The organism is Metallosphaera sp. D4-4, assembly GCF_046245145.1.
GTDB lineage: Archaea > Thermoproteota > Thermoprotei_A > Sulfolobales > Sulfolobaceae > Metallosphaera > Metallosphaera sedula.
On record NZ_CP176412.1, the window covers coordinates 1,003,822 to 1,234,507 of the forward strand.

Genomic DNA, 230,686 nt, shown 5'->3' on the forward strand with positions numbered 1-230,686 from the left:
TCACCATTTTACCTCATGATACTAGGAACCCTTGGTTCGGATAAGTCCGTGACCACAGTTAACGCCATAATGACTAAGGTGTTTGCCGGAGTTAAACCTGACGAGATTAGGATTTACCGCGAGTACGCAGTACCACGCAGATTGGACGGCCTGAACAAGGCTCTCAACCTCCTGTCCCTATCCCCAGAGATAAAGGAGATCGTGGTTGGTGATGATTTAGACGCCTGGAGAAACTATATGAAGGGCGAGCAGATTGATATCCTAGATATCACTCCAGGTAGAAAGAGCATGGCTCTTACCTCGGCTAACTATGCCCAGGCCAAGGAAGTTAGATACGCTTACATAAGGTATGAGTCCGAGGGTTATAGAGTGTTCGGCTATGTTCCCTTTACCCACCTCAAGTTACTCGACCTGCGAACTGAGAAATCCATTAATCTTGATCCTCCACCCGTGAGAGAGACTGACAGGGTATCTCAGCTCACGAGGGACTCCCTCACTGCACTCATCAACATTCTCTCGCTTCAAGGAAAGGTTGAGTTTGATGCCTCGGTTGAGGAGGACGACGAAGAACTTTGTAGGAGGAGATCGGGTTTTGTGAGGTTCGCGAACGAAGAACTTTTGAGGAAGAAGGCGGAGGAGGGCCTGATCGTCGCCGATACCAACGTTTACATTAACCTTGGAACCAGGTTGGGAGAACTCGCTAGAAGAGGAATGGAACTTAGGTTAATTCCGTCGAGGAGCGTTTACGACGAGCTCCTCGGAAAGATAGAGAATAGCTCAAAGGACCCTCGTCTCCCGAGGTTCATCCTTGGTCTCGAGAGCTACTATCAAATTCACAGAATACCCCCTAGATCCAAGCAGGGGAATTATGGAGACAGGAGTCTACTTGAGGAGCTAAAGTTCATGAAGATGTCCGTGGCCGAGAAGGTTATTTTTGTGACCGGGGACTGGGAGTTGGGGAATAAGGCCAGAGCGTATACAGATACCGTGATACTCGAGGGGAAGAAGGAGGGTGAGGGAGACTGGGGGACCTACCTTGAGTGTCTTGGTAAGCTTCAGTTCAAGGGAAAGAAACCCGGGATCCTAGTGAACGGAGAGACTGTAGCCACCGTAGAGCAGCCACCCAATCCGTCTGTGAGCCCTGACTATAGGACAATTGTCAAGACCCTGAAACCCAACCTGAATTACGCGAAGGTCCTCGAGGCACTCCAGTGGTGACAGAGTCGCAAGTTGTACCCCCACAGTAGTGGACTAGTCTACCCATAAAATTATTTGGAAAATATGAGAAATAAAATTGATTAAAAGTTTTTAGTGTTTACAATCTTAGGGTTGTTCCCGTAACTACCACTTGTAATATACGTTTTCTTCGCCTTTGGATCGTAGGAGAATCTGGTATTATCTAGCATCTTAAATTTTGAATAGAATGATAACCTTAACTTATAGAAAATTAACTGGATATTATCTATTTATATTATCATTTGTTTAGGGAGATTGAGGCGAGCATAACGGGGTAAAGGAAGGTCTTTAACAAGGGATTTGGGGAGATTAGAGCAAGAGAAATGAAACTGGTGTCTCTAAACCGGAGTGTGTCCAATAATATCGCTAAATTAGACAAAATAATATTTAAGGGTCAGGACGGGTTTACCACGTGAGTAATCGTAAAGAGGACCGTACCTCTTCCCATCCTGACCCAAGTAATGATTCACCTTCTTGAACTTAATAACCTTAGCCCCACTTCTGGTCCCTTGAGGAGTTGGGGGAGGTGTTGGCTGGTTATTTCCTCGGGCTCTCGCTCAGGACGTTCAGGGTCCCTAGGAGTACTGTTCACCACTGGAGGAGAGCGACGAGGGCAACGCTTGACCTTCCCTTGACCAGGGAGTATGCGGTTGACGAGACGAAGGTCCTCATGGTGAAGGGAGCCATGTACTACCTATGGGTCGTGAGGGACGTTCACATGGGAGTTATCCCGTTCTTCATGGTCACCGAGGCCAGGTCGGGCCTCGACGTGATCATTGTCGTGAAGCGAGTGAGGCAGGTAGAGATGAGGATGAGAGGCGAGGTCCTGAGGGCCAAGTATATACATGATGGCCTCCCCGCGTACAACTTCCTCTCAATCGCCGGGGTTGAACATGAGCACGTCACCTTCGGGATTAGGAACAGGGTTGAGCAGGTGTTTAGGACTGCTAAGCACAGGCTCTCTGGGATGGACTTCCATTTCCCGTGGAACGCGAGCAAGAGGAGCCTGAACACTGGTTCTCTGCCTTCTTCATGGTCTACAATCTATTGGAAATTTGGAGGGAGAAATAAATTGTTGGACACACATAAAAGTGGAAGGAAAACTTGTTTACAGGTACGTATCCTGCCCTTCCTGCGACGAGAACCATCTGGTTAAGAAGGGCAGGATGAGGGAGAGGCAGGAGTATCTCTGCAGGAACTGCGGGAGGCAGTTCGTTGAGGGAGCTAAGCATTGTTACGACAAAATTCCGAAATTTGTAACTTCATGTCGACGCTATGGACACACATGAAAGTCCACGAACTAATTTCACTGACCTTATTCACAATTTTTCTTACTATTACTATTTTTAGGTAATGTATAGGCTAACCATATGAAGGCGTAAGAAAGAATACAAAACTTTCTGAAAGAGAATGAAAACTAGGAGCAATACGTCTTCTAACTTAGTTCACTTTTTAAGTATTTAAGCCTCAACCGAGGTGCTAGCCCGTTGAGTCTGGACATACTCTAAAAAGTTTTTAACGGTTATCGAAGGTAAGATTCCTTTCAATCTGCGTTTAGTGTGAAACGTTAAGTTAAGCTGACTTAACGGAGAGTCGGTTTTATAAACAGGTAAAACAACGTTATTTTTGATGAACAAAAGGATCAGTAATGACGAGAAGAAACTAAAAGTAGTGTCGGCTCGAGCTTAAAGATAACAAAAATTGTAATGACGAGAAGAAACTAAAAGGATATTACGTGTTTAGGATAAATTTCATGTTTTTTGTAATGACGAGAAGAAACTAAAAGATAAAAGAGTTCAAATACCGTTTAAGCCTAGGGTAGTAATGACGAGAAGAAACTAAAAGAAGGAGGCAAACAGGTATCTTAAATCATTGATATGTAATGACGAGAAGAAACTAAAAGACGAAGCGTGGAAGCAAGGCGTGGCAACCTTAGGGGTAATGACGAGAAGAAACTAAAAGTTACCATCTCTTTCGTGGATGATGTCGCGAGCACGGGGTAATGACGAGAAGAAACTAAAAGTCTCAACGCGGAAGAAGGATCATGGAAAGAATATGTAATGACGAGAAGAAACTAAAAGCTTTTGAGGACGTGCTAAAAAAGGCTGAAGCTATTCGTAATGACGAGAAGAAACTAAAAGATTTGGTATAGCCCAAATTCATTAATTTTTTTTTGTAATGACGAGAAGAAACTAAAAGCCGTGACGCGATAGCCATGCCAACACGAACTGATGTAATGACGAGAAGAAACTAAAAGTCGCGACCACGGGGATAGTGTACTGGAAAAAGGTGTAATGACGAGAAGAAACTAAAAGTCCTTTTGGGACATTTGATATAAAAGAGGACAACGGGTAATGACGAGAAGAAACTAAAAGGTACTGTTCAAAGATGGATTGAGTGGCTAGAAAATGTAATGACGAGAAGAAACTAAAAGTGAGTTTCTCGATACTGATGCCCTTACTCCTCTTTTGTAATGACGAGAAGAAACTAAAAGCGTCGGCCGTCTCTCCCCAATAGATGGCCGGAGCGTAATGACGAGAAGAAACTAAAAGGACATGCAATTTATTGCAATTGACTGGGGAGTAAAGTAATGACGAGAAGAAACTAAAAGATCGTTTCAAAGATGAGCAGTAGTACTGTTCAAAGTAATGACGAGAAGAAACTAAAAGCTAAGCGAGTCCTAGGCCTTTACCGGGGAGTAAATGTAATGACGAGAAGAAACTAAAAGAGATCTACCGATCAGAGACCCCACATGGGAAGAAAGTAATGACGAGAAGAAACTAAAAGAATTGCAATAAACTGTATGTCAACTGGGGGAGGTTGTAATGACGAGAAGAAACTAAAAGTCAGAACCTGAGGATCCTAGAGGGATAGGCCTAGAGGTAATGACGAGAAGAAACTAAAAGACACAAAAGGATAGCTAGGATAAACCAGAGCAAAGCGTTGGTGGTAATGACGAGAAGAAACTAAAAGTGAGATTCCATCATCAGGGGTCAGGTCTAGGCCAGTTGTAATGACGAGAAGAAACTAAAAGAGTATGTCCTGCGTGACGGTTTTCAGGGCGTCGTAGTAATGACGAGAAGAAACTAAAAGATTTTGCCTTGAGATGCAGATACACCCTGCCCGAAGTAATGACGAGAAGAAACTAAAAGCCTCGGGTGCGGGCAGTGCAGTAGCTTCCGTTTTTTCGTAATGACGAGAAGAAACTAAAAGTTCTTTCTCTTGATCGGAGGTGGCGGTGGAGGTGTAATGACGAGAAGAAACTAAAAGGTCGAGGAGGCTCACTGTGAGGGGGAGGGAAAGTTCGTAATGACGAGAAGAAACTAAAAGTGAATGTTTGTCCTTGTATGCTCATTTTCTCACCTTAGTAATGACGAGAAGAAACTAAAAGCTTTCTCCTCTTTCTAACTACTGACGGCAATAGTGTAATGACGAGAAGAAACTAAAAGTATGAAATAGAAATTTATAACCTTGGTGTAAAAACGTAATGACGAGAAGAAACTAAAAGGAGATGACTCTCGACCTCTCAAACTCTTCTACTAGGTAATGACGAGAAGAAACTAAAAGGACTTAGCAACAGGCAACTCCTCTCAACAGCTACAAGGTAATGACGAGAAGAAACTAAAAGGGGCACTCCTTCACGTGCGCCCAAACTGCATCGAGGTAATGACGAGAAGAAACTAAAAGTATAACGGCCAGACTCTAGAAACAGGGACATGGGTAATGACGAGAAGAAACTAAAAGACGGCCGAAGCGATTGGCACAAAAATGAAAGGTTCAAGTAATGACGAGAAGAAACTAAAAGTTCTACTATGGAGGAGAGTACGTCCAACTCAAGTCGTAATGACGAGAAGAAACTAAAAGATTGCGAACGACAATCCTTTCCAACCTTGCACTTGTAATGACGAGAAGAAACTAAAAGATTTTTGATATTGGTAATCTCCAGACTGAAACCGTAATGACGAGAAGAAACTAAAAGTCTACCACGTTAAAAATTATATCGCCCCCTTTCGTAATGACGAGAAGAAACTAAAAGGTTGAGCTTGCGACACATATCTCTACTTTGCGACGTAATGACGAGAAGAAACTAAAAGTTTCTACAACAACGAGGGAGAGAAGGCGGGGAGAGTGTAATGACGAGAAGAAACTAAAAGACGATTGACTCGGGATACATGTCTTCATCTTCGGGTTGTAATGACGAGAAGAAACTAAAAGATTTCGACGAGGGTAACGGACACGGGCGAGATTCGTAATGACGAGAAGAAACTAAAAGATATCAGCATAGTACCTATCTCGAACGTGAACATGTAATGACGAGAAGAAACTAAAAGCCTGTTCAAAAGGGGGCATAATTCATTTAAGTTAGTAATGACGAGAAGAAACTAAAAGTACAATTTATCCAGCCTGCGTAGAAACTTGTTGTAGTAATGACGAGAAGAAACTAAAAGATGTCGGTAATTCGCTCTTTTCCAGCGCTTATTTGTAATGACGAGAAGAAACTAAAAGAGTTACGTCGTTGTGAACTGTGGTCTCTACTCCTGAGTAATGACGAGAAGAAACTAAAAGATATGACCCGTTTTCTGGTGTATTTTTGGCCAACAGTAATGACGAGAAGAAACTAAAAGTTTTCTTGTGTTTTTAAATCAACGTTTTTTACGTTGTAATGACGAGAAGAAACTAAAAGGACTGGAAATCAGGGCATTACTTTACGACGATGCAGTAATGACGAGAAGAAACTAAAAGCAGGTGCGGATCCAGAAAACTTGTTCCTGCACACGTAATGACGAGAAGAAACTAAAAGGAATTGATAATCTTGCCCACTTGGGTATATTATTCTGTAATGACGAGAAGAAACTAAAAGTTGTTATGAAGAAGTATTATGATGAGGATATGGAGAGTAAAAGTAATGACGAGAAGAAACTAAAAGAGATGCAAAAATCGGAGCATTCGGAGCAAAAATTGTAATGACGAGAAGAAACTAAAAGATACGGAGAGGGGGCCAACGGAAAGTCCACGTATATCGTAATGACGAGAAGAAACTAAAAGGAAGACGTAATTTCTACAGTAGAGAAAAGTGCTAGGTAATGACGAGAAGAAACTAAAAGTTGTCGAACGCTTCAGTAAATGCTACAGTCTCATACGAGTAATGACGAGAAGAAACTAAAAGGACCTTGTCGCTATACATATATATTATATAATATGAGTAATGACGAGAAGAAACTAAAAGTCTTCGGCGAGAGTCGACTCAGGCTTCAGATATAGGTAATGACGAGAAGAAACTAAAAGTAAATCAACATAGCTAAACGCTTCATTAACGAAATGTAATGACGAGAAGAAACTAAAAGAAGAAGTAAGGCCTATAGAGCTGAGGCCAATGGATCAGTAATGACGAGAAGAAACTAAAAGATTGATGCAACAACGGGAGAACATATTGTAGATCTTGTAATGACGAGAAGAAACTAAAAGAGCTGAGTCACGATTCTTCTCCTCCTGTTCTTTCGTAATGACGAGAAGAAACTAAAAGACGATACCGGCTACACAGATCTGGTTCGTGGACGAGTAATGACGAGAAGAAACTAAAAGGATGTTGGGGATAGTCTACTACCTTCAGAATATTGTAATGACGAGAAGAAACTAAAAGTCCAGCCCTTTAACGAGATCCAGCTGAGTAACGCTGTAATGACGAGAAGAAACTAAAAGTGGTAATAGATCGAGAGCGTGAAGCCTACCGTGCCAAGTAATGACGAGAAGAAACTAAAAGAGTCATGCAGGAGCTACATTCTTTCACATAATTCGTAATGACGAGAAGAAACTAAAAGACCATTCCGCCGATCGAAAATGCGCCGAAAGTCTGGTAATGACGAGAAGAAACTAAAAGTGCTTCGCTAACTTGTCTCCTTGCGTCTATTGACCAGTAATGACGAGAAGAAACTAAAAGTGAATTGACCACCCCTGGGCCTCACGCCTTTTTACTGTAATGACGAGAAGAAACTAAAAGGAAAAGAGTGGTGTGGCACAGTCATATGGCCTGATGTAATGACGAGAAGAAACTAAAAGCTTCAAGAACGGAGTAAAGCTGCTGCAGCAGACGTAATGACGAGAAGAAACTAAAAGTACTCATGAGAATATGAAGGAATTAAAGAAAATAGTAATGACGAGAAGAAACTAAAAGGGCGAAACGGTAATTGGAGGTGAAACTTGTGTACCAAGTAATGACGAGAAGAAACTAAAAGGTAGCATCGCCTGATAACGTGACTAGCCCTATCAGTAATGACGAGAAGAAACTAAAAGTTGCTGTGTCCTTATCCATCTCCATGAGAACCTCGTAATGACGAGAAGAAACTAAAAGTTTTCAGCTGGTGTATTGATGAATACTATGTTAAACTGTAATGACGAGAAGAAACTAAAAGTGCTTCAGGTACTCGGCCTGAGTCGTTGGGTTATTGTAATGACGAGAAGAAACTAAAAGACTCCCTTCTAGGGTGACGGATCCTGTGAACAGTGTAATGACGAGAAGAAACTAAAAGGAGATGTTTTACGCTCTCTACGAACTCTTCCCGCGGGTAATGACGAGAAGAAACTAAAAGTCCCCATCCAGCCACATAGCGAACTCTATCTTGCGTAATGACGAGAAGAAACTAAAAGATGAAAGCTCTCAAGAGAGGGAACGAGAGGAGGATGTAATGACGAGAAGAAACTAAAAGTTCGCAATATTGGACGCGTTCCTCACAATATTTGAGTAATGACGAGAAGAAACTAAAAGGTATCAGTATCTTCATGACTGGAAACGAGAAGTAGTAGTAATGACGAGAAGAAACTAAAAGGATTACCACAGTAACGTTACCCCGCTGGATCACATGTAATGACGAGAAGAAACTAAAAGGCATTACTTCAGGGATCTCAAACTTCGTGAAGGGAGTAATGACGAGAAGAAACTAAAAGGCATAGTTCGGCTTACCCCTTGGCACCACGAAACGTAATGACGAGAAGAAACTAAAAGGTCGCTGCGCCCAGTGTACTTGACGTACCTACAGCGTAATGACGAGAAGAAACTAAAAGAAGCGCCACAAAAGCGAAAGAATAAGCGCTAGCGGTAATGACGAGAAGAAACTAAAAGGAGTTTGGCCCGCGGGACGATTTTCCCTTTTTCAGTGTAATGACGAGAAGAAACTAAAAGCTAGTTGAGCGCCCGGGGCTGCATTACGCTAACTTGTAATGACGAGAAGAAACTAAAAGTTTCAGTTCAACCTGCAGACCCCCGATGGTGAGGTGTAATGACGAGAAGAAACTAAAAGGTTTACGATATCTTGAAAATTCTGGACCTAGAAGTAATGACGAGAAGAAACTAAAAGTATCCAAGTTCATATTGTGCGAAGGCGATATTGTGTAATGACGAGAAGAAACTAAAAGCAAAGATTTCGAGATGGTCTCAGAGCACTGCACGAGGTAATGACGAGAAGAAACTAAAAGACTGCGAACCTAGGCACTTTGACATCAGCGAACTTCGTAATGACGAGAAGAAACTAAAAGTACTAGTTGTCCAACTAGTCCCCTTACGGGGATTGTAATGACGAGAAGAAACTAAAAGACTTATTGACTCTGAGTCTGCCGTAAATTGATCTGTAATGACGAGAAGAAACTAAAAGTCTCGTTATTCATCGTAGGCCTCCTCCTCCACTACGTAATGACGAGAAGAAACTAAAAGGAGGAGGACCAGGAACATGAAAGTGAAGATCATGAGTAATGACGAGAAGAAACTAAAAGTTCTATGACGACCCATACAGAATCAGAGCGGACATGTAATGACGAGAAGAAACTAAAAGGATCGGGCTAATAAACGATACGCAAGCCAAAGCAAGTAATGACGAGAAGAAACTAAAAGGTAAACCCTATCGAGAACTTCTTCACGTCACTATGTAATGACGAGAAGAAACTAAAAGCGCAAAGTTAAAAATCCCTGTCCACTGTCCATTCGTAATGACGAGAAGAAACTAAAAGAAACTAACAGAGGCTGAATTAAAATATAGTGATATTGTAATGACGAGAAGAAACTAAAAGACAAAGTCCTTGCTTGCTAGACCCGTCTCAATCAAAGTAATGACGAGAAGAAACTAAAAGTAGTAATGAAGCAAAAATTGGACTGCCCTGCGGGTGTAATGACGAGAAGAAACTAAAAGTTCTCTCCATTTTCCCTGTTTGGCCACTAATTCCCAGTAATGACGAGAAGAAACTAAAAGCAGTCTCATCGCTGACTACGTATCTTCAGGGACTGTAATGACGAGAAGAAACTAAAAGACCGAATCCCATGTTTGGGTTACTGGAGCTGAAGCGTAATGACGAGAAGAAACTAAAACGTCGTGGAGGAGTGGGATATCTATTCCCACTCGGTAATGACGAGAAGAAACTAAAACCAAATGGCACAAATACAAATGGCACACAATATATTGTAATGACGAGAAGAAACTAAAACTTCAGTGCATGGAGATTCGCTAGATTGCAGAGCTCGGTAATGACGAGAAGAAACTAAAACACCAGATGTAACCATTACTTCCAACGATGAGGTTTGTAATGACGAGAAGAAACTAAAACTTCTGCATAGGGCTCTTTTGGTGTTATTGATGTTGTAATGACGAGAAGAAACTAAAACAGGAAGATTACCCCGGTAGGCATGGAAGATCTATTGTAATGACGAGAAGAAACTAAAACTTCAATATCTCGTCACCATCTACGTTAGTGACCATTGTAATGACGAGAAGAAACTAAAACATCTGGTGATGCTACAACTCCAGCTCCATTACAGAGTAATGACGAGAAGAAACTAAAACCAGTAGGTCTAGGGGTGAATCAGAACAGGGCTAAAGGTAATGACGAGAAGAAACTAAAACCAGGTCACGGTAGAAAGGGATCCACACCGAATCGTGGAAGAGTAATGACGAGAAGAAACTAAAACGTAATTCCATGTTCCAGTAACTGTTTCACTAATTGTAATGACGAGAAGAAACTAAAACACGGAATACTAACACGCATCAACTCAACTCTGTAATGACGAGAAGAAACTAAAACATGAACATCTCTAGGATTGACGGGGTCGTTGTGGTAATGACGAGAAGAAACTAAAGTAAAGATAGTCAGAGTTATTGAGGGTGAAGAAGAGTGAAAATGAGATTCAAGACAGAATTCAGATCTACTAGCAAGGGAGGATATGATGGATCGGTAGTTTTCTCTGAGTCAGGTTGGTTCATATCTCCAACTACTCAGTTCAGATCTAGGACTGGAAATCGTGGAGAAGACGTTTATGTAGTAAAGCCAGGGACATACTATATCATATCATTCAGTATGTCGGACTTTGGACGGTGGGAAATCACAATGAACAGGATCACCCCTCAGACAAAAGAAACCCTATTTGTTATCGACGACCGCTTCAGCGTTTGGGGGAAGGCATCCGAGAAGTGAAGAAATACTTGAACCTTGCAAAGGAAATAGAATGGAAAGGAGCAAGGTATATAGAAGACATCCTCTCCATTCTCTAGAGCTGACTTTTTCCTCCTTCTCTCTTCTCCCTCCTCTGAACTTCTCTAACGGTCCATCTTCAGAGGTATCACTCCTCTTCTCCTCCAGCTACTTGGGCTACCATTCTCCAGCTGATGCAGTCTATCATTAATGGCGACGTTGATGATAATGACGTTAATGTCATTGATGGTTACGTGTAAAAATGATTAGGTGTGTCTGACTGTAATGACGAGAAGGAAACTAAAACTGACCTCGGTATGATCTAGGGCCTTAATTATGGCGATTGCGAGATCACGAGATAGTGCATATCATATAAATTTACATTCGATAGATTATATATTTACTTCACAAAAATCGTTTAGATGATTTACTTCACAAAAATCCATTGCACCACTCAATCCGCTGACCTCACAAGGAACTACCTTCTCATGATGAATCCGAAACTTCTAAAGGTTTCCCTAGAGGATGCCCCTTGCACTCATCTCTTTGAACATCTTCTTAACCGATATAATATCGAGGCTATACATCCTATCAAGATCGTCTTTTCCGAGGCTTAATGGATTTGTTTTGCATTCTAGTCATTTTGAACGCCAATTACACAACGATATTGGGTATCCCTCCAGCTTCAGTCGCGGGTGACTCTCTGTACTCAAGGCATAGTATCCCTCCAATGCGGACTAGAACTATCGGCGTTGGGCTTCAGCGTAATCTAGATCTTGAGGACGAGATCCTAGATCCTGTTCGAGTTACAGGCCCTATCATGAAACTTTGCGATTTCCAGACCTTCCTCGCATCTTTGATGGTCTTGTCGCGGAATTAAGCCCGGAATCTGACCTCGACCTTCAGGAAAGGACCTCGAGTCAAAATGACGACCTTCGAAAACTCCCCTTTCCCTTCACATTAGCCTTTACATAATTGCTTAGTTTACCCCTTTCCCCTTGTTTAGTGGCTCTAGTGAACAGGAGATTAATGTTAAATATTTTCAAAATATTAATTCTAACATGTATGTGGTAGTGGCTTATGACATTTCGGACGAGGAAATCCGTGGTAAAGTTAGGAGGCTCCTACGGCATTACGGTTTATCATTTGTATCTAGATCGGTTTACGCAGGAAGATTATCCTACAATAGAGTTCTCTTCTTATCGGAGAAAATTGCGGGCTATCTTAAGGAAAGAGATACAATCGCTTTCGTCCCTGTCGAAAACGCTGACTTCTCAAGAACTATTGTCGTCTCCAAGAATAAGGTATCGAGAAACCAGTTACAAATTATCTTTGCCGGCCAGGATCTTTGATGACTTGTCAATCTGTGAATTAAGGGCCAAGTTCTCCATTGATAAAGCGTTTAGTTCCGTTGATCCCAGATTGGATTACGAAAGGAAGAACGATTTGGAATGGAAAACAAGGCAAATGGAGGTCTACTTTAAATATAAGGATTGGGTGAAGATTGTGGGAATACCCGATGGGTTGGAGGATTCGTTGGTTCTGGAATTTACGATAACTAGATTGGAATCTGGAATAAATCATATAATATTAAGGAGTGTAATTTATGCCTATATGTGCATGAAGTATTATGATTATTGTTCTACGGCGATTATTTCTACTACTGCTGGAGAGGAATTTGGAGTTCTGGTAATTCCTAACGCTAGGGTATTGGAGTACGCTTCTAACTTGCTATATGACGTTTTAGAGGGTGAACCCAAAGGTGAAAGGATAAGGTACTGCAGTTCATGTCTTTACAGGAGGATTTGCGAGTATGGAGCCTGAAGTAATTTATGCATCTGAAAATTAGCTTCTCTACAGACCATCCCAAAACCTTAACCGTAGAATCCATACCCTATGGAGAAAAGGAGCTATACTGTTTCGATTTCTGCAAATCCGAATCCCGCAGCTCTTCCGGTTCCCACTCCCATAATTTGTGCATGTTTGAATATTTCTACTAAGTTTTTGATCACGAATGTTGGTAAATCCTTCTTTAGGTAGAATTTCGCATACCCTATTATTCCAGGCAACCAATCCCCGTCGTAATAGTACCAGACTTTCATTACTGTGTTCAAGTTGTTGTGGGATTCCACCAGGGAGTAAGCCAGTCTTATTATGTTTCTTTTGTATATTTCTCTGCTTATTTCATACACGTTCACAGAGAATATGAACGGTGGAAATGGCAGGAATCTCTTTTCCGTTGATTTTCTCTCCATCGACGCTATTCTGGTGAACGGATCCCTAAATACACACGGCGAGTTGAATTTTATCTTTAGAATGTGGAAGTTTTCTTGTATTGTTGGTTCCTTCTCTTCGAACTCTATCATCTTTGCGGATACCCTATAGGATCCGTAATCGAAGTCTATACCCTTGATTAGGTTCGTTAAAGCCTTTTGCAGCTCTATATTTACTTCGTCCTTTACTCCTATGAAAAAGGTGTACTCGCCATTTATTTCTATTTCTCTCGGTGGGAAGTTCGGTTTTCTATCCTCTCCAAACTTTTTTACTATCACTTTTGAGTATATTGGTTGTTTGTCCTTGAATATTGGGGTTATCCTTATTGGTTTTGGTGACGGGTATTTCTCGCTTTCAAATAATTCTTCCAGCTTGTCATTTGCTTGAATCAGGATTGCCTTCACCAGTTTTCCCGTGTAGTCCACCGTTCTAAACTTTGAGAGTTTTATTTTTATCTGGTAGAGCTTATACATTTCTATCATCCAGCTGTAGTAAGATTTTTCCTAGCTCTGTTACCTTGCACTGCTTCAAGTTTCCTACCCTTTGGCACTCCACCAGTCTGTTTTCCTCTAATGAATCCATTTGTTTTGATATTGTTGATATGGATTTATTTAATAGATTTGCTATCTCCTTCAAGGTTTTTTGGTTTTCTATAGTCCTGAGTATTTTTATCTCTTCATCCTTCAATTTTTCTGGAATTGTTAATGGTAGTTCTCCTATAAGACTCATGTCCTCTGTGTAAAGCACTACTTTCACGTTTTTGTTCAAACTCCTTGCCACTAACCCATAGTAGTATAATGATAGTGCAAACAATCTCATCCCACCTAAAATGTAAATTTCAATCTCATTATATTTTTTCAATGTTTCTGCTATTTGTAGTACTACGTTTAGAAATGACTTGGAGATATCTAAAGCCTTTATTTCATATTTCAATCCAGCTTTGGAGAGGTAGTCTTTCGCGTAGTTGATCGCATCTTCTGATCTTTTTCTGCTCAGGGGATCCTCTCCAAATGAGGTAAAAATCACTATTTTTTCTACGTCAGAGGTTCCCCTGGTAGAAATTATTCTAACCAAGTATTCCACGGTAAAGCCTATAGATAATACTAAAACCTTCATACTTTTACATAAAACCTGCAAATATATAAGCCTTTTTCACGCTGACATGAAAATACTGACGTTGATAAAAAGAGTGTAAAAGTTTATAAACCAGCGTTAAGAGTATATTATATGGATGCAGAAAAAGACAAGATGATAGAGAAAGGAAATGAGATCATTCCTATAGTGGAAAAGGCTCTATCATCTTTGAGTTTTGAGGAGGGAGTTAAAGAGGCCAAGTATAAGTCTCCTCAATCTTACGTTTTTCATACTGTTTCAGTTGGTACTTTATCCATGGATATATGCAAGAATATTTATGATGTTGATTCCTCTGCTTTTGCTCCTTTGGAAAAAGCTTATAACAAGAATTTTAGGGAGTTGTGTTTTTATGTAGGTTTTCTTCATGATTGGAATAAATTGCAGAAAAAGGAGAATAGGGCAAAGGAAATTGCTAAAACTTTGGGATTTAACGAGAACCAGGCTTTACATTTTCTATCGTTATTTGCTGAAGGAACTTTGCCAGATAGTGTCCATTTACCTATATGGGTTTCTGTAAAATTGGCCGATATGTTAATGATAAGTGACATCAGAAGCGTTAATGATGTAGTGAAATATAAGGAATCTCCTTCCTATACTGACGCCATAAGGGCTTTGAATTCTTACGGTCTGGATTTGAAATATGTTTCCTCCACTTTCAGATTATTTACTCTATTAGCCTCTAATGAAATAATTAATTTGAGTAATGGCTTTCCATTAATTTCTTATACCGATGGTTTCGTTTATTTGACTAAAAAGGACTCTCCGCCAATATCTCTTCTTTCCATATACAATACTTTGGAAAAAATGATGGAGGGAAAGGATATTGACGCTATAAAGGATAAAATAGAAAAATGCTTGAATTCTAAAAAGGAGCTTTTTGAAACATTAAATGATCCTAACTCTAGGAAGTCAGCCTTATATGACGAGAAAGGAAAAGGGAAGCAGGTTAATGCCTTTCTACCATCTAAATTGTGCTCATTCTTTGAGGATCAAGCTGGCCTTTTGCCACCGGAACTGAAGGTGAAAGTTGCTGAGGAAATCATTGAGAATCATAAGGACGATATACCTTATGGCGTTCTAATGTATTTTATCGAGAAATTCTCTTCTTCGGATAAAGATTACATTAAGAAAAATTTAGAAATTAAAGAAAACTTTCCGCATTATATGGAGGGGATTGATGATCCTATTCCTTTATTGGACAAAATAAAGAGTATTATAAGAGGAAAGTACTCTTCGGCTAAAACTAAGGATTTGACTTTGCTCTCCTTTGTCAAGAAGTCTTTTTCTGGTTATGTTCAAGATGACCTTCCAGAAGTTAATGAAAAGCCCTATGATTATTGTATAGTTTGTGGTACTTCTATTTACGATAAGGAACCTGTTCGTTTTAAGCAGTTTGCTGAATTGCTTTCTGGTAAAACTGAGATTTTCATTCCTAGAGAAACTGCGTTAGATGAGATTGATAAAATAAGCTATCAGTTGCACATATGCAAAATATGTAATTATGAAGCTGCACAGTTGAAAAACGAGATACAACCTCCTTATTTCATTGTGTCGTTCTATCCAGGTATTCCAGTTTCCTTACTCAAAATATTGGATTATGATCCTACTAAAATAGCAGATGTGACTAGAAAGATTACATCAAATTCAAGTTATCTGGATGTTTTACGTTCGTGTGGTGGAGATTTTAACGAACTAACTAATAAGAGAAGTATTGTCGATTACCTATCGTCAAAGGTGATAGTAAGGGCCTCCGATGTTACTCCTAAATCGAAGATGATCACTAGGTTGGACAAGACTACTTTTAATAAAATTCTGCCTTACGCTCCCTTAATCTCTATCTCTTACCTATCTGCTCCAGTAAAAGTTTCTTCTACAATACTAGATATTCCAGAGGAAAGCAGGAGTATTGACTTCTCTTCAGAATTCAATTACACGTGGACCAAATTAGAGAGTGAGAAGGAGGGCGTTAATTACAAGACGCTACTTCTCCTTCTATCTTATTATGAAAAGATTGGAGTATGCGGGGGAGATGAGAATTGTATAAATGAAATGGCTAGCGAGATGGACCTATTTGCCTCTGTAGATCCCTCTCTGTCAGTGCTAGCCTTTGGTTTTGGTATAGGAACTACTTTGGAAGAGGATAGTAGATTTTTCAAATATATATCCCCTCGTTCATATTTTTTAAATTTTACCCTGGGTCAGGTGTCCAAAATGGGTGAAACGTTAAAAAATAGTTTGTATTCGATTGCAGCGAATCTAAAGGAAATGAATAAGCAAGCTAAATCAAAGTACGATGTAATAGGATTTTTGAGGGATGGTATTGATATGTTTTTCAAAACGTCCTCCACTAACCTATCAAAGGAGGATAGAATAGGGATCGCCGTCAATGCGTCCTTGTCCTCTCTAGAAAATCAACTGTCTGAAAAAGTATTTACTGATGAAAAGAAGAAGATAATATATTATAAGTTAAATGATATTTTTTCTATTTTATACGATATAGAAAGCCAGAGCGATAGGTCTCTGGCTATCTCGATTTCGAACGCGATAGTAAATTGGTTGTATATCCTATACAAAGTAGTGGGTGGGAAGAATGAGTCTCAATGAAAAAATTCAAAAAATATTGGATAAAAAGATAGAAGAAATATATCCATTTTTTGCGGATTTATCAGACGTTAAAAAAGAAAACGCTGTACCAAGAGGAAGAGTAATCAACGTATTTGCGACAATACAGGCGGAAGGAGAACTAATAATAAGGCATGAAGGAGGAGAGGATATAACATTAGCCACCATAGAGGATAAGAAATATCCTATAATACTTCACGAAAAATTAACTTCAACTACAAGAAGAAAAATGCTGGAATTACTAAGAAGGGATTATACTCACCATAAAAAGGAAATAGATGGAATACGAGGAAAGGAAGACGATTGGGATTGCTCCCTAAGGCCGTTTTCTCCAACAAAGAAGGAGGAAGAAAGGATGGGAGGGTTGTGCGGAGAATGCCCCAACTGTATGGAGTTTGGTTTCGCGGTTAGGGAAGGAGGGTCGTTCAACCTAAAGAGTAGAATTGAAGGAGATTTGTATATAGCTACGCAACCTGAACAACAAAGCGTAGTGGTTAGAACTTTTAATGCAGTAGATGAGGTGACGAAGACCACCTTCATACAAGGAGAGGGAGAAAGGACTGGAGCATTGTTCAGACTATCCTTGGTCAGGGAAGGCACAATATTCGTAGGAAAGGTAGTAATGAAGGACGTTAGCCCGGCAGAATTCTTGCTAGCGCTTTACTCATTGGCATCTACCAGCAGAATAGGCGCAGTAACTAGCGATTTCGGAAAAATATCTGTACACATACCAGCGATAATATTTTCATCCTACGAAATTTCCTCCGGTTATGACTTACACATGAGAGCAGGAATAAGGGGACTGAATAATTTAGAGGAAATAAATAGAAAAATAAACTCTTATCTAGAGAAATTCAAGAATAATCACGTGCTGGTGACATCCGAGGATATCGCGAAGAAAGTATTGGACGAACTAACTGTAAATGGAACAATATCCCACGAGGTTGTAAAGGAGGCCTGGACAAATGGAATTAACTTCAGAAGAGGAATAGAAAAATTCCTCGGGGACAAGAAATGAAAATATATGAGGCGGACCTTACTCTAGAAGGATTCCTTATTTTTTCCACCGAAGTAAAACCAATGATAACGTCTTCGTCGTCAATGGGCTCCTATATAACTCCTTCACCATACATTCATAACTATCCTGTGATGTACGGATTGCTAGGGATGCCCTCGGAGGCCTACTTCGTGATACCTTCCCTGCATAAGGCTGATTATGAATCAAGGGCCAAGAAATCTGGAGAAAGACCTCTTCAGTACACTACAGTTAAAATGGAGATAGAAAAATTTGCAAGAAGAGAGGGACAATCACTGTATTCTTTTCCTCTAGTTCCCAAAAAAATTATGCTCAATTCATTTCTGCTGTCAGCGGAATCGTGGAGTTACGCATTACCAACCAGGAAACCTACAAAGAACATTTTTCCCAGATTAACTAGCTACTCTGCCTTCTCCCCAGGTTCGGAGTTTATGACGTACGTGGTCACCTCGGACGACTATCCAATGTCAAAACTACCTAGATGGATCAGAATAGGGAAGAAACGATGGGGAATATTGGACATATACTACAACGAGATAGAGATAAAGGAAATTAAGGAAAGTACAGAGGAATGCACTAGCTCAATACCAGTGAACGATCTGGATATTGAAAAATTCGGATATGAGATAAAAGAATTTGCAAAAATTCTCGAAACATCCTCGCTGGAAGAGGGAAAAATAGGTTGGGCAACGACCGATAAATGCCTGAAAATAAAGGGAGAGACTAGAAATAAACGCGTTAATATAACTCTTCCATTGTGATCCAAATGGAAATCTTTTTGGAAGAAACCTTCTTGGAGGAAGGGAGAACCGAAATAAACGGGATAAGATTAAGAAAATTCCAAGAAGTTCTCTATAACATAATAAAAGAGGGTAGTAAAAAAGGAGGGACAAATAAAATAGTAATAAAAGCGCCCACTGGTTCTGGGAAAACTTTCTCTCTCCTTATCATGCTCATTGACGCCTTGGACAATAGATTACCTGTTGTTGGAATGTATCCTTCAAGAGTTTTGGTTTACGATCAAGGAAAATCAGTGCTAAATACCCTAAGGACTATGAATTTTGAAATAGATGGAGAGAGCAATTTCTATCATATCAAGGGAGAATTTGAAGTAAAAAATGAAAGAACTGAAAGGAAGAAAGCAGAATTTTACTTAGCAATGTTAACGAGCAAAACAAAGGATGAAGTATTTACTAAAGTAAACCAACTCTGGGGAAAGAATCTACTAATATTAACTGTCCCAGAATATCCTTACTTATTCTTAACAAAATTAGGACTATCTGGAATAGTCTCACAAATCTTCGAAGCTACCACAAAATACTCAACTGAGGAGGCGATCGATAAATTGGATTATATTCCGAAACAAGCAATTTCTCCAGTATCTAACTTATTTGCTAGAATATTTAACGGTTACTGGTTCATTGATGAATTTCACTTATACTCTGGAATTTCCAGATCGTCTTTAAACGCTCTGATAAGGGCATACGATTTCTTGAATAAAAATAACCCAATTACGAAGCCAATAATATTTTCATCTGCAACTCCAACTAATATGGAAGGAGAAAAATTAGAAGTAAAGACTTCAAAAGAAGGGAGCAAAATAAAGAAAAAAACTAAAATAGTTTTCCATTTAGTTACAAGAAATCCACAAGAAGAATTAGTAAATAACGTTTCGCAAAAAGTCGAAAAACAAACTGCGATAATACTAGATAGAGTCTATTACCTCTCACAACTTTGCCAGAAAAATTGGGAAGAAAAGCCAGCATTAGTCTGGGGATTACAGAAAGATTACGGAAATTGCGTAAAGACAGACAAAATAGAAAACCAAAAAATAATTATAGGAAATCAAGCTTTGTCCTTTGGAGTGGACATACCGAATCTTGATATGGGATATATTTTTGCTCACGATGCTGAGACTTTAATTCAAAGATTCGGTAGATTTGGAAGGAAAGGGGAAGGAAGCGCAGAAGTTCACATATTCTTGGAGAACAAGTATAGGGCAAGAGAATTATCAAATTATGACCAGAAGACAATAGATTACGAAACCTTCTTAGATTTAATCAGGAAAATATACGATAAAAGAGTTGACGATCAGTTGGATCAACTTACATTCTCAAGAGGGAGGGAAAAAGCAATCTTCAGTGCAGTAGAAATAATTTACGCAATCGAACAAGGAAAAGATTTTGTGAAATCAATAATTGAAAACGTACCCAAAGTCAACCTTAAATTGAAACCATCAGCAGATGATTACTTCAAGGTGTTTTCCCTAAGACCAGGCGGAATACAAGGAAAAATATGCAACTCAGATCATGACGATGAATTCTTTACCCTATTAAGAAACTTTGAGTATGATCTTAATGGTCAATGCTTCAACTTACAAAAACCAGTGAAAGAGTCACCATACATTGAGGTTTCAGCAGTTGAAGTTAAAACGTGCGAATTAATTCCAATCGATCTTTTCTATAAATATAAGCCCAGACTGGTTTTCAGAAGCCAAAGACAGCAAATTTACTTGGGAGAATTGGGAGAATTGGGAGAATCTTACGTTATCTTAATCAAAAAATCATGCTTTGAGAAACCAGGAGAATGGGAGAACGAAAGGAGGATGGCTGAACTAGTCTCGACTTACGAATCGGCGTTACCAGTGTACACTAATAGAGGGGAAAGGTTCATAGCATTAGCGCTATTCATTTAAATATAAAGTTTTTATTAGATATTTGATAGAAACTAGTAATTTGTGGAGTTTTTGGAGGGTTAACCTCAAAGTCACGTAATACCCACATTGTTCCATGAGAAGAGGAATAATAGGGATTAAGGAAAGTACTAAACCTCGTAAACAGTAGGAGATGTGTCTCCCACGCGTTTAAGCAATGGTACGAGCTTCCCAGGGAGAACAGGAGAGAAGACCAGGCTGCATAAAACGTCGTTGATGTTTAAGAACCTATTTGTCTCACTTAACGCGTTGTCCCAGGAAGAAGATGTGATACTAAGGGTGCTTCACCTACATTGCAGATCCGAGGTCGAGAGAGTGTACGGTTTTAGTTTCTTCTCATCATTATAACTTGCGGTTGACTAACTTGCCGTCGTCCTTTTTGTATTAGTTTCTTCTTGTCATTACCACCTACTAGCACATAACCGCCGACCATTTCAGTAAGTTTTAGTTTCTTCTCGTCATTACAGATAAGCAGGGAAGGAAGCGGTGGGTGGAGCAGGCTTTTAGTCTCTCCTCGTTATTACATTCTGTAAGCATCGTCGTAGAGGAAAGCCCTGTAGTTTTAGTCTCTCCTCGTCATTACATAGTGATAATCATATGTACAGAATACGTTTTACATTTTAGTCTCTCCTCGTGATTACAACTTAGGGCCATCCCTGTCCAGTTTAACCTCCCAGTTTTAGTCTCTCCTCGTCATTACACGATGTTGCCAAATGCATCAACTAAGCAGTTGCTGTATTTTAGTCTCTCCTCGTCATTACATTCCGTTTTCTTTCACCTCGAGAATTAGTGTTGAAGTTTTAGTCTCTTCTCGTCATTACTCCACGATCATAGCTGGTGCAACTGCATGTGCCGCGATGTTTTAGTCTCTTCTCGTCATTACATGGCGAAATCGAGGCCATCTAGGTAGGATCCTAGGTTTTAGTCTCTCCTCGTCATTACCCTTATTACGTGAGAGAGGGAGATGCGAGAATAGGTATTCAGAGTTTTAGTTTCTTCTCGTCATTACTTTTTGAGTGGTTTGAGTTTCTTCCTTGCAATAAGTTTTAGTTTCTTCTCGTCATTACTCTGAGAATTCCCTTGTTTGAACAGAGGAGACTCGATTTTAGTTTCTTCTCGTCATTACTGAAGAGAAATGAGTGCACCCCAAGGTTCAGGATCATTTTAGTTTCTTCTCGTCATTACTAAAGTAACACCGCGAAGGTGTGAAATCCCCCATGCAATTTTAGTTTCTTCTCGTCATTACGATGATGAATGGTGAGAGTTAGATCCGTTATCTTGATTTTAGTTTCTTCTCGTCATTACTCCGTATGACGTCGCGAAATAGTTCTATCCCACAGATTTTAGTTTCTTCTCGTCATTACTTGATTACGACAACCATTTTTTCTCGCTTTTCTTATTTTAGTTTCTTCTCGTCATTACGTGTCCATAAGAACTTTAGAAAATCTAGTAGAAATTTTAGTTTCTTCTCGTCATTACTTATTACGCCCGTGCCCTGCTAAAGCATGAGAAACTTTTAGTTTCTTCTCGTCATTACATGATGTGATAATAGGCTCAGCGAAGAATATGAGCTTTTAGTTTCTTCTCGTCATTACATTTCGCGAACATAGGGGAGGATGTATATGAGGACTTTTAGTTTCTTCTCGTCATTACAGAAATGCCAGTGAGAATAGTCAGGTTGTGGTTAACTTTTAGTTTCTTCTCGTCATTACAAAGTCGAGTACTTGTTTCTCAAAATCTGGCTTGCTTTTAGTTTCTTCTCGTCATTACAGGTACATTCTCTAGAGTATGGAATGGGGTACCGTGCTTTTAGTTTCTTCTCGTCATTACGAAAAGCAAGACGAGATAAAGATACATAGAGACATCTTTTAGTTTCTTCTCGTCATTACGTTGGTTTGGCTATGCCTATATTATTGTAGATAACTTTTAGTTTCTTCTCGTCATTACAACGCCCCACAATCGTGGTAAAAATGCCGAGTAACTTTTAGTTTCTTCTCGTCATTACAGTAACGCTTCCGCAAATATCGTGACAGAAAGCGACTTTTAGTTTCTTCTCGTCATTACACTCCCTCGGATGCAACGATCTTGAACGCATTCTCCCTCTTTTAGTTTCTTCTCGTCATTACGCTTCACCCAAAATTGGAAGGCGTTTAATGCGGTCTTTTAGTTTCTTCTCGTCATTACGAGAACGTCAAGATCCACCTGTTTTCGCTCATGTGAACTTTTAGTTTCTTCTCGTCATTACGCTACTGTACACTATGTGATGAAGGACACCAGCCCTCTTTTAGTTTCTTCTCGTCATTACAACGGAAAGACTTACACTCTGAACCCGGGCCAGCTTTTAGTTTCTTCTCGTCATTACCAGCAACGACGCCCAAACAGCGAACGAGCAGATGCTCTTTTAGTTTCTTCTCGTCATTACCCCGTCAATGAACTTCAGCAACGTCTACCTATACATCTTTTAGTTTCTTCTCGTCATTACTGGAATAGACCCGCATAGCTATAACCCTGCATCACATCTTTTAGTTTCTTCTCGTCATTACACGGCCCTCGTCTCTGAGTACATCCAGAAGAGGAACCTTTTAGTTTCTTCTCGTCATTACAGTAGTTTCCCGCGGTATCATGAGAAGTCCTATACTTTTAGTTTCTTCTCGTCATTACAACTCATGGATGAGCAAAGTTTATATGTCTTTAGTCTTTTAGTTTCTTCTCGTCATTACAAAGGCCTCAGGGACATATTTGAAAAATACCCTGCTTTTAGTTTCTTCTCGTCATTACAATGAAAGTCGTTACTTTCAAAGTAGAGGAAGATTCTTTTAGTTTCTTCTCGTCATTACAGGAGGTCGAGTTAAGATCCTAAGTCTAGGACAAGCTTTTAGTTTCTTCTCGTCATTACCGCTCCAGTTACGAATTGCGCTGCCAATACGAAGCTTTTAGTTTCTTCTCGTCATTACCCAAGCGCTGCTGCCGAGGAGGCCGAGGACCCAACCTTTTAGTTTCTTCTCGTCATTACTTTGCCTCCTTCACGAATGTCTCTCCTCCAAATTACTTTTAGTTTCTTCTCGTCATTACCTTGTGGGACGTAGTTGGGCCACGTACCGCCGAACACTTTTAGTTTCTTCTCGTCATTACGCAAAATTAGCCTCTGCTTGGTTTGACGCTGCGTACTTTTAGTTTCTTCTCGTCATTACTGCTAATTACTTATACGCATAGTTATATTGCACAAATCTTTTAGTTTCTTCTCGTCATTACCAATGTAAATATTGCGACTTTTTTGACTTATGCACTTTTAGTTTCTTCTCGTCATTACCAAATACCGTTTAAGCCTAGGGTAGATCTCCCTACTTCTTTTAGTTTCTTCTCGTCATTACCTTAAACCCGCTGACTCTGAGACCTGGAATGACCCTTTTAGTTTCTTCTCGTCATTACAGATATATTAATAGTACATTAGCGGTAAATTGATAGCTTTTAGTTTCTTCTCGTCATTACATGGCATAAGGAATCCTCTCTTTCATCTCTGTCTTCTTTTAGTTTCTTCTCGTCATTACATTGTAAATGCTAGTAATGCCCAGATTGGTACTAACTTTTAGTTTCTTCTCGTCATTACTGATCCTTTTGTTCATCAAAAATAACGTTGTTTTACCTGTTTATAAAACCGACTCTCCGTTAAGTCAGCTTAACTTAACGTTTCACACTAAACGCAGATTGAAAGGAATCTTACCTTCGATAACCGTTAAAAACTTTTTAGAGTATGTCCAGACTCAACGGGCTAGCACCTCGGTTGAGGCTTAAATACTTAAAAAGTGAACTAAGTTAGAAGACGTATTGCTCCTAGTTTTCATTCTCTTTCAGAAAGTTTTGTATTCTTTCTTACGCCTTCATATGGTTAGCCTATACATTACCTAAAAATAGTAATAGTAAGAAAAATTGTGAATGAAGTCAATAAAATTTTAATAAAATATACAAATAACTAAATATCTATGATATTATGTAAATTCCATTATGTGTATCGAAGACTTGGTGAGTTCATCAGGATTTACAAAGGGTAGAGCTGAATTAAAGAAGGCTCTATCTAATCTGAATCACTTGTAAGATCGTGAGTAACTCATGAGATGCCTAGGCGAGTGTCTCAATCAACTCACGCAATTAAATAGCCAGTTGGTTTCATGCTACTGCGCACGTACGATCTCAATACGGTTTGTATGCGTATGGTGTAAAGTCTTTATTTTCTGTTACGAATTTTCTCAATTCGTTGGCTTTTCTATATATTGCTATTTTGACTTTCTTTTTTATAATAATTTCATAGAGATGTTTGGTTAGGGTTAATGCTGAGTCTTTGGCGAGATAACCCTTGTTATCTAGGGTTAGGTTTTTTGTTGCGAAGACTGCATGTATTCCTATTGGTTTGAACATTTCGGAAAAGTCATATGTCAACGACACTCTTCCTGCCATGTTCTTGTGCATTACTCCGAAGTATGGGTCAAATCCTACCGCTATCAACGCGTGCGTGCATAGGCCGTAAACTATGGAGTATGCGTAATCTATGGCCCTGTTTATTGGGTCGTTGTTTCTTGGTTTTCTTCCGCTGAAATTTTCGAAGAATTTTGAAATTTCTTCCCACGCTTTCTTACTCATTTCCGCCTCCCTCATCCTTAGCGTGTCTATGTCGGAGACTCCATCGAAGTTGATTTTTACGGGATTTATCTCGATTTTTCTTAGGTATGAGAGATATTTCATTAGATTGTTCATGCTAAGGATCTTTCCTTCTATGAATTTTTTGGCTAAGTAGAGTTTATCATGATCGTTCATTAAATATTGTTTTTGTCTGATTTCGCTTATGGTGTTTAGAAATGGTGAGACTAGGATCGAATCGTGGGTTTTTCCGTTTATTATAACCGGAACACTTACTGACGAGAGGAAAAGAAGTACTGACGAGGAGAATACTACATTACTTCCTATAATTATTAATAGTTCTAGCTCATGTGTAGAAATTTCAGTAGATTTTGTTCCCCACTCCACGATGATGTCTGAACCCTTTCTCTTGATTGTGGCGTTTTTAACGATGAGTATGATTTTGTTCCCCTAGATTTGTTATTACTTTTGTATTTTATGTTTTGCTCTTGAATTGATTAAGTCCACGGTGCCAGGTGGGTAAAGAACTCGTAAAACGAACCTCTATGGGGAAGAGTAAAGAAAACCCGTTTACAGGGAGATCTTCCTGCGGTAGGAATCACATGACCAAGAAGGGTAAGTCTATGGGGAAGCAGGGGCATTCCAGGAATTGCAGGAGTTTCCTAGAGAGTGGCTGGTTGCGACAGGAGAATGAGGAAAAGCTCAGGGTGTAACGGGAATGGGTTCACTCGAAAAGGAGACATGGATAGATGACGATTACAACCTGTACTTCCTCCTACCTAAGCATACGATCACCCCACCCCAACCCCATCGAAGCTTCTCATTCGCCTCTTCGAGATAAACCAAGAGTGTCACCAGGGCGGTGAATGAAAGCTTGATGTGATGACTTGGTAGGGCTCGTTCTGTAGAAACATGGTCTAATCTGGAATCTGTAACCTAGTGATTGTATTATGGCACTAACTACCTATCTCTCTCCTCGTAGTAACCAATACCAGAGTGGAACTGCCTGATAACCGTTGACCCTCCCGTGGTAGCTCCAGGTTATGATCGTGGACCTTTCCGCGTTGATCTCCCTTTCAGCCCTCCTTAACGCCTTCACCTCCCTCTCCTCTATCTTGTCCTCGGCGTAGGTCACCTGTATGAGCTCCTTGGGTTCCATTTTCTCACTCACCACAAAATCCACCTCCGCGTCCTCAGATCTCCAGTAATACACCTCCTTCCCCTCCCTCCTCAACTGGAGGTAGACCGCGTTCTCCATTGCCTTAGACACAGAGTCGTACCCCAAGGCGTAAGAATAACCTGTGTCCACGATGTAGACCTTCCTGGGATTCACCTTCCTCTTAGTCTCGCTCCTTTCAAACACCTCCACCTCGAACAGGAAGTATGCCTCCTCCCCCCTGCGAAAGAGTTCGATCACCTTCTCCTTACTTGCCTTGAAACCCAGGGTTTTCAGGTAGTTGTAAACCCTATTGTACGAGATCAGCGACGAGTAATTTGACACGATGTAGGAGGCAAAGGTTTCGGCATACCTCTCGTTCAGGTCCCTCACCACGACGGAGTCGAAGTAGGATCGTAACAGCATCTTCTTGAGACCTGGGTCCCTCTCAAGGACCACCGCTGGATATCCGCCATACCTGAGGTACTCCCTCAACAGAGATAAGATCCTCCCCTTCTCCTCTGTGTAAAACGCGATCTCGGTGTTCACGTTGACCCCTAGAAAGGACAGGTATTCCCTGAAGGAGAGAGGGAAGACCTCGAAGTTTAAGCTCCTTCCCCTAAGCTCCTCGGCTATTCTGGGGGGAGTCAACGCAGAGGAGGACCCCGTCAGGAAAACCTTGGCGTCAAGCCTCCTCCTGAACCAACTCCCGTAATCCTTCACGGTCTGTATCTCATCGAGGAAGAGATACCTTGGCTTCTTCCCTGTTAACTCGTAGAAGGCAGTCAACATATCGTCGAGGTCAACGGCACTTAAGTTCCTCAACCTAGGGTGTTCGAAATCCACGTAAACTATCTCGTCCTTGGAGGCCTTGCCCTCGGCAACTAACCTGGACATGGTGTTGTAGAGGATGTAGGTCTTCCCAACCCTTCTTCCACCGGTCAACGTGATCACGTAGTTTGTGTCGAGGGGCAACCTGGTCTCCCTATCCGTGGTCTTGGGTATCTCCGAGTTAAGGAATTCAGCAATCACCGCCTTGAAGTCCTCAACTCTCATGGGTAAAGTTAGCCAAGGAAAGTATTATCGTTTTCTGACCACTTTCACGGGAAAAGTGGTAGCCGAACCTGACCACTTTAGGGGAATTTCAATTACAGTTTTCCTCTAGAGAGACAATAAAAATAATTTAAAATGACTCTGAACCTGATGACTCCCGTTATTGAGAGGATCAATCTCGGTTCTTATAAGCGGTTATGGGCCTTCTGGCGATGGGTCTCAAGCTTACTTGAGGTGAAGTTTTTGGGGTAACGTCGTTTCCCTTCATATCTTCGTATTGAACATGTGTGAACTACCTCTAACCAGGATTACTAGTGGATGGAAAGGACCGAACTTCAGACATGTTTGGGCATGTCCCATAGTTGGACGACTCCCCTCACGTTATGGTCTTGGGCCCATGCTTAGAAAATCAATAACCAGGCTATCACGCTTATTGATGAACCTCTTGATCTACCTCATGCACAGAGACTTGGCCCTTCACACCCCACCCAAGTGCTCTTATTATCCGCGCTTGACATGTCAATTTATGCAACTCATGAAAATGACCTTCAACGTGACGCCCCTTCACGACGTGGTTCTGCCACCCCTGTCCTCAAAGGTGTTGAAATACCTGGTCCTTTCTCAACAGGTTCTTCCGTTCCTCGAGGAGCTCGTTAGGTCGAAGGATAAGCAGAAGCCCATCTTCATCTCCAACCTTGCCCTAGATGGGAAGAGGCTTTACTCCAGGGGAGAGCCGATCACAGTGAAGGCGAAAACAAGGTTAACGGGTTCGGTCACTTTCCCCTTCTCGAAGGAGGCCTTTAACGTAGGGGGAGGGAGGGTGAAGACGGTTTACGGTGAGTACGAGATTTCCCTGAAGGAGGTGTCTGTCCTAGATGAGACTCCCTCGACCTCGACGAGAGGGAATCTCAGGGTGTCCTTCCTGACTCCAGCCCTCCTTTCCTCTAAGATTTACCTCCCTCCCTTCCTTAGGGATAAGTACAGGAGGAAGAAGATTGGTTTCTCGCTGATCCCAACCCCCGGTCTCATTGTCGCATATGGGTATAGGCAGTACCTCGCCCTCCTCGGGAAGACCGACAGCTACGAGAACGACATAAAGACCTTTAAGCTCCTGGTTATGGCGAATGCCCTGTCCCGCGTGGTGGGGTATAGGCTTTATCCCGAGACTGTCGTGATTGGGGAAGATGAGAAGGGCAGATTAAGGCTAACGAGGGGAGTGAAGGGTTGGATAGAGTTTGACGTCGTGGGGAAGCTGAAGGAAAGTGCGGCTAAGTACCTTGAAGTTGCCTCCTTCCTTGGGATTGGGCGGAGTAGGGGGATTGGGCTAGGGGAGGTTCACTTCAAGGTGGTCGAGAGGGGATAGAATGGTCACTGAACCCCTAGGTGCGTGGAATAGAAAGACTTTCATTGCGAGAAAGCTATCCGCTTTATTTGAAGAAAAAGACTAGATTGAGGCGGCGAATGAAGAAGCTGGAACAGGTTTAAAGGCAGACGAGGGAAAGTGTGAAGAGCGTGGTAGTTCCTTGAGGTCGTGGTTCACGTCAACATTACCTTCTTTCATAAACTTGAATTCGGTATATTTGAGCTTATTCCGTGACACGATTATCAAGGACAGGAGGAAGGAATATTCACGTTTTTACTACAGCTGAACTTAAACAGAATATTATCTCCAAGGTTGTGATCCCGAAACTCAGTATTCTGAGAGGGGACCCCAAGTGTAGGGATCACGCGACTGAATCGCGGGGTTGCCACCAATAGCGTAGGGTTCAGATCGTATCCGCTAAGATGATATTCGGAGATAAGATGCATAATCATGACTTGATTGCCCACTTCGAGTTGTGACTCTCCAATGACTTGAGAAAGTCCACTTCCCTACGGGACCTACATGGTTCACGCAACGTGAAGCGTCTTTATGGATCAAATTGTCTAGGGTAAATTTTGTGAAGCAAATATATAATTCACAAGGTTAAATTCAGACGATACACATGTATAGTCATTTACATATTGATTACCATGAGCTAAGCTCCTGTGATGTGACCCCTTTCATCCCAACTATAAACCGATTAGCAGGTTCAGGTACTAGATAAGACTTAAATAGTATTATCATAGCCGTAAAATCTATGGAACCTAAATGTAAGATAATTCATGTATCGGCAGTGGGCACGTCTCTACTAAGAAATTATGAAAAAGGTCACCGTGATGTAATACAACAGTATGGTCTTGAGGGCTGGTATTCTTTAAGTTTTAACGATACTAAGCAGAAGATCATAGAAAGGAATTTTCAGAACCTCAAGGAAAAACTGGTGGAATACATGAACAAAGAGGGCCCCAGGCGTCTGCGGAGCTAAGTGCTCTTTATAAAGCAATGGAGAAGTTCAGACAGGATTGTAAGGACGTCAGGGTATTTCTCTACTACACTGACACGCAGAACTCGAAGCTGGCTGGAGAGGGGATGAGTTGGTTAGGGAACTAGAGGACGCACTAAGATTAAAGGCCCCACTAATGGAGAAAAGTCAATCCATCGATGTAGAATTGAAGACCTTGAGAGTCATTGTTTATCACCATGCAGCGCTTGTGAAAAGTTCCAAGGATCTGAGGCTCGCCTTAGATTACGCTAATATGGCATGTGACACTGCGAAGGACCTTATCAGAGAAATAGGGTTTGCAAGTAGAGTGGCTGGCAGTTGTGGTTTAAGGGCTCGTTTAAAATTTGTAGCTGGTGATGTGGAGGATGCCATGAAGGAGTTTAGTGAGCTTTGGGAGGAAGTATCAGCCAAAGGATTCGTAAATACGGAAAGAAAGGAAATTACACAAACTCTTGCTAACTACTTAGTGTCGCTCTTCGCAGCAAATAACTTGGGCAAGTTGAAGGAGGTGTACAGAAAATATCGTCGATTCTTAACTAAGATACCAGTCTATTGGTCATTAGTGGCTGGGTTAATAAGTATCAACGAAACATATTTTGAGGATTTTTACGAGGTAAGGAGAAAAAACATAGTGCAAGAGGCACCTCCACCATACAACATAGTTTTGCAATGTCTCGAGATGAATGGTAAATGTACAGAGATTTGTCAATTAATAGAGGATGTCGATAATCGCACACTATGTTACAAACTCATCGAAACAAAGGAAAATCCAATGTTGAAGCATCTCATCATCTCTACGGATGAGGGAAGAAATAGGGATACTTTAAGTAAGTTATTGAATGATATTGAAAATCCCCGCGAGATCATTGAGGCTGCGGTGTTCATTAGAAATCCTCTTTTATCCTTCGTTGAGGTTCTCAAACTTATTACCGAGAAAAGGCTAGATAAGGCAAAATTGGTTGCTATGCATTGGCGTGATATCTCACGGTCACAGGGTTTGTCTGAGATTATGAAGCTATGGGATGAATTAGTCAAATGCCTTGAAAAAGGTGAATGCGGTAACGACTGTAAGATAGCTCTCCTTAAACTCTTCTACATCCACGCCTAACCATTTTACCGTGTGCCTCTAATCAAGCGAGTTTAGGGTGGCAGACGAAAATCTATCCTGCGTTCGTCTCAGCGTTTTTGACTCATATTACGAGTCAAGTTTACCTTAAACTGACTCATATTACGAGTCAAGTTTAATAGGATCGCGAACCCGATTCATTCGTGAACAGGGATTTACTACTGAGGGCCATGGTAGACTGGAACCTCTGGTACAGGGATTAGTTCACTGGGATCCAGCGAGAGTACTCGGGCCAAGTTCTTGACCTGCTCAGCACGGGGGAGGCGATCACGATCCTCGGAGTTAAGAGGGCTGGTAAGTCCACAATCATAACTCAGGTAGTGAAGAGGCTCGTGGACTCGGGAGTCAACCCGCTAAACATTCTCATCGTGAACTTCGAGGACCCAGGTTCCAGAAGATAAGGACCGCGAACCACCTCTTCTCACTGTACGGCCTCTATCAAGAGGTTAGGGGACAGTTACAAGGAAGGCCATACCTTTTCCTCGACGAGATCCAGAGTGTTGAGGGATGGGAGGGTTTCGTTCGCTTCATCGTGGACAGGAAGGAGGCCTACGTGACCGTCTCAGGGTCAACCGCGAGACTAAACCAGGCTGTAAGGCGTTCCCTAGCGGGAAGGCACCTAACGGTTGAGGTCTTTCCGCTATCCTTCCGAGAGTTCCTGAGGTTCAGGAACGTCAACGTCTTCACGGAGCTGGACCTGGTTGCGAGGGAGGCTGAGATCAAGGCTCTCTTTGATGAGTACCTGAGGTTCGGTGGCTTTCCCCTCGTTGCCCTCAACCCGGGGAACAGGGAGAGGATACTGGCTCAGCTCTACGACGACATAGTGCACAGGGACGCGGTCCTGGAGTGCGGGGTGAGGAACGTGGGTGAGATAGGCGACCTCGCCCTCTTCTACGTCTCAAACGTAGGGAACAGGGTTGGTTTCAGGCGCCTTTCAAGGTCAATGGGGATACCTCTCAGGAACCTCCAAAGGTACACGGAGTGCCTGACGAACGCTTACCTGGTCTTCTTCATGAAGGCCATCAGCCCTTGCCTGAGTGAGATGGTCAAGGCTGAGAGGAAGGTGTACTGTGTGGACAACGGGATCTTCAACGTGGTTGGGCACAGGCTCAACGAGAACCTAGGGAGCCTCCTCGAGAACCTGGTCTTCGTGGAGTTGATGAGGAGGCACGGCCTCGGAAACGTGTTCTATTACAGGGGGAGGAGGGAGGTCGACTTCGTGGTGAAGGACAGGAACGAGATTAGGGAGATACTTCAGGTTACGTATTCCCTGGGGGACGAGAGGGAGATTGAGGGGATAAGGGAGTTCCTAAGGATAAGGAGGGTTAGGGCGAGCATGATCACTTACGACGAGAAGGGGGAGGTCAGGGTGGAGGGGCAGGTGGTGAAGGTGATGAAGGCCTGGAAATGGTTGTTGGGATGGACTCGTCCTGACTCTTGGATCAGTAACCGTGCACTATAGACGGTTGTTTTGATGACGGAGGTGCGGATTAAGGACTTTACTGTCCACGTCAGGGTATACTGGTTAGTTAAGTGCTAGGTGAAAAATGCTAAGAACACCTTAAGGGTTTAGCTTAGAGAGTGCGCGTTTCTGATTACGTCTATCTAAATAACTCTGATACCCGATCGACCTCTACATCAAGGTGAAGGGATGAGTAGGAGAGTTTTACCCTGACCTCCTCATGAAGGGTAACTCATGCTCTCACCCGAGCCCATTGAACTCTTCAAGCAGACTCTCACCGATCATTCTTGTTCCCAACTCATGTCCCTCCAGGAACACATCAAAGAATTTTTAGTAAAGAGGATGAAGGTTTAGTTAATGGAGAAACTGGTCCTGAAAAACTTTCGACGGTTCCGTTCACTTGAACTTGAGCTAAACAAGATCAACGTCATTGTTGGGAAAAATAACGTGGGGAAGACCACTGTCCTCGAGGCATTTGCACTGGCAGCCTCTGCACCCTATCTCACTGACTCGCTGGGTTCATCGATTTTCAGGTCAATATTGCTCAATAGGGAGATACCCTACTATCTTGAATTTGTGAAACTAGGAGCCAAAAAAGCGGAGGTTACCCTAGGCGACAAGAAGGTGGAAATAGTGAAGGAGCTAGAGAATGAAATCCTTAGGAAGAAAATCTCTGACGAAAAGGAGAAGGAAAAAGGATTACAGGTACTTGATGCATTGAAGTACATGATTTCTGCTTTGGTCGAGGAGATGCCAGAGGTGGAGCATCCCGAGTACTCAAGCACATACGCCTTAGCTAGCCATGGAGAACAGATGGTTAGCCACTACGTGGAGGTAGATATGGGATCAATAAACATCTTTAGACACATTAATGACAGTTTAAGCGAACTTAAGCCCTCGCCCGTCTATTTCGTAACCGATCACATGTTTTATTCCACCAAGGCACTTGCATACATAATAAATAACTCTATTAAAAATGATTACAAATACTTTACTAAGGTGTTGACTTCATTTAAAAAGTACATGAAGGAATTTGATATTGAGGATGTGAGGGTAGTTGAAAACCAAGTGTACCTTATCATTAAGGGTAAACCCATACCCATCAGTCAAATAGGCTCCGGTGCCAAGAGAGCGCTTTTGAAGGAACTAATTTCAGGAAACGCTGAGTATATAGCTATGGACACGCCTGAGAATGACCTTCATCCAGGATTGTTGAGATCCTTCCTGGATCAGATAGTGGACCTGAGGGCAAAACTTCTCATATCCACCCATAGCTTGGACACTATCGAGGCACTGGTTGACGTGCTGGAAATCAAGAGGGCGATTGATGATATGACCGTGTTTAGGCTGGATCTGAACGGGGTTGAGACCATACCCGGAAGGGAAGTCATGATACGTCTCAAGGACATTGGGGAGGACCTGAGAGGACTATGAATTTTTACGTTATGTTTGTTGAGGGAGATTGCGACCAGGCATTCCTTACAACACTGCTCAAGTTAAGTGATAATAACCCAAGTGAGGACAACAGTAACCTTTTTATGAGGTTGTCGGAGCAAGATATGAGATTAAAACAGTTTATTGAGGACTTCTTCATAAAAAACCGAAGGAAATGCGTGCGTTTTAAGGATGATAAATTCTACTTCATTTTTCAGTTTAGCCAGGAGGAGTCCATCAAGCTATTGTACACTAAAACTCTTCCTAACTTCACGAATTCCATTAATCAACATTTCTCTAGGGTGAAAGACAGAGTAAACCTGATGATCATGCTGGATTGCGACTCGAATAAGTATGAGGATTGCAGTAACAAGATAAGATGCGAGGATGCCGATCCGAGGTCGGATGTTACGTGTCGGATCATTTACGTTAAGTGTAAAATTGGGGGGTTTAGTGTACACTCGCTTGTGGTTATGCCGAACATGGAAAATTTACTTCAGGTCAACGAAGAGGAGGCCAAAGGTAGGAAGGCAGAGGTGTGTAAGGATTTAACCTTACAACGATTGAGCGACCTGGAGGAGATCTTTAAGAAATGCGTCTTGCCTTACTTTCCAATGTGAGTTGGCCTGGGAACCAGTAGAGTATACCATTCAGGTAGTGCGCAGAAGGAAGAGGGGATGAGAACCAACCTCCCTGTGCTCGTTCTTGGACTTGTTGGACACACTCATCATGTTCTCATGAAGGGATAAAAACTAGGCGTACAGTTCTTCTTCATGCGAGGTAAAGTCACCACTAAGGGTCCCACAGTTGAGAAGGTGATCATTAGGAAGATTAGGGGAGTAAGCTTCGTGAATGAGGACGGTAAGGAGGTTGAACTTAAACCCTCAAAGATAAACATAATAACTGGATCTAACGGGAGCCTTAAGACGTTATTTCTCGAGGCCCTGTCCACCGCGTTACTTCATTACTCCAGGTCACCCAACAACGTCGTTGGGCTATTGCCCACCCTGAGAATGGACGACTCCTGGTTGTATTATCTAGCCAGTGAAGAGGTTTCCATGACCGTGAACGATTTGACCCTGAGCAATGCCAATAGTGAGGAGGTACTCAAGTTATTGCTCCCCACGAGTTTTGGCCATCCCTTGAGGTACAGCGGACTTAAGGTTACTGGCCCTTCAGGAGAGGAAACCCTCATTGCATACTACTCGATGGTAACCAGCACGGGTAATTCAAACTCGGTTCAGGTATCAAGGAAAGGGAGATCTAGGGAGATAGATTTTGTGGCCTATTCCACGCCAAATCCAATGAACAGCCTATTCTATGGGAACTTCCTCTCATGCGTTAGCCCTGGACTTGCCAAGGGAAAGGAGGAGATAAAGCGGGTTCTGGGGCTCGACTTCATAGGCTATGTTCCCGATGAGCTGGGCAGAAATCAAATTGCCCTGCTGGATGAGAGGGAGAAGATGCTTTATCTGCCAATGTTGGGTGGCGGAATCTCGTCCATGGTACTTCTCCTCCTGGCTTCCTCCCTTGACGTAGTAGTGTATGACAATGTTGAAAATCACCTACATAAGACGCTGATGGTGAAACTTATTGAGATTATGAGGGCTTCACGGGCTCAATGGTTCGTAACCACCCAGTCCCTTGAATTTCTCGAATTCCTAGATGAGGGTAAGGATATTCAGGTGTGGCAGTTTAAGAGATTTAGGGAGAAGGACGAGGTACTGGTGAGGGTCCATAGGGGGGAAGAGATCGGGGAGTACATAAACGAACTAGGCATAGACCTGAGGGGTTGAATTGGTGAAGATCTATCTCTAGGGGAAAGGATGAGATCCACTTCTTTCGATGCATTCTTGGAAAGATTCACACAAAAGTCATCAGAGACATGGAGAGATTCTCGTCTTGATTTGTATGAGATTGTCATGTGAAAATTTTTAGGAGTGATATTCATAATAGAATAGATGAATTTCGTATATGCCATTGGTGATAGGACGATCCCCTATCCCAACACTCGAAGAGAGATTGCTGACAAAAGGCGCATAACCTTCACGTCTGGGGTTATGCATTCGCTCCAAGAGATGCTCAGCTTGAACCCAAGCTCCATCGAGGTGGGCATTGCCAGGAACACATTGGTTAACTATATCCACTCCCTTGGCTCTCAGGGAATACTTCATGGGGAAGTGCACTACTGTCTTGCCAAATTGGAGGATAATAAATTACCTGACCTAGACAATCTCCTTGCTTATAATCTAAACAGGAATGAGGGGAGGAAGTACGACGAGGCATTGAAGAGGGGGGCAGTGTTGGAGAAGATGCCTCAACCTATCAGACCGGAGGCCCTCGCGGAGTACCTCTTCTATAGAAATGATTCTTCCACTTTTCAACACTACGAGATGGGCGATCCCATACTGAGCATAGAGGTTCAACCAAGTGGTAATGATAAGCAGAAGAAAGCCCAAATAGCTGAGATCGTGCGCAGACAAGTTAGAGGTGTCGGGAATTACAAGCTCACGATATCGATATGGGTGACACCAGAAAGAATATCCTCGAACAATCTCAAGGTCATCATCGACGGTGTTGTTACCGGTCTCCTTGGTAACAGGCCTACAGGGAGTAGGGATATAATCAATCCCCCTGATAGCTTGGACAGACTTGTTGCCATCAGAATGCTTCCGAGATACGGGATGACCAAAGTGACCGTGAACCCGGTGATAAGGGCAATTCCCCTCCACAAGGAAATAGGCCAGGTCTCCTGAGAGATCGTCATAGATTAAATGATGTTTTCATGGACTTCTCAATCTTAGCCTTCCGAGGTTTCCTCCTCTTTTCCTAGTCCCCCACCCCCTGGCGTTTCTATCACGACTTCGTCCCCTGGCTCTAGGACGGTTGAGAACTTACTGGGCATCTCCCTTCTAACTCCTCCACTCATGATCATCACCCTCCCTGGTTTCCCGTTTCCACCACCCAATAGCCCCCAAGGTGGGATAAGGAACCTTTCAGCCATCACTGACAACCTTGTCCTGTCTAGAACCTTGAAGGCCCTAATTATCCCATCGCCTCCCTTGAACCTCCCTCTTCCTCCGCTTCCCTCCCTCACCCTGTACGCCGTGAAGAGAAGGGGGTACTGCCTTTCCGCTATCTCAATCGGTGTGTTCAAGGTGTTGGTCATGTTGACCTGAACCGCTGAGACTCCGTCGCGGTCTGGCCTCGCCCCCGTACCTCCCCCCACAGTCTCGTAGTAGGCCCAGTACCTACCCCTCAATCCTCCCATCATGATGTTCATCATTGTCCCGGACCCGGCTGCGGGGACGGGCATCAGGTGAGACAGGGCCTTGAACGTGACGTCGGCTATCCTCTGCGAGGTTTCCACGTTTCCTCCCCCCACGGCTGACGGCTTCGTGGGGTTCACTAGGGTCCCCACGGGTGCCTTCACCCTGACCACGCTGTAGAAGCCCTCGTTCGTGGGAACGTCCTTTCCAAGGAGAGACCTTATTACGAAGCTAACTGCGGAGAACGTGACCCCGTACACGGCGTTGAAGGGGGACTCAACCTGGGGATCTGTGCCCGTGAAGTCGGCCAAAACTCCCTGGTCGCTGACCTCTACCCTCACCCTAATCCTGGTTAACCTGTCAAGTTCCAGGTAGTCCTCATCCTCCCCAGCCCCCTTGGGCCACCTCGCCAGCTCTGTCAGAGTGAGCCTCCTTGCGTACTCCATTGAGGTGGTCCACGCCTCGACCACCTGCGTGACGCCGTACTTCTCCACCAGTTGCTTCACCCTGGCTATCCCCACAAGGTTAGCCGAGATCTGGGCGTTCAGGTCCCCAAGTGAGGTATCGGGGACCTTAAAGTTCTCCCTGATCATCTTCACCACATCCTCGTTGAGTTTCCCCTTTCTCACCAACTTGAGTGGGGGTATAACGAAACCCTCCTCATACAGTGTGGAGGCTGAGGGGTTGAGGCTTCCTGGCATGGGCCCTCCAACGTCAACGTGATGTGCCTTATTCACGACGTATCCCAGTCCTCCGGGTAATGGCGCAATCACCATGACGTCGTTGAGGTGCGTCCCCGACACATAGGGATCGTTCACGATCGCCATATCCCCTTCCTCGAGCTCAACCTGTTGCAGGAGGTTCTTTACCCCAACGCTGAACGATCCCAGGTGGACGGGGATGTGCTCCGCCTGGACCACGACCTCACCCCTCTCGTTCACGATGGCGCAGCTGTGATCCATCCTCTCCCTTATGTTGGGAGACATCGCAGACCTCTTGAGCATTACCCCCATCTCCTCCGCGACGAACTCGAGGGCCCTGCTCACTATTTCCCAGGAGGTCATGGTCTCACCAGGGTTATGGACTCGTCTACTAGGGCCTCCCATCCGTCCTTGACCACCGTGGTCGAGCTGAACTCCTCTATGATTGCGGGACCTCTCACCCTAACCCCTCTCCTCAATTTCTCCTTCACGTATACGTCCACTTCACCCCACTCGTCCTCTAGGAGGGCCTTCCTCCTCGTGACTGGGGTGTCCCCCTGCCCCGACACAACCGAGAGCTGTGGAAGGGGCCTCCTTCTCACCGCGAACACCCTTATGGACACGACCTCAATCTCCCTATCGCTCATCACGAAGCCGTAGGTGGAGAGGTGCTTCTCCTCAAAGATTCGCCTGATCTCGTTGACGTCATTCACGGGGACTGTGAGCTCCCAGCCCTGGCCCTGGTACCTCACGTCTGCGTACCTGAGGAAGTGATCCACCTTCCCCTTCAACCTGTCGTAGAGCTCCCTCTCCAGCTTCACGAACTCGGCCTCAAGGTCCCTAGGAAAGGATTTCCTTGCCTCAAATCTCCAGTCAGCCAGGAGGAGACCTAGGGCACTGAACAGCCCGGGGTAGGGCGGGATCAACACCTTGGAAATTCCCAGTTCTTCTGCCAGGTAAACTGCGTGCTGTGGCCCAGCTCCACCGAAGGCTACAAGGCTGAAGTTTGAGGGATCGAGACCCCTCTCCACCGTGACAAGCCTTATGGCCCTGGCCATCTCTAGGTTTACCAGGGCAAGGGCGTCCCTACTCACGTCTTCCAGTCCGCCGAGCCTGGATAGCCCCTCCCTCGCTAACTCGGGTTTTAGCCTCATCCCTCCACCGATCACCTCCCCCACCCTTCCCAGGACGAGGTTTGCGTCCGTCACCGTGGGCTTGTCCCCTCCCCTTCCGTAGCACATGGGACCTGGGTCTGCCCCTGCACTCAAGGGACCAACCCTTAAGGCCCCAGCGTCGTCTCTCCAGATCACCGTCCCTCCTCCAGCTGAGACCTCTGCCAAGTCCACGAAGGGGAACCTCACGGGGTAACCGCTACCCTTTACCACCCTGCCGTGGTGAACCTCACCACCAACCTCATACTCGGTCGTGATCTCGAAATTTCCGTCAATGACGACCCCAGCCTTTGCCGTGGTCCCGCCCATGTCAAAGCTGATCACGTTACCTGGGAACAGGGAGGCTGAGGCTATTACCCCTGCAGCTGGACCAGACTCCACGAGCTGGACAGGCTTCCTTGAGGCCTCCTCGACGTCAACTAGACCACCTGAGCTTGACATTACTAGAAAGGAGGGGAGGAAGTTGAGTTCCTGTAGATACGAGGAGATCAGGGGCATGAGGACTGCATTAACCACGGTGGTTGAGGTCCTCTCATACTCCCTCGGCTCTGGGGCGACCTCCGAGGAAAGGGACACAAACCTGAAGTGACGTGAGAGGACCTCCCCTGTCCTGATCTCGTTAGTAGGGTTAAGGTAAGAGTGAAGGTAACTCACGGCGACGGATTCAACGCCTTTCTCCCTTAGGTTCTGGGCGATCTCCTCGATCTCGGACTCCTCAACTTTTCCTAGTATGTTACCCTGAGCGTTAACCCTCTCCTGAACCTCAACCCTCAACTCCCTTGGTACCAGTTGCCTAGGCTTCTCGAAGTTGAGGTCGTAGAGACGGGGTCGATTCTGCCTCCCTATCTCTATCACGTCCCTGAAACCCCTAGTTGTGAGGAGCGCCGTCCTCGGGAGATCCAGTTTCTCCTGTCCCAGGAGGGCGTTGGTAGCGAGAGTGGTTGCGTGAACGACCTCCGTGACCTCACATCCAAGCGAGGATAGCACGTCCTTAATGACTTGAGAGGGCCTCGTTGGATTTGTTAGAGTCTTTACCGTGACTATCTCCCCGTTCACTAGGACTATGAAGTCAGTGAAGGTTCCGCCAACGTCAATTGCAACCCTGCACTCCATGGAGTATATGACGGGAAGAGGCTTAAGTTCATGACGGTGAGTCGACAAGGGCGAAAACGTTATTCGAACGTCGGGTTCAGGACCGATCCAAGTCTACTAGCCCAAGATAGTTAGATATGATCTCCGTCTCCTCACGGATGTGGACGGTTCTAACACGTTTTACTCCCTTGCATGGTTTAGCGAAGTCAGGGCCTTCAAGAGATAGATCCATTACTTCATTTATATGAGTCTTGCAAGTCTCTATCACTTCACGCAGTCCTATCTCCTCGTCAGCAAGATGGGTATGACCTTAGCCTTTAGGTACTCTAGCACGTTATTCTCGTGACTTATCATCATTTCGTATGCCCTCTCCGCATCCCTGGCCTTAATTGCGTCCAATATACCCTGATGCTCCCTAAGCTCCTCGACTCTCCTATCGAAACTGGTAAACAGCGTAATCCTAACCACCCTCAACTTCAATCTGATCTCCCTGAGGTAGGAGTACATGAAAGGGTTCTCCGTGGCCATGGCAACTCTGTCATGGAACTGGCCGTTAAGCTCTGCTAACCTCGACGGATCTGGATTCTCCTTATACGTTTCCTCCTTCACCTTATTTAGTATCTCCTCCATCTCGGCAATGTCCTCCTGCTTGGCCCGAACCGCAGCCAACCTGCTCGCTGCGGACTCTAGCGGGATTCTGACCTCGTATAACTTCTCCACTTCTTCTGATGTAATGTATATTACAGCGTAGGATCTGTTCATCTTCTTAACTATTCCTTCGGACTCCAGCATCTTGAGTGCTTCCCTTACTGGCGTTCTGCTCATGTTCAGATCCTTACATAGCTTGTCCTCTGTGAGGAGTTGTCCCTGGGCGTAATCTCCTCTCAATATTCTCTTGAGGATCTCGTCGTAAGCAGTTTCGCTTAAACTGTTGGACATGAATACAAATCTGCATACTATTTTATTAAACTTGCTATTTATCCCTTAGTTTGCCTTCAAGGTCGCTAAAGGCGAGTATTCTTAATTTTTCCTTGTAAGAATATTTCTCTAGTTGATCTTCTTTAACTTCTAGCCCAATACCTTGACCCACTGGAACCTCCAGTGTCCCGTGACGAAATCTGGGTATGTTTTCGAATAAATCTGATGGAAAATCCGAGATCGTGAACTCTATGGTACTAATTTCGGACCTTGCGGAGGCAATCTGAAGGACGTATGCCAGGGAAAGCGGTGAGGAATCTGGCCTGTCATGCGGGGCGACCTTCACGTTATAACCTGAGGCTAAGTCCAGAACCTTCAGGAACTTACTCACTCCCCCAATCTTGGCTATGTCAGGTTGAAGGTAGGCGATTCCAGTCTCCAATAGCCTCCTGAAGCCGTGTATGGTGTACTCGTTCTCCCCTGCAGCTATGGGTACAGGGGAGTAATCGCACAGCTTTGTCAATGAATCGTAATCATCCAGGGGCCAGATCGGCTCCTCTACCCACTCTACCTCGTATTTAGCCACTGCGTCCACGAACTTCTTCGCACTCTCCAGGTCGAAGGGAGCGTTCATGTCGAGGGCAACCTTCACGTCGTATCCGATCTTCTCCCTGATCTCGTGGAGGTCCTCCACCACAGATGACGGAGGTTGATGCAACTTGATCATCTTGTAACCCCTCTCCGTCGTCTTAACTACAGTGGATACGACATCCTCACTGGACTTAAACCTTGGGAAACTGCCGTAAACGGGCACCCTTTCCCTAACCCTCCCGCCAAGCATTTCCGCCAGGGACGTGTCAAGCTTCCTTGCCCTAGCGTCCCACATGGCCATTTCCACTGAGCTTATGGCCCCCGTAACAACTCCACAGTTACCCGCTGTTAACATTACCTTCTCTAGGAAGGTCTCAACGTCGTAAGGTGAAGTGATGGTATACTTACCCAGAAGGGGTGCAATCAATTCCTTGAGGATTGAGGCATAGGCCCCGAGTATTCCGCTCCCGAAGACGCCGGTCTCTCCCCAACCACTCACATTATCCCAACTTACCTTCACATATAACTGCACGGACCATTGATCAGAAAATTCTGACACGGGGTTAGTAAAAAATGGAATAGATAGGGGAAAAATCTGAATGTTCACCCGGTGATTCCCTCCAGTAACTCCAATATTTATGCACTTATGTATAGTTTTATCGGCGAGAACTCCTCGTGGTGAAGTACCTCGGCGGCAGTCAACCTTCCGTTCATGACCTTGAGCATGTAATTGAACACCCTCTCTCCAGCTTCCTCTAGCGAGATCTTGAGGTCGAGCAGATCCGAAACGTCCACATCTATATGTTCGCTCATGGTTCTGGCCGTCTTGGGATTACCGGTTATCTTTATCACAGGTATTAAGGGGTGGCCCACAATGTTTCCTTGGCCCGTGGTGAACAGGTGGAGCACTGATCCCTTCGCTGCGAACAACGTCACCGCCTCGGCAGCCGCTGACGAAGTGTTAACGAAACACAGGGTACCTTGCTTCTCCCTAACCAGAGGATCTAGGTAATCAAGGACGCAGTTAATCTTCCTATGTCCGAGCTTTTGAATATTCCCTAGCGCTTTCTCCTCTATCGTGGAGAGTCCTCCCTTAATGTTTCCTTGGGTGGGCTGGGATCCAAGGAGATCCGCTCCTTCCCTTTCTATCACGTCAATGTACTCCTTATAGATCTTCAGGAACTTTTCCCTTAAGGCTTCGTTGGCCATCTTGTCAGCTACGATGTCCTCTGCGCCCGTCAGCTCTGAGGTTTCGCCAAACATGGCAACTGCTCCCAGGTCAACCATCTTATCCACTACGACCCCGACGGATGGGTTAGATGCCAAACCCGAGGTCGTGTCAGATTCCCCGCACTTAACGCTCATAACTATGGAAGAAATGTCCACCTCCGTGCGCTGTTTCTCGCTTGCCTCCTGAACCATCTCCTTGGCTTTCCTTGAGGCCCTCTCAATGGTCTTTAGGTCACCGTATCCCTCAATGGGGAAGACCTCAACGGGTTTACCTGTCTTGGCGATACCGTCTGCCACCCTATTGGCCCAATTGTCCTCAATCCCTATTACTATGACGCCGGCGACGTTTGGGTTTGCCCCGGTCCCTGAAAGGATGTGAAACAGGAGGTCAAGATCTCTACCGAACTGTAACCTACCGTAGGGGTGAGGAACGGCAACGACGCCGTTAACTATCTTGGAAACCCCCAAGGCTGCGGAATTGGAAAGGTCGTCCAAGGGAAGAACCAGGACGTGGTTCCTTACGCCGACGGCTCCATTCTCCCTTATGTAACCCTTGATTGTCATCATTTTGACCACCTTATGGACTTGAGGTTGTGAACATGGACATGTTGTCCCTTCGATATGTTGGTCGTGGCCACACCAATAGGCCTACCGTATTTTAGTACCTTCTCTCCCTGCCTTATGTCCCTGAGTGCTATTTTGTGACCCAGGGGGACATCATCTAAGGTCTTGATTATCTCATGTTTAGAGTTGTTCTCTAGATATGCGCAAAGAACTTCCTCTCCCTTTTTGACGTCTGTGGTGGCCACGCACACATCATCCTTTTCCGAATGAATAAGACCTCGTGGCATATGTTAAGAATGTATCTGTTATTAATATACTTTGTGTATATACCATACTGTATACAGAACAAGAGAATGAAAATCTGCGGGGAACGTCGAAACGTGAGAAAGACTGAACTAGATAAAGAAGGGAACCTTTTCCTTCATCTTGACCAGGGTACTCCAAAGCTGTGCATCCATGGGTATGCCCTCGGTCAACCTCCTGGCCTTCAATTGAAGGCCGTGCTCCCCCGGGAACTCCATCCCCAGAAGTTTCCTGATTTCATCTATCTGTTCAGTGTAAGACGCAAAGTAGGATGAATTTATCACAATCAATATTTCTCCCTTATTAGGAGGATTTTCAGTGTTAAGTACCCCCTTCACGTTAGGACCCATTGCCGATCCCGAAATGAATGACGTCAGTATTTCAAGGACTAGCATGAGGTAGAAACCCCTTATTCCGCCGATCGGGAGTATTCCACCCCTTAGGGCAAGCTCAGGATTGATGGTCGGTTTTCCCTCGCTGTCCACTGCCCATCCCTCGGGTATGGGTTCGCCCTTTCTCTGGGCCTCCAATATTTTTCCCCTTGACGTGGATGACAGGGCCATATCCAAGACAATGGGAGGGTTGTGAGGAATACCAATTGAGAGGGGCGTGGTGGACAGGAGTTTCCTTGAGGTACCGGGGAGGACTACCGCGGGCTCGGCATTTCCAAACATGATCCCCACATAACCTCGTGTGGCTAGTTTATCCGTGTAATAACCTAGGAAACCAATGTGGGAAGCATTCTTTACTGCTATGACACTGGAGGGCTCGTGGAACTCGTGTTGGATTAATTGGTTCCACAGGACTATTCCGACGCTATGCTTTCCATCGATCCACATGGATCCCCTCTCCTTTTTTAGGACGTCATATTGTAATCTCCTTGAAATCGTTCCTAGTTCTATCCCCTTCACAAGGGGTATCAATCTCTGAACTCCGTGAGAGGAGTGTCCCCTAAGTTCTGCCTCAACCATGTGGTCCGCTATAACCTCGCTTCCCTCGACTTCCCTTTCGTCCAATATCTCCACGATAATGGATTTCAGTTCTTCTGCGCTGACGTTCATCTTGTTTAAGACAGACGTGCTCTCCCTATTAAGCCCATCTCAATTCCTCGATGGAGTAGGGGGATCTGGACGGGAAATAGTTCTAAGTTCAACGTGTAAGGAAGCGAAGGTGGACTTAACATGGCCTCAACCCGTGGACCAACAGCGTAATTTTTCCCAGGTTTTTACGTGTCTTAATTAATGTAATATCTTAAGCTAAATCATAATTGAACTGAAAAATGTCTACTTATAGAATGATTAGATATAGGTAAGATTTGATATAATCTATCGTATACTATATAAAAGTTTTTAAAGTATACAGAACATCTATCCATGTGTCAGACAAACCTTTCAAATTGGCGAAGGTAATAGGACCCGTGGCCATAATAGCCTCGGCGGTAAGTCAAGAATACGGAGCTGGTATCAACGCGGTAGCCACACAGAGTATTGGATCATATCCTGCCATACTCAACCTTGTTCCAGCAATCATGTTCATAACTGGATTGTTTATGCTTCCCAAGGTATTTATGTATCAGAAGTTTGGCAAGGTGGCAAGCAGAAGCGGAGGGCAATACGTCTGGATATCTAGAACTACCACTCCGGAGGTAGGATTTATTGTTCACTTTTTATACTGGATTGGAATAGTATCTGCCATAGGGTTCATTAGCTACACTGTTGGATCGACCCTAGCTTCAACACTCGTGTCATTGGGGATATCCTCTGGAGCATGGTTCGCTACGTTTACAGGGCATATTGTGCTGGGGTTGGCCCTAATATGGTCCTTCTTCTTAATTCATTACACGGGCGTGAGAAGCTATGGAGTTGTGGTAACTCTGCTGTTCGCCCTTGTTTTGCTAGGGGCAATCATATCAATGGTTGCGGGTTTCGGCACCGCTAATTCTGTCTACACTGGTTATTTATCGAGTCAAATATTTCATGGAACAATTCCCAGTTACACTACACCTCCCCTAACTTACTCGGATATTTTCGGTACAGTAACCCTGTTCATTTTTGCGTATGCGGGCATAAGCGCGGCTCCTCTCCTAGGTGGAGAGGCTAAGGATCCCAAAAAGGACATGCCAAGGGGTATATTCCTGGCATGGTTGATCGCGTTAGTCCTGTTTACCTTAGTTTCACTTGCAGTCTTCCACGCAATAACTGGAGGGCAAGTGTTTGCGTTAATAAAATCAAAGTATTCCTATTACGCTACCATTCCTGGTATACTGAGCATATCTGAACCGAAACTTATTGGAGCTATATTCTCGATCATAGTTACAATTATTATAATGAAGACAATCATGCCCCAGTTACTTACCTCCAGTAGAACGCTCTTTGCCTGGGGCCAAGACAAGATACTTCCTGAGATCTTCACTCACACTAACAAGTTTAAGGCACCCGACTTCTCCCTGCTGGTATGCGCGCTATTTGCATCAATATACCTAGTTTATACAACTAGCGTGGGTGTGTCTGCTGTGGACGTAAGATCCCTCTCTGTCCTACTTGAGATGATGGCTCTCGGGGCAGGGGTACTTCTTATCTCAACTAAGAGTAGCAAGAAAGAATGGGAAAAGGAAGTGACGACAATAGGTGCGATCATAGCAGGGTTAGCAGGTATAATAGTCACGCTTATTATTATTCCAAGCGTCGCCGTTGTACCCCACGTTTCAATTCTCCTTCAACCCTCGTTTCAAGTGATATTGGTTATAGTGATAGGTTTCCTTATCTATGAAATCGCAAAAATGTATAACAAACGGACTAAAAACATCGATCTAAATGATCTAATAAAGAAAGAGCTACCCCTGGAATGATATTTTTATTATTAAAAAATACATAATCTAATTATTTTTATAGACTATTTGGGCCTTTAAATAGGTAAAGATCTCCGTGTAGGGAAGGCTCCTAGGAATGCGCAAATATACATGACGTCTAGACCTTGTTCATTGCCTATAACCGTCTCCTTCACCAATCTGTTCCCCATTGATATCCGTATGGTAAAATCCTCATCTGGGTATTGGTACATTCTCTGACGTTTCAGACACTACAGAAGACTATCACTATGTATATGACAGTGAATTCGTTATAGTATACAGCATAAGATATGACATATAATAAAAAAATATATACTACATGCTCTAATCTATAATGAGGAATGTTATGGCAGATAAATCGCTTTCATGGGAAGAGGTAAAGGAGAGACTATTCAACAATCTAGATCTCTCGAAGGAAAAATGGTTCCACTATAAGATGCTCCTGCTCGTGGGAGGAGGAGTATTCGTAGACGCATACAATACGGTCGTCCTGACTCCGGTTTTAAACCAACTTAAGTCCGTATTTCATCTCACCGCGTTATTAGTGACTGCTATCGGGGTTGCAGTAGTCATAGGAACAGGTATAGGGGCCTTAATCTCAGGTTACCTCGTGGACAAGATAGGAAGAAAGACAATGTTTATCATAGACCTGGTTTTCTTCGTCATAATAGCGGGGTTGTCGGCATTCTCGTTAAATGGATACATGCTATTTGCGCTCAGGTTGCTAGTCGGAATCGGTGTAGGTCTCGATTATCCCATCTCCAGCTCATATCTTTCGGAATTTGTTCCTGTCAAGTCTAGAGGCAAGTTCATGGCATACGATATTCTTTTCTATCCCATAGGAGCCTTAGCTGCAATATTAGTAGGTTACTGGCTATTGTCAGTTGGAGGTTTAGATGCATGGAGGTTTGCCGTTGCCTCCGCAATAATACCTGCGGCCATAATAGCTGCGGCCAGACTGGGTAGTCCAGAATCGCCAAGATGGCTCCTGGAGCAGAACAGAGTTGACGAAGCTATTGCCGTAGTGGAAAGGGTGATAGAGAGACCTCTTTCAGACGAGGAAAAACAAGCGATTAAGTCCGCCAAGGTAGAGAAAGTCAAGAACACGTATTATAAAGAACTATTGACGAAATTCTCTAGGAACTCAGCGTTTATTGCAATATATTATACTGGCTATCAGATAGCGTTCGTCGCAGCGGGTGTTCTCAGCTCACTCTTCGCCACTTCCTTAAAAATACCTGTGGAGACTGCGGGTGCCTTATTCTGGATCGAGAATATTATTGCAATACTGATCATTGCCTATACAATTGATAGGTTTGGGCGTAAACCCATGGCTAACATAGGATGGATAGGCAGTATCCTTGCGTTCTTGGCGTTAATATTCGTCCCCAGTACCGTAGGTAAAATTGCCCTCTTGGTCATTTACTCATTGTTGGCACTTTTCTTGAATTTCCAGGGTGGGCTCCACTTAGATCTTTCAGCGGAGCTTGCTCCCACGAGGATCAGGGGAACAATGGAGGGCTGGAAGCAAGGAGTTTCTAGGATTATTGCAGCAGGTTTCTCTACGGCTGTATTTCCCTTGATGTCGTTCCATGAATCGTTATACGTCATGCTAGCTGCAGCAATTGTGGCGTTCATAGCAACCGTAGTAATGATGCCAGAAACTAAGGGGAAATCGCTGGAGAAATTATGGAAATAGAAAATTTATAAAAAGATAAAAATTTTTTAATCGCTATAGACTATTAGTTTTGTTTCTGTCATTTCAAGCATCGTATCTAGGATACTCTCTCTTCCTATTCCGCTTTTCTTTGTACCTCCAAAGGGGAGATTATCCCACCTTAGTCTGGTGGTATCGTTTATCACCACCGTTCCGACCTTTAACCTAGAGGCAATCCTTAGAGCTCTGCCGAAGTCCTTTGTGAAGATAGATGCGTCAAGTCCATACTCAGTTGAGTTAGCCACGTCCACGGCCTCGTTATCGCTATCTACGCTCACTATGGGAAGAATCGGTCCAAAGACTTCTTCCTTAAGTACCTTAAGGTCAGAGAAGGGCCTCAATCTAAGGATTACGGGAGGGAAATAGTTGCCCCTCTCCTGAACTTCTCCCTTGTATATTATTTCTCCCCCTTTGGAGACGGCATCGTCTAGAAATAGCTTCATCCTTTCCTTGGCCTCCCCAGATATTAAGGGAGATAGGTCGGTGTTTTCGTCTAGCGGATCCCCAATCCTGAGCTTGCTTACTTCCTCACGCAATAGGGCTGAGAACTTGTCCTCTATCTCCTTTCTGACTATGACTCTCTTGGTCGCGTTACAGAACTGGCCCGCGAAGTCGTACCTGCCCAACAACGCTGACTTAACGGCTCTCTTTAGGTCGGCATCCTCCAGTACTATCATGGCGTCGCTTCCCCCTAGCTCCATGATAACCCTTTTGCCTTCCCTTATGGCTCTACTTGCCAGTCCCAGTCCCACAGACGCAGAGCCAGTGAAGGTGATCACGCTAACCTTGGGATTTGTTACGAATTCGTCTCCTATCATGCTAGAATCCCCTGTAACCACGTTAATGGCACCGGGAGGGAAAACTCTTGACACTAGTTCACCCAGTTTCAGTTGTGTCAAGGGGGTCAGGGATGAGGGTTTAAACACTACACTGTTTCCTACAGCAAGAGAGGGAGCGACTTTATGAGCGAAACTGGCTGCCGGGAAATTGAAAGGAGTAATGGCTCCCACCACACCTATGGGTTCCCTAGCGATTAAGGCCATCCTCCTCTCGTTTCCTGCAGGAAATTCGTACTCTTGTAGGGGTATATATTTGCCCTCAAAAATCCTCCTTACCTCAGAGGACGCAAGCTCAAAGATCTGTGCTGTCCTCTCTATCTCACCCTTGGAACTCTTTATTGGTCTACCTGTCTCCCTAGTCATTGTTATTGCGAGTTCCTGGAGGTTTTCCCTAATCAACTGTGAAACCTGGAGGAGTAGCCTTGACCTTTTTGCAATCGAAAGAGAATTCAAGGCATCTAGAGCTGTCCATGCTGACTCTATGGCTTCCTTAACTTGTTCCCTTGACAGTGAGGGAACCGTATCCACTGTCTCCATGGTTGCAGGATTCCTAACCGATATCTTAGACTCGGATGAGATTCTTTTTCCTCCTATTAGAGCTTCCATGTATACAATTCAGTATTCTTCATTATAAACCTTATTATTGACCTTTGTAATAAGTAAAAACTAATAAAGAGTAAAGACTCAATTGAGAGTGTGGATTTCTTTGTCCGAAAACATACTGAGGGAATTGGATGGAATTAAGTGTTCGTTGGAGGAAAGGACAGATTTCCTTAATAATAGAGTAAGACCAGTCGTGGTGACTTACCCATCTAGAACTGAGGAAGTAGTGAAAATAGTAAATGTTGCAAGAGAACATGGTTTACCCATCGTAGTCTGGGGTGGAGGTACCAGTTTAGCCGGGCACTTGGTATGTGATGGTTGTATTTTAATTGACATGAAGTTCATGGACAAGATAGTCGAGATAAATGATACAGAGTGGTACGTGAGAGTACAACCGGGCTTGATCCTTTCAAAATTAAATGAAGAGCTTAAAAAAATCGGCTTCTTCATACCTCCCGAGCCTGCTAGTTCCTTTGCATGTTCCGTGGGAGGAGTAGTCAATAACGCCTCAGGAGGTATGCGAAGTGTAAGGTACGGCACCTTCAGAGACTGGGTGCTTGCCTTAGAGGTGGTTTTACCATCTGGAAAGGTGATAAGAGTTGGTGAGCCGTTCGTCAAGAATAGAGCCGGGTACGACTTAGTTCACCTCTTCGTGGGTAGTGAGGGAACGCTTGGCATAGTGACGGAGATTTGGTTCAAGATCATTCCTGTCCCTGAAGAGGTAAAATACTCGATCATGATGGAACTGTCTGACTTCAGACAAGGTACTGAGATAATCAGGGAACTTAGAAAGAATCGCGTCGTTATAGATGTGGCGGAATATATGGATGGATTAGTAGCTAAAACAATAAATAAACATTTTAATACTAACATACCGGAGAGCGTCGGTGGGACGATTACACTATCCTCTTCTTCGACTTATCGAGAAAAAATTGAAAAAATATTAAGACAGCACTCCGTTACATTCACGGAGGTGGATGAGGATAAAACTCTATCGGAAAGAGCCTTGGCAGGACTGGCCCTAAAGGCTGAGTGGAACGAAAGAGTTTCAGAGGACATTGTTGTGCCCCTATCTAAACTTGATGAAGCTTTTATGAAAATTAAGGAACTTGAGGAAAAGAGCGGCGTTAAGATAGCCATTTTGGGGCACATAGCTGACGGAAATTTACATCCAAATATTCTGATCTCGAGTAGAGACGATCCTAGACTTACGAAAATCTATGACGAGATAGGAAGGATAGCAATAATACTAGGAGGATCAATTTCGGGTGAACATGGAATAGGCTACATGAAAGCTGATTTAATGAAGGAACAGTTAACAGCTCACAACGGCATTGAGGTTCTTAAAATCATGAATGACATTAAAGGTTGTATCGATCCGCACCACTTTATGAATCCTGGCAAGTTCGTTGAGCTAGCCTGGAGTCGATACTTAATTAATAAGGATTAATCTATAACGATGTGGAGCTACTAATAACTAATGAAATCAGCTTTCTGAAAATTCTCATTGAGCATAAAACACGTTGTACTATTAAATAACAAAAACTATTTAAGAAACATTGTATACAACATTATATAAGAGAGTGCATACATATGGTTATCAGGAGTAATCCAGACAAGGATAGTGAAGGAGTAAAAAAGACTCATAACCCATTTGATGCATTGGATAATATTCGCTCCAATAGAAAGATATTTTTCATTCTATTGGTAGCTGGAATAGGAGCATTTGCCGATTATTATAACACTGCGGGGATATTGACACCGTCCAGCTTGAGTTATTTAAAGTATTTCTCTGTGACGACGTCAGTCTATGGCCAATTCGTGTTCTTTCTTAATATAGGTATATTGATAGGCGCAATAACTTGGGGACCACTGGTGGACCTCCTAGGCAGAGCTAGAATGTTCTTCGTGGATTTGGTTGTTATGCTTGTCTTTGCGACCTTGTCCATATTTGCCACTAACTTCCACGAGTTTGAGCTATTCAGGATACTAACAGGTTTTGCAATAGGGGGCGATTACGGCGCCGCACTGCCGTTTCTATCTGAGTTTGCGCCAAAGGCAATTAGGGGAAGGATATTGGCACTGTTTTGGGTACTGGCGCAAAGCGGACTTGTGGTCGGAACACTGGTGAGCTACTACTTTTTGTCAATATCGTCGATCTCACCAGAAATCTGGAAAATTATATTCGTGACAGGCTTGATACCCATCATTATCGGAGCAGGATTAAGGTTTACTGTCCCAGAGTCTGCTAGATGGCTTCTATTCAAGGGAAAAACTGATAAGGCAGTTGAGGCGGTAAAGAAGGTCACGGGGAGTTCGCCCCAAGAGACGGTAAATAATATCACTAGTTCATTCAATATTCGTAAAAATATACCTCTGTTACTTCTCCTCATTGTCCCAACGTTTATTGGGATATATGCTACCGCTATGCCCGCAGGACTATCCACCTATTTCTTCCCTTACATCACGCAGAGTTTGGGATTGTCTAAGCTTACCTCAGTGCTGTTGCAAGTCCCAGTTGTCTGGGTATCAGAAATCGTATTTACTTTAATTTTAGCTCTTATTACAGATAAAATTGGTAGATTAAATTCACTGATAATAGGAGGTACTGTATTAATAATTTCTACGTTACTGATAATTCCACTAACGCATAATGTGGATGCCCTACTTCCCTTGATATTCATCTCCAATGGGAGTAGCGTATTTTCTCAAACAATCATTATAAATTGGGGTGCAGAGCTATATCCTACAAACATGAGAGGTATAGCGTCTGGAATTAACATAATGGCATTTAGGCTATCCCTGGCGTCAACAGGTTTCATTGAACCTGTGCTGTTATCATTAGGTGGCGTTCCGGCTCTATACGCTTTCCTAGGATTATTATCTCTTGTTGGAGTTATGATCGTAATGATATTGGTCGGTAAGAGGGGTTCGGTGGAAGGAAAGTCGTTAGAAGAAATAACTGATAGATTTAGATAATTGCGGATCATTGCATTATAGAGGATAGTTTATTATAAAAGTTTTTTATTTTCTTTATCAATATAACCATCCGTTACAGAGCGTATTGGGATTGTCGTGATGTAGCCAATTGATACAAGTAGTTTCCCTTGACAGTGATGTAGCCAGATCTTGAACCGATAAAAAATACACGTCGTTGACAATATGATATATGAACGTGACTACGTGTGATAGACGAAGAATTAGGAGAGAACCTTAGCCTAGAGTTATAGGTTTATGGCGAACTATAGGTCCTGGGCTAACATAGATAAAGTATATCATAGTCATAACCTAAACGCGAACTTAAGCATTCAGCTGTAATCGCATAACAAAGTGTTAGGTTATTGAGCAGATGATTTCAGACCATGATCTCAAGATAATAAACCCTAATGTCTTCGAAAGGATAGAAACTTACCGAATAATCATTATATACTAATTGGTATACAGAAAGGTATATATATCATGCTCATCTTACTATAGTTAATGACTTCGGATACTTTCTATAGCCTTGTAGAGGAGGTATCAGAAACTCTTTACTATAAGGCCCTTACAGTCATTCCAAAGGACGTGGTTGAAAGAATAGGAAAGGCCTACGAGATGGAACAAAGTGAGCTGGGAAGGCGAGTGTTGGACACGATAATGAAGAACATAGAGGTAGCCACCAAAAGGAACCTACTTGTATGTCAAGATACGGGAACGCCAGTGTACTCCGTAGAGCTGGGAGATTTCGAGATCTCCCTTCCCAAACTTAGGGATAGTATTGCGCGGGGCGTGAGGAAAGCTACGCTGAAGTATCACTTGAGACCCAACATGGTACATCCCATAACTAGGGAAAACACGGGTGATAACACGGGGAGAAGTTCACCAATAATACACTTTGAAATTAACGAAGAACTAAAGGATAAAATAAGAATAACCGCCCTACCGAAGGGCTCAGGCTCTGAGAACATGTCATCCCTGAAAATGCTTAGGCCTGCGGACGGTATCTTGGGGGCGAAGAAGTTCGTGTTAGAGACCATAGCGAACGCTGGAGGGAAGGGATGCCCTCCTTACATAGTAGGGGTGGGAATTGGAGGAGATTTCGAGTCGGTATCTCACTTAGCTAAGAGGGCAGTTATGCGCCCTGTTGGATCCAGGAGCCCGGACCCTGAGGGAGCTAAACTTGAGGAGGAGCTCTTCTACTTGGTGAATGGGTTGGGCGTGGGTCCCATGGGTGTTGGAGGAAAGTTCACGGCCATAGGGGTTCACGTTGAAATTGGGGAAACGCACATAAGTAGCTTGCCCGTTGCCGTGAACGTCCAGTGTTGGAGGGGAGAAAGGGCCACGGCTGAGGTAACCCTCGACATGAAGGTTAACATGGGTGATTGAGATGAGGAAATTGAAAACTCCACTCAAGGAGGACGTGGTCCAATCTTTACGTCTTGGAGAAGAGGTATACCTCTCAGGGAAAATTTACATCATGAGAGACGCTACCCTCAGGAGAATCTTCGAGCAGGGAGTTGCTCCACCTGTAAACTTGAAAGACCAGGTTGTATTCTTTGGGGCACCAAGCTTCACAAAGGACTCCAACGGGTACACAATCCTCTCAGTTGGGGTAACCACTTCCCAGCGCATGGAAAAGTATATTCCTCGCCTCCTCAATGAGCTTGGGGTGAAGGGTATTGTAGGGAAGGGAGAGCTGAGCGAGAGGATGAACCCAGAGTTTTCAAGGACCAAGTCGGTGTACCTCCTTTTCGTGGGAGGCGCCGCTGCGCTAGCTACCTCGTCCATACAGAGGGTTGACAAGGTTTGGTGGGAGGACCTCAGGGGAGAGGCACTCTTCGAGGTTGAGGTAAACTCCTTAGGACCTGCTTTTGTGGCCATAGACGCTCAGGGAGGTAACCTTCTAATGGAGAATAGGGAGAAAGTGCTGAGGAATTTGAACGCCCTTCTAAAGGAGGAGTGAAATGGACGCTGAAGTAATTACCACGGACCTCATCGTGCTGGGGAGCGGACTTGCTGGCCTGAGGTCAGCGATAGAGTTCGATAAGCTTTCAGGGGGGAAATACGAGGTTTCTGTTCTGTCCAAGGTTCAGGTAATGAGGTCTCATTCTGTGGCTCCCGAGGGGGGAGCAGCTGCGGTCATGCAGGTTGGAGACTCCTTTGAGCAACACGCATACGACACAGTTAAGGGGTCAGATTTCCTGGCAGATCAGGACGCCGTTGAGCAGTTTGTTGTGGATGCTCCCCAGGAAATCCTTCAGCTTGAGCATTGGGGGATGCCCTGGGCTAGGGACTCGGAGGGAAACCTGCTGGCAAGGGCCTTTGGGGCCCACGAAGTTCCGAGAACGTATTTCGCCTACGATAGAACCGGATTTTTCCTCATGAAAACCCTTTACGATAGGGCCCTGGGCGGGAACAACATAAAGTTCTACCACGAGTATTTCGCCACTGCCATAATTCACGATGGTTCCAGGTTCAGGGGCCTCCTCGCCATGGATAGGGCAACGGGAAATTTCTACCTGTTCAAGGGCAAGGCCTTGATCATGGCCACCGGCGGGATTGGGAGGATATATAAATACGTGACCTACTCCCACACGGTAACAGGTGACGGACTTGCCATAGCCTATAGGGCGGGGATACCCCTCAAGGACATGGAATTCATTCAATGGTTGCCCACTACCATGGTTCCATACGGTATTCCGGCGACTGAGGCATTAAGGGGACATGGGGCTCTCCTCCTTAACTCTGAGGGGGAGAGGTTCATGAAGAAGTATGCCCCGAGGAAGATGGAGCTTGCGGCCAGGGATGTAGTAACTAGGGCAATTCTTACGGAGATCAAGGAGGGTAAGGGCGTTGAGGGTCCCAGGGGTATGAGGGCAGTTCTCCTCGATACTAGGCCAGTGGGAGAGGAGAGGCTCAAAACCATCTACAAGACCTTCAGGGAGAACGCAATCCAGTTCCTAGGTAAGGATCCCCTAGAAGAGCCCATCCCAGTCCTCCCTGCGGCGCATTACTCCATGGGAGGAATTCACGTTCAGGGAACTGAACTCTCGACTCCACTAAAGGGAGTGTTCGCAGCAGGGGAAGTGGCCAACGTAAGCCTTCATGGGGCAAATAGGCTGGGCTCTAACTCCTTACCGGCCTGTCTAGTCATGGGGAGATGGGCTGGGAGAAGTGCCTTTAACTATATCTCGAAACTTGAAAATGACGTCCTTGAGGACTTGAACGATAAGGTGAAGGTTGAACTGGACAGATCCTACTCTCTCATAAAGAAGGAGAACGGATCCATAACTGCGTACGAGGTGAGGAACAAACTGCAGGAGGTAATGGAGGATGGGGTGGGAGTGTTCAGGAACGAGGAGGGACTTCTGGACGCCATAAAGAGAATAAAGGGTCTAAAGGAGGCTTACACCGGGGTCTACGTTAGGGATAGGGCATTCGAGTATAACCTTGAATGGATACATGCTCACGAAGTCATGAATTTGCTGGATATGGCTGAGGTAATAGCGGTATCGGCCCTGAACAGGAGGGAGTCAAGGGGTGCCCACTTCAGACAGGACTTCCCTTCAAGGGACGATCAGGGTTTCCTGAAGCATACCTTGTCAACCTACAGGAGTGACGGACCGGTAATATCCTACATTCCGGTAGCAATCACCAAGTGGAAACCAACAGAGAGGGTGTATTAACGTGAGGGAGTGGTTCAGGATACTGGGCTGGAACAAGGAGAGAACCCTCATGGCTCTCCACAGGATAACAGGCTGGGGATTGACGCTATTCATTGTGGGCCACATCGTCTTCGTTCATGAGGTGAGATATGGCTCGTACGTATGGAATTCCCTACTTGCCATTGATGAGAGCGTCCTCGGAAAGGTCCTCTTAGTCGTGATAATGATGGCACTAATATTCCACGCATTGAATGGAATTAGGATAATGTTGATAGAGTCGGGCCATCTCCTAACTAAACCTAAGGAACAGGAGTATCCCTATACCACGTGGCTCACGGGAAAAAGGCACCAGATCTATGTCATGATAATGGGAGTGTTAGGGATAGTGCTTACCATAGTCGCAGGAGTGGTGATCTTCTCATGAGGGAGTCCACAATTAGGATGTTGACCTACGGGACGGGAATTCTGGTGTTGGCACTCGTGACGGTGCATCTCCTTATCCTCTCGCCTGGAGGATTGAGCCGAAACGTCTCCTATGGCGTGGTGGTCAGGGAACTTGAGAACGTGGGATACTCCACTGCGCTTGTGCTACTCCTGTTTTTTACCCTTGTCCACTCAGGCTTAGGATTAAGGAGAGCTCTCATCGATTCAGGCAATGGAGGCAGAGTGAAGGCAATCATGGGGGTGATCGTCGTGATTTTTACCATTGTACTTGCCCTCGGCATATTAACGGTGATCGGGTGATATCATGAAGGTAATGGTAAAGGACGGCAAAACCTTGAATGTGAAAACCTTTGACGTTAAGGAAGAGGAGATAGATGATTATACCACGGTGCTCGAGTTACTCCTGAAGCTTAGGGAGGAAAGAGATCCTAGCCTAGTCCTCCGCTATTCCTGTAGGATGGCACTGTGTGGTTCTTGCGGAATGGTGATCAATGGTAAACCAAGGCTAGCTTGCCTAACTAAGGTGAAAAGCCTCGGGGAGAAAATGATGGTTGAACCACTTAGAAACCTAGCAACCATAAGAGGTCTAGTCCCCGACCTTATCCCGTTCTTCCAGAAGTACAGGTCTGTAACTCCCCATCTAATTGGAGATGAGGAGCAGGAGAGGCCCACAAGGGCATATACCCAGACTGACGATCAGGTTAAGAGATACCTACAGTTCAACTACTGCATACAATGCGGTCTGTGTTACTCTGCCTGTCCCATCGTTGCGACCAACGAGAAGTTCCCGGGACCTGCTGCAATAAACGTGGCCTACCGCTACTCTGCGGACTCAAGGGACAGGAATCCCCAGAGAATTCTAAAGCTAGACACGCCAGAAGGAGTATGGTCATGTAGAGTTGCAGGTTCGTGTTCCTTCGTTTGTCCCAAGGGTGTTGATCCCTCCCTCGCCATACAACTTGTTAAATCGTCCCTTCTTAGAGGTGGTAAACCGTGAGTATTTTCGAGGTCCTATTTTTCATGACAAAAACATCCTGTTTAAGGTGATAAAATGAATGTAGCGGAATCAATATTCAAAACCCTGTCAAGTTCTACCACAAATATGTACGGGAATCCAGGAACCACGGAGATTTCCTTTCTTAAGTATCTACCGAGTGAATTTCGATATTTCCTAGCCCTCCACGATGGCCCAGCCATAGGCATGGCCAGCGGTTACTCTCTTATGACAGGTAAGGTAGGGGTAACCAACACGCATGCAGCTCCTGGGTTAATGAATTCCTTGGGTTACGTTTATTCGGCAAGGCTTGACAGAACTCCCCTTCTCATCACCGTGGGGCAACAGTCCTCTACCCAGTTGTTGGATGAGCCCATACTTTCCGTAGATCTAAGGATCATTCCGTACGCAAAGGACGTGATAGAGGTGAGAAGGAAGGAGGAAGTAAGCAAGGCTTTGATCAGGGGAATCAAAACAGCTGTCTCTCTTCCGCCCGGGCCAGTTATCCTCGGGCTACCATACGACATCATGGAGGAGGAGATAGGGAATACGGAAAGTTACATCTCTGGAAGAGTTGAATGGAACTGTCCCTGCAATCTCCTAGACGTAGAGATGGTAGCCGAGGAGATCAACGCAGTCAATAAAGTTGCAGTAGTTGCAGGATACGAATTGGACATAGTGGATGCCCACGAAGAAGTTGTGGAATTAGCCAGGAAGGTGGGTTCACCTATCTTCACAGAACCCCACTTCTCTCGGTCCCCAGGTTCAAAGATCGACGTTATATTACCAAGGAGTGCCAGTGGGATAAACAGGATTCTTGGTCAATACGATCTAGTCCTCCTCCTCGGAGGTACCCTTCACAACGTGTTGTACATGGACCAAGAGTTCAGGTTCAACATACTTCAGATTACCATGGACCCGGAGGAGAAATCCAAGAGGCTTTGGAGAACTGTCCTCTGTAATCCAAAGGACTTCCTGAGACACCTTCTTCCTAAGGTAAGGGAAAAAGTCGGTTCTCACGATCTCAAGCCGAATAACAGAAATAAGGTCACAGAGCTAATGGAGTACCTAGTTTCAAAGCTAAACGGACACGCCATATTCGAAGAGACTCCGTCCCATAAGGAGGTGGTTAAGAAAGTAATTGGGACTAGGAAACATCTCTTCTTCTCCAATAGATCTGGATTCCTGGGTTGGGCTCTGCCTGCATCGCTGGGTTACGTTACCGCCGGAGGGAAGGCCGTTACTCTCATGGGCGATGGAAGTTTCCACTTTTCTCCCCAGACACTTTGGACCGCATCCTACTATGACCTAGAAATGAGAATAATGATACTTAACAATCATGGGTATGAGTCGTTGAGGGGGAGAGCTGATTATCAAGCTAACTTCTTCAATCCAAGGACACAGCCCCTAAAAGTCGCTGAGGCTTATGGATTTGAGACGTTCGAGACTGACCATTTAGCAGATGGTGTGGATTGGCTAATGGAAAAGGGAGGGAAGAGGAGAGTTGTGGAGATCACACTGAAATGACTTCCTAGCGTGCCATGGAGGGACTGAACACGTACTGCTAGATCTCCAAAGCTTGGTCTATCCACGGCGAATTCGGTGAGTAGACCTTGATTTAATCGTGAAGCTTAGATCTCGGCCCTTCTATGCGCGGGTCAGAAGGGAAGTAGGCGTTACCCTGCTTCTCAACCAGGACGAGTCTTGAGACGGCTTTGACGACTACCCAATTTAGGGACCAGTCAAGGTTGTATTGACGTTGAAACACATAGAGTACAGAGTACGTAGTGGACACATAGTCTAAGGAAATTCACGGCTTTGGAATGCCTCTTGTAATGCCTTCATCCACAACGAGGGTGAGGCGCTGGACTACTCCCTTCTCTTCGCAACTAACTCCCTGGAAATCTCAAGAAGCTCCTTGGGACCTATGGAGACGTCACCCATCTCTGGGGGCCTCTCTCTCAAGCTTATTAGTCCCACCTTCTCCGCAACCCTACTCATCCTCTTCACTGCTTCCCTGGCCTCTGACTCACTTATCTCGCCCATTTTGACCTCAAAGGCAATCAACCTTCTCCTTCCCTTCATCACAATGATATCAATGTCTTCCCTAGGGGAATAAACGAAATCTCCGCCGTAGTACTCACTGATCATCTCACCCACTGAGAACTGAACCTCAAGGCCAATGGGCAACTCTGGGATTTTGACGTCTCTCTCACTGACTAGATATTTTGACTCAGCGTAGAACGCCAACGAGATCACTGGGGAGACATGCCTGTAATACAGTTCTTTCCCCAGGGTTCTGATCTTCCTCACTAGGCCCATCTTACTTAACCGGTTCATCAGGGAGGAAACGGTGGCCTCTCCTCCCTTAACCTGGAGGATACCCGCTAGGTCCGAGGTTTTCCAGACTCCCTCAGCCACCTTCAAGAGGGACTGATAGTACAGCTCGGTCAGGCTTCTCTCCTCCTCCTTAAATATCTCGCCGACCAACCCCTTGGAGATGAGGGAGAACTCCCTTATCCTATCCAGGAATTCCCCATAGGAGTTCACGAAGGGGATAACCCACGGATCCCTGAAGAGAGTTGAGAGAACTGGGTCCCCGACCTGAGATAGGACCTCCTCATACCTGAGGATGGGAATCTCCCTTGGGGTCACGAGGCCGAGAAGTGGGGAATTCCTGTCAAAGACCTTGTTGAGAACCCCGTAACTCGAGCCGGCTAGGACTAGCCCTCCTGTCCTGTCGAGAGTGGAGATGTCCGCGTAGAACCTCTCTGGTAATCTCTGAAACTCGTCAATGACCACCCTACCACCCCTTCTCACCTCTGAGCGAATTTCCCTCAACAGCTCTGGGATTCCTATCCTCTCACCGTCCTCGAGTAGACCCTCAGACTCGTTGGCTATTGTGACGAAATAATCGTATTTGGCACAGTTCTTGATCAGCGTCGTCTTCCCAGTTTTCCTTCTCCCGAAAAGCAATATCCAGTAATCTACCCGCTTGAGCTCTTCGCACTCCTTTCTCTGTAGTACTAGTCTCATGAGACTAGTCTTGTGAGACTGGATCATAAAACTATTCCTCACAGATCAAGCGATTGAACGTATCTAGCTATGAACCTCTCACGTGTTTGGCATGGGTTGGACGGTTGACAATGCCTGGAGGAAGAATATTTACTTTCCCTGACATCTTTGACGAGTTAGATGGAGATGACACTCAAAACCTGACTTTAACCGAGTGTGTCCAACAATATCGCTAAATTAGACAAAATAATATTTAAGGGTCAGGACGGGCCTATCATGTGAACCACCGTGAAGAGGACCATACCTCTTCCCGTCCTGACCCAAGTAATGATTTACCTTCTTGAACTTAATAACCTTAAGCCCCGGTTCTGGTCGCTTAGGGAGTTGGCGGAAGCGTTGGCCAGTTATTTCCTTGGACTATCCCTCAGGAGATTCAGGGTCCCGAGGAGCACGGTTCACTATTATTGGAGAAGAGCGACGAGGACGACGCTCGACCTCCCCTTGACCGGGGAGTACGCGGTTGACGAGACGAAGGTACTCACTGTGAAGGGAGCTATGTATTACCTGTGGGTCGTGAGGGATATCAACACGGGGGTCATCCCGTTCTTCATGGTCACCGAGGCCAGATCGGGCCTAGACGTAATAATCCTAGTGAAGCGAGTGAGGCAGGTGGAGTTAAGGACGAGAGGAGAGTTCCTGAGGGCAAAGTACATACATGACGGCCTCCCCGCGTACAACTTCCTCTCGATAGCGGGGGTCGACCACGAACACGTCACCTTTGGGATTAGGAACAGGGTTGAGCAGGTTTTCAGGACTGCGAAGCACAGGCTCTCTGGGATGGACTTCCACTTCCCGTGGAACGCAAGCAAGAGGAGTTTAGAGTCATGGTTCTCGGCCTTCTTCACGGTCTACAATCTATTGGAAATTTGGAGGGAGAAATAAATTGTTGGACACACACCTTTAACCTGGAGTTACCAAAATCTTCTCCATCCTGGAAGACCCGTGAGGAGTGACGAGTCCACCTTCACGCGGGGAAAGACCGCGAGAATAGACTACTACACCCCAACCCTTCATGTCCTCGAGGTCAGGTTTATATCTTCTCAAGGTTAAAATAAATCATGTCCCAATGGACGGATGACGACGAAAGGAGGATGTTGCTGTTAATCGTGTATTTGTTTGGAAAACACAAGGAAATGACTAAGGCAATATCCCTGAGCAGACGCGTCATGGAGGACCTAGATGAAGTCCTTGAGAGGGTAACCAAGACGCTCGATCAGATTGAGAAGGTGGCGGGGATTAACGGGTATTACATGGATGAGATAGGGAGGGCAATAGAGGACCTACGCGAGTTACCGGGAAACGTGACAAGGGAGTTCCGCGACGAGGTGAGAAACCTTCTCCTTGACATGGCTAACATCAAGTTAAAGGCCAATGAGCTGTGGGACAAGTTCAAGAGGCTTAGGGAGATGAGTAGAACCTTGTCTGCGGAAACTGGGAAACTTAGGGACAAGTCCGTGCAGGTTGTGGAGGAGGCCAGTCTTCTGAATCAAGAGTACAAGGAGGTTATCAGGGTTGTGGAGATGATGGAGAAGGATACTTCCTCAATTGATCCAGAGTTGGAGATTAGAAGACTAGAGGATCTGAAATCTAGGCTGACTCCGGTTGTTCAGGACCTGATGGACACTGTTGAAGGCTTGGTGAAAATAATGGTGAGATATAACGAGCTTGGGGACAGGCTCAACGAGTTACTCCTCGAAGTGAACACCCTACGTTCATTACTGGAGGGAGTAGTGAGGAGGTTTAACCTTGGGAAGCCGATCTCTGCCTCAGGTGAGCCTGAGGTAATTGTGAACGGCGACGTTATTCTTGTGGTGATGGAGCTCAGTGACGCGAGGGAGGATGAGGTGAACGCTAGAGTTGAGCGAGATGAGCTCGTGATAGAGGTGAGGGGAAAGGAGATTAGGGTGAACTTGCCTGGGGTAGCGGAAATGGTCTCAAAGAGGGTAGTTAATGATACGCTCACGATCAAGCTCAAGAAGGTGAGATGAGATCGCTAATCAAGAAGTTTTCGGACTATAATCTCATTTGTGACGTCTACTTTAGGTAAGTTGTAGCAAGCTGCAATAAATGTTCTCATTTCGTCGGATAAGGTTTAGGTCGTAGAAGGAGCTACGATGAACGAGAGCCTGATGTAGACCCTCAATTTATCAGGGAGCAAGGCCTTTAGGTGAGTCTTCTTTAGCACGCACTGGTAGTTTTCCAACTGACATGTTATGAACGTGAAACTGGTCAGATGCAATCACGACGTATAATCCGAGAAGATGATACGTACTTCCTTATCCGAGAAATGTGTGTCAACATGAACAATTTAAGAGAGTACTCAAAGATCAATCCATGAAAACCTTCAACCTTGGATTTGAGGTTCACCTGATGAAGGGAGACATCACGAGGATCGAGGCAGATGCCATTGTAAACGCTGCAAACTCGTACCTCTCCCATGGAGGTGGAGTAGCGTGGGCCATTGTTAGGAGGGGTGGAGAGACCATTCAAAGGGAAAGTGACCAATACGTCAGGGAACACGGTCCTGTCCCCGTTGGAGAGGTTGCGGTCACTGGTGCAGGATCCCTGCGGGCGAAATACGTGATTCACGCTGTTGGTCCCAGGTATGGCTTGGAGGGAGAGGACAAGTTGTACTCTGCCATCAGGAGATCTCTGGAGAAGGCTGAAGAGCTTGGACTGAGGAGTCTAGCTCTCCCAGCCATATCCACGGGCATTTACGGTTACCCCATGGAGGTGTGCGCAAGGGTTATGGCCAGCGTTCTTAGATCTTACAGCCCCAAAACCCTCGAGAAGGTGATTGTGGTACTTTACGACGACGTGGCCTACTCAACGTTTGAGAGGGTCTTCACGAGGGAACTAAAGGGATCTAGCTAGACTGCCTTACAGAGGGCAACTCAAGAAAGGTGGCTACACATTTATTAGTGAAATACGCGGACCACCCTACTAAAGGGCAACCAAGAACCTTTATATTCACCCTTTACCATCTTCAGGTAATGGCGATCATAGTAAGAAAGGTCCATAAAAGGGATGACGGTTCAACTGTCTGGATAAGAATCGGAGACTCCTCCCCGATAATAAAGGAGGGTTCTGTAATAGATGGCGGTTTCTTCATCAGGATCGGCGACGATTCTGGCGATAAAATGATAAGGTTATCAGATCAGGAAGCCCTCGACATTGCCTACAGGATAATAGAGGCCTACAGGAGACATGTGAGAACCTTCGCCAAGCTTGACGAGCTCTCATACGAACAATACAAGAGGACCAAGAGGTCAGAGGACGAGGAAGAGGAGTTAACGCCCGAACTCATGGAGAGGGAGATCATCAATTTCCTGAGGGAGATAGGAGGGGAAAGCACTCTCGAAGAGATAAGGAGTGCCCTGGGCGAGGAATACGCAGCCTACGTTCGCGGACCCATGAAGGATAAGAAGGTCAAGATAGAGGGAGGAAAGGTGAAACTGCTCAAGGAGTAGTAGTGACATAACGTGGAAATGATTATATATCCATCTCAGGGACGAGTTTCGGGCGTAACCATCTCAACTGAAATGAAATATCCGCTCACTAACGTTAAATTTAATTTCGTTAGGAAAAGTATGGTCCGACTGGGACTATGTGGTAACGTGGCAGTTAACATCATACGATGTTCCACGCATTAGGTCTAACCACATCTCCTAAAACTCCCGCATGACCGCGTACCTGACAATTGGATCGGTGAGCCTGTAACCCTCATTGTCCTTCTCAAGGAATCCAGTCTTGATCAAGACCTTTAGGTCCCTGGATAGGACGGTGTTACTAACCCTTTTACCTGAGGAGGCCATCACGTAATCCTTAATGTTCTTCCATCTCGCCTTTCCCAGTGTGGCCACGCATCTCATTATGGGGAGGAAGTAGGGGCTCCTCACGAAGAGCTCCTGTAACTCTGCTCTTATCATCCTAGAACCTAGCTCCTTCACCTCCTCGATCGCATCCTCACCCCTCTCTAGATACAGCTTTCCAAAATAGACCAACCAGCCCACTATTCCATCTAGCTCATCCACGGCCCTTTCAACTAACTTGTCCTCAACCCTCACCTTCAACTCCTCGAACCCTCTCCGCAGGAACTCTCTGGACTTATCCCTATCGAATGGCTTAAGCTCGACAGTCGCGTAATATCTCCCGTATAGTTCTGAGCCTGGATCCTCAACTCCCAAAAAATCGTGGAGTAGACCCACTTCGCTTCCCGTCAGGACTAGGTTGATCCCCTTCATGTGATCGTAAACGTGGGCCAGAAGGGGTCTCAGCCCCACAGTTGAGAACCTCAGGTACTGGGCCTCATCAAACACTATTGGAATCGTCCCCTCCCTGAGACCTATCTCATTCATGATCGAGAGCACCTTACTCAGCTCCCTGGTCACCTCGCCTAACCTCAGGTTAAGGCTCACAGGCCACTCTAGGCTCAAGTTCAGCCTGGTTAGGAGATCCTTAATTCTCTCTTTCCTGCTCATCCTGTTAAGCGACGAGTAGAGTTCCTCAACCAGTTTCTGTGCGTAAACCTTCCTGGAGTTAGGGTCGTAGATTTTCCTGACATCTAGGAACACGTAGTTCCTCTTCAGGGAATTGAGTGCCGACAGAACTAGGCTCGATTTGCCTACCCTCCTAATTCCAGTGATGACAATCATTCTTTCGGTGAGGCTATCCTTCAATTTCCTCAACTCATCCTCCCTGTCAAAGAGATCGTCGAGGGAGTCCTTGGGTTGAGTATCGAAGAGCAAGTTACACCCCTGTAACTAGGTTACACCCCTGTAACTTTAAATCTAGTGGAATTGCGAAAGTCTCTGAGTAACTATTCTCCCACAACCACTCTTGAAATAGAGAATCGATTAAATCAAAAACCGGTTTGTGTAATTTCTCGAGGTTAACATTGAAACTGAGTAATACCCACGAATATCCCCCTAGGAAAAGGATATACATCAGGGATTGGAGGAAGTATGAAACCTTGTAACCAGTACGAGGTGCTCCAACGTGTTCGAGCATTAGTACGAACTTCTTGAGGAATACAGAACGGAGAGGACCAGGCCGTAAGGGGCGTCAGTCATCCTCAACAAGCTCCTTGCCTCCCTTTACGTGTTCATGTATAGGGAGATGCCGGGGATGCTTCACAAGATATGCATATCTGTCTGCCTCGATTACATATCTGAGGTTAAGGAAGCTAAATTTCGAGGCAAGGACGAGATTTGGCTTGTGATTCACGGGAATAAGCAGGCGAATGCATTAAAGTAAGTGCGGGGAAACTGTTGAAGGTCGTCAAGTTGTCATTAAGTCCTTTCGTCAAGGTTGAGAACTTTCGGCTAATTCCGTGACAGGGCTGTCAAGGACGCTAGGATGTTGGACACTCACGAAGTTTCACGACACCTAGACTCAAACACGATTTAGCCCCTGAGTTCATGATTCCGCTGAAGACTAAAGCTGATAGGGCGAACCCGCGTAAGGGGGTAAGATATCTTGAGGATAGAGAGTAACGTGACTAGAGCGAGGGTTTAGAGCAGGAGGCGTAGAGTCAATATCGTATCTGTTAAGAGGATTTAGATGGGACAGGGACAAGGAACGTCCTCCATGGTGACTATTCTCCAGGGGTTCTGACTCTACCACGACAAGAGACGGTTAATTTCCCAGTGAGGTCCGCGCGAACCGCGTGATGTGAAGTGATTTTGCGAATCATATCATCTAGATGAAATTTTATGGGACAGGCATATAATCTATCTAATGGTAAATTCAGATATAGATACACTATTTGGCTATTAAGAAAAGTTTATAAATGTGAAATAGAATCATTTATTATGCCATTAGAAGATTTCTTAACTCCTGGAGAGCAAATTCAATTTAGGAATCCAGATATTTCATATGGAAATAGTGTATATGAGTTGATCGTCACTAATAAACGACTCATACTATATGCTAGGAGAGGATTAATCTTCAAGAAAGACGAAATGATATCAATAATGATGACTGAAATAAGAAATATTCAGTATAAGGAAGAAGGTATAATTTCAAAAAAAGGTATACTAATCATAGATACTGATAATAGGAGACTAACCTTCTATGGTTCACCTCAAGGTATTAAGGTAGCTTACCATAACATTATGCAGTTCTGGGGAAAATAATTGAGTCAAGATTACTATCTAGCTTCTGTCTTGGATGATATCAAGAACGAGCTTAGAAGTGATGTGAGGTACGAAATTTTACCTCTTGATATTCAAGCGAGAGTCATGAAAGCCGTTTATATTCTGAAGAGATTACACTCCATGAAGAGTTTGATCATTGCAACTGAAAAAAAGAGGAAAAGCTTATTAACATTTAACAAGGCTGCTATAACTAAAGAGGAACAGGATTATAAATTTGAATATGAGAAATTAGAAAAAGAATACTTAGAATTAATCGAGTCGATTTCTAAAGATATTAAGTCTAGGTATAACCTGTAGGTTTTAATGTACTCGTTAAGATAAAAGTTTACCATTTGGGTAAGGTCCACGCGGTTCGTGTGGCTTGACATAACTTTTGTGAATTAGATTATCTAGGCTAAAATTTTGTAAAGCAAATATATAATCTATTAAGAGTAAATTCTAATGACACACTCACTAAAGAGGAATTGAGGAAAACCTGAATCTTTAATAATATCATGTGCAAATTCACACCGATAATCTTGGAGGTTCACGAGGTTATTAGGGATCTTATGACGACTCTCTCAAGGTTGTCGAAGGAGAAAGTCTTTCTCGGAGTATCCCTTCAGGAATTCGAGGACTCGTGGCCTGTAGAGGTTGAGGGTCCCCTCGAGAAATGTGATCCCCTCCCCTCTTTCTCCTACCTGGATACCTCCTCGAGATACATGACTGTGAGGGGAGCCAACATATACCTTGCCTCACTTTACGCGAATATTGAGGGCGAGCACATGACCGTTCCGCTCAATGCCTCGCTCCCCTTCCTAGCAATAAAGGGATCTAGGGACGTCGTGGAGATGATAGAGACCTCTCCACTCTCCAAGGTGGTGAGAACCAGAAACGTGAACGACATTCCCTATGATCCTGGGTACAAGGACGATAATATCCTTGACGAGCTGAGGATTTACCTGGAGAATAGGGCCATTGAGAGGGCCAGGATAGCCGTAGTTGACGGACCAGTCTTCCCTGGGCCCTACCTACCTATGGTGGGAGAGCCCTACAGGTCAGCGTACGAGAGGCTCATCCAGGGGAGGAGAAAGGATCAACTGGTGGGGGTTGTAAAGAGGCTCTCCACCTCAAGGAAGTTATCGAGAGTGAAGGATCTCTGGAAAGGTGACGTAACTCCCACAGACGACGTGCTTACCTTGGAACTGGGGAAAGGTAAGATCACCTACGTTACTCCAGTCCTGAGGGAGGAATTCCAGCTCTCGAATTCCTCGCTTCAGCGTTACATGGTTTACGTGAAGGTCAGGGACTCAGTCTTTAGGGTTGAGAGCCCCTCGAAGGACCTCCTTTGTCAAGGAGTTGCAACTTCACTGGTCCACGCATCGTATAGGGGATTACCAACTTTCATTGAGGTCGCAGATAGGTTATCGAGGAAGTTGAGCGCATCAACTTTCATCCTCTCCTTCATATACGCAAAGGGGCAAGTTGAGGTGACCTACGACGACTGGAACAGGTTTCAACAGGCCAACCTTGATCTGGAGATGGGATAGGGGAGACGGGAGGCCCAAGTTACCTGTTACAAACTGAACTACTTCCTGATAATTTAAAAAGGGAAAATCTCCTTTAATTCCATGAGCCTTGAGGACGCCAAGAGTCGTGCGAGTAAGTACGGGGAAGTTGTGGGTCTCATTAGCAGGGTGACCCCAATCTCCCACGGAAAGGACAATAACCAAATTAGGGCTGAGATCCCCTACGAGGTCTACCTCAAGAGAAAGTTCCTCATAGGGAGTTACGTGGGGATATCTATACCCGTGTCAGGGACTCTCATGTTGGGAAGGATCACCTCGGTCGAGAGGGCAGACATCCTTGCAATCTCCAGGATCCCAGCTCTCTCCCCTGTCGAGGACGTGTCCGCTATTACCACCCCTCTCTCCCTGACCATAGAGCTCCTGTCAGAGAAGGTGGAGAGTGAAGTAGTTCCACCCAGCTCTCCTGTGGACCCGCAGAGTCCTATCTTCGTTCCAAGCCAGGAGTTCATAAAGGAGATGTTGGGGTTACCGCAGGACGGAATACCCATAGGGAAGATCGTCGAGGGTTACAGGATCCTTGACGTACCTGTCAACCTCACCGAGGAGGCGTTGAGGCATCACGTCCTCGTAGTGGGGACCACGGGTGCGGGGAAAACAAACCTTCTTCGCCTCCTGATCACCAGGAGCAGGATCCCGGTCCTAGGCTTCGACATTCAGGGAGATTATGTGAAGACCATGGCGAAGATTGGGGGAACCGTCCTCGTTCCTGTGACGAGGGAAATGGGGAAGGTAACTGAATTCGTTTCGCTCTTCTTGAAGAGGAGCAACCTGCAGGACTTCAGGATATCCCAGGTTGACGGCCAAAGAATCACGTTGACCAATGGTGAGAAAACCTTTCACGTGGAGCTCTTGGGTTTCAGGCTGAGGGAGACCTATAAGGAGATTCCAGATGTGTCGCCCCTCTTCTCTGGACAGGGAGCCTATTTCTTCAAGCTGATCACAGAGCACTGTCTAACGGAAATTGACAATTGGATTGGGGAATGCGAGGAACTCTTTTCTGAGTTTCATGTTCATAAGACCACAGAGGACAACATAAGGAGGTCAGTTATCATGCTGAAGGAGACTGGCATCCTGGACATACCCCTGGAAAAGGGGTTCCTTGGGGAGCCCAACTACGAGGACCTAGTAAGAAGGAAGGCTATAGTGGACTTGAGATGGGTAATGGAGAAAGGAGTTTCCACCGCAACCACCACGGCCTTCCTCATTGTGGATAGATTGTTCAGACTGATAGACGCGAAATACAAGAATGAGGGGGTTGAGACTCCTTACCTCCTCGTATTCGATGAGGCTCACGAGTACTTCCCGCAGTCAAGAAGGGATGAAGAGAAGGAGGGGCTCGAGAGACTCATCAACAGAATACTTAGGCTGGGGAGGGTAAGGGGAATGGGCACGGTGTTGGCTACCCACAGGCCGACGGACCTGAACGACCTCATCCTTACACTCACGAACACTAAGATCGCCATGAGGGCTGACGAGGACGCCCTTGAGAAGATAGGGATGGAGGAGTACGCGAACATACTGCAGGCCTCACCACCTGGGTACGCAGTTATGAGAACCTTCTCCCTGAAGGTCCAGGACCTAGTATTCAGGACGGATAAGTACGGGTGAGGGAGTCTTGGCTTGCCTCATACCTGGACTCACTCTATTGCTAAACGTTCTCCTTAACTCCCTCACCGTGACTTAACTCGAAGAGGCGCTACACCATCTTGAGCACTTCGCTCACCGAGGTTATGACGAAGACGCTACCTAGAAAGAGGTAAATGTGACACGACCTCATCCCGTTAGCCAACCTAGCGAAGAAGTAGCCTGAGACTAGGGCAGTCACTCCTATTACGATGGAGGCCAACCCATCAATCCTTCCCGCAATTGCGTAAGATACTCCCCCACTTACTGCCGACAGTAACATGGCCAGCGTAGCGGTTCCAATCATCCTTCTCACGTCCATTGAGAAAAGCATCATCATCACGGCTATGAACATGATACCACCGCTAGCTCCCAAGGTTCCCGTAACTATACCTATGACCACGCTCAGAATTGGCGCTAAAACGTAACTCCAGGTCCCGAGGTTTCTCGTCCTTATTTTCAGGGAGGGATTCCTAGACCTTCGGAAGGAAACGTAAGCCATCACGGCAGTGAACACGGTGAAGGCTCCCTCCAGAAGTTTATCCGGAGTGATGAAGGCGAGCCTTGATCCTAGCTGAGCGCCCAAGATGGCCCCAATACCCATGATCAGGGATGTCTTGAGGTCCACGTTTCCGTGACGGAAATAGACGAAGATTACAGACAACGTCGTGATTATGTCAACCCAAAGACTTGAACCCACGGAGTCCACGAAGCTGAGACCTAGGTAGGATAGGGCTGGAACCACAATGAGGACACCGCTCGACCCAGTTATCCCTGTCAAGGCTCCGACAGCGATCCCCACAAGCAGGAGAATTATTATCGAATCCATGTGAGACTTACCAAACCAGATAGTTAATATCATTACCCCAACCCTTGAAGGCTGTCAGCTTTCCTCGACCTAAGGCTCACTCAAAATTTTAACTAGGATCTAGAAAAGTAAATCATGGATCTTGCTGAACTGCTCCTAACCTCAACTCACGGAATTGCCTTCACCGGGGCTGGAATTAGTACTGCCTCAGGGATCCCGGACTTCAGGGGTCCTCAGGGACTCTGGAAGAAATATCCTCAGGAGTTATCCTCTGCGTCTTACCTCAGGAGAGACCCCAAGGGGTTCTGGGAGTTTTATGCCTTCAGGCTCAAGGCCATGGACTCTGTGGCCCCTAACCCTGCCCATTACGCGCTCGCAGAGCTTGAGAGGATGGGCCTGATCAAGTACGTGATCACGCAGAACATAGATGGTCTTCATCAGGACGCGGGCTCAAGGAACGTAATAGAGCTCCACGGTACCTCAAGGAGGTTCTACTGTGAGGATTGCGGGATGAACTTTGAAAGGAAAGAGGTCCTAGGAAAGGTTCAGGATGGGGAACTCCCGCCACGTTGTAGATGCGGAGGGGTAATCAGACCTGGAGTGGTTCTCTTCGATGAACCAGTTCACTTGATTCACGAGGCCTTAAGGATTGCACAGGAGTCCGACCTTGTCCTGGTAGTGGGATCCTCGCTGACAGTTTACCCAGCAAACCTCGTCCCCCAGATCGTGAAGCAAAATGGAGGGGTGCTCGTGATCATTAACATGGAGGAGACTCCTCTTGACGAATTTGCGGACCTAGTAATAAGGGAAAGAGCAGAGGAGGTCCTGCCGAGAACGATGAAGAAGATTAAGGAACTCGTCGGAAATGGTTAGGATCATGAACCTGACAGGACCTAGAGATCCTTGAGCTTGGAAAACCCTTGACGGTAAGGAGTTTAAGCCCTGATTAAAAAGATATATCGAAAAGTTTAATTCGTGTTAAATGCAATATCATGTCATGAATCCCAAGGGAGTTATGAGAACTCTTCTCTCCCTAACCCTCATGTTAATGCTTGTGAACTACGTGGAGACCATGGTGATTCCAGCACTGCCTAAGATAGAGGACCAATTCTCCACAACCGCGACCACCGTGGCGTGGGTAACCTCGGCATACCTCATTGTGGGGGCGGTCGCGTCTCCGATTTTCGGTAAACTGGGCGACAGATACGGGAAAAAGAAGGTTTACCTGATCTCAATCGGGTTCTACTCGCTTGCGGTTCTCATGGCAGGTTTCTCTCCAAACATTTACTTCCTGATCTTCTCAAGGGGAGTTCAGGGAATAGGATATTCCACATTTCCCTTGGCTATTGCTATCATTACTGACCTGTTCCCCAAGGAAAGGGTGGCATGGGCACAGGGCATACTTAGCGCAACCTTGGCTGCCGGTCCCGCTCTGGGTCTCCTTGTGGGATCTTATATAGTTCAGGACTTGGGGTGGCCGTACGCCTTTCATACGGCTTTCATCCTCTCCGTGATTTTGCTAGGCATCTCAGCCAAGTTCATCGTGGAGATCCCTGAGAAGACTAGGGAAAAGATTGACTACCTTGGTGCTACCTTCCTCATGCTTACAGTAGTGCCACTCTTAGTTTATCTTTCCAATGGGCCCAACGTGGGGTGGACCACCTTGAGCCAGATAGCCCTCATCGTAGTGTCTGTGATCGCGTTCCCTATCTTCTTGATCGTGGAGAGAAGAACCCCAGAGCCCTTGATGAGGCTTGACCTCTTTAGGGTAAGAAACCTTATGGTGGCGAACGTGGCTGGCCTCATCTCTGGTACGGGAATGTTCCTGATGTTCACGGGATTAGTTTACTACCTTCAGCTACCCAAACCCTACGGACTGGGTTTAACGATTATCGAGTCGGGTCTCCTCATGGCACCCGTTGCTCTGGTCATGATGACCTTGGGGCCTATCGTGGGTAGAGCTATAAACGTGATTGGGCCGAAACCTCTGCTCATAGTGGGATCATTGGTCAGCATGTTGGGCTACTTCCTACTGGACACCTTCAGGTATAGCGAGTACGAGGTTCTATTTGACGTGATAGTGACAGCTGCAGGATTGGTTAACCTGATTATCCCCCTAGTTAACATGGTCGCCATAGCTTTACCTGAGGAGCAAAGGGGAATAGGGATCGGAATGAACACCTTGATAAGGACCATAGGAAGCTCAATTGGTCCGGTGATATCAACAGTGTTCATGGACACTTACGTCACGTGGTTGCTATATGACGTTAATGGACAGTTCATTCCCGTGGCACAGGTACCTGACTACTCGGCCTTCCACTACATGTACATGGTAGCAATTGCCCTTATGTTCCTGAGTTTGATAGCCTCATTGTTCACGAAAAACTATGTTATAAAGGCCAGACAGGAGGTGAAAAGGGAAGTAGTTGAGGCCAAACATCCTGGATGAAAAGAAGTTAAAGACGAAAAATCTTAGGCCCTTGACGGGCCAACGCTACGCGACTTCATGTTCCTTCATCCTTAACCTGAACGCCTTCATCATGTACTCGGGTTTCTCCCTTTCACCTCCTTTAGCCCAAGGGAGATCTCCTCTAGTTCCTTTCTCTTAGTTTCCCTCAGCAGGAGTGCCAATATGAATGCGATAGCCGACGTTACAGAGAACAGAATCAGGGAGTTAGAGAGACCAAGGACCTTTACCATGCTAGGGAAAAACACGACTCCTAGAACAGCTCCTATCCTGCTCACTGCTGTCGCAAATCCTTGAGCGGAAGACCTAACTGGGGTAGGGAAGAGTTCAGCGGGGTAAAAGAGTGTGACTGCGCCAGCCCACTGCTCCATTGCCACGAAGACCGCAAAGTATGGCACCAAAACAACCCCGGTAAGCCTCAGGATACCTCCCACAGCCAGGAGGAGTGCCATCACGCCTAGTCCGGATAGAAGAACAGCTCTCCTTCCCAGCGAATCTATGGCGACCTCCGCCAGGATATAGCCGAGGATTGCCCCCACTGCGATTATCATGGTGGCGTAAATCACCTCGTAGTTGGAGGGTAAAGAGAACTCCCTAAATATTGCTGGGTAGTAAAGTCCTATACCGTACGACGCAACGTCAAACAAGAACCAGATTGCTGAGACTAGGAGGAGGTATGGAAGTAATCTCATCCTAAACAGGTCAAGGAAACCTGTAACTCCCTTGTTCTCCTCCTCTTGAGTTGGGATTCCGTCTCCCTTCAGTTTACCCTTGCTTATTAACCATCTGGGTGACTCTGGGAGAGAGAACCTGGCTACTATGACTGGGATGGATAGAAGGGCCCCAAACGCGAAGGAATACCTCCAGAAATAGTCACCCGTGGGAAGGAAGACCAGGTTCACAACAGCAGAGAGCAGTGTTCCTACCCAATACATGGACACTGCCCCCACGAGGTACCTTCCCCTCGACCTTGAGGGGGAGTATTCAGCCATGAGGGAACTACTTAGGGGGTAATCTCCACCTATGCCAACCCCCAGGAGTAGCCTAGATAGGAACATTTCCAGGAAGTTCTGGGACAGGGCGGAGGTTATGGCGAAGACCGTGAAGATTACTAGATCTAACCCCATGAGCCTTTTCCTCCCCATCTTGTCGGAGAGTAACCCGAGTAGGACTGAACCGAGTATCATTCCCATGAGCGAGGCAGAGCTAACGAGTCCCTCCTGTAATGGGGTAAGATGAAGTTCCTTCGGAAGGAACAGAAGCGCGAAGGATATCACCGAGAGATCATATCCGTCAAGGAGGAACCCTGCGGAGGAGATGAAGAAGGATTTTAGTTTTCCAGGAGGACTGGACACAGTCTCCTCTTCCAGTTGTCACTTAAATTCTTTCACTTCCAGGTAGCTCCGCGTATTTCAGTAGACCTGAGAACGAGGTCTTAACCAGGCCTTTCTAGTTGTTATGGATTGCCGTCTGGTCTTCCCAGCTTAGATCATGACCGCGAGGGACGAGCTTCAAGATTGTTAGTCACATCCTCAACTGTTCTAAGCAACTTATCTAGGACTGCCATCGCCTCATGATCGCCCTTCCAGCATTTTCCAGTATCTGCAACTTCTTTAGATCTATGAGGAAGTCCTCGCAGATTGACGCTATCCTATGCATTCTATCGTAATCTTCCATGTATAGGATCAAGGAGTCGCTGAAGACCTCATGAACCAGGAAGCAATCGGAATTGTCTGATATCATGACTAGATCCACCCTATCATCATCAAGGTAATCCCTCAGGGATGCGAGGAGAGAGGAATAAGCTTCCAGACTCTTCCTCTTAAACTCCACGGCTATATCAACGTCGTTTCCCCGACCGCGCTTGGCCAGTGACCCAAAGAGGATTGCGTAGTATACGTCAAAGTCCCTCCAGTTGAAGGCCCTCAACCTGTCTAAGTAACGCGAAAGTTCAAGCGGTTCTGGCATATGGGGAGAAGTGCGATTCTGACTAATTAGCTCTGCTTCCGTGAGGGAACAGGATCTAAAAACCAGCAACAGTTAACACGCCGTCTCGCCTCACTCAAGATAGACTTGCCCAAGTTGAAGCAAGTTTAAATACTTTACTTGGTAAAGTTAGTTTATGATTAGAAAAGTCTCATACATGTTAGAGGGAAAGGAGACTAGGGATGGAGCTGGGGTAAAGCTTTACAGGGTCTTTGGTGGACCTCACACGTACTCCCTGACTGACCCCTTCCTTCTTCTAGACTTCTTCGGTTCAGATAGGGTTGAGGACTACATTGCAGGGTTTCCGTGGCATCCCCACAGGGGTATTGAGACCCTCACCTACTTGATCCAGGGCAAGGTGGAACATGAGGATAGCACTGGGGGTAAGGGCGTCCTCTATCCAGGGGATGCACAGTGGATGACTGCCGGGAGCGGAATATTCCATCAGGAAATGCCTAAACCCCTGGGAGAGGAGGACGTGCTTCACGCCACAGTACTGAACACGATGAATAAGGGATTACAGCTGTGGATAAACCTTCCGAGGAACATGAAAATGACCGACCCTGTATACAGAGACGCAAGGAGAGGAGACATACCAGAGGTCAAGATAGACGGTGGGAGGGTTAAGATCATCACGGGTGAGTATGATGGGGTGGAGGGCCCCGTTAGGGTGACTAGTCCCGTGGATCCTACCTACTACGAGGTCAAGCTGGAACCCGAGAAGGAGTTCAAGGCCAAGGTAAAGAGAGGTTACACTGTCCTTGCCTTCGTGGTTGAGGGAAGTGCCAAGATGGATGATTCCGTGACCTTGTCTGAAGGCCACCTCGCGATCTACGATGATGGGGACGAGGTTCAGATCTCCACGAGAAAGGGGGCCCACGTCATCGTCCTGTCTGGGAGGCCAATCAATGAGCCCATAGCGTGGTACGGACCCATTGTGATGAACACGGAGGAGGAGCTAACCCAGGCCCTCCTAGACTTGAGAAGAGGCACATTCGTGAAGAAGACCCCCATCACCCAGTGAAACCTGAGGAGTCTAGGATATGGGTGTGACCTGAACCTCGTTAGTAGCTTAAAAAACCTAGGTAGAGCCGTTCAGATTTCCACAAAAGATTCTCTTGAACTTTCAAGTCGGATCTAGGTTGCTACATTCACTTTACGTGGGGAGATGGGACGCTGAATAAAATAATTCGTCTCATCAAGACTAAAACCCAAATCTTCAAAACCTCCATAAAAACGCTTCCCCTCATTATTCACAGTAAATAAAGATTTAACTGTTTTAATACATGTAATCCCATGACTGATTTCGATGCCATAATCCTGGGAGGAGGTGGCGCAGGTTACACCACAGCCTTCGAGCTCTCAAGGGGCGGAATGAAGGTCCTCATGCTCGACCCAAAGGGCGTTCTAGGGGGAAATTGTCTTTACGAAGGTTGCATACCCTCTAAGACCTACTGGTATGGAGCGCGACAACTCGAAACTGCAAAGAGAGTTCCCTTCATGAAGACAGAGATTTCCTTCCCCAAGCTCGTGGACTGGAAGGATCAGGTACAGGAGAGGAGGTTCAGGCAACATGACAACGAAATTAGGGAACACGAGAGCTTAACCTTCTTAGCTAAGTCTGGAATCATGGTGGATCAATACCACGTGAAGGTGGAGGATAGAATCTACAGCACTAAGTATCTGGTGATAGCCACCGGAGCCGATCCCGTAGTTCCAAAGGGATATGAGGCCGGAATAACCACTCACGATCTCCTTATGCCGAAGACCAGGATAAGGGAAGTGCCCAGGAAGTTCGCAATTGTGGGTGGAGGATACATAGGTGTGGAGATGGCCTCAATCTTCGCGAGACTAGGTTCGGAGGTCACTCTCTTCGCCTCCCACCTCATTAAGGAGGTGTCCCAAGAGGTTCAGAGTCTACTGGAAAGGGAGCTGATCAATGCCGGGGTCAAGATAGTCAAGGAAAGGAGTACAGGGGTTCTGAAGGAGAGTGGGAAAGCTGTCCTCACTGAAAAGGGAAAATATCAGGGCTTCGACGAGGTTCTAGTAGCTGTGGGAAGAAGACCCAATACATCCTCTGTGAACGGAATACCCCTTGGAAAGAAGGGGGAGATTGAGACTACCCCTGGAATGAGGAGCGCCATCGACAACATTTACGCCCCAGGCGACGTGAACGGTAAGTTCATGTTGTTCCACGTGGCCGTTCTAGAGGGATGGGTAACTGCCCAGAACATCCTGGAGGGTAACAGGGAAGTTGTGGAGATGGACTACAACGCTGTCCCCTTCGCGGTCTACACTTTTCCACAAGTGGCATGGGTAGGACTCTGGAAGGAACAGGCTATCGCCAGGGGATTTGATGTGGAGACTAGGAGATACGACCTCTCCCTGGACTCAAGGGCACAGATAGATGGCTTCGCCGAGGGATGGATGGAGGTTGTAATAGAGAGAGGGAGTCAGAGGATCCTCGGGGCACAGGTTGTGGGGGAGGACGCAGACATGTTAATCGGGGAACTGGCACTTGCCGTGGGAGAGAGATTGACCAGTTACGAGCTAGCTAGGATAAGCCAACCACACCCCACGCAACTGGAACAGATCACGTCCTTGATGAGGAGAGTCAGGAGGGCCAGCTAGTCTCACGACATATCAACTATGTTTGCCTTCTCCTTTGCGAAATAGAGAAACTCATCCACAGACATATCAGCAATCCTCGACGCTCCCCTGAAATCTCCGCTGTCAACGTAGTACTCGAGGGCAATTCTCAGCTTAGGTGGGAGGGACTTGATGAAGTCCCAGTCCGCGGATTTTCTCCTCATCTCGCGGGCCTCCTCAGCAAATCTAATTATCTTCTCATACTTCGATTCCATATCTTCTTATCAGCTCCCGAGTATATGTGTGTTTAGTCATGGTCATGTAATTTTGTACTTCTGACTTAAAATCAATTATACCCTTCTTGCTGAGATTATATAAGACGTCTATTCCCCTCAACGCTCTCACGCCTTGATAGTCCTCCATGATCTCAAGAGCCGAGAACACTCCCCCGTTCTCTGTGAGCACGTCTAATGATAATTCTTTACCTAGAACTACACATACAGCTTCGGGATAGTCGGCGCTCCTAACGGGTAGCTCTCTAGTTCTATCCACTACGAGTAAGGCCTTGTTCCTGACGCCTGCGTTTTCCTCCAGGACCTTTACTCTTCCATTTGACATCCAGGTGGAGATCCAGATTAGTGGCAACTCGGTTCTTATCTCGTTCAATACACTTTCGGCAATAAATACGATATCGTAATATTTGAACAGAAGATCCCTTTTATCATATTTAGTCCAGTCAATTATGAAGGAAGTATCCGCAATGGCTTTAGTCGACTGCAATAATCCCAGCCTTTATCCTCAACTCGTTAAATTCATCCACCGCCATCCCCGCAAGCTTAGCTCCATTGTAGATATCCCCAGTCTCCACATAGTACTCGAGGGCAATTCTCAGCTTAGGTGGGAGGGACTTGATGAAGTCCCAGTCCGCGGATTTTCTCCTCATCTCGCGGGCCTCCCTCTCCTGCTCAATTTTCCTCCTCAGCCACTCCTTGTCCATACAGAAGACTCGGTTATAAGATATAAAAGGTTTTGAGGGAGTGGTTATTCATCTGGATCCATCGTGATCAAGTTTAGAGGCTTCGCCTAGTGCCCCTTAACCCTCTCCAACATGGCTTGAAGGCTCGAGTATATGACCTCCCCCATGGTTACAGGGCGGAACTCCTCGAAGATTCCTTGCCCTTCCCTCCCCACAACCATCTCGACTCCGTTCCTCTTCAAAATTGAGTATGAGGGATAGCATAAGGAACCGTGAGCTGCTATAACCCTGTTTGCTCCGAGCCTCACGCATTCCTTGGCCACCGCAGGCCTTTTCATAGGGGAGTGAAGAGCTGGATTCTCCTCCCTTACCATCACCTCCTTGTTCTTGTCATCAAGGAGGATCAAGAACTTCCCTCTTGAGAATACCTTTATTCTATCTTGGTCGTCCACGACAGTACAAATTTTCATAAGTATGAAAAGAACTAGAGGGTAAAAACCTTGATGTAAAGAAATTTACACGGGATGTCGAGATCGTCCCTTGGGGTGAAACCTTCTGGCCTGGTGTGGAAAAGCGAGATTGGTTAAATCTCCACCAGGTTCTGTGAGGACGTGGAAGTTGTAGTCTATGCAGTAGAGAGCCACGGCTCGTGTGTAAGGACTGCTCCATAACGGAGTTGCTCACTCAATGAAGAAGGGTTACTCGTACTCGCAAAGGGCAAAACTAACAGGGTGTTAGGTTACTAACAGAGTGTTAGTTATTCACCTCAATCTTGCTCCTTAAGTATATGAAGAACCTGTTTGGTAGGAGGAACTAACCCTGCTTTTTCGACCAGTCAGCTTCATTCTACCAGGTAACTCGTCCTCCTCATGAGTATTAGAGTGACTAAAAAAGTCAGTTCTGAATGTTTTCTTAAACAGGGTCGAACACCTGCACACCTTTAACGAGGTCAAAGCCTGTAAAGGAAAATTGGGTAGGAGATACTGTCAATCCTGAATGATAAAGGGAGAGGTTTAAAGCTCCTAGACCCCTCACGGATAATTCAAGGTTTTTAACCTTGATTGATACTTCTAGCCATGAGACTCATACTTGCCTTCGACGTCTTCGGAACTCTTCTCGATACCTCCAGCTTTCCCCAGGAGATAAGGAGGAAACAGCTGGAACTCACGTGGGTTTACACTGTCATGGAAAAGTTTGTTCCCTTCAGGGAGATCACCAGGCAGGCCATAAGAGACTACCTTCTCGTGAACGAGGGGAAAGAGGAGGAGTTGATGAACGCGTGGTTGAACCTAAAGGCGTATCCCGACGTGAAGTTCTTGGGGGACATCTCAGCATTGGCTGACGTCTTTGCCCTAAGTAACGGATCGGTAGAGGAAGTGGAAGAACACCTGAGGAGAAACGGGATCCTAGGGTTCTTCAAGGGGATAGTGAGCGCCGAGGAAGTGAGGGCATACAAGCCCTCGCCTAGGGTCTATAAACACTTCATGGAGAGCGTGGGTTACCCAGCGTTCCTGGTATCCTCGAACTGGTTTGATCTCATGGGGGCTAGAAATGCGGGAATGGGTACCATATACCTTAACAGGAGAATGGAGAAGCTCGCCCTAGAAGTTGATGTAATTGCAAGGGATCTGGAGAAACTCGCGCAATACCTGAGAGAGAAGGCTTGACAACTGGAGGCATCTCAGGACTGAACCCGCGTTAGTGACATGAGACTAACTTTCAGATCTAGTTGCGAATCGCTCCTTCACCCCACTCAGGACATCAACCATTTTATTTCTTCCAGCGACACTCAGTTCATGAATCAGAAAATCATCGTCGCAGGAATCTCCGCAGTGATAGCGCTCATCCTTATCCTTGGTTCCCTCCCCGTGTACGGAGTACCCCTTGACGCGCCATTCAAGGTTTCGTCACAACAACTCACGACTCAAACTTGCGTCCTTTTCATATCCTGGTACGGATGCCCCTACGGTGCAACGGACAGCTGGCCCCTTTACCTTGCCATGTCCCACTACGGCAAGCTCAGCGTGATCCCAAACCATTCTGATCCACTAGACGAATATCCCAATACTTCAGGTTTAATTTTCCTGAACTTCACACCAAATTCAACAGTGAGATTTAAGGTAATTTACCTATACAACGAGTACCTTAACGCCTCAGCCAACGGTACACCACTCAGCAATTACGTTAATTACGGTCTTCAGGTGATAAGGCAGGAGGCCCCCTGGGCCTATCCACTCGTGGAGAAGTACGAGGTTCAGAGCCCTGCCTCGGGAGAGTTCTTTAGGCCAGCGGTTGATCTGGGAAGCCCCTCGCATATACCCTCAACTATCATCATTTCAGGGGGTAAGGGAACCTACATGATAATAGGTTATGTCTATTCTCCCTCCGACATATCTGGGTATTCCCCCTCACAGCTCATGATGAACCTCACCAATATACAACCTATCGTGAGCTCGTCGCAGGAAATTGAGGGATTGCTGTGATCAAGATAGTACACCTCTCGTTAGATCGAGAGTACCTTGTGTTGACTTCTGCCCTCTACCCTGAGGGGGTGGGATTCGCCCGGGGGCTATGTGCAATCTTTGTGGATAAGAGCTACTGTAACCAGGATCCGTGGAGCGACGTGAAAGCCCTGTGCCGAAGGGATGAGGTTGCCTTCATTACCGCAGCAACCTCTTATTCCTTCGAGGACAGACCTTGGGGGAAACTTTACGTTAGCGCTGGGATAGGTGAGAGCGGTGAGGACGCTGGATGCACGATCAACGTGGGTGTATTCGTGAAGGAGGGTCTCAATCTGAATGGACTAGTGGATCTGGTGAGAACGGTGACTGAGGCTAAGTCTGGGGCCTTAAGGGATCTGGGCCTCAACCTAACAGGGACCGTAAGTGATGCGGTCGCTGTGGGTAGTGTCGTGGGGGAGGGATACTTTGCGGGGCCTGGAACGAAGTTGGGAAAGGAGATTGCCATGGATGTGAGGACAAGGATCGTCAAGTTGTTGAGATCGTAACAAGGATCGTGTACGAGGTTCCCATCCACGAGTAACGTGACCGACCTACCACCAAATCCAACTGGTTAACCAGGACCTTCGTCCTCCTCATCACTCCTCCACGCTTAGCACGTCTAAACCGCTCAGCCTCGATTTCCCTTCATAAAACCATTTTTACCATCTAGACTACTCTCTCCCATGAAAGTCGGGATCGTGGGAGCTGGACCCGCAGGCCTATTCCTTGCCCAAAAGCTCGGAGAGGATGCAGTAGTCTACGAAAGGGAGAGGAGGTTAGGTGTCAAACCCTGTAGCTGGGTCGTCCTGTCCTCCATCGAGGATCTGATAACCCAGGATGAGATCCTATTCAAGATAACGGGCTACAGGATCTTCCTTGACAACAAGCTAATTCACGAGGTTCACTCCAAGGAGCCCTTCGCCTACATAATTGACAAACCAAGGTTCCTTGAGAGACTCTCTGAGGGAGTTGAGATTAAGTGGGAGAGGGGAGTCATCAAGGGAGATGAGATTAACGGGGTAAAGTACGACGTCATCGTGGACGCTCGCGGATATCAGGCCCTGTCTCAGGACACGGTCCTTGCGACTCAGTACGACACGACGTATCACGCAGAGGAGAATGTGTTGAACTCTTATTTTTACTCGGACTTCGTGGGATATGGTTGGGTTTTCCCTGGACCTCACGGGGCAAGGATTGGGATTGGCGGAGAGGCACCCTTCCACGTGTTGAGGGAAAGGCTGAACTCCATCCTAGCGGGGGAGAAGGTAGGTTACGGAGTTGCGAGGATCTCCATGGGTGGTCTTAGGCAGGGAAACTTTGTGGGGGAGGCTGGAGGTGCTGTCTTCCCAATCACGGGGGAGGGGATAAGGCCTTCTCTCATGCATGCTGAACTCATGTACAGAAAGCTCGTGGGTGAAGACGTGGATGTGAGGAACTCAAGTCTCTTCAGGATCATGAACGCTCACCTCAAGGTGGTGGAGGAGGCTAGGAAAAGCGAGAGACCTGGGGAGTACGTGAGCAGGGTATTCATGGGGACCCTGAGGCCTGGCTAACCAGTTGCCCCTACTCAAGGTTCTCCACAACCACGATACCAGGTTCCACGCGGATCCTTTTCTCTCCTCCCCTGTTAATCACGAGATCCCCTGGCCTGAGGATCAGGAAAGTTCCAGTCCTCCTCTCGAAGGAGTCAAGGAGTACTCCATTAACCTTGACTGGTCCCCAGCTAACGGGACCTTCACTCTCTCTCAGGTACTTGAGGAAGGACTCCAGGTTCTCCTTCACCTTCCTAGCCCTCACCTGGGCAAGAATGTGGAGAACGTCCAGCGGTCTCTCCACTTCCCTCTCTATGTGCTCCTCGTCCTCAGAAATGTGCTCGTCAGGATCCAACTTTCCGTATCCCTCTACGTACTCAACCCCATTTTTCCCGGCAATACGAAGTATCTCAGCCTCCACCTCCCTGAACTTCTCCTCGAGTTTGTCCACTCCCTCTGGGTTTCTATCTAGTATGCGGTACATCTCCATGTAATTCCTCGATAGGAAAGTCAGCTCCTCGACCTCCTTGTCGTGGAGGGAGTTCACGAAACTCTGATACACGTGTTCGGTCTCACTGAGGTTCCTAAGGTACATGTAATCCCTGGCCTCAAACTGAATTAGTTCCTTGTCTAGGATGTAACTCCTCAATTCCGACTCATCCCTGAAGCTCTTGACCACCTTCACGACTAGGTCTAAGACACCTATGGAAATACCGTCCTGAAATTGGTAGGGCTCATGATAGAGGTAGTTGATGCCTAGGCACTTCCTCACGTCTACGCAGTTCTTATGCACCTCTAGAACGTAAACGATCCCCTGATCTTGACCAATGACGAAGTCCCTGAGACGGTCAATGGTCTCCACGTAGGTGAAGCCCTGAGCCTCGTAGGTCCTCTCGGCTAGGGCCATGGCCATCTCATATCTGTTTTCGTGAAACTTATCGAGAAAATTCATGTAGGTAGAGTTGACCACCAAGTAATAAGTGTGGGGGATACACTCGACTTCAGTAACGCGAATTGTATCGTTTTTAGGGGAGTCTACCCACCATAAAGACATGTTTTTAAATTCCCAATTCAACTCTCATTCATGTTCGGATTCGGAAGAAAGAAGGACAAGAAGAAACAGGACGAAAGCAATGAGGACACTCGGCCGGTGGACATAGAGAATAGTGGACCTGCATACTCACCGTTTGCTGACTTCGATGAGATCTTCAATCAGTTTCTCAAGATGCAAGAGGAAATGCTTAAACAGCTCATGGAAAACGGCGAGGTTAGGACATACACCAGGAGAGTGACCGTTGGCCCCGATGGTCAACCAAGGGTAGAGGAATATGTTAACGGCGTTCCAGTTTCTGAGCTTAAGGAGAAGGACGTGGAGCCCCCAGAGGGAGATTTCGAGGTCGTGGAGAGCGGTGACAAGGTCATTGTTACCATGGAAATCCCAGGAGTGAGGAAGGAGGACATCCAGGTGTCTCTCAAGAATAAGGTTAAGTTGCTGGTTGAGTGGAACGGGAAAAAGAGGGAAATATCACTTCCAGGACCAGTGGAACCGATGTCGGTTAAGCTCAACAATGGTGTTCTAGTCTGCACCTTCAGAAAGGCATACAAGGATAAGGTTGATAAGCTTCAGATAGAGTAATTTTTAGTTCTGCCTACGAGTAAGATTAGTATTAGAAATTACCTCATCACATAGTGAGAGTTGTCCAGGGGCTTATCTAACTCTAAAGAGTATCTTTGCAACACGTCTGACATCAAGGAGTATCAAGGTGACGTGAGGCAGATCGAGGACCACATCTCTTCCATCACGAAAACGATCAGCTCCAGCCCCCTTGGAGGAAGGTAATGTAGGGGAAATTTTTAAGAGGGTGAGCAGGGTAGTGGGCTACTTTTCAAGGAGCTTGAAAGGAATATACAGACCTAAACCCTGCTCCCTAACTTGATCTAAGATAAGGACCGTGGAGCTATCACGTCTACAAAGTTTAAACTCTTCAACAAGTACCCCTATTAGTTACTAATAGGGGTAGAACCCAATCTAAACTCGCGAAATATTTAATGTAGTACCCCTATTAGTTACTAATATGGCATGCTCGCTCTTTGATCCCTATCCTAAGGATAGTAGGGAGAATTTCTTTGATCGTGAGAACCTCATAAATGAGATTGAGAAGCTAGTAGATGCGAAGTTTTGGCCACTCCTCATTGGTCCCAAGAGGGTAGGAAAGACCTCAATTGTGAAGATAGTCGTCAGGGAATTGGACGGAATCTACCTCGATGCGACTGGTGTCAATTCCTTGAAACAACTTGGAGGTCAACTTATGTCACAAATGGAGAGCCTCAAATTGACCTTCGACATTAAGGTATTACGCCTTGAGCTAGAGAAGAGACCTGTGCTCACTCTCGAGAGGCTTCTCTCCTCCTTGGGAGATAGGGTTATTGGTATTGACGAGATTCAGAATATAGCCACTCCTTGGCTTTCATCGGTTCTTTCAACAGCGTATAACACTGCAAGGGTGAGGTTCATCTTCACGGGTTCCATGATAGGACTATCAAAGATCTTGACGGGCGGAGGAAAGCTGATGGGTAGGCCCATACTTGAGAAGGAGGTCTCACCCATGAGCGTGGAGGAGAGCATTCAATTTCTCGAGGAGGGGAAGAGGCGTTGCAAACTTGAGTTGACTAGGGCGGAAATGGAAGACGTGGCCCTAAACTACCAAGGTATTACTGGATGGTTAACATATTATGGTAACCTGAGGAGTATTGGGTACGACCACGAGATGGCGAAGTCAGAAGTTAGCAAGATAGCGCTCAGAGTAGTCAAGGGGGAGTATGAGAGGTTGGGAGAGGTGGAGAGGGCAGTCTTGAAGGCTCTTACTCTTCTGAACCATCCAGACTGGAAAAGCCTCAAGAAGGTCACCGAGGCCCTCCTGGGAAGGGAGATTAAGGACTGGAGCTTCTCACATGCCTTGAAACAACTGGTCAATGCTAGGATAGTGAGAAAGGTAAACGACCACTATGAGCTCGTGGATCCCATGTACAAGGAATTACTGAAGACGTGATAGACTAGTAGAAAGCGGCAGTTCCATAGTTTCTCTTCGTTATTACAGGATCTATGTACCATACATCCAGGTCTTGATGTGGCCCTACCTGGGCTAAGATAAAAAGGTAGGCCAATTCTAGTTTTGACATTGGAGTTCATCTCGTCTCGGAAATTGACCCAGATCGAGGCTAAGTCTATCTCAGCGTCGTGCTGTAGAAACATTTCATCAACTCCCTCTATCCTTCCCTAAAAGGTGTTTAACAAAGAAAAACTTAAAATTGTTAAAACATTTTTTAACTTCATGGCCAAATTCCTACTTGTGGTAAAATCGCAAGATCAGCTAAACGTGAATACTGCCGTCAACGTTGCCAACGGCCTCAAGACAATGGGCGCAGAGGACGTGAAAATGGTATTCCTAGGACCTGGAATAACTGCGTTGGACAGGAAAAGCAAGCTTTCTGAAATAGTTAACAAAAACGTCGACGCGCTAAAGAAGAATTCGGTGAAGGTTTACGCCTGTGAAATGGCCATGAAAAACTACAATGTGAGCAAGGAGGAACTGGTATACACGGATGAGGTTAGCAGAGGGGCTGACATCATCGTCAAGTTCGCTAACGAGGGATACACGATATTAACCTTTTAACGAAAGTCTCGGCTAAGATAGAATTTTTCCTAAGTTCACTCCACAGCTAGCTAGGCAATCACGTTCAAACCACGTCACTAAATCCGTAAGTTGTCAGCTCACTGACAAAGTCTTATAAATAAGTTGTCAGTAGAAAATCAAGCGGAGAGCCTGAACAAAACCAATCCATGGTGGTTTTACGATAATTTAGTGTCATCAGGGCCTACTCTAGGTTAATTCTCTTCACGATTCCTCCCTCAACCAATGGGCCATACCCTTGAAAAATGAGGCGCCAATTACAGTGGTTAGGATTGCCATGAAAACTAGGGCACCGAACTCGTTCTGATTGAGCGCGTTATAGCTTAGTCCTATGGATCCCACAACCAGCCCAGTCTCCCCCCTTGGAACCATGGCCAAGGATACGGCTAACGCGCTCCTCCACTTCCTCAATCCCAGGTAGGCAAAGGGTAAAACTCCTAATATCTTGAAAATCACAGCAATCACCGTGAGCTCCAATGCCATTAACCAGAAATTGGTAATGCCTGACAGATTAACCTGAAGTCCCACTACCACGAAGAAGGCACTTCCGAACACTGCAAGAAGAACGTCAATTATTTGCCTAACCCTCTCCCTTTTCACGCTCTCAGCCATGGCCACTCCTGCAATGAATGCGGAAATTACGGGCGAGAAGTTTAGGGCAGTCATGATTGCGGTTAACCCAAATATAACTAGCATGGAGAACTCCTCAATGTATACCTCGTTTAACCTGTTAGCGATCACGGGAATAACCCTCACGGCAACCACGAATATCACGATCCACGCGACAATATAATAGATCACCAGCGTCGCTATGGACTTGACAGATGTTGCCCCGGCCAAGGTTCCCAGTACCACTGAGAGCAAGATTAGGTCCACAACGTCATCGGATGACGCCATGGACATGAGTAGATCCACCCCTTTGCCTTTCAGCCCAAGTTCAGAAATGATAGAACCAGCAGAGGCTAAGCTTGTGGCGCCTATGGCAGTTCCGAGGATGAGCGATGTGTCAAACCCTGTCCCCTTAAAGGCTAGTATCCCCACTAGGGCTGGAAAGAGTGCACCTACAGTTGCCCCCAGGAATCCAAACGCTCCCGCTGACCTGATCGCTGAGACTCCATGCTCCAGCCCTGAGGAGAAGATCAGGAGGATCATGGAAAACTCGGATAGGAAAAGGAGATATTGGTTCAAGGAGAACAGATCTAGGTTGAGGATGTGATCCAGTAGACCTCCCACAGCGAAGGGACTTAACACCATTCCCGCTATGATCTCGCCAACAATGGAGGGAACGAACTTTCGAAGAGATGTTCTCATGAGCTCAGCAAAGAAGATGAGTATTGAGATCTCCAGGAGAACTAGGGTTATATCCACGGAAGGCTGTTCGTTGATGGGAATATAAGGTTAACCAAGATGCCCCGGTCACGCCACATTCACAGATCCAGATTTCATGTCTCATGGATCTCAAGAAGTTTTCCCTTCTCTGCAACCCTCGAGGTTCTACAACCCACCTTGCTCAGGGATGAGGACGTAACGAATCCACTTCCTACGTAAAGATCGTAATAGGGATCGTTTGAGTTTGCCCAGTTAAAATAGTAGAGCTTGGCCCGGGAGAGTGGGGATCCAACACCACGGGGGATCTGAAGAATCAGAAGGTTTAGCGCTGACTTAGTGTAGGGAATTAAGTCTCCCACGCTAGCAATCCCCTTCATTGAGATATACTTCGCAACGAGCTCCGAGTCAACTACGCCCTCAATCCCCATTCCCACCTCCCTGGCTAGCGATAGATCTACGCTTCCATTATGGGCCAGGTAGATCACCTCCCTGTCATTTGATTCTTGGTAGGGGTGAGAGTACATCGAGGACACCAGGGAAGGGTCGCTGGCCTTCCTGGCGTGAATAATCACCATCATTTTTCCTGAAAGCGAATCAACTAGATTAATGAGCGTACTTCTCTCTGAGGGCTCAAAGATGGGCCTTGAGCTTCTATGATGAATTAACTTGTCCTCAGTGAGTGCAACCATCCCCCACCCGTGCGGGTGAGACCATCCCTTGAGGGGGTCGTCTTCGGCAGCCTTAACCAGACAATCGGCTAACTCCCTGAGCGTTGCCCTGTCACTCCCGCGGTATGCGACCATCCTGCACATGGGGAGATATTGAAAACTAGTTGATTTAAATATTACTTCAATGGCGATGCTTTATGAATCATTTAGACGTTACATGTTGATTCAAACTTCATGGACGCGCTTAACCCGCATCGAGGGAAAGCCTCTTCATTTTCTATTTGTGAAGTTGGCTCACGAATATCAGGGAGCTTGTTTTCCCGTTTTCATCACATATTTTCAACGAGGTTCACCAACTGTATCTAGTTGTGTTTAGAAGTTTACTTTAAATAAGAGTAACTCTAAATTACACTTAGGTGAAAAAATGGAGATGAGCGAGAGAATACCTCTCATAGGTGAAAAGTTCCCTGAACTCGAGGTAGATACAACCCAGGGTAGGATTAAGTTACCCGACGCTTTCTCAGGCAAGTGGTTCGTAATCTTCTCCCACCCCGGCGATTTCACTCCGGTTTGTACGACAGAGTTTGTTAGCTTCGCCAAGAGATATCAGGAATTCAAGAACCTTAACACGGAGCTGATTGGACTCTCCGTGGACAGCAACATTAGCCATATCGAATGGGTTAACTGGATCGAGCAAAACCTGAAGGTGGAGATCCCGTTCCCCATCATAGCTGACCCCATGGGTAACGTTGCGAAGAAGTTGGGAATGTTGCATGCAGAGTCCTCAACAGCTACCGTGAGGGCAGTCTTCATAGTGGATCCCAAGGGCATAGTGAGACTGATCATGTATTATCCGCTAGAAATAGGAAGAAATATAAGCGAAATACTGAGGAGCATTAAGGCATTACAACTAGTGGACAAGACTGGTAACGTGATACCTGCAAACTGGCCCAACAACGAGATAATTGGTGATAACGTGCTCAACCCTCCACCTAGAACAGTTAAGGACTCCAGGCTGAGGCTACAACAGTTCAAGGGTTTCGCGTGGTGGTTAACCTATAAGGAAGTGGACAAGAAGGAGGTCGAGGAGGCAAAGAAGCTATTGTCTCAGAGCTGAACACGTGATTAGAGCAGAATAAAGTAAAATTGGTATTTTTAATACTATAAGACTAAGACGTGAAGTTGCCTATATCATTAATATAAGGTTACATACCCTATTTTGATCGTCTCTTAACTTCATGTATAAATGGTGAGTATGAATCATTCAGAAGATCGTGGTGGTAATGTAAAAACACGACTCCTTCTTATTTGAGCCAAGCGCCTCCAGTGTTCAGGGCGGATCCAACATCTATGCTTTCGAATAATGACTTAATACAACGTTGTTATTACTTGTATTCACTATGTACTCATATAGTACCCTTAACGAACTTACTCAAGATGTCAAGAATAGGATAAGCAGTCTTTATGCCAAAGATCCGTTGACTTACGCCTACCCCTACTACGATCTAATTACTCCAGAGGAAGCCGTGAGGACATCCCTGATCATGGATAAGGATTCCATGGTACTTATTTGGAAAGGCCTTGGAAGAAACGATATCTTGATCTACGGAGATGCGGTAAAACTGATCCCTGACGTGGAGGTACACAATATTCAAACGTATAACCTTGAGAATGTTGATCTCATCTCAAGTAGGTTTCCATGGCTCAAGGCCACGAGATATATTGACATGGTATGTGAATCTCCAGAGCCTAGCGCAGTTGTGACTAGGTTGAGAGATGAGGATCTGGACATGCTTGTCAAGGTCAGGGAAATCTCCACGGGAATGATTTCATACGAGAGAGCCAATAGGTTGATAGGGAAAACCTTTGGAGTCAAGATAGATGGTAAACTAGTTTCCATTGGAAGTTTCCTAGTTAAGTTGCCGGAGGTATGGATCATAGGAGGAGTCTTCACATTGCCAGAGTATAGAGGAAGGGGTTACGCGGGAGAGATAGTAAAGACAATGGCGTGGGAGGTTAGAAGGAACGGAGCTATTCCCCTGTTACATGTTAGGGAAGATAACATTCCTGCCATAAGATCTTACTCCAGAGTTGGATGCAGGGAGATAAGGAGAAGATGGTGGTTAATCTGAGTTTCCCGTCAGTCCTTCAAGTTTTGGGAAGGATCACGGTAAGATGGTACATCTAGCCTCAGTTCTAGATAGGTAACAATCCCTTCTCCAGGAGGTAGTTTAGGTATATCTCGTTTACAAAGGTCCTAACGAACCTAGCTTCACCGAATCCCAGGCTAGCCCCCCTTTCCTCGTCAATCTTGTACTTGATCACTGTGTATCTCAGGGTCATGGAGAGCACAAGGTCCTCATGCGAGTTTATGAAGGTCTCGTCCAGGGGACTCCTCCTGGGCCTTATTACAGCGAAACTCCCAGCGTTCAAAACCCTGATGCTCTTCCCCGCAACCTTGGCCATGGGCCCCACCATGCTCTCTATCATTGTGACGTACCTTATCCCCAGCTTCTCCCTAAAGGCTAGGAGCTCACCATAAACCTTGGCTGGGGGCATACGGAACATCTTCCCAAAGACGCCCATCCCCTTGATGAACCAGGACTTGGGCTCCATGAGAAGTACGGGATATGTGTGGTAACTGCTCGGAGAGGCCATGACTAGTTCGGCGTTAGATACGGTACTTAACTGATCCTTGAGTTTACTCACGCCCTCCACTCTGGTTAGATCGTCATTCGAGATCACCACCCACTTGGGGTCATAACTTAGCGCAAGGTTCACGCCCACGTTCACACTCCTCGCGTAATTGAATAGGGGACCGTTGCTCTCCACGAAGACGAGGTGAAGACCAGCGAAATGTGACCTAGTTCTCCTCGCGAGTTCCCCTGAGGCATTTGCCGTGGGAACCACAACGATTACTTCCTTGTCCCCCTCCACCTCCACAAACCTCATGTTTGCGCTAGGTCTCTCCCTCATCCACTTGATGATATCCTCCCTAGAGAACCTTGAGTATATCGTCTTCACGTCCTCTGGGGAACCCCTGAACAGCCTCTCAATTTCCTCCGTGATTGTCACGCCGGGCATCCAATCACCTCACCGTGTTCTGTGTCCCGAGAAAGTGCCTGTAAAAGAGGGTGTACAGGGTTAACATGGAGAAGGAGTACATGAAATCCTCCACGGGGATAGTGATTACCCTTACCCCGAGTATGCTACCGGGACCATACTCCACCACAGGGAGAGCGGTCAAGAAGAAATCGAAAACCATGAAGGGGACATAACTCAACCCCATAAATTTCCAGAAGTTTAGGGACTCGAGCATTCCCTTGTCCATTACCCAGGTCAGGATTAGTCCCATTCCCAGATACAACAAATCCATAAAGGTGTAGGAGTGGTCCATGAAGAGGGGTGATGACAAGATTGAGAGTACCCCCACCACGACCCCCATCCAGGAGCCCCACTTCACCCTCCTGTCCGGCTTTCCCCTAAGGAAGTCATAAATCATAATCGTAGCAAACGGAGTTACTACGAAGAACAGAACCTCCTCCACGGGCAAGTTATACACGTACACTCCCAACACGTACGAGGGATTGAAGGCCCACGAATCTCTGTAGGTAGCAAGGAAGTCCCAGAACAGGTAGAGGGGAGCCACAACCAGAATCGACTTGAGAAGTGCCAGGTAGTTCCTCCCGCCCATCCACAGGGATATTGCCAGGGTCGGGAAGAACATCATGGAGTCTATCTCAGAGTAGGCAAACCTACCAATGAGGAAAGGGATCTCCATAGATACACACCCACAGAGTTCTTCATGACTGAGAGAACTATCTTCCTTTTCCTGGGCTTAACCTTCCTAGAGAGGACAATGCAGGGAGAGGCCCTTATGGTTAGCCCTGTCCACTTATACATTTCCGAGGCCGTCTTGATCGGTATCAGATACCTGTTGGGTATGAACCTATAACCCCTCTCTGCCTCCCTCTCGAAATCCAGGTATCTCTCCACCTGAAACCTCATGAATTCCTTGAAACCGTCGGTGCACTGGAGCCCCTCAACGCCAAATCTCTCCATGTCCTCGACTGGTAAGTACTGCCTCCCCAGGTACTCATCCTCCTTGACATCCCTGATAAAGTTCAGGTACTGCATGCTCCGTCCAAGCATTTTAGCGTAGGGTTCAGCCTCCTTAGGAAGATCCAAGATCTTCATCATGAAGAGGCCTATAACCTCAGCCGAGCCATACATGTACCCCAGCGTCTCCCCTAGGGTGTAATACACCCTCTTGTGAAGGTCAGTCTCCATGGCGTTCAGGAAAGCATCGACCCACTCCTCGTCGAAGTCCTTCCTCCTCATGAGCTCCACAAAGTTCTCGAGAACCACATTCCCCGTGTTATACCCATCCCTCTCCTTCTCATAAAACCTCCTCAACGCGTAGAACTCCTCCCTCCTCTGTGGGACGCTGTCCACTAGGTCGTCAAAGACCCTCACAAAGGCGTAAAGCTTCGTCACGTCTTCCCTGATCTTGGGTGGAAAGAACAGGGTACTGTTATAATAAGTGGTGCTGCCCCGCTTGAAAATCTCATCAAGTTGTTTGTTCAAGTTGTATCACGTTAAACCCTGTTAAACAAGCTTAATGCATTTGTAAGAAACTCTTTAACTGAAGACTATAGGGAACTGAAAGAAGAAGTCTAATTCATTTTTAAAAGGGGTAGATCGTCTACACATTCATGATTATGGAAAATATTCTAGAGTATGCGGGCGTCTTCCTCGCCACATTTGTGGGAATGGAGTTTGTGGCCAGGGGAATGCACAAATACGTGATGCACGGGTTTATGTGGTCGGTCCACCAGGATCATCACAGGGAGAGGCAGGCAGAGATAGAGAAGAACGATCTGTTCGGGCTCCTGTTTGCAGGAGTTGCGATTCTCCTGATATTCCAGGGTATTCTTCACGGGAACCTTCTAGCACTAAGTGCAGGATTAGGTTTAACAGGTTATGGGGTGGCCTACTTCTTCGTGCATGACATGATCATTCATGATAGGCATCTTCACCTCAGGAGTTGGGGAATGAGGCACAGTCCCTTCAGGGAATTAATCCTGGTTCACGAGGTTCACCACGCCGAGGGCGAGGGGAATTGGGGCTTCCTGTTCGTGATAAGGGGTCTTGATAAGATACCTCCAGAGATTCAGGTGAAGAAGTGACATGAGGGCAGTTATAGTGGGTGGAGGGATTGGCGGACTCTCCACGGCCCTCCTCCTCAAGGGAAAGTTTGAGGAAGTGACTGTAATAGAGAAGAACTCCAGTGTGGGAGGCAGGGCGAGATCATTCAAGGCAGGAGAATTCAAGTTTGACATGGGACCTTCCTGGTATCTAATGCCCGAGGTCTTCGAGAGGTTCTTCCATGAGGTAGGCGAGAGTCCCCATCCCGTGATTGAGGTCAATCCCCTAGTGCGGGTGGAGAATGGCAAACTGGGGGAGAAAGGCGAATCCATAACCTTCCACGAGATCACAGAGGAAATGGAGGGTTACCTAAAGGACACGGGTTTCATGTATGAGGTTGCCCTTAGAAAGTTCCTAAACAAGGAGATGACCTACCTTGACTTTCTGGACAAGGAGATCCTCTCAAATCTCGGGAGGATTCCCCTGTGGGAGAGCCTAGATAAGTTCAACTCAAGGTACTTCAACACCGACCTCATGAGGAAGGCCATGGGTTTCTCATCCGTTTTCCTGGGTGGTTCTCCCTTCAATACTCCTGCCGTGTACGCCATGGTAAATTACGCGATTTACGGTAAGGGCGTGTATTACCCGAAGGGTGGGTTTGAGGGATATGTGGATAAACTGTATCAGGCGTGTAGGAGGGCGGGCGTTGAGTTCAGGCTAAACTCTCCCGTCACGAAGGTGAAGGTTGACGGGAACAGGGTTAAGTCAGTGGTCACGCCCTCAGGCGAGGTTGAGGGCGACGTTTTCGTGTTTAACATGGATTACCACTACGCTGATACCCTGTTACCTGAGGAGTTTCAGGTTGAAAGGGAGTGGTGGAGGAAGAGGCTGGCTCCCTCTGCAATCCTAGGTTATCTTGGAGTTGAGGGCGAGGTAAACTTGCCACATCACACGGTGGTCGTGAACGGGGATTGGAGAGACCACTTCAACTCCCTGGAGGAGAGGAGATTGCCCACCCCCGAGAACATGTCCTACTATGTGAGTTACAGGAGAGCTACGGATGAGAACCTCCTTGGGAGGGACCTTGAGATCCTGATACCAGTGGCTCCAGGTACCAGAACGAACCCAGAGTTAGTGAGAGTGGCACTGAGGGACCTTGAGATCAAGACCGGTAGTAAGATACAGGTCAAGTACTCGAGGATTTATGGTCCCGAGGACTTCGTGAGCGATTACAACGCGTATCAGGGGACTGCCTTTGGGTTATCCCACACCCTGAACCAGACAGGTCCCTTCAGGTTACCCATGAGGAACAGGAAACTCAGGAACATGTATTACGTGGGCCAATATACCCAACCTGGAATAGGAGTTCCCATAGTTACACTCTCGGCCTTGCTAGTCAGGGATAAGATACTGAAGGAGTTGTGACGAGCTCGTCTCCACTCCAGTTTTTGGGACAGTTGTTATTAACTGGGTATGCCCACTATTAATATGCCCCTACACCCAGAGGTAAAGAAATTACTTTCCCAGTTACCTCCCCAGGACCTATCCAAAAACGTGCAGGAGCTGAGGAAGGCCTGGAACTTAGCCTTCTCAGGGAGGAGGGAGAACCTGGAGAGGGTTGAGGACATTGAGATACCCACCAGAGATGCACGGATAAGGGCCAGGGTCTACGTCCCCTCCAGCAGGGAAAACTTACCCGTCCTCGTTTACTATCACGGCGGTGGCTTCGTGTTCGGTAGCGTTGACAGCTACGACGGCCTCACATCTTTGATTGCCAAGGAATCCGGGATCGCGGTTGTCTCCGTGGAGTATAGGCTTGCCCCAGAGCACAAGTTTCCCACCGCAGTTAACGATTCGTGGGATGCGCTTCTCTGGATCGCGGAGAACGGAGGCAAGCTAGGGCTTGACACCTCGAGACTTGCCGTGGCTGGGGATAGTGCTGGAGGAAACCTGTCTGCCGTGGTGTCCCTCCTGGACAGGGACCAGGGGAAGGGACTGGTTAGTTATCAGGTCCTAATCTACCCAGCAGTGAACATGGTCGATAACTCCCCATCCGTCAGGGAGTACGGCGAGGGATACTTCCTCACCAGGTCCATGATGAACTGGTTCGGGACCATGTACTTCTCCTCTGGAAGGGAAGCGGTATCTCCCTATGCCTCTCCAGCCTTGGCTGACCTACATAACCTCCCACCCTCACTAGTAATCACTGCAGAGTATGATCCCCTAAGGGATCAGGGAGAGACCTACTCTCACTCCCTAAACGAGGCTGGAAACGTGTCAACCTTGGTTAGATATCAAGGAATGATTCACGGCTTCCTGTCCTTCTACGAGTGGATAACTGCCGGTAAACTAGCCATTCACCACATTGCTGGGGTTCTGAGATCTGTCCTTTAGCCTGCCCTTACACATGTCCTCTATCACAGACATCATTGCTACCAACACCAGGGTTTGAGTATCTATACTCTCGTCGTAGGACGCGTTCTGAAAGTACCTTATCCTCCTCTTGGTCTCCGCAAGCACGTCCTCAAGGTATCCAGTCCTCTGCGATATCCTCTCCAACTCTGAGATGAACCTATCTACCGATCCCGTATACGACGGAATTGTTCTTCCCATGGCATAATTTCCTCTTCCCGGTTTAAATTTTCAGAGAGGGATTACCGAAACTAAAATGAGCGACGATTCTCGAGGATGGCAAGGGTAATCCCGAGAGCTGTTAGAATCCCTCCAGCTACGTCCACTAGTGTTGGGTCCTGAACCAGATTCATTCTGTCAACCTCAACGTGAATGTAAACGGGGGACGTAACGTTGTTGGAGACGTTCTGGACAACGTGACTTACAACCCTTTGTGTTGTAACGTTACCGCACTTCAGCGTCTCGTTCTGGGTAATTACCTCCTTGGCCACCGTAACCACTACCTCCTTATATCCCTGAATAGTCCAATTCCCAGGAGTTAGGGCGGAGGAGTATGGAAGCTTCACCACGTTCTGCCCATCGTGGGTAATCAAGACGTAAACTGTGGTGTTAGTTGCGTTCTCGGTTATCGAGATAGACCCCGTGGCAGTGGGAGGAACCACGAGGTTGACGGGATGAGGTCCTAGGGTTAGGTCATACTTAACGTGGGCGTTAATGCTCACGCTACCTAGGGCAAGAACGGCAATTCCAAGCGCAAGAAGGAGAGTTCCAATCTTCATGGCTCTAACCCCCTAAACTTCGTGAAGGATATCATAAGCGTGATTACTGCGACGAAGACCTCAGTCCAAATCCCGGTAATGATCTGCGGAACTAGGTTCTTTCCCAGTGAATCGGCTATCCAAAGCACGTAGGGATTGGCAAAGGAACTTAGGTAGAGGAGGGAGGTATTACCCTCGAGTATCTGGTAATATCCAAGTGCACCTCCGAACACGAAGATTGAACCTAGGACGAACATGGAGGTTAAGGTTGCTACCCCTGGGCTCCTCAGGAGTATCGTGAGAAGCAGGACCACATTGAGCGAGAAGAAGTAACCTGCAGTGAAGGTTGCCAGGATCAGTGAGGGTACCGCGATCCCCGAAAGTGAGGAGTACAGGACTGAGGTCAATAGCCAGAGAAACCAGGGCAACACTACGTCTGATAAGTAGATGTAGACGAAGAGGATTTCCCTCCTCACCGGCATGGTAAGGAAGGAGATGATACTTCCCTTGTAAACGTGATCTCCAGTGACGAAAATGGCGTTCCTCAAGCCAAGGGCAAAGGCTAGGGTCTCGGACACGCTAATCACAGGCGTAAAACCTAGGACCACCCCAAGGAGACTGAAGTTTCCCCTCTCGTAAAACGCTGACAAGAAGATATTGGCAACCAGCATTGTTGGCACCACGAGCTCCAGGGTAGGTTCCCTGTACCTCTCCCTGAAAATTATCCTAAATATTTGAAAACCTCTTGAATGCCTCATCTAAAGACGACCTCCTCACGGTGATCACGTTGATGCCGTGCTCGTCCAGTAGATCCACGACCTCACGAAGGTTCCCGAACACCTTTATGTAGCCTCCCTCTAGCACGCCCTTTCCCAGAACTTGGAGTGCCCTCTCCGGGTCATCAACGAGGAGGTAGATCTCACCCTCCTCGACCTTGAGGGCTTGATTTATTGTACCCGAAAAGGTGACCCTTCCCCTATTGATGAACACCACGTGAGTTATCACTTTCTCGAGCTCAGAAAGGATGTGGGAGGAAATGAAGAAGGTCACTCCCTTGCGGTGAAGTCTCCCGACTACGTCATAGAACTCGAGTCTTGCCTTGGGATCCAGGTTGGCCGTTGGTTCGTCGGCGACTATCAGATCTGGATCCCTTATGAGTGCTGAGACCAACTGGACCCTCTGTGCCAGCCCTGAGGAGAGCTGGGAGAGCCTCTTGTCCAGATGAGGAGTTAGGCCAAACTCCTCGATGAGGTCCCTGGGATCCCTTTCGTATACTCTCCCCACGTCGTGGAGATATTCCTTTACCTTGACCTCTTGGGGGTGGTATATACTTGTGAAGATGATTGCAACCTTCTCGTAGATCCTAGGGTTGTTCCAGGGATCCATTCCCATGACCTCCACTTTCCCTGAGGTCCTCTTAAGTAACCCCGTGACTATCTTGATCGTGGTAGTCTTCCCTGCTCCGTTGGGGCCAATGAACCCTGTGATGGAACCCTTCTCCACGCGGAAGCTAAGCGAGTCTAGAACTGGCCTCTTCCCGTACACCTTTGTGAGGTTCTCTGCAAGTATCATTGAGAAAAGATCTTAGTAGGGTTAATATATCTCTGCCCATTTTAGGGCAAGGCCTTTCATGGAGGATGAGAGACGGACATGATTATGTTTCCTTGTCGTGATTTACTAGAGACCTCTTCAGGATCTCAGACCCTCCGTGCACCTGAACCCCTATCCCTCCGACAGTACGACTTTCCCAGCCACCGCCTTATCTACATCCCTGAAGAACTTGAAATAGAGAAACGAGTTCAAGACCGTGGCAACAAAGGCCGCCTCGAAGGGTATGGCAAACGAGAGAGCATGCATTATGTAGCCTGAGAGAGAAGTTGACGCAGCTGCGGGTATGAGTCTACCAGCTTGATTAGCTCCTGTGGCAGTCGCCCTCCTACCCTCCCCTATCAGATTCATCATTAATGCCTGCTGGGCTGGTAGTGCTATAACCCTAAGTGGGGTGAAAAGAACGTAGTCTATGGAGGCAAGGTACCATACTCCAAGGAAGGGGAAAAGAAGTACCATGACCGCAGATATTGTCCTTGTGATTATGATTAATCTCACGAATCCCAGCCTCTCCGTTAACGCTGGTGTAGCAAGCATGGCGCTCGCGGATATAACCCCTCCTAGGGATACGAGATCTCCAATGAAGCCCTGTGATAGACCGTATACCTCACTAAAGATGATGGGTATGAAGGGGACTATGAGCCCCTGTGATACCCCGTTCAGAATCCCAGTGAGGGTAAACTTCTTAATAACGTCGTTATCTCTACTCGCGACCTTAGGTTCCTCCCTCCTCCTCGGCTTGAAGTTCTCCTTCACGGGGATAACCGCTAGGGCTGAGAGACCAGACACTAGAAGAGAAATGATAAATAACTCCTCGTAACTTGAACCGTTCGCCAGGAGTGCCCCAGCGGAACCTGCGTAACTGGAGATTATTGTGAACCACGAAAAAATCTTCGTTCTCTCCTCAGGCTTTACCTTCTCGGTGAGGAGGGCAGTCTGCATGGGAGCGACGCTCGCACCTACACCTCCTCCGACTAAACCTCCCGCTATTCCGAAACCACCAAGGGCAGAAGACAACATGAGTAGAAAGAAGTTGGATGTGAGGAGGAGTATCAACACGGACAAGGGAAGGAAAGAGAGGGTAATGAGCAGTATTTTCTTTCTTCCATACCTATCGGAGTAGAATCCCAGGACTAAAGTGAGGAGAGGAGTGACGAATGCCCCCACGCCAAACAGTATTCCAACCTGGAGTAGGGACAAGTGAAGTCCATGAACGTAATATAACCCCACAATCACAGCAAGAAGACCTGCTGCGAAGCTCCTTGCAACCCTCGAGATCATTAATAAAAAGACGTCCCTTTGCATACATTACGTGTTCGGAAGGAACATTAAATATTTTATGATTAACACACTAATTACTCAGGGATGGGCCATTTTCCCGTCGAGAATCCGTAAAAGTCCTCATAAACCATGTATTCTATGTGGGATTCGTTTAGTCTTTGCAGTAGGTTGATGTACTCATCGCGATTCTCGTAAATGCAACCAACGGGAATCATTCCCTTATAGTAGTCCCTGAACATTACGTAATTGTCAGAGAGAAGCCTTAGAACCTTGTTCGTGGTTTCTACCTTCTTCTCGTCCTCACAAATAACGGTGATAGCAAACATGGTTTTACCCATCAGCTTGGTCGAGTCCAGTTGCGGATAGAGCCAAAAGGCCCTTAGCTTCACCATGGAGTCCAGGGCCCTCTTCACCGTCCTATACTTGCTTTTACCCTCTCCTTGTATAACCTTTTCAGCTATCATGGGGACGGTAAGGGAGGTATCATCCCAGAGCACCCTCAGAATCTTCCTCTCTAGGGAGTCCTTCCTTCTCAGGTTGGAGAGGACGACTTCCTCGTGATGGGTCTCAGGTTTAACTGATACGTAACTGGCCTTGGTTACGGTATTGTCTAGAACGTCTATCTTGTACTTGAGGGACATGTACTCTAGCTTCTCCTTTAACGTTCCCTCTTCAGACACAACCTCCATAACCACTAGGGAGGTGTCCGAGGGAGGACCGACGTTGGTTCTGTAGAAACTCTCCAGGAACGTTGGGGGATCAACCTTCACACGATCGTAGATCGCCATTACCTCACGCGTGGGGGCCATGGCCAGGAGAATGTACTTTGATAGACCTAGGTAATCAAGGTTGAGGGCCATGTAGAGCTTCTCTGACAGAAACCCGGAGGATTTCATCTCCTTGAGCCTCCTTTCCACCTTACTGAAGTTCAGCCCGAGCTTATTGGATATCCTAGAGGGCGTGGGATAATGAAACGCAATCTCATCACCGGGGAAGTGAAGAAGTCTAACTATGTCCCTTGAAATTTCGTCGAATATCAACAAATCCGCCTTTCCTGACAATATCTTCATCGTAAATATTAAACTTTGCTCATGTTTAACGAAAAGTTGTCAATTCTCATTATCTTGGGATAAATAAAAGGTAAGTGGACTAGTCTGTAGGGACTAGGATTCTCCGTTAGATTGATTACCAATCATGAAAGGTACTTAGAGGAACTAGAGAGTTTCTCTTGGCGAAATACTTTTCAACCACTACTAGCAATAATTTTATCGTAGCTTAAATTTCTTACTCCTTTGATTTATTAATTAACTTCTCTATAATTATACTAAAAATTCTTCTTGCCCTTTATCTCCACAAGTCTCCTGCAAATGTTATTCCTGAGTTGATGGATTTCATTGAATCAACATGGAGACGATGGACTTAAGTGGACTAAATAAAAACCAAGAACCCTCCTTAAATCCCTCTTCTGTCTAGTCAAATTTTAAAACTAACTATTACATAATGATTATATGGCCAAACATTACAGGATAATGATAACTACTAATAAGTTGAATGCTGACGAGAGAACGATAGGGTCTATTGCCAGGCGATACTTTAATTTAGATGCCGAACCAAAAATAATTAATCCAGACGAGAAAATTAACATTTTATTAAGGTTAAACTTTGACAAACCGTCTGTTAACAGGGATATCAATAATATTTGTGACGTAATTGAAGATATAATTAAGTTTTCTCAAGATTTGAACCTAGCATGGAACTATGTGGAGATCATAGAGACTGTAACCTATGAAGAAGTAGGAGCTGTGGCAGGCGGTGCTGTTGGGGGTATAGGTGGATATCATGCCACCAAAAACAACTTAGGAACTGCGATACTATTGGCCTTAGGTACCATGCTCGGCCACTTGATCGGTAAAAACTACGAAGTAGTGAGTAAAATTGTTTGCAAATATATGAACTATTTAGGTACTCCAATAATAGTGGCTAAAAACGAGTGAAGACTTTCTGGAGAGATCTAAAACTTATCTTTCAATTTGTAATGATCTAAAAGAAAAGTATCAAAGAAAATTTATTATTGATCTCGTTTCTTCTATTGAAGAAATCTCGAAATATATCTATTATGAGTTGCTAAAGAAATGTTTAGTTAAGATTGTAGAGACCGAGATTAATCACGGTATTCAGGCCTTGAGGAAACTATGCAATGATATTGGAAAGGATATCTCTGCATTGAATCGGGAACATGAATTCAAATATCAGTTTTTCTTATTTATAAGTTATTATTCGAGTAATGGAGCGCTTCTGCAGGAAGGATTCCATGAACAGGCTAATGAATTCCGTAATCAGGCTAAGCAGATTACCTCAATAAGATCACAGTACCTTAGCGGTGGAATTGAGTTAGGTGACGAAGATAAATTGACAAAATTGTCGGAAGAGTTAGAGATGAAGTTAGAACAAGTTATAGGTTCTTTGAAAGATCTGGATAACATAAGTGTTAATGAATGTAAAAAACTTGAAATGTGGCAGACACTCTCTGAATTTATGAAAAAGTGAGGGTTCCAAAGGCAATGAAGTAAATTTCTAACTTAGGTCCTTCTCTAGGGCTATGAAGGTGGCAGGAATAGCTTCCGTGATTCAAGCTTCATCTACTCCTCTGGACCTGGCAACAGGGTTTACATGAACTCAACGAGCTCCAGGCTCCCTTCTAGGCCCTTCCACCGCCGTTAACATCCCGCAATCTGCAACGGAACTGCACATGGGATTACCTCTCTCATCGAACTTCACTGCCTCCATCATGACCTGAGAAACTCCCTGAAGGACACCTCCTATGATCTGACCCTCAATTTCCTCATGGTTGAGGACTCTCCCCACGTCATCTACGGCATAGTACTCCACAACCCTGAAGATCCCCGTCTCATGGTCAAGCTCGACCTATTCGCCGAAGTATGTCGCATTCGCGACACCATCTCTTTCCTCTAAGTACACATTCCTCTATGCCTCTGTCGCAACGTGGAGCACGAGCTTCCCCGTCTCTTAGAACTTATCGCTTCTTTAAGGCCTTCTTAACTCTTGGTCATGGGATAATTTTTGAAAAGTCTTCAATTCCTACGTCACACTTCAAACTAGAATTGGGTTAAGCCCCCTTATTCTTTCGAAATCTTTATCTTTCGTTAAGAGAACTAATCTCCTATTTATTGCTTGAGAGGCAATCAGTATATCCACCAATCCTATCAGTTTTCCCTTATCTTTCAATTCCCTGTAAATTGTTGATGCCACTACACTGTCCTTCCTGGTGAGAGGAAGTATTCCATCAAGTGAGTAGATGAACTCGAGAATGTCCTCTTTTACCACACTTCCTATTAATAGCTCAAAAAGTGATAGGGAACTCGCATAAATTTTATCAGCATTTAGCATGACGCCCCTTACCTTTTCATTACCTCTCATGAATTCAATTAGGGCTGATGTGTCCGCTAAAAGCTTCATTTAACTCTTCCCTGGCCCTTTTCATTTCCTCTTCTAACTGTTTAGCTTCGTCTTCCCCTAGAATACCAAAAAACTTCATTAATCTTCTATTTCTAGCCTCTTTCGATTCTTTAATCAACTCCTCTATAATTGTACTAAAGCTCTTATCTCCCTTTATCTCCACAAGCCTCCTGTAGACATCATCCCTTATCATGATGGTCTTCATATGATCTATATACAGACTATAGGCAATAAATATTTTGCTAGGTGCACTCCGAATCAACTTCAAGATGGATTTTTCCAGGTAAACGTGCTAATTTCTCTAGATTATGACGGACTCTGATCATCGGGTAGCTATTGTAGAACAGTGAGAACTGTGGACCGATTGTTAATGAGTTAAACAGCATACTACGCTAAAAATTCCTTATTTCCTCAATTTAAGAGTACTACTGAGGCTCAAACGGTAATGAACTCAATCTCCTACCTAGCGCCTTTTCTAGGGCTATGAAGGTGGCAGGAAGGGCTCCTGTAGTTCCAGCTTCGCCCACCCCCCTGGACCCTGACAACAGGGATGACCTGAACTCGACGTAGTCCGCGTTAACCCTTCTAGGCCCTTCCACCGCCGTTAACATCCCGCAATCTGCAACGGAACTGCACATGGGATTACCTCTCTCATCGAACTTCACTGCCTCCATCATGACCTGAGAAACTCCCTGAAGGACACCTCCTATGATCTGACCCTCAATTTCCTCATGGTTGAGGACTCTCCCCACGTCATCTACGGCATAGTACTCCACAACCCTGAAGATCCCCGTCTCATGGTCAAGCTCGACCTTAGCCACATGTGCCCCTGGAGCAAATATGTCCTCTGCCCTGTAAAAGACCTCAACAGTCATCTCCCTGCTTAGATCCACCCTTCCTCCCAACTTCCTCTTGAGTTCCTGGGCTGCAGCTAGCGCAGCTGAACTACCTATCGTTCCCCCTCTGGAACCGAAGCTCCCTATACCCTCCTTAACCCCTTCACTATCTCCAGTCCTGACCTCAACCTTCTCCGGGTCAATCCCCAGCTCTTCAGCCACGACTGTCCTAAACGAGGATTCATATGCCTGTCCATGAGCGCCCAACCCTAGGTGAACTATCACTTTCCCGTCTTTGACCTCAATTCTGGCGCTCTCTCCCGGAGAGGTTCTGACAATTTCCGTGAAGGTGACTAGGGAGACTCCCTTAGATGTTTCCCTGAGCTTCCTGTAGTAGTTCGCGGCCCTATCAAAAACTTCCCTGTATCCAGCTGCGTCGTACCTCAGGCCTAGGGGAGTCACGTATCCAGAGTCGTCAACTAGGTTCCTCCTCCTTATCTCCACAGGATCCATTCCCAGTTCCTCCGCTAGATCTTCCACCAAGGTCTCATGAATCAATGCCGCCTCGGGTCTTCCTGCACCCCTGTAAAAGCCCATGGGCGGAGTATTGGTGTAGACTGTAATTGCCCTGACTGAGGCGAACTTCAGTTTGTAGGGACCGTTGGAGAGCCTAGCCACGAACTGAGAGGTGAAATAATTTATTCCATATGCGTATGCACCCATATTCGCTATGACCTCTCCCTCCATTCCTAGCATTTCTCCTGACCTGGTAGCGTAGAGCTTCATGTCTGAGACTTCTCCTCTTCCCTGTGATTGGGTGTTGTTAAGTATCTCAGACCTCGTCTCAATCCACTTCACGGGTCTTCCCAGCTTTAGGGAGGCCAGAGCGGCCAGAACGTACTCAGGGTATCCTCCGCTCTTGTTTCCAAAACCTCCTCCCACATTTGGAGGTGAGCTCACCTTGATCTTCTCTGGAGGTATCCCTAACAACTCGTGAAGGTCATTCCTCACACCGAAGGGGGCCTGAGTCGAGACCTTAACGTTCAGCGTATCACCGTCCCACCAGCACAGTATGCCCTTTGGTTCCATGGGATTTGTCGCCACCCTGCTCTGCTTAATCTTCCTCCTCACCACCACGTCAGCCTTGTCCTTAAGGGAGAGGTTGCCTCCCTGAAGGAGTTGATCCATGAATATATTGCTCTTGAGCTCTGGGTGAATTGGCTCGCTTTCAAGGGCACTTTCAGGATCAGTAACAGCATTTAGCTCCTCATAATCTAGGGAAACGTCGTCCGCGAGGTCCTCTCCCTCATACCTATCCTGTACCACAAAGGCCATTACTGGTTGACCCACGAAGTTAACTCTTCCATTCGCTAGGACTGGCATTCTGGCAACCTGAAAGCCTTCTGAGGGTCCAAAGAGTCTTACGGGCATCCAGTTCCTTATCTGCTCCCACGTAAAGGTTAGAAGGGCCTTCTCCGGACCCGACACGGACTTGATTACTCCCCTAGCTATCGGGGATCTAACTACGTGAAGGTAAGCAGTATTTGAGGGAGTTATATCATCTATGTAGAGTGACTTTCCCACTACTATGGGATAATGTTCCTTTAACATATCCTATAATCTAGGAAAATACGTATTAAGCTTAACCATCTAAATATTAACTTTCTTTGGGATTTGGTCAACATGGGTTATTCCTTGTACATACGAGTTTTCGATGAGAGGGTAAAGATAGCTAAAACATGAATGACCTTAGATAAGGTGCTATTAGAAGGGGAAAATTGAAGTGATGGAGCTACACCATGTTACTGTTAATTCTCCCTAGAAAGCAAGGATACTTATATGCTCTAAGTTATTGTACAAGATCGGGAGACACTAACCAAGTCCTAAAAAGAAAAATAATTAACTATTTAAACTTAAACAAACATGTAATATCTCTGTGTCCAACGCCTCTCTCAAGGGTTTAAGATGGTTAGGCCCCCTGGCCATTGTATGGGGATTAACGTATCCCTTGACCAAGATAGTTTCAGCGGATGTCTCTCCCATAATAATTACTTGGGTCAGATTCGTGATAGGAGCACTTTTCTTTTTGATCGTCTCAGGCTTCAAGATTTCAGTGGGAAGGAAACAACTAGTTACCGCGATCTTCAATTTCACTATCTTTATGTTATGCCTCAACGTGGGAACATCCATATCTTCAAACCCAGGTTTAGCAGCACTAATGATCTACACTCAGCCCATCTTCGTGATTATTTTTGAGAGAATTCTGGGAACCAGCATCTCCACTAGGTCGGTAATCGGAATTCTCCTAGGTATCTTGGGGCTAGCCTTTTCCATAACTTCGGCGAGCCTCGACCTAGGAATTCTGATAGCACTTGCGGGAGGAATAAGCTGGGCTATAGGGACTGTGTACTACTCAAGGAATCTCAAGGGGGAGAGTATTCCAAAACTTAATGCCTTCATGAGCTTGGTCTCGCTTCCAGTGGCCTTGGTCTTGACCCCCCTGGACTATTACTTTACCTTTACGCCCCTAGCACTGGTTCTCTTGATCGCGTTAGGGATACTGGGGCAAGCGCTAGGTTATATCCTCTGGTTTAACGCCCTGAAGGAAATGGGAAGCATTAGGGCCTCAGCGGGTTCCCTTCTGGTCCCCATTGCGGCGTATATCCTTAGCTTCCTTACGTTGGGCGTGTTACCCTCACCTGGGGAGGCAATTGGTTCCATCATTACCTTGATAGGAATTTATTTGACCATCACCTCGAGGAAATAGATATGTGGGTTACACAATTCTACGACACGAGGATTGTTTACGGAGAGGGGTCACTTGAGCACCTAAGGGAGCTTCAACTGAGCGATGTTGTCGTCGTGACCACCAGAAGTCTATTAGATTCTCCACTGCTCAAGGAGGTTGTCTCGTCTTTGAGGAACTTCAAGATAGTGAGGGGCCCCTCCCAGCACACTCCTAAGGAGGAACTCGAGAGTCTCTCGTCACTGATCGAGAATAAGGTGGTACTTTCCCTGGGTGGAGGAAGCGTGATAGACGCTGTCAAGTTGTCTTCTCCTAGGTTCCACATATCAATTCCCACCACTCTCTCAGGAGCTGAGCACACGGCCGTTGCCGGATACAGCGAGGGCGGACTTAAGAAATCCGCGAGGGTCACTCCCCCCAACGTGGTGATACTCGACCCTACGGTACTTCGGTGGACTCCCAGAAGGTTATTGGTGACCACGGCATTTAGGGCATTGGATCACGCTGTGGAGGCAAGTTACTCCACTCGGAGTTCCCCCTTCACTGATGCGCTAGCATCAAAGGGTTACGAGTACCTAGTTAAATGCCTTGAGAGCTGGGATCTGGGCCTCTGTCAGGTCGGAACTTGGCTAGCCTCGCTCTCATTCATGTATGCAGGTAGAGGGCTAAGTCACGTATTCGGTTACGTGTTTGGCCCTGCGTTTAACATACCCCACGGCGTCACGTCATGTATATCCCTGGTAGAGGCGGTCAAGTTCAACGGTGGAGCAAAAAAGCTGGGTAACGTGGTTGAGACCCTTGAGGCTCTCCTCGAGAAGCACGGGGTGAAGGAGAGACTCTCAAACTACTCTAGATTGGATGACGCCTTGAAGTACTCTAGGGTTCTGAAGGAGTTAACGAATTCCTCTGAGAATCCAAGAAAGATGACGGACGATGACGCAGTGAGGTTCATTAGGTCGGTTTACTGAACACGCGTAGATAACTGCAGTGTCAAAGTGTCTATCTTGCCTCCTTCACTATCATCCCGAAGCCTCCTGCCTCCTCTGACAGCCTGTAAAGTCTTACCTTCTTCTCCTTGGCAAAGGTCCTTGGTGCATCAGTGAAATCGAGGTTATCGATAAATATTATCCCTCCAGTTCTGAGGTGATCCCACACTGTTCTAAGCTCGAACATCACGTTTTCAAACGTATGCTCGCTATCATGAAGGAATATGTCCACTTCTATCTCCCTCACAAGGTTAGGTAATACGTCAATGCTCCTGCCTATATGCAGTCCCCACTTCCCCCTTAACCTCTCAGGAACTAAGAAACCTAACGCCATCCCGTTCTCCAGTTTTTCCCTGACATCTATGGAGTGGAGTACTCCCCTTTCCAGTGCTGAGAGGATCATCGTAGACGATACACCTGGACCTACACCAGTTTCGATTACTATTTCTGGGTTACATTGCTTAACAACGGCGTAGAGGATTATCCTTTTCTGTTTGGTTAAAGCATAAGGGAAAGAATTGCCAAGCTTCCTACTCAGCTCGAGGCTTATTTCCTCGGCTTCCTCCTCGTACTTACTGAGATCACGGCCAAACACTTCCTTGAGTGTTTCCATAACTATTTGATGATTTTCCAAGTAATAATTCGACGTATAAACTTAGCGGAGGTTCTCAGTCGATTTCATGGAACTTGAGATCTGGAATCACAACTCTAAATAGTGATGTGAAATATAGTGCGATTTAATCTCCTGAATATCTTTTAATATAGTATTGTTAAAGACTCATAATAATCTAGTTTTTTATTTACAATTATTCTCACCCTAGGTCTTTGCCGTTTATCTCTGTTACATTGAATGGGGTGATAACGCTATGAGTGGTCGAGAAAAAGATTTTAATTTTATAAGGAATCATGCTAACTATTATTCACTGAACTAGATATGTATCAGGAGAAACAGAAGTTAAATCAATTATATAACTATATGCAATAAATTAAATCAGAAACTTTATTTATACATATTGGATCAAGACGGTAGAACATTTGAATTACTGGCCTTAAAATTCCTCTCCCTCGCCTTACGTTCACGATCTAGATTCATTTATCCCGTATTTTGAGTATACAGGAAAATCTTTTATATGTCAATGATTTAAATTGATTAACTAGAGATGGAACAAATGACACAGACAAGAGGAAAGAAAAGCGATTACGTCTATGAGAGGTTGAAAACTGATATTCAGAGAGGGAAATTCTTGCCTGGCCAAAGACTAGTGGAGGACACCCTCGCCAAGGAATACGGTTCAAGTAGGAACACCATTAGACTCGCCCTCACGAGGCTAGAAAATGACGGAATAGTTAAGAGAACTACCAGCGGTGTTATTGTGTCGTTCATTGACCTAAAGGAGGCTGTGGAAATACTTGAGGTGAGAGAAGTAATTGAGGGATTCCTGGCAAGAAAGGCTGCCACCAGGATATCTGAGGAGAGCCTCCAAAGACTTGAGTCAACCCTGATGGAGATGAAGACTGCCTTAGAAAACAGGGAATTCTTGAGGTACTCGCAATTAAATGAAAGGTTTCATAGCATAATTTACGAAGCCTCTGGAAACACCACGGCCCAGCTCTTCTTGTCAACTCTAAAGCTAAAGATGATTAGATACCAGTTTAGGACTGTAATGGTACCAGGGAGGGCCGAAGTTTCATGGAACGAACACTTCAGGATTTTCCAAGCATTGAAAAACCATGACGAGAACGAGGCTGAGCTGTGGGCAAGGACTCATGTCAAAAATGTAAGGGAATTGATCCAAAATAATAAGGAACTTTTAGATCTAGTTGCTACGTGAGCTAATACCTAAAGGGAACTAGGGGAGGCAGTCCCTTTAAGAACCTAATAACTTCTTCTATTGCAGAATTAGCGTTCTTTATTGAGGCCTCAAAGGTTGAACCTCCAATATGGGGAGTAATAATCACGTTATCTAGGGAGAGCAATGGATTGTCTACTTTAACTGGCTCCTCCTCAGGCGTATCGAGGGCCGCCCCCGCTATCTCCCTATTCCTGAGGGACTCATATAATGCCTTATCGTCAATTATTCCCCCTCTACTAACGTTTATTAGGATGGCGGTCTTTTTCATGGTTTTCAATCTTTCGCTGTTGATAAGATGCCTGGTGGATTCAGTTAATGGTACATGGATTGAGATTATATCTGACTTTGATAGAAGTTCCTCCAGCGGGAGTGACTTGACCCCATATTTCTCCATTATCTCCGATGACACGTATGGATCGTATCCCAGTACCTTGCAGTTGAATGAAGTGGCAAGTTGTGCAACTCTTTTCCCTATGTTCCCAAACCCCAGGATTCCCCAGGCCTTTCCCTCCAGTTCATGTCCCATGGTGTCCTTAGGCTTAAGCTCACTCCACTTTCCTGCTTTCACAGACAAGGCAAGTGGAATTACTTTCCTATAAAGTGCAATTGCCAGCATAATAGTAAGTTCGGCGACGGCGACCGAATTTCCTCCAGGATTATAGGTAACGATGATATCCCTTTCCTTGGCTGCCTTGAGGTCAACCCTAGTTTCATCAACTCCTGCACCAGTCCTAGCTATGAGTTTCAAGTTTCTAAGTTCCCTTATTATCTTCGACGATATCTTAGCCTTTCTGTCAACTATGGCAACAGCGTCCTTTAGAAGGGAGACTATCTGATCCTCTGGAGCGTATGGATCGAAGTATACAATTTCTGCTAACGAATTTAACTCCCTAACCTTTTCCTGGTCAAGTTCCTCAACTATCACCGAGGAATCTATACCAACAACTGGTTTCATGATGTCGACCCCATATCACTCCTCTAATAGTTTTCTAGGATTATCCGCTATCATCCTATGTATTTCATCCCCTGAAAAACCAGCTTCCAGTAGCTTTTGGGCAAACATTATCATTCCCTCCACAGGATAGGGTGCGGTGGGCTGACCTAGATCGGTGGACAATACGTTGTTTTCTATTCCCGTCTCCCTTATTCCCCTTATCACGACGTCCCATGTCGTTTTCCCAGAAAAGGGAGTGGTGAAGCACCTTTCAAAGACTGGGTTATAGTCCAGGAGCTTAACCTGCTCCTCCACCCTGTAAGAAGTAGAAGGAAATTCAGGATGGGTCACAACTATTCTCTTCACTCCGTACTGAGAGGCAAGAGGGATGAACCTGAGACCGTCCTCCTTACTAATGTGACCAGTAGCGAGAATCATGTTATACTTCTTAATGATATCCAGAACGTCGTATACTTCCTCCCTAAGCTCTTGGCCTTTCCAGATCACTATGGGAGTTGCCTTGTTTAGGGACTTCAGTTCCTTGCTCAGTTTAGCCCAGTAGGGGGCCTTGGACCAATCGTTAACATTAGTCCATCTTCCCTTTTCGTTGATCGAGTCTATGGTAGGCATCCAGACGACCTTTGCGCCTGACTTGGCGCTTACTTCAACCGCAACAGGATTTATTCCACCTACTCCCCAGTTCAGAACAAGACCACCATAGGCCTTGAAACCTTCCACAACATATCTGACTAGTGACGCCCGTTCCGCTGTGGGCATGTAGTGGGACTTAAGGACAAACCCCGCCATGCCCGCCTCCTTGGCCATTCTAGCAAATTCTATATCATTAGCCTTCCTTGAAAGGAGATCTGGGGCAGAGTGAAGATGTATATCATATCCTCCACGGATAAGCTCCTTTGCCTCTTCAACTGAAACCATTATATCACGTGGTGAAATGGGACTAACAAGTTAATAACCTTTCATAGGAAGTTGTAACTCGATGATAAGGTTATTATAATAGATTAAATTAAAAATAATGATTATTTATTAACCGGACACGTCTCTTTCAGGGGCAATAAGAGCAAATATTATGTTACTAAGAATCTCTTTACGCGTTAGATTAATCACACTATAACGCTCGAAGCCCTCGTTAGCTGTAAGGCAATAGCTCATTATCCCTTGGTAATAGCATGTCATGAGGTCACAGCCTATCTACATAGTTAACTCCTAGATCGGCTAAGACTTTCTTAAAGCCGTATATATCCACAGTTAGTTCTCCATTTAGTATCCTCTTCCTTGTTACTTCTTCCTTAGATTCTCTCTTAGATGCATTCTCTAATACCGCGTCTATCTCTTCCCTTCTGACTACAACTACACCATCGTCATCTGCAAGGATAAAATCTCCGGGATCTACGTTAACCCCACCAATGACTATTGGCACGTTAACCCAACCTGGAGTGTTCTTCGAAGTTCCCACTGCCGTGATATACCTGGACCAAACGGGATACTTCATTTCCCTAAGTCTTGCCACGTCCCTAACTCCTGAGTCAGTTATCAGTGCAGAGACCCCCCTAGTGATGAAGGCATTAGCCAACAACTCGCCAAACATACCATTCCTCGATCCTCCACTTATGGTTGTGAGGACTATCACATCCCCAGGTCTAGCCACCTCAAGTGCGGCGTGCAACATAAGGTTGTCTCCATCAGCACATCTCACAGTAATCGCTGTTCCAGCGGCCTTGAGCCCAGGTTGTATAGGTCTAATATCGGGAGAGAGTAAGCCCAACTTGTCCTGAGACTCCGATATCGTCGCAACCCCATATCTTAGAAGCTCCGCTATCCTTTCCTTATCCTTCTCAGATCTAGGAATTTCCCTAACAATGACAGGTTTCACGGAAAGTCCTCTCCAATCACTGGATTATACATGTAGAAGGCCTCTGCATACTTGAAATATGAGGATCTCCCGAACCTCCTCGTCTGTAATCCCCTTAACTGATCCCTGAGCTGGTAATACTCAATCTCGTTCTTTTGGGACTGAAGACAATTCATGGCCTTCACCTTTTTGTCATAAACGTCGGTAATGTTGATGTAGACGTGGGGATAAAACCCAACTTGATCAGCCACATGAGGATCAAAACCGTATATCCTTGGCTCAGGGACCGGAGGATACTCTAGCTTCAGACCGTCTATTGCAGCCAATCTCACGGCGTTGAGTACAGCCTCTGCTGTGTTAACGTGATCAGGTCTAACTTTGTCGTCAGGCCCATGGGTTATGAGTATGTCTGGGGAATACTTTCTTATCAGTTTGGCAATGGTGATAAGCCTCTCCTCATTGAATATCAGAGGATGATCTCCCCAATCCATAAACTCCATTACTGGACTTCCAAGGGATTCCTTCACGCACTCAGCCTCCTTCTTCCTTATTGCCTTTACTTCTTCTACGGTCCTGGCTCCCGCCTTCCATGCGCCCCCAGACTCCCCCCTTTCGCCGAAGGTGAGAGCTACCACGCTGACCTCATTTCCTTGCTTCAAATATTTGGCCACAGTTCCAGAGGCTCTCCATACCATATCTCCCAAATGCGCCCCTATGACTAGAAGTTTCCTACCCATTTCCTCCACCTCTTATGGTTGTATCGTTTTTTAGAAAACTTAGACTAGTTTTCCTAGGTGTATGAAATTCGATCATTGCAAATATTCATATAGCATTTAGACTTTATAATTTGCGCTCGCTGTCATCATTATATCCGCTTTTGCAACATCAAGTTCCTAATGCGCGTAATCAATCCCTCACATTTAGGAGTGGTGGTCCGAACCTAACCCAAATAGTTAAGCAGAGTTGTTGAGCATTAGTGATGAACAGTTTTGTTCACCAAATAAAGCAGTGATGGATCCTACAAGGCATAAAAACTAAGAATTAACTAAGTTGTTTGATACCATAAATAATATATAATGGACAGTTCATCTTGATACAGTTGATATATCAATGGGAGATGATAAGGGAATAATAGGTAAGGTAATTCTAGCTAGCTCTCTGGGTACGGTAATAGATTACTACGACCTTTTCATAGTTTCCACCGCTGCATCGTTAGTGTGGCCATCCATATTCTTCACTGGACTTAGCGCCGCACTCAAGGCCAGTTTAACCCTAATCACCTTTGGTATTACCTACATTACTAGACCGGTGGGAGCGTTCATTTTTGGACATTTTGGAGATAAAATAGGTAGAAGAGACATGCTGGTATGGACACTTGGGCTTACCGCACTAGGTGTGGGAGGCATTGCGGTGCTACCTGAATCCAAAGTGATTGGTACTTCCTTAGCTGTTTCCATGCTCGTCCTTTTCAGGATGATACAGGGAATTGGTCTGGGTGGGGAGTGGGCTGGGGCTTCCTCATTTTCCATTGAATTCCTATCTCACTCAAGGCACAGGGCGTTCCTTACAGGATGGATACAGAACGGAGTAAATATAGGTGTTCTCCTGGCATCGCTTGCCTTTACTACTGTGGCTTCAATCTTCAACAAAACCGAGCTGTTAAACTTCGCATGGAGGATACCATTCGCGATAGGTCTAGCTATCCTAGTCCTTGCAATAGTTATAAGATTAAAAATCATGGAATCGCCACTATTTCAAGAATTGAAGCAAAGAAATCAAGTGGAGAAGCAACCGATCTTGACGGCACTCAAAGAAAAGTGGAAACTAATTCTCCTACTCTTACCTACGGCATTCTTTATTGTGGGTGCTCCTGGGCTATTTGTGAGCGGACCTTACATCCTTGACTTCGTGGTGGCCAAAACACATGCCATTCCTGCTGCGTCCCTGTCCCTTGCGGTATCCTACGCAGCGGGTGGAGGAATATTTGCAACTATCCTAGGTTCCCTCTTGGGAGACAAGTTAGGTAGGAAAACTACAATGATAATTTCCTCAGTGTTGGTGGCAATTTTCCTTTATCCTTTCTACCTAATGGTAGGGACTCTGAGTTATCCGCTAATTGTTGCTGGACTTGTCCTGATAAATGCGCTGTATAAGTTGGGAGACGGGGTAACGCCAGCTCTATTTTCAGAGCTATTTCCAACGAAGTATAGGTATTCTGGATCCGGAATTGCATATCAATTGGGAAGTCTAGTATTGGGACTAGTGTCCGTTTTAGTGATTCCCTTACTCATAGGTGGAAAAGGGATAGTAGTATCATTGCCGTATATAATCGACTTCGGGATAGCGACTGCCATTCTCACTGCGATCACCATATATTTTGCCAAGGAAACAGTGAAAACCGAGGTCGCCTAACTTTTCAGTGAGCAAGCACGCTATGAGCAAACTTACCTAAAACTGTAAAGTAGTGAAGGTAAAGTTTTTAAAAAATCTAAAGAATGAGCATATGAATACCATTTATTTTTGTTTTGTTTTAAACATATCTCGGTTTTTCTGAAATGAATTTCACATGATCCCTGATTAACGTCTTGAAAGATCACTGAGGGCCAATTTTGTATACTTTGCGTCGCTGTCATCCATATGGAACACCTATTCATGGGGCTTACTAAATCCACCATGAATGAAGTAACTCCGAAAAGGGACATAACATTTTATACTAGTTCCTTAATCTGTCATTATGAAACCTGTAGAGATATCCCTCAAGTACCAGGGAAAGATTGAGGTGATGCCTAAGGTTCCCATCTCCAGTTACGACGACTTCTCGGTGATATATACCCCTGGAGTTGCTGAGGTAGTCAAGGAGATTTCTAAGGACAAGGACAAGAGTTTCCAATTAACAAGTAGGTGGAATAACGTAGCTATTATCACGGATGGTACCAGGGTTTTGGGTCTAGGTAACGTTGGCCCAGAGGCATCTCTTCCCGTGATGGAAGGAAAGGCACTTCTCTTCAAGTACCTGGGAGGCGTAGACGCTATTCCCTTGCCTCTGGCTGTGAGGGATCCTGACACCATCATAAACGTAGTTTCAGCTCTAGAACCGTCTTTCGGTGGAATAAACCTGGAGGACGTAGAGAGCCCTAAGTGTTTCTACATCCTTGAAAAACTTCAGGAAAGGATGAACATCCCAGTGTGGCATGACGATCAACAGGGAACCGCTGGAGCTGTACTTGCTGCCCTCATAAACGCCATGAAAGTCGCAGGAAAGGGACTGGACAGCAAGATAGTGATATTTGGAGCCGGTGCAGCTAACATTGCTACAGTGAGACTCCTCAAGGCATATGGTTTCGACCCCAAGAGGATGATAGTGGTTGATAGGGAAGGTGTACTTCACGCTGAGAGGAGGGATCTGGACGCAATGATGTTCAGTCATAAATGGAAATATGAAATTGCTATCTCGACTAACGGGTTCAACATTACCACGTTGGATGAGGCATTCAAGGGAGCAGATATTCTAATTGCTGCCTCCATGCCAGGTCCGAACACTATCCCCAAGAGATGGATTAGCATCATGAAGGACCCCATTGTCTTTGCCTTGGCCAATCCCGTCCCTGAGATCTATCCTTCGGACGCGATAGACGCCGGAGCCAAGGTGGTGGCCACGGGCAGGAGCGACTTCCCTAACCAGGTGAATAACTCGCTCATCTTCCCTGGGGTTTTCAGGGGAGTCCTGGACAGTAGGTCCTCCAAGGTCGATGATGCCATGGTTATAGCGGGAGCGGAGGCCTTAGCGAGATTCGCCGAGAGGAAGGGTATATCGGCCACCTACATTATCCCCAGGATGGATGAATGGGACGCCTATTACGAGTTAGCCTCTGCAGTTGCGGAAAAGGCGGTGGAAAGGGGATACGCCAGGATCAGACTAAGTAGGGAGGAGTTCAGACTAATGGCCAAGACGAAGATAGAGCAGACCAGGAATAAGATAAGGGCGATCCAGAATGTTGATTAGGAAAGCTGAACCCAAGGACATTGACAGCGTTGCTGACATGTTCGAGCGAATGTACACCCTGAACTCAGAGTTTGACCCACTCCTTCAAGTCCACGATGAGATCAGTGAGAGATTGAAGAGGAGCCTTGTCGAGGACCTGAAGAGTGAGGATAGTCTCGTGGCCGTAGCAGAGGATGGAGGGAAAGTAATAGGGGCTGTGAGGGTCAGGCTAGAGAGAAGGGAATACTACATTCCAGAGAAGATGGCAGTCATAGAGGAGATATACGTGATGCCTGGATACAGGAGGGAAGGGGTAGGTGAGAAACTGGTGGACTTCGTAATATCAGAGCTATCCAAGAAAGGTGCGAGATCCATAATGGCTAGATTCCCCGCAAAGAACATCATTGCCGAGTCCTTCTACAGGAAACGAGGTTTCAGGGAGATACACTACGAGTTCATAAAGAGGATATAACCTGAAACTGAGAGAGTTCATGGATCTGTTATAATGCAAAAGACCAAGACCTTGTTTTTCAATGTTGACTTGCTTCTAACTACGAATGGTCAATGCCTAAACCATGTTTGCCATGATAACTCTCATGGCATTCTTCCAAAGTACTTCCTCCTCATGGCCCTCCACATATTTCAATAGGTCATTAACCTTCATCACGTTATCAAATCCCTCGGGTGTCTTCTCTATGCCCAGGAAATCCGTTCCTAGAGATACGTACTCCCATCCGTAAGACTCTCCAATATATCTCAAATTTTCAACCAGGCCTTGAAGCGTGGGCTCCCTCAGGGTTGACACGATCGCGGTAACCCCTATAACTCCCTTAGTTCTAACCACGGCCTCTATTTCCTCATCGTCCAGGTTTCTCCTGTGAGTTTTCAGCTTCATTACGTTCCCATGTGAAACTATCACTGGCTTCCTAGTAATTGAGGCTACGTCCATTACAGTCCTCTTGCCAGCATGTGCCAGATCCACTATTATTCCCAGGGAATTCGCCAACTTAACTAGCTCCTCCCCCTCAGAGGTTAAACCGTAGTCCTTTCCGGACATGCAGGAAGAGGCAAACTTGTTGTCATAATTCCAAGTTAGTCCCAGATTTCTAACGTGAAGCTCCCTGAGAATGTAGATATCCGTGTAATCCCTTAACACGTCAGCCCCCTCTAGGGATAGCAGAAGTTTGGTCACTGGAGCACTTAAGTCCTCACGAGATCTAATTACCTTAACCAGTCCCTTTCTTTCTAGGTACAGGTAAAACTTGATCTGATCCATGAGGAGCTCCCAGGAGAAGGTGGTGGAGTGGGTCGTATACCCATACATAGACGTGAGAAGGTCTGACCTCTCGTCCCTCGTGTTCACATGAGGGAAGAGAGACCCAAAGACTAAGGAATCGAAGTTTCTTAGGAGCTTAAGACTCGATTGATGATCTCCCTCTATTACATCTATCCCCATTTGGTTGGAATAGGCCAAATCCTCATGAAGATCCACAAATTTCATGGTACCGTGTGGATTTCGTCCCCTTAAAAGGTATCTCCTATCAGATCACATGACCCTGATATCACGTTTTCCCTAGACTAGACCTACCCAATGGGGAAAGGCTTAAAATCATATTCTAAAATATGATATTCATGAATATGATATTCGTGGATAGGGAGAAAGAGCTTCAGACCTTGATGCAGAGACTAAATTCCCCTACCTTCGAGCTCGTGATCGTCTACGGAAGGAGAAGAATAGGAAAGACCTCCTTGATATTGAGGGCAATATCTGGGAGAAACGACTCCGTATATTATTACGCCACGGAGAGGAACAACTTGGAAAGATTCAGGGAGGTGGCTCAAAGGAAGTTCCCGGAGGTGAGATATGCTAGGGAGGATTGGGAATCCCTCCTCCACTTCCTGAGAGACAAGGTCGTGATCATAGACGAGTTTCCCTACCTGATTGAAGAGGATAAGTCGATCTTGTCCGCATTTCAGAGGATAGTGGACGAGAACAGGGATAGCAGAACCAAGTTGATACTTTTGGGCTCATCAATCTCCGTCATGGAGGACGTCCTTTCCTACAGGAGTCCGCTTTACGGGAGGAGAACTGCCTCACTCAAGGTAGGGGAGCTTAAGTTCAGGGACCTACGTCATTTAGGGTTCAGCGTAGAGGAAGCGGTGAAGATTTACGGATTTGCGGGAGGGGTTCCCATGTACTTGACCAGGGTTACTCCTCCCTTTCTGGACTGGGTCAACCGTGAGCTCAAGAGAGTTGACTCGTTCCTGAGGGACGAGGTTGATTTCCTGCTTAGGTATGAGTTTAGGGAAATAGGGACTTACAAGGAGATTTTAAGGGCAATTTCCATGGGAAAGAACACCCTCGCTGAGATCAGGGATTACGTCAAGGTGGGAGGTGAAATAAGCTCTTACATCAAGAAACTTGAGAGGATTGAGCTAGTAACAAGGGAAGTTCCAGTTACCGAGAGCGTCAGGTCTAAGATGGGAAGGTATGTGATAAGGGATAACTTCACCAACTTCTGGTTTAGGTTCGTTTACCCCAATCTAAGCCTTATAGAGGAAGGGACGTACGAAATAACTGAAGAGGAGTACGCGAACTACCTTGGCCACGTGTTTGAGAGGGTTTGCAGGGAGTATGTGAGAGACAGATATCGCGTTAGGAAAGTGGGCAGACAGTGGTGGAAGGACGTGGAAATTGACGTCATGGGATTAGGGAATGTTAAGGTTGCAGGGGAATGTAAGTGGAGCAAGGATGTGAATCCCCACAGCGTCCTCGCTAACCTGGAGAGGAAAGTTGAGAGGCTAGGTCTTACCGTGGATCGTTACGTGGTGTTTGCGAGGTCCTTCTCCACGAAGGAGAAGATGGAAAAAGTGGAACTCGTGGACATCAACGACCTCAACTCCTGGTTCATGAGTTAATACAAGAAACAGGCTACTTCATGATCCTGAGAGACCTTCTTCAGGGTGGGTTCGGCGGTCCTACACACCTCCTTTGCAAACCTGCACCTATTTGCATATCTGCAACCCTTGATGGGTATCTCGCCTTCCTGTATGAACTCCATTTTCCTAATCCTTTCCATAAAGCCCTTCGTAGGGGTTACATTGAGTAACTCCATAGTGTAAGGATGTAACGGCTTTCCTATTACTTCCCTTGCTGAACCCCTTTCCACAATCTTTCCTGAATACATCACTGCCACGTTGTCGGACATGTACTTTGCCACTAACATGTTATGTGTTATGAGGAGATAGGATACCTTCCTCCTTTCTTGGATATCAAGGAGGAGGTTTAGTATTTGGGCCTGAATGGAGACATCAAGGTTAGATGTAGGCTCATCCAACACTATGAACTTGGGATCACTGATAAGCGACCTAGCAATGGCTATTCTCTGTCTCTGTCCTCCTGAGAACTCGTGGGGAAACCTTGTTGCCACCCCAGGATCTAGCCCTACCAGGCTAAGTACCTCACCCACCTTATCATCTCCCTTCTCCCCTAGGGGTAGTAGGGGTTCCTTGACTATATCTCCCACCCTCAACCTAGGATCCAGGCTCAGGTAGGGATCCTGAAGGACTATCTGCATTTCTCTTCTTATTGACCTCATTTCTGACTCCTTCAGCTTGGTTATATCCTGTCCCTTGAAGAAGATCTTCCCTGACTTGATCTTGATGAGCTTTAGAATGGCCAAGGCAAGGGTAGATTTCCCACTTCCCGATTCACCAATCACAGTGAAAGTCTCTCCCTCACCTATTCCCAGAGAGACTCCGTCTACTGCCCTTATGACTCTACCTCCCGCAGTGAACTCTACCCCTAGGTTCTCTGTTTCAACAAGGTTAGTATAGGTGGCAGGCAACCTTTCTCCCTCCTAAAACTCTAGTTTCTGGATCCTCTGACATACACTTCTCCATGGCAAACTTGCACCTTGGATTAAAGGAACAACCTGGAGGCAGTTTGAGAATATTGGGTGGAGATCCAGGAATTGACTCAATTCTTTTCTCGTTCTTGTAGCCATCTGGGATCGAGTTAATTAGACCCTTAGTGTAGGGGTGCATGGGGGACTCGACTATCTCCTCAGCTTTACCCTCCTCCACAGCTTTCCCCGCATACATTACCACTATTCTATCTGCTATCTGCCCCACAAGGACTATGTCGTGACTTATAAAGAGAACAGAAAGTCCCAGACTCTCCCTCAACTCCGTGATTAGCCTCATTACCTGTGCTTGGGTTATCATATCCAATGCAGTGGTTGGCTCATCCGCAATGAGGAGGGAAGGTTTTAAGAGATAGGCCATGGCAATCATAACCCTTTGCCTCTCCCCACCTGAAAGTTGATGGGGATACTTCTCCATTATGACCCTAGGCCTCTTTATCCCTACCCTTTCTAACGAGTCCATGATCTCCTCTTCGTTATTCCCCTTTGGAGGTCTCCACGTTCCAATATTCCATCCTCTCTTTCCCAACCTCACGTCTATTGCTTCCTGTAACTGGTCGCGAATCTTCATCGTGGGATTAAGGCTTGACATTGGATCCTGAAATATCATGAAGATGTTGGTACCCCTGTAGAGATATCTTTGGTCCGTCTTAATTCCTGTAATATCCTTTCCCTTAAACAGAATTCTTCCCTTAGATATCCTTGAATTCCTGGGAAGTAAGCCTATGATGGCATGAGCTAGCGTGCTCTTTCCTGAACCGCTCTCTCCCACTATTCCCACAACCTCTCCCTTTCCCACGTCTAGGTAAACATCCCTCACTGCGAAGGCCTCCTTTCCCTCTAGGTAATAGGATACCCAAAGGTTCTCTACCCTAAGCGTTAGCTCTTCTGACGTAATCTCCACCTCTTGGATCCAGGTAGTCCCTAAGCCCCTCACCGAAGAGTGAGAAGCCTACGGCCATTAACGTTATTGTGAGGGCGGGGAAGACGGAGGACCACCAATTCCCTGGCAATGCGGTTAAGCCATCGTAAACCATCCTTCCCAACTCTGGAGTGGGAGGAGGAGCGCCTAGGCCAAAGAAGGCCAGGATAGAGTAGAACAGGATTATGGTTCCCATATCCAGCGTGATATACACTATAACTAGGGATAATATATTTGGAATTATGTGTCTCCTCATGATCTCCCACCTAGTTAAGCCTGCTGCCTTGGCTAGGGTAATGTAGGGCATTCCCCTCACCTGAAGTACCTGACTCCTAACCAGCCTGGCATAAATTGGCCAATTCACCACGATAAGGGCTATCATGCTGAAGTATAACCTTTCAGCCACGTGAGTCTGTCCAAGGATTGTACTTATGGCTAGGGCCAACAATATTCCAGGGAAGGCTAGGAAAATATCGGTGAACCTCATGAGTCCCTCATCCACTAATCCTCCCACGTAACCTGATACCATCCCAACTAGTCCACCTATAAGGGCAGAGGCTCCGGCAATAATGTAGGGTATAGCCACATCGTTGGGAAGAGCAGCCAGAACTCTCGTAAATACATCTCTCCCTTCACTGTCAGTACCGAACAGGTGGTCAGAGGACGGCGGAAGGTTAGCTAGGGCGAAATTAATCTTGTTGGGATCGTAGGGGGTGAGAAGTTTCAGGTCAAGAGCTGAGATAATGGCTGTGACTATGAATCCCACAATGATAACTGCACCTACCAATAACGTTTTACTTGAGAGCAACGCCGTTTTTACACTCATGTTGTCTCCCTCACCCTAGGATCTACCACACTGTACAACACATCTGCGACGAGGTTAGAGATGACCACGACTATGGTAACCACAACGGTCCCTGCTAGTAAGGAAGGAGTGTCAAGGTCAAGTAGGCTTTGGGCTAGGTAATAGCCCATCCCGTAATAGTTAAAGATTGTTTCCACCACTAAGGCCCCTTGAATTGAACCGGCGAATATTACGCTGGAGAGAGTTATGGTTGGAAGAAGGGAATTCCTTAGGGCATGACGAAATATTATTACCCTCTCCTTCAAACCCTTCGCCCTCGCTGTCTTTATGTAATCCATGTTGAGGGCCTCTATCATGGAGTTTCTTGAGAGCCTTGTTATTCCACCGAAACCGAAGAGGGTGAGACTGAGAGCCGGCAAAATCGCGTGATCCAGAGCAGAAGCGAAGGCACTGAAATCTCCCACCAGAAGGGCGTTCAGGATGGGCATGTTATCAAGGAGCCAGAATGGGTAATACTTACCGTTAAATGGGTCATATATCTCGAACTTAGGTTCCTTCAGGGCCAGGATTGGATCCACAGGATACGATGCGGGGAACACGTGTACATCATAGGCTAACACGAGGAGGAGACCCAGTGCCACGAAGAAGGGAGGGACGCTTCTCGTTATCGTGTAGATCATCCTGATGGCATTGTCCAGAAGGCCGTTGGGCTTGAGACCAGATAGGACACCTAGAGGAATCTCAATAATCAACTTGAGTACGAGTGATATTACCGCAAGTTCAAGCGTAACAGGAAGGTACTCCTCCACGAGCTGTATCACGGGAGTTTGATAAAGGGGCGAAATCCCCCAATTTCCTGTGAAGAAGTTCTTGATATAATAGATGAACTGAACATACCACGGGGAGTTAAGATGATAAAGCTCGGTAATAATCTGTATTTGTTCGGGTGAAGCCTCTGGGCCAGCCCATATGGAAGCCGGATTAGGGGCCGCAACGTTTACCAAGAAAAAGACGAGAATTAACTCACCAAAAATAACTAGGAGCGCCCCAGCCACACGTTTTCCTATTAATTTCGCTAGCCCCATGCTCTTCCCTAGTATATTGTTGCGTAGAACAATCCATCAAACCCTGGACTGTAATATATACCTTGAATTCCATGGGCAGTCACTGTATATGCGATGAAGTCATCGAGCCATACGTATTGGGCCTGCTGTAGCGAGAGTTCTGTGATCTCATTGAAGATTTTCTGGAGCTGAACTGGATTATCAGTCCTCACTGCTTGAATTATGAGGGAGTTTATCTCTGGATTATCGACGAAAGCTGGATTGCCGTGGTGAAGCCTCGCCTGAGACATTAGGTAGATGGCAGGATCAATGGGGCTGAGGACAGGTGGGAAGTTAGCTGCAAGCTGGAACGCTGGATAGCTGCTGGAATTGGGTGGGTTGAGGTAGGACTCTACAATGGTAACTGTGGACTCGGGGTTTAACTGGACCTTTATTCCTATTTGAGCTAATTGCTGCTGTATAATGAGGGCCTCATCTTGAAGTGCCGTGCTACCTGTCTGGTAGGTCAACACTATGGTTGGGAAGGGCGTTCCACCTGGGTTAACCGTTGTGCCGTTGGGAAGGGTTAAGCTAAATCCTGCTTGGGTCAGGAGATTTATGGAAAGGGCAGGGTCTTAAGTATAGCCTTGAATCGAGGAGTTGTAGAAGGGAAGGGACGGATCATTGGGACCAACATAGCTTAGGGCTAATCCGTCGTAGACCTGCTGTTGAATCTGCGTAGCATTTATGGCATGCGCGATGGCAAGCCTCACATTGGTGATGTTGAACGGATACTGGTAAGCATCTATTGCCAAGAAGTCAATCTGCGGGGATGGTCCCCAAACATAGACTGTCCCATAGGTTCCATTATACATGACAGGATAATGTGTATGGGTCCTTATGTAGGAAATCCCCTGCGAGCCAATTATCTGGGGTAAGTCTATAATATCTATCTGGGCTATTTGGGCCTTCCCGGATTGAAGGTCGCTTATCCTAAGTGCCTCGTTGGTCTGATAATCTATTACAATGGTCTCGATCTTGGGAATAGCTAACATGAAGTTTCTCTCAGACTGAGGAACTTTGGACGCCCAGTAATTGGGATTTGCCTGCAGGATTACGTAGGACTGACCCAGTGGAGTTTCCAACATGTAGGGACCTGAGCCTAGGGCATGAGTTGAAAGGTAAGTGTTGGCAGTATCTATCTGGACTCCTCCGTGTTCGTCTACGAAGACTGGATCAACTACGGCTCCAGCAGATGTGGAAATTGCAGCTAGGAATGCAGAGTATGGATACTGAAGGTTGAATTGAACAGTATAGGGATTCACCACGACCACTGCCTGATAGGGATAACTCATGACCTTTTGAATGGTCTGATTGCTTACATTGAAGTGGGAGAGAATATAGGCCAAATCGTAGGCTGCCTGTTCGTATGCCTGAGTTTTGTTTGAGGGGAAAGTGTAACCAGCATATTCAAGGGCCTGAAGAGTACCGTTGGGCAATTCGATAGTCCCGGTAGCGCCACTGGGTAGCTTCCCTACAAATCCAAGTCCGTTATTGACTGATAGTCCTTGACTAACGTAGACCGAGATTCCAAGATTCATTAACATTGTTCTGTACACCGAGAACCAGACGTCGGTTGCGTTCAATGGATCACCATTGCTGAAGGTTATAAATGGCCAGAGGTGGAACACGTAAGTGGTTCCGTTGTTCAATACTGTGTAATTTTCTGCCAAGACTCCCACAAAACTGGACGTATTAGTTCCATTGTAGAACACGAGGGTTTGATACACGTTCTGTAGCAATTCTCCCCCAGCAACGTCAAAACTGGACGCCGGATCCACGCTAACTGGCGGAGTTGCCTCGTCTACTGTAATTGATGAGGGAATCGATGTAACATTCGTTGTGGGCACAGTCACGTTAGTCTTAGTGGTCGTCGTGTTAGTGGTATGGGTCACGTTGACTGGGGTAGTTGTTGTGGGATGTCTTGATAGGGAAATAAACGCCACTGCAGCTATTATAACAATTACCACAATTATACCTGCTACCAACGTGCGACTTATACCTTTTCGAAGTTTCATAACTTACTGCATTTAGTAGTTATATTAAAGCGTTTTTCATGAAAGTCATCTCAAGATATGAAAGGATTAAAAACCTTTATTAAGCATTTGACTAACATCATTATAAACTCTCTGATAATAATCTAAAAGCTTCCGGAATTTATTTATACATTTAGTCTCCAGAACAGGGTTATCTATTAAAAGTTTATAACAAAATTATCAATTTAGTATATAAGCTCTGTCAAAGCGTTCTCTTTTTAAAAACTTTACAAAGCCAATCATGATTTATTGCATTCTTGTTAACAATTTATTTCAATAACATGTCAATAATGGATTTGGATTTGCAGGAAATATAGAATATCAACTATTAAATATCAAAGAGTGAACATGCTGGTATGTTATTTGAATAGTATAGTCGTTAATATAAACAAAATATTAATCATCAAGGGCAAACTTGCTTAAGTTATAACAGTCAGATCTCGATAACGGGGATCAAGTGACAAGAAGATGAACGCTAGACAGTTTTTCGGCGAATACCAGATGTGATTACAAATAGGACCTAGAATTTATGATTTGGAATCAAGCCCGATCATGTGGGAAAATTATTCCCAAGAAGAGATCCTGATCGAGATCCTGTGACGAATAAGTGACATCTTGCGGTTCTCCGTGGGTCTAAAACCGCTCTCGACTACAGTGTAAACCGAGTAAACCTTTTAACTTAATTTTCGATATATTATATTATGTCTGCGGAAGAAATTAATAGGGATATGGAGAGGGCACAGGAATATGAAGTGACTACCTCTAGGGTGTCTCCCCTAGGTGAGAATAGGTTCGAGCTATCCACTGGGATCATTATAGCTGCAAGATTTGCGGACAAGTTAAGGAGAGTGGCCCTCGTGTCACTCAGCAGGATAGTGGATCGTGAGATAATAATAAGGGATATCTCGGAGCTTAACAAGGAGCTTTTCAACAAGTTGACTGAGATGAAAATTGGTAAGCTAGATCTAGTCAAGATCGTGGTTGAGGCCAGGTACAACAGGGAGGAAAAGAAACTTCACTTCGAAAACGTAAAGATAACGAGGTATTACACCGAGGAGCAGTGCAGAGCTATGAACTCGACCCTCAGCGAAGAGAACGAGAAGCTGAAGAAGGAACTCGAGAAAATTAAGGCGACGCTCGAACAATTGACTAAATCTATCTAGTTTTTCTTTTGTCGGTTTAAATGACAAGTTAAACGGCCGGAGACGCTTACCATATGCTACAGTAAATGATGGGATGCTCCTCTATTTCCTACGTTGTTAATATCTTAATTAGTATCCCCGCTCATGAGAGAGGGCTCTCGCCTGACTATAAGATCAGTATTGCACTAGATAACGTGGGGAAAATACCTCAAAATCAATTTCTTGAAAGTAAGGAAAGATTGAAAAGATGTTAGCTTGAACGACAAGTTTCAGGATTCCGGTATATCATATACATAATCATGGGCCTCTAGCGCGTATTTGGGCATCTTACCTTCCTCTACCGCTCTCGCCAATAGCACGCGTGATGGCCTACCCATATCCCTGAATAACGGCCTACCCTCCCGGTCCAGATAGTAAACTGCCTCGAGGATCTTCTCCCTGGTACTTTCGTCCTTATCAGCTATGATGAAGAGGACTCTCCCGCTGTGTTGTATCAAGTTGGGGCACAGCATCTGTCTCCTTAAGACATCCATTATTAGGGGTGCCTTCGATCTGTCAAATCTAGGTTGCATACTCTCCAGTTCCCTCCTCACCAACTCATGATTCCCCACGATTTCCGAGATCTTGTGGGATGCCTCCTCTAGCGAGATCTCCCTTACATATCTAGGATATGCACCATAGGCCTTGGACACAATCTCCCTAATCCTGGGGATAGCCTCAATCTCAGTCTGATGTCCCACTAACTTCTCTGCCTCTCCCCTGATCATGGCCTGAACCAACTTATCAACGTTAATCCCTGTTCTCTTGGATATTATGGAGGCAACTATCCTAATTGCGGTCAGTCTGTCGTACTCCTCAAAGAATGCCCTGGTCCACTGGTTGTGCAGTTCCCAGAGTTTCTGGAAATGCTCCTTGGTGAATCTCTCTCCGGCCTTGAGCTGAACCACGGGATCCGCAGGAATGACTCCATCATCCGTAAGTTTTGGACCCTTGAGCCATCCGTCCTTGGTCACTGCGGGTTCATGTTGGACTACAGTCCACAACCAGGTCACAAAGATCCTGTAGGTTGCAAGGTCGTTCATGAACCTCACCACCCTCCCGGGGAACAGGACGTAATCGTCGATGGCCGCGGCCAGGTTTCCATTTAGTATTTGGAAGCCGTAGTTTGCCGCCATGTAGAACGCGTGTTGAATGTTCTCCACCGTGATCTCCCCTGGCGGTATGTTGTAAAGGGCATCCCAAAGGTCTCCTCCCAGCAACTTTAGGAAACCATCAGGCGTCATATCCCTCAACACGAAGGGGGTAATCTTCCCTCTCTCGTTCAGAAGACCCAGGGAAATGAAGAGTTTCCTCTCAGACTCGGTGAGCCCACTGCTAACCTTAGGGGCCACCCTCCTCCCATCCACGGTCTCCCACTCCTCAGGGGCATCGAGCATGGCCTGTAGCTTCTCCAGAGGCGCCCTCAGGGGTAAGTTGCCAGCACTCACGTACCTCTCGTCTGGAGACGCTACCCAGCTCTGCCTATAACCGTCATAGAGCTTCCCCTTAACCTTTCCTGACAGGATGTCCTCAAGGGTCACGCTCCCCACTTCACCTTCCGGCACAAAGATTAATCCCACAAGTCTCTCCCTCATCTTGTCTAACCACATGGACCTCAAGGTAACAGGGTTGTGTCTAGCTCGCCCATAGGGATCGTTCTCGGCATAAAGCATGACCGCGTTCATTCCACCAATGGGCGCTCCCCCTGCCATGATGTTGAGGATGGCGTTATACCTCTGATAGGCCATCATATGCCTTGCGGTCATTCCCATGAGCGGGCCATTCTGGGGATCGGACAGAACCCTCTGGTTCCACATCTCAATCAGGCTGGCGGTGTAGTCCCACCTCCCAACGTTAAGTCCCACAAGCCAGAAGCGCCAATACCACATGATGACGGGGAGGAACCTTCCCGCATTGCCCTCCTCGTAAAGCGCCTTCATCTTGATTAGGGTCCCAGGTTTTTCTGCCCCCAGGATCCTCTCGAGTTTCCAGAGTATCTTGGCGATTATGGAGGCCTCCTCCGGGAACTGAACCTTTGGCTGATAGAAATAGAGTAACGAACCCCTCTTCCTCAAGGGCTCGAAGTCGTTCAGGACGTGAATCACGTAGTCAACTATTATGCTCGGTGCAGGTTTTCCGTTGACCTTTACGTGAAAGTCTAGTAAGTGCATCCCCGGAACCCTATGAATACTCGTGGGCCACCTCTCCCTAGGCTTATTAATCCTATACTTCCTCTTTTCGCCCTTCTTCGTTATCTCGACCTCAGAGATCTCCCCAGATAGTATCATGTGCTCGTTGACCCTTGAGAGGTAGAGCCCTACCTCCTTCTCCTGGGAGCCTAAGGGAATGAAGTCTGGGGGAGCCGCGTCCTCGTCATCTGGTCCCATGGTTGCGGAAACGTCAGCATTTATCTGCTTTATGGCCATGTCCACGGGGTTCCAAGGTCCCGTAATTTCCAAACCAGGCACCTTGAATGGATCCACCTCCGGAGGAACCGGGAGGTTTTCGTTTAACCTCCACCTGAGGGGAGTGTTCCTGTCCAGGAGATTGTCTATGAGTCCCTGAACTATTTCACGAAATGTCCTCACTTCTCCCGTGACTGGATGTGTGAACTTCTCCTCCATTGGGGGGAATGAGTATTTATCTCGAACCTCTCTCCGAGAGTCCAGTAGCTTCCTCCTTTCCCACATGGCCCTCTCTATTTCTCCCCTCAGTTCGAGGGTTAGTTCCCCTATGACCTGCTCAACGTTTACTACCTTTCCATTAACGTTCTTATTACCGAAGAGAACACCGTACCTCTCCTTGATTAGGGGATCTATCTCAACCTTTACCTGATCTGTCATGCTTAATCACCTAATTATCGACAAATAAAAAATCAACCAGTGAAAAGACCTGGGGCGAGAAGGTAGTATAGGACACCTATGAGGATGAGGTAAACCAAGAGAAGAATCGTCCACGGTAGGTTATTCCTAGCTACTATCCCCTCCTTCCTCACGTAACTCGTGGTGGAGACCCCAGCACTCAGGGTCTGTGGTGCAACTGGCTTAGCAACCTCGGCTCCCACAGAGTTGAGAGCAGGAGTTAGTCCCACTGGTAGTCCCGTCACCTTGGCAACTGCTAGCTGGAAGGCACCAAACAAGGCGTTAGTCGAGGTGTTACTGCCTGAGAGGGCACATCCAATCCATCCAAAGATTGGTGAGACCACGATGAACAAGGTGGAAAGATCTGCAGCCTTCCAAGCTAGGGAGTAAGCCATCCCGCTGTAGTTGAACACAAGTGCCAGTCCCACCACGAAGACTCCCGTGAGTATTCCACCCCAGTACTGGTGAATGGACCTGGATAGGGCCTCCTTAACCATGGAGGGCTTTGCTCCGAGGATGGGGAGAGAGACAAGCCACGCCGTGAATATTGCGGTTCCTGCTACCGCTGGGTTGAACGCAAAGGAAACTGCCACGGTCTTATGATAGAGCTGAGAGTAGGCATGAAGTTCAAGCGTCCCCAAGTTCAACTTGGTGAGGGGAGACCAGGGTCCAGTCCATAGGGTGACCACTATAACCACCGCCAACACAGCCAACCAGAACCTACCTATCCCTGGAACTGAGGATCTCTCAACTTTCCCTGTCTTGGACACAATGTTCTTGGGCTTCCAAATCCTAAGGAATCCCAGAAGGATAAGGAAGGAGACCATGGAACCTGTGATATCAGGAAGATATGGGCCAACGAAGGAGGCCATGGGATACTGGCCTAGAATGTACGAGATTGAGGCGAGTAGGGCAAAGGGCCACACGTCCTTGATCCCCCTCCATCCATCCACGAGGTAGGCAAGGAGGAAGGGAGGCAGAAGGGCTAGAATCGCGACTATCTTCGCCACGGATGACGATACGAAAAGTAGGGGAAGACCTGTCACCGCTGACAAGATTATTACGGGGGTCCCCAGGGCACCATAGGACACTGGGGCATTATTCGCTATAGCCGTCACCTTTAGCGCAGTAAGTTCCTCGAATCCTATCCCGATTAAGACAGGGGACACGAGTGCCCACGGGTAACCGAAGCCGACCAACCCCTCAAACAGGGCACCGAAGGACCAAGCTAGGAGGATTGCCTGTATCCTGGAATCCTCCGTAGCGTTCCTGAGAACCCATTGCTTAAACGCGTCATACTTCCCCGTGAGAACCAGGGTGTTGTAGAATGTTAGCCCCCAGAAAACTATCCATGAAATGGCCCATGTCCCAGTTAGGGCACCTATGAGGAACGAGGTCAGGGCAAGGGATGGTGGAGTTCTCCAAACCGCTATAGCGTCAATTATCCCCACGATAGCTCCAATAACTGAGGCTAACCAAGCGGTAAGCCTGAAAACCATGAGCAATATAAAAAGGGTGATCAGTGGTACAAGAGAAAGAAAAATGGTTAAACCCACGTTTCCTGTAGGATTTAACTCTTGTACATACATCACTATAATTGTATAAAAATAGATCTTAAGCTTTGTTAATAGAGTGTGAATTTTTTAAAGATACATCCGTTGGTACTAAACATTAATTTCAATGTATGATCTGGGTAAAATCAAAAGATTACAATTCTATCATGAAGTGACTTGAAAGGTACTAAGAAAGGAATTTTTTGACGGGGGTAGTTCTAACTTGAAACCGTCAACGCGATGCAGAATAGGATTCAGAGACGAGTGAAGTCTAGTTCCGTTAAATTCTAGTCTGGGACTGCGTAGACCAGGGTCTGGGACTGTTCCACTTTCACCCTCAAGTCTAACCCAGGTCGTAAAACACCTTGTCCGAGGAAATGAGGTAAAGGAATAGGGACACGGGAATTAACCTTCTTTCCTCATCAAACTCGTCCATGGTAAGAACGTACTCTGGTGCTTTAGGCCTAGACCTCACCCGTTCACTCCATTTAACCTCAATCCCAATCCCCCTAACAAGAAAGTCCACCTCCCTGCCGTCCTTGAAGAAGGTGAATAGGCTCTCTGCGTACTCCCTAGATAGATGCTCCCCAACTATTCCCTCGATCACGTGAGGTATGTCCTCCGTCTCTAGGTCCTTCCCCAGGGAGTACCTCTTCATTACCCTAAAAAGGAAGGGATCTATCATGTAGACCTTCTTTAAGGACCTATAGTTCACCCTCCCATTTTCCCATTTCCTATAGGTTCTCGTAATGAACAACCTCTCCAATAGCTCCAGGTATTCAGATACTGTGGTGTGGGATACCGAAATTTCCTTGGATATCCCGTTGTCGGAAATTCTGCTACCATAACTCTCGATTATCCTGGAAATCACCTGCTTGAAGAGGGCCTCACTCCTCCCAGTCTTCGCGATCTCGCTTAGAACGGTGTCCCTATACGTTTCATACAGCGAGGCGGAGCTTAGATTTGTGGCGAAGAATCCTCCCCTTTCAACGTAACTTAATAGGGCCTTGTTGAGGGCCGAGAGGTGTGGTATTAGCTTTTTCGCCTCCTTCATGATCTCACGGGGACTGGTCACGGGGAGTGTAGGGACGTCCAATTTCCGCGTAAAAAGGTCAAAGTAAACCCTAAAGTTGAGCGGATAATACACGACCTTCCTGAGCGGTCTACCCGGGAGAGTTTCCCTACTCAGGTTAAGAGAGGAGGATCCAGACACGTAAACCAGGGAGTTTCTGAAATAGCCTGCGTTAAAGAGGTGAAGAAGGCCCATGTTCCACGCATCTACCGACGTGATCTCGTCGAGGAATATGAAGGCCTCATCTCCATTCACAAGGGTTCGATACTCGTTGAGTAGTTGGATCAACTCGTCCTTCCTGGACAGTGAGTCGCAAGAGAAATAGAACACCTTCCTGGGCTCTACCTCCCTCAGCAGATCCCTGATCACGGTCTTCATGTAAGTAGTTTTCCCCACCTGTCTCGGACCTAGGATGAGCAGGTTCTCCCTTATGGGTGGGAGGTAATACTTTGCCCTCCTCACGTGATCGTCATCGTCAATGGATGAGGATTGAGTCCACCAGGGGTTTTGAAAGCTCATCTGCGATATTAGTGACATGATAGTAAAGTAGCAAGTTTACCTAAAAAGTTGAGTGTTAACTGGCAAATTTTCCGGTAAATTTGATGCTTAACTGGCAAATTTTCCGGTAAGTAGTGGAGACGTTCGGATGCCCCGAACGAGTTGATCTAAATGGAGACCTATTGGGAGCTCCATCTACCTAACGAATGGTTCACTAATCCTCCCGCACTCCTCACCACCGCGTTCAAATCTCGTGTAACCCTAGACCTAGCTTAGTTTCAGAGTCATAATTAGTTAACAAAGGAAATCTCTGAAAGATTCTAACATTTTTAGAAAAATATACAGATAATATAGCCTTCATGGAATAAAAGTTTTTCTACTTTATTTCATTAAAAGTAGTCCTAAATACCGTTAACGAGATCCTCACATATGGCCAAGAGAATTGTAATAGTTGGTGGCGGAATAGGAGGAATGGGAGTAGCCACAACCCTCGCAGGTAAGTTAAATGCAGAGATAACCGTGATCAATAAGGATAACTTCTACGTGACAGGGCCCTCGAGACCATTGCTCCTTACAGGCGAGCAAGAGTACGGAAGAATGCTGAGGGGATACGAAAAGGTGGGAGAGAGGGGCATCAAGGTGGTCGCGGGGAACGTGATAAGGGTTGACCCCGACAACAGGAAGATAACCCTGTCCGAGTCAGGGTTTGGACTTAGAAGCAGGGAAATCCAGTACGACTACCTAGTGCTTGCCCCTGGCGTCGTATATGACGGCTCCTCGATCACAGGGCTGGATAGGAACTGGTGGAGGAACACCACGGTCTACGACCCTGGAAGGGTAAACGTGTTGAGGCAAAGGCTGTGGAGCGAGAACGAGGGCACAGTCCTGGTTTATGCCCCAAAGGCTCCCTACAGATGTGCCCCTGCTCCGACAGAGACGGCCCTCCTGGCTCACACAGTGCTAAAGCACAGGGGAGTGAGAGAGAAGTTCAGGATAATACATGTAGACGCAAACGATAAGACACAACCACCTTTCCTTGCTGACGTTGTGAAGCAGGTCTACGAAAAGGCCGGGATAGAGCTTGTGACTAACCAGGAGATAGTTGAGGTGAATGAGAAAGAGGTGATCACGAAGTCTGGCGAGAGATATGGATATACCATACTTGCCCTCCTGGAGCCCAACAGGGCTCCCAAGTTCGTGGAAGAGGCTGGGCTAGGAACGCCGTTCGTCGAGGTTAGGTCACCACAGGACTTGAGACATCCGAAGTATGATGACGTCCTGGCAGTGGGAGATGCAGCGAAGTTACCCTTCCCTAAGAACCAGGAGATCGCCTTCGAGAGCGCCCTCTTCGCCTCCAACAAGATTCTGGAGATGGAGGGTGTAACGGAGAAAGTTCCCGTTCAGTATGCGTTTGTGGGCTGGGCCTATATGGGTAATCTCGAGGGAAGACTTGAGACCCAGAGCCTCCAGTTCCAACTAGACTTAACAACCCAACCGCCAAAGCCTGCGAAGGATCCTCAGCTCAAGAGAGAATATACACTACAGAAGGACAGATGGGAGCAGGCATACCTGGAGAGGCTCTTCGGATATTCCCCTAAATCGTGAAGGGATTCTTTTTTAGTCGAAGGAATTGGTCTCTCTTTCTATTTCTCGGTTATCCCTCCGACGTCGAGAGATCTAGACGAAAGAAGTTGAGCGACAAAACTCGTGAGAGAAAGCGGAAACGAAAAAGGAACTCTCGATGAATCACGGAAAGACTAACGTGAATCCACGATCGCGGGAAACAGGCATAGATTATGTCACCATTCATTGCTTCATCCTCTCAATATACATGTTTCACGTCGTGGGGTAGTGCCCTAGCCCAGTGTGCCACAGGCGGGTAGAACTTGTCCTCAGGATCCACGACTACCTCAACTAGACTGGGGGTGCTCCCCATGGCCTTGTCCAACACATCTCCTATCTCTTGGTCCGTGGAGATCCTGTAACCCCTGAGCCCGAATCCCTCAGCTATCTTAACGTAATCCAGCGACGAGAAGTCGGTCCCCCTTACATCCCTACCCTGAATCCTCATTTCTGCCCTTATCCAGCCGAAACTGGAGTTATTGAACACAAACAAGACCACGTCACTCTTCAACCTAGCAATTGTCTCCAGCTCTCCCGCAGAGAACCCAAAGCTACCATCTCCGGTCATGGCAAGAACCTGTCTACCAGATCCCAGTTGGGCCCCAACTGAGGCGGGTATGGCATAACCCAGTCCCCCAAGGCCATAGTTGAACACGAAGTTTCTTCCAGCCTTCCCAGTTCTGAACAGGGCGGAGACGTAAATTGCGCCTACCCCAGGATCCGCAACTATTACCTGATCCCTTACCCTCCTCTCCAACTCCTTCACGAACCTCACGGGATTAACCCTTTCCCCGGACATGGAGGCAATCTCTGTCACCCTGGCCTCAAACTCCTCCCTGTCCACTTTCACTTCCCTACTCTTCACTCCCCGGGATCTCACTTCCCTGATTATTTCCCTAAGCGTTGCCTTGGCGTCCCCAATCAGGTTTATGGAGTTGTAGTTGTTCCCCACCTCGGCCTCACTCACGTCTAGATGGATCACGGTCTTCGTCCTGGGAGGATATCTCCATCTATCTGTGTTAGAAGAGTCCGTGTTTGACCCCACAAGGAAGATTAGGTCGGCCTTCTCCAGAAAGGAATTTGAGAAGCTGGTCCCTCCCCTCCCTCCCACTACCCCTATGGAGAGGGGATGAAGCTCCGAGATGCATCCCTTCCCCGTGATGGTGGTACCCACGGGAATTCCCATGAGCTCAGCCAACTCCACGACCTCATCCCACGCCCTGGAGTACAGTGCTCCTTGACCGCAGATAATGACCGGGTTGGAACTGTCCAGGAGGGCTGAGACCGCGAGCCTCACCGCATCCTGGTCTGCGACGGGCCTTTGAGCTGGATACCTGGAGAACTCCCTCTGCGGTGGGAGGGAGATGGATCCCTCCTCCTCGAGTACGTGATTGGGTATCCTTAGGTGAACTGGTCCAGGTCTCCCTCCGGTTGCTAACCTGAAGGCCCTCCTCACGGCGTGGGATAGGTCGTCTGCACTGGTCACGGTTATGGACTCCTTGGTGTAGGGTTTGAAGAGGGCTGTCTGATCCAGGGAAGTCAACATGTTCATCCTCTCACCGTAGAGGTCAGTATCCGTGGTGATGACTATCACGGGAGATGAGGACTTGTACGCCTCTATCACACCTGGTAACATGTAGGGCGAGCCAACGCTTGGTCCCTCGACCACACCTGGCTTGAAACTAACCCTAGCATAGGCGTCAGCCATGTAGACGGCGTTTCTCTCATCCCTAGTTATCACATGAAGCTCTGCGAATTCAGGGTAGTAGGGGATAGATGTCTCTCCAGGAAGTCCAAAAACCCTATCCACGTCGTAATCCTTCAGTAGTTCCAGAAGGAGAGTTGAACCCCTCATGGGAAAAGGGAGGAGGCCCAGATTAAAACCTTGCTTGCTTCACGGTTTTAACTCCCCGGTTAAAGACAGGGCTCCAAGTTGCGCGCGTGGGAACGTCCTAAGAAAAAGTATTACTCAATCAAGATCCTGTTCTTCTCATGCCACTCCTTAATTCCCCTGTACCTCTCCTCCACCGCCCTCTTCATGAACTGGATTGGATCCTCCCTGTTTATCCTCAGGGACACCTTCACCAGCTCCTCCACGCTCTTCCTGTTCCTCAGTTGCTCAACTGCCTCCTTCCCATAGATCTCCTCCAGTTGGAGGAGACCGGCCTGCGTCACGTAACCTATGTTCCACTCCGCGTTGTAATCACTAACTACCTCAACCTTGTGGTCAGGGAAGACCTTAGCTAGCCTATACTTCACCTGCACAGCTACCATGTCAGCCAGGGTACAGTTCCTGTTAGCCGTGAATATTAACCTAACAAAGATCTTTCCTTCCTCTACCTGAATCTCCCTAACTAGACCCAGGTCGTAAATGTTGATCGGGATCTCAGGATCGTAAATCTCCCTTAATATTTCCACGATCTTATCCTTCAAATTCCTACCTCCTTGAGGTAGTTCTCGTGGCTCCTCTTAACCTCCGACATCACCTTCTCGAAATCTTGGCCGAACACTTCCCTGAAGCCCTGTATTCCCTCATAACTCTTGGCAGACCATTCGTCGAGCCACGGCTTTATGACTCCCCTAAGACTTGTCTCCTTACCCATTGCATACTTGAACAGTTCAGCTATCTGATGTCTGTGCCTCATGGTATCATTGTGGAAGGACATGTGTATGTGCCTCATCATCTCGTCACCTTTCTTCGCAAATACCTCTGGGAGCTTATCCACGAGTAACTCGTCGAGCACAAACTTGGCAGCTAGAGTGAAACCCACTAAGTTCTCGCCAACGTCATACGTGGCCAGGAGGGTTTCCATGAGTTTCCTAGTGGGCTGAAATACCGGGCTCTCCTCGAAATTCTTTCTCCCCATCTTACCGAAGCCGAACTCGGGGTACACTATGTCAAGCATCTTGATCCTCTGTGCTACCCTTTGTACCCTCCTCATATGATCCATTTCCATGAAGACGAAAACGTTGGATATAGAGCTCGTGGGGGCCATGGACATGAGGTAAGCTGAGTTCATCTGCATGGTGTGAAACACGAACCTCAGTGGATCGTACACATCCCTGTACAACTGGAGTGCTTCCTCAGACAACTGCTGGTCATACTTGGTCTGAACAATCTCCTCGTACAGCTTGTCTAGGTAGGTCTCGTTATCGTCGGCCATGGAGTTATATGTCCAATAGGTTAGCTTGTAGGGATCCTCATAGTCGTGCCACTGACCTCTCTGGAACAGGGGCTTAATCAGGGGCGAGTTGTCCCTAAAGTGTATGTACCACTTCTGTGTTAGGTGATTCTCCCCAAGCTCGAAGGGTCCGTGGTCGTATATGTAGGTGGGAGACCTTGGATCGGCCCAGTAGGAGAGTGCGTAGGTCACTATTTGGTACTCGGATGGCTTCTTCCTCCCCAACTTCTTCTCCAGCATGGGCCAGGTGGACCAGACCCTCTTGTACCCCCTGTACTCATAATCCCTAAAGAAGGGATCTCCCTCGGGCTTATTCTTGAATGCCCCGAAAAGCTCCTTATACCTCCTGTACCATTCTAGTTCCTCTAACTTAGCCATTCCTCACACCTCCAGGTACCACCTTATCTCTTCCCCTGATACCTGTATCTTCCCGGCAAAGGAGCTCATCCTTATCTCAACCTCCCCTGGAAACCTTACCTCTCTACCGTCGAGCTCCTCTAGTCTCGACTTTCTCAGAACTAACTCCCTTTCCCCCAACACTCTTAGGTAAGACCCCCTATCCACAACTCCCACAAAGGTCTTGGGATTATCCATGGCAATTGCCTCCACTATCACGTAGGAGAAGTCGTCCTTCATTAACACGGGCCCCACCATGTCTGGGGGTAGTTTACTTAGATCATTTATTTGATATTTATTTAAAATTGATTCAAGAGTTAAATCCAAACTCACCTATAACACCTCTTTTCTTATACATGGAGAACCATTTTACCTTGAACTCGGATGCGGGCACGGAAGGTATTTTCACAAAAATATCATTGCCTTCAACCCTTAGTTCCAAGGGGAATAGGGAACTCCCCACCGGGTTAATGCTCTCCCCGGTTAAGGCGTCGTACTCCCATTGATGGACGGGGCAGATAACCTTACCTTCCCCGTCAAATGAGGTCTGGTCTAGCAAACCTAAAGCGTGGGCACATCTTGCGTAATAAGCCCTAAGTTGTCCGCCACTATTTAGGATTAGAACCTCATATTTCCCAACCTCGAATACCTTGGCTTCGCCATCATATATTTCATCTGATGAACATATCCTTTCGAACTTACCTGGATACTCCATGTTATCGCCTCAGTTTCCCCTCCCTTTCAAGTCTCTTTATTATACTTAACCTCTCTATCTCATCCTGGAAGAGGTTCGCCGGTGACCGTGGGGCGTCCTTGATTGCCTCCTCGGTCTCCTTGATGATCTTGAATATTTCGTCGTTTTGATTCTCGGGTTTCCAGAATTCCTCCTTGGGAGGCCACCACACTAGCCATAGCACGCTGTAGGGATGCATCACGTCCTTTACCTTGGCATTGGGATCGAGGACCTGACCTGAAAAGTAATCCACAAGACGCATCTCCTTCTTCTTATCCCAGACCAACACGTTAACTGTGACGCTCTTCAGCATCTCAGTTGCCTCCCTAACCGTTATGTTGGTGGGCAATAGACCGGGGAGCCACACCGTCCCCTCCTCAGGGACAAAGACCACAGGGATCATCTCGACGCTCATCCTTATCCCTCCACGTACTTCTTGATCCTGTTCTCAAAGTCCTTGTCCTTTTCCTTGTAGAGCAGGGCATATGCCCCGTCAGTTGGGTCCAGCCCTGCCTCTCCGTCCTCGGTCTGGCCCATATCCCATATAACCTCGTCTAGGAGTCTCTTCGGGTCAGCGTAAGCCTGATCCGTGAATTGTATCAATCCCTCAAGGACTCTCTGGGTATAGGTTCTCTTACCAGCGTATCTCTCAGGCTCCTGGTCGAATATCCAGGCACAGGCGGGGCTGTCTAGGGTGTAAATCTTACCCTTATACTCCCTCAGGTAAATCCTTAAATGCTTCTTGGGTACAGGTGCCTGAATTGGAACTTGACACACGGCGCAGAGGTGAACAGCCGTTAACGGGAGCGGAATTTGTCCGTCGATTATCTTCTTTATGTAGAAGTCCCACACGCTTCCGAAGGTATTTTCCCAATGGGGGTATTTCTCATTTAGCCACTTCCTTTCGTCGGGAGCCGGTCCCCTGAAGGAGACAGGAAGCGTCCTTCTCCACGTGTATAAACCTACAATGAAGGTATGATGCCAATAATCCAACTCCAGTTCAAACCACTTCCAGTACCATGGAATCCTTATGCCGTAGTCCTCTAACAATCTCTTAAACTGAGCCCCTACCCACTCCGTCATGAACTCCTTGTAGGACATGATCCTTGCGTCGAGCGGTGTCAAGTAGTCCATGGATACCCCAGTTAGTGCCCCAATGAGTCTGAGGGACAGCCAGAATCCCTTGGCCACCAGATACTCTCCAGCTTCCTTGTAAGCTGGACCCTTCTCCCTCATTTTAAGGGCAAACTCCACGGAATTCCTATATTTCCTCATGAGGTCATCGGAGATGGCTGTAAGGGTCTGTTTAACCTCACTTCTTGTTCCACCTAACCCTTTTTCGGTCGACATCGAGGAGCAGTACTTCTTATATATTTTAACCGTTCCTCTAACAAGTTTGATAAAGTTATGATTTGTGTCTGGGGCCTGATGTCCAGTGTTGACCAGCCCCAATACCAACTTATTGAGGGATGGCTTAGATCACAGAGAGGCAGAACTTAACCATCAAGATCTTCAATCCTCATGGCTTAGTAGATCTTTGTAGCAGATAAACAGATTGGTAACTGCGCACTAGAAGATATTACGTATCTATAAAAATCGAATAAAACAAAAAATTAGACCTTCTTTTCAAGGTTCTTTGCCAGTGACGTGGTATCCGTGAATACCTTCAGTACTGGATGGCCAATCTGCGCATGTCTAGACTCGTCCGTCTGTATACTTTGGGTTGCCGTGGAGAAGACGTAATCGTTGGACTTGTTTGCCATTGCTGCGAACGCAATGAATTGTAGATTGGTAAACCCGGTCTCAAACGCGAAAGTGGTCAGAAGGGCAAATTCTATGGCCGTAGTAGCTGTGATTGTGTCGTCGAAGAAGGACCTTGCAGCTATGGGAAGCCATCCATCTTCCCAGAACATCTTGTGGGCTGAGGCAAACTTCGGATTCACCTGGATACTATCGTGAGCCATCAAGATCTGAAGTTGGGCGTGCCTTACCTCATCCATGGAACCGAAGGTGGAGAGGTTCCTCCACTCTCCTGACTTCCCAAACCTTGCCATTCTACTCTCAGCGATTGAGGCCGTATACTCCGGTATGGGTACAGCGTTTATGTGAAAACAGAAAGATCCCTGGTGATAGGTCTGGTCAAGCTTCTTGACTAGCTCTGACCTGAGACCGGCCTCCCTCACCGCGAAGAATCTCTGATCCTTCTCCCTCTGATTCTTTACATATTCCCTGTAAGTCACCTTGTATGGAGCGGAGTATAGTTCCTCCCAAACACCTATGGGAAGATTCGGAACGCCTGTCATGTCCACTGGAAACAGTTCCTCCTCGGGTACGTACTTTGGAGTCCACTCCAGCCTGTTGGCCAGGTCATAGTATTCATCCCTTGTGGGTAATCTAGGTTCTCTGGCCTGCATATTAATCAACTGCAAATCTCATGAGCTAATTAAAAACCTGTTTAAAACATGTTCAAATAAAGTACCTAGAAGACCTACCAAATGCGGTGAGAGATTGCATTGACTTCAGTACTGAGTGGGTACCTGAAAAACGTTAAGCTCTCATCCAGACAACTCATAGAATTCGTGTAAAGTGATCAAATACCACATATTATCCTTTGACGATACAAGTAAATCCATGTATTCAGCAGATATGACCCGCTTGTTTAAATATTTGATAGATAGTTTGTAATTACGTGTTACATTTTAGAGTTACTTTGTAATGTTTCTATTCACTATCCTTGATTAGTTGAATATTAATGCTTGTCTGAATTATTTCTGTTAGATGAGCTATCCTATTTTGAAGGTTCTCGAGCTCCGTGAAAGTAGACTCCCCTTCCCTTCGCATTTAGCCTATATCTACTGCTCCACTTATCCCGTCGCTCATGGGCTCAATTACCCTTCACCTAAAGCTCACTGACTTCCCAAACTTAGGTCCGTGATCGAGGTAGACCAGTATCCCAATCTCCTGGGGTGTCCTCAGTATCTTCTCTATTTTCCTGTACACGAATACGTTAAACGAGGAACTCGTTGAACATAACGGAGGCCTTACATGGTCCGGTCTTCCCGTTTTCCTCAAGAAGCTCATACTAACGCTTAAAAGGATGAGGGGCGTCCCGTACTGGTTATGAGGTTTCGTACTTACCCCATCCCTGAGATGTCAGGGAACACTAGTGAATATTTCGCGGTTTCTAGCCTAACCGGAGAAACTCACCAACTAAACGAGGGAAAAGAAAAAGAATTAGATCTTTGCACCTAACTTCTGTCTAACTATCTCCTTAAGATCATCGCTAACCTTATTGGCTGGGAGAGGGCTACCCAACCAGAACGCTTCCTTGACATGTCCCCAGTAGTACAACCACCTGTCCCCATCCTCCTTCGTGTTCCAGACCACGGGCTCCCAATCGGGGACGGTGTTAATGTAGCCTCCATGTAGGAGCTCTATAACGTTGCCTCCAGGCTCCTTGACATACAGCGAGTGGCTATCCGTAATTCCGTGCCTTAACGGACCGCCCACAATCTCAAGTCCATAATCTGTGTAAAAGTCAGCTGCCTTCAACAGGTCATCAGCGTAATCGACGTTAAAGGTGACGTGATTCAACCTCGCAGGCGTGCCTTGCGGATCAAGCCCAATGGCAAGATCGTGGGCCGTCCCGTTAACTGCCATCCAGTAGGCCACAGTGTGCTCACCTTCCTTCAGAATTTCGTTAACCTTGAAGGTTAATTGCTTCATTAGGCTCACCGTCTGCGCCAGAGAATCGTCATTGTACGCGAAGAGAAATATGTGTGATAAGTCCCTCGCTTGTACTCCCCTAAGGGGCTTCCTCATGGGTCTAGCCCTGTAACCTGACCTCAATTCCCCTGAGGCCCTCCAGGTCTTCATCTCCCACGCCACTTTACCAATCTGTCCACTGGGTAGCACGAACCTGTAACCCCTACCTATCCCCATGTCTGGCTCCCCTTGATCCCAGCCGAGACCTAGACCCCTAGAGTCAATGATCTTCACGGCATCAATCAAATCCTGCTCACTGTAGGTTCTCCAAGTGATCTCATTTACACCGCTGGTGTCAGACTCTGTAACCTTTAAGCTGTAGGAATACCAGTCCTCCCATCCTCTTAGGTAAACTGATCTCCCTTTCCTTCCGACCTCATGAAGTCCAAGAATGTCCTTGAAAAACCATAACGTGTCGTCAATCTTGGGCGTGAGAATTTCCACACTTGCCAATTGAGAAAGTATCTTATTTACCATTGGATCACTTTGAAAACGTTCTTCTTGATAATAATAAGCGTTCCTCGAACAAGTTTTATGATGATGGAGTGTTAACCCCCTGTAACAAGGCCTGGTACGGCCTGAGGTCACGCGTGAACTCTCTTAAATTCCTATTATACAGAAGAGGTAGCATAGGGAGGTGGCGTGATGGAGAAGACATACGAGAAAAGAAGTATTACTCTAGATCTAGCCCTGAAACTAGTTGAGGGGGCCGTGAAGAAGGCCAAGGAGATGGGGAAAGCGTTCGTCATAGCCGTAGTTGACGAAAGCGGCACCTTAAAGGCCTTCCTTAGAATGGATAATGCGCCCTACATCAGCGTTCAAGTGGCGATGAACAAGGCCTACACTGCAGCTGGTTTCGGAATTCCGACCCATCAGTGGTACGACATGCTTAAGGGAGATCCAGCTCTTCAACTGGGCGCACCCTGTGAGATAGAGAGGTTGGTGATCTTCGGCGGAGGTTATCCCATCGTCGTGGATGGAAAGGTTGTGGGAGGAATAGGCGTTAGTGGGGGATCAGCCGAGGAGGACATGAAAGTGGCACAGGCAGCTCTGGAGTACTTGAAGTGATCCTTTTTCCTGGTCCTTGATGTGTGAGATATTCCACTACTCGACGCCAGTTCTAGAGGAGTTCAGAGAGAACAAGTTTTCGGATATCACCCTACTTGTCCCTCTTATCATCTTACGATTTCTCCTTTGCGTCCCTTTCCCCATTGGCAACCACATTAACTAGGCTCTTGAACGCTAGATCGTTGAGATACCTCCTAATCACGCTCTTCTCAGCGGATCGCAGGTGGTAGGTAAAGGTGGACTTACTCATTCCAAAGAGCTTTGAAATGTTGTCAGACTTGATCCTCTTGGGGAAATCAAAATACCCGTTCTTGTAAGCGGAGATCAAGACCTGTAGCTCCCTGGGGGAAAGATCGTCTTCCTCAACCTCTAACTCCCTGGTTGAGATAAACTCCAAGCTCCCCTTGCTCTTGAGGGAATCTGTTAGCTCGTTTATGTAGCTCTCGTATACCACCAGCCTCCAAAACTCCTTTCCCTTGTATTTCAAACCCTCCACTATTATCCCGTCGTGGGACTGGATAGTGTCCATGACACTTCCCTTGTACCTTTTCCTGAAGTCGAATAGGATCCTGTCCCCCTCGTCTAGAGAGATTGAGGTGTAACCTAGGAAACTCTTGGTCCTCTTTATCTCGGAAAGGAGATTCTTGTGTTTCTTATCCACAACGATTATGGATCTTATGTAGTCCCTCTCATTGTTAACGGTAAGATGAAGGGTCTTAACGGGATAATCGCCTACATAGCTTGTCCAGCACTTCTCGTGGTTTATCGCTATAATGATCTCCTTGAGGGTGTTCCTCAATAATCTAAACCCATGTTTAATATAGTTATTTAGATTTTAAACTTTCTTCAAAGCTCCCGTATACTAAATAATATTGAGCCGGGAGGAGGTTGTGTTACGATATGGAATGTTAATCAACCACTTCCCTATGAAAATTTCTAGGTCGGCGAGTGAGTTGCTTTCTCGTTGTCAGTTAAACCGTACATTATGTGTTTTGATTCTGGCGTAACTTGGTCATCACTGTGATTTAGTATTAGTACGATATACGTTTATATCTAATCACTTCTTCCTTCATGAATGTTGAATGCTATACGATACAGAGAAGTATTATCACGCTTGATAGGGATGTAAAGCGAAGATAATTTCTATTTTAGGACTCCATCTTGGATAGTATCTAGTACTTGAACTGATAAAGGGAGATACGATCTGAAAATCTCCTCTTTTATATCTTCGATCAGATCGTTACAGTTAGTAAAGAGTTAGGATAGCTTAACGTTGCTACATGTCGCGTCCAACCTCTTTGGGACCTCGATAACTGGCCTGCGAGAGGTTCCTCTCATGAAGCTACTAAACAAGGTTAAATATTTTCACGGCATCTATCATAAAATTACTATAAATTTTAATATGATAAAATTTTAATATGGTATCAACAGTTGAGTTGAATAGGTCCAGGAATGACGGCCCTTCCTTGACCATGGCCTTTGAAGTGTCCATGAGAGGGTTCATAACAAGTTCTAAAAAGATCTTCATGGTAAGCAGACCTTGGTCCTTCGTTATGCCCGCCATCTGTACTTCCTTTGGTTTCTCCTTGGGATATTACATGTTTCGAACGTTTAATCCACTTTTCTACGTCGCAGTGCTCCTCGGAACTGTCCTGCTCAACGCTTCAGTGAACGTACTCAACGATTACTTCGACTACGTTCAGGAGATAGATACAAGGGAGAACACGGGTTACAGGCTTCACCCAATAATTCATGGGGTCATGAGCGAGAGGGGAACCTTAATCCTAGGCATAGCGTTGGGGGTGATGGGGTTATCCTTAGCCATTTACCTCACCCTTTATAGACCCTTAGCCTTACCCTTGGGCCTATTGGGTGTTCTCCTGTTATACATGTATAATGGGCCTCCCTTTAATCTGAAGCATAGGGCGCTTGGGGAGGTTCTGGTCTTTATAACATATGACCTGATCGTGCTTGGAAGCTATTACGTTTCCACGGGGATGATCTCAAGTGTGGGAGTATTGGACGGAGCCCCACTGGCTCTTCCAATTGCCGGCGTTCTCTTGGTTAATAACCTAAGGGATATTGAGAGCGATAAAAGAAAGGGAGGAAAGACGCTTGCAATTCTTTTCCCTAATTTTTCGAGGAGATTGTACCTGTTCTCCATGTTATCTCCTTATGTCATTATCGTCATACTGGTGATGGCGAGGTTACTTCCCCCAACCGGCCTGATATCAGTTCTTACCAGCCTCGTCGTGGCCAAAAGATCGCTTAAGATTTCTAGGGAACTACCGCCCGATTCTCCAGCGGAAACCTCCCAGATTTTCATGTTGTTTGGGACTCTTTACGTTCTCTCTACACTGATTGGAAACTGGGTTTGAGACTCGAGCCTTGTCTTCATGACATGAATCACACTTGTTTATCTATTGTTTCATCTCGCCTGACCGATTCATCCTCACCGAGTATCGACAACTTAACCTAGAGCTCTTCAAGTCTCGAGATGCACCTCTTCCCTCTCCACGAATTAAGATACCTTACGAGACCGTCTCCTCTTAACCATGACCACGGCGAGTAACACGAATAAAATCACGAAGATGTACACGGGGAAGGAGAAGGAGTATAGCGAGGGATCCACTTGGTGGTTCACGGTAGCCACGTACCCGTACTTCACCGGGTACTGTAGGGGAACAGGGTAGGTCCAGTTACTTGGGGTTAGAATGATGGGTGGCCTAATCGCGGAGAAGTCGAATGCGTTGAGGAGACCCTGAAGGTCACTGTTCTGAACCCATGGAGTCAGCCAAGGAAGTTTCCAGTTATAATCCACGAAGGCTAACAGTGTGTAACCTGACACCGTGTAGTTATCCACATACGCCTCCTTTGCGTAAGGCGATATCACGAGTAACGGAATCCTCTGGCCCAGTGACGTACCGTTCACGAAGGGAGGAGTTACCTGATCGTAATAACCGCCACCCTCATCAAAGGTAAAGAAGATCGCCGTCGAGTTCCAGTACCTACTCCCCATGACCGCATTCACCACCTGTGAGAAGGCAATTGCACCAGCGGTCACGTTGTCGGGAGGATGCATGTCGTATTTTCCCGTCTCCCCGCCAAGGAACATAACCCAGGACACGCTGGGCAGATTCCCGTCCTGAAGGTCTTGATAGAACACACTAAGGTTGTAAAAGTTTCCTGACACACCCTTGAGGGTGGAGATCGGCCACGGTATTCCCTCCAAGTCGTATACGAAATACCCCCACGAGATATTGTGCGTGCTTAACTGGTACATGATGGTCTCATTGAAGGAGTAAATTCCTGATGCCTCGTCATTATGAAATGATGGAGGGAAACCCACTAGGTAGGCAATCCTGTTGGGTTCAGTCACGTCGAGGACAGGGGAGTAGTAGTTGTCGAAGAGGACGTATTCCTCCGCGTAATCCCAAAGGACCTCTACCTGTTCGTAGGAGAAGTACCCCATGGATTGCGGTCCCGAAAAGAGGGGGAAGCCGTCCTGTGTGGCATACCAGTAATCCTCGTGGTAGGTGGTATACCCCTCGATCGGGTCTGGTGGAGTTGAGGAGTTAATGTAGAAGGGATGAGTGTATAGGGGAATTCCAGGTATCCAGGGAACGTTTATCTGCATTAATTTCCCTGGACCCTCTACTAGGTTGACTGGCCTCATCACTGAGCAGGTCACGTTGTTCACTATGGGAGGAACCCCAAAGGGGTAAACCCCGAAGAGGTTATCGACGGAATGATTTTCATATATCACAATGATCACGTGCTTGATAGGGGTCGCCGTGCCCGTCTGGGTTGTCGCGTTAGATACCACGTGAAGTGATGGAAGGAGCACTAGGAACAAAGCTACCAAGATCAACCTCATCTAGACACCTAAGTAGGGTACAGATCTACCGAAGCCCAACATGTTTGCGACGATGGCCAACAGGATGAGTCCCACTACTAGACCAAATATCACGTAGTCCTCCTTCCCAAACCCAAGCTCCACGATCTCCGTCCTCCTTGGCAAGGCCCTAAATCCGCGCGTGTCTGCAGAGATGGCCATGGTTTTGGCTCCTCTCAGGAGGTAAACCATGGTTGGCACCAAGGCGAGGATCGCAGAGTAAAGGAGGAGGAAGGGGTACACAATCCTAGGTTTCCCCCTACCTAGTCCCCTAATAAACTGCATCTTCACGGAGGAGTCTAGGAGCTCAAATATCCTTGGAACAGTCCTCACTCCCACGAGGAGAGAGAAGGTCAGGGATAGGGGTGCCCTCAACTTCGTGAACATCCTGAAAATGTCTGACGTCGTTGTGGTTAACACCAGGATCAGGGCAGAGGCGAGAACTGCGGTCACCCTAAACCCTATTTGCAGGCCATACATCAAGGCCTGAAGGGCAAGGTTGGGTTGATACCCCATAACCTCGAAGTAGGAGGGCCACGTCCACACCGTGACCAGGTTCTGGTGCGGGAAGGCCAACTCCAGGATAGATGGAGTAACGTAGGGTGCAACGCTCCACATAGAGGAGATAAGGCTACTCACTAGGACCACAGAGAGGTACACGAGCTTTCTAACCCCGTCCCTCAGGGTAAGGTAAACCAGGGAGATAGCGAGGGTTAGAAGTGCACCTATCCACCACACCGTGGTTGATGCGACTCCCATGACCGCCAGACCTAGGAGAACCTTAGTGACCGGGTTTACCCTGTACATGAAACCTGTTCCACTTTCGTATCTGGTTATCTCCATGAAACCCTTGAGCCTGACCACGGAGACTATGAGGAGCACTGGAAACCCCACTCCATAAAAGAATAGGAACCAGCTAATAAGGGTCGTGATGAGACTCATCTTTATCCCTCCAGCGGATTCCAGGTTCCAGCTTCAACGAGGTACTCAGTGGGCGGGGTTACGATCCCTACTCTGAACACCTCCTCTGGCGTTCCCTCCGTTACGATTCTTCCCTGGTCCATCACGATCACCCTATCGCAGAACCTGTCCACGAACCTTGAATCATGTGTCACCACGAGCGTTGATATTCCCCTCTTCCCCAGTTCCCTCAACTCTTTCCCCAGGTTCTCCCTATGATACCAATCCTGTCCGCTTGTGGGTTCATCCATTAGAACCACCCTCTGTCTCCTTCCTAGGATAGAGGCCATGGCTACTCTTCTCCTCTGACCAAAGGATAGGGTTAAGGGATCCTCCTTCCTCACGTGGTTCAACGAGAATAACTTGAGGTATTGCTCTGGATCGTTGGAGGAGGCCTTGATCTCGTCCTCTACAGTTCTCCTCACAAACATTACGTCGAAGTTTTGAGGTAAATATGCAACGTAACTTCCCCTCTCGTAATACTTAGACCTGGAGATATCCTTCCCACTCACGATCAAGTGAACCTCGCTCCTCAACTTGGTGTCCAGAAGGCCCATGATCGCCTTCAGGAGGGTCGTCTTCCCTGCCCCATTCCTTCCCATGAGGGCAACTATCTCGCCCTCCCTCAGTTGAATCTCGGTGTCGACCAGCACTTTTCCTTCCCTAGTCCAAACCTTAACCCTCGCGAAGAGTGAGATACCTCCTCCCCTCACCCTGGGGATCGGACTTCGCCTATACGTCGAGAGGGAACCCCGAGTTACGCCGTACCTTTTCATGTGAAGGTAATACTCAGGTACCTCAACCCCTGCCCTAGTTAACAGGTCCACATGCTCCATCAATCTCGCCTTCTCGACGTTTAGGGCAACCCTTCCCTGATCCACTAGGATAACCCTATCCACGTAAGGCAGAACCCTCTCAACCTTATGCTCCACAATTATCATGCTCACGCCGGAGTTCCTGAGCGACCTCAGGAGTCCCAGGATCTCCGCTGTCCCTTGGGGGTCAATGCTGGAGGTGGGCTCATCCAGGATGAGCGCCCTAGGCCTCAAGGCCAGGACAGAGGCAAGGACAGTTCTCTGAAGTTCTCCCCCGGACAGTGAGGATGTCTCCCTCATCATGAGGTGGGAGACCCCTGTCACCCTTGCGGACTCCTCTACCCGTGACAGGATCTCCTCTCTAGGAAGGGCAAAGTTCTCTGGTCCGAAGGCGATCTCGTCTCGAACCAAGTGATGGAAAACCTGAGCCTCGGGATCCTGTAGGAGGGTTCCCACAAGTTTGGCCATTTCGTGAACCGGTGTCCTCCTGGGATCCCTCCCGAAAACCGTGATCTCTCCCTCAACCTTAGCCGAGATGAGGTTCGGGATTACACCGTTCAAGGAGTTCACGAGAGTGGACTTTCCTGAACCAGATTTGCCGAGTACTAGGACGGACTCCCCTTCCTTGATCTCTAGGCCATCTACCTGAAGGGAGGGCCTTGCTCTCCCTAAATAGGTTACCTTAAGGTTCCTTATCCTTACAAACAAGCTAGAACCACCAGGTTACTGACCCACTGCCCTCGCTATCCTCATGGCCAGGATTGAGGCTAGTATCCCCATGGCAATATCCCCAGGCATGAAGGCCCCTAGATTGAAGAGGATGCTACCCCAATTCACATATGAACCGTATAGGAATGGGCTAAAGAAGGCACTATAGAATATGGGATCGGGAATCGCCCACGTAAGACCAAGGATCGCGCCCTGTATCACGCCAAGGACCGTGGTAGTCTTTGTGGCCGTGGCCTCGCCTGCACCATTACTTAGTTCCTTCCCAATCCCAAAGAGATGGCCTCCAGTTACTGCGATCATTATATCCACGAAAAGTCCGTAAGTCAGCGTCTCGTAAATGAAGAACATAGGCTCGCCACCGAAACCGTAATGGAAAAGGTCACCCAACAGGTTATACACGAGTAAGGTAAACATCCCTGCACCGACTTTCCTGACTAGGGCAGCTATGATAAATACAATCACAAGTCTACCCCAGAAACCTATATCCACGAATGACGTGCTTGGAAGGAACCTTCCCACGAAACTACCAATGTAGAACTCCCACACCACTGAGAAAGCTCCACCTATCCCTATGTAAACTAGGTCTACCGTGGTGAAGGACCTGAGGCCTCCAGTCTTCCTCCCGTAATACACGACAAAAAGAATTGCCCCTATAAAGTAAAGTACCACTATCTCCCAAGGAATTTCCCCTGGAACGTTTATTGCTCCTTCAATTCCATTAAATCCCATTTTTATCAAGATCTGCTCGTTACAGAGTTTATACAAGTATTGTATAGAGAATTCAGAAAGTATATAGTTATATGTAGATTACTGATTCTATAGAGGAGTGATGACAGAGGTGGTCTTGAGACCTCTACCTCACATCTTCTCCTGGCTCGGTCCAATCAAAATCAAGCTCAATCCCGGCTCAGGACACTCAGTGAGGCAGGACACCTTTTTCATCCAAACTAGCCAACAACAAATGAAAATATATTAGGCCAGCATATTCTGACCACGGTTCAAGTGACCTTTTCACGTGTTCCGTATCCGAAGCGCTCAAGTTAAAGTATCTTCTGAGCTTGTTTTGAGCCCCCGCATCACCCGTAGGGAACACGTTCAGTCTTCCTAGCCCCCTAAGCAAGATGTAGTCCAGTGACCATCTCCCAATTCCCTTCAACTCCCCCAGTAGTTCTATGACATCCTCATTACTCGCGTTCCTCAGTCTCTCCTCCTGTATTTCTCCACTCGCAAACTTCGTAGCAACTTCTCCTATGTAGGTCGCCTTCCGCTCACTATACCCAATTTTCCTCAACTCTTGCTTCGCATTAATCAATGTCTCAGGCCGAGGAAAACCGTACGCGGTCAAGTTATCAAGATAAACCTTGTCTCCAAACGTGATGGTTAGTCTGGTCAGGATCGAGAGGCAGGCATCCAAGGAAATTTGCTGACATGTTATTGCGTTAATCACGGCCTCAAAGAGGCTTGGGAAGACTACGGGTTTAGCGCCCAAGAATCTCCTCACCATATCCCTCAAAACTGGGTGAGCTTGAGATATCTCGTAGAACCTAGTGAGATCCACATGAATTCCGAGCATTCTTTCCACTATTTCCACCGCCCTCTCCGCCTCTTCACCAGACGCCTCAACAACGATTCGTGAATCCTGAGTCACCTTAACGAGGACAGGTTCTCTCAACGTTAATACTCGGCAATAGGTTTTATCTGATATCATATCGATCCCGTTCTTAACGCTCCTTTTCAGCAACCAAGAGGTCAAGGTCAAACTGAACGGTGATTTCGGCTCAATTTCCTTGACTATCTTCATGGGGTCAGGCCTATCCTACTTAACGCAATCATCCTCCCAGTAGACTCCCTATGCTCCTCTGTGACCTCTATTTCCGATAACCACTTCACACTCTCGTAGCATTGTTGAGAAGGGAAAACTAATCTCAGCGGACCGCCTCGCCTTTCAGTTAACCTCTCTCCGTTGTAAGCATATGCTAGCACTACGTCATGGTTCATGATCCTGCTTAACTCCATGGTGATGGAGTAGTCCCCTGCTTTAAACACGGCATACTTAGCGTTAGCCAACGGTTTGGCTCGAGATAGAACGTCCCTAACTCTGACTCCCTGCCACTCTGAATCCTGTATGACCCAACCCTCAACGCATCTGAAATCGAAGGTTAAGGTGACGACGGGAAGTTTGAGTATGTCATCTAGGCGAAGGGTAAGTTGATTTTCCACTAGCCCGGTAACTCTCAGCGACCATTCACTCGACATTCTCAGATCATTGCTCGATATAAAATAAAAGATTTGACCTAACGTTTTAGAGCTACACATGAAAGGATTACGTTACACAGACATACCCACTGAACATACTTCTCGAAACTAACAATAGGCCTTTAGACCCATAATTTGCATTTGCTTCTAACCTGTTTCACTATGGAATCGTGATTGTACCATTGGGTCGCCTGTTCGGGATCGCGTTGCCTGCTCAGTCCTCCTAACGTTAGGAAGATCCTATGCCCTCTACGTCACGTTGACCTTCTACCTTGGAGCAATCTTTGGGATCGTGATTTGATTGGGCTGATCTAGCTTGTCATAATATCCTGTTCAACGAGAGCCTATAATGCCCTATCAATCACAGATCGCTTGGTTTACATGTTGTTGATTTCCGTAATTGTTACAGGGCTTTACAACACGCTAGCGATACATGCGATTACGAGACGACTGTTGCCCCTTGGTTTCAGGGACTAATTCTGCTTCATCCGAATCCATCCTTGATGGCTCAGGCTCCCCCAATTCTACAGATTCACGTGGCTCTCACCTTCCTGCTCTACGCACTATGGCCTTTCTCGAGGTTAGTCCACGTATTCACGCTTCCAGTGACATACCTATGGAGACTATACATAGTTTATAGGGGACAGGGAGCTCAGGTGAAGAGAGCCCGCTAGTTCCTCCAACAAACTTTTCATGCCAGAAAACCCGTAAATAGCCTTCACCTCGAGTTTACCCTTACTGTTTAGGGCGTATATATTTTACATTAAACCGTGATAAAGGCATATGGAAACCACACCTAGCGTGAAGTTAACTGAAGGAGATAAGGAGGAGTGGAAGAGGAGAATAGTGGAAAACTTGCACCAGGTTTACGAGTGTGTGTCCAACAATTTATTTCTCCCTCCAAATTTCCAATAGATTGTAGACCGTGAAGAAGGCCGAGAACCAGGATTCAAGGCTTCTCTTGCTCGCGTTCCACGGGAAGTGGAAGTCCATGGTCGAGAGCCTATGCTTCGCGGTTCTAAACACCTGCTCAACCCTGTTCCTAATCCCGAAGGTGACGTGCTCGTGGTCGACCCCCGCTATCGAGAGGAAGTTGTACGCGGGGAGGCCGTCGTGTATGTACTTGGCCCTCAGGAACTCTCCTCTCGTCCTTATCTCCACCTGCCTCACTCGCTTCACGAGGATAATCACGTCGAGGCCCGACCTGGCCTTCGTGATCATGAAGAACGGGATAACTCCCGTGTTGACGTCCCTCACGACCCACAGGTAGTACATCACCCCCTTCACCAGAAGTACCTTCGTCTCGTCCACCGCGTACTCCCCGGTCAAGGGGAGGTCGAGCGTCGTCCTCGTCGCTCTTCTCCAATAATAGTGAACCGTGCTCCTCGGGACCCTGAACCTCCTGAGGGATAGTCCAAGGAAATAACTAGCTAACGCTTCCGCCAACTCCTGAAGGGACCAGAACCGGGGCTTAAGGTTATTAAGTTGGAGAAGGTAGATCATTACCTGGGTCAGGACGGGAAGAGGTACGCTCCTCTTCACGTCTGCTCACGTGATAGACCCGTCCTGACCCTTAAATATTATTTTGTCTAATTTAGCAATATTGTTGGACACACACGTTTACGACCCAGAAATTCCCATAGATATAGTGAACCTAGGCCTAATCTACGAGTTGGAGGTGAGCGATGAGGGAGACGTCTTCGCTAGGATAGGTGCCACAACACCCTCCTGCCCAGTCACCTCAGACCTGGAGTATACTGTGGAGCAGGTAATCAAGGAGACTGTCCCTGCGAAGAGTGTGAGGGTAGACCTAGATCTAGAAACCAAGTGGACACCATTAATGATGACGAGGGAGGGTAGGGAAGACTTCAAGCGGAAGTACGGTTACGATATAGTGAAGCAGTGGGCCCTAACCATGGGCATAGAACTGGACTCTGATGATCAGTAGAAAATGGTTCCTGGTCTCCAGTACTGTGGGTCAGGGAAAGATCTAACAAAAATATTGCGTTGATTTTCACGCTTCGACTCTTATTGGATTATTCGGGACGTGTTGTAGGCCTATGTGGGTAAGCAAGCTCTCTACTTTTCTCCTCTTCTCGTGACACACGGGACACTCATAACCATCGTCCCTAACTATTGGTCCATAGCTCGAATGTTGGAGAACCTTATGCTGATAGTATAGTGAGTTAGTTGAGAAAGTCTCACCACACATCTCACATTTTAATATAACACGTTTTATCATAAAAATAATTTTGGAGTCGCCTGTATTTAAATATCTGGTAAATTAGGGAACAAGGTTTAACATTAAAGACAGTTAAGGATCTTCATGTCTCTAGTTGTGATGACAGATCACAAACCAGTGCCTTTGAACCTTGAGGTCTTCAGGGATATGACCATGAAAATAACTCGTAGTCTATCCGTTCTCCTTCTTGGCTAGGATTGCTATCAATTGGTCAAACCTTGCGTTCATGTCCTTACGTAAGTCGTCAATTCTCTTGTTTACCTCATCGAACCTTGACTCAGACCTCTTCTCCATCTCGTCAAACCTCTTGTCGGTGTACTCTTTGAGTTCTTGAAACCTATTGTCGGTATACTGCTTGAGTTCTTCGAATCTTAAGTCCGTGTACTGCTTCATCTCATCAAACCTATTGTCGGTGTACTCTTTCAATTCTTCGAATCTTTTATCGGTATATTGTTTCATCTCATCGAATCTCTTGTCGGTGTATTGCTTTATCTCCTCGGTCTTCTTATCTGTGTAGGCCCTTGACTCCTCGAATTTCCTCTCCACTAGATCCCTCAATCCCTTCACCTCGGACTCCAGCTTATCAATTCTCCTATCTAGTTGAGCCTGGAGGTCATCTATCCTCTTGTTGGTTAGGTACGCGATGAGAACTTGATATTCCTGTTCCGTGATCTTCCTCCCCTGCTTCGACTTCTCGACAATCCCCTTTACGTACTCCAGGACTATGTCAGTCACGAGGGAGGTAATCTCACTCATATGTCTCAATTCTCGCGAAGATAAATAAACCTGAGAGTTTCCTGAAAGTGGTGGCGTGAACGAACCTACCACATTAGGCTAGTTGAGGGGAGGCGGGGCACGTTGAGACCTAGCAAGTTAACGCACGGTTCTGAAAGTGGTCAGGATAGAAGACTAGTTTTCCGTAAAAGTGGTCAGCAAATGCATCCACAAATCCTAGAATTCAAGGGACTGAACACAAGACCGTTATGCTAGCATCTCTTCAACGACTATGGAGGGAGAGGAGCCTCTCCTAACCAGAATTCTCAAGGCCGTAAGTGATGAGGGACAACTGGCCCCATGACGTCTTCTAGTCTCAAGACCAGGAATGAAGTCACCTATTTGTCCTGAAAGCCCTAGGGCCTTAATAATAGAGACCTAAAGCTGAGCGACTTGCTAATTGCGTCCTGAGAATTCTGTCTCAGCCGGACAGAGTTCAACGTGGAGAGTTCATGAGAACGTAAAGGTCTGCCTTCCAGGTTTCCGTCTAATGAGGGGCTTGGAGGGAACTGGAAGCGTAGCCCAGAGGTTAACCAAGAGCCTCGAGGACTACCAACCATTCTCGCCATCCACGGGGTGTTAATACTATTCACGTTACTTATTCATTTCATTTAGATTTCAGTGCAACCAAGATGTATTTGAAGAATAAACCTTGAGTTTCTGGTTTTATCACAAAATCAACGTGAAATATGTCTGAAATCCTTTTCATGTCATCGCGAAAGGGATCCACAAACAGGCTTTTCTTTATGAATCCGTCGGCGTTTACGAAGTACGATCCAGGTTTAAGCACGTCATGAATATTCCTGTAAGCGACGAATCTCTTTCTCCCTAGGTTGTGGAGCACCAGATTGGATACTGCAAGGTCGAATTTCCCTGGGGGCAGACTCTCGGTTACGTCTGCCTCAACGATTTTCACCCTATCGAGGACTTGAGCGATCCTGAGATTGTTTTCCAGGAGGTCCCTAGAGTTCTCCCTCAGAGATGATTGGGTAAATACGTCCACGCAGGTTACTGTAGCCCTAGGGAAATAAGAGGCGGTAAGAATGGTGAGGAAACCTAGACCACAACCTACATCTATGATCTGTAGGTCCGCGTTACTATCATATGTCCTCTTAAATGCCTCCATAAACATCTCCTTGGCCGTTTCCCTCATTCTTTCGGATTCTTTAAATGTGGTGTGATGATACGTTCCAAAGTATGGTTTGTCCATCTCCTAATCTGTAGCCTCTTCCCCCTAAAAACAGATGTGGGAATGAAGGGACGCGAATCCTATGTCCCCCCACCCCCGCGACGGATTAGTTCTGAGGGTGAGGAATTTCGTGAATGAGATACCTAGTCCAAGTGTCCTTGAGGTGGCACTGCCAATCAAGTCTTGTTGACTGCATACTCCACAGTCAAGGAAAGGTCGAGGGCCATCCTATCCACCCTCTTCCAGTAGTGAACAGTCCTCGGGACCTTAAATCTCCTAGACGAGAGCTGAGAAAATAGCCTCCCACGCTTCCCCCAACTCCTCAAGTAACCAGAACGAGCTTAAGACTATTAAGGATAAGGAGATAAATTATAACCTGGGTTAGGACGCGAAGCTGAATCTTCGCGTTTGCCCACGCGATAAGCCCATCCTATTCTTTAAATATTATTCTGTTTAATTTAGTGATATTGGCGATACTGTTACACGCAATATTGACGATAAACAAGCTTTTTATAGCGGCTTTATCTCCTTCTCTATTCGTATGAAGAAATCAGCAATAATAGGAGTTGTAATTATTCTGGGAATTATAGTAATAGTATCTTTATTCTTTTATTTCGATGTAGGAAAAATTAATACTTCAATCCCTGTAACCACAAGCAACTCAAATGTGACGGCGCTTTTAAATGAGATAGCAACGCTGAAAGGTGAGGTAAATAACCTCACTAGCCAAAATCAACAACTGCAATCAATCGTTAACTTACAAGATACAAATACAATTGTAAATGATTATTCTGTAAATCAACCTGCTGGTCAATATAGCACAATTTCATTCACTTCAAATTATGCTGGTTATGTGACTGTTAATGTATTGTCTTCAACCACAAGTAAAACAACTGTTACAATAGTAGAATCTACTAATAACGGACAAACAATAACGAGCCAGACATATAACGTAGGTGCAAGTGGGACTGTCGTATTTCCAGTATTACCAGGCAACATAAATATAGAGATTGGTAATAATAATCTAATAAATGGAGCTTCAGAAACTGTAACCATAACCTATACTTATTAATTTTTAATCTTATTGAAGTAAAATACAAGTATTCGCCTTTATCTAGTAACGTAAGTTTTTATGTTCTCCCAGAATAAGGAGATATACGAGGAATTAGCCAAAGTAATTATAGGGAGTTTAATCTGTTATAAAACTCTAAGAATTGATAATATTAAGAATATATTAGTTATGTAAGTAAAACAGAATATAATGAGATATCTCTATCTTTTTACCTATCCATTTAGGATATTGAAGCAAATATGAAGGTAAACATATTAACCAATTATGCAATTACTATCCAATGAAAAAAGGAACTTCTACTCTAAATATTAAATCTTTGGGAGTTAGGAGAAGGAAGATAAGATCTATAGGTGCTTCCTCGACCATTGTTCTTGTCACGGCCATAATTGTAATTGGAGTTGTTGCAGTAACAGGATTATACTTGTTCTCCCCGGCATCTCACTCTACTCAACAACCTTCATCTACTCCTCCATCTACAACCACATCTCCTCCATCTACAAGTACGTCAAGTAACGGTGGATCCTCTGGAAGCACATCTACCAATCAGGGGGGTCAACAGAGTACTTCCACTGGTACATCGACACAAGGCACACAGTCCTCATCATCTACAGGCGGATCCTCGTCTGGAAGTACAACCTCCTCCAGCTCCGGTAGTTCAGGCTCATCGACCTCTTCCACAATTACCGCGGTGGAAGTCCTTGATGTGTGCGGATCTATCTCAATCGTGTCTGGTCAATTCCAGGTGAATTCAAACGTGCAATTATCTACCTCCTATAGTGGGAGCGAAGCCGTAATTCAGGGTTCCGCCTCCGAAGTAGGGAACACCACGATCACTGTTCCTCCAACAGTGACGCAGATAGTCATTGAGAAATCCAATGCTAACATCTACATCTCGAACAACTACGTAACCAGTATTACGGCCATAACCAGTAACGGTAACATCGAGATAATATCCAATTCTGCAACTAGTGTTGAGGCGGAAACATCAAATGGTGGAGTAATTCTTCAGTTAAACTCTCCAACCTCTGTGAGTGTGACTGCCTCTAATGGGGCAATACAAGCCCAGTTCTCCACTCTAGACGGCGGATCTATTTCCCTTATTACTTCCAATGGTAATATCTACTTCACGACTCCAACATCCTCAAGCATAGAGGTGTCTGCCATGACCAGTAACGGTGCCATCTCTTACACCTTACCACTAACAAACGTACAAAATATCAACGATCAAATACTCACAGGATCTATGAACGGAGGAGCAACACAGGTATCCCTTGAAACTTCTAACGCAGACATTCAAATAAACTAATTCTAATTTTTGTTTTATCACAATCCCAGGCTAATCAGAAATGGATTTCAGTATAATGGTGATAATTTTTGAGTTTATTTCGATATATAGATACATATCTGCTCATTATATAGATTTTATACGGGTTTGTCGACTATTATTCGGTGTTTCCTGGAGATGGGACGATTTTTGAAATAGGATGAAGCAAGTCAATCTATATCATACTTAGTAGAATATATGGAGATTGACGTGGTCTCCCTTTTCCATTATAAACTTTTTATCTTTATGTTAGCTATTTTTGGCTAATGTCCAACCACATTGACTAAGTGGAGATTGATAGTTAGTACACGAAACCTCCCGATCTATGAAGCGATGCCAAGGTATAGGAAAGCGTTGTAGAATGATGGACCTACATAGAAAGGAACTCAAAGACTCTTCGTGAGGAGTCTTCGTGGCTTACCTTTCTTCTCTAGAGGCGTTCACGTTGCGTTCTCCTTAGAGGACTGGGAAGAACGGACCTCCCAATAAATTAGACGATATCCCATGAAGACTCGGATAAGTGACTATTTCAGGGTCCACATTCCCTCACTTGATACCGTCGCATAGCGTGAATCCCAACGAATATCATCCTCGTCACTTCACGGTAGCTCCGGGAGGTTCAGAAGGGCCACAAGGATAGTGAATGAGGGCCTCAGATGATGAAGTGCTCGCCGTGGCTCGTCCGGCGTCAACTTAGCTAAATCCTGGAATTTGTAACTCCATGATGATACTATGAAACTATATGTGAAAATTTAAAGAAATTATAAATTATATTTTAAAATAAACTAAAAATAAAATCAAGGCGAGGGCAGATGGAGTTTTCTGTATTTTGGTATCTACTCTAAACAGGCTCTAACCTGATGAGTGTGGGCTTTTCCACATTTATTATCTCCCCTAAGTCTTGACCTAAATTTGCTATGCGTATTTCGCCAGGCAAAGCGTAAAATAGGGTGTCAGACAACCAAACACCTTTACCCTGAATAAGGTACCTGCTAAAGAGAGTGACCTTACTTGTATCGGTTCCTCTAGACTCTAATAATTTGAAAAACTTCTCCCCACTATTCGTTCTCAATGATCCAGCGATTTTTTGTATTAATTTATTTCTGTCATCTCCGAGCTCGACCTTTACATCAACACCGAACTGACTCTTTATTGCATCAATCCTGGATTTTACCTCACCTAATAAATTTTGAAACTTCTGAGCTGTTAACCCAAGTCTTATCATAGCATTTATAAAGGATTCGGCCTCGTCAATACTCTTACTCTTTCCAGGAATTTTATTTAGTTCATCTAAACCTTTTGATAATAATTCCATATAACTTTGAAGTATAATTATATCGTCATCCTTGACAAGTTGTCCAACAATCGTTCCAATCTGATTTTCATCCATCCTCTTCAGGTAATTTTGTGGGTCCGGAATAACAATAAATTTACCTTCTCCTCCTACTAAATACTTGGTAATCATTGAAGGTATCTTCGTCTGGATCCCCATATAATACTGTAGGCCTGCTCTCTCTATTGGATTTTGTGAATCTAAGAAGTATTTGAATGTCACCAGTTTACCCTTTTTCGTGCATATAATTCCCACGTTGCCCAGCGTTGCCAGTTCTCCTGTCACCTTTACAGGCTGCGAATTTTGAGATAATTTACTCAGCACGAGATAATAATGATAAGGTCTCTCGAAGTCCTCTTGGCTTATTTCATTTAAATTGTTAAAAAGCTTCACAATAGGACAAGGAGCTGCCTGAACGTCGGTCTTAATGGTCGGAGTGGTCATATTTCCTCTTTCCACCCTCACAATATCTGCGACATCTTTTTTATGCTCTTCGAGTTCAGAACTAGAATATTTAACGGCTACTCTCTCAAAAAATGTAATAGCCCTCTTCAGTATATCATCCCTTAAATCAGTACAGTATATCCCAAAATTAGCTTTATCATTACTAGAAATAATATCCAGGATTGATTTTTCGTATTCCTGAAAAGGTTTGCCCGCTTCATCGAGGCTAAGTAAGAATGGTGCATCGTCTCTTAGAATATAATTTATTACAAAATCTATCCTAGAGAATTTCGGTGAATCTGGAACACATTTATCCCTAAGTCCTATCGAGGTAATGAAGCCAAATCCTATTATTTTATTATCTTGATCTGCGAAGAAATTATATAACTTTCCATTATTTGCATATAATAAGAATAATTCTCTTCTATACATTTTATCAAAATTATTTAGATTTTCAAAATATATAGAGTTATTCTGAGCTAATTTCTTATCTATCGTGAATGATATAATTTTTTTATCTCCTAATTTTTGCCTTGCACCATTCCATGTTCTTTCGTCGATCCTTGTGACGCATATACCAGAAGGCGGACTTTCCGTTTCAGTTCCTATGACCAGGTTAGACACTAGTAACTCAAGGAATTTTTCAAGTTGTTCAATATCTTGATTAAGCAATTGATTGAGAAAATCGTATGGATCGATATTCATGTTTTCAATTTTATTTAGAATTTTTTGCAAATCTAAGGGTATAACTCTGGGATACCTACAGAGAAAAATGGGAAATTTTGGACCTTTAGGTGTATAAATCGTAAAATCCTTATAATCATTCTCATCCTGTTTTAGCAGCTCGTTTATATTTCTGAACTCTTTGAACGACTGTGCCGATATCTCTAGAAATCGATCGTTATTACTGTCAAGAGGGATCATTATTTTTACGTTCTTCATGTTCTCCTGAAATAAATGGCCCAGAAAATTAGATAATCTAGAATTTCTGTATAACTCATATATATTCTCTAAAAACTGAACAGTATCAGTAACTATGCTATCGAATTCATTTTCTCTTATTAGTGGAAATCCGTACCTAAAGTGATTTATCCTTAAAAGAATCTTAGTTTGCTCATCATATTTCAAATTTTTTAAGGCTTGTATTAGTTCATTCCTCGTAATTTGTTTGGTCCCATCAGTCATCTTTTTGTTTTCGAGTAACATGGGAAGGAATCCCATAGGTTCAGATTCCCATATTAACAACTCTTTCTTCTTCTTAGAAGGTAAAGAACATACAATAAGATCAAGAGGAACGTTATAAATTTTTCTTAATGCTACTCTCAGAATTGCAATATATTTTTCCATGTTACTGTTCTGTGAAAGTCCTGAAATTGCATATGCATATGTTATACCTTTTAAATGTACCCTTGCCCTTAAAGGAACTGTTACTGATTTTACCTTATTATTCGGAGAGTAGACGTACCATGTAATCTTGCTTGGAAATTCCTCATATCTGACTAGGCCTCCCAACACGCCATCCTTTACCCTAGTTTCTGACACACTACCCTTTACCTTAATTTCCGTACTTACCCTTGAGATAAGCCTACCTGTCTGAATTAATTGATCTATTGAATAATCCTTTAAATCTCTAAAATCCTTGTCACTATTTAAAATAAGGCGGAGACCTTTCATCAAGCTATTTATCTCGTTGCCGAGATCAGCGGCATCTCCTCCTGATTTCAAATATTTGTCTAGGAGTTCTGTAGTAACCTCATTAATTATGTACCTTATCTTACCCTCATTGTCTCTTTTTGGTTCCACAGATTCCTCCTTAATCCCTTTACCATGTCCAACGGATACTACCGATTTCACAACAGTGTGAAGAGCATAGTCTATTGCCCCTGGCTGATAATATCTCACCATCTTTTCGTACGGTATCCTCGCAATTGATCCTGTAGTAGTGGACTCCGAGCTTGGTTCATCTAGTCTGACTTCTGCCTCCGCTTTATTTTCAATCGTATAAAATGAGGCTGATACCCTCTTTGTCCTCTCAGTTTGACTTGATAACTTACTACCTCTGTAGAACTTTATGAAACCTATATCTCGTAAGTCTTGGAGGAGCGGATCCTCTCTAGCCCTGCTTAGCGGTACCTCTTCACCCAGGACGTTATTTCTCACAGCCTTTGAAAATATACTCTCAAAAAACCTACTTAGTTCGCTATCATATGATAATATTATGCTTTCAGGACCTAGATTGAGCCAGCTCATGAAAGTCTGTTCTGGATCCTGACCAGTAAAAGGAATAAGATCGCCAATACTCCTAGGAAATATCACGCTCTCTACGGTCTGAATATTAGGATCTCTCCCTTTTCTGCCCTCCCTTTGGATGAATTCCCTAACTAGTTCGGGTAAACCATAATGGACAACCCTGTTACCTGCCCTAAAATTGACTCCTTGACCCATGGTTTTCACTGAAATAAGTAATTTTACTATGTTATCATTAACTTTTTGAATTGTTGCACCAGGATCCCCCCGCAGTGAATGATGAATTCCAATTTTTTCATCTGATTCGTTTGGGTTAAGTTCATAAAACAACCTTTCAGCCTCTGATATGTAATTGGTAAAGAGGAAAGTCAAACCATCTTTATCCGCCATTGACTTTAGGAAAATTTTATACAGTGTGGTATCATGCTTCAACGAGACTAAGACCCTAGCTCTCGCTAGGGGATCATTGCGAGACCTCGGATCGTGTGATTTAATGATCTGTTTACCGTCTAGATATCTATCCAAATCCTTTAGAAATTCATCGTCCTCATCATTCAAATAAAGCAGATAATTCTCAAATTTCGGCTTAGGTGAGACCCCTGTGACGAATTCTGTTTCCCTATCGTTTAAGTTCCGAAGTGAAATTGAATCTCTCAGGGTAGCACTCATTATAACTAGTTGTGGAACATCCTTTTCTTGTGAGTTTTTTCGAATTATCTCTTTATATAGAGTCTTCAACAACGTAAGTAACTTAAGGGCCTGTGCACTGGAGTAGAAATCAAATTCGTCTAACACAATGAAGTCTATATTGTTAAAGGGGGCAAGCCTAACCCTTGAGTGAAGATTTCTGGCTATTTTCTCTGGATTAGTGATCACGATTGAGGCGTTTTTGGCATAATCCAGAGAATCGTAATTTCTATCATACTCACCATCATATCTTACTGGACCATTCATGCTAATTGTGTCTACACATTTCTCGAAATAGCCTGAAAGTCTCGTCTCCTGATCTTTTCCCAAGGCGACAGTCGGGTAAATTACTAAGGCTCTTGCCTTGCCTCGCGTGTATATTAAGTACAATAGATAAATGAACCAAGCCTCAGTCTTTCCTGACCCAGTGCTTGATGCTAATATCACGTTTTTACCATTCTTTAGCGCCTCGAAGGCCCTTACCTGATGACTGTAAAGTTTGAATTTAGCTAATTCACATGAGTTAACGTCACCTTGGAAATCAGGAATCAGATCCTTGAGAGTAGTTGCTGTGATCGAGCTTTCCTCCTTGTTTTCTCTTACAATTTTAAGAAAGTTGATGTAACCTTCGTTACCAACCTTGACCCTCTCAACAGGCAAACCTCAATCATTATCAATTACAAATGAAAATTTTAAACCTTTTCTATATGTCAGAGATGTTATTTTATAGTTAGTGGAGATATTATCTATATGTCTAAAGTTAAATAAACTTATCACTCAAGTGTAAGACCTTATTACGAGATACTCAGTCCCACCTCGTGGTCCGATTCGTCGTTGATTATCTATGCTGACCAAGTCAACCTTCACGTTCCCCCACCTCGCTCTCACTAGGCTAACAGCTCTCTCCCTAAGCTTGTAATTATCTTCGTGAAAAATGAGAAACTTTCTCCCCATCCTCTTGGTCCTGTCGAGGAATTTATCAAATCGCAAAAAATAGATGTCGAGACTCGATCTCTTGGGATTATATATTAATTCTTTAGAAAAACTGAAACGTATTTTCCTCCCAAGAAGATTTCCAAAGTTGCTTTCTCTCAACCATACCCAATAGAAGTAGGATAGCTCCATATACTGAACCTCATCAAAGAAGGGAGGGTCAGTAATTAGCGTCGCATTCCTAGGATACTCGTAAGAGAGTGCGTTCCTTATCATTAGCTCGACGTTGAGTTGCCCATTCTGTCTACGAAACCTCTTCAGCGTCCTCTCGAATACCTGAAAGGCGTCAAGTTCCTCGTGAACCTTAGGTATCCAGTAGCTGGGAACTCCCCAAGACCCAGCCCCTCTCCTCTTCATCTTAGAGGAGGGGAATAGGGAGGCACAAAAGGCTGCGTAAAGGGCTACCTTAGTATTAAATGAGGCGTTAACCTGGTCTATGGCCCGGAGGAGCGAGTACAGTTTTCGGAAATTATCTTGAGAGAAAAGCTCGCTGACTCTCTCCACATTTCTCTTTTTGAAGAATGGAGTTCCATCCCTGTAATATAGAAAGTCGTCGTGCAAAACCGTCTTTCTTACCTTCATCCCCTTGGCAATTTCAAGAACCTGCTGCCCCTTCTCCATGAACTCAGTCTTGTTAATACCTTGCGTATTTACAAACGCTACCAGCCATGCGTAGGGGTTTATGTCAAGGTATATTCCCCTTCTACCCGCCTGGGCCGCGGCGGAGACTATGGCACCGGATCCACCGAAGGGGTCCACCACCGTATCTGTCGAGTCCTCAATTAATTCGTTGATAATACTTTCAGGTTTTCTACCCCAGTACCTCATTAGGATGAAATTTTCCCATGATGATCTTCAACAAACTCCGGTTTAATGAACTTTTCTATCTATTGTTTGATTCAGGTTGGGAACTGGGAACCGCTAATGATAAAACTGGAAAGTTAAAACAATGAAGATTTTTATTTTAGCAGACATTATTACCTTAATGTCAATTCTCACTTTGAGTGATCAAGACCTTTTCTCTGACTCCTGCTCTGAACTTTACCAAGAGATCCTTAAGCATGAGTTGTGTTTGATTCGCTTTAACGATATGTGCGTGAAAGTGAATGATAGGCACTATGTTCCGGCCTCAAAATACAATGTGGTCCATGATTTTGATGCAACGCTAACGGTCCTCGACCTCGCATATCTATTTTACGCCTATCATAGGCCCGAGTCCCGTGGGGCTAAGGACTTTGACTCCTGTGGGGCTAAGGACTTTGACTCACTAGTAAACGTACTCAAGTCGAGCCGTCTTTTGATAGACCTTCCGTGTCACGATGATACATTAAATAAAGTCTTGGAGTCCTTGGATAATCCAGCCATGGAAATCAATATAGAATCTAGCAACGTTTTCAGATATTTCAAAATGCTAGATGAAATTCGACATATGAAGGGTAACGACGAAATGAGACGAGTTATAAAGATGGTTAAGGAGAGAAAGGGTGAATGTTACAAGACTGCATATGGGGAACTTCTTAGACTTTACAGGTATGAGGGTGCTCTGCCTGGTTCTACTCTTGATTTTAAATCGCCGTACTACGTTTTAGAGGCGTATTTGCTCCCCTTCATTGAGGAATACATACCCAACCCTAAACACGATGCAGGCGAGGTTTGCGATCAGGATACCTTAATTGTATGCAGAAGTTTGGGATTTGAGGGGGGAAAGAAGCAAGACTCCTACAAATTTTACCTAAACTCCTACCAATTTGAAATGATTAAAAGGCTGAAGGAAAAAATAAATAAACCAAAACTGGGAATTATTTCAGCCCCCACAGGTTCTGGAAAGACTTACGTTTTCTCGGTTTATCTCCTTATGAAACTTCTTAAGGTAGGAGGTGTGGGTTTAGTTATTTATCCCACAAAGACCTTAGCAAGAGAACAACTTGAGAAATTCATTAAATTAGTTTATTACATAAACAAACAAAGTCAGAAGAAGATACACGTATATATCCTAGATGGGAGTAGTAGATCGAGCAAAGATTCTAACAAGTCTGAGGACTTTAGGGGAGGTCTTGAACTTGACATCGAGGAGTCCAAATTGAGACTTAAATATAAAGAAGGTAAATTGTTTCTAGTAGATCCTAATGACGTGATTGTTGAGGAAGTGGATTGGCTAAGCGACGACAAAGATGCGGAAAGAATAGAGGCGCCTGCAATTGTTATATCAAATCATTCGATGATATCTAACCATCTGGATCGAAGTGTGGGACGAAATCATTGGATTGAGAGCTTACTCGATAATCTAAATACACTTGTTATAGATGAAGCTCATACATTTTTGAATTCAAAGGATCTGTCTGATTTCATGCATTTTCTTATCCTTAGAATATTTTTGTATTTAGCTCTAAAACAAGGAACCCAATTGGAGGACATGGGAAAGGCCTTTAAGGAAGTAATTAGTGGTAGGTCTTTCGACATATTGATTTCAAGTGCGACCATGGAAAGCAGGAATATATTAGAGGAAAACGTTCTCATTACCCAACTAGCCGGAATTGATCTTTTAACAGCACCAAAGGGAAATAGTTCACCTCCTGATCTTTCAGCTATTTTCCGTGGTCCACTAGATGGCCTTTATCAGGAGGTCATATACATCCCTTACTACTCTACTTTTGACAGGAATAATTCCAAGAGGAAGTTGGTGGTAACATCTATATTCTTTCCCTCTCCCTCGAATTCGTATACGACGCATTTTATTGAAGCCTTGAGCACATCTCTTCTATGGAGCCTTGGATTAGGTAGCACTATTAGAAAAATCACCAACATGCAATACGAACCTCACGTACTTGCCTTCATTGATAGTAAAGAGACCCAGGGTGAGGTTTTTAGAAATTTTGTAGGGAGAGGTCTTTCACAAGAGGAATTCCATAAGGATAAACTCTTTATCGAAAATAAAGCCACTAAGAAGACATATCCCAAGGAAATACTCTCGGCTCTCAAGAAGGCAGCCGCCAACAACATTGGTAATATGCACAGTGATGATTATAGCACATTTATGAGATATTCTCACCTCCAGTTCTTTATGAACATGAACGAAATTAATGCGTTTCTTCAGGGAAAATTGGATCAGGAAAAGGTTGCATTCATTGAAGGTTTGGCAGATGATGTGACTCAAGCATCTAAAGGGAGTTATGGACAGAGCTATATTCAGGGTCGCCATGGTCACTTTGTAATAATGCATAATGCCGATGTGGAGGCCAGAAATAGGATTGAAGGTATCCTATCCCAAGGAAAGTGGAATATCTGCTTATCGACTTCAACCCTGGAAATGGGGGTTAATTTAGGGAACGTAAACGTGGTGATGCAGTTAGGAAAACCTTCCTCGGGTGACAGCTATATTCAAAGACTTGGTAGGAGCGGCAGAAATAATCTGTCGTTCAGGATATCATTTGGAGCCGTCTTTCTAAAAAACTTAGGTGAAGATATCTCATACCTTGATGAGAGTAGAGCCTTTAAGGATCTATTTAGTGTTGAGATTAAGGGCTTTGGTAGACAGTTGGACGACGAGACTTTAACACGTTATGGAGTACTTCTCTATAAGTTTTTGAGAAAGCTTGTTCCAGACAGCGAGCAAACGATCCTTGAAGATTTAATAAGAAAATATAAAAAAGATCCAAATAGAATAATACCCATTATAGAGGAGATAAATAGTAATAAAGAGAGATTAATAATAGGGTTAAAGGAATACATGCGATCAGGCAGTACAGTAATTAAAAGTTCTGGGCTCCACAGTTTAGCTTATCTAAATGATGAACTGATTCAAGTACTTAGCACCATAGCAATGCAGGGATTAGTAGATACCAATAAAGAGCTCTTTGAAAAGATAAAGCCGATCATTAACAAATTACGTGAATACAATAAAGCTAACAACATGGAGATTTTAATATCTCAAGAATTTATGTCATTGTATGGGAGTATTAGAGATCTTCTCCAGAAAATTCGAAAAGATAACAAATACACCGATCAGGAAAAATGGATAGATAAAGCGGAAAAAATTTTAGGGAATATACTTGGAATAAATCTCTTTGACGATGTTATCCGCAATGCATATCAGGAATCTGACACCGAATTAGAAGATAGAGTGGATTATTTCCTGCTTGGAGGTAGGATTCCTCACCCTGCAGTAATCTCCGATATACAGGGAGAGAGGCTCGATATTAACGTACTAAGAGTTGTCCGGTCAGTGGAGAATAAACACATTAAAGCTCCGATATTCGATATCATCGTTCAAAGACGATCCAGAGGATCACGTAAAAACAGAAGTGATCTAATCAGAACTATCCCGTTTAAGTATTACAGGTGGTAGTAATGAGTATACCATTTCCAAACTATGACTATAGGAGCGTGTATCTCGGAGAACTTATGATTAATAATAGTAAATTAGAATTATATGGAAATTACTTTGGGTACTTTAAGTTGGAACATAACGGACGACGAAAGGAAATCATGATGCCAATAAATCCGCTAGGTACTTATGCTTCTAGGATTCCTCTTGAAGGGTACGAGAAAATATTTAGAGAGCTAAAGGATAGTAAATTTATAAATACAGAGAAAAGAGTATGTCCTGTACTCTTTGTAAAGAATACATACTATGGTTATCCGAAAGATGTTGAATATGTAGCAGGTGTTTCATTTGACCTAGAGGAAGAAAAGATTAAGGGCGATAGTATAATTTACATACTAGGATATTCAATTTCAAGCAACAAAGACAATATAGCCGCCACGAGTGCCACCAAAGCAAATAAAAAGATATTTTTTAGTCTTATCGTTAATAAAATTTTATTTGATAAAATAAAAAATTTTAGTGGGTTGGATGTTAAAGTAATTACTACGGATGGAAAATATCTAGTTTCATCAGCCGAAAGTGTCAGAAAATGGATAATGAATTCTCGAGATGTAAAGACATATCTTAGACAGACTCCTCTGATCCCTGACCTACTGACAAATGATATGACGGAATCGGCGGTCACTAAAAGTGGAAGCCTTGAGTTGATTCATCTAGGATCTCAAATATCTGGAAGGGCATATTTGTATTCTGAGTCCAGTAAAAAATGGAATAAAAGAAAATTATTCTATATACATCCAGCAATAATTCCTTTCTCATTTATTTTTCCTGTCAATCACAAACATACGCCTTTACCTAAGGACACGATTGTTGATGCTTTTGTTCTGGACGTACCTTTTATGGGGTTAGACTGGCAAAAGGTAGAAAAACTGGTAGACTGGTTGTTTCTTAAACACAAAGAATCATTAATTAAAATTCTTTTAAATAGACAGCTATTAGTATCACTAGTAAATATTCTTTCCAACAAATTTATTTACATTAAATCGAGTGAAGTTTCCAGGAAAATCTATGGTCTTGAAATAGACATCAATGCTCGATTATATCAAACCAGATTGAAGTTTTTATCTCCTTCATTAGGTAAAATACTGGAAATATATAATAGTTCGTCGGTTGAAAATAGTCTAGACGTCGTAGACCTCATAATAAGCATGTTAAAACCATTCCTTGATGAGAATAATGTTTTATCTAAAATAAATATTGATAAGATAGATAAATATACTAGACTGTTATTAAAGAAATCCATAGGTGTGTTCGCGTTAACCCATGGTCTCCACGGTGCTTCTCACCTTATTATGAAAGTACTATCTGACATCTCTGGATTAGACCTTTTTGGAGAAAGAATAATTATCAGAGTTAAGAATGATCAATCCCCACATTTTAGTAGCTTAATACCACAAAATGACACGGTTGTAGAGAATACATTTCAATTTAAGTCGGGGAATGATTTTAGATCGGATGTAATTGTCTTTGCCAAGAAAAGTTACACATATGAGTATGTAAGGGATGCTCTTCAGTCGCTAGGCTCTAGTATAGATCAAATTATGAGGGATGAGCTAAGGATTATCCTAGCCAGAGAAGGGAGTGATGCTTGTGAGAGGAACTTTGAACAGGAGAGGAGGTTACTTAAATCTGCTCGAAATTTGATCCTTTCCTCGATTCCGCGTGGTAATGATATTGACAATGTTATACGCAATTACATTAACAATAGGATCCCGGCATCTAGGACATTATCGAGGTTCCTTTTTGACCATTACATAAGAAGGGAAATAAAGAATGAACTAAACCCCGCTAAAAACGAACTGCCGTTAATCAATAGATTAGCCCAATTCTCAATTCCCTACTATGTGCCCCAGTGTGTCGATGGATGCTACAACTGTGTACTCGTACCCAGAAACGTGGGTCAAGGAATGTGCGATATGTCTCCGCTTGAACAGGAGATGAAAATTAGCAAGTGGGCCGCACTCTGTCTGTTAAAATACAAGGGATGGGTGGACTACCCTTGGGTTGATTGCAATCTTTCTTAGCGCTTAAACCTTACGAGTGGACAATTTTCATTTTGACATAAATTACAATCCCTGTTCATGATGTAGGTTCCCTTATCCTTGGGCATGTAGTGAAGCGCCTCCTTCAGGTTCTGCGGATTATCCTTCAGAATCAAGTAAACATATTTCCTGGGGACCGTGACAGTCTTATCGCTAATCTTGAGTGAGGTCGATTTCCCCTCTCCGCTATAAAACGGATTCCTATACACCAGCAGGAGGTGAATGTTCTTCCCTGAAGCCTCGTCACTTCCCATGACTCCTTGATCCTCTGCCATGCTCTCAAACAACAGCTTATAGATCATTAGCTGCAACCCGTCTATTAAGGTCCCATAGAACACGTAAGACGATTTTATCTCCGTGAGGACCAGATCATTCCCAGATCTGCATAGAACGTCAACTCTGCCTTTTAAGTTATATCCTGATACCTCATACTCTTCCTCGCATTCGAAACCAGCCTTTTCAAAGACAGACTTTATCTCTGATTTGATTTCATCGTGAAATGATTCCCTGCTCTCCACAAACTTTTCAAAATCTTGATTCATTACGAAATTATCACAGGCGTTGGTTGAGCGAGCTGCACTCTTTACTCCAGTCATGAAGGAAAATTGTAATCCATGATTAAATCCTTGGTGGTCTACCGCATTAACATGAAGACTCTCTGGATTATGTCATGTGCCATGTGGCGTAGGCCATTTCCATGTGACCCATTAATGTGGGTAGGCGCTGGCGCTTAGTCCACGAAATCCTCGAAGACAATGTTTCCATCATCGTCGTACACGACTGCGTAGACGTCTCTCCACTTCTTGAAGAGCTCGTCTATATCTTTAATTTCCTCCTCTTCTATCAGTATATAAAATGGCCCCCATTTAGTGTAAATTTTTGCTTTCATGCGGCAGCAGCAGCCGATCTAGTATAAATAGTTTACTTCAAGATCTTTTGGAGTGAGTCTAAACCATCTTCGCGACCTAAGGGCGTGACACCGTAACATGATCGTGATTCCCTTGGCGTGGCAGAGTGATCGGGTCGCGTCGGTCAATCCCCTTGATCAGGTACCCACAAGTGACCTGAGGAATTCCACCGTGTCCCTATCCTCGGCAAACACGTAGACTCCCCTGATACCCCTGGTGAGCATCACATAGTACCTGTTCCTGAGAAGGGTTAGAGCTCTCTCCCTGTCCTTCTTAGCTATCTTCTTGAGGGAGAATTTACCTCCTACGTCGTCGGTGATCGGGTCTGGGTTCACTTCCCACCTCCCCCTCCACACAAGGTCCCTTCCCCACACTACCCCAACATACTCCGCTTCAAAACCTTGGGCGCCGTACACGGAAGCGCACCTTGAGAGATCTTTCCTTTGCGTCCAGTAGACCGGGTAATCCTTCTTAGGGTCCATGAGCCAGGTAATATTCTCCTTTCCCACTATACCCTTGAGGTCAACTCCCTTATACAGCTCGAATCCAGATTGTAGAGGGTACCCAATCCTCACGTTCTTTAACCCATGCGGGTTATGCTCGTCCCCTTCAGACTCGGTGAAGGCGCAGACGAGGGCCCTATCCTCCTTCTTAGAGAGTTCGCTCAGCAGGTCCAGGATCGAGTCGAACACCCTGAACTCAAGGTTGAGGTTCTTGGCTCTCTCTGGACTCTGCCAAAGTAGCCTCTTAACCCACGACAGGTACTCCCTGGATTGCCTAAACACACTGCTCAGGTATCCCTCAACTAGCTGAGAGGGATTTGCAAACTGGAGAAACGCCTCCCTCGTGCCCTCTTCCTCCCCAATCAAAATCTGATTCTCGTCATAGAAGTAAACGCGAACGGTCCCCCTTGTCATTGAGGTCCTAATCACGTCCTTGGTCATCCTTTGGGCCTCATCGAATATGACCAGGTCAAGCTCCTCACTGAATTTGGGCTGACCTACCCCGTCCTGATACGCGGTTGAATAGAATCTTATGGCCCCACTCAGGGGCTTGAGCACATTTCTTAGGGTGTTGAGCAGGCGATTGTTCTTGTACGCTAGAACTGTCCTCTTCTTCCTCTTCAGGCCCTCGATCAACAAGGTGAGCGCCACGAGGGTCTTCCCAGAGCCACTCTCTCCTCTCACTAGATAGGTCCTATTCACGTTGTTGTCCAGGTCCTCCATGACCCTGTGAACTAGGTGTGCCTGTTCCTCTGTGAGTCCATAACCCCTAGATAGGAGGGCTTTGGAGGCCTGGTTCAATATCCTGGAGCTCTCCCTCTGCAGGAGTTCCACGAGGGCGTCACTTATGTGAAACTTACCGTTTACCACCCTGTCCAGGGCATCTCTCTTGAAGGGACCAAGGGAATCCACAAGCGAGCTGAGCTCTGCGGGATCGGTGATGGTCCTGCACCCCAGGTTGGGGTTGGCGTTATACGTGACCACAACTCCCTGAAACTTGATCCCAGAGGAATGGAAATAGTTAAGCTTGTTAACGTAATTCTCCACCTGGTAGCAGGGATTTACGTGAATCTTTCCATCGGCCTCAACCATGTAGTCGTCGAGAACCTTTACGTGTCTCCATCCCTTCATCTCAACGACTAGGCCCTTGTCGTCGTCCACGAAGATGAAGTCTGCCCTCTCCCCACCCAGGATTGGCATTTCAGCTATCACGGGGGTCTTTATTCTGGCCCTCTGAAGGAACTCCAGGCTACTCTTCCAGGCCATGACCTGTTCCAAAGAGGGATCCTGACTAAAGGTGAGCCTGTAGGCCGTTCGAAGGGTGTCAGGAGTAATGTCGTTCGGCTCATCAATTACGGGGAGTGACATGAAGTTGGGTGAAACTTTCAGAAAATAAACATTCTCATCTGCTTGAGTTTAGACGTGAGGAAGGGGAAACGTGAGGAATGCACATTGACTCTTCGTTTTTCCTTGCCCTCTGTGATCCCCTTCTAGAGCACTCATAGGATGATCCATTTACTGTACTAGGTATTTTGAAAGTAAAACACGGAACAGTTGAGTTGACTCTATTCTTCAGCTGGACTTTCTGCGTACTCGGGAGTCGGATACTTGAGTATAAGAATTGAAACGGATGAAGATGCGCTCCAGTACTTTCCCGGTTAATTAACGCATGGCTTGACCAGTGGACTGTCAAAGCTCTAGGAGGAAGAAGTTGTACGCGTTCACGTAATGCACTCCCTCAATCACGACGTGATCCTGCCTGCTTCTGTCGTGGAGGTGGCCATAAATCACGTACTCAACGTCATATCTCCTGATCACCTCATCCAGTCTCTCGCTACCGTCGAAGGCCAGGAAAAAGTCGGTGTACCTATCTCCAGTGGTTGCCACCAGTTCCCTCCTAGGAACATGATGCAGGACGACGATGGCTCTCCCCACCTTCCTCAGCTGGTCCTCGAGGATGTTCACGTTTCGTTGAAGGTAGTCCTCATTGGAGATCCCGAGGTTAACGTAGACGCAGTCGTTGAACCAGGTCCTGCAGTCGCAGAATCCTCGCTTTTCGCATATGGCTATCTCCTCCCTGGAGCAGTTGTGGGGGTTACAGTTCTCGAAGTCGCGGTCGGAAAAGTTGAGGTCCCTCGCGAAGGAGTAGTCGTACCACCCCGTGGTTCCCACCAGGTACAGGTCTTGGGTGATGGGGTAGGGACCATCAACCTGGAGAAGGGTCCCGTCGAATTCCCTGTAGACCTTTGCGAGAGTGCCCACCTTGCTCAGGCTAGTGATTTTCCTCTTCTCTCCCTCAGTCAGCCAATGCTCGTGGTTCCCGGGGACGGCAACGAGAGGACCCCTGTACACCTTCCTCAGTTTCCTGAGGAATTTCCTTAGGTCCTCGTGGGAGCCGTGAGTGAACACGTCCCCAGCCAGGACGAGAAGGTCAGCCTGCTTCAGGTAGGAGAAGAGCTTCAGTGACCTGTCGGAGTTGGGGTAATGAACGTCGGAGGCGAAGAGGATCTTCACGGGGTAATATTGTGTTCCCGGTTTATCTGTCTTGCAGAGTGTAGCAATGCAACATAAGGGTCGCATTCCGCCTCACGAGGACGAAAGGAGGAGGCTCCCTCACAATCCTCTTCAAGTTCCGTGAGGTTTAACGCTTGTAATAAGCTGTGGACCAGGGACGCTCAGCCTTCCTTGAGTCACGGCCATATCTTAATGAGTTCCGGTTAACCTCCTAGGCTATCGAAGTAGCTGAGTATCCTCTTGGCAACCTCTCCGTTGAATTGCCACATTAGCTTTTTGTCCCACTTTATCTCCTGGTTCGGATCATCCATCTGATAAAGTGTTGGATTTTCCTTGAACTTGAAGGTCTTAATCACGTAATCTAACTCATCCCTCGTGAGTCCATACAACTTCGCAACTATCGCGTTCAGCTCCGCCGTGAGATCTACTCTCTCCTTCATACTAATTTTCCTTGGCTTTTCGCCTACAAGATCGGTTAACTCCTTGAACTTGTCGTCGGGAGAGGAGAGAATGGCTGAGATTTTTAGTAATCTATACACTAGAGGAGAGGAAAAGTCGGGTCTAGGAACTCTTAGGTTCTTCATAATTTCTTTGATCAGATCTGTTTCTACAAATAACCTTACAATAAAGTCAAATACTAGACTGTTCAAAATGCCGAGGAGATAGAGACTCCACCTAAGATCTAAATCTGTCGTATACACGCACCAAACCTTAGAGGTGTAAAACGTAAATGGTGGGAGAATACACGCTATCACTGTCCTTACATCAGTCGATCTTGCTGTAGACCTATAACATAACTTAGGCTTTTCAAGGAACTCCTTGATCTTTGATCCTAATTTGGTTTCACTCAATTTCTCAATTCCGTCCTCAGGCAAAACAGTGAACTCGGGACTCTTGTAATATGGTAAGAATTGATGAAAGTTCTTACCCTCAATTAATGGCCATCCCTTTCCGTCAGTTCTAAATAGACCTCTAGCATTTGTCTTATCGAAACCTCTTAGAAACTGGATATTTAGTTGCTCTAACGATGGAAATTGCAATATCTTTTCTACGATCTTTAAATCATTTTTCGAGTATCTGGGAATTAGTTGAGAAGATGAAAATTTCTCTATAATGAAAGGATTTATTATCAGAATCTTATCTTTTTCCGTAGAAGTTTCTGGATTATTTAAAACAGAAAGATCCATTAATCTGAAGGCAGCTCTCACTTGTTGCGATTTATTTGAGTTTCTCCACACAAGAAGAGTGAAAGTATAGCTACTATGGATATCGGGGAATATACCTAGTTTATTATCGAAATCGTATAAATACTCAATTTGACCCCTACGTAATACTTCTCTCAGGGAGGATGAATCTGCTCCCTTTAGCAGGGTGCTTGGAACAACCACTCCCACGCTACCTTCTTTGCTAACTAAATTTATCATCCTTTCGAGGAATAGTTTCTAGAGGTTTAGTTCGCCTTTTTGTAACTTATAAATGGATTTCAACTTCTTTAAGCTTTTAAAGTATATAATCTCCTCCTTCCTCTTTCCTTTGTAATGCTCGAACTCTTCCCTTATTTTGGGATCCTCTAAATATTTCTTATATAAGGGTTCCTTTTTCGTTTTAGACGACAACCTCCTTATACCTGGAATTATTGTGTCAAAGAAATCATCATCCTTGGGGGTTACTTTGTCCCATGGGGGGTTTCCCACCACTACTGTGAAGCCTCCGCTTTCCATTTCATCTGGAAATTCAAGAGACCAGTGGAAGAACATGTGATCTCTCACTAGTCTTTCTAGCCTCTTCTTGTCCTCTTCAGATATCCTAGTTGGATCAATTAGTTTTGAGATCTTTTCAAGTCTTTCATCCATATATGAAGCAGTTATGACGTCATACCTCATCTTCTGTACGGGATCCTTGCTCTTCCTGTCCAGCTCTTTTTCCCTCTCCACATCCTCTAACGTTAGATCAAGAGAATCTCTAACTTCCCTCAGCCTCCGCCTCTTCTGGTCAAAGGTGAACAGATCCAGGGTTCCCCCCTCCTCCCTTCCCAGGACCCCAATCAAGCTATTCCCGGTCTTGAGATTGGTATCCAGATAGTTCAGAGGTAATCCCACGGATAGGGAGGAGAGCCACAGCGACAGCTTCGCCAACTCCACGGCCATGGGGTTAATGTCCACACCGTAGATGCACCTCTTCAGGATCATCCTCCTCAGGATCACATAGTCGTTCACGAGGGTCTCATCCACGTCGAACCCTTTCTCCCTCAACGTCTTGATAGCCTTCTCTCTCGCCTCCTTCACCCTCCCCGCGAGGGGTGAATCGGGATACTTCTTTACAAGCTCTATGGCCCACCTGGTTAGCTCCTCGAGGGCCCTCACCAGGAAGTGTCCGCTCCCCATGGCGGGGTCAAGTACTCTGATCCCGAACACGAGGTTCTCAATCCTCTCCTCTAGATCCTTCGTAGGATTCTCCTTGTACTCCTTCATCAGCCTGGAGAACTCCTCCTCCCTCTCCCTCAGGTGCGGTTCGAGGGCCTTCGTCACCAGGAACCTCACGATCTCATCCGGCGTGTAGAAGGCCCCGGCCGACTTCCTCTCCGGGCTGGGCTTCAGGAACACGTCGCCCTTCCTTATCATCCCCGTGGGCTTCTCCTTGAGATCGCTCAGGGCCTTCGCCGACACAACCCTACCATCCACGATGTAGCTGTCCTCCTCGGCCCTGGCCACGTCGAGTCCCAGGAGGCCCTCGTAGATGTCCCCGATCTGCCTCACGCCCAGCTCGGCGTAATCTATTCTCTCCTTCCCGTCAAACCCTAGGTCGCGAAGTGCTGGGAGGAGGAACTTGTTCCTCACCACTTTCCTGTCCAGGTCCCCCTCGTCGAACAGCTCGCTGTCGTAACCAGGGACGTTGTACTGGGGATCTCCATTCCTTATCACCCTGAACAGTCTCTTGAGTTCCACCCATATCTCATCCCCGTCTCCCCTGCTCTCAAACCCATCCAGCCTGCCCAGTAGGTTGTGGAGGGAGATCTCGGAGTACTTGGTCGGTTGCGATGACCTCTCCACGGGAAGTATTCCCCTGGACTCGGCGTAGAGGATGAAGAGTAACCTGAACAGGAGCCTGGTCGCGAGCTCCTTCGCCTGCCTCAGGTCCTCCTCGCTGTACTCCTTCAGGGGATCTAGGTCTAGGACCCCTCTCACCAGGTTCAGGAAGAGGTCCCCCTCCATTATCTTCTTCCTGAGCTGGTCCTGTATTGCCTTGCCCACCTTGGCTCCTTCCACCAGGATCTGGTCCAGTTTCCTCTGCCCGTTCACCTCCTGATAAACCTCGGGAGAGAAGAGGCGAATGAAGTACTGAAGCCTCGGATCCTCACCTCCCGCCCCCCTCAGGGATATCTCAAAGTAGTTGTCCGAGGACGGGGCCTTGGAGTAGTAGAGCCTCCACTTCACGCCATCGGTCACGAAGACCCACTCGTAGCTCCTGAGGAGGGAGATCGCCACGTACGAGGGGGCCACCTTCCCCTCCTGGATCAAGTCGAAGTCTGGCTTGGGGGAGATGACGCAGGCTCCAAGGGTCTTGTCCCTCAACCTGAGCTCAAGGATCCTGTAGGGTTGGATCTCGACCTCCCTCACTCCCCAACCCATGTGGGTCAGGACCCTCTCGGGGTTGCCCACGTGCTCGGCGACGCTCTTCCCATCGAGCTGAACCTTCACGTTGGTGAGCAACCTCGTCTTGAGATACTGCGTTGAGAAGAGACCCCTGTTCACGAAGTCCTGCCCTGCTTGAAGCTTGTCCTTGAGGTCGCCATACAACCTGTTCAGGGTGACCGTTACCTTCAGCTTGTTGGAGAAGTTGAGACCCGTGAAAACTTCCCTTAATGTCGAGAGAATTATCCCCCTGTTCGAGGGGATCACCTCGACGAAGAGTCCCTCGGTGTCCTTCCTACCCAGGTAGAGGAACAGCTGGGTCTCGGTCTGGATCACGTAAAGGTAGGACGGCTCCTTGGGGTTAAGCTTCTCCCTGTCGGAGGACCTGAATCTGTCAGCGAGGACCACGTAGATCGGCGCGTCCCCGGCAGAGAAGAGCCTCCATCCTCGGGGCAAGTTCAGGAAGGTGGTGCTAATCTCCTTGAGGTCTTGAGGGGATAGGTTAATTGCAGAAAGGAGGTCCTGCGTCTCCTTGTTGATCTCCATTAGATAAGCTTTAGGCAACCACATAATAAAGTTTCAAGATATTATCCCGTTTATGGTGGGGAGAGTTCAGAGAAACTTATGTCGTCACCTCTCCCCTCAAATGTGATACCACGAAATCACACTCTCTCCTCACGTGAAGATTTAAAACTCGCCACTAGACTATATCTCATGGTCAAGTGTCCCTATTGCGGTTACGAGGGTGAATTCAAGGAGCTGAGGGCTCCCTGGAAGTTCAACTTCTACACCGTGAGGAGGTTCGAGTGCCCCAAGTGCCACAATCCCTTCCAGTACTACGAGGGCAGGACCAAGAACAAGGAGAGGGTTGAGTTCACGATAAGGATGAAGAGGACCTAATCTTCCCCAGTAGGTAACTTGCCCCCGCCCTAGATACCTTATACACCTGCTGGACGTCAACGTAAGTGCACCCCCTCTCTATCAGCACGCAGTTGTAGCAACCGTCAAAGCACTGGTGTAGCCTCCTCGGCCAAACGTACTGCGAGTATTTCCTCGCAAGGTTGAGGACTGCCTTGACCTCCGGCTGATTCCCCCTTGGAAGGTCCAGGGTCTTCCTGAGGCTCTCCGTGTTAAGGTAAATATACCTGTACATCTGCCTTGGGTAGTGGAAGTAGAGGTCACCCTGAGGTAACAACCTAGTCATTGCGCTGTCTAGTGCCCGGATCACCTTCCCGCTGGTGTAACCTGAGCCAACTCCTTCATTCGAGGAGACTAACGTTGAGTAGATATGCTCCAGCCTGGATCTCTCGGCGTTCCAGTAACTGGTACACCTATCCCCGCCGTCCTCATCAACGAGGATTGAGGATAGGGTTGATAGGAGAGAGTTAAGGTTTTTCCCCACTACCTGTTCGAAGTAGTCCGAGGTTAGGCTTCTCCTCAAGAATATCGTGAGCTGTCCCTTGATCTTCCTCCGCATCCAGTTCTCATATCTCACCACCCCGTCGTAGTTCCTCTGCCATACCGCGTTAGAGAACACGGTGATTATCTCGCCTAGACTCCTGGAATTAAGTCCTATCATGTCTTGGAGGCTCTTCATGAGTAGGTGGGATAGGCCGTGGAGGGACTTAACCAAGGCTGAGACCGCGACGGCCCTCTTAAACTCCTCAAGTAACTTTTCCTCCTCCTGAAGGTCGCTATCCATCAACTTCTTGGTGAGAGACTCAACCGCATGTTTTGTTATCTTCTTCACATCACAACTCTCCACGGCCTTCATCACGGTATCGCTCCTATCCACGAAATAGCTGAAAACGTCCCTCAATTTCCAGAACATGAAGCTGGTGTAGTAGAAGCTGTTGCTCCTGTTAGGGAATTCAAACTTCACGAGCTCCTCGATCTTCCTGTCTGGGTATGAGACCTTGTTCTTTCCAAACTTAGTTGAAATCATGTCGCTAACGGCCCACTCGAGGCCTAGCTTCTGAATGAACTGGAGGTGGTTGAGACTAGACTTTGACGCCTCACATATCTCGCGCAGGAATTGATCCACGTTGTTGTCCTCAAGTTCCACTTCTATCCTAAGGGCTCCCGCGTCCACGTAGATGTCGCTCGGCAACCTGGTGATGGGAGTCTTCTGCGACAGGAAGGTGTAGGGAACTATATGAGGGAACAGGAAGGGATACCTGAAAACTCCTCCCCTCCCCCTGAAGTAAATCTCCGACCCTACCATGATGTCCTCCACGGACAGCCCACCGGTCTTGATCCTTACCCTAAGTGGGGCGACGTTAACATCTAGGAGGACCTTCTCGTTGTTCAGCGACTCGGTGAAGCTAGAGGATAGATAGTAGGCGACTGACTTGGAACGAACCTCCACTGAGCTCCTCTTGGTGTCATAAGCTGTCCAAATCCCCTTGTGTTTAACCTCAGGGTAGTCCAGGGAAAGCTCCAATTGAAATTCCATGTTCGAGAGAACATCATCGAAGCGCTTCAGGGTTTCCCTGTTTGCGTAGATCATGCTCCACAAGTACTTCGCGGTTGAGGGATCTTCCTCCTTTCTATCTGACCTTAGGCTCACTAGGGCTAGGTCATGCTCCTTTTCTAGGGTGATCCCAATGAGAAGGTTATTGTAGGGGTTTCCTTGATAACTATATTTCCTTTTCTCAGACGGACTCTCTATCCTCGTTATAAATAGGATAGGTATGGCCTCCTTGGGATGACCCTTCCTCAACTCGTTTCCCAACCTCTCTAGGAAGGTCTCATCAAACTTGACGATGAACGATCCGTCAGGGGCAATCGGGCTATAACCTGGTATGTTCTCCTTTACACCCACCATTTCCATGAGGTCCTTATAGGATTTGCCACCTTTCTTCGTGAGGTTAGTTATCCTAGCCTGGAGTTTCTTGTCGTGCTTGTCCACCCAGAGTAGGCCTAGGTAAATTAACCTGTAGTTGAAGGTGGGGAAGACTATGGTCATCTTGATCGCCTCATGGGTATGTCCTTCAACAGGAGATCGGGCCTACTAACACTGTTCTCCTCCAGCCCTTCTCCCGTGAGAGTGAAGCTAATGGACTCCATAGACCTAATCGACGGATGGGGTACCTCAGGTTTAACCCAGTACGTCAAGAAGTGGAGGAAGTTTCTCTTGGCCTTCTTTGAGAAATACGAGTGAGGGTAGAAGAAACCGGCCAAGGCCTTTAGGTCGATCTTGAGGTTTTCGAGTTCCTTATCACCCTTCCTTGAGTTCACCATGTAGAAGGCGTTGAGGATCTTTGAGCTCGAGGTGACCAGCGTTGTTAGGTTTAATCGCTCATCCATCTCAACTACTTCTAGGGTTCTCTGTAGCGGGATTAGGCTGTTCCTGCAGAGATCGTCAACCTTACCCTTGCACCTGACCTCGATCTCGTTGATGATACGACGCATCAGCTCCCTTATTCTATCAACGTCAGCCGTAACCAAGTTGCCCTGCTCCACCTCAATGGTCGTGTTCCTGGAGTAGGTGTAAATCCTTGCGATCTGTTTCAGGTCCTCAATGATGTCCTCCGCTAGCCTTGAGGGATCTTTAACCAGGAGAGGCAACATGGAGTTGAGGAACTCCCTAGCCCTCTGCCTGAAATCTTCGCTACTTGAGATGTAATCCACGGTTTCCTCGATATCCTTTCCAAGGTTCCTTGAGAGGAAGCCCACAAGGGCAACGTAAGAGTAGGCCTTCACTACCTCGTCTCTGGTCTTCGAAAGCTTCGGCTTAAGGGTTATGGGGAAGAAGAGTCTCCTTATTGCGTAATACTCGTCAAAGAGGCTTATGTCATGGCTATGGGACCTGGCAACTAGAATCCCGAGCGATACCCTCAACACGTCGTCATTCCTCCCTCCTCTCCCAAACCTCTGAATAATGCTGTCCGAGGTTGAGGGGGCGCCATACTGAAGTATTATCCCAACGTTGGGGAGATCTATCCCAAGCTCCAGTGTAGAGGTTGAGAGAACTGTCCTCCACTTGTTTGAGGAAAGCACTTCCTCTCTCTTTATCCTCTCCTCCTTCTTTAGGTCTGCATTGTGATATACCATGTAAAAGAGCGATCTCTCCCCCATGAGTTGAAGTTCATCCTTTCCGCTAAGTCCCTTGTCCATGTCTTGGAGCACGTCAAGTAGGGTTTTCCCGTCCCTGAGTCTTGGGAGTCTGCCTGACTTAACGGCGTCAATCCAGTCCTTGGGATTGGAGATTGCCTTGAGCTGATCCTTGGTATAGTAGAGGTTGAGGACGCTATAGGTCGTGAAGGTCTTATCTAGAATCGAGTTCACCCTATTGAGTTCCTCGGCAATCAGCTTGGACCCCATGGTCCCCTGCCGAGTCCCATATCTGATAGGGCTAATCAGAGAGATATCCTCGTGGTACCTGTTATCCTCGAGTATTTTCTCAAGGAAGTCCTCGGCTATCCCCCTCTGCACGTTCTTGCTATCAACGAACATAATGGAATTTACTCCCTTGGGGAAGGCCCTCTGCATCCTCCTGAAGGTGCTGTCGGAGAAGAAGATTGTGTAGAGCGATGCTAACGTGAACAGGAGGCTGGCTGAGTAATCCGGTGCGGGGAAGATAAGCATGGGAACTATGATCTTCCTTTGCCTCTTCTCTCCAGGGCCCACCACGGTGTAGAAGTCAAGGAACTCCTTCCTGTCGTACAGGTTCCTCAGATTATGTAGTACAGCGTCCAGGAAGTCATCCACTGGTTTCGGAATACCTTGGCCGGACCCGGCTCTCCCTATTCCCTTGAAGCCTCCTACACCCCTGAGATCGAGGTTCTTGTCCAGTTCCGTACCCCAAAGGGTTGCTGATGAAAAGATCAGGTCAAGGTTAATCTTCGTTATGGTCTCCTTCACGTCCTCAATGGGCTTCTCGAGGGGTAGGCCCTTCTCCCTCTCTGTGAGGTAGAGAAGGATCTCCAGGATCGTGTAAAAGAAGTGGGTGCTATTCTCCGGGTCGGCGAAGGTATGCGCCTCGTCCACAACAATGACTGATAGGTTATCGAAGAGGTTCACTCTCTCGTCGTGGGATCGAAAGAGGTTAGTTGCGATCTGACTGTGATTGGTTAGGATTATGTCGTTCTGATATCCCTGATCCTTTACCTCGGTGAGCCAGTCAAGTGGCCTATCCCCGCACACGGGTTTTCCGTCCCGGTATACCATGGGACTACCATCGGGGCACTTCAGTCCCCTGAATGTCGGGGTAGTTTGCCTCCCGAGACTCCTTGTTGTAGATGGAGAGTCGCCATCATAGATGGCTAGGGTCATTGGGGAAATCCCCATGGCCTCCAGGAGAGGGTTCAACTCCATGAGGAAGTTCACTAACCTCTGCAGTTGTTCCCTAGCCAGGGTTTTCCTGGGGTAAATCAACATCGCCTTCCTCTTGTCCTTCTTGGCCTTGAAGGCGAGTAGCTTTAACACCGTGTACAGGAAGAAGATCGTGGTCTTACCGGCAGACGTTGGGGCCGAGATAACCCCTATCATAGGGTCATGCTTGGACAGGAAACTCCTCAGCATTTCGACCTGATATTTTGAAAGCATCCCTCCCTTAATGAAGGCCTGTGAGGCCCTTAGAACAGCGTCCACAATCCTGGTTGAGTCCGCGCCAGACAACTCCCCCACGAACTTGGTCATGAAGGGGGCAAGGTCCTTAAGCGGAACATTGTACTCGGTAATTCCCTCCTCAATGAATGGGAGGACGTAGGCCTCCATTACCCTTCCCTCACCGGGGTAAGGGCCCAAGTCTCTCATCACTCTCATGAGGTATCCATGATAGGTCATGAAACATTTTCCCCTGAGCTTGTCCTCGACCTTGAGGAGTTTCTCGCTCCCAGGTAATCTACGTATCTCGTCCCAGGCGTAGTTATACCTTACCAAACTGTTGAATTCCCTGCTTAGGCTTCTGATCTTGTTAACAGTCTGAATCCTCATCACGTGGGAGAGCTCCTCGCAGTCGTCCTCGTAGAGGAGTCCTTCCTCCACGAGTGCCTTCACGAGATCCTCAAGATCGCCACTTCTACCAAGGGTCTCGAGAACTTGCTTCACGTAGGAGTCCAGGCTTGACCCACCAAACCTCTGGTATGCCTTAACCAGGGAGTAGAGCAAGTCCATGGCACTGAGTCTCTCACTAAAGTCGTGAATTGTGACTGGATGGATTGAGACGTAGGTCTCGTTATCGAAATCGACGCAGTAATGCCCATGTCTTATGATGCAGAGTTCGGTCTTCAGGATCTCTTGGTAGGCAACCTCTAGGGGTAACCTATCCACGTCTCATCATCCTCGATCTAATGATGATGCAGTTCTGATTGTCGCACTTGAAGCAATGCTTTCCCATGACGAACGTCTTCCTCTTACTAGAGGTAAGTATGTGGTAGGCCCTCACATTCGATTCAACGGTCTCCGTGAGCCCATCCATGACGTTAAGGACCACGTACTGGCCAGGAGGGAGGTTCACTACCCCGCTCTTCACGGGAAGCATTCCAGGATCTGCATCGTCGTTGGTGTAGGCCAGGATAGGGACGATCTCCTTTCCTGGAAAGAGGGACTGCTTCATCATGATGTAGGCGTAAAAGAGGAGCTGGTTCCTGTCACCTAGGGATGCCCTCCCTAAGGGGAAGGACTTAACCTCGAAAAGGAGAACCGTGTCCTGGTTTTCACAGACAAGGTCTGCCTTCCCTCTCACCTTCATGCCCTGGGGGAAATCATGCTCTACCCCGAACTCCGCACTACACTTGAAACCTGAGGACTCAACCTCGCTGGCTAGCCTCCTGAGGAAGCTGTCGTGAAACCCGGTGGCGTTTTTCCAATGGCTCTTGGTGGAGGGAGTGGGTATGAACTCGGGGCACTCTATGACCTTATGGGATATGTCCTTGATCCCTCGGGTATCACGCTGTTGCTCCGACATATAAGAAAAAATACGAAATGAATATATAAGTTCAAGACTTGGGAGGTCATTACGTGACTAAGAGAAGTGAATCGTGATAAGAAATAGTGGAGCGATTCACGTATGGTCACAGGAGCTAGGTGGACTAACGCCTTGACTCCATGGGTTCGCAGACCCCACTGTCCCACAACCTTAACTCAAGTGACCTGAAGTCCTCCTCCCTTCCCAAGATCATATAGCCCACCCTGATTATCTCCCTCCTCTCACCATCAGATCTGCTCTTCAGTTTATCCCTCAGGCCATACTCCTTAACGAATTCCCTAAGACTATCAATGAGCTTGTTGGGGTCCTGTGACCTCTTGTAGGCGTTTAGGAAGGCCCTCAACTCATCCTCCCAAGGTGAGAGATTGAGTTTATCGAGAATCTCGTAAACGTCACCCACTGCGTCGACGTCAATCTTTCCGTCTGAGGCTAGCTTAACTATAAGGTCCTTTATCTCATACTTAGCGCTCCTTTTGTTCTCCTCTGCAGGCTTGGTTTCCCGATAGTTCATGAGGCTATTCACCCTCTTCTCTGCCAGCTCCTCGAGGGATTGCAGTATCTTAACGTCGAAGTTGTCCTTGGGGATTACCCCTTGCTCCTGCGGTGAAGATTTGGCCATGTCAAAGATTGCCATCACGTTGTTCTCCAACTCGAAACCCTTCGTCACAACGTCGTAGTATAGAAGAACCGGTTCCTCATTACCCTCGCCATACCTGACCTTAAACATGAAGATTACTCCTGGTCTAGTACTCATCTTCCACGCCCTCTTCCCCAAGGGGATGGACCTCCACTTAGTGAGGCCTTCCTCCTTGATGTTCTTCATCAGGTTTTCGTAAGGAGTATCCACGTAGTAGAGGTCACTCTCCTTCTCTATATTGTCGAGGACAGCCTTGTCCTTACCGATCCTCCTTATGTTCTCGATCATGGCGTTGAACTCCCTGGGATCGGCTTCCTCGCCAAGGATGGTCTCGTCTGTGCCAATGGTTTTAGATATGGTGTCTATCTTTTCCAAGAGCCTAGAGTAGAGTCGCAATAACTCCTCTAGTTCACGCTCAGGCATAAAGGCCCTGACGTGGACCACGTCCCACTGACTACCTATCCTGTCAACCCTCCCTACTCTCTGAACTAGTCTCACGGGGTTCCAGGGAAGATCGTAATTTATCACGTAATTGCAGTCCTGAAGATTTTGACCCTCGCTGATGACGTCTGTACTCACAAGGATATCTATGGGACGCGACTCCTGTACCCTATTCGATTTGGGGGAGAACCTCCTAATGATCTTGTCAACATCCCTCTCTCCGCCCACGAGGACCTCAACTTCCTTACTCGGATACCTTGACTTAAGAAATTCCTTTACGTACCTAGCAGTGTCCACGTACTGAGTGAAGATCAGGACCTTCTTTCCCTCAACCTCAAGTGCCCTGTCCTCCTCAAGTTGACGGTACAGTGTAAGGAGCTTCTTGTCCTTGTCCTGGGTGATCTTCTCGAGATGGGATATGACCTCATCTAGCCTTTGGACATCCTCGTCTATGTGTTGGATCATTAATTTCTTGTCATAATGAGCACCTAACTCCTTGGGCCTAGCCTTCATCTCCTCGTTTATTTTCCTGATCACGTCCGTGATCTCAATTTCATCATCCCCAAACTCCCTGAAGGCCTTCCTTATAGCGTCCTTATCTGGAACGAGATTCCTCTCTATCATGGACTTGGAACCTTTCAACAAGTCTCTCAGATCCTTGAGCGATCTCCTGAATGCTTCAACGGAGCTTTCGAACCTCTTGAGAAGTATTAATCTCTGGAGGTAAACCACGTTCTCGAGCCTCTCCACCTCCTCCTTGTCATTGAGTTGGTTATACCTCTCAATGTTGTAGGGAACCAGGTGAAGCTCCTCAATGAGGGAGTAAACCTTTCGGTAAAAGTTCTCGCCCAGGATATCCGTGAGGCTGTACTCTACCTTCTTGAGCTCCCTAGTTGGGAACTTTAGCTTCTCCCCGTTCAAGGTGAACTCGTTGTAATTCTCCTTGATGAATTGCCTAGACCTTCTTACCATGATCTCATCTAGGACCCTTTGAACTGATTTGAGGCCTTCGGCGAGCGTCTTCTCCTTTTCAGCGTTCACGAAGAAGTTCCTCAGGGATGGGATGCCGGCCCTGTGGAAGAAGGTATCATCTCCAGCAGTTATGAGATTCAACTGGTGGTAGAGATCCATGATACCGTTATTGATAGGGGTCGCGGTTAGTAGGATCACAATCTTCCCTTTCTTGGCTGAGATTATCTTGAGGAGGTTGGAGTATCTGTTGGTCCCGCTGTTCCTGAAGTTATGGCTCTCGTCCACGATAATTATGTCGTAATCAATGTAGTCCGTGACCTTGAAGTCACTCCTTCCCAGCTTCTCCATGTTGACGGTATCAACTCTTACCGTGAGCTGTTTCAAGGCATTTGATTCCCAGACGTTATCAATGACGTTCTTGGGGGCAATCACAAGGACTTTCCTCCCATACTTCCCGTAAAGTTCCTCTATGAGAGTCATGGCAATGTAGGTCTTTCCGAGCCCAGTCGAGTCGGCAATCATAACTCCTCCATATCTCTGGATGATCGAGAGCGCCATCCTTACCCCGTCCCTCTGGAACTCCGCGAGTTCGCGGTACTCCCTCCTCGTCTCATCCTGAACTAGCCTGTCCTTATAATACTCGTAAAGCATCTTCATGTACATCTCATAGGGGGTGAGGGGTTTCCCAAACTTCGAGGACTCGAGGAGGGAGATGATCTCCTGTTTTGAGTCCTGGGAATGCTCCCATATCTTCATGAACCAGTCGTGGACTATCTCCCTCATTGCGGGTTGATAGAGGAGCGTGTTCAGCTCGAGGTTGTCCATTAGGCCTGCCCTTGTGAGGTTGCTCGAGCCCACGATGACAACGTTATCGGTTATATATGCCTTTGCGTGGGTTGTCACGTCCCTCAAGGTCCTTACTTGGAAGTTGTCCCTCTTGATTAGCTCAATAAGTTGGTTTACCTGTTTCGTGCAGGAGAAGGTCAATCTTAGACCGTTCAACTCCTCCCTAAGGTCCCTATCCCCTGGAGATATTCCGTCTAACGGTGATGATGTTGAAGAGTCTTGGCTCATCCTTCCTAGAACTAGCTTGATTTCCTTCAACTTGGAGAGTTCTCCTAGAAGAAGGCTCAACCCGGTGACGTTAAAGTACCCCGAGACCGCCCAAAGCTTCGTTGAACTTGATAATGCGTCCTTAAGGCAATCCACCACCTTTACGGACTCATTATCGATGACGTCCCTGTTTTTGCAGTCTAGGACCATGGTATACGGTAATCCTGTTGTTATATATGCTTTAAGTTATGGTCCTTAAAGGTCTCCTTGATTAGCCCTCATCTGGAGCTATATGTGACGCGAGTTTTTACGTAGGATCAAAAAATGAGGAAAAAGACTGACTTGGAAAGATTAGTCTCTCTTCTCGACTACCGACACATCCTCAAGTTTAATCCCTGCACTCCTCAAAACTCTCATCATGCTCTCTTCGTCTGGAAATACTAGGTTTATTTCGCCTATTCTGACCCATATCATGAGATGTGACAGCGACGTTAAACTCGGGGACCTCGTCGAAACTTTTTCCGCGAGAGATTCAACAAAAGTTCAGATAAGCTTAGATAAACTCAAGGTAAAAATGCGTGTTGATCCCTCTCCCAATCGTATCTATCTCAGGATAGATGCTTTCATGAAAGTCTTGAGACCCTACCAATGATACCCTACTTATGGACCAGTAATGTTCAGGGACTATGAAGGAACACTTAATGTGTAAAGCACTGTGACCATCCATTCTGCGTTCGTCCACAAAGAGAAACTTTTACAGGAGAGAGTCACGCTGGAAATTCCCTTAAACTTCGGGACACTTACCTCGGAACCAATTACCAGGTACCAGGGGGTGAATTAATGTTGCAAATACTCCTTAAGATGGCTACCTTGATCAAGGTCTCACGAGAGGACCTATGTCAGTGACGAAAATGACGTACCACGCTTCAGATCACACCTTTGGCCCCTTGAGAGTTCTAGTTGCATCCCCTCTAGGACCTACTCTCCCTTCTTACTACTCAGGATCCTTATTAGCTCGTCAAATCTGGCGTTCATATCGCTTCGCAGATCATCGAGCCTCTTGTCGGTTTGAGTGAACCTGATGTCCATATCCTTCTTTAGCTCGTCAAGCTTCTTGTCAGTCCTAGCTTCGAATTCCTCGAACTTCTTGATCATATCGCTCTTAAATCCCTCCATTTCCCTTCTAGTATCGCTCTTGAACTCTTCGAATCTCTTGCCCATGTCGACCTTGAACTCCTCGAATCTCTTGTCCGTGTCGGCCTTGAACTCTTCGAATTTCTGGCCCATGTCAACCTTGAATTCCTCGAACCTTTTGTCCATTTGCTTGAACTGTACATCCACATACTCCTTCATCTTAACGAACTGTACATCCACGTAACCCTTGAGCTCCTCAAATCTATGGTCCATGTTCCCCTTTAGTTCCTCGAATCTCTTGTCCGTGTACTCTCTCGATTCCTTGAATTTACTCTCAGTGAACTGCCTTGACTCCTCAAACCTCTTGTCCATGTGGTCCCTCAAGACGTCGACCCTGCCATCCACGTGATCCCTGAGCGTGTCGAACCTCTTGTCCATGTAGTCTCTCATGGTATCAAACTTCTTATCCACATGGTCCCTCAATCCCTTCACGTCCTCCTTTACCTCCCTCATCTCCGTGGATAGATCGTCAATCCTCTTGTTTACGAGATAGGATAGTAAGACCTGGTAATCCTGCTCCGATAGCTTCCTTCCCTGTTTCGACTTGTCCAGGACACCCCTCACGTACTCCAGAACTAGATCCGACACCATTGATGATATGTCAGTGGCCATTCCCATCTACTTTTCTCCTTAACATAAATAAATCTTGGAGGTGGTCGAAACTACTCCCTTTGCATTTCGAGGAGGCCCGTTTCAGCTATTGGGCTATTCCGTCCCTCAACTATCTTTCTCCCTTCTAGAACTAAAGGACTTTCTGTTAACTTTCCCGTTCCCAAGGAGAATTCGCCTTTTGTGACAAGAAGATCCCCCTTTTTCATAAGAGAAATTAGCGCAATGGCTCTGAACCTGTCAAATTCTATTTTACAGTTCTACGCTTCTCTGTAAAACTTGATTTGACAGTCCTAGTTCGCGTTTTGGAAAAGAGGAACTTTGGTGGGGGGCGACTAAGGGTTGCGCCAAGTTCCTATTTCATTATGATCTCAGGGGTGTCTGAATTAATGATCTTTCCCAGTTAAAATCATTCGTAATAAATGTTAGGTAATCAAGTCCCACCTATTTGGTATGTAGTATCTGACTACTTGGTTCTAATTTAACGAATAGTTTCAATTTAGAGAATAACGTCGCTTTTAAGTGTGCAGGCCAAAGGTGTCAGTTCATGCTCATTGATGGTGTGGAGTGTTAGAAAATTGAGATCATTCTCAATCATTTTTATTCGTAGAATTGGCGTTAAGTGATCAAATACTCCACATTACTCCATATTCCTTGAATTTGAGTTAGCACGTGTGAAAATAGGGGGTGTGGACACAACTCCCTTAGAAGACCTAAAGCGGGATCACTGATCCAGCGGGGTAAAGTGTACCCCTCGGGAGAGCCCCTGGGCCCTGATGGAAGATTAGAAGGGAGATGTTGAACCAGCTACCGTTGTAAATCTGAACCTCGTTGAGATTTAGCGGTGTCTTGTTCTCCACCAGATAGACTCCGTTAAATCCAGCTATGATTGGCCCCCCGTGAATAAAGGTAGTGTTGCCAATCCTAACTTGCGAGAACTGGGAATAGTAAACTAGGTAAACGGTTGAGTTGACCACGTAGATCCCCTGTTGGAACAAGGGATAGGTTGTGTTAGAGGGAGTCACATTCGTGGAACTGGGATGTGATGGAGACAGGATATGTGCCTCTCTGAGTGCTCCAAAGCTAACCAAGCCTATGGCCAGTAATATGACGATGAGTACTGCGAGCTTCATAGGCTAGGTTTCTCAACTGAACTAATAATCCTTTTCATAACATGATCGGGTTAACTCCTCCCTTTAGAACCTTAAATGACAGTGGAGGAGTCAGAGATGAAATCATTTTCGGAAAATTTTCAAGAGATGAGACAGAGAAAGCTTCCTGACCTAGACCGTTATGAAAGCGCTCCGGGATTGAATTACGATGTATGGCACTGCCCGTGGATCCAGAGCTATTTCTCAACACGAGACAACTATCCCTTATGCTTGGATGCAGGTCTCCAACTATATCATCCCCTGATGGCTCTTTCACGTTCATGTGTAATCGTTGACATATAACCCGTTATATATAGTAAATTCTCCTGGACCAGAAGTTGTTCAAAAAAGGAGTTGTAATGAAACGAATGCAGTCATCAGGTACCGCGTCTTCTAAGTCCTATCGCCACTCCTATCACCACGATAGCTATCGCGGGAACTAGGTATACCGCATATCCGTAACCGACATTCACGTTAACTTGACTCGTGGACACAACCCCGAAGGAATCCCTCACCACTAGTGTTACGTTGTATTTACCCGGCGATAAGGACAGGTTAAGACTCGATTGATTCCCCACCCTCTCTCCGTTCAGCAACCAGGTATAGGAGTAAGGTGATACGCCTCCTCTCGTTAAGGCAGAAAGTATTGCATAACCGCCCACAAGGGAATTCCCCTCCTCGACTGAGATGTTTGCCTCTAGCCTTGGATACACCAAGATGTTAACGGTCCTATTCACGACGAACCCGACCGCGTCCTTGAGGGTGAGGGTGACCGTGTAGTTTCCAGGGGGTTCATGGAACACGAGGGTCTGAGATCCACCAAGTGAGGTTCCTAGCGTTGACCAGGACAGGGAGTAGGGAGGAGTTCCGCCTGAGACGTTCGCGAAAAGCAGAACTGGAATGTTAACCTCTGTAATCGAGGAGTTATACTCAACCTGAAGAGAGGGATCTGGATTTACCTGGAAGGTAATTAGTTTCGACGTCACGAATCCCGTGGAGTCCTTAACTGTGACATTAAAGGTGTAGTTTCCAGGCGGAGGAGATGCGCTCACCGTGAAGTTTGGGTTACTTGTGGTACTAGTCAAGACTCCAGGTATTGAGTACGAGACCTTGTAGGGAGGTGTACCTCCCTCGATGCTCACGTTGATGAGGTTAGCCTGTCCCTGGTCTAGCCTTGACAAGGCGGTCACGGAGATTGTGGGATCAGGATTCACCGTAACCACGAGGGTCTTGGAGACCGTGTAGTTCAGGCTGTCCCTCACGGTTGCTGAGAGAACGTAGATCCCAGGTGAGGTGAACGTGATGAAATTTCCTACGGGGGTACCATTAAGGTAAAGGGTAACGACGTAAGGTGGAGTACCACCACTCACGGTGTAGGTGACGTTCCCTCCCTCTCCCACGTCCAAGGTTAAGGGAAATCTCAACTGGATTGTTGGGTCAGGGTTCACAACCACGACCTCTTTCCCTGACGTGGAGGAGACGCCTTGCGAGTCGGTAACCGTAGCGTAAATTAGGTATGTGCCCGGAGTTAGGTTCAGGGTCATTTCGTCACCAGTCACAGTGTAGGTACTCCCATTCACGTGAAGCAACACAGTGTAAGGTGGAGTTCCACCGTTAACCTGGATCGTGACCCTGAGTGGTTGGCCGTAGTCCAGGATGGTTTGCGACGAAATTGTGATCACTGGCCCTACCCCAATAACGAAGTTAGTTGAGCCCGACACTCTCTGCCCAAGTCCGTCCTCAACAATCACGGTAAGATTATGTGAGCCCACGGTGAGAACGCCGAGATTAAGTTGAGTATCGAGCGTGGATCCACCCGTTATCGCCTTCACTAGTGTTCCGTCCAGGTAGAACCTATAGGTGTAGGGCCCCACACCATTAAACACCTGTACGCTCACGTTAACCACAACTGGAGCTCCCTGCTCTGCCCTCAACACGGCGAACGAGAAGTGGCCAAAGGGAGATCCCACGGGGTATAGGGGTTCGTAAAAGTTCTCTTGCCCCAAGGTGACCGTGGGTACCCCGTTCACTAGGGTTGTCTTGAGGTTATCCGCGGCCTCAGCCGTGTCCGCCCCATATCCGTAGAGCTCCTGGGGAGTCTCGTTAACCCCATTCACTACGTACATGAGAGAGAGCGTTGAGTTCATTGAGTTGAAGTTAGTGATCTCCCCACTCCCTCCCCCTCCGTACACGAGCTCGGCATCATACCTATTCCCGCTTCCAGTAGTGTTGAAGCCGTCCACCAACATGTATGCGCTCGTGACTCCGCTCTCGTGGATCGTCACGTTGTCGTACCAATTCATGGTGCCGTTATAGAACCCAAACATGACCTCAACGCCCTGAGGGACCACGTTGGTCCTCATTATGAGCTCTCCCTTGAAGGGTGTGGAATACCTGAAGGCAGAGATACCGTAAGCGTAGTAATACTCGATGTAGTTTCCTTCCCTGTAGGAGTAAACGTGTCCCTGTCCCGTCAAGGTGGAGTTTGAGAGAATTGAGGGGTAACTTGTGAAGTTCCACACGTTATCCACTACGCACATAGTGTCGTTATTTGTGAAGAACAAGGGAACGTCCTGAAGCCAGTACTGATATCCGCCGTGAACAGTGTTAACCTGAAGTACTACGTTAAGCTGAAGGGATGCTGAATAGGGAGAGATTCCGCTGGGAGGAGTTGAGTTGTAAGCTGATATTGAGTTCACGGTGAACTCTCCCACGACCTCGTTAAACTTCACGATGTAACCCTGTAGACCCTTGGAGGTATTCTTCACGCCGTAGTCCGCTATTCCCACAGGCGCAGGGAGAGTGGAGTGAACGGTGAAGGGGACCAGAGGTACTGCAGAATAGGAAAGGAACCCGTTTGCATTGAGGGAACCGTTATTCTCAACAACGACGTAATATTCACCCCCTGGAAGGGGACCAACGTTAAAGCTGATGTTGTTTCCGTAGGCCATAAACAGGGAGTTGAAGGATCCTGACTGGGTAAAGGCCTGATACTGGCTCGAGTTCATTACAAACAACAATACTGGGTTAGTAGAGTTCAGCGTTCCTGTAACGTTCTGACCCGTGTACACGGTACACCAAAAGCTCTCATAATACCGAGGGAGAAGGTAGAAGGAGGAGGATGGATCTCCGCGAAGATGCGAAGGTAACTCTGCGAGTGCGTGACCTGGCACCATTGGATTGTTAATCACGGGGATCAAGGATAGAACCAGCAGAGTAAGCACGAGAAACTTCATGAGGATTAGTATTGAGAACGTGATATAAACTTATTCCAAGTTCTCACTTCACGACTAGGACCGGCCTCTTGGTCCTCTCGGCAACCGACGAGCTAACGCTCCCGAGAAAAACCTTCTTAAGTCCCTTAAATCCCCTGGTACCTAGCACTATCAGGTCTGCGTCCTCCTCCTCAGCGAACTTCGAGATCACCTGATCAGGTGGACCCCTAGCCACCTTGAACTCCACGTCAATTCCGTGCTCGTGAGATATCCTCTTGATGTCCTCGGTGTGAGCCATTATCCTCTCCTTAATCTTGACGTGATCCTCCCTGTAATAGCCCTCGATCACGAAGTGGTCAGAGTCTATTGCCTCTACCGCAACCACCTTTGAGGAGTGGAGCTTAGCCAGTTGGATAGCGTGGAGCAACGCCTTCCTGGCTTGCTCCGATCCATCGTATCCAACTAGAAGCTTTTTATACAACGGGGTTCACTGCTATTCTCTACACTTCAAAGAATTTAAACTTTTCTATTAATTTCATTTAAAACGAACATTGTTTTACTTAAAAAATTATCAGTGATAAGGTAGAGTGTCCTTGGGTTTGTAAAATGGTTTTCAGTTTCTAGCGATTGTTTAGTTTCTACAAATTCTCGGAAGACATCCAGTCCTAGGGATGAGGTATGAAGGGCAAGTTGTCCCTATCTGCCTTGAAGTGAGTAGTTCATTAGGTAATTACAAGGATTCCATCACGGCCTTATACAACGATGAAAGGTTATCGAGTGCTCAACCTCATGTTGGACAGACCTGTCCAAGTGAGTTGCACATTACAAATTTTCTCAAGATGTCCAGCATAACTTGGTATAGTATACTATACCAAGTTATCGAGGACTTGGTATAGTACATTAAAACCATTTCAACACGGTCTCGCATATACCTCGTGAACGTTGAAGGCATCTGCCCCGTGAACATGAAAGAATAAGCATATCTCGCGAGGTCTAGGATGAATCCGTCCTTGATTAGACGAACCATGTGGAACCAAAATGTTCGATTAAAGATCAGAACGTATCTACCTCCTTCAGCTGAGATGGCTAACTGTAGTGTAAGGGTGGTCCTTTCACATTTCATTATAAGCAAAAATGAAAGTAGGTGTGTTTCCAGTGCTACTCAGTTATAATCTGATGGGTAAGATATTCCTCATCCTCACGTAGATAGAAAGATATATTTGGTTTAAACGTGTAATCTATTACACATGTCTGACAAAAGAACCCTTATGCCTGACAAAAGAATCTACGTGGAACTGTTCTCGGGCATGGTAAGCGAGGCCGATATTGTTAACATTCTAGGATACATTAAGGATGAGGCCTCGATCAAGGAACTCGAGGAGAAGAGTGGAATAAGCAGGAAAACGATATATAACTGGTTACATGGTAAGGTTGAGACGATATCCAAGGAAAGTAGGAGAAAGTTCCTAGAGGTGCTCCTGGATATCGCGGGGGTAGATGGGCTTCTCCACCTTGCGAGGAGTAAGAGAGTGGCTTACGTGAGACTGTTGGGGGCCCTTCTAGAGAACGGCGCCGATGTCTCTGAGCTTCAGGTCATTGTTCACGGAAGTATAATTACCAACAAGATTCCTAACATACAGGAAAACACTATCTATCTATTCGAGAGTAATCAAAATTCCGCCTTTGGCACCAATGAGGGTCTGTTATCACCCGAGCATCCTGAAGCTGTGGCAGTGATGCGATATCAAGGTTGAGGTGGTCTATCTGATTACTATTAAAAAGGAATTTGATTACAGGGTTAAGAGAATAGAACCTAATGTATACGAGATCGAACTACGGGATAAGGGAATCAAGGGAAGATTAGTCATCTATTCAATAGTGACCAACATCTATGAAAGGGAGGATCAGAGGGAAGAGTTAGAGGACAGGCTCCTGATTAAATACAATATCAGTGTAGGTTTTAGGAATCTCGGGGAGAGAAAACCCCCTGTAGGAACAGAGGAATCCAGTGTAGTGGATGTCCTGGATAAGTTGAAGGTTGTAAGTGAACCCTTTACTGAGTATGAGCTCGATAACGGAATGATTTTGAGAACCAAGTTCATTCCAACTCACATATACTTACACGGGGGCAAGAGAGACGAAGTCGGAGATCCAATATTCACTGTAAAGGGATCTATGCTTCTCTCACTAACTCATTGACAGAACAAAAGGGGATCTAACTGGGACAACACGTCCCGAGTAAAATGGAAAGCAGTATTTACAGCCACAGGGCATGGAAAAAAGGTAACAATGAATTCTTTTAACTGTTTCCAAAGTTTTTGTAGGTAATACCTTGACAAGTGGAGTGTGAGGGACAAGACTAAAAATCTAACTTGGGGACCTCTCCTCCTTGAAGGCTCTCCTCATAATCTTGCCTGAACCTGTCTTCGGAATCTCGTCCACAAGTCTGATCTCCCTGGGGACCTTGTATGGGGCTAGCCTTGTCCTACAGAACTCTTTAAGTTCCTCGAGGTTCAGTTTGGCTCCCGGTCTAGGTTTCACGAACGCTACTACCCGCTCTCCCCTGTACTCGTCCGGTAGACCCACGACGACTGCCTCGTCAACCCCAGGGTGAAGATGAAGAACCTCCTCCACCTCTCTCGGCATTACCTTGAAGCCTGAGGTAACTATGACGTCCTTCTTCCTGTCTATTACGTAAACCCAACCATCCCTTATCTCGCCAATGTCCCCTGTGTGAAGCCATCCGTCCTTGAACTCCTCCTGTTTCCAGTAACCCTTCACGACTTGAGGACCCCTCACCAGGAGCTCGCCGTCCTCCGACTTGATCTCTGTGTTGTACACCGGTATTCCAGAGCTCACTACACCCATTTCGTTAACCGGTAGCTCGCCTGAGTAGGGGTAAGGCCACAGCGTGGCCGGTGATGTGGTCTCCGTGAGGCCCCAGGCCATGTAGATCCAGGAACCTGTCAACCTTTTCCACTCCTCCTCGAGGGCTCGAGGCATTGGCATCCCGCCAGAGGACCATAACCTCATCGATGTTAGGTCTTCCCCAGAGTAGGAGTTGAGCATGGCCCTATACGCTGTGGCAACGCTCATGGTTACCGTGGTTCTCTCCTCTTGAACTGTCCTAAGTGCTGACCTGGGATCAAACCTGTAATTTGCCACTACCTGCGACCCAGCCATCACAGGCGTGGTCACGTGAAAGACTTGCCCAGTCACGTGGAAGAAGGGTGCAATCCCAAGTACCTTGTCCTGTTGCGTGAACTGGAACCATTTCACGTAGATGAGCGAGGAGGCGTAAAGGTTTGAGTGCGTAATTGGAACTCCCTTGGGCTTTCCCGTTGTCCCCGAGGTATACATTAGGACTGCAACTTCGTGAGGGGAGTAGTTCACCCAATCCCCTCTCCCCGACTTAAGGTTGAGTTCCTCTTCGCAATCCGGGATATTCCACCCCTCCACCTTGTGAAAGGTGTGGGGATTTGTCCTGATCACGGGTAGGTTTGAGGGAACATTGGACTCACACGACGCGATCACGAGCTTCGCCCCTGAGTCCCTTGCCAAGTAGTCCAGTTCAGCTTGGGTGTAACTGGGATTAACGGGCAACACAATCCCTCCCCTCCTCCACACTGCATACTCAGCGATGACGAACTGCGGTATGTTCTGGGTGGAGAGGATTACCACGTCTCCCCGGCCAATTTCCAGTTGGGAGGAAACGCTCTCCACCATTCCCCTCAGCTCAGGATAACTTATCCTGTTGCCAAGGAAGTTTATGGTCACGCCTTCCCCAGAGGACTCTAGGATATCGCTCTGGGTTCTAGGTGTGAGGTCAGGTAGAACTGGGCCTCTAATCATTGAGTCGTGAACTCCTCATGGCTTAAAAAGTGACCCTCTGAAAAGTTGAGTTTACCACTAGTTTAAGTTCTTTTACGTTAAATGAATCATATGGATAGGAAGTTCCTGTTTCAAGGTAACGTGATAAGCTTGATCGCATCCCTAGTGATACTTTACGGGCTGGTTCTCCTGGAGTTGAACGGGATTGGGTACGCCCTCTCCCCCACGTTTCTGGGGATAATGACCGTGGTCTGGGCAATGGCTATCCCCTCCTTTTTAAGTTATCATAGGAGCAAACTTCAGAAGCAATGGATAATGGACTATTTCGCAGTTTCAGCAATAGCAATAACCCTTGTTGGGTTAATACTTGCGTTCCTCCACAGTTTCCTGGGGATTGAGGTAATAGTAGCTGGTTACACTCTGGAGCCAATAGCTGGAATCTCCATTTACCTAACTGCAAATCAGATATCCAGGTTGTACTCGTCGCTTTTCTTCTGGGGTGCCGTGATGTTCACCGCAGGGCTTCCCATGTACCTCTTCCACGCTGGTGTAGTCTCCATTGTGGGGGACGTTGTGAAAATGGTTGGGATAATAATGTTGCTGACGAAGGGCAAGGTTACTACACCCTCAAGGTAACGTATAGATGCCTTTAGCGTGAGGCTACATACAGTAAGTATTCTGAAGGAGAAAACGTGAAGAGCTATCAGGATAAGGAAAATTAGATAAGAACAAAAAGGGAATTGATTCACACCTTCGTTCCTTCTACTTCCTCCGAAATTTCATCAACACTGATTCCCTTACCGGTTTCATACCCCTTCACGAACCATAGTATGGCTGCTACCATACCCACTGCCCACACCAGCCCGTTGAACAGAGTGTACTGGAAAATGCTGAAGTTACTTGTAAGGTAAATCGTGGGAATGTAAGCTCCAATGGATATGAACCTTGCTACCGCCGTTATTGTACCTCTCTTGAGGGTAGGCCAGATCTCGCTCTTGAGGGCATCTTCCGTAAGATAGGAGATCCCCACGAACACGTTTAGCAACACCAGTAGAGAGTAGAATAGGGTCAGACTCTTGCTCCACATGGGTATTGTCCCCATGATCAGAAACGTGAATCCCGTCGCCCCCACAAAGGAGATGAGGAGGAGTAGTTTCCTGCTCAGGGAGTCAGCGAACACGCCTATCACCAGTCCCACAAGCATCTCAGCTAGGTTGGTCACTAGTATGATCATGGCAGTCTGACTCGGAAAGTAGTAGGGCCCCAGGACGTAGGTCATGAGACCATAACCGATGGTGTTGGCAGCCGCAACCAGGATTACGACCAGGAGCTTAAACCACATGGGAAGCTTCTTAACCGTGATCTTTGGCCTCAATTCATCCTGCGATATTATCTTTATATCTCCGAAGTACTTCTTGATTTCCTTGTCCGCGTCTTCAAGTCTACCCTGTTTCTCGAGCCACCGTATGGACTCGGGAATCTTGAGCCTGGTGTACATCAGAACCACGAGGACTATGAGGACTGTGACACCTATCATGAGTCTCTGGAAAAACACCGATTGGTTCTGAACCAGGTAACCCACGAGACCTAGTACGAAACCTCCAACGTTAATGAAGTTGAGCTCTAGGAAGAAGGCCTTGCTCCTGTGTTTCCTGGGCATTATCTCGTGGGTCGCGACCATAATTGTGTTCATCTCACCCCCAGCGGCGAAGAGCATCATGGCAAGGAAAAGTAGGATTAGATAGTAGGTCCCGCTGAAAACCAATCCCACTGCGCCAACCCCGTACAGGGTCATGGTGATGTAGAACATGGTCTTCCTGCCAAGTCTATCGGAAAGGGGACCGGTCACCATAATCCCTATGATTAGCCATAGGGGTGCCCACGCCAGGAGAGTGCTCGTGAGGAACTTAGGAACGCTTACCCAGCCAGTTGCTATGGAGGCCATACCAAAAATGTAAGCCTCTAGGAAAAATCCGGCAGAGAAAGCTATGAAGGCGAAGGTATGAACCTTGGACCAGGAGAATTTGTCCAGGTTCCTACTGGGAAGATTTGGATCCATCGAGTCATAAGAACTGCTTATATTTTAAAGGTTTACGAACGTGATCTCTAAAAAGTTTAGAGGATATCGTATTACCACTAAACTGTTAGTAAGAACTCAAGGGAGCTTAAGTGATTGATCCTCTAGAAAGAGCGTGTGAATTAACCGCCTTCCCTGATTAGCCTATACAGCATCTGGACTCTCCTGGCCGGATGTGGATGTGTGGAAAGTATGTCCGTGAAGACGCTCACCTTCTTGTTGAGCCACTCCCTTACAACGAGGAGAGGTTCCTGGCTCTCGACCCTGACCGGGGCTGCCGTTACTATGATCCCAGTGAAGGGGTCCAGTCTAATTTTCTGCATGTATAACTCTATCTTTGCCAGAGCAGTGGCAAGGGCGCTCGATCCCTCACCCAGGACCTCATACGAGTTGTAGTCAGCATAGGATTCCCTCAGTCTATTGAACCATAGGACAAAGACCTGAAGAGTTAACGTGGCAACTAGCAGGATAAAACCAAGGGCCAAGGCAAGCAGGGCAAATAGGAGCTCAAATTCGTCTCCTGCTAAGAGTATTGCGAAAAACCCGAAGTTCATGAGGAGGGTGCTAATGTAACCTAGGGCGGTAGGTATCAAGCCTAGGGTCATCCCAATCTCCACGTCCCTATGTTTCAGGTGACCCACCTCATGGGCTATTACAGCCCTAAGTTCATTCACGTCTAAGATCTGAAGGAGAGGTATGGTTATTCCCACCCTTTTCCCGCTTACGCTATTTCCATAGGCGAAGGCGTTGGGATAGGGGGCATCCACGAGGAAAACCCTAGGTGGGGATACCCTTGACGCGAGCGCCACTTCCCTCACCATCTGTACTAACCAGCCATACTCTGGGTCGCTTGAATGAATCTCTATTCCTCCCCTTCCCACAAGGTAAGGTGAGATTAGCCATTGAAATAACCAAAACACGAAGAGGAGAGGGAAAACTAAGACGAGCGAGATCCTGAGGGCTGAGGATATAACCAGAAGGATGAGGGCCTCTGACACCACGGTGAGGACTAACGCAATCCCCATGCTGGTGAGGAGCCTTCCCTTAACGCTCATGGAATTAGATCATTACCTGAAATTAAAAGTTTAAGAGTTGAGGGGATTTCCTATCTCCTGATGAAATCTCTTAACCTCCAAAGTATGGAAGCAACATTATGAAAGTCTTAATCCTACTGATGAAATCTCTTAACCTCCAAAGATCGAGCTAAGTATCCCACTAAGGATCGCGAGCACTCCTAGGCTAAATACCAGGATGAGGACTCTACCTGATCTCGCGAACTTGAGGAGCGCGTCAATGAGAACCAAGCTAATTCCCGTGGCAACTATCATGGATACGGCAAGTCCTGTCACATTTATGAGGTGGACGGCTTGCACTACCTCAGCCTTACTAAATATCACGGTGACACCTATTGCTCCGAGGGCCGCCGGAATCAAGGAAAGGAAGGAGAGCCTGAACGCCTCCTCTGGTTTTACCCCTAGGAGGATCATGGCTGAGGTGGTCATCCCAGATCTGCTAACTCCCGGGAGCGCAGCCAACCCCTGAGCTATCCCCACGATCACCATGTCCTTCCACGTGAGTTCATTCAACCCTCTTCTGGGAACATATCTCTTCCTTGTTAAGTAGATCACTATTCCATCCAAGACTAGGATTACCCCAAGGACAGTCATGGGAATTCCCACGACCGCAGACGTGACCAAGTTTATCACGAAAAGGTAAAGCGGAACACCGATGATCCCCGTTATCAGCGTAATGACTACGACGAACTTGAGCAACTTGACGTCCTGCGATGTTCCCCTACCCACCAGGGCCTTCACCAGCCTAACTATCTCTCGCCTGAAGTATATCACCGCAGCGAAAATGGTTCCAATCTCCATGAAGAGGCCGAAGGCATATGCCAGGGAGAAGGGTAAGCCCAGGAGAAAGGTTGAGGCTATCAAGACCTGGGTTTTACTACTAATGGGCAACCACTCACTGATTCCTTGAACTAGACCGAGAACTATACCAACTAAGACGTAGTTCATGCGCGGTAAGACGTGTTCAGAAAAATAGGGTTTGCACATATAGAATTAGTAAAAAATATAGTTCTACATAGACTCGATACTCTATATATTTCACTTACGCCTCTCCAGGAGTACTCCCACGGCTATGATGACGAGGAGGACTGGAATCCACAGGAGGAGGGTTGGGAAACCAGCCGAGGAGCCCGTGGCTTCCTGAACACCACCCTGCACCACGTTGCCCTCAAGGAAGTACTGCGGGGGCGTGTAGTTGCCCATCTGCTTATCGTGGTAGATCGCGTTGTAGATGCTGTAGTTGTTGTTAATGGTTGCCACGTAGCCGTAATGGACTGGGTATTGTAGGGGAACCGGGTAACTCCAGTTCTCAGGGGTCAGGACTAGGGGAGGCCTTGGGGCAGTGAAGTTAAGCTCGTAAAGGATTGACTCTGGTCCAAACTCCTTCACTATGGGGTTCAGGTAGGGAAGATGCCAGTTGTAGTCAATGAAGGCAAGGATTGAGTAGCCCGAAGCGGTGTAGTTGTCCACGAATCCCTCCTTAGAGTAGGGCGAAATCATTAGGAGGGGGATCCTCTGCCCAAGGGTAAAGTAACCTGGTAATATCTTGGATATTGTTGGGGTATTGGCGAGACCGAACCCATTAACTATTGGTGGAGGGACTGGATCGTAGTATCCTCCGCCTTCGTCGAAGGTGATGAAAATCACGGTGGAGTTCCAGTCTGGTCCCGTCATCACGGCGTTGATCACTGTGGAGAGCATGAGCATAGCGAGTGTGGTGTTGTAAGGAGGATGCATATCGTAACCGGGCACGTGATCATCATACCCCATGGGTCCTGTGAACATGACGTATGAGACTGAGGGAAGAGAGCCGTTTCCAGCCTCAGCTAGAAAGTCTGAAAGGTCGTGATAGTGGGAGTTCCACTGGTTTGCTCCCTTCAAGAGGCTAACGGGTAGGGGTGCCGTGTTGTTATATCCAAGGTAGAGATCCGGTGACAGTAGCTGAAAGTCCTTGGAGTAGCCGTACTCGTACCAGCCCCAACTTACGTTGTTCTCCGTGAGCTGATAGAGGATGGAGTCGTTAAGAGGTATTAACCCAAATTGAGGGGCGTCGGTCTCAACCTGAGTGGGAAAACCTGTTATGTACGCAATCCTGTTGGGTACAGTCACGGATAGGGTAGGAGAGAAGTAGTTGTCAAAGAGCACGTACTCCTCGGCGTAATCCCAAAGGAGCGGTACCTGTTCGTATGAGACGTAAGCCAGTGACTGAGGGCCAGATCCGTTCACGAAGCCGTTCATTTGCCCCCAATTCCAGTCCTCATGATAGTTGGTGTAACCTTCCTTGGGATCCACCAGGACAGTTGAATTGGCGTAATAGGGGTGAAGGTAGCCCTTTCCGGCGGGAACTGAGATCCAGGTTACGTTTCCGTGAGCCTGAGATAAGGCGTTAAGGAGGGACAAGTTGTAAATGTAATTCACGGGCCTCATCACCGACATGGTGATATTGTTCACGATCACGGGGTATCCAAAGGGATAAGTGCCGTAGATGCTGTCGAAAGCATGGTTCTCAAGTTCTATGAATATGACGTGTTTTATTGGTGTGGTCGTCCCTTGAGTCGCTCCCGAGTTCACCACTGAAAGAAAAGAGAACGCAGAGAGAAGCATGAGAAATATCCCGATCCAAGTTAGAGCCTTCATGTACTCAACTTTTTACTTGAAAATATAATCATTTTCTATATAAAAATAGAGTAACATATAGACTACGTAGTACTATATAGTTGTGCGGGGGTTGTTCATCCCTTGACGAACTCTGGCCTTCCCTTTCCCGGAACAGCTACAACCCTATCGCCTATCCTCACCTTTTCCCTAACGTTGGCGTATAGCCTAAATCCCTCTTCCATCTCAACTATGGCGTAAATTCCTCCCTGGAATTCCGTGTAGGAGAAGATCACTCCCCTCCCCGAGCTAAGTCTGGACTCCAGTTTGCCCCCATGACATCTAGGGCATCTATCCCTGGGGTAAAAGAAGTTATATCCGCACTCGAGGCAGTGAAGATATGGGATCTTGCCCTCCTTGAAGCTCTCCATCTTACTCACCTAGAACTAGGGTGGTCGAGTGAGCCCTGTTCCATCCACCTATTCCGTTGGCTAGGACCATGTCTACCCCCTTGACCTGTCTCCCCTCTCCCATTGCATTCAACTGGATGAGTGCCTCCTCCAGGATCACCCCACCGCTCATGTAGGCTGATTGACCCACGTTGAGCGATCCGCCTCCCGTGTTAATGGGGATCTCCCCTTGATAGGTGAAGTTGACATCCTGGGCGAACCTACCTCCTTTCCCCTTCTCAGCGAGACCTATGTCCTCTATCTGAAGGAGGACCGTGATTGTAAAGGAGTCATAAAGTTCAAAGCAGTCCACCTTCTCAAGGAGTGGCCTGGCCCCCTTGGAGCTCTCAACTGCGGGCGTTGACACTATATCCGGTAGCTCAGGAGGCATCTCCGGCCAGTGGGCCTCCCCGAAGTACTTCACTGACAAGGGCCTTAGATCTGACTTACCTCCAGACTTCCCTACAACAAACACGTGGAAGCCGTCAACTGGATACACGATCTCCAGCAACCTAAGGGGAGTACTAACCATCCTAGAGGAGAGCACGTCCTCTAACCTGAGGGGGTCCCTATACATAGCCTTGGGATTTCCTTGAGCGTTGAACCTCTGTTTCACGGCTATGGATGCCCTCTGCTCGTCCGTGGTCCCGAAGAGGTGTGAGTGCCTCGTCGCCACGAGTGCGTAGTCCGTGACGGGGTTCAGGTCGTCGTAAACCCTGAACACCTCGTCGAAGGGAGTGAGCCTTATACCTTGATATGCCCTGTCCACCGAATCTGCAGTCACTTTCCTCTCCCTCACAGGAGACGCCTTCCCTCCCACGATTAGGACAACGTTATCGGCGTCACCTGCCGAGATCGCCTTCTCCGCCCTATAGAGCATGGCTAGGGCAGAGGCTCCCCCAAAGTCCACGTAATCTAGGAACCTAGGTCTTATTCCAAGGTATTGGGCCAGCTGTCCCGTGTAGAAATGCAGGGCCAAGTTACCGTCAAAGGTACCTGGGAGGAAGGTCGCAATTAGCCCGTCTATCTTACCTCTGTCTAGGTGGGCCATCTCGAGGGCCTTATCCAGCGTGGATGAGAGAAGCTCAAAGGTGGTGCCCGGGTAGGTCTTCTGTACCGTACTTCCAAAACCTAAGATCATGGTACCACCTAGAAGGTGAGTCCTCCCGTAACTCCAATTAACTCTCCCGTAATGTAGGAGGCCTCATCACTGGCCAGGAACGCCACTAGGTTGGCCACGTCCTCTGGCTCGCCTATCCTCTTGATGGAGAGTCTTTCCATGAACTTCTCCCTTATCTTGTCCGGGACAGTCCTGGTCATGGGGGTATCAATGAAACCTGGGGCAATGGCGTTAACCGTGATGTTGTATCTTCCAAGTTCCTTGGAGAGGGTCTTGGTGAAACCAACGAGGCCAGCCTTGGCTGCAGAGTAGTTAGCCTGGCCCACGTTTCCGGTCCAGCTCAGGGACGACATGTTTATGATCCTACCGTGTCCCTTGGAGATCATGGATTCAACCACCTGCTTGGTCATGTTAAAGGCCCCGTAGAGGTGAACCTTGATCACTGCATCCCAATCCTCCCTCGTCATCTTTACGAAGAGTGAGTCACGGATAATGCCAGCGTTGTTAACCAGGACGTCAACGTGATCTGTCTTAAAGTGAGCCATGGAGGCCTCGACGAACTCACTGCATGAGTCCCAGTTAGTTACGTCTAGGGGTAGGCCCACCACGTGGAGGCCGAGTTTTCTTAGGTTTTCGGCACTCTCCTCATAATTCTTAAGATCCCCTATGGCCACCTTGAATCCCTTCTCCCCGAGTTTACGGGCTATGGCGAAACCTATTCCGCTCCCCGCCCCAGTTACCAGGGCGAGACTATTCTCGTGTTGAACTCCCATACCATAGACCTGAGAGCGCGGGTAAAAAACGTTCAACATTATTGAGATCGGTTTCAACATTATTGAGATCGGTGGGAAGCTTACTCGGACTCTCATATAATTTTCTTGTGAATTTAGGAAGTCCATACTGGTAAACGGCCTCATAGTAAGATTAATCGATTTATTACATTATAATATTCAGAAAATTAGGAATCAGAAATTTATATTGAGACTCCTCATTCGTGACTATCCTTTTTGGATGATTCGAATAACTTTGAGAAGAGTCAGCATGATCTCCCATATGACTTAGTTGACTTAAGGCTTAGTTTCTTTACTGAGTTTATAGACCTGTACTCATGAGACATTTCATCATTGATTGCGACACAGCCGAGGACGATATATTTAGCCTATTCCTCCTCCTCCACAAGGGAATGAAGGTACACGGCATCACCGTGGTTGAGGGTAACGTCTCATTCCCAGTAGAGGTGAGGAATGCACTGTGGGCCTCGGACTTTGCCCACAGATATTTCAAGGTGGACTTGAAGGTGTATCCAGGGATGGAAAGACCCCTGATCAAGGAATACAGGACAGTCGAGAACGTTCATGGAAAGGGTGGTATTGGTGACTTCACCCTGGAGACCAACTCCAGACCCGAGCTCAAACACGCTGTGGACTTCATCCTAGAGACCGCGGATCGCTATCCGGGAGAACTCGAGTTCCTAGCGATCTCTCCGCTCACGAACCTAGCCATGGCCTACCTCAAGGACAGAAGTCTCCCTGAAAAAATAGGTAAGGTCTGGGTCATGGGTGGTACCATCAACGGTCACGGCAACATAACGCCAGCAGCGGAGTACAATATCTGGGTTGATCCCGACGCTGCGAAGCTAGTGTTTAACGCTGGATTCGACATTACCATGGTTGCGTGGGACCTCATAACACAGTACACCGTGAATGAGGAGTGGGAGGAGATAAAGAGGATGAACACAGAGATGAGTCAGCTCTACATCAATTTCTACACCCATTATAGGAACTTCGCCATGACTAAGCAGAGGATGAAGGGAAACCCACATCCCGACCTCATCACCACCGCCGTTGCCTTGGATCAGAGCGTGGCGACCCACGTGGAGAAGCAATTCGTGGACGTGGAGAACTGCGATTGCCTTACCAGGGGTGCCACGGTGATTGACTATCTAGGAGTCCTGGGCAAGGAGCCCAACGTGAACGTGGTCTACGAAATAGATAGACGCAAGTTCATTGCCATGCTCCTGGATCTTCTGGGAGGTCAACGGGTCTGAGTAAGTTCCCCCTTTTCCTCCCTCACTATCTCGCAGGATAGGATCGATTTGCTATGCCTACTAACGTGACCTATTGCCTCGTCTATTATCTTCCTCACGGCCTCGCCGTTAAGGGAATAGACCGAGTATTTCCCCCTCTTCTCAACGTTCACAACTCCGCAGTTCCTGAGACATGAGAGATGATGAGATATCAACGATTGGGACTTCCCAAGCGCGTTAGCTATTTCCTGCACGGTTGCCTCGTGATCCCTCAAGTATAGGGTTATCTCCAGTCTCGTGCCATCGGAGAGCGCTGAGAAGAAAGATTCAAGCTCAAGTATTAGCGGTCTATTATCCATGAATTAATATCCATCTTCACGCTTAAAAATATACCTACACTGAAAATCTAGAACGTGATCTTGTGCGTGACAATCCAAGACTCGTTTCGCTTGAACAGGTGAAGTTTCCCTTCACGGCTAGAAGGATGAAAGGAGCAATCATAGCAACATCCGTTCAGTCTTATTTTCTATTTACAGATATAATCGCATAACCACCGAAGATAACCTTAATACTATGATAAGGAAACTATTTTAATGATTAACAATTTTGCTGAGACCATTGAAATTGTTTTTGCGTTGTCATATGGAACCCTTTCAGTAGAGTTATTACTTGCATACCTTCTCCCTAGAGTTTGGAAAAGAGGCGAGCAAAGAGGGAAAATAAGAAGGAGGGAGTTCGGATCCTATATTGTTCTAGTAGTTACTCTTTTCGGAATATACTTCGTGGATATTTTCTTTACATATTTTTCGTTTTACTCTGGACTTGGCGAGTTACCATTTCCCTTGGTGTATTTGGGAGTTATTCTAGCGCTAGTAGGGATAGGGTTTAGGTTATGGGCAATCTTGACCTTAGGAAAATTCTTCTCTCCCATCGTGACCGTGCTAGAGAATCACAGGGTTGTTGACTCCGGCCCTTACGCGCATGTTCGGCATCCAGCCTACGGTGGGGCCATGATCATGCTGACTGGAGTGGCAATCGCCTCAAGGTCCGTCTTTGCAATAGTTCTTTCCATAACAGCATCTCTCCTGGTGTACAGTCATAGAGCAAAGTTGGAGGAAAAGCTCTTGACTCAAGAACTGGGAGAAGAGTATATTTCGTATATGAACCGCGTCAAGAAGAGGTTTATTCCCGGTATTGTGTAGGGGACTAGTATCTGCTCAATCCAACCTTGAGTAACCTTAACTTTGCCTCTAAATATGAAAATCCTTTACACGAAAGAAACAGTTCCAAGCCTTATGTTGAATTAACTAATTTATATTTCTACTTAATACACTAATGAGAAAAAATTTAACCTGCTATTCAATCATCACATATGGTTCAGGATAGGAAAATACCGCCGTTCATCCTTGACAATCCTGTGAGGAGGGCTCTCTCACCCCCAACCAGGATCTTGGATAGGTTTAGGGACTCGATTGCCCCAGGGATGACTGTTCTAGATGTGGGCTCTGGCCCAGGTTTCTTCATCCCTCTCCTGTCCAGGTTAGTGGGAGAGAAGGGAAAAGTGTGGGCAGTTGACCCTGACCCAAGAGCAATAGATCGGATCAAGAGGAAGGGTCTAAGCAACGTTGAGGCGAGGGTAGGTTCTGCGAGCTCCCTTACCTTTTTGGAAGATGAGAGCGTGGACTTCGTGTTCTCAAACCTTGTACTATGTTGCCTCGTGGATCACGCGGGAGCAGTAGATGAAATGAGGAGGGTCATGAAAAGGTCTGCGAGGGCCTACGTGAGCTCGAGGAAGGGAAGAGGAAAGGACCCGAGAAGTGTGAAGGAGGAAGAGTGGAAAGAGTTACTCTCCAAGTTCAAGGTGATAAGGAGCGGTTCCTCTTTCATGGAATGGTGGGCCGTGGTGGAAAAGTGAGATGGGTTCAGGGAAAGAAGGAGTGGGGGAAGTGCGAGGTATGTTACGCTGATTTTCTAAGGGGGGTTCAACATCCTAACTCCCTCAACTGCTGGAAAGTTGGGATACCCATCTCCTCCCTTAAGGTGGAACTGGATGACGTTCTAGTCCTACTGGACGAGCTCGACGTTCCGTGGAAGTTCTCCTTCTTCCCCTTACCACTTAGGCTGGTGAGCAGGGGAGTTATCATCCTCTACTTTTCCTCAAGGGAGGAGATGGAGTCCGTGATAAGCGAGATCTCTCCCCTAGTTGAAAGGCCAAGTACACTGGAGAGGAAGTTCTTCGATACCTTCGTCAACGTGGATTGGGTTCAGGGTATAAACTATAGGAGAGCTTGCCCCGAGTACGACAAATTTGGGAATTGGAGGACCTGGTCAACTAGCTAGTTAACATGGGGGATTCCCTTATCCTCGTTGCAAGTATTACCACGCAGATCACTGAGGCCATGGAGATGAGGAAAGAATATTGGAAGGCCTGAATCGAGGGTATGAAGGTAAAGAGAGGGATACTACCCAGAAAGCCGGAGAACAGGGGGAACTTATACGTGTCCTGAAGCGATCCACTGATGATCGGCCCTAGCGTGTTACCCATGAGTCTCATTGAGGTATTAGTCCCCGTGATTGATGACATTTTCTCCCTAGAGGATGAGGCCAGAAGAAGGGTGATCCTAGTAACATTCATCCCAGAAATGAAGAACAACACGAGTACCAGGACTCCCATGAGTTCAGGCACACCTACCTTGCCCACGACCCAGGCTAGTAAACCTAAGGTCCCAGTAGATGCTATTGAGGAAGACAGGATCACCCTCTTATAACCTACCCTGTTCACTAGACTTCCGAAAAGTGGTCCACCAACTAGGAGCACCAGGGATATGGGCGCCATTGTCTCTCCGGTCTGCAGGATGCTGTAACCGTATCCCACGGGCCTAGGTAACTCGAAAATGAACACGAGGGACTGGAAAGTAAGGAAAAGCCCAAAACCCGTTATGAACGAGGAAAGGAGAGGAACGGAGATGTTTGGGTTCTTGAGGTCCTCGGGATTGATGACTGGGTTGTTGACTCTCTTCTCACGAAGGGCAAAGTAGGCTAGGATGAGGCCTCCGAGACCCAGAAGGGAGAAGAACCCAGGAGAGGTCCATCCCCAGCTAGGGGCCTCGGTGAAACCAATTCCCACAAGTAGGAAACCCATTGACAGTAACCCAACTCCCACGAGGTCAATCTTCTCTCCTGTTCTCACGGTTGAGCTGGGAAGAAGAAGGTAAACCAGTATTACGCTCATCACTAGGAAGGGGAGAGAGGTTATGTAAGCGAACTGCCAGGAGTAATACTGAGAAATGAAGCTACCAATGGGCAGAGCAACTGCTGCGCCAATAGCGAAAGTGGAGGCTATCACACCCTGAGCAACTGGAAGTTCCCTGTTGCTAAGCCTTTCCCTGAGAAGTGTATATGCTAGCGGGTTAATACTTAACCCGATGCCTTGAACAGACCTTGAGGCTATGAGTACAGCAAAGTTTGGGGACAAGGAAGTTAGGGCAACGGACACGATGTAAATTGAAAGGATTGAGAGTAGCACTCTCTTCCTCCCCCAAGAGTCTGCAAGTCTACCCACTAAGGGAGCGAGTGCCATCCCTGTGAGGGTTTCCGAGGAAAGTATCCAAGATCCCTCTGATGACGTAACATTGAACTGCGACTCTATCCTCGGTAATGAGGGGAGCACCACCATCTCCACATACATGGTCATAATGGAAATGAAGGCGAGGATGGGCACGAACTTCCAGAACTCGCTCCTCATATTAGATATATCGATAACAGGCTTAATTAGGATTGCTTAGAGAGTCACTGGTTCATATGGTCCACGGGAACCGTTAGTTCCTTCATTGTATGGGTACCCATGAAATTCATATTTAAAAACGGACGATCCATCTGACAAGAAGACTAAGATCTTGAATCTCTTGGTTCCGATCATTGGAGAATCGAACTTAACAGGTTCCGCATAAACGAGAAGAGACTCTTCTCGGAAAGGTACCTTAAACGCGAGGAGAGGGGAGTTTATGAGATCATGGATTCCGTGATAACTGGGATCCTTCAACTCTTAGTGGAGCCTACGTTATCTCAATCAACTTCCTTGCACGACTGAGATACTCCTTTGCCCTTTCAGAGTCAACTACGTGTAGCTCCACCGGAGAGTCAAAGGGAAGAGAATGCTCATCCATAGCCCTTACAAGTATTTCTCTCCTTAACCTGATTATGTCCCTGTCACTTAATAGTCTAGGAAAAATGATAAGTATATCTATATCGCTTAACACGGTTATCCTATCCTCTGCCACTCCCCCGAAAACGTAAACCTTCACCCCGGGATCAAACTCCCTTGCCGAATCCGCTATGGCCTTGGCATACTCCCTCCACTTGGAAAGATGCTCAAATTTATCCCTTACCCAACTTGACATTCCTAGCAATCACCTCCAGTTTATTTATGATCTCCTCGGTGGACCTCAAAATTTCCTCGGCATGAGACCTGTCGTATTCCACGTCACCGTATCTGCTATCGATATACGCATTTTCTAAATCAATTAAGAAATCCCTTTTTGACCTAGTCAACGCATCTATTTCCCTCTGTGCCTCCTGAAACCCACTCTCTCCCAACAGCTTAGAGAGATGAGATAAGAGTGATCTAAGCTCATGAGATCTGAATTCGGACGCAAAGAGTTCCTGTAATATCGCCTTTAGATAGAGTTGAAGCGATTGTTCACAGTTAAACACGGCCAAATCATAATATCCCTTTTCCACGTTAAGTCTAGCATTTTCAAGAAACTGTAAAGCCCTCGCCTTAAGCCGTTGAATCCTGATCCCACTCATTAGGAATAGGTCTTTTCAAGGATATTTAGCGTTCATGAAGGCTCCTTCAATTCAGTGCAGGAGATCCTCCTCACTATTTTCATTTTAATTTTTTGTCTGTTTTAAGACATTTATATTTTTATAAAGTGAAATCTTTAAGAGATCTAGAAAAAGACCTTTGCCATGACTTGGAAAAGAACTATAAGTGCAAAGGCACTGGAAAAGGCAGGTCATGCTGCCGTTAAGGTAGATGATAAGGTAATTTTCATTGCAAACATCAATGGAGCGCTTTACGGAATGGACGCAGTTTGCTCCCACGCCAGGTGTATCCTAGGTGAGCTTGACGCCAGTAACCTAACGGTGAAGTGTTTTTGCCATCACGCAGTCTTCAACCTTAAGACTGGAGAAATGCTGGAGCCTCCATACGTGGCCAAGGATGCACCCAAGGAAAAACTTAGCTTGAAGACGTATCAGGTCAGGGACAATGGCGGCTGGATCGAAGTCGATGTGTAATTTTTTAGGCCTTTGGATTTGGCATCTGATCCAGAATTTCCTTGACCAGTTTCACGAACTCGTTTCTCCTATCCTTGAATACCTCAGTGTAAGTCTGAGCCCACCTGATCGTGGGATCACCCCTACTGAACCGGTCGTATTGCTCATATCTCATTCCCACCTCCGACCCTATCACGTCCCAAAGGAGGTTGAAGGTCTTGACTCTCTCAAGAGCATCGAATCCCTTCATTGCCATGTACTTCTCTAGGTAAGCCCTTTCCTCGGGGTTCGTGAAGTCCTTTGCCCCGGCGGGTATTGGTATGGATGAACCGGCACTTATGAGCCTCAGGATCTCGTTTGCCCGTGGTACTGCCTTCATGTTGAAGTGACTGGCTGAGATTGAGATATAGGGATCGGGTCTCACGATGTTGGGTAATTCCTGGGCTCTGGCCACGGAACCATAGAGGGCAGCCTCGTTAAGTGCGACGTATAGGAGGATCTCGCCTATTTTTTCTTGAACGTTGATGAAGGTACTTGTACCGGCTGCCTCGGTGATAGTCATGGCTAGCCCTGCCAAAAACTTAAGCCTGGTGTAGTGCTGTATCATGAAGTGCCAGTTAAACCATCCCCTGAGCCCCACAGTATGCCACATGAGGTCCTCAATGAGCTCAGGTTTCTTGAAGAATATGATCCTGTCCCACGGGACTAACACGTTATCTAAGACCAGGATTGCATCAGCCTCGTCCCATCTTGAGGAGATGGGGTACTCAAACTCACCACCCTCCCTTGGTTGGAACCCTCTCCTCGCTATGAACCTTACCCCCTTGGTAGTTGTGGGAATTGAGAAGTAGAGGGCATACCTAGGGTCAGAGTCCCTCCTCATGTTCGGAAGATACCACAGCATCTCGGCGTAGGGCCCTGCCGTGCAAATCATAGCTGCGCCCCTGACCACAACTCCCTCTGGCCTCTCCTCTGTGATACCTATCTGTATGTACGGGTCTTCCCATTGAGACGGAGGTCTGGATCTGTCATACATCGGGGCAACTATGGCGTGCGTGTAAAAGTGGTCCTTTCTTGTGGATTCCCGATAGATTTCCATGGCGTTCTCCATGAACCTGGAACCGAAGTGTTTCCCGAAGTAGTCCTCAGCGTGGGCGAAGAAGACCATGGTCCATAGGTTCATGTAATCTGGGCTTCTTCCGAAGAAACCCCTATAGAACTCGTAGATCTTTACCAGCCCCTCCCCTAACTTCAGGAGGTCCTCCTTGCTCCTGGGTCTGACCAGGCTTATACTGGTTTCCTCACCGACGTCTCTGTTATAGGCCCTCAACCCGTCAACTTTCCAGTGAAGGTCGTAGTAGCTGGCCACAGTCTTAACCGGGATCCTGAATGCGGGATGATTTACAACGTCGCTCACAACTTCCCCTTCGTAGTAGGTCACAGGCGGATTCTTGCTTATACTCTCTATGTAGTCACTCCCTTTCCTTATCATGCTTCCCACCTCCTTAACTCTCCGTTAAGGTTCTCCACGGGCATCCACTCCTTGAGCCAAGAATCTGGGATTGGCCTTCCCCAGAAGTCGCTCCTGAACCTAAACTGATCGTGGGTCCATTCCACTGTCTTCCACTTATCTGGATCTAACACCTCATAATCGTTGGTAAAGAACTCCAGTCTATTCATGTCCAGGTCCCTGAGGTAAATGTAGTACCCCTCTGTAGCCCCATGCCTTCCCGGTCCCCTTTCTATGTTATCCCAGTATCCCATGGACGCTAGTAAGTCCGCTGCCCTAATCACATCCCTTACATCGTGCACGTAGTAAGTTTCGTGATGGAAACCTGGAACTTTCCTCTGGGACTCAGCTATTGCCACCTCGTGAGAGTTACCCCTCCTTGTGAGCCAGACCACTGTCTTCCTCCCTGTCTTGTCCAGGAAACGTTCGGTTTCCACGAACCCGAGGTCTTTGAAAAATCTCTCCTCCCTCTCGAGGTTACCTACCACGTAATTCACGTGGGCTAGCTTCACCGGGGAGACGCCTCGATGAAGATAGAACTTCAGCCTCAAATCACCCACATACTCCATGTCCTGATAGAAGAGGAGGGGAACTCCTCCAGGCGACTCCAGGAGTATGGAGTCCTCCACCCCCTTCTCCTTGAATCTCGTGGAGTTACCCAGTTCCCTCACCTTATCGAGTCCCTCCCTAACCCTGAACGCAATATAGCACAGGCCTGGAGAGCTTGCCTTCTTCAGAACTAGACTGTGGTGTTGTCCCTCCTCGATCCCCCTGAGATAGAGGTAGTCTCCATCCTTCTGCGTCTCCACGAAGCCAAGGAGATTGACATAGAAGTTCTCAGCCCTCTCTAGGTCTGTTACTCTCACGCATACGTGAGAAAGCCTGAGCACGTTTAAGTTAGTCATGAGACTATTTTAATTTACGAATTTTATTAGGTTTACATCAAACCAGTTAAAGAACAAGCACCAAAAAGTCTGACGTAAGCTCTTCTCAGGTTAAACGCAAACATTCCTGTAGTGTCTCATGTAGTAAACCAGCGGATTGGGTTCCCTGTTCACCTTAACCTCCTTCACCTCTCCCACTATGATAGCGTGGTCCCCCACATCTACCACCTGACCCCTGCTTGCTAGTAAGTAGGCATAAGCGTCACTCAGTAGAGGAACCCCTTCCTTTGAGAGATGAAACTTCACTTCCTGAAACCTGGTCTCCACTGGCTTGGTTGCAAAAACATCGAGGATCTTCGCATCGTCCACAAGGTTTACCGAGAAACTTGAAGTCTCCCTGAATGGGACGTCGTTACCCTTGGTTCTATCGGCAATGAAGAGGACCAGGGGAGGATTCAAGGAAAGCGAGTTGAACGTGTTCACGGTCATTCCGACCATTTTACCCTTCCACTTAGTGGTAACCACGGCTACGCCCTGTGGATACCTCCTCATCAAGTCCCTTAGTCCTTCAGACAGGTTGATTTCCATGTATCTCACGGGGATATTTCGTCCAACCTTTTATTAGCTGTTTTATGTCCTAGGGATACTGCAATCACTGTTGAGATTATCTGGAAGGACGCTATGAGCATGAAAACCTCAATTGCCAATCCCGTGGTGACACCACTTGACACCAGGGACGCCACAAAAGACGCTACAACGACTGTCCCCACTCCTCCTCCTATATGCCCCAGTCCGTCGGTGAGGGCGAAACCTGTCGCCCTAGCCCTTGTTGGAAAGCTCTCAGCGCTCCACGCATATGACACTGGAACCCAGAGATTGAAGCCGTAGAACAGTATTGACGATCCCAGGAAAGATAACGGTAAGTTGGTCTTCGCTAATGCTATCACAACGCCTCCCACTATGGTAAAGAGAACTGAGATTGCAGTCCACCTGCTCCTCTCTATCTTATCCCCAACCAACATGATGGTAAGTGCACATAGGATGAACCCTATATCCCCAAAGGAGGCAATGATACCGGCCTCGGGCGGAGGATATCCTAGGGACGCCAGGATAGTAGTTAACCCTGCTGCTAACACGTAAACGGTCATGTAGCCAAAGAACCACATCGGGATTAGGACCGCGAGCCTTCTCGCATACCTCCTATCCAGTATCACTGCCTTTAACGAGTCGAGATAGGACAATCTCTCCACAACGTAAGGGGGTATTACCGCGGGAAGTGGAGGAAGAGACCTTAGCTTCCTCGACGCTCTCTCTTCCATTTGTTTTACCACGGCCTCGGCGTCAGCTATCCTACCGCGGGATATTAACCATCTAGGAGATTCAGGAAGATTGAACCTGAGGAGCAAGCCTATCAAGGCTAGGAGAGCGCCAATTCCGTACATCACCCTCCACCCGTTTACGGCAAGGAAGCCAGATCCTCCTAGAGCGAAGGGTAAACCTAGGGGAAATGGAGCAGGTGGAGTTGTTAACAGGAGTCCTAACCAGAGACCCAACCCAGCCCCAAGAGTTGAGAACAGGAACACGAAACTGGTGTACTTTGCCCTCCCATTTAGTGGAGCAACTTCGCCTATGTAAGTGTTGACCACTGCCAGGTCTGCTCCGACTCCTATTCCCGTGATAGTCCTAGCCAGGAGGAAGTTAGAATAATCGTTAACAAGTGCGTTATACAGGCTCCCGAGCCCCGTGATGGCCATAGTTATCATGAGCATGTTCCTCCTGCCTATCCGATCCGAGAGAGGGGAAAGGAGTAGGGAGCCCACAATGTATCCAACCAGGTTAAGGAGAACTGCCGGTCCCAGTAGAACCCCAATCTCTGGCGAGGATGGACTACTAACGTGAAATATGGTGAGAGATGTCTGGATAAATGAGACGTTAATGTCAAAAATATCAAAAAATGTGAAGAGAAATCCCATCCCCAGTATTCCAATGAAAATGTACGAGAGTGACCAGATGGGTAACCTGTCCATCCGGGCGATTATTTCCCCGGCTTTCACAGACTTTTCTGCCATAATTGGAGAATTGTTCATGGTAATTAATCCGTTATATCAAACTAGTTTAATATTGAAACATTATAAGTATAAGGTTATTACAGTATAAACTAGATTATAGATGATGGAAAATGGTGCTTAAGAAAGTGACTGTCGGGGTAATTCACGAGGGTTGTTGGACATCAGAGACTCAGGAGAGAGCTATTACCATGAACCTAGAGGTTTACCCTGACCGTGGTTATCTGAGGAGTTGGCTCGTTTCACCATCTAAGGAACTGGGGCGGAGGATGGCATCACATAAATCAGTGAAGAAGTTGAATAGAGTTTACGTGAATAGGAGTGACGCCCTTCTGGATTTCCTTAACGTATATGAAGGATCGATCGCAGGTTTACTTTACTCAAGGGAGGTTCTAATTCTGGGTAACTATAACGAAATGGGTAAGGAGTTCTGGACCTTCGTTACAGGAAGCGGAACTCTCAGCGAACTGAAGGAGGAACTATCATCCCTGGGAAAGATAGTTCGCGTCGAAGTGGAGGACTTTTCGCCCAGTTATCCCTATCTCACGGATATGGAAAGGAAGGTGTTTTGGATGGCCCTCAACCATGGATATCTCAACTATCCAAGGGAGATTGAGGCTGAGGCACTGGCCAAGGTTTTGGGGGTGAGCAAAGTAACCTTTCTCTACCACTGGAGGAACGTCCAGAGAAAGATTCTGAGGTATGTGTCGGATCATCTGACGTTTTGAGTTGATAGCGTGAAACTTGTTAGAGATATGTTTTAAAAATGGAGGGAGCAAGTTGCCTCCATGTCCAGCGAAAAGGATTTCACAATGCCCATAACCAGGACGGGCAGATCGCAAACAGTTTTCCCACCACCCTGGTATTACGGCGTGACGTACATAGCATCTCACGTAAAGTTCAGTGGGGCAGAACAGATCATCCCAGAGTTCATGAAGACGGATGGAGAGGGATGGGTGTACATAGCTGAATTCGTTTCGACGGCAGAGTCGAACTGGGATTATATGTACCAGGAGCCGGATCTGGTTCAGTACATGGAGGGCGCAATAGGACTGAAGGTAGAGTACAAGGGAAAGAACTACCTGTATTTCCCCTACATGTGGGTAGACAAGGATTGGGCCTTGGTCAGAGGCTGGCTAGATGGCTACCCCAAGAAGATTGCCAACATCAGGATGACGAAACTGCACCCGCTTCTACCGAAGTATAACAGGCCTGAGACCGGTCTCAAGATGGGAGGTTACGTGACGAGGGGAGGAGGAGTGATGCTGAGATTGAGGGTAGAACTTGAGGAGAAGACTGACTCTCTTCCCCTGAAGAACTTCGGACCCTTCATAAATGTGAGGAGATTTGCCTCAAGAGGTGAAGGAGAAGACGACGTGTATGAGATTGTGAGCAGGCTAAGGGACGAGAGTAGATATGGCGAAATCTGGAAGGGAACTGCGGAGGTAGAGTTAGGAGGTTACGTAAACGACGAGGTTAACGTCATATCCGTGGATCAGATATATGGCGGATACTACTACACCCTTTACTTCAGGGTAACGAAGACTGTCCTCCTAGACAAGGTGAGGGGACAGCTAGAAAGGGTAGCGTAAAAAGCTTTTTCTTGACTTTTTGTTGTTTATCATTGTGTTTGTTACTGCTGTGAGTAGATTACAGATACGTAGACTGAAGTATTGTTGTCTAGATTCACCTTAATCCTGTAGACCCCTCCAGGAATCATGGTCTGGGGGAGAGAGGAAAAGTTTACGGAGACGTTGTTATTCCCAGGACTCAAGAACACGGGATTGATACTAACCGCATACGTGTCAACGCCCTCGAGTGAAGCACCAGTAATCCTAACCTGACCGGAGGAGTAAAGGGTGAAGTTTGCTGTGTTATACTTAAGTGTACCTTGGCCCACTTGGTAAACAGATACTGGCTGACCCTGTTGTGAAGGACCATATCCTTGTCCTACCCCAGTTCCTTGTCCATACCCAGGCTGATAACCTGGCCCTTGTCCATACCCTGGTTGATAGCTGGGTTGCGGTACCGCAGAGAAATTAATAGATCCTAATCCTATGTAGGATATAATTAAGCCGATGAAGTTTATGAAGGGTATGGCGGTGATTATTCCTCCAGTTTTCAGGGTACCATTATTATACCTCTCGCCTATGAAATAAAGTGCTATTCCTATGAGGATGTAACCTATGAAATTAAGATATGGTATGATCGACAAAATAACCCCAATCCTTCCAAGCACCATGTTGGGAACGAAGGGCTCTAAGGCTGAGAATCCTCCGTATAGCCTGACTAGAGCTATAATTGCCACAGCTATCGCTATCACCAGTATAATTACACCCACAATAACTCCAGCTATGCCTCCTGCAAAAAAGACGATGCCTAGAATCAACAGGATTGCTGCTAAAAACTCAAAGGCTATTCCACCCCTAAGCCTGGAAATTCCATTCACTTCCTGTGGTGATGCCATAAATATAACTTGATAGCGATCTTATTAAGTTTTGTCGAAATTACTTAGTAATTTGCGAGGCAACCTGCTTGGATCTAGGGATGACCCTCATTTATGATAGTTCTCGTCTTTAGAAATTGTATTGCCAATTTCCCAGGTATGCAAGAGTTTAATTACACCGCCTGGACCAGAGATTCATGGACTTCTCTTCAAGATTGTTCTGCCTCAACAACGAATTCACAGGGGCCCTTATAACTGGAACTGAGGTCGTATGGTTGACCTTTCCCAGATACGATTCCTCCCCTGTCTTCGCGAAGATTCTCGACGAGAAGGCTGGTTCCTTCGGTATATCAGGGGAAGTGGCAACTCAGGAGTACCTAGTTCCTAACATATTGAAAACTGTTCTAAAGGACGGAACAGAGGTGATTGACCTCCTCCTAAGGGGAGAGCACTCTCTAGTTAGGAAAATCAATGCAAGGACTCCCCTGGAGATCTGGGCTGATGCAACGTTCAACTATGGGAAAGTAAGGGCTAAGGTTTACAGGTTAAGTAAGGGAATTTACAAGTTAGCTAACCCTGAGAACTCGGAATTCTTGGAACTACATCTCATCTTTCCCTCAATTCAAGAAACTAGCAGGGGGTGGGTGATATCAGGAGAAGGATATGCCTTCCTTGGTCATTTCAGTGATGAGAGGTTCGGCATATTTGGGAAGGAGCTCAAATTCGATGTGGAGACTGGGGTAGAGAGGACCATAAATTACTGGAGAAACCTGATTAGGAGGGGGAAGGGAAGGGGTAGGATCTCTCGTATGGAGATACCGGGATTTAAGGGAGAGGACCTTCTAACGGCCTATGAAACGTCTGTAGGTGTGCTTTTGGGATTAATGTATAACCCCACGGGGGCAATAGTTGCTGCACCCACAACTTCGCTTCCTGAGGTAGAGGGCGGTGTGAGGAACTGGGACTACCGCTTCGCCTGGGTTAGGGACTCCTCGATTGTGGCTGAGGGTCTCATCTCTGCTGGGCACACAATGGACGCCAGGAGAATCATAGAGTTCCTATCTAGGATGGTGTCGTTCACGACGAAGCCGTTCCTCTACCCACTCTATTCCATAGACGGTTCGGTTCCCCCAAGGGAGGTGGAGATCCCCTGGCTCTCTGGTTTCATGAACTCCAGGCCCGTGAGGGTTGGAAACGCGGCGGCAGCTCAGCTTCAGCTAGATCTAGAGGGATTTTTCATGGATGCACTTTACAAGTACTACGTGGCCACGGGGGACTCCTCCTACGTGAGGGGACATCTGGACGTAATAGAGTACATTGCTGATTGGGTATCTGAGAACTGGAAGCTTCAGGACGTAGGAATATGGGAGGAGAGGGGAGTTCAGGCGCACTATACCCACTCAAAGGTTATGATGTGGGTAGCTCTGGAGAGGGCAGGAAAGCTAGTGAAGGTGGTGGATAAGGAGAACAGATGGAAAGATACTAGACATGAGATCAGGGAGTGGATAACGGAGAACTGCGTAAATGATGGGAAGTTCGTAAAGAGGCCTGGAAGCAATGAGGTCGACTCCGCATTACTTACCCTACCGCTTTACGGATTTGTTGAACCAGACGATCCAACCTTTCTGAGCACCTTAAGGGAGATAGAGAACACCCTGGTAGTTGACGGCCAGGCCAAAAGGTATAGGAGGGACTTTCTGGGGGAGGCAAAGTACCCCTTCACGCTGGCTAGCCTTTGGTTAGCTAGGGTTTACATAAAGCTGGGGAGGATTGAGGACGCTGAGAGGATCATATCGGGTATCCTAGAGACCACTCGCGGTACATACCTCGTGGGAGAGCACATAGATCCTAGGAGGAAAGTATTCACGGGGAATTTCCCGCAGGCCTTTGCCCAATCCAACTTGATACTGGCGCTAAACGAGCTTGCTGAAGCTAAGTCAGTTGCTCCTGACGACGAAGGTCAATGATTCCCCTTTATTATGAACGTTGTAATCTCGGCATCCTCGCCAAACTTCACGTAAAAGCTAAGGGATCTTCCCTCGGACTTCGCCTCACAGTTCCTCCCCCTATAGTAATCTCCGTTAATGACTAACTCGTCTATCTTTCTCCAACCAGTGGTCTCCTTCACCCTGTTCAGCATGTTGAGGAATTCCCTTGCGCATATGTCACAACAGAAGAAGAGCCTCTCACCGTCCACGTCTTCGTACCATCCTCCCCAGGTTGCCCCGCACAGGGCACATCCCTTCTCCTTGGTTCCTGCCTCCTCCCCATTTACCACTATCTTCACGCTATCACCCCAGATAGCAACCAGGCTCTCTCCAACCTAGAGAGTAGATATTTGGAGAAAGCATCAAATGACTTCAGGACGGTTACCTTCACTCTCTCTTGATCAACAGCGTACCTTTCCACCAGATCCAGGGCCTCCTCTGCATGATACTGGTCTGCCTCATAACCCTCCCTAAGGAAGTTCTTGACCGCCTCTGGGAAATCGTTTGAGACCAGAATCCCCTCGTTAAAATAGTGGATCTTTGCTCCATACCTTCTAAGGTTCTTGTCCGCCACTAGCTCTAAGCTATGCATTGCAGCCATAACCTCAACCCAGTCCCTCTGTGACAGCTTTCTCCACGTATTAATTGCCTCAACTGTCCCCTTGAGGGGCGGTGTAGACAGGATTTCCTCCCTCTTCATCCCCATGCTCTCCCCCATTCTAAGGAGAAGCTCGTAGTGTGAGGGAGAACTCTCCGTGCCTACGAACTCCGTGGTAATGTTCTCCAACTCAAATCTTATCACGTCTACCTGGTCGGTCTCGTACACAATCTTGGAGAGAACCCTAACCCAGTTAACTAGGAAGTGCTGATGCTCCAAGACGTAACCCAGAAGGACTTCCCTGGTCGGGTTCTGCATGGCTATCATGAAGGGGTGTGGTTTATCACCATAAAACTTTTCAATAAATCTAGAGATTATCCAGGACTTTAACTCTCCCGAGAAGAAGGTTTCAAGTCTCTTCGCCAGTTCCTCTTGTGACATCTCACGCAACGACAGGTTCCTGTTCAACCACATTACGTGTCCCGGATCGCTCCTGCTAGCCTGTTGAATCATATGACTAGAGACTGACCCCCAAGACTCAAGTTTAATCTCACATGCGGGACATATGGGCATAATCTTCTTTCGTGAATCTCAATTTTAAAGAAATGTTCATTATGAACTGGAATTACGCGAACCTGTAGTATCTAGTACATCACGGGGTTAAAAATTCCATGAGACTAATTGTTCCCTCCTTTAACCAGTAAAGGAAGCCTGAATGATAGTCAAAAATAATACCAAATTACTTCTCAATAATCTGCCAATTAACTAACAATATCCAAAACTTTATCTGCTTTGTTGAGTAAAATATGAGGCTAAGTCTTCCGGAGGCTCACCATACCATATGAGACCAGAATCCGCGTATATGGTTTTATACCCTTTCTCGTGAAGTAACACGGATATAGCCCCATCTTCAGTTATGCTGAACTCAGCGAAGTAAACACCACCTCTCAGGACAGATATTCTGAAAACCGATCCGGAACCTAAGGAAAATGCGGAGGTACCTAATCTTCCTCGCATTATTACCCTGAGAAAGGGTTCCTGTTGATATCTCGCACCTTGTGAAATCTAACTATAATATCAACAAATTAATCAGGCCTTAATTTGGGTTTTATAACCCTAGTGCAACCTTTTAGTGTTTTGAACTACGAAACTGTAATATCAATAGTTCGTAATTCTTTTAAGATAAATATCCCTGAGACATATTTAATTTGGTACTAATCTAGAAGCGCTAGTAAGGAAGTTCAATCCTAGTAAACCTTGAAATATAAGATTGAAATTACGAATACGTTTAGATTTTACATCAGCTTTACATGCGAACTCGAGTGGAAGGAGTTTGAATGCAAATTTCTAGCTAATGATAACTTTATATGTAATCTTTCTAATGATAATACTGTCTGAAATTGAGAGTATCCATTCAGAGCGCCAAAGGAGGAGTAGGCAAATCGACCATTTCCATGAATTTATCCTTGGCTTTAGCAGAGAGGGGTTTTAGAGTTTTGCTTCTTGATAGGGATAACGTGGGATACTCCTCTAGGCTGGCTGGTATTGAGGACCTGGGCCTATTAAGTAGCGTGGTTGATGGAGTTGAATCGAGGTTCTTTGAACATTTCAAGTTCAAGAAGGGGTTCATCACCGTTGTCAAGATCACGGGAGATGGTCCCAGATATGATAGCGACGTTAAACGAGTAATGAATGAGCCCGAACTCAGGACGAGATTCTCCAATCTTTATACCAATGTCCTGAAATCCTATCCGCATGACTACGTAATAGTTGATAATGCGAGTCTCATCACCTTTGACCACGATATGGTGAGGTTGGAGACAACGGAGTACTTGAAGAACTACCCCAACATGCCGGTGAGGAGAATCTATGTATCCAATAACTCCAAACTAGCAGTTGATGAAACCCTTGCTTACATTAGCAATGCGGAGAGTAAGACAACGGTGGGAAAGGCCATTGGGTTCTGCATCAACATGATTGCACCTGGTATGGAATCTTACGCTGAGTCCCTGCTCGACAAGGCACTTAAAGCAACTAACTTTAACCTAGGAGTCCTTATCCCATTCTTTGAAGAGATATTCCAATATGCAGATGAGATGACAAACATGCCGATAATTCCAAGGGTTCGGAAGTTAGCAGAGCTAATAGTTTCCAATCCATCACTAGATACTAAAATAATTCTCGATAAATAGACTTTAACCGGGGAGTTAAACAGTACTCGACCTGAGCCAGAACTCCGTTTCAAATTTCCTTTAGGGTCAAGGACTAGCTTATTAGGTTACAGGGGTTATCTATGACCATGCGGGTAGTCGACGTCCACGTGCACTACCATATTTTCCTTAGGAAACTTCCGGATCATTGCAGACAATTCCTTCAAAACGTGGAGGATACGAAGTTCACGCTCAACTTCAAGGACGTCACTGTGGAGAAAATACTTCTAGTTCCCTCTCATCCTTGCTGGAGTGAGGAGTGTTCCGACGGGTTCGATCTTGACTACGAGATCAGGAAGGGGAGCGAACTTTTCCTTCAGTGGGGAGAGGTGAATCCTGTGACCTGTAACGTGGAGCAGGAACTTGAGAGGCAGTACTCCCTTGGCATTGTGGGAATTAAGTTACACCCGGTTCACCACGGGTTCTCCCCCAACGCCTATAGACCAGAGGAGGGTGGGGACAGGAAGCTTGAGTTCATTTACTCGTTTGCGGAGGAGAAGAAACTCCCTATACTGATCCACACGGGGACTAGCATTGGGGTTAAGGCTAGGAACAAGTATGGCGATCCTATCCTTGTGGATGATGTGATGAAGGATTTTGACGTTACACTGATCCTAGCTCATGCTGGGAGACCCCTATGGTATGATACGGCATTCTACCTTGCCAGGAATTACTCTAACGTGTTTCTGGAGATCTCGTCCATTCCTCCCAGAAATCTCCTAAAGGCGTTGCCCAGACTGTTGGAGATAGAGGATAAGGTTCTCTACGGGAGCGATTTCCCCGCGTTTAGGAGTCAGGATCTGGCAGTTCACGCGTGGCAGGTGTACCGGGAACTAAATAGTGGGAAAATAATGGGAGATAACGCTAGGAGGGTACTTAGACTTAGTTGAAGTGGGAAATCACGTTAATCAAAGCTTGACTTAGAGGTGGATATCAGTTCCTAACACATGACAAGTACACCAAGGTTCCTCCATCACTTCGTAGTTTGTGACTAGCGATAGATGGGCGGAGATCCGAGCTAGCTAACTAGGTTTGAAGACCATGTCATAAATCAGGAACAATGCCACCAAGGTATAGAACAGCGACAAAATCCTCATCCTCTTCAGGAAAATATCCATATCCCCTACGTAAGTTAGTCTCCAGTGATAGTACTCGCCCAGCGCTATCACTGGCGAGAGAGCAAAGGCCGGGTAGACCCATGGAGGCATGCCCAACCTATCCCACATGTAGAGGCCCGAAAGGGCCATGGCTAGCAATGATACCCACTCCACGTAAACCAACTTGCGATAACCCAACAGTATTTTCCTCTCCCTCACTCCTGACGCCTCCAGTAGGTAATACGCCCCTGTGGTTAGGCCTCCCCATCCTATCAATCCCAGCATGTGAATCGCAAAGGCCAACTCATACAACATGGAATCCTCCTGGTTTAGCGGGATTAATTCATGCGTTAACTAACCTTGATACTCCAAACCACATCACGAAAAACGCTTTTATACAGGAGAGGCCTAATCTTCACATGACTACCATACTAATTGTAAGACATGGAGAGAGCGAACCTCAAACTGAAGGTATAAATGATCAGGATAGGAAGCTCGTTAAGAAGGGAGTTAAACAGATGAGGAGAGTGGCCAACTTCCTAGAGGAAATGGGATACGAACCCGATCAGGTTATGGTCAGTCCCATGCTAAGGGCAGTTCAGTCAGCGGAAGTTATACTTGACGAGATGGGTCTTGACATGAAGGCTGAAACCCTTGAGGATCTCCTTCCCGACAAGGATCCATCGAGCCTAGCGGAGAAACTCAAGGAATTGCAGGGAACAATCCTTATCGTAGGTCACGAACCTCATCTCTCTAAGCTAGTGAAGGCCCTCACTTCGGCAGAAGTCGAGATAAAGAGGGGCGGACTCGCGGTCGTGGAAGTAGACGTGACCGAGAAAACGTCTAAACTGGAGTTGCTTCTAACCCAGAAGGTCATGAAGCTGATCTAAATGGAGGAAGTTGGAGTCATAGATCTGGGCTACAACTCGATTAGGCTTTCGGTTTTCCAGAGGTTATCTCAAAACTCCTTTAGAACAGTAGGAAGTATGAAGGACTTCACACGACTGGGAGATGGGGTAGATGAAGGGGGAGAGATCAAGGAGGAGAGAATCGCCGAGGCTGAGAACGTGCTATCCAAGTTCAGGTCTGTCCTGGAAAGGAGAGGGATCGAGGAGGTTTACCCCCTAGGTACAAGCGCATTCAGACTTGCCAGGAACGGCGAGGAAGTTGCGAAGAGACTTTCCAGGTCCTTAGGTCACGATATTCGGATCATACCAGGGGAAGAGGAGGGAAGACTCGCAGCCCTAGGATCCATAAACTCCCTGCCCTTCACCGATGGCGTGGTCTTTGAGCTGGGAGGAGGTTCGCTCGAACTGGTTTACGTGAGGGGAAGAGAGATGGGACAGGTTTACCACTTTCCCCTGGGTGCCCTTAGGCTAGCCAAGGTTTTCAAGAACCAGGAGAGCATAAGGAAAGAGGTCAGGAATTACCTTTACTCATTGCCAAGTTGGTTGCCTCCCACGGTGGTGGGGTCTGGTGGAAACGTTAGGTCAATAGGGAGATTCCTCATGAAAATAGCCGGAATCAAGTTCAAACATGTGCACGGTTTCCAGGTACCCTCTTCCCAGATTAGGTCACTTAACAAGACCTTCTGGTCCATGGACGAGAAGGAGATCGGAGCTCTCCCGGGGATAGGCCAGGAGAGAGCCATCACCGTGAAATCGGCGATCCTAGTCATTGAGGAGCTCGTGAACTTGTTTGATGCCCCCACTCTCACTATCTCGGAGTTTGGGATGAGGGAGGGGAGGGTAATGAGGGCGGAAGAGTTATCCCTCTCCAAGCTCAGGGACAACTGGCTTGAGGCCTTTTCCAGTTTCATGGGGGTTAAGCCTCCCTTTGACCTCTTCCTGGAGACGGAGAAAATAACTGGAAGTGAACTGGCAGGGATGGCCTCATTCCTTTCCCACGTCTTTATGGAGTCAGGATGGGAGGATCCCTTCACTGCGTGTTATGAGTACTTGGTTGAGTCGCTTTTCCCTGGATTCATGAAGAGGGATTTAGCGCTTGTCGCCCTCATCTGTAAGGGGGTCAATAAGAAGTTAAGGAAAAAGGACTTCACTAAACTGGGCATTGACGGTAAAATAGATAAGGTGGCTGAAATGTCGAAGGTAATCAAGACCTTGAACAAGAGATATCCCTTGGGTGTTTATTGATGAGAGGCTCAATAATCGCGTTTGAGGGAATAGATGGGTCAGGGAAATCTAGTCAGGCTAAGCTTCTCAAGGACTGGCTCGACTCTAGGGTTGACGCATACCTCACCGAGTGGAACTCAAGCGACTGGATTCATGAGGTAATAAAGGAGGCGAAGAAAAAGAACTTGCTCACTCCGCTGACCTTTAGTTTAATACATGCCACTGACTTCGCGGATAGATATGAAAGGCTGATCCTGCCCATGTATCGTACAGGCTTCGTTGTTGTGTCTGACAGATACTACTACACGGCCTATGCGAGGGATTCAGTCAGGGGAGTGAGCCTTGAGTGGGTAAAGAAGCTCTACTCCTACGCTCCGAAACCGGACATAACCTTCTTCATTAGGGTAACACCAGAGGTGGCCCTTTCTCGACTAAGGGAGAGCAAGAGGGGGATCAAACCGCAGGAGGCAGGGGCAGACGTTTTCCCTGACCTAGAGCCGGAGGAAGGCTTCCTTAAGTATCAGGGAATGATCCTTGAGATATACGACAAGCTAGCTGAAGAGGAAGGCTTTGTGGTCCTTGACGGAAATAGATCTCCCAGGGAGATTCAGATGGACATTAGGAGGAAAGTGGGTGAATTATTATGGAAGGAAAGATCATAGCTCTCGAGGGGTCTGAGGGTTCGGGCAGAACATATCACGTGAGCTCCCTGAAGACTTATCTAGAGGAACAGGGTTACGGCGTGGTTACCTTCGGTCTTGGAATGTCCAGGTTGATGGGGGAGCCCATTTCCAAGAAAAAGAGGGACATAGTCTTCCAGAGGAGGACCCTGTTCCTGGCCTATGTCACCGACCTAGCTGATCAGATTGAGAATGAGGTCAAACCCATGGTTAAGGCTGGGTTCCTGGCGATTGCTGATGGATACGTTTCCACGCTGAAGGCTTGGGGATTAGCTAGGGGGCTCGAGGAGGAATGGATGAACTATGTGTTGAGCGCCTTACCCCCAGCTAACCTGTCGTTGGGACTCGTGTCGAGTCCGAGAGAGATAATGAGGAGAATCCTTAAAAAGAAGGGAGTCCTGGATCCGCTTAGCTCAGGGATAGACATCTGTATAAACGGTGAACTGTTCTCGTCGTACGAGACTTACCTTAACACCTTCCAGGATTATCTCAGGAAAGTCATACAGAACGGGGTGATAGTTGACACATCTCGAAATTTCGAGGTGGTAAAATCTGAAATTGCTACCATTGTTGGGGACCGAATTGAGAAGGCCTGAGGATTACGCGAACGAGAAGTTGGAAGAGTTCAGGAAAATGTTTGGAACTTCACCGAACCAGGTCCATGACGCAAGGGTTGAGTTAAGGAAATACGCGGTTGTGGTTGAGGCACTATACCCTCTCCACATGGATTTTGAGCTGTTGGATAACTCGAGGGGCATACTAAAGCTCCTGGGGAAGGTGAGGGATTACGATGTCCACGGATGTCCCCGGGTGGATAGGGAAGAGGTGTTGAGGAGGGTCAGTGCAAGGTTACCAAGGCTAAGGAGATTGCCTAGGCTTTACGGTTCCAGGTTCCTGGTAGCTGAGAACCTCATGAGAATTTATGGCGATATTCCCTTCATGAATGACTTCCACGGAGTTAGAAAATTACTGAGGAAGGCGAGATTTTTGGCAGAAAGTTTGGGAATATTCAACGACTCCCTAAAGGAGTTAGTTAAAAACATGGGTAATGAAAGGGATAGAATGGCCCAGGAGGCGTGCCAGGGGAAGATCCCCTTGTTGAATCTGGACGTCTCCAGAATTAAGGAGATTGGGAGGATGGAGATAAGGGAGATCCTACTGTCTGATCACGAGTTTAGGCATATAAAGCAGAAGCTATCACAGTTTTAAAGTGAGGCAATCGTTGAGAAACATCTTAGTCCTCTCCAATTAACTCCCTCCTAATTCTTTCGTCAATTAGCTTACCAAGCTCCGATGCTCTCCTGCTCGAGCTTTCTACCGTCTCTATGAGCGCTGCCTTAACTCCCCTCTCCTCCATGGCCTTGAGTCCCCTGATTGTTGTTCCAGCGGGAGTTGTCACGTTATCCCTGACTTCCACGGGGTGACCCTTGTGATTCTTGAGGTTCTCGGCAGTTCCCTTTAACATGTCTAGAACTGAGGAGTAAGCTAGATCCCTGGGCATACCCGAGGATACAGCGCCCAGCACTAGCCCATCCACAATTTCAGAGATGAAAGCAGGTCCACTCCCTATGAGGGCAGTCCACACGTCCATCATGTCCTCGCTGACCCAATAGGTCACCCCCAAGGACCTGAAGAGTGAATCCACCAGTTCCTTGGCCTCACCCTCCCCGGTGATCGCGGTGGTTGACATGTTAACCACTGCATTGACGTTGGGCATTGCCCTGAACACCTGCGCCCCACCCATCACCTTACGCAAGGTGTCGAGCCTAACTCCAGCCATGACCGAGATCACGGTTTTCCCTCTCCAGAGCTCCCTTGGAATTGACTTGGCTAGCTCAGGAAAATGTTGGGGCTTCACACTGATCATAACCAAGTCACTCCTCATCACGGCGCTAGCGTTGTCAGTGATGGCCTCTGCTCCCAGTCCCTTCACCCTTAGTAGAGTTCTCTCGGAACGGCCTGTAGCGATTACCCTATAACCCTGAGATAGGCCTGCCTTCACCAGAAGTGATCCAATGGTTCCCGCGCCGAGCACACTGAGAGTTTTCATGGGAGAAGTTTCGCGATCTCGATTAAAAGGATCTCACTTAGCTTTTAAGCGTAGAATCCAGTTTATCCCATGACGTTTTCCATAGTACTCTACGATCCCAACTTGGAGGCGTGGGGAATAGGAGTAGCGAGCAAATACCTTGCGGTAGGATCAGTGGTTCCCTGGGCTAAACCTGGAGTTGGCGCCATAGCTACTCAAGCTTTCGCGAACACGAG

At 46.4% G+C, this 230,686-nt stretch carries 205 protein-coding genes, 2 pseudogenes and 2 CRISPR repeat arrays (1 of these 209 cut by a window edge); of the genes and pseudogenes, 93 read left to right on the forward strand and 114 right to left on the reverse strand.

Features of this window, described 5'->3' with window-relative positions:
- The first annotated feature begins 15 nt into the window (after window positions 1–15).
- The 5 genes and pseudogenes from ACI49J_RS05590 to ACI49J_RS05610 all read left to right on the forward strand — a co-directional run bounded on the left by ACI49J_RS05590 (window position 16) and on the right by ACI49J_RS05610 (window position 12,510).
- Window positions 16–1,218 (forward strand): PIN domain-containing protein, encoded by a 1,203-nt coding sequence (locus ACI49J_RS05590; RefSeq protein WP_409366470.1) that lies wholly within the window; start codon window positions 16–18, stop codon window positions 1,216–1,218.
- Between the two features lie 479 nt (window positions 1,219–1,697).
- Window positions 1,698–2,307: pseudogene (locus ACI49J_RS05595) on the forward strand (IS6 family transposase).
- Between the two features lie 574 nt (window positions 2,308–2,881).
- Window positions 2,882–10,356: direct repeats of the CRISPR family, unit length 24 nt; unit sequence GTAATGACGAGAAGAAACTAAAAG.
- Between the two features lie 33 nt (window positions 10,357–10,389).
- Window positions 10,390–10,689 carry a hypothetical protein gene (locus tag ACI49J_RS05600; RefSeq protein ID WP_342813203.1) on the forward strand — a complete coding sequence of 100 codons (300 nt, stop codon included), beginning with the start codon at window positions 10,390–10,392 and terminating at the stop codon, window positions 10,687–10,689.
- Window positions 10,690–11,747: 1,058 nt separating this feature from the next.
- Entirely contained in the window at window positions 11,748–12,038 is a 291-nt protein-coding gene (gene cas2, locus ACI49J_RS05605; protein ID WP_240253446.1) for a CRISPR-associated endonuclease Cas2, read from the forward strand.
- A 4-nt stretch (window positions 12,039–12,042) separates the two neighbouring features.
- Window positions 12,043–12,510, forward strand: a complete 468-nt coding sequence (locus ACI49J_RS05610; protein ID WP_240253448.1) for a hypothetical protein — start codon at window positions 12,043–12,045, stop codon at window positions 12,508–12,510.
- Window positions 12,511–12,596: 86 nt separating this feature from the next.
- Here the strand turns inward: ACI49J_RS05610 and cas6 (ACI49J_RS05615) are convergent, their stop codons facing one another.
- Both cas6 (ACI49J_RS05615) and csa3 read right to left on the reverse strand, forming a co-directional pair.
- Complete coding sequence (gene cas6 / locus ACI49J_RS05615; RefSeq protein ID WP_240253452.1) at window positions 12,597–13,433, reverse strand: CRISPR system precrRNA processing endoribonuclease RAMP protein Cas6; 837 nt, start codon at window positions 13,431–13,433, stop codon at window positions 12,597–12,599.
- Entirely contained in the window at window positions 13,426–14,076 is a 651-nt protein-coding gene (csa3, locus tag ACI49J_RS05620; RefSeq protein ID WP_240253457.1) for a CRISPR-associated CARF protein Csa3, read from the reverse strand. Before csa3 ends, cas6 (ACI49J_RS05615) begins: the two co-directional genes overlap by 8 nt.
- 111 nt (window positions 14,077–14,187) lie before the next feature.
- On the opposite strand from csa3, the gene ACI49J_RS05625 reads away from it, so the two are divergent.
- Genes ACI49J_RS05625 through ACI49J_RS05640 form a run of 4 tightly spaced genes read left to right on the forward strand, consistent with a single transcriptional unit; the run spans window position 14,188 to window position 20,447 of the window.
- Window positions 14,188–16,698 (forward strand): CRISPR-associated protein, encoded by a 2,511-nt coding sequence (locus tag ACI49J_RS05625; protein WP_240253458.1) that lies wholly within the window; start codon window positions 14,188–14,190, stop codon window positions 16,696–16,698.
- A complete protein-coding gene (cas7d, locus tag ACI49J_RS05630; RefSeq protein WP_240253459.1) occupies window positions 16,685–17,734 on the forward strand; it encodes a type I-D CRISPR-associated protein Cas7/Csc2 in 1,050 nt (349 codons plus the stop codon). Before ACI49J_RS05625 ends, cas7d begins: the two co-directional genes overlap by 14 nt.
- Complete coding sequence (locus ACI49J_RS05635) at window positions 17,731–18,513, forward strand: type I-D CRISPR-associated protein Csc1 (protein WP_240253460.1); 783 nt, start codon at window positions 17,731–17,733, stop codon at window positions 18,511–18,513. Before cas7d ends, ACI49J_RS05635 begins: the two co-directional genes overlap by 4 nt.
- 5 nt (window positions 18,514–18,518) lie before the next feature.
- Window positions 18,519–20,447 carry a DEAD/DEAH box helicase gene (locus tag ACI49J_RS05640; RefSeq protein ID WP_240253469.1) on the forward strand — a complete coding sequence of 643 codons (1,929 nt, stop codon included), beginning with the start codon at window positions 18,519–18,521 and terminating at the stop codon, window positions 20,445–20,447.
- Window positions 20,448–20,787: 340 nt separating this feature from the next.
- A CRISPR array of direct repeats spans window positions 20,788–24,072; the repeat unit is 24 nt; unit sequence CTTTTAGTTTCTTCTCGTCATTAC.
- A 581-nt stretch (window positions 24,073–24,653) separates the two neighbouring features.
- Here the strand turns inward: ACI49J_RS05640 and cas1 are convergent.
- Together cas1 and ACI49J_RS05650 are read right to left on the reverse strand one after the other, a co-directional pair.
- Window positions 24,654–25,484: a CRISPR-associated endonuclease Cas1 gene (gene cas1 / locus ACI49J_RS05645; RefSeq protein ID WP_240255671.1), complete on the reverse strand. Its 831-nt coding sequence runs from the start codon at window positions 25,482–25,484 to the stop codon at window positions 24,654–24,656.
- Window positions 25,485–26,061: 577 nt separating this feature from the next.
- A complete protein-coding gene (locus ACI49J_RS05650; RefSeq protein WP_240255668.1) occupies window positions 26,062–27,309 on the reverse strand; it encodes an ATP-binding protein in 1,248 nt (415 codons plus the stop codon).
- Window positions 27,310–27,832: 523 nt separating this feature from the next.
- On the opposite strand from ACI49J_RS05650, the gene cas6 (ACI49J_RS05655) reads away from it, so the two are divergent.
- From cas6 (ACI49J_RS05655) to ACI49J_RS05700, 10 genes are all read left to right on the forward strand, one after another.
- Window positions 27,833–28,669: a CRISPR system precrRNA processing endoribonuclease RAMP protein Cas6 gene (cas6, locus tag ACI49J_RS05655; RefSeq protein WP_240255666.1), complete on the forward strand. Its 837-nt coding sequence runs from the start codon at window positions 27,833–27,835 to the stop codon at window positions 28,667–28,669.
- A 757-nt stretch (window positions 28,670–29,426) separates the two neighbouring features.
- Window positions 29,427–29,654 carry a hypothetical protein gene (locus tag ACI49J_RS05660; protein WP_240255664.1) on the forward strand — a complete coding sequence of 76 codons (228 nt, stop codon included), beginning with the start codon at window positions 29,427–29,429 and terminating at the stop codon, window positions 29,652–29,654.
- Window positions 29,655–29,671: 17 nt separating this feature from the next.
- Window positions 29,672–29,779, forward strand: coding sequence for a hypothetical protein (locus tag ACI49J_RS05665; RefSeq protein ID WP_240255662.1), 108 nt, complete (start codon window positions 29,672–29,674; stop codon window positions 29,777–29,779).
- The gene (locus ACI49J_RS05670; protein WP_240255661.1) at window positions 29,764–30,780 is read left to right on the forward strand and encodes a hypothetical protein; all 1,017 of its coding nucleotides are present in this window, start codon (window positions 29,764–29,766) and stop codon (window positions 30,778–30,780) included. The genes ACI49J_RS05665 and ACI49J_RS05670 overlap by 16 nt, the downstream gene beginning before the upstream one ends.
- Before the next feature lie 326 nt (window positions 30,781–31,106).
- Complete coding sequence (locus ACI49J_RS05675; RefSeq protein WP_342781129.1) at window positions 31,107–31,199, forward strand: hypothetical protein; 93 nt, start codon at window positions 31,107–31,109, stop codon at window positions 31,197–31,199.
- Between the two features lie 23 nt (window positions 31,200–31,222).
- Window positions 31,223–32,260, forward strand: a complete 1,038-nt coding sequence (locus tag ACI49J_RS05680) for an ATP-binding protein (protein ID WP_342781130.1) — start codon at window positions 31,223–31,225, stop codon at window positions 32,258–32,260.
- Between the two features lie 357 nt (window positions 32,261–32,617).
- Entirely contained in the window at window positions 32,618–33,694 is a 1,077-nt protein-coding gene (locus tag ACI49J_RS05685) for an ATP/GTP-binding protein (RefSeq protein WP_240255659.1), read from the forward strand.
- Window positions 33,691–34,314: a hypothetical protein gene (locus tag ACI49J_RS05690; protein ID WP_240255657.1), complete on the forward strand. Its 624-nt coding sequence runs from the start codon at window positions 33,691–33,693 to the stop codon at window positions 34,312–34,314. The genes ACI49J_RS05685 and ACI49J_RS05690 overlap by 4 nt, the downstream gene beginning before the upstream one ends.
- A 153-nt stretch (window positions 34,315–34,467) precedes the next feature.
- On the forward strand, window positions 34,468–35,490 hold the full coding sequence (locus ACI49J_RS05695; protein ID WP_240255655.1) for a hypothetical protein: 1,023 nt from the start codon (window positions 34,468–34,470) through the stop codon (window positions 35,488–35,490).
- A 165-nt stretch (window positions 35,491–35,655) separates the two neighbouring features.
- A complete protein-coding gene (locus ACI49J_RS05700) occupies window positions 35,656–36,450 on the forward strand; it encodes a hypothetical protein (protein ID WP_240255653.1) in 795 nt (264 codons plus the stop codon).
- 44 nt (window positions 36,451–36,494) lie between these two features.
- On the opposite strand, the gene ACI49J_RS05705 is transcribed toward ACI49J_RS05700, so the two are convergent.
- The 7 genes from ACI49J_RS05705 to ACI49J_RS05735 form a co-directional block, all read right to left on the reverse strand.
- Window positions 36,495–38,027 (reverse strand): hydantoinase B/oxoprolinase family protein, encoded by a 1,533-nt coding sequence (locus tag ACI49J_RS05705; protein ID WP_240255651.1) that lies wholly within the window; start codon window positions 38,025–38,027, stop codon window positions 36,495–36,497.
- Window positions 38,024–39,949, reverse strand: a complete 1,926-nt coding sequence (locus tag ACI49J_RS05710) for a hydantoinase/oxoprolinase family protein (RefSeq protein ID WP_240255649.1) — start codon at window positions 39,947–39,949, stop codon at window positions 38,024–38,026. The genes ACI49J_RS05705 and ACI49J_RS05710 overlap by 4 nt, the downstream gene beginning before the upstream one ends.
- A 258-nt stretch (window positions 39,950–40,207) precedes the next feature.
- Complete coding sequence (locus ACI49J_RS05715; RefSeq protein ID WP_240255647.1) at window positions 40,208–40,867, reverse strand: GntR family transcriptional regulator; 660 nt, start codon at window positions 40,865–40,867, stop codon at window positions 40,208–40,210.
- A 34-nt stretch (window positions 40,868–40,901) separates the two neighbouring features.
- Window positions 40,902–42,044, reverse strand: coding sequence for a mandelate racemase/muconate lactonizing enzyme family protein (locus tag ACI49J_RS05720; RefSeq protein WP_240255645.1), 1,143 nt, complete (start codon window positions 42,042–42,044; stop codon window positions 40,902–40,904).
- Between the two features lie 29 nt (window positions 42,045–42,073).
- Window positions 42,074–43,234 (reverse strand): UxaA family hydrolase, encoded by a 1,161-nt coding sequence (locus tag ACI49J_RS05725; protein WP_240255643.1) that lies wholly within the window; start codon window positions 43,232–43,234, stop codon window positions 42,074–42,076.
- Window positions 43,231–43,518, reverse strand: a complete 288-nt coding sequence (locus ACI49J_RS05730) for a UxaA family hydrolase (RefSeq protein ID WP_240255641.1) — start codon at window positions 43,516–43,518, stop codon at window positions 43,231–43,233. Before ACI49J_RS05730 ends, ACI49J_RS05725 begins: the two co-directional genes overlap by 4 nt.
- Before the next feature lie 108 nt (window positions 43,519–43,626).
- The gene (locus ACI49J_RS05735) at window positions 43,627–44,595 is read right to left on the reverse strand and encodes an Ldh family oxidoreductase (protein ID WP_240255639.1); all 969 of its coding nucleotides are present in this window, start codon (window positions 44,593–44,595) and stop codon (window positions 43,627–43,629) included.
- 314 nt (window positions 44,596–44,909) lie between these two features.
- On the opposite strand from ACI49J_RS05735, the gene ACI49J_RS05740 reads away from it, so the two are divergent.
- The gene (locus ACI49J_RS05740) at window positions 44,910–46,382 is read left to right on the forward strand and encodes an APC family permease (RefSeq protein WP_240255637.1); all 1,473 of its coding nucleotides are present in this window, start codon (window positions 44,910–44,912) and stop codon (window positions 46,380–46,382) included.
- A 346-nt stretch (window positions 46,383–46,728) separates the two neighbouring features.
- The gene (locus tag ACI49J_RS05745) at window positions 46,729–48,081 is read left to right on the forward strand and encodes an MFS transporter (RefSeq protein WP_240255635.1); all 1,353 of its coding nucleotides are present in this window, start codon (window positions 46,729–46,731) and stop codon (window positions 48,079–48,081) included.
- A gap of 26 nt (window positions 48,082–48,107) precedes the next feature.
- On the opposite strand, the gene ACI49J_RS05750 is transcribed toward ACI49J_RS05745, so the two are convergent.
- Entirely contained in the window at window positions 48,108–49,544 is a 1,437-nt protein-coding gene (locus ACI49J_RS05750) for an aldehyde dehydrogenase family protein (protein ID WP_240255633.1), read from the reverse strand.
- A gap of 100 nt (window positions 49,545–49,644) precedes the next feature.
- Here ACI49J_RS05750 and ACI49J_RS05755 point away from each other — a divergent pair, with 100 nt between their 5' ends.
- The 9 genes from ACI49J_RS05755 to ACI49J_RS05795 all read left to right on the forward strand — a co-directional run bounded on the left by ACI49J_RS05755 (window position 49,645) and on the right by ACI49J_RS05795 (window position 59,150).
- Window positions 49,645–50,991: an FAD-binding oxidoreductase gene (locus tag ACI49J_RS05755; RefSeq protein ID WP_240255631.1), complete on the forward strand. Its 1,347-nt coding sequence runs from the start codon at window positions 49,645–49,647 to the stop codon at window positions 50,989–50,991.
- A 143-nt stretch (window positions 50,992–51,134) separates the two neighbouring features.
- Window positions 51,135–52,520, forward strand: coding sequence for an MFS transporter (locus ACI49J_RS05760; RefSeq protein ID WP_240255629.1), 1,386 nt, complete (start codon window positions 51,135–51,137; stop codon window positions 52,518–52,520).
- A 501-nt stretch (window positions 52,521–53,021) separates the two neighbouring features.
- Window positions 53,022–53,906, forward strand: a complete 885-nt coding sequence (locus ACI49J_RS05765; protein ID WP_240255627.1) for a fumarate hydratase — start codon at window positions 53,022–53,024, stop codon at window positions 53,904–53,906.
- 1 nt (window position 53,907) lies between these two features.
- Window positions 53,908–54,483 carry a FumA C-terminus/TtdB family hydratase beta subunit gene (locus ACI49J_RS05770; RefSeq protein ID WP_240255625.1) on the forward strand — a complete coding sequence of 192 codons (576 nt, stop codon included), beginning with the start codon at window positions 53,908–53,910 and terminating at the stop codon, window positions 54,481–54,483.
- Between the two features lies 1 nt (window position 54,484).
- On the forward strand, window positions 54,485–56,206 hold the full coding sequence (locus tag ACI49J_RS05775; RefSeq protein ID WP_240255622.1) for an FAD-binding protein: 1,722 nt from the start codon (window positions 54,485–54,487) through the stop codon (window positions 56,204–56,206).
- A 1-nt stretch (window position 56,207) separates the two neighbouring features.
- Entirely contained in the window at window positions 56,208–56,609 is a 402-nt protein-coding gene (locus ACI49J_RS05780; protein ID WP_240255620.1) for a succinate dehydrogenase, read from the forward strand.
- Complete coding sequence (locus tag ACI49J_RS05785) at window positions 56,606–56,929, forward strand: succinate dehydrogenase (RefSeq protein WP_240255619.1); 324 nt, start codon at window positions 56,606–56,608, stop codon at window positions 56,927–56,929. The genes ACI49J_RS05780 and ACI49J_RS05785 overlap by 4 nt, the downstream gene beginning before the upstream one ends.
- 4 nt (window positions 56,930–56,933) lie before the next feature.
- The gene (locus tag ACI49J_RS05790) at window positions 56,934–57,626 is read left to right on the forward strand and encodes a succinate dehydrogenase/fumarate reductase iron-sulfur subunit (RefSeq protein WP_240255617.1); all 693 of its coding nucleotides are present in this window, start codon (window positions 56,934–56,936) and stop codon (window positions 57,624–57,626) included.
- 54 nt (window positions 57,627–57,680) lie between these two features.
- Window positions 57,681–59,150, forward strand: coding sequence for a thiamine pyrophosphate-binding protein (locus ACI49J_RS05795; protein WP_240255615.1), 1,470 nt, complete (start codon window positions 57,681–57,683; stop codon window positions 59,148–59,150).
- Between the two features lie 342 nt (window positions 59,151–59,492).
- Here ACI49J_RS05795 and ACI49J_RS05800 read toward each other — a convergent pair whose 3' ends face one another.
- Window positions 59,493–60,659: an AAA family ATPase gene (locus ACI49J_RS05800; protein WP_240255613.1), complete on the reverse strand. Its 1,167-nt coding sequence runs from the start codon at window positions 60,657–60,659 to the stop codon at window positions 59,493–59,495.
- Between the two features lie 267 nt (window positions 60,660–60,926).
- On the opposite strand from ACI49J_RS05800, the gene ACI49J_RS05805 reads away from it, so the two are divergent.
- The 4 genes from ACI49J_RS05805 (at window position 60,927) to ACI49J_RS05820 (ending at window position 64,168) form a co-directional block, all read left to right on the forward strand.
- Window positions 60,927–61,580: an IS6 family transposase gene (locus ACI49J_RS05805; protein ID WP_240255611.1), complete on the forward strand. Its 654-nt coding sequence runs from the start codon at window positions 60,927–60,929 to the stop codon at window positions 61,578–61,580.
- Between the two features lie 176 nt (window positions 61,581–61,756).
- Window positions 61,757–62,686, forward strand: coding sequence for a hypothetical protein (locus tag ACI49J_RS05810; protein WP_240255609.1), 930 nt, complete (start codon window positions 61,757–61,759; stop codon window positions 62,684–62,686).
- 346 nt (window positions 62,687–63,032) lie between these two features.
- The gene (locus ACI49J_RS05815; protein ID WP_240255607.1) at window positions 63,033–63,572 is read left to right on the forward strand and encodes an ADP-ribose-binding protein; all 540 of its coding nucleotides are present in this window, start codon (window positions 63,033–63,035) and stop codon (window positions 63,570–63,572) included.
- A 119-nt stretch (window positions 63,573–63,691) separates the two neighbouring features.
- The gene (locus tag ACI49J_RS05820) at window positions 63,692–64,168 is read left to right on the forward strand and encodes a hypothetical protein (protein WP_240255605.1); all 477 of its coding nucleotides are present in this window, start codon (window positions 63,692–63,694) and stop codon (window positions 64,166–64,168) included.
- A gap of 198 nt (window positions 64,169–64,366) precedes the next feature.
- Here the strand turns inward: ACI49J_RS05820 and ACI49J_RS05825 are convergent, their stop codons facing one another.
- Both ACI49J_RS05825 and ACI49J_RS05830 read right to left on the reverse strand, forming a co-directional pair.
- Window positions 64,367–65,446: an ATP-binding protein gene (locus tag ACI49J_RS05825; RefSeq protein ID WP_240255603.1), complete on the reverse strand. Its 1,080-nt coding sequence runs from the start codon at window positions 65,444–65,446 to the stop codon at window positions 64,367–64,369.
- A 316-nt stretch (window positions 65,447–65,762) separates the two neighbouring features.
- Entirely contained in the window at window positions 65,763–65,924 is a 162-nt protein-coding gene (locus ACI49J_RS05830) for a hypothetical protein (RefSeq protein WP_240255601.1), read from the reverse strand.
- A gap of 488 nt (window positions 65,925–66,412) precedes the next feature.
- On the opposite strand from ACI49J_RS05830, the gene ACI49J_RS05835 reads away from it, so the two are divergent.
- The 4 genes from ACI49J_RS05835 (at window position 66,413) to ACI49J_RS05850 (ending at window position 70,032) form a co-directional block, all read left to right on the forward strand.
- Complete coding sequence (locus ACI49J_RS05835) at window positions 66,413–66,835, forward strand: hypothetical protein (RefSeq protein ID WP_240255599.1); 423 nt, start codon at window positions 66,413–66,415, stop codon at window positions 66,833–66,835.
- A complete protein-coding gene (locus tag ACI49J_RS05840; protein ID WP_240255597.1) occupies window positions 66,836–67,153 on the forward strand; it encodes a hypothetical protein in 318 nt (105 codons plus the stop codon). It begins immediately after the preceding gene.
- Between the two features lie 221 nt (window positions 67,154–67,374).
- Entirely contained in the window at window positions 67,375–68,385 is a 1,011-nt protein-coding gene (locus ACI49J_RS05845; RefSeq protein ID WP_240255595.1) for a DNA double-strand break repair nuclease NurA, read from the forward strand.
- Window positions 68,386–68,466: 81 nt separating this feature from the next.
- Window positions 68,467–70,032 carry an ATP-binding protein gene (locus tag ACI49J_RS05850; RefSeq protein WP_240255593.1) on the forward strand — a complete coding sequence of 522 codons (1,566 nt, stop codon included), beginning with the start codon at window positions 68,467–68,469 and terminating at the stop codon, window positions 70,030–70,032.
- A gap of 88 nt (window positions 70,033–70,120) precedes the next feature.
- Here the strand turns inward: ACI49J_RS05850 and ACI49J_RS05855 are convergent, their stop codons facing one another.
- On the reverse strand, window positions 70,121–70,876 hold the full coding sequence (locus ACI49J_RS05855; RefSeq protein WP_240255591.1) for a sulfite exporter TauE/SafE family protein: 756 nt from the start codon (window positions 70,874–70,876) through the stop codon (window positions 70,121–70,123).
- A 114-nt stretch (window positions 70,877–70,990) separates the two neighbouring features.
- Here ACI49J_RS05855 and cobB point away from each other — a divergent pair, with 114 nt between their 5' ends.
- Together cobB and ACI49J_RS05865 are read left to right on the forward strand one after the other, a co-directional pair.
- Complete coding sequence (gene cobB / locus ACI49J_RS05860) at window positions 70,991–71,728, forward strand: NAD-dependent protein deacetylase (RefSeq protein WP_240255589.1); 738 nt, start codon at window positions 70,991–70,993, stop codon at window positions 71,726–71,728.
- 124 nt (window positions 71,729–71,852) lie between these two features.
- Window positions 71,853–73,304 (forward strand): MFS transporter, encoded by a 1,452-nt coding sequence (locus tag ACI49J_RS05865; protein WP_240255587.1) that lies wholly within the window; start codon window positions 71,853–71,855, stop codon window positions 73,302–73,304.
- An 89-nt stretch (window positions 73,305–73,393) separates the two neighbouring features.
- On the opposite strand, the gene ACI49J_RS05870 is transcribed toward ACI49J_RS05865, so the two are convergent.
- The gene (locus tag ACI49J_RS05870) at window positions 73,394–74,677 is read right to left on the reverse strand and encodes an MFS transporter (RefSeq protein WP_240255585.1); all 1,284 of its coding nucleotides are present in this window, start codon (window positions 74,675–74,677) and stop codon (window positions 73,394–73,396) included.
- A 199-nt stretch (window positions 74,678–74,876) separates the two neighbouring features.
- Complete coding sequence (locus ACI49J_RS05875; protein ID WP_240255583.1) at window positions 74,877–75,290, reverse strand: nucleotidyltransferase domain-containing protein; 414 nt, start codon at window positions 75,288–75,290, stop codon at window positions 74,877–74,879.
- A 154-nt stretch (window positions 75,291–75,444) separates the two neighbouring features.
- Between ACI49J_RS05875 and ACI49J_RS05880 the strand changes: the two genes are divergently transcribed.
- Entirely contained in the window at window positions 75,445–76,332 is an 888-nt protein-coding gene (locus ACI49J_RS05880; RefSeq protein WP_240255581.1) for a pirin family protein, read from the forward strand.
- A 272-nt stretch (window positions 76,333–76,604) separates the two neighbouring features.
- A complete protein-coding gene (locus tag ACI49J_RS05885; protein WP_240255579.1) occupies window positions 76,605–77,939 on the forward strand; it encodes a dihydrolipoyl dehydrogenase in 1,335 nt (444 codons plus the stop codon).
- Window positions 77,940–77,941: 2 nt separating this feature from the next.
- On the opposite strand, the gene ACI49J_RS05890 is transcribed toward ACI49J_RS05885, so the two are convergent.
- The 4 genes from ACI49J_RS05890 to ACI49J_RS05905 form a co-directional block, all read right to left on the reverse strand.
- The gene (locus tag ACI49J_RS05890; RefSeq protein ID WP_240255577.1) at window positions 77,942–78,172 is read right to left on the reverse strand and encodes a hypothetical protein; all 231 of its coding nucleotides are present in this window, start codon (window positions 78,170–78,172) and stop codon (window positions 77,942–77,944) included.
- Window positions 78,156–78,677, reverse strand: a complete 522-nt coding sequence (locus ACI49J_RS05895) for a hypothetical protein (protein WP_240255575.1) — start codon at window positions 78,675–78,677, stop codon at window positions 78,156–78,158. Before ACI49J_RS05895 ends, ACI49J_RS05890 begins: the two co-directional genes overlap by 17 nt.
- Window positions 78,664–78,894 (reverse strand): hypothetical protein, encoded by a 231-nt coding sequence (locus ACI49J_RS05900; protein WP_240255573.1) that lies wholly within the window; start codon window positions 78,892–78,894, stop codon window positions 78,664–78,666. The genes ACI49J_RS05895 and ACI49J_RS05900 overlap by 14 nt, the downstream gene beginning before the upstream one ends.
- Before the next feature lie 86 nt (window positions 78,895–78,980).
- Window positions 78,981–79,343 carry a hypothetical protein gene (locus ACI49J_RS05905; protein WP_240255571.1) on the reverse strand — a complete coding sequence of 121 codons (363 nt, stop codon included), beginning with the start codon at window positions 79,341–79,343 and terminating at the stop codon, window positions 78,981–78,983.
- Window positions 79,344–79,949: 606 nt separating this feature from the next.
- Between ACI49J_RS05905 and ACI49J_RS05910 the strand changes: the two genes are divergently transcribed.
- The 4 genes from ACI49J_RS05910 to ACI49J_RS05925 all read left to right on the forward strand — a co-directional run bounded on the left by ACI49J_RS05910 (window position 79,950) and on the right by ACI49J_RS05925 (window position 82,927).
- Window positions 79,950–80,540, forward strand: coding sequence for a haloacid dehalogenase type II (locus ACI49J_RS05910; protein WP_240255569.1), 591 nt, complete (start codon window positions 79,950–79,952; stop codon window positions 80,538–80,540).
- Window positions 80,541–80,669: 129 nt separating this feature from the next.
- Window positions 80,670–81,356 carry a DUF929 domain-containing protein gene (locus tag ACI49J_RS05915; RefSeq protein ID WP_240255567.1) on the forward strand — a complete coding sequence of 229 codons (687 nt, stop codon included), beginning with the start codon at window positions 80,670–80,672 and terminating at the stop codon, window positions 81,354–81,356.
- Window positions 81,353–81,880 (forward strand): adenosylcobinamide amidohydrolase, encoded by a 528-nt coding sequence (locus tag ACI49J_RS05920; RefSeq protein ID WP_240255565.1) that lies wholly within the window; start codon window positions 81,353–81,355, stop codon window positions 81,878–81,880. Before ACI49J_RS05915 ends, ACI49J_RS05920 begins: the two co-directional genes overlap by 4 nt.
- Before the next feature lie 177 nt (window positions 81,881–82,057).
- The gene (locus tag ACI49J_RS05925; protein ID WP_240255563.1) at window positions 82,058–82,927 is read left to right on the forward strand and encodes an NAD(P)/FAD-dependent oxidoreductase; all 870 of its coding nucleotides are present in this window, start codon (window positions 82,058–82,060) and stop codon (window positions 82,925–82,927) included.
- Between the two features lie 10 nt (window positions 82,928–82,937).
- On the opposite strand, the gene ACI49J_RS05930 is transcribed toward ACI49J_RS05925, so the two are convergent.
- Complete coding sequence (locus ACI49J_RS05930; RefSeq protein ID WP_240255561.1) at window positions 82,938–83,858, reverse strand: hypothetical protein; 921 nt, start codon at window positions 83,856–83,858, stop codon at window positions 82,938–82,940.
- Between the two features lie 132 nt (window positions 83,859–83,990).
- Between ACI49J_RS05930 and ACI49J_RS05935 the strand changes: the two genes are divergently transcribed.
- Window positions 83,991–84,542 carry an Hsp20/alpha crystallin family protein gene (locus ACI49J_RS05935; protein ID WP_240255559.1) on the forward strand — a complete coding sequence of 184 codons (552 nt, stop codon included), beginning with the start codon at window positions 83,991–83,993 and terminating at the stop codon, window positions 84,540–84,542.
- A gap of 439 nt (window positions 84,543–84,981) precedes the next feature.
- Window positions 84,982–85,956 carry an ATP-binding protein gene (locus ACI49J_RS05940; RefSeq protein ID WP_240255557.1) on the forward strand — a complete coding sequence of 325 codons (975 nt, stop codon included), beginning with the start codon at window positions 84,982–84,984 and terminating at the stop codon, window positions 85,954–85,956.
- A 4-nt stretch (window positions 85,957–85,960) separates the two neighbouring features.
- On the opposite strand, the gene ACI49J_RS05945 is transcribed toward ACI49J_RS05940, so the two are convergent.
- Window positions 85,961–86,086, reverse strand: a complete 126-nt coding sequence (locus ACI49J_RS05945) for a hypothetical protein (protein WP_275692023.1) — start codon at window positions 86,084–86,086, stop codon at window positions 85,961–85,963.
- 152 nt (window positions 86,087–86,238) lie between these two features.
- Here ACI49J_RS05945 and ACI49J_RS05950 point away from each other — a divergent pair, with 152 nt between their 5' ends.
- Window positions 86,239–86,580 (forward strand): DsrE family protein, encoded by a 342-nt coding sequence (locus ACI49J_RS05950; RefSeq protein WP_240255555.1) that lies wholly within the window; start codon window positions 86,239–86,241, stop codon window positions 86,578–86,580.
- A 222-nt stretch (window positions 86,581–86,802) separates the two neighbouring features.
- On the opposite strand, the gene ACI49J_RS05955 is transcribed toward ACI49J_RS05950, so the two are convergent.
- Together ACI49J_RS05955 and ACI49J_RS05960 are read right to left on the reverse strand one after the other, a co-directional pair.
- Window positions 86,803–87,909 (reverse strand): cation:proton antiporter, encoded by a 1,107-nt coding sequence (locus ACI49J_RS05955; protein ID WP_409366471.1) that lies wholly within the window; start codon window positions 87,907–87,909, stop codon window positions 86,803–86,805.
- A 131-nt stretch (window positions 87,910–88,040) separates the two neighbouring features.
- Window positions 88,041–88,739, reverse strand: coding sequence for a class II glutamine amidotransferase (locus ACI49J_RS05960; protein WP_240255551.1), 699 nt, complete (start codon window positions 88,737–88,739; stop codon window positions 88,041–88,043).
- Window positions 88,740–89,025: 286 nt separating this feature from the next.
- On the opposite strand from ACI49J_RS05960, the gene ACI49J_RS05965 reads away from it, so the two are divergent.
- Both ACI49J_RS05965 and ACI49J_RS05970 read left to right on the forward strand, forming a co-directional pair.
- Complete coding sequence (locus ACI49J_RS05965) at window positions 89,026–89,712, forward strand: peroxiredoxin (RefSeq protein ID WP_240255675.1); 687 nt, start codon at window positions 89,026–89,028, stop codon at window positions 89,710–89,712.
- Between the two features lie 361 nt (window positions 89,713–90,073).
- Window positions 90,074–90,727 carry a GNAT family N-acetyltransferase gene (locus ACI49J_RS05970; RefSeq protein ID WP_318551964.1) on the forward strand — a complete coding sequence of 218 codons (654 nt, stop codon included), beginning with the start codon at window positions 90,074–90,076 and terminating at the stop codon, window positions 90,725–90,727.
- A gap of 64 nt (window positions 90,728–90,791) precedes the next feature.
- On the opposite strand, the gene ACI49J_RS05975 is transcribed toward ACI49J_RS05970, so the two are convergent.
- The 3 genes from ACI49J_RS05975 to ACI49J_RS05985 are packed head-to-tail and all read right to left on the reverse strand — an operon-like array spanning window position 90,792 to window position 93,182.
- A complete protein-coding gene (locus ACI49J_RS05975) occupies window positions 90,792–91,679 on the reverse strand; it encodes a hypothetical protein (protein ID WP_240255546.1) in 888 nt (295 codons plus the stop codon).
- A gap of 4 nt (window positions 91,680–91,683) precedes the next feature.
- Window positions 91,684–92,376: a lycopene cyclase domain-containing protein gene (locus ACI49J_RS05980; RefSeq protein ID WP_240255544.1), complete on the reverse strand. Its 693-nt coding sequence runs from the start codon at window positions 92,374–92,376 to the stop codon at window positions 91,684–91,686.
- A complete protein-coding gene (locus ACI49J_RS05985) occupies window positions 92,331–93,182 on the reverse strand; it encodes a phytoene/squalene synthase family protein (RefSeq protein WP_240255542.1) in 852 nt (283 codons plus the stop codon). The genes ACI49J_RS05980 and ACI49J_RS05985 overlap by 46 nt, the downstream gene beginning before the upstream one ends.
- 128 nt (window positions 93,183–93,310) lie before the next feature.
- Between ACI49J_RS05985 and ACI49J_RS05990 the strand changes: the two genes are divergently transcribed.
- The 3 genes from ACI49J_RS05990 (at window position 93,311) to ACI49J_RS06000 (ending at window position 96,137) form a co-directional block, all read left to right on the forward strand.
- Window positions 93,311–93,784 carry a porin gene (locus ACI49J_RS05990; protein ID WP_240255540.1) on the forward strand — a complete coding sequence of 158 codons (474 nt, stop codon included), beginning with the start codon at window positions 93,311–93,313 and terminating at the stop codon, window positions 93,782–93,784.
- Between the two features lies 1 nt (window position 93,785).
- Window positions 93,786–95,168, forward strand: coding sequence for a phytoene desaturase family protein (locus tag ACI49J_RS05995; protein WP_240255538.1), 1,383 nt, complete (start codon window positions 93,786–93,788; stop codon window positions 95,166–95,168).
- Window positions 95,169–95,231: 63 nt separating this feature from the next.
- Window positions 95,232–96,137, forward strand: coding sequence for an alpha/beta hydrolase (locus ACI49J_RS06000; protein ID WP_240255536.1), 906 nt, complete (start codon window positions 95,232–95,234; stop codon window positions 96,135–96,137).
- Here the strand turns inward: ACI49J_RS06000 and ACI49J_RS06005 are convergent.
- The 6 genes from ACI49J_RS06005 to ACI49J_RS06030 all read right to left on the reverse strand — a co-directional run bounded on the left by ACI49J_RS06005 (window position 96,093) and on the right by ACI49J_RS06030 (window position 100,872).
- Window positions 96,093–96,356: a hypothetical protein gene (locus ACI49J_RS06005; protein WP_240255534.1), complete on the reverse strand. Its 264-nt coding sequence runs from the start codon at window positions 96,354–96,356 to the stop codon at window positions 96,093–96,095. The two genes, ACI49J_RS06000 and ACI49J_RS06005, sit on opposite strands and share 45 nt — an antisense overlap.
- Before the next feature lie 50 nt (window positions 96,357–96,406).
- Window positions 96,407–96,934 carry a hypothetical protein gene (locus ACI49J_RS06010; protein WP_240255532.1) on the reverse strand — a complete coding sequence of 176 codons (528 nt, stop codon included), beginning with the start codon at window positions 96,932–96,934 and terminating at the stop codon, window positions 96,407–96,409.
- Window positions 96,931–97,671 carry a hypothetical protein gene (locus ACI49J_RS06015; RefSeq protein ID WP_240255530.1) on the reverse strand — a complete coding sequence of 247 codons (741 nt, stop codon included), beginning with the start codon at window positions 97,669–97,671 and terminating at the stop codon, window positions 96,931–96,933. The genes ACI49J_RS06010 and ACI49J_RS06015 overlap by 4 nt, the downstream gene beginning before the upstream one ends.
- Entirely contained in the window at window positions 97,640–98,485 is an 846-nt protein-coding gene (locus ACI49J_RS06020; protein ID WP_012021019.1) for an ABC transporter ATP-binding protein, read from the reverse strand. The genes ACI49J_RS06015 and ACI49J_RS06020 overlap by 32 nt, the downstream gene beginning before the upstream one ends.
- Window positions 98,486–98,635: 150 nt before the next feature.
- Window positions 98,636–99,826 (reverse strand): MFS transporter, encoded by a 1,191-nt coding sequence (locus ACI49J_RS06025; RefSeq protein WP_240255528.1) that lies wholly within the window; start codon window positions 99,824–99,826, stop codon window positions 98,636–98,638.
- 50 nt (window positions 99,827–99,876) lie between these two features.
- A complete protein-coding gene (locus tag ACI49J_RS06030; RefSeq protein WP_240255526.1) occupies window positions 99,877–100,872 on the reverse strand; it encodes a hypothetical protein in 996 nt (331 codons plus the stop codon).
- 438 nt (window positions 100,873–101,310) lie between these two features.
- Here ACI49J_RS06030 and ACI49J_RS06035 point away from each other — a divergent pair, with 438 nt between their 5' ends.
- Together ACI49J_RS06035 and ACI49J_RS06040 are read left to right on the forward strand one after the other, a co-directional pair.
- Window positions 101,311–101,796, forward strand: a complete 486-nt coding sequence (locus ACI49J_RS06035) for a hypothetical protein (protein ID WP_240255524.1) — start codon at window positions 101,311–101,313, stop codon at window positions 101,794–101,796.
- Between the two features lie 127 nt (window positions 101,797–101,923).
- Window positions 101,924–102,349, forward strand: a complete 426-nt coding sequence (locus ACI49J_RS06040) for a hypothetical protein (RefSeq protein ID WP_240255522.1) — start codon at window positions 101,924–101,926, stop codon at window positions 102,347–102,349.
- Between the two features lie 129 nt (window positions 102,350–102,478).
- Here ACI49J_RS06040 and ACI49J_RS06045 read toward each other — a convergent pair whose 3' ends face one another.
- From ACI49J_RS06045 to ACI49J_RS06060, 4 genes are all read right to left on the reverse strand, one after another.
- Window positions 102,479–102,691 (reverse strand): molybdopterin cofactor-binding domain-containing protein, encoded by a 213-nt coding sequence (locus ACI49J_RS06045; protein WP_409366323.1) that lies wholly within the window; start codon window positions 102,689–102,691, stop codon window positions 102,479–102,481.
- Between the two features lie 222 nt (window positions 102,692–102,913).
- Window positions 102,914–103,279 carry a type II toxin-antitoxin system VapC family toxin gene (locus ACI49J_RS06050; protein ID WP_240254839.1) on the reverse strand — a complete coding sequence of 122 codons (366 nt, stop codon included), beginning with the start codon at window positions 103,277–103,279 and terminating at the stop codon, window positions 102,914–102,916.
- Window positions 103,245–103,499 carry an antitoxin VapB family protein gene (locus ACI49J_RS06055; protein WP_240254849.1) on the reverse strand — a complete coding sequence of 85 codons (255 nt, stop codon included), beginning with the start codon at window positions 103,497–103,499 and terminating at the stop codon, window positions 103,245–103,247. Before ACI49J_RS06055 ends, ACI49J_RS06050 begins: the two co-directional genes overlap by 35 nt.
- Window positions 103,500–103,704: 205 nt before the next feature.
- The gene (locus tag ACI49J_RS06060; RefSeq protein WP_240254838.1) at window positions 103,705–105,726 is read right to left on the reverse strand and encodes a xanthine dehydrogenase family protein molybdopterin-binding subunit; all 2,022 of its coding nucleotides are present in this window, start codon (window positions 105,724–105,726) and stop codon (window positions 103,705–103,707) included.
- 325 nt (window positions 105,727–106,051) lie between these two features.
- Here ACI49J_RS06060 and ACI49J_RS06065 point away from each other — a divergent pair, with 325 nt between their 5' ends.
- Window positions 106,052–106,882, forward strand: coding sequence for a DMT family transporter (locus ACI49J_RS06065; RefSeq protein WP_240254837.1), 831 nt, complete (start codon window positions 106,052–106,054; stop codon window positions 106,880–106,882).
- 2 nt (window positions 106,883–106,884) lie between these two features.
- On the forward strand, window positions 106,885–107,829 hold the full coding sequence (locus ACI49J_RS06070) for an iron-containing alcohol dehydrogenase (RefSeq protein WP_240254836.1): 945 nt from the start codon (window positions 106,885–106,887) through the stop codon (window positions 107,827–107,829).
- 31 nt (window positions 107,830–107,860) lie between these two features.
- On the opposite strand, the gene ACI49J_RS06075 is transcribed toward ACI49J_RS06070, so the two are convergent.
- Entirely contained in the window at window positions 107,861–108,460 is a 600-nt protein-coding gene (locus tag ACI49J_RS06075) for a class I SAM-dependent methyltransferase (protein WP_240254835.1), read from the reverse strand.
- Window positions 108,461–109,016: 556 nt separating this feature from the next.
- Between ACI49J_RS06075 and ACI49J_RS06080 the strand changes: the two genes are divergently transcribed.
- Complete coding sequence (locus tag ACI49J_RS06080; RefSeq protein WP_240254834.1) at window positions 109,017–109,679, forward strand: GntR family transcriptional regulator; 663 nt, start codon at window positions 109,017–109,019, stop codon at window positions 109,677–109,679.
- Window position 109,680: 1 nt separating this feature from the next.
- Here the strand turns inward: ACI49J_RS06080 and ACI49J_RS06085 are convergent, their stop codons facing one another.
- From ACI49J_RS06085 to ACI49J_RS06100, 4 genes are all read right to left on the reverse strand, one after another.
- On the reverse strand, window positions 109,681–110,655 hold the full coding sequence (locus tag ACI49J_RS06085) for a hydroxyacid dehydrogenase (protein WP_240254832.1): 975 nt from the start codon (window positions 110,653–110,655) through the stop codon (window positions 109,681–109,683).
- A 15-nt stretch (window positions 110,656–110,670) separates the two neighbouring features.
- On the reverse strand, window positions 110,671–111,570 hold the full coding sequence (locus ACI49J_RS06090; RefSeq protein WP_240254830.1) for a DUF6282 family protein: 900 nt from the start codon (window positions 111,568–111,570) through the stop codon (window positions 110,671–110,673).
- Between the two features lie 262 nt (window positions 111,571–111,832).
- On the reverse strand, window positions 111,833–112,525 hold the full coding sequence (locus tag ACI49J_RS06095) for a 4-carboxy-4-hydroxy-2-oxoadipate aldolase/oxaloacetate decarboxylase (protein ID WP_240254828.1): 693 nt from the start codon (window positions 112,523–112,525) through the stop codon (window positions 111,833–111,835).
- Window positions 112,522–113,241: a PIG-L deacetylase family protein gene (locus ACI49J_RS06100; protein WP_240254826.1), complete on the reverse strand. Its 720-nt coding sequence runs from the start codon at window positions 113,239–113,241 to the stop codon at window positions 112,522–112,524. The genes ACI49J_RS06095 and ACI49J_RS06100 overlap by 4 nt, the downstream gene beginning before the upstream one ends.
- A gap of 373 nt (window positions 113,242–113,614) precedes the next feature.
- Between ACI49J_RS06100 and ACI49J_RS06105 the strand changes: the two genes are divergently transcribed.
- From ACI49J_RS06105 to ACI49J_RS06115, 3 genes are all read left to right on the forward strand, one after another.
- Window positions 113,615–114,916 carry an MFS transporter gene (locus ACI49J_RS06105; protein WP_240254824.1) on the forward strand — a complete coding sequence of 434 codons (1,302 nt, stop codon included), beginning with the start codon at window positions 113,615–113,617 and terminating at the stop codon, window positions 114,914–114,916.
- Window positions 114,917–115,238: 322 nt separating this feature from the next.
- Entirely contained in the window at window positions 115,239–116,507 is a 1,269-nt protein-coding gene (locus tag ACI49J_RS06110; RefSeq protein ID WP_240254822.1) for an NADP-dependent malic enzyme, read from the forward strand.
- Complete coding sequence (locus ACI49J_RS06115; protein ID WP_012021005.1) at window positions 116,497–116,958, forward strand: GNAT family N-acetyltransferase; 462 nt, start codon at window positions 116,497–116,499, stop codon at window positions 116,956–116,958. Before ACI49J_RS06110 ends, ACI49J_RS06115 begins: the two co-directional genes overlap by 11 nt.
- 96 nt (window positions 116,959–117,054) lie before the next feature.
- Here ACI49J_RS06115 and ACI49J_RS06120 read toward each other — a convergent pair whose 3' ends face one another.
- The gene (locus ACI49J_RS06120; RefSeq protein ID WP_240254820.1) at window positions 117,055–117,987 is read right to left on the reverse strand and encodes a membrane dipeptidase; all 933 of its coding nucleotides are present in this window, start codon (window positions 117,985–117,987) and stop codon (window positions 117,055–117,057) included.
- A gap of 122 nt (window positions 117,988–118,109) precedes the next feature.
- On the opposite strand from ACI49J_RS06120, the gene ACI49J_RS06125 reads away from it, so the two are divergent.
- Complete coding sequence (locus tag ACI49J_RS06125) at window positions 118,110–119,405, forward strand: ATP-binding protein (RefSeq protein WP_240254818.1); 1,296 nt, start codon at window positions 118,110–118,112, stop codon at window positions 119,403–119,405.
- Here ACI49J_RS06125 and ACI49J_RS06130 read toward each other — a convergent pair.
- The 5 genes and pseudogenes from ACI49J_RS06130 to ACI49J_RS06150 form a co-directional block, all read right to left on the reverse strand.
- A complete protein-coding gene (locus tag ACI49J_RS06130; RefSeq protein ID WP_240254816.1) occupies window positions 119,402–120,334 on the reverse strand; it encodes an ABC transporter ATP-binding protein in 933 nt (310 codons plus the stop codon). The two genes, ACI49J_RS06125 and ACI49J_RS06130, sit on opposite strands and share 4 nt — an antisense overlap.
- The gene (locus tag ACI49J_RS06135; protein ID WP_240254814.1) at window positions 120,315–121,349 is read right to left on the reverse strand and encodes an ABC transporter ATP-binding protein; all 1,035 of its coding nucleotides are present in this window, start codon (window positions 121,347–121,349) and stop codon (window positions 120,315–120,317) included. The genes ACI49J_RS06130 and ACI49J_RS06135 overlap by 20 nt, the downstream gene beginning before the upstream one ends.
- Window positions 121,285–122,160: an ABC transporter permease gene (locus tag ACI49J_RS06140; protein ID WP_240254812.1), complete on the reverse strand. Its 876-nt coding sequence runs from the start codon at window positions 122,158–122,160 to the stop codon at window positions 121,285–121,287. Before ACI49J_RS06140 ends, ACI49J_RS06135 begins: the two co-directional genes overlap by 65 nt.
- Complete coding sequence (locus tag ACI49J_RS06145) at window positions 122,157–123,224, reverse strand: ABC transporter permease (protein WP_240254810.1); 1,068 nt, start codon at window positions 123,222–123,224, stop codon at window positions 122,157–122,159. The genes ACI49J_RS06140 and ACI49J_RS06145 overlap by 4 nt, the downstream gene beginning before the upstream one ends.
- 8 nt (window positions 123,225–123,232) lie before the next feature.
- A pseudogene (locus tag ACI49J_RS06150) lies at window positions 123,233–125,260 on the reverse strand (ABC transporter substrate-binding protein).
- 719 nt (window positions 125,261–125,979) lie between these two features.
- On the opposite strand from ACI49J_RS06150, the gene ACI49J_RS06155 reads away from it, so the two are divergent.
- On the forward strand, window positions 125,980–126,441 hold the full coding sequence (locus ACI49J_RS06155) for a DUF2258 domain-containing protein (RefSeq protein WP_240254806.1): 462 nt from the start codon (window positions 125,980–125,982) through the stop codon (window positions 126,439–126,441).
- 248 nt (window positions 126,442–126,689) lie between these two features.
- Here ACI49J_RS06155 and ACI49J_RS06160 read toward each other — a convergent pair whose 3' ends face one another.
- The 3 genes from ACI49J_RS06160 to ACI49J_RS06170 all read right to left on the reverse strand — a co-directional run bounded on the left by ACI49J_RS06160 (window position 126,690) and on the right by ACI49J_RS06170 (window position 132,482).
- Window positions 126,690–129,302, reverse strand: a complete 2,613-nt coding sequence (locus ACI49J_RS06160; RefSeq protein WP_240254804.1) for a malate synthase — start codon at window positions 129,300–129,302, stop codon at window positions 126,690–126,692.
- 32 nt (window positions 129,303–129,334) lie between these two features.
- Window positions 129,335–130,909: an L-lactate permease gene (locus tag ACI49J_RS06165; protein ID WP_240254802.1), complete on the reverse strand. Its 1,575-nt coding sequence runs from the start codon at window positions 130,907–130,909 to the stop codon at window positions 129,335–129,337.
- 307 nt (window positions 130,910–131,216) lie between these two features.
- A complete protein-coding gene (locus tag ACI49J_RS06170; RefSeq protein WP_240254800.1) occupies window positions 131,217–132,482 on the reverse strand; it encodes an ATP-binding protein in 1,266 nt (421 codons plus the stop codon).
- Window positions 132,483–132,872: 390 nt separating this feature from the next.
- Here ACI49J_RS06170 and ACI49J_RS06175 point away from each other — a divergent pair, with 390 nt between their 5' ends.
- Window positions 132,873–134,048, forward strand: coding sequence for an FAD-dependent oxidoreductase (locus ACI49J_RS06175; RefSeq protein WP_240254798.1), 1,176 nt, complete (start codon window positions 132,873–132,875; stop codon window positions 134,046–134,048).
- A gap of 217 nt (window positions 134,049–134,265) precedes the next feature.
- Here the strand turns inward: ACI49J_RS06175 and ACI49J_RS06180 are convergent, their stop codons facing one another.
- From ACI49J_RS06180 to ACI49J_RS06225, 10 genes are all read right to left on the reverse strand, one after another.
- Window positions 134,266–135,921 (reverse strand): thiamine pyrophosphate-binding protein, encoded by a 1,656-nt coding sequence (locus ACI49J_RS06180; protein WP_240254796.1) that lies wholly within the window; start codon window positions 135,919–135,921, stop codon window positions 134,266–134,268.
- Between the two features lie 110 nt (window positions 135,922–136,031).
- Entirely contained in the window at window positions 136,032–136,499 is a 468-nt protein-coding gene (locus tag ACI49J_RS06185; protein WP_240254794.1) for a metal-sulfur cluster assembly factor, read from the reverse strand.
- Window positions 136,496–137,626, reverse strand: coding sequence for a toluene monooxygenase (locus tag ACI49J_RS06190; protein ID WP_240254792.1), 1,131 nt, complete (start codon window positions 137,624–137,626; stop codon window positions 136,496–136,498). Before ACI49J_RS06190 ends, ACI49J_RS06185 begins: the two co-directional genes overlap by 4 nt.
- A 3-nt stretch (window positions 137,627–137,629) precedes the next feature.
- Complete coding sequence (locus tag ACI49J_RS06195) at window positions 137,630–137,884, reverse strand: MmoB/DmpM family protein (RefSeq protein ID WP_240254847.1); 255 nt, start codon at window positions 137,882–137,884, stop codon at window positions 137,630–137,632.
- Between the two features lie 70 nt (window positions 137,885–137,954).
- Entirely contained in the window at window positions 137,955–138,359 is a 405-nt protein-coding gene (locus tag ACI49J_RS06200; RefSeq protein ID WP_240254790.1) for a Rieske 2Fe-2S domain-containing protein, read from the reverse strand.
- A 1-nt stretch (window position 138,360) separates the two neighbouring features.
- The gene (locus ACI49J_RS06205) at window positions 138,361–138,792 is read right to left on the reverse strand and encodes a hypothetical protein (protein ID WP_240254788.1); all 432 of its coding nucleotides are present in this window, start codon (window positions 138,790–138,792) and stop codon (window positions 138,361–138,363) included.
- A gap of 2 nt (window positions 138,793–138,794) precedes the next feature.
- The gene (locus ACI49J_RS06210) at window positions 138,795–139,727 is read right to left on the reverse strand and encodes a YHS domain-containing protein (RefSeq protein WP_240254786.1); all 933 of its coding nucleotides are present in this window, start codon (window positions 139,725–139,727) and stop codon (window positions 138,795–138,797) included.
- A gap of 263 nt (window positions 139,728–139,990) precedes the next feature.
- Entirely contained in the window at window positions 139,991–140,791 is an 801-nt protein-coding gene (locus tag ACI49J_RS06215) for a toluene hydroxylase (RefSeq protein WP_240254784.1), read from the reverse strand.
- A 481-nt stretch (window positions 140,792–141,272) separates the two neighbouring features.
- Entirely contained in the window at window positions 141,273–141,458 is a 186-nt protein-coding gene (locus ACI49J_RS06220) for a hypothetical protein (RefSeq protein ID WP_240254781.1), read from the reverse strand.
- Between the two features lie 153 nt (window positions 141,459–141,611).
- Window positions 141,612–142,619 carry a VOC family protein gene (locus ACI49J_RS06225; RefSeq protein WP_240254779.1) on the reverse strand — a complete coding sequence of 336 codons (1,008 nt, stop codon included), beginning with the start codon at window positions 142,617–142,619 and terminating at the stop codon, window positions 141,612–141,614.
- 168 nt (window positions 142,620–142,787) lie between these two features.
- On the opposite strand from ACI49J_RS06225, the gene ACI49J_RS06230 reads away from it, so the two are divergent.
- Window positions 142,788–143,210 (forward strand): heme-binding protein, encoded by a 423-nt coding sequence (locus ACI49J_RS06230; RefSeq protein ID WP_240254777.1) that lies wholly within the window; start codon window positions 142,788–142,790, stop codon window positions 143,208–143,210.
- A 112-nt stretch (window positions 143,211–143,322) separates the two neighbouring features.
- Here ACI49J_RS06230 and ACI49J_RS06235 read toward each other — a convergent pair whose 3' ends face one another.
- On the reverse strand, window positions 143,323–144,009 hold the full coding sequence (locus ACI49J_RS06235; protein ID WP_240254775.1) for a helix-turn-helix domain-containing protein: 687 nt from the start codon (window positions 144,007–144,009) through the stop codon (window positions 143,323–143,325).
- 619 nt (window positions 144,010–144,628) lie between these two features.
- Here ACI49J_RS06235 and ACI49J_RS06240 point away from each other — a divergent pair.
- Entirely contained in the window at window positions 144,629–145,588 is a 960-nt protein-coding gene (locus ACI49J_RS06240; RefSeq protein WP_240254773.1) for a prenyltransferase, read from the forward strand.
- Window positions 145,589–145,731: 143 nt separating this feature from the next.
- Here the strand turns inward: ACI49J_RS06240 and ACI49J_RS06245 are convergent, their stop codons facing one another.
- The 6 genes from ACI49J_RS06245 to ACI49J_RS06270 all read right to left on the reverse strand — a co-directional run bounded on the left by ACI49J_RS06245 (window position 145,732) and on the right by ACI49J_RS06270 (window position 151,865).
- Window positions 145,732–147,087 (reverse strand): phospholipase C, encoded by a 1,356-nt coding sequence (locus tag ACI49J_RS06245; protein ID WP_240254771.1) that lies wholly within the window; start codon window positions 147,085–147,087, stop codon window positions 145,732–145,734.
- Window positions 147,088–148,047, reverse strand: coding sequence for an energy-coupling factor transporter transmembrane protein EcfT (locus ACI49J_RS06250; protein WP_240254769.1), 960 nt, complete (start codon window positions 148,045–148,047; stop codon window positions 147,088–147,090).
- Window positions 148,048–148,049: 2 nt separating this feature from the next.
- The gene (locus ACI49J_RS06255) at window positions 148,050–149,588 is read right to left on the reverse strand and encodes an ABC transporter ATP-binding protein (protein ID WP_240254767.1); all 1,539 of its coding nucleotides are present in this window, start codon (window positions 149,586–149,588) and stop codon (window positions 148,050–148,052) included.
- Between the two features lie 15 nt (window positions 149,589–149,603).
- Window positions 149,604–150,338 carry a hypothetical protein gene (locus ACI49J_RS06260; protein WP_240254845.1) on the reverse strand — a complete coding sequence of 245 codons (735 nt, stop codon included), beginning with the start codon at window positions 150,336–150,338 and terminating at the stop codon, window positions 149,604–149,606.
- Between the two features lie 187 nt (window positions 150,339–150,525).
- Window positions 150,526–151,410: a DNA-3-methyladenine glycosylase gene (locus ACI49J_RS06265; protein ID WP_240254766.1), complete on the reverse strand. Its 885-nt coding sequence runs from the start codon at window positions 151,408–151,410 to the stop codon at window positions 150,526–150,528.
- Window positions 151,407–151,865: a molybdopterin-dependent oxidoreductase gene (locus ACI49J_RS06270; protein WP_240254765.1), complete on the reverse strand. Its 459-nt coding sequence runs from the start codon at window positions 151,863–151,865 to the stop codon at window positions 151,407–151,409. The genes ACI49J_RS06265 and ACI49J_RS06270 overlap by 4 nt, the downstream gene beginning before the upstream one ends.
- Before the next feature lie 479 nt (window positions 151,866–152,344).
- Between ACI49J_RS06270 and ACI49J_RS06275 the strand changes: the two genes are divergently transcribed.
- Window positions 152,345–152,539, forward strand: coding sequence for a respiratory nitrate reductase subunit gamma (locus ACI49J_RS06275; protein ID WP_240254843.1), 195 nt, complete (start codon window positions 152,345–152,347; stop codon window positions 152,537–152,539).
- 214 nt (window positions 152,540–152,753) lie between these two features.
- Here ACI49J_RS06275 and ACI49J_RS06280 read toward each other — a convergent pair whose 3' ends face one another.
- A complete protein-coding gene (locus ACI49J_RS06280; RefSeq protein ID WP_011182870.1) occupies window positions 152,754–153,407 on the reverse strand; it encodes an IS6-like element ISSte1 family transposase in 654 nt (217 codons plus the stop codon).
- A 61-nt stretch (window positions 153,408–153,468) separates the two neighbouring features.
- Here ACI49J_RS06280 and ACI49J_RS06285 point away from each other — a divergent pair, with 61 nt between their 5' ends.
- Window positions 153,469–153,813, forward strand: coding sequence for a metal-sulfur cluster assembly factor (locus tag ACI49J_RS06285; RefSeq protein ID WP_409366324.1), 345 nt, complete (start codon window positions 153,469–153,471; stop codon window positions 153,811–153,813).
- Window positions 153,814–154,278: 465 nt separating this feature from the next.
- Here ACI49J_RS06285 and ACI49J_RS06290 read toward each other — a convergent pair whose 3' ends face one another.
- The 3 genes from ACI49J_RS06290 to ACI49J_RS06300 all read right to left on the reverse strand — a co-directional run bounded on the left by ACI49J_RS06290 (window position 154,279) and on the right by ACI49J_RS06300 (window position 156,396).
- Window positions 154,279–154,863, reverse strand: a complete 585-nt coding sequence (locus tag ACI49J_RS06290; protein ID WP_240254763.1) for an apolipoprotein A1/A4/E family protein — start codon at window positions 154,861–154,863, stop codon at window positions 154,279–154,281.
- Window positions 154,864–155,488: 625 nt separating this feature from the next.
- Window positions 155,489–156,091: a trans-aconitate 2-methyltransferase gene (locus ACI49J_RS06295; RefSeq protein WP_275691951.1), complete on the reverse strand. Its 603-nt coding sequence runs from the start codon at window positions 156,089–156,091 to the stop codon at window positions 155,489–155,491.
- A 155-nt stretch (window positions 156,092–156,246) separates the two neighbouring features.
- Complete coding sequence (locus tag ACI49J_RS06300; protein WP_405023599.1) at window positions 156,247–156,396, reverse strand: hypothetical protein; 150 nt, start codon at window positions 156,394–156,396, stop codon at window positions 156,247–156,249.
- 215 nt (window positions 156,397–156,611) lie between these two features.
- On the opposite strand from ACI49J_RS06300, the gene ACI49J_RS06305 reads away from it, so the two are divergent.
- Both ACI49J_RS06305 and ACI49J_RS06310 read left to right on the forward strand, forming a co-directional pair.
- Window positions 156,612–157,142 carry a hypothetical protein gene (locus ACI49J_RS06305; protein ID WP_240254762.1) on the forward strand — a complete coding sequence of 177 codons (531 nt, stop codon included), beginning with the start codon at window positions 156,612–156,614 and terminating at the stop codon, window positions 157,140–157,142.
- 280 nt (window positions 157,143–157,422) lie between these two features.
- A complete protein-coding gene (locus ACI49J_RS06310) occupies window positions 157,423–158,448 on the forward strand; it encodes a DUF4097 family beta strand repeat-containing protein (protein ID WP_240254761.1) in 1,026 nt (341 codons plus the stop codon).
- An 859-nt stretch (window positions 158,449–159,307) separates the two neighbouring features.
- Here the strand turns inward: ACI49J_RS06310 and ACI49J_RS06315 are convergent.
- Complete coding sequence (locus ACI49J_RS06315) at window positions 159,308–163,837, reverse strand: DEAD/DEAH box helicase (RefSeq protein WP_240254759.1); 4,530 nt, start codon at window positions 163,835–163,837, stop codon at window positions 159,308–159,310.
- Window positions 163,838–163,954: 117 nt separating this feature from the next.
- The gene (locus tag ACI49J_RS06320; RefSeq protein ID WP_240254757.1) at window positions 163,955–164,998 is read right to left on the reverse strand and encodes a DNA methyltransferase; all 1,044 of its coding nucleotides are present in this window, start codon (window positions 164,996–164,998) and stop codon (window positions 163,955–163,957) included.
- Window positions 164,999–165,272: 274 nt separating this feature from the next.
- Between ACI49J_RS06320 and ACI49J_RS06325 the strand changes: the two genes are divergently transcribed.
- Together ACI49J_RS06325 and ACI49J_RS06330 are read left to right on the forward strand one after the other, a co-directional pair.
- Window positions 165,273–168,515, forward strand: a complete 3,243-nt coding sequence (locus tag ACI49J_RS06325) for a DEAD/DEAH box helicase (RefSeq protein ID WP_240254755.1) — start codon at window positions 165,273–165,275, stop codon at window positions 168,513–168,515.
- Window positions 168,516–168,517: 2 nt separating this feature from the next.
- On the forward strand, window positions 168,518–170,578 hold the full coding sequence (locus ACI49J_RS06330) for a hypothetical protein (protein ID WP_240254753.1): 2,061 nt from the start codon (window positions 168,518–168,520) through the stop codon (window positions 170,576–170,578).
- Here the strand turns inward: ACI49J_RS06330 and ACI49J_RS06335 are convergent.
- From ACI49J_RS06335 to ACI49J_RS06360, 6 genes are all read right to left on the reverse strand, one after another.
- Window positions 170,575–171,192: a PD-(D/E)XK nuclease family protein gene (locus ACI49J_RS06335; protein ID WP_240254751.1), complete on the reverse strand. Its 618-nt coding sequence runs from the start codon at window positions 171,190–171,192 to the stop codon at window positions 170,575–170,577. The two genes, ACI49J_RS06330 and ACI49J_RS06335, sit on opposite strands and share 4 nt — an antisense overlap.
- Window positions 171,193–171,326: 134 nt before the next feature.
- Entirely contained in the window at window positions 171,327–171,485 is a 159-nt protein-coding gene (locus tag ACI49J_RS06340; protein ID WP_240254749.1) for a hypothetical protein, read from the reverse strand.
- Between the two features lie 156 nt (window positions 171,486–171,641).
- A complete protein-coding gene (locus ACI49J_RS06345; protein ID WP_240254748.1) occupies window positions 171,642–173,375 on the reverse strand; it encodes a DNA/RNA helicase domain-containing protein in 1,734 nt (577 codons plus the stop codon).
- A gap of 321 nt (window positions 173,376–173,696) precedes the next feature.
- Window positions 173,697–174,587, reverse strand: coding sequence for a metallophosphoesterase (locus ACI49J_RS06350; protein WP_240254747.1), 891 nt, complete (start codon window positions 174,585–174,587; stop codon window positions 173,697–173,699).
- A 137-nt stretch (window positions 174,588–174,724) separates the two neighbouring features.
- Entirely contained in the window at window positions 174,725–175,561 is an 837-nt protein-coding gene (locus ACI49J_RS06355) for a hypothetical protein (RefSeq protein ID WP_409366325.1), read from the reverse strand.
- A gap of 402 nt (window positions 175,562–175,963) precedes the next feature.
- Complete coding sequence (locus ACI49J_RS06360) at window positions 175,964–178,699, reverse strand: Eco57I restriction-modification methylase domain-containing protein (RefSeq protein WP_409366326.1); 2,736 nt, start codon at window positions 178,697–178,699, stop codon at window positions 175,964–175,966.
- A 168-nt stretch (window positions 178,700–178,867) separates the two neighbouring features.
- On the opposite strand from ACI49J_RS06360, the gene ACI49J_RS06365 reads away from it, so the two are divergent.
- The gene (locus tag ACI49J_RS06365; RefSeq protein ID WP_240254745.1) at window positions 178,868–179,053 is read left to right on the forward strand and encodes a hypothetical protein; all 186 of its coding nucleotides are present in this window, start codon (window positions 178,868–178,870) and stop codon (window positions 179,051–179,053) included.
- On the opposite strand, the gene ACI49J_RS06370 is transcribed toward ACI49J_RS06365, so the two are convergent.
- From ACI49J_RS06370 to ACI49J_RS06415, 10 genes are all read right to left on the reverse strand, one after another.
- Window positions 179,028–181,121, reverse strand: coding sequence for a hypothetical protein (locus tag ACI49J_RS06370; RefSeq protein WP_240254744.1), 2,094 nt, complete (start codon window positions 181,119–181,121; stop codon window positions 179,028–179,030). The two genes, ACI49J_RS06365 and ACI49J_RS06370, sit on opposite strands and share 26 nt — an antisense overlap.
- Window positions 181,118–184,429 (reverse strand): DEAD/DEAH box helicase, encoded by a 3,312-nt coding sequence (locus ACI49J_RS06375; RefSeq protein WP_240254742.1) that lies wholly within the window; start codon window positions 184,427–184,429, stop codon window positions 181,118–181,120. Before ACI49J_RS06375 ends, ACI49J_RS06370 begins: the two co-directional genes overlap by 4 nt.
- Window positions 184,422–185,066, reverse strand: a complete 645-nt coding sequence (locus ACI49J_RS06380) for a hypothetical protein (protein WP_240254740.1) — start codon at window positions 185,064–185,066, stop codon at window positions 184,422–184,424. The genes ACI49J_RS06375 and ACI49J_RS06380 overlap by 8 nt, the downstream gene beginning before the upstream one ends.
- Before the next feature lie 124 nt (window positions 185,067–185,190).
- Entirely contained in the window at window positions 185,191–188,400 is a 3,210-nt protein-coding gene (locus tag ACI49J_RS06385) for a helicase-related protein (RefSeq protein WP_240254738.1), read from the reverse strand.
- A 141-nt stretch (window positions 188,401–188,541) separates the two neighbouring features.
- Window positions 188,542–188,664, reverse strand: a complete 123-nt coding sequence (locus ACI49J_RS06390) for a hypothetical protein (RefSeq protein WP_275691950.1) — start codon at window positions 188,662–188,664, stop codon at window positions 188,542–188,544.
- A 504-nt stretch (window positions 188,665–189,168) separates the two neighbouring features.
- Complete coding sequence (locus tag ACI49J_RS06395; protein ID WP_240254736.1) at window positions 189,169–190,002, reverse strand: apolipoprotein A1/A4/E family protein; 834 nt, start codon at window positions 190,000–190,002, stop codon at window positions 189,169–189,171.
- A gap of 704 nt (window positions 190,003–190,706) precedes the next feature.
- Window positions 190,707–191,126 carry a hypothetical protein gene (locus tag ACI49J_RS06400; protein ID WP_240254734.1) on the reverse strand — a complete coding sequence of 140 codons (420 nt, stop codon included), beginning with the start codon at window positions 191,124–191,126 and terminating at the stop codon, window positions 190,707–190,709.
- Between the two features lie 34 nt (window positions 191,127–191,160).
- On the reverse strand, window positions 191,161–191,427 hold the full coding sequence (locus ACI49J_RS06405) for a hypothetical protein (RefSeq protein WP_240254732.1): 267 nt from the start codon (window positions 191,425–191,427) through the stop codon (window positions 191,161–191,163).
- Between the two features lie 94 nt (window positions 191,428–191,521).
- Window positions 191,522–194,380 (reverse strand): thermopsin, encoded by a 2,859-nt coding sequence (locus tag ACI49J_RS06410; RefSeq protein WP_240254731.1) that lies wholly within the window; start codon window positions 194,378–194,380, stop codon window positions 191,522–191,524.
- 43 nt (window positions 194,381–194,423) lie between these two features.
- Window positions 194,424–194,840 carry a universal stress protein gene (locus tag ACI49J_RS06415; protein ID WP_240254730.1) on the reverse strand — a complete coding sequence of 139 codons (417 nt, stop codon included), beginning with the start codon at window positions 194,838–194,840 and terminating at the stop codon, window positions 194,424–194,426.
- A 766-nt stretch (window positions 194,841–195,606) separates the two neighbouring features.
- Here ACI49J_RS06415 and ACI49J_RS06420 point away from each other — a divergent pair.
- Entirely contained in the window at window positions 195,607–196,113 is a 507-nt protein-coding gene (locus ACI49J_RS06420) for a helix-turn-helix domain-containing protein (RefSeq protein WP_342780733.1), read from the forward strand.
- A 1-nt stretch (window position 196,114) separates the two neighbouring features.
- Window positions 196,115–196,558: a hypothetical protein gene (locus ACI49J_RS06425; RefSeq protein ID WP_240254728.1), complete on the forward strand. Its 444-nt coding sequence runs from the start codon at window positions 196,115–196,117 to the stop codon at window positions 196,556–196,558.
- 168 nt (window positions 196,559–196,726) lie between these two features.
- On the opposite strand, the gene ACI49J_RS06430 is transcribed toward ACI49J_RS06425, so the two are convergent.
- Complete coding sequence (locus tag ACI49J_RS06430) at window positions 196,727–198,211, reverse strand: class I adenylate-forming enzyme family protein (protein WP_240254727.1); 1,485 nt, start codon at window positions 198,209–198,211, stop codon at window positions 196,727–196,729.
- Window positions 198,212–198,301: 90 nt separating this feature from the next.
- Here ACI49J_RS06430 and ACI49J_RS06435 point away from each other — a divergent pair, with 90 nt between their 5' ends.
- Complete coding sequence (locus tag ACI49J_RS06435) at window positions 198,302–198,826, forward strand: hypothetical protein (protein WP_240254726.1); 525 nt, start codon at window positions 198,302–198,304, stop codon at window positions 198,824–198,826.
- Between the two features lie 109 nt (window positions 198,827–198,935).
- Here the strand turns inward: ACI49J_RS06435 and ACI49J_RS06440 are convergent, their stop codons facing one another.
- From ACI49J_RS06440 to fabG, 7 genes are all read right to left on the reverse strand, one after another.
- The gene (locus tag ACI49J_RS06440; RefSeq protein WP_240254724.1) at window positions 198,936–200,249 is read right to left on the reverse strand and encodes an MFS transporter; all 1,314 of its coding nucleotides are present in this window, start codon (window positions 200,247–200,249) and stop codon (window positions 198,936–198,938) included.
- A gap of 140 nt (window positions 200,250–200,389) precedes the next feature.
- Window positions 200,390–201,322: a zinc metalloprotease HtpX gene (locus ACI49J_RS06445; RefSeq protein ID WP_240254722.1), complete on the reverse strand. Its 933-nt coding sequence runs from the start codon at window positions 201,320–201,322 to the stop codon at window positions 200,390–200,392.
- Between the two features lie 129 nt (window positions 201,323–201,451).
- Window positions 201,452–202,288, reverse strand: a complete 837-nt coding sequence (locus ACI49J_RS06450) for an undecaprenyl-diphosphate phosphatase (protein WP_240254720.1) — start codon at window positions 202,286–202,288, stop codon at window positions 201,452–201,454.
- 90 nt (window positions 202,289–202,378) lie between these two features.
- Window positions 202,379–203,977, reverse strand: coding sequence for an alkaline phosphatase family protein (locus ACI49J_RS06455; RefSeq protein ID WP_240254719.1), 1,599 nt, complete (start codon window positions 203,975–203,977; stop codon window positions 202,379–202,381).
- Window positions 203,978–204,072: 95 nt separating this feature from the next.
- Complete coding sequence (locus ACI49J_RS06460) at window positions 204,073–204,366, reverse strand: Zn-ribbon domain-containing OB-fold protein (RefSeq protein WP_240254718.1); 294 nt, start codon at window positions 204,364–204,366, stop codon at window positions 204,073–204,075.
- A gap of 1 nt (window position 204,367) precedes the next feature.
- On the reverse strand, window positions 204,368–205,525 hold the full coding sequence (locus ACI49J_RS06465; protein WP_240254717.1) for a thiolase family protein: 1,158 nt from the start codon (window positions 205,523–205,525) through the stop codon (window positions 204,368–204,370).
- An 8-nt stretch (window positions 205,526–205,533) separates the two neighbouring features.
- A complete protein-coding gene (fabG, locus tag ACI49J_RS06470; RefSeq protein ID WP_240254716.1) occupies window positions 205,534–206,277 on the reverse strand; it encodes a 3-oxoacyl-ACP reductase FabG in 744 nt (247 codons plus the stop codon).
- Window positions 206,278–206,612: 335 nt separating this feature from the next.
- On the opposite strand from fabG, the gene ACI49J_RS06475 reads away from it, so the two are divergent.
- Entirely contained in the window at window positions 206,613–207,551 is a 939-nt protein-coding gene (locus ACI49J_RS06475) for a nucleoside hydrolase (RefSeq protein WP_240254715.1), read from the forward strand.
- Here ACI49J_RS06475 and ACI49J_RS06480 read toward each other — a convergent pair.
- A complete protein-coding gene (locus tag ACI49J_RS06480) occupies window positions 207,539–207,889 on the reverse strand; it encodes a helix-turn-helix transcriptional regulator (RefSeq protein WP_012020960.1) in 351 nt (116 codons plus the stop codon). The genes ACI49J_RS06475 and ACI49J_RS06480 overlap by 13 nt on opposite strands.
- Window positions 207,890–208,123: 234 nt before the next feature.
- Between ACI49J_RS06480 and ACI49J_RS06485 the strand changes: the two genes are divergently transcribed.
- The 3 genes from ACI49J_RS06485 (at window position 208,124) to ACI49J_RS06495 (ending at window position 209,870) form a co-directional block, all read left to right on the forward strand.
- Entirely contained in the window at window positions 208,124–208,732 is a 609-nt protein-coding gene (locus tag ACI49J_RS06485) for an isoprenylcysteine carboxylmethyltransferase family protein (protein WP_240254713.1), read from the forward strand.
- 170 nt (window positions 208,733–208,902) lie between these two features.
- Window positions 208,903–209,445: a class I SAM-dependent methyltransferase gene (locus tag ACI49J_RS06490; RefSeq protein ID WP_240254711.1), complete on the forward strand. Its 543-nt coding sequence runs from the start codon at window positions 208,903–208,905 to the stop codon at window positions 209,443–209,445.
- Window positions 209,421–209,870: a hypothetical protein gene (locus ACI49J_RS06495; RefSeq protein ID WP_342781120.1), complete on the forward strand. Its 450-nt coding sequence runs from the start codon at window positions 209,421–209,423 to the stop codon at window positions 209,868–209,870. The genes ACI49J_RS06490 and ACI49J_RS06495 overlap by 25 nt, the downstream gene beginning before the upstream one ends.
- On the opposite strand, the gene ACI49J_RS06500 is transcribed toward ACI49J_RS06495, so the two are convergent.
- From ACI49J_RS06500 to ACI49J_RS06510, 3 genes are all read right to left on the reverse strand, one after another.
- Window positions 209,863–211,275, reverse strand: a complete 1,413-nt coding sequence (locus ACI49J_RS06500; RefSeq protein ID WP_240254707.1) for an MFS transporter — start codon at window positions 211,273–211,275, stop codon at window positions 209,863–209,865. The genes ACI49J_RS06495 and ACI49J_RS06500 overlap by 8 nt on opposite strands.
- Window positions 211,276–211,585: 310 nt before the next feature.
- Window positions 211,586–211,930, reverse strand: a complete 345-nt coding sequence (locus ACI49J_RS06505) for a nucleotidyltransferase domain-containing protein (protein ID WP_240254704.1) — start codon at window positions 211,928–211,930, stop codon at window positions 211,586–211,588.
- Window positions 211,908–212,339, reverse strand: coding sequence for a HEPN domain-containing protein (locus tag ACI49J_RS06510; RefSeq protein ID WP_240254702.1), 432 nt, complete (start codon window positions 212,337–212,339; stop codon window positions 211,908–211,910). Before ACI49J_RS06510 ends, ACI49J_RS06505 begins: the two co-directional genes overlap by 23 nt.
- A gap of 162 nt (window positions 212,340–212,501) precedes the next feature.
- On the opposite strand from ACI49J_RS06510, the gene sdx reads away from it, so the two are divergent.
- Window positions 212,502–212,831 (forward strand): sulredoxin, encoded by a 330-nt coding sequence (sdx, locus tag ACI49J_RS06515; RefSeq protein ID WP_240254700.1) that lies wholly within the window; start codon window positions 212,502–212,504, stop codon window positions 212,829–212,831.
- Window positions 212,832–212,835: 4 nt separating this feature from the next.
- Here the strand turns inward: sdx and ACI49J_RS06520 are convergent, their stop codons facing one another.
- From ACI49J_RS06520 to ACI49J_RS06535, 4 genes are all read right to left on the reverse strand, one after another.
- Window positions 212,836–214,302, reverse strand: coding sequence for a 4-hydroxyphenylacetate 3-hydroxylase family protein (locus ACI49J_RS06520; RefSeq protein WP_240254698.1), 1,467 nt, complete (start codon window positions 214,300–214,302; stop codon window positions 212,836–212,838).
- Complete coding sequence (gene hpaD / locus ACI49J_RS06525; protein WP_240254696.1) at window positions 214,299–215,225, reverse strand: 3,4-dihydroxyphenylacetate 2,3-dioxygenase; 927 nt, start codon at window positions 215,223–215,225, stop codon at window positions 214,299–214,301. Before hpaD ends, ACI49J_RS06520 begins: the two co-directional genes overlap by 4 nt.
- A gap of 90 nt (window positions 215,226–215,315) precedes the next feature.
- Window positions 215,316–215,780, reverse strand: a complete 465-nt coding sequence (locus ACI49J_RS06530) for a flavin reductase family protein (RefSeq protein ID WP_240254840.1) — start codon at window positions 215,778–215,780, stop codon at window positions 215,316–215,318.
- Between the two features lie 17 nt (window positions 215,781–215,797).
- Window positions 215,798–217,273, reverse strand: a complete 1,476-nt coding sequence (locus ACI49J_RS06535; protein WP_240254694.1) for an MFS transporter — start codon at window positions 217,271–217,273, stop codon at window positions 215,798–215,800.
- Window positions 217,274–217,383: 110 nt separating this feature from the next.
- Between ACI49J_RS06535 and ACI49J_RS06540 the strand changes: the two genes are divergently transcribed.
- Both ACI49J_RS06540 and ACI49J_RS06545 read left to right on the forward strand, forming a co-directional pair.
- Window positions 217,384–217,998 carry a helix-turn-helix domain-containing protein gene (locus ACI49J_RS06540; protein WP_240254692.1) on the forward strand — a complete coding sequence of 205 codons (615 nt, stop codon included), beginning with the start codon at window positions 217,384–217,386 and terminating at the stop codon, window positions 217,996–217,998.
- Window positions 217,999–218,058: 60 nt separating this feature from the next.
- Window positions 218,059–218,862 (forward strand): acetoacetate decarboxylase family protein, encoded by an 804-nt coding sequence (locus tag ACI49J_RS06545; RefSeq protein ID WP_240254690.1) that lies wholly within the window; start codon window positions 218,059–218,061, stop codon window positions 218,860–218,862.
- Between the two features lie 41 nt (window positions 218,863–218,903).
- Here ACI49J_RS06545 and ACI49J_RS06550 read toward each other — a convergent pair whose 3' ends face one another.
- Entirely contained in the window at window positions 218,904–219,737 is an 834-nt protein-coding gene (locus ACI49J_RS06550) for a DUF973 family protein (RefSeq protein ID WP_240254688.1), read from the reverse strand.
- Window positions 219,738–219,913: 176 nt separating this feature from the next.
- Between ACI49J_RS06550 and treH1 the strand changes: the two genes are divergently transcribed.
- Window positions 219,914–221,683: an alpha,alpha-trehalase TreH1 gene (gene treH1 / locus ACI49J_RS06555; RefSeq protein ID WP_240254686.1), complete on the forward strand. Its 1,770-nt coding sequence runs from the start codon at window positions 219,914–219,916 to the stop codon at window positions 221,681–221,683.
- Here the strand turns inward: treH1 and ACI49J_RS06560 are convergent.
- The 3 genes from ACI49J_RS06560 to ACI49J_RS06570 all read right to left on the reverse strand — a co-directional run bounded on the left by ACI49J_RS06560 (window position 221,677) and on the right by ACI49J_RS06570 (window position 223,319).
- Window positions 221,677–222,003: a TA0938 family protein gene (locus tag ACI49J_RS06560; RefSeq protein ID WP_240254684.1), complete on the reverse strand. Its 327-nt coding sequence runs from the start codon at window positions 222,001–222,003 to the stop codon at window positions 221,677–221,679. The genes treH1 and ACI49J_RS06560 overlap by 7 nt on opposite strands.
- Window positions 222,000–222,875: a C2H2 type zinc finger domain-containing protein gene (locus ACI49J_RS06565; RefSeq protein WP_240254682.1), complete on the reverse strand. Its 876-nt coding sequence runs from the start codon at window positions 222,873–222,875 to the stop codon at window positions 222,000–222,002. Before ACI49J_RS06565 ends, ACI49J_RS06560 begins: the two co-directional genes overlap by 4 nt.
- 210 nt (window positions 222,876–223,085) lie before the next feature.
- Window positions 223,086–223,319, reverse strand: coding sequence for a glycosyltransferase family 2 protein (locus ACI49J_RS06570; RefSeq protein WP_240254680.1), 234 nt, complete (start codon window positions 223,317–223,319; stop codon window positions 223,086–223,088).
- 383 nt (window positions 223,320–223,702) lie between these two features.
- Here ACI49J_RS06570 and ACI49J_RS06575 point away from each other — a divergent pair, with 383 nt between their 5' ends.
- Window positions 223,703–224,494 (forward strand): AAA family ATPase, encoded by a 792-nt coding sequence (locus ACI49J_RS06575; RefSeq protein ID WP_240254679.1) that lies wholly within the window; start codon window positions 223,703–223,705, stop codon window positions 224,492–224,494.
- A gap of 101 nt (window positions 224,495–224,595) precedes the next feature.
- On the forward strand, window positions 224,596–225,402 hold the full coding sequence (locus ACI49J_RS06580) for an amidohydrolase family protein (protein WP_240254678.1): 807 nt from the start codon (window positions 224,596–224,598) through the stop codon (window positions 225,400–225,402).
- Between the two features lie 132 nt (window positions 225,403–225,534).
- Here the strand turns inward: ACI49J_RS06580 and ACI49J_RS06585 are convergent, their stop codons facing one another.
- Complete coding sequence (locus ACI49J_RS06585; protein ID WP_240254677.1) at window positions 225,535–225,924, reverse strand: hypothetical protein; 390 nt, start codon at window positions 225,922–225,924, stop codon at window positions 225,535–225,537.
- Window positions 225,925–226,028: 104 nt separating this feature from the next.
- Between ACI49J_RS06585 and sixA the strand changes: the two genes are divergently transcribed.
- The 5 genes from sixA to ACI49J_RS06610 are packed head-to-tail and all read left to right on the forward strand — an operon-like array spanning window position 226,029 to window position 229,630.
- Complete coding sequence (gene sixA, locus ACI49J_RS06590) at window positions 226,029–226,499, forward strand: phosphohistidine phosphatase SixA (protein ID WP_240254676.1); 471 nt, start codon at window positions 226,029–226,031, stop codon at window positions 226,497–226,499.
- Entirely contained in the window at window positions 226,500–227,762 is a 1,263-nt protein-coding gene (locus ACI49J_RS06595; protein WP_240254675.1) for a Ppx/GppA phosphatase family protein, read from the forward strand.
- Window positions 227,762–228,403: a dTMP kinase gene (gene tmk / locus ACI49J_RS06600; protein WP_240254674.1), complete on the forward strand. Its 642-nt coding sequence runs from the start codon at window positions 227,762–227,764 to the stop codon at window positions 228,401–228,403. Before ACI49J_RS06595 ends, tmk begins: the two co-directional genes overlap by 1 nt.
- The gene (locus ACI49J_RS06605) at window positions 228,385–229,017 is read left to right on the forward strand and encodes a thymidylate kinase (protein ID WP_240254671.1); all 633 of its coding nucleotides are present in this window, start codon (window positions 228,385–228,387) and stop codon (window positions 229,015–229,017) included. Before tmk ends, ACI49J_RS06605 begins: the two co-directional genes overlap by 19 nt.
- Window positions 228,980–229,630, forward strand: coding sequence for a CHAD domain-containing protein (locus ACI49J_RS06610; protein ID WP_240254669.1), 651 nt, complete (start codon window positions 228,980–228,982; stop codon window positions 229,628–229,630). The genes ACI49J_RS06605 and ACI49J_RS06610 overlap by 38 nt, the downstream gene beginning before the upstream one ends.
- A gap of 25 nt (window positions 229,631–229,655) precedes the next feature.
- Here the strand turns inward: ACI49J_RS06610 and proC are convergent, their stop codons facing one another.
- Window positions 229,656–230,471, reverse strand: a complete 816-nt coding sequence (proC, locus tag ACI49J_RS06615) for a pyrroline-5-carboxylate reductase (RefSeq protein WP_240254667.1) — start codon at window positions 230,469–230,471, stop codon at window positions 229,656–229,658.
- Window positions 230,472–230,540: 69 nt separating this feature from the next.
- Here proC and ACI49J_RS06620 point away from each other — a divergent pair, with 69 nt between their 5' ends.
- A protein-coding gene (locus ACI49J_RS06620; RefSeq protein ID WP_240254665.1) for a DUF1028 domain-containing protein crosses the window boundary here: on the forward strand, window positions 230,541–230,686 show its start. 658 nt of this gene lie beyond the right edge of the window; 146 of the gene's 804 nt are visible here — the first part of the coding sequence; the start codon lies at window positions 230,541–230,543; the stop codon falls past the right edge of the window.

What these genes read in the sequence shown, in the direction of transcription:
- ACI49J_RS05590 (WP_409366470.1), top strand. Translation starts at nt 16, where the DNA reads ATGATACTAGGAACCCTTGGTTCGGATAAGTCCGTGACCACAGTTAAC.
- cas2 (WP_240253446.1), top strand. Translation starts at nt 11,748, where the DNA reads ATGTATGTGGTAGTGGCTTATGACATTTCGGACGAGGAAATCCGTGGT.
- cas6 (WP_240253452.1), bottom strand. Translation starts at nt 13,433, where the DNA reads ATGTATAAGCTCTACCAGATAAAAATAAAACTCTCAAAGTTTAGAACG.
- csa3 (WP_240253457.1), bottom strand. Translation starts at nt 14,076, where the DNA reads ATGAAGGTTTTAGTATTATCTATAGGCTTTACCGTGGAATACTTGGTT.
- ACI49J_RS05625 (WP_240253458.1), top strand. Translation starts at nt 14,188, where the DNA reads ATGGATGCAGAAAAAGACAAGATGATAGAGAAAGGAAATGAGATCATT.
- cas7d (WP_240253459.1), top strand. Translation starts at nt 16,685, where the DNA reads ATGAGTCTCAATGAAAAAATTCAAAAAATATTGGATAAAAAGATAGAA.
- ACI49J_RS05635 (WP_240253460.1), top strand. Translation starts at nt 17,731, where the DNA reads ATGAAAATATATGAGGCGGACCTTACTCTAGAAGGATTCCTTATTTTT.
- ACI49J_RS05640 (WP_240253469.1), top strand. Translation starts at nt 18,519, where the DNA reads ATGGAAATCTTTTTGGAAGAAACCTTCTTGGAGGAAGGGAGAACCGAA.
- ACI49J_RS05650 (WP_240255668.1), bottom strand. Translation starts at nt 27,309, where the DNA reads ATGAGAGTTGAGGACTTCAAGGCGGTGATTGCTGAATTCCTTAACTCG.
- cas6 (WP_240255666.1), top strand. Translation starts at nt 27,833, where the DNA reads ATGCAACTCATGAAAATGACCTTCAACGTGACGCCCCTTCACGACGTG.
- ACI49J_RS05660 (WP_240255664.1), top strand. Translation starts at nt 29,427, where the DNA reads ATGGAACCTAAATGTAAGATAATTCATGTATCGGCAGTGGGCACGTCT.
- ACI49J_RS05665 (WP_240255662.1), top strand. Translation starts at nt 29,672, where the DNA reads ATGGAGAAGTTCAGACAGGATTGTAAGGACGTCAGGGTATTTCTCTAC.
- ACI49J_RS05685 (WP_240255659.1), top strand. Translation starts at nt 32,618, where the DNA reads ATGGAGAAACTGGTCCTGAAAAACTTTCGACGGTTCCGTTCACTTGAA.
- ACI49J_RS05690 (WP_240255657.1), top strand. Translation starts at nt 33,691, where the DNA reads ATGAATTTTTACGTTATGTTTGTTGAGGGAGATTGCGACCAGGCATTC.
- ACI49J_RS05695 (WP_240255655.1), top strand. Translation starts at nt 34,468, where the DNA reads ATGCGAGGTAAAGTCACCACTAAGGGTCCCACAGTTGAGAAGGTGATC.
- ACI49J_RS05700 (WP_240255653.1), top strand. Translation starts at nt 35,656, where the DNA reads ATGAATTTCGTATATGCCATTGGTGATAGGACGATCCCCTATCCCAAC.
- ACI49J_RS05705 (WP_240255651.1), bottom strand. Translation starts at nt 38,027, where the DNA reads ATGACCTCCTGGGAAATAGTGAGCAGGGCCCTCGAGTTCGTCGCGGAG.
- ACI49J_RS05710 (WP_240255649.1), bottom strand. Translation starts at nt 39,949, where the DNA reads ATGGAGTGCAGGGTTGCAATTGACGTTGGCGGAACCTTCACTGACTTC.
- ACI49J_RS05715 (WP_240255647.1), bottom strand. Translation starts at nt 40,867, where the DNA reads ATGTCCAACAGTTTAAGCGAAACTGCTTACGACGAGATCCTCAAGAGA.
- ACI49J_RS05725 (WP_240255643.1), bottom strand. Translation starts at nt 43,234, where the DNA reads ATGATGACAATCAAGGGTTACATAAGGGAGAATGGAGCCGTCGGCGTA.
- ACI49J_RS05730 (WP_240255641.1), bottom strand. Translation starts at nt 43,518, where the DNA reads ATGCCACGAGGTCTTATTCATTCGGAAAAGGATGATGTGTGCGTGGCC.
- ACI49J_RS05735 (WP_240255639.1), bottom strand. Translation starts at nt 44,595, where the DNA reads ATGAACGTCAGCGCAGAAGAACTGAAATCCATTATCGTGGAGATATTG.
- ACI49J_RS05745 (WP_240255635.1), top strand. Translation starts at nt 46,729, where the DNA reads ATGGCAGATAAATCGCTTTCATGGGAAGAGGTAAAGGAGAGACTATTC.
- ACI49J_RS05750 (WP_240255633.1), bottom strand. Translation starts at nt 49,544, where the DNA reads ATGGAAGCTCTAATAGGAGGAAAAAGAATCTCATCCGAGTCTAAGATA.
- ACI49J_RS05760 (WP_240255629.1), top strand. Translation starts at nt 51,135, where the DNA reads ATGGTTATCAGGAGTAATCCAGACAAGGATAGTGAAGGAGTAAAAAAG.
- ACI49J_RS05765 (WP_240255627.1), top strand. Translation starts at nt 53,022, where the DNA reads ATGACTTCGGATACTTTCTATAGCCTTGTAGAGGAGGTATCAGAAACT.
- ACI49J_RS05770 (WP_240255625.1), top strand. Translation starts at nt 53,908, where the DNA reads ATGAGGAAATTGAAAACTCCACTCAAGGAGGACGTGGTCCAATCTTTA.
- ACI49J_RS05775 (WP_240255622.1), top strand. Translation starts at nt 54,485, where the DNA reads ATGGACGCTGAAGTAATTACCACGGACCTCATCGTGCTGGGGAGCGGA.
- ACI49J_RS05785 (WP_240255619.1), top strand. Translation starts at nt 56,606, where the DNA reads ATGAGGGAGTCCACAATTAGGATGTTGACCTACGGGACGGGAATTCTG.
- ACI49J_RS05790 (WP_240255617.1), top strand. Translation starts at nt 56,934, where the DNA reads ATGAAGGTAATGGTAAAGGACGGCAAAACCTTGAATGTGAAAACCTTT.
- ACI49J_RS05795 (WP_240255615.1), top strand. Translation starts at nt 57,681, where the DNA reads ATGAATGTAGCGGAATCAATATTCAAAACCCTGTCAAGTTCTACCACA.
- ACI49J_RS05800 (WP_240255613.1), bottom strand. Translation starts at nt 60,659, where the DNA reads ATGAGACTAGTACTACAGAGAAAGGAGTGCGAAGAGCTCAAGCGGGTA.
- ACI49J_RS05810 (WP_240255609.1), top strand. Translation starts at nt 61,757, where the DNA reads ATGTCCCAATGGACGGATGACGACGAAAGGAGGATGTTGCTGTTAATC.
- ACI49J_RS05815 (WP_240255607.1), top strand. Translation starts at nt 63,033, where the DNA reads ATGAAAACCTTCAACCTTGGATTTGAGGTTCACCTGATGAAGGGAGAC.
- ACI49J_RS05820 (WP_240255605.1), top strand. Translation starts at nt 63,692, where the DNA reads ATGGCGATCATAGTAAGAAAGGTCCATAAAAGGGATGACGGTTCAACT.
- ACI49J_RS05835 (WP_240255599.1), top strand. Translation starts at nt 66,413, where the DNA reads ATGGGACAGGCATATAATCTATCTAATGGTAAATTCAGATATAGATAC.
- ACI49J_RS05850 (WP_240255593.1), top strand. Translation starts at nt 68,467, where the DNA reads ATGAGCCTTGAGGACGCCAAGAGTCGTGCGAGTAAGTACGGGGAAGTT.
- ACI49J_RS05855 (WP_240255591.1), bottom strand. Translation starts at nt 70,876, where the DNA reads ATGGATTCGATAATAATTCTCCTGCTTGTGGGGATCGCTGTCGGAGCC.
- cobB (WP_240255589.1), top strand. Translation starts at nt 70,991, where the DNA reads ATGGATCTTGCTGAACTGCTCCTAACCTCAACTCACGGAATTGCCTTC.
- ACI49J_RS05865 (WP_240255587.1), top strand. Translation starts at nt 71,853, where the DNA reads ATGAATCCCAAGGGAGTTATGAGAACTCTTCTCTCCCTAACCCTCATG.
- ACI49J_RS05875 (WP_240255583.1), bottom strand. Translation starts at nt 75,290, where the DNA reads ATGCCAGAACCGCTTGAACTTTCGCGTTACTTAGACAGGTTGAGGGCC.
- ACI49J_RS05880 (WP_240255581.1), top strand. Translation starts at nt 75,445, where the DNA reads ATGATTAGAAAAGTCTCATACATGTTAGAGGGAAAGGAGACTAGGGAT.
- ACI49J_RS05885 (WP_240255579.1), top strand. Translation starts at nt 76,605, where the DNA reads ATGACTGATTTCGATGCCATAATCCTGGGAGGAGGTGGCGCAGGTTAC.
- ACI49J_RS05890 (WP_240255577.1), bottom strand. Translation starts at nt 78,172, where the DNA reads ATGGAATCGAAGTATGAGAAGATAATTAGATTTGCTGAGGAGGCCCGC.
- ACI49J_RS05900 (WP_240255573.1), bottom strand. Translation starts at nt 78,894, where the DNA reads ATGGACAAGGAGTGGCTGAGGAGGAAAATTGAGCAGGAGAGGGAGGCC.
- ACI49J_RS05905 (WP_240255571.1), bottom strand. Translation starts at nt 79,343, where the DNA reads ATGAAAATTTGTACTGTCGTGGACGACCAAGATAGAATAAAGGTATTC.
- ACI49J_RS05910 (WP_240255569.1), top strand. Translation starts at nt 79,950, where the DNA reads ATGAGACTCATACTTGCCTTCGACGTCTTCGGAACTCTTCTCGATACC.
- ACI49J_RS05915 (WP_240255567.1), top strand. Translation starts at nt 80,670, where the DNA reads ATGAATCAGAAAATCATCGTCGCAGGAATCTCCGCAGTGATAGCGCTC.
- ACI49J_RS05925 (WP_240255563.1), top strand. Translation starts at nt 82,058, where the DNA reads ATGAAAGTCGGGATCGTGGGAGCTGGACCCGCAGGCCTATTCCTTGCC.
- ACI49J_RS05930 (WP_240255561.1), bottom strand. Translation starts at nt 83,858, where the DNA reads ATGAATTTTCTCGATAAGTTTCACGAAAACAGATATGAGATGGCCATG.
- ACI49J_RS05935 (WP_240255559.1), top strand. Translation starts at nt 83,991, where the DNA reads ATGTTCGGATTCGGAAGAAAGAAGGACAAGAAGAAACAGGACGAAAGC.
- ACI49J_RS05940 (WP_240255557.1), top strand. Translation starts at nt 84,982, where the DNA reads ATGGCATGCTCGCTCTTTGATCCCTATCCTAAGGATAGTAGGGAGAAT.
- ACI49J_RS05945 (WP_275692023.1), bottom strand. Translation starts at nt 86,086, where the DNA reads ATGTCAAAACTAGAATTGGCCTACCTTTTTATCTTAGCCCAGGTAGGG.
- ACI49J_RS05950 (WP_240255555.1), top strand. Translation starts at nt 86,239, where the DNA reads ATGGCCAAATTCCTACTTGTGGTAAAATCGCAAGATCAGCTAAACGTG.
- ACI49J_RS05955 (WP_409366471.1), bottom strand. Translation starts at nt 87,909, where the DNA reads ATGAGAACATCTCTTCGAAAGTTCGTTCCCTCCATTGTTGGCGAGATC.
- ACI49J_RS05960 (WP_240255551.1), bottom strand. Translation starts at nt 88,739, where the DNA reads ATGTGCAGGATGGTCGCATACCGCGGGAGTGACAGGGCAACGCTCAGG.
- ACI49J_RS05965 (WP_240255675.1), top strand. Translation starts at nt 89,026, where the DNA reads ATGAGCGAGAGAATACCTCTCATAGGTGAAAAGTTCCCTGAACTCGAG.
- ACI49J_RS05975 (WP_240255546.1), bottom strand. Translation starts at nt 91,679, where the DNA reads ATGCCCGGCGTGACAATCACGGAGGAAATTGAGAGGCTGTTCAGGGGT.
- ACI49J_RS05980 (WP_240255544.1), bottom strand. Translation starts at nt 92,376, where the DNA reads ATGGAGATCCCTTTCCTCATTGGTAGGTTTGCCTACTCTGAGATAGAC.
- ACI49J_RS05990 (WP_240255540.1), top strand. Translation starts at nt 93,311, where the DNA reads ATGATTATGGAAAATATTCTAGAGTATGCGGGCGTCTTCCTCGCCACA.
- ACI49J_RS05995 (WP_240255538.1), top strand. Translation starts at nt 93,786, where the DNA reads ATGAGGGCAGTTATAGTGGGTGGAGGGATTGGCGGACTCTCCACGGCC.
- ACI49J_RS06000 (WP_240255536.1), top strand. Translation starts at nt 95,232, where the DNA reads ATGCCCCTACACCCAGAGGTAAAGAAATTACTTTCCCAGTTACCTCCC.
- ACI49J_RS06005 (WP_240255534.1), bottom strand. Translation starts at nt 96,356, where the DNA reads ATGGGAAGAACAATTCCGTCGTATACGGGATCGGTAGATAGGTTCATC.
- ACI49J_RS06010 (WP_240255532.1), bottom strand. Translation starts at nt 96,934, where the DNA reads ATGAAGATTGGAACTCTCCTTCTTGCGCTTGGAATTGCCGTTCTTGCC.
- ACI49J_RS06015 (WP_240255530.1), bottom strand. Translation starts at nt 97,671, where the DNA reads ATGAGGCATTCAAGAGGTTTTCAAATATTTAGGATAATTTTCAGGGAG.
- ACI49J_RS06020 (WP_012021019.1), bottom strand. Translation starts at nt 98,485, where the DNA reads ATGATACTTGCAGAGAACCTCACAAAGGTGTACGGGAAGAGGCCAGTT.
- ACI49J_RS06025 (WP_240255528.1), bottom strand. Translation starts at nt 99,826, where the DNA reads ATGCAAAGGGACGTCTTTTTATTAATGATCTCGAGGGTTGCAAGGAGC.
- ACI49J_RS06030 (WP_240255526.1), bottom strand. Translation starts at nt 100,872, where the DNA reads ATGAAGATATTGTCAGGAAAGGCGGATTTGTTGATATTCGACGAAATT.
- ACI49J_RS06035 (WP_240255524.1), top strand. Translation starts at nt 101,311, where the DNA reads ATGGCCAAACATTACAGGATAATGATAACTACTAATAAGTTGAATGCT.
- ACI49J_RS06050 (WP_240254839.1), bottom strand. Translation starts at nt 103,279, where the DNA reads ATGAAGCTTTTAGCGGACACATCAGCCCTAATTGAATTCATGAGAGGT.
- ACI49J_RS06060 (WP_240254838.1), bottom strand. Translation starts at nt 105,726, where the DNA reads ATGTTAAAGGAACATTATCCCATAGTAGTGGGAAAGTCACTCTACATA.
- ACI49J_RS06070 (WP_240254836.1), top strand. Translation starts at nt 106,885, where the DNA reads ATGTGGGTTACACAATTCTACGACACGAGGATTGTTTACGGAGAGGGG.
- ACI49J_RS06075 (WP_240254835.1), bottom strand. Translation starts at nt 108,460, where the DNA reads ATGGAAACACTCAAGGAAGTGTTTGGCCGTGATCTCAGTAAGTACGAG.
- ACI49J_RS06080 (WP_240254834.1), top strand. Translation starts at nt 109,017, where the DNA reads ATGACACAGACAAGAGGAAAGAAAAGCGATTACGTCTATGAGAGGTTG.
- ACI49J_RS06085 (WP_240254832.1), bottom strand. Translation starts at nt 110,655, where the DNA reads ATGAAACCAGTTGTTGGTATAGATTCCTCGGTGATAGTTGAGGAACTT.
- ACI49J_RS06090 (WP_240254830.1), bottom strand. Translation starts at nt 111,570, where the DNA reads ATGGTTTCAGTTGAAGAGGCAAAGGAGCTTATCCGTGGAGGATATGAT.
- ACI49J_RS06100 (WP_240254826.1), bottom strand. Translation starts at nt 113,241, where the DNA reads ATGGGTAGGAAACTTCTAGTCATAGGGGCGCATTTGGGAGATATGGTA.
- ACI49J_RS06105 (WP_240254824.1), top strand. Translation starts at nt 113,615, where the DNA reads ATGGGAGATGATAAGGGAATAATAGGTAAGGTAATTCTAGCTAGCTCT.
- ACI49J_RS06110 (WP_240254822.1), top strand. Translation starts at nt 115,239, where the DNA reads ATGAAACCTGTAGAGATATCCCTCAAGTACCAGGGAAAGATTGAGGTG.
- ACI49J_RS06115 (WP_012021005.1), top strand. Translation starts at nt 116,497, where the DNA reads ATGTTGATTAGGAAAGCTGAACCCAAGGACATTGACAGCGTTGCTGAC.
- ACI49J_RS06120 (WP_240254820.1), bottom strand. Translation starts at nt 117,987, where the DNA reads ATGAAATTTGTGGATCTTCATGAGGATTTGGCCTATTCCAACCAAATG.
- ACI49J_RS06125 (WP_240254818.1), top strand. Translation starts at nt 118,110, where the DNA reads ATGATATTCATGAATATGATATTCGTGGATAGGGAGAAAGAGCTTCAG.
- ACI49J_RS06140 (WP_240254812.1), bottom strand. Translation starts at nt 122,160, where the DNA reads ATGAGTGTAAAAACGGCGTTGCTCTCAAGTAAAACGTTATTGGTAGGT.
- ACI49J_RS06145 (WP_240254810.1), bottom strand. Translation starts at nt 123,224, where the DNA reads ATGGGGCTAGCGAAATTAATAGGAAAACGTGTGGCTGGGGCGCTCCTA.
- ACI49J_RS06155 (WP_240254806.1), top strand. Translation starts at nt 125,980, where the DNA reads ATGTCTGCGGAAGAAATTAATAGGGATATGGAGAGGGCACAGGAATAT.
- ACI49J_RS06160 (WP_240254804.1), bottom strand. Translation starts at nt 129,302, where the DNA reads ATGACAGATCAGGTAAAGGTTGAGATAGATCCCCTAATCAAGGAGAGG.
- ACI49J_RS06165 (WP_240254802.1), bottom strand. Translation starts at nt 130,909, where the DNA reads ATGTATGTACAAGAGTTAAATCCTACAGGAAACGTGGGTTTAACCATT.
- ACI49J_RS06170 (WP_240254800.1), bottom strand. Translation starts at nt 132,482, where the DNA reads ATGTCACTAATATCGCAGATGAGCTTTCAAAACCCCTGGTGGACTCAA.
- ACI49J_RS06175 (WP_240254798.1), top strand. Translation starts at nt 132,873, where the DNA reads ATGGCCAAGAGAATTGTAATAGTTGGTGGCGGAATAGGAGGAATGGGA.
- ACI49J_RS06180 (WP_240254796.1), bottom strand. Translation starts at nt 135,921, where the DNA reads ATGAGGGGTTCAACTCTCCTTCTGGAACTACTGAAGGATTACGACGTG.
- ACI49J_RS06190 (WP_240254792.1), bottom strand. Translation starts at nt 137,626, where the DNA reads ATGGCTAAGTTAGAGGAACTAGAATGGTACAGGAGGTATAAGGAGCTT.
- ACI49J_RS06195 (WP_240254847.1), bottom strand. Translation starts at nt 137,884, where the DNA reads ATGAAGGACGACTTCTCCTACGTGATAGTGGAGGCAATTGCCATGGAT.
- ACI49J_RS06200 (WP_240254790.1), bottom strand. Translation starts at nt 138,359, where the DNA reads ATGGAGTATCCAGGTAAGTTCGAAAGGATATGTTCATCAGATGAAATA.
- ACI49J_RS06205 (WP_240254788.1), bottom strand. Translation starts at nt 138,792, where the DNA reads ATGAGCGTCGAGATGATCCCTGTGGTCTTTGTCCCTGAGGAGGGGACG.
- ACI49J_RS06210 (WP_240254786.1), bottom strand. Translation starts at nt 139,727, where the DNA reads ATGTCGACCGAAAAAGGGTTAGGTGGAACAAGAAGTGAGGTTAAACAG.
- ACI49J_RS06215 (WP_240254784.1), bottom strand. Translation starts at nt 140,791, where the DNA reads ATGCAGGCCAGAGAACCTAGATTACCCACAAGGGATGAATACTATGAC.
- ACI49J_RS06220 (WP_240254781.1), bottom strand. Translation starts at nt 141,458, where the DNA reads ATGAGCTTCTTGAGGAAAACGGGAAGACCGGACCATGTAAGGCCTCCG.
- ACI49J_RS06225 (WP_240254779.1), bottom strand. Translation starts at nt 142,619, where the DNA reads ATGGTAAATAAGATACTTTCTCAATTGGCAAGTGTGGAAATTCTCACG.
- ACI49J_RS06230 (WP_240254777.1), top strand. Translation starts at nt 142,788, where the DNA reads ATGGAGAAGACATACGAGAAAAGAAGTATTACTCTAGATCTAGCCCTG.
- ACI49J_RS06240 (WP_240254773.1), top strand. Translation starts at nt 144,629, where the DNA reads ATGGTATCAACAGTTGAGTTGAATAGGTCCAGGAATGACGGCCCTTCC.
- ACI49J_RS06245 (WP_240254771.1), bottom strand. Translation starts at nt 147,087, where the DNA reads ATGAGGTTGATCTTGGTAGCTTTGTTCCTAGTGCTCCTTCCATCACTT.
- ACI49J_RS06250 (WP_240254769.1), bottom strand. Translation starts at nt 148,047, where the DNA reads ATGAGTCTCATCACGACCCTTATTAGCTGGTTCCTATTCTTTTATGGA.
- ACI49J_RS06260 (WP_240254845.1), bottom strand. Translation starts at nt 150,338, where the DNA reads ATGGGATTTAATGGAATTGAAGGAGCAATAAACGTTCCAGGGGAAATT.
- ACI49J_RS06265 (WP_240254766.1), bottom strand. Translation starts at nt 151,410, where the DNA reads ATGAAGATAGTCAAGGAAATTGAGCCGAAATCACCGTTCAGTTTGACC.
- ACI49J_RS06270 (WP_240254765.1), bottom strand. Translation starts at nt 151,865, where the DNA reads ATGTCGAGTGAATGGTCGCTGAGAGTTACCGGGCTAGTGGAAAATCAA.
- ACI49J_RS06290 (WP_240254763.1), bottom strand. Translation starts at nt 154,863, where the DNA reads ATGAGTGAGATTACCTCCCTCGTGACTGACATAGTCCTGGAGTACGTA.
- ACI49J_RS06295 (WP_275691951.1), bottom strand. Translation starts at nt 156,091, where the DNA reads ATGGACAAACCATACTTTGGAACGTATCATCACACCACATTTAAAGAA.
- ACI49J_RS06305 (WP_240254762.1), top strand. Translation starts at nt 156,612, where the DNA reads ATGAAGAAATCAGCAATAATAGGAGTTGTAATTATTCTGGGAATTATA.
- ACI49J_RS06310 (WP_240254761.1), top strand. Translation starts at nt 157,423, where the DNA reads ATGAAAAAAGGAACTTCTACTCTAAATATTAAATCTTTGGGAGTTAGG.
- ACI49J_RS06320 (WP_240254757.1), bottom strand. Translation starts at nt 164,998, where the DNA reads ATGAGGTACTGGGGTAGAAAACCTGAAAGTATTATCAACGAATTAATT.
- ACI49J_RS06330 (WP_240254753.1), top strand. Translation starts at nt 168,518, where the DNA reads ATGAGTATACCATTTCCAAACTATGACTATAGGAGCGTGTATCTCGGA.
- ACI49J_RS06335 (WP_240254751.1), bottom strand. Translation starts at nt 171,192, where the DNA reads ATGACTGGAGTAAAGAGTGCAGCTCGCTCAACCAACGCCTGTGATAAT.
- ACI49J_RS06340 (WP_240254749.1), bottom strand. Translation starts at nt 171,485, where the DNA reads ATGAAAGCAAAAATTTACACTAAATGGGGGCCATTTTATATACTGATA.
- ACI49J_RS06345 (WP_240254748.1), bottom strand. Translation starts at nt 173,375, where the DNA reads ATGTCACTCCCCGTAATTGATGAGCCGAACGACATTACTCCTGACACC.
- ACI49J_RS06350 (WP_240254747.1), bottom strand. Translation starts at nt 174,587, where the DNA reads ATGCGACCCTTATGTTGCATTGCTACACTCTGCAAGACAGATAAACCG.
- ACI49J_RS06360 (WP_409366326.1), bottom strand. Translation starts at nt 178,699, where the DNA reads ATGGAGATCAACAAGGAGACGCAGGACCTCCTTTCTGCAATTAACCTA.
- ACI49J_RS06365 (WP_240254745.1), top strand. Translation starts at nt 178,868, where the DNA reads ATGGTCAAGTGTCCCTATTGCGGTTACGAGGGTGAATTCAAGGAGCTG.
- ACI49J_RS06370 (WP_240254744.1), bottom strand. Translation starts at nt 181,121, where the DNA reads ATGACCATAGTCTTCCCCACCTTCAACTACAGGTTAATTTACCTAGGC.
- ACI49J_RS06380 (WP_240254740.1), bottom strand. Translation starts at nt 185,066, where the DNA reads ATGTCGGAGCAACAGCGTGATACCCGAGGGATCAAGGACATATCCCAT.
- ACI49J_RS06385 (WP_240254738.1), bottom strand. Translation starts at nt 188,400, where the DNA reads ATGGTCCTAGACTGCAAAAACAGGGACGTCATCGATAATGAGTCCGTA.
- ACI49J_RS06390 (WP_275691950.1), bottom strand. Translation starts at nt 188,664, where the DNA reads ATGATATGGGTCAGAATAGGCGAAATAAACCTAGTATTTCCAGACGAA.
- ACI49J_RS06395 (WP_240254736.1), bottom strand. Translation starts at nt 190,002, where the DNA reads ATGGGAATGGCCACTGACATATCATCAATGGTGTCGGATCTAGTTCTG.
- ACI49J_RS06400 (WP_240254734.1), bottom strand. Translation starts at nt 191,126, where the DNA reads ATGAAGCTCGCAGTACTCATCGTCATATTACTGGCCATAGGCTTGGTT.
- ACI49J_RS06405 (WP_240254732.1), bottom strand. Translation starts at nt 191,427, where the DNA reads ATGAACGTGAAAGAGCCATCAGGGGATGATATAGTTGGAGACCTGCAT.
- ACI49J_RS06410 (WP_240254731.1), bottom strand. Translation starts at nt 194,380, where the DNA reads ATGAAGTTTCTCGTGCTTACTCTGCTGGTTCTATCCTTGATCCCCGTG.
- ACI49J_RS06420 (WP_342780733.1), top strand. Translation starts at nt 195,607, where the DNA reads ATGTCTGACAAAAGAACCCTTATGCCTGACAAAAGAATCTACGTGGAA.
- ACI49J_RS06430 (WP_240254727.1), bottom strand. Translation starts at nt 198,211, where the DNA reads ATGATTAGAGGCCCAGTTCTACCTGACCTCACACCTAGAACCCAGAGC.
- ACI49J_RS06435 (WP_240254726.1), top strand. Translation starts at nt 198,302, where the DNA reads ATGGATAGGAAGTTCCTGTTTCAAGGTAACGTGATAAGCTTGATCGCA.
- ACI49J_RS06440 (WP_240254724.1), bottom strand. Translation starts at nt 200,249, where the DNA reads ATGGATCCAAATCTTCCCAGTAGGAACCTGGACAAATTCTCCTGGTCC.
- ACI49J_RS06445 (WP_240254722.1), bottom strand. Translation starts at nt 201,322, where the DNA reads ATGAGCGTTAAGGGAAGGCTCCTCACCAGCATGGGGATTGCGTTAGTC.
- ACI49J_RS06450 (WP_240254720.1), bottom strand. Translation starts at nt 202,288, where the DNA reads ATGAACTACGTCTTAGTTGGTATAGTTCTCGGTCTAGTTCAAGGAATC.
- ACI49J_RS06455 (WP_240254719.1), bottom strand. Translation starts at nt 203,977, where the DNA reads ATGAAGGCTCTAACTTGGATCGGGATATTTCTCATGCTTCTCTCTGCG.
- ACI49J_RS06460 (WP_240254718.1), bottom strand. Translation starts at nt 204,366, where the DNA reads ATGGAGAGCTTCAAGGAGGGCAAGATCCCATATCTTCACTGCCTCGAG.
- ACI49J_RS06465 (WP_240254717.1), bottom strand. Translation starts at nt 205,525, where the DNA reads ATGATCTTAGGTTTTGGAAGTACGGTACAGAAGACCTACCCGGGCACC.
- fabG (WP_240254716.1), bottom strand. Translation starts at nt 206,277, where the DNA reads ATGGGAGTTCAACACGAGAATAGTCTCGCCCTGGTAACTGGGGCGGGG.
- ACI49J_RS06475 (WP_240254715.1), top strand. Translation starts at nt 206,613, where the DNA reads ATGAGACATTTCATCATTGATTGCGACACAGCCGAGGACGATATATTT.
- ACI49J_RS06480 (WP_012020960.1), bottom strand. Translation starts at nt 207,889, where the DNA reads ATGGATAATAGACCGCTAATACTTGAGCTTGAATCTTTCTTCTCAGCG.
- ACI49J_RS06485 (WP_240254713.1), top strand. Translation starts at nt 208,124, where the DNA reads ATGATTAACAATTTTGCTGAGACCATTGAAATTGTTTTTGCGTTGTCA.
- ACI49J_RS06490 (WP_240254711.1), top strand. Translation starts at nt 208,903, where the DNA reads ATGGTTCAGGATAGGAAAATACCGCCGTTCATCCTTGACAATCCTGTG.
- ACI49J_RS06495 (WP_342781120.1), top strand. Translation starts at nt 209,421, where the DNA reads ATGGTGGGCCGTGGTGGAAAAGTGAGATGGGTTCAGGGAAAGAAGGAG.
- ACI49J_RS06500 (WP_240254707.1), bottom strand. Translation starts at nt 211,275, where the DNA reads ATGAGGAGCGAGTTCTGGAAGTTCGTGCCCATCCTCGCCTTCATTTCC.
- ACI49J_RS06505 (WP_240254704.1), bottom strand. Translation starts at nt 211,930, where the DNA reads ATGTCAAGTTGGGTAAGGGATAAATTTGAGCATCTTTCCAAGTGGAGG.
- ACI49J_RS06510 (WP_240254702.1), bottom strand. Translation starts at nt 212,339, where the DNA reads ATGAGTGGGATCAGGATTCAACGGCTTAAGGCGAGGGCTTTACAGTTT.
- sdx (WP_240254700.1), top strand. Translation starts at nt 212,502, where the DNA reads ATGACTTGGAAAAGAACTATAAGTGCAAAGGCACTGGAAAAGGCAGGT.
- ACI49J_RS06520 (WP_240254698.1), bottom strand. Translation starts at nt 214,302, where the DNA reads ATGATAAGGAAAGGGAGTGACTACATAGAGAGTATAAGCAAGAATCCG.
- hpaD (WP_240254696.1), bottom strand. Translation starts at nt 215,225, where the DNA reads ATGACTAACTTAAACGTGCTCAGGCTTTCTCACGTATGCGTGAGAGTA.
- ACI49J_RS06535 (WP_240254694.1), bottom strand. Translation starts at nt 217,273, where the DNA reads ATGGCAGAAAAGTCTGTGAAAGCCGGGGAAATAATCGCCCGGATGGAC.
- ACI49J_RS06540 (WP_240254692.1), top strand. Translation starts at nt 217,384, where the DNA reads ATGGTGCTTAAGAAAGTGACTGTCGGGGTAATTCACGAGGGTTGTTGG.
- ACI49J_RS06545 (WP_240254690.1), top strand. Translation starts at nt 218,059, where the DNA reads ATGTCCAGCGAAAAGGATTTCACAATGCCCATAACCAGGACGGGCAGA.
- ACI49J_RS06550 (WP_240254688.1), bottom strand. Translation starts at nt 219,737, where the DNA reads ATGGCATCACCACAGGAAGTGAATGGAATTTCCAGGCTTAGGGGTGGA.
- treH1 (WP_240254686.1), top strand. Translation starts at nt 219,914, where the DNA reads ATGGACTTCTCTTCAAGATTGTTCTGCCTCAACAACGAATTCACAGGG.
- ACI49J_RS06565 (WP_240254682.1), bottom strand. Translation starts at nt 222,875, where the DNA reads ATGCCCATATGTCCCGCATGTGAGATTAAACTTGAGTCTTGGGGGTCA.
- ACI49J_RS06570 (WP_240254680.1), bottom strand. Translation starts at nt 223,319, where the DNA reads ATGCGAGGAAGATTAGGTACCTCCGCATTTTCCTTAGGTTCCGGATCG.
- ACI49J_RS06580 (WP_240254678.1), top strand. Translation starts at nt 224,596, where the DNA reads ATGACCATGCGGGTAGTCGACGTCCACGTGCACTACCATATTTTCCTT.
- ACI49J_RS06585 (WP_240254677.1), bottom strand. Translation starts at nt 225,924, where the DNA reads ATGTTGTATGAGTTGGCCTTTGCGATTCACATGCTGGGATTGATAGGA.
- sixA (WP_240254676.1), top strand. Translation starts at nt 226,029, where the DNA reads ATGACTACCATACTAATTGTAAGACATGGAGAGAGCGAACCTCAAACT.
- ACI49J_RS06595 (WP_240254675.1), top strand. Translation starts at nt 226,500, where the DNA reads ATGGAGGAAGTTGGAGTCATAGATCTGGGCTACAACTCGATTAGGCTT.
- tmk (WP_240254674.1), top strand. Translation starts at nt 227,762, where the DNA reads ATGAGAGGCTCAATAATCGCGTTTGAGGGAATAGATGGGTCAGGGAAA.
- ACI49J_RS06605 (WP_240254671.1), top strand. Translation starts at nt 228,385, where the DNA reads ATGGAAGGAAAGATCATAGCTCTCGAGGGGTCTGAGGGTTCGGGCAGA.
- proC (WP_240254667.1), bottom strand. Translation starts at nt 230,471, where the DNA reads ATGAAAACTCTCAGTGTGCTCGGCGCGGGAACCATTGGATCACTTCTG.